General features: G+C 59.1%; 178 protein-coding genes, 6 tRNA genes and 2 rRNA genes. 124 read left to right on the forward strand and 62 right to left on the reverse strand.

The window, feature by feature from the left end:
• Nucleotides 1-44: 44 nt before the first annotated feature.
• On the reverse strand, nucleotides 45-182 hold the full coding sequence (rpmH, locus tag HMPREF2999_RS00110; RefSeq protein WP_005504094.1) for a 50S ribosomal protein L34: 138 nt from the start codon (nucleotides 180-182) through the stop codon (nucleotides 45-47).
• Nucleotides 183-751: 569 nt separating this feature from the next.
• Between rpmH and dnaA the strand changes: the two genes are divergently transcribed.
• From dnaA to rrf (HMPREF2999_RS00190), 16 genes are all read left to right on the forward strand, one after another.
• On the forward strand, nucleotides 752-2,449 hold the full coding sequence (gene dnaA, locus HMPREF2999_RS00115) for a chromosomal replication initiator protein DnaA (RefSeq protein WP_070674160.1): 1,698 nt from the start codon (nucleotides 752-754) through the stop codon (nucleotides 2,447-2,449).
• A 799-nt stretch (nucleotides 2,450-3,248) separates the two neighbouring features.
• Nucleotides 3,249-4,373: a DNA polymerase III subunit beta gene (dnaN, locus tag HMPREF2999_RS00120; protein WP_049349951.1), complete on the forward strand. Its 1,125-nt coding sequence runs from the start codon at nucleotides 3,249-3,251 to the stop codon at nucleotides 4,371-4,373.
• Nucleotides 4,374-4,565: 192 nt separating this feature from the next.
• Nucleotides 4,566-5,807 (forward strand): DNA replication/repair protein RecF, encoded by a 1,242-nt coding sequence (gene recF, locus HMPREF2999_RS00125; protein ID WP_070674163.1) that lies wholly within the window; start codon nucleotides 4,566-4,568, stop codon nucleotides 5,805-5,807.
• Nucleotides 5,800-6,495: a DciA family protein gene (locus HMPREF2999_RS00130; protein ID WP_070674165.1), complete on the forward strand. Its 696-nt coding sequence runs from the start codon at nucleotides 5,800-5,802 to the stop codon at nucleotides 6,493-6,495. Before recF ends, HMPREF2999_RS00130 begins: the two co-directional genes overlap by 8 nt.
• Nucleotides 6,496-6,941: 446 nt before the next feature.
• Nucleotides 6,942-8,978 carry a DNA topoisomerase (ATP-hydrolyzing) subunit B gene (gene gyrB, locus HMPREF2999_RS00135; RefSeq protein WP_070674168.1) on the forward strand — a complete coding sequence of 679 codons (2,037 nt, stop codon included), beginning with the start codon at nucleotides 6,942-6,944 and terminating at the stop codon, nucleotides 8,976-8,978.
• Between the two features lie 79 nt (nucleotides 8,979-9,057).
• Nucleotides 9,058-11,688 carry a DNA gyrase subunit A gene (gene gyrA / locus HMPREF2999_RS00140; RefSeq protein WP_070674171.1) on the forward strand — a complete coding sequence of 877 codons (2,631 nt, stop codon included), beginning with the start codon at nucleotides 9,058-9,060 and terminating at the stop codon, nucleotides 11,686-11,688.
• Nucleotides 11,688-12,284: a DUF3566 domain-containing protein gene (locus HMPREF2999_RS00145; protein ID WP_005504108.1), complete on the forward strand. Its 597-nt coding sequence runs from the start codon at nucleotides 11,688-11,690 to the stop codon at nucleotides 12,282-12,284. Before gyrA ends, HMPREF2999_RS00145 begins: the two co-directional genes overlap by 1 nt.
• Nucleotides 12,285-12,485: 201 nt before the next feature.
• Nucleotides 12,486-12,559: transfer RNA gene (locus HMPREF2999_RS00150), tRNA-Ile, on the forward strand.
• Between the two features lie 144 nt (nucleotides 12,560-12,703).
• A tRNA-Ala gene (locus HMPREF2999_RS00155) sits at nucleotides 12,704-12,776 on the forward strand.
• A gap of 3 nt (nucleotides 12,777-12,779) precedes the next feature.
• Nucleotides 12,780-12,896: ribosomal RNA gene (gene rrf, locus HMPREF2999_RS00160) — 5S ribosomal RNA — on the forward strand.
• 590 nt (nucleotides 12,897-13,486) lie between these two features.
• A complete protein-coding gene (locus HMPREF2999_RS00165; protein ID WP_005504110.1) occupies nucleotides 13,487-14,716 on the forward strand; it encodes an inorganic phosphate transporter in 1,230 nt (409 codons plus the stop codon).
• 2 nt (nucleotides 14,717-14,718) lie between these two features.
• Nucleotides 14,719-15,024 (forward strand): hypothetical protein, encoded by a 306-nt coding sequence (locus tag HMPREF2999_RS00170; protein ID WP_005504112.1) that lies wholly within the window; start codon nucleotides 14,719-14,721, stop codon nucleotides 15,022-15,024.
• Between the two features lie 50 nt (nucleotides 15,025-15,074).
• A complete protein-coding gene (locus HMPREF2999_RS00175; RefSeq protein WP_049337595.1) occupies nucleotides 15,075-15,527 on the forward strand; it encodes a DUF3349 domain-containing protein in 453 nt (150 codons plus the stop codon).
• A 206-nt stretch (nucleotides 15,528-15,733) separates the two neighbouring features.
• Nucleotides 15,734-16,933, forward strand: a complete 1,200-nt coding sequence (locus HMPREF2999_RS00180; protein ID WP_246823045.1) for an acetamidase — start codon at nucleotides 15,734-15,736, stop codon at nucleotides 16,931-16,933.
• A gap of 91 nt (nucleotides 16,934-17,024) precedes the next feature.
• Nucleotides 17,025-17,097 (forward strand) — tRNA-Ala (locus HMPREF2999_RS00185).
• A gap of 3 nt (nucleotides 17,098-17,100) precedes the next feature.
• A 5S ribosomal RNA gene (gene rrf, locus HMPREF2999_RS00190) occupies nucleotides 17,101-17,217 on the forward strand.
• A gap of 297 nt (nucleotides 17,218-17,514) precedes the next feature.
• Here the strand turns inward: rrf (HMPREF2999_RS00190) and HMPREF2999_RS00195 are convergent.
• Nucleotides 17,515-17,850: a hypothetical protein gene (locus tag HMPREF2999_RS00195; RefSeq protein ID WP_005504118.1), complete on the reverse strand. Its 336-nt coding sequence runs from the start codon at nucleotides 17,848-17,850 to the stop codon at nucleotides 17,515-17,517.
• A gap of 173 nt (nucleotides 17,851-18,023) precedes the next feature.
• Between HMPREF2999_RS00195 and HMPREF2999_RS00200 the strand changes: the two genes are divergently transcribed.
• The 3 genes from HMPREF2999_RS00200 to HMPREF2999_RS00210 all read left to right on the forward strand — a co-directional run bounded on the left by HMPREF2999_RS00200 (nucleotide 18,024) and on the right by HMPREF2999_RS00210 (nucleotide 20,422).
• Entirely contained in the window at nucleotides 18,024-18,551 is a 528-nt protein-coding gene (locus tag HMPREF2999_RS00200; RefSeq protein ID WP_005508008.1) for a peptidylprolyl isomerase, read from the forward strand.
• Between the two features lie 170 nt (nucleotides 18,552-18,721).
• The gene (locus tag HMPREF2999_RS00205; RefSeq protein WP_070674174.1) at nucleotides 18,722-19,552 is read left to right on the forward strand and encodes a rhomboid family intramembrane serine protease; all 831 of its coding nucleotides are present in this window, start codon (nucleotides 18,722-18,724) and stop codon (nucleotides 19,550-19,552) included.
• Between the two features lie 57 nt (nucleotides 19,553-19,609).
• Nucleotides 19,610-20,422, forward strand: a complete 813-nt coding sequence (locus tag HMPREF2999_RS00210; RefSeq protein WP_070697683.1) for a rhomboid family intramembrane serine protease — start codon at nucleotides 19,610-19,612, stop codon at nucleotides 20,420-20,422.
• A gap of 343 nt (nucleotides 20,423-20,765) precedes the next feature.
• On the opposite strand, the gene HMPREF2999_RS00215 is transcribed toward HMPREF2999_RS00210, so the two are convergent.
• From HMPREF2999_RS00215 to HMPREF2999_RS00235, 5 genes are all read right to left on the reverse strand, one after another.
• Complete coding sequence (locus tag HMPREF2999_RS00215; protein WP_005504124.1) at nucleotides 20,766-21,584, reverse strand: shikimate 5-dehydrogenase; 819 nt, start codon at nucleotides 21,582-21,584, stop codon at nucleotides 20,766-20,768.
• Between the two features lies 1 nt (nucleotide 21,585).
• Nucleotides 21,586-21,906, reverse strand: a complete 321-nt coding sequence (locus tag HMPREF2999_RS00220; protein ID WP_070674177.1) for a glutaredoxin family protein — start codon at nucleotides 21,904-21,906, stop codon at nucleotides 21,586-21,588.
• A gap of 510 nt (nucleotides 21,907-22,416) precedes the next feature.
• On the reverse strand, nucleotides 22,417-22,581 hold the full coding sequence (locus HMPREF2999_RS00225; protein WP_070634683.1) for a ribosome recycling factor: 165 nt from the start codon (nucleotides 22,579-22,581) through the stop codon (nucleotides 22,417-22,419).
• 435 nt (nucleotides 22,582-23,016) lie between these two features.
• Nucleotides 23,017-24,414, reverse strand: coding sequence for a galactokinase (locus tag HMPREF2999_RS00230; protein WP_070674180.1), 1,398 nt, complete (start codon nucleotides 24,412-24,414; stop codon nucleotides 23,017-23,019).
• Between the two features lie 280 nt (nucleotides 24,415-24,694).
• Nucleotides 24,695-25,297: a TetR/AcrR family transcriptional regulator gene (locus HMPREF2999_RS00235; protein WP_005508002.1), complete on the reverse strand. Its 603-nt coding sequence runs from the start codon at nucleotides 25,295-25,297 to the stop codon at nucleotides 24,695-24,697.
• 291 nt (nucleotides 25,298-25,588) lie between these two features.
• Here HMPREF2999_RS00235 and HMPREF2999_RS00240 point away from each other — a divergent pair, with 291 nt between their 5' ends.
• The 4 genes from HMPREF2999_RS00240 to HMPREF2999_RS00255 all read left to right on the forward strand — a co-directional run bounded on the left by HMPREF2999_RS00240 (nucleotide 25,589) and on the right by HMPREF2999_RS00255 (nucleotide 29,594).
• The gene (locus tag HMPREF2999_RS00240) at nucleotides 25,589-26,539 is read left to right on the forward strand and encodes a biotin synthase (protein WP_070674182.1); all 951 of its coding nucleotides are present in this window, start codon (nucleotides 25,589-25,591) and stop codon (nucleotides 26,537-26,539) included.
• 249 nt (nucleotides 26,540-26,788) lie between these two features.
• Complete coding sequence (locus tag HMPREF2999_RS00245; RefSeq protein ID WP_070674185.1) at nucleotides 26,789-28,531, forward strand: cation:proton antiporter; 1,743 nt, start codon at nucleotides 26,789-26,791, stop codon at nucleotides 28,529-28,531.
• A gap of 200 nt (nucleotides 28,532-28,731) precedes the next feature.
• The gene (locus HMPREF2999_RS00250; protein WP_070674188.1) at nucleotides 28,732-29,235 is read left to right on the forward strand and encodes a hypothetical protein; all 504 of its coding nucleotides are present in this window, start codon (nucleotides 28,732-28,734) and stop codon (nucleotides 29,233-29,235) included.
• A gap of 11 nt (nucleotides 29,236-29,246) precedes the next feature.
• The gene (locus HMPREF2999_RS00255) at nucleotides 29,247-29,594 is read left to right on the forward strand and encodes an ATPase (protein WP_070674191.1); all 348 of its coding nucleotides are present in this window, start codon (nucleotides 29,247-29,249) and stop codon (nucleotides 29,592-29,594) included.
• A gap of 175 nt (nucleotides 29,595-29,769) precedes the next feature.
• On the opposite strand, the gene HMPREF2999_RS00260 is transcribed toward HMPREF2999_RS00255, so the two are convergent.
• From HMPREF2999_RS00260 to HMPREF2999_RS00285, 6 genes are all read right to left on the reverse strand, one after another.
• Nucleotides 29,770-30,273, reverse strand: a complete 504-nt coding sequence (locus HMPREF2999_RS00260) for a hypothetical protein (RefSeq protein ID WP_210399524.1) — start codon at nucleotides 30,271-30,273, stop codon at nucleotides 29,770-29,772.
• A 158-nt stretch (nucleotides 30,274-30,431) separates the two neighbouring features.
• Nucleotides 30,432-31,205, reverse strand: coding sequence for an HAD hydrolase family protein (locus tag HMPREF2999_RS00265; RefSeq protein ID WP_070674194.1), 774 nt, complete (start codon nucleotides 31,203-31,205; stop codon nucleotides 30,432-30,434).
• A gap of 182 nt (nucleotides 31,206-31,387) precedes the next feature.
• A complete protein-coding gene (locus tag HMPREF2999_RS00270; protein WP_005504142.1) occupies nucleotides 31,388-32,242 on the reverse strand; it encodes a PTS system mannose/fructose/sorbose family transporter subunit IID in 855 nt (284 codons plus the stop codon).
• An 11-nt stretch (nucleotides 32,243-32,253) separates the two neighbouring features.
• The gene (locus HMPREF2999_RS00275; protein ID WP_049326833.1) at nucleotides 32,254-33,123 is read right to left on the reverse strand and encodes a PTS mannose/fructose/sorbose transporter subunit IIC; all 870 of its coding nucleotides are present in this window, start codon (nucleotides 33,121-33,123) and stop codon (nucleotides 32,254-32,256) included.
• On the reverse strand, nucleotides 33,120-34,100 hold the full coding sequence (locus tag HMPREF2999_RS00280) for a mannose/fructose/sorbose PTS transporter subunit IIA (protein ID WP_070674197.1): 981 nt from the start codon (nucleotides 34,098-34,100) through the stop codon (nucleotides 33,120-33,122). The genes HMPREF2999_RS00275 and HMPREF2999_RS00280 overlap by 4 nt, the downstream gene beginning before the upstream one ends.
• Before the next feature lie 749 nt (nucleotides 34,101-34,849).
• Nucleotides 34,850-35,719, reverse strand: coding sequence for a PRD domain-containing protein (locus HMPREF2999_RS00285; RefSeq protein ID WP_070674200.1), 870 nt, complete (start codon nucleotides 35,717-35,719; stop codon nucleotides 34,850-34,852).
• A gap of 259 nt (nucleotides 35,720-35,978) precedes the next feature.
• Here HMPREF2999_RS00285 and HMPREF2999_RS00290 point away from each other — a divergent pair, with 259 nt between their 5' ends.
• From HMPREF2999_RS00290 to HMPREF2999_RS00320, 7 genes are all read left to right on the forward strand, one after another.
• Nucleotides 35,979-36,722 (forward strand): response regulator transcription factor, encoded by a 744-nt coding sequence (locus HMPREF2999_RS00290; RefSeq protein WP_070674203.1) that lies wholly within the window; start codon nucleotides 35,979-35,981, stop codon nucleotides 36,720-36,722.
• A 93-nt stretch (nucleotides 36,723-36,815) separates the two neighbouring features.
• Nucleotides 36,816-38,480 (forward strand): sensor histidine kinase, encoded by a 1,665-nt coding sequence (locus HMPREF2999_RS00295; RefSeq protein WP_246823046.1) that lies wholly within the window; start codon nucleotides 36,816-36,818, stop codon nucleotides 38,478-38,480.
• A gap of 263 nt (nucleotides 38,481-38,743) precedes the next feature.
• Nucleotides 38,744-39,445, forward strand: coding sequence for a TetR/AcrR family transcriptional regulator (locus HMPREF2999_RS00300; RefSeq protein ID WP_005504153.1), 702 nt, complete (start codon nucleotides 38,744-38,746; stop codon nucleotides 39,443-39,445).
• A gap of 183 nt (nucleotides 39,446-39,628) precedes the next feature.
• Nucleotides 39,629-42,442: an MMPL family transporter gene (locus tag HMPREF2999_RS00305; protein ID WP_070674206.1), complete on the forward strand. Its 2,814-nt coding sequence runs from the start codon at nucleotides 39,629-39,631 to the stop codon at nucleotides 42,440-42,442.
• A 124-nt stretch (nucleotides 42,443-42,566) separates the two neighbouring features.
• Nucleotides 42,567-42,971, forward strand: coding sequence for a fluoride efflux transporter FluC (locus HMPREF2999_RS00310; protein ID WP_246823047.1), 405 nt, complete (start codon nucleotides 42,567-42,569; stop codon nucleotides 42,969-42,971).
• Entirely contained in the window at nucleotides 42,971-43,423 is a 453-nt protein-coding gene (locus HMPREF2999_RS00315) for a fluoride efflux transporter FluC (RefSeq protein WP_070674212.1), read from the forward strand. The genes HMPREF2999_RS00310 and HMPREF2999_RS00315 overlap by 1 nt, the downstream gene beginning before the upstream one ends.
• A 225-nt stretch (nucleotides 43,424-43,648) precedes the next feature.
• Nucleotides 43,649-44,290 (forward strand): VanZ family protein, encoded by a 642-nt coding sequence (locus tag HMPREF2999_RS00320; RefSeq protein ID WP_070674215.1) that lies wholly within the window; start codon nucleotides 43,649-43,651, stop codon nucleotides 44,288-44,290.
• A gap of 194 nt (nucleotides 44,291-44,484) precedes the next feature.
• Here the strand turns inward: HMPREF2999_RS00320 and HMPREF2999_RS00325 are convergent, their stop codons facing one another.
• The 3 genes from HMPREF2999_RS00325 to HMPREF2999_RS00335 all read right to left on the reverse strand — a co-directional run bounded on the left by HMPREF2999_RS00325 (nucleotide 44,485) and on the right by HMPREF2999_RS00335 (nucleotide 47,885).
• Entirely contained in the window at nucleotides 44,485-45,492 is a 1,008-nt protein-coding gene (locus HMPREF2999_RS00325; protein WP_070674218.1) for an MIP/aquaporin family protein, read from the reverse strand.
• 489 nt (nucleotides 45,493-45,981) lie between these two features.
• Nucleotides 45,982-47,211, reverse strand: coding sequence for an acetylornithine deacetylase (argE, locus tag HMPREF2999_RS00330; RefSeq protein WP_070674221.1), 1,230 nt, complete (start codon nucleotides 47,209-47,211; stop codon nucleotides 45,982-45,984).
• Between the two features lie 131 nt (nucleotides 47,212-47,342).
• A complete protein-coding gene (locus HMPREF2999_RS00335; RefSeq protein ID WP_049338626.1) occupies nucleotides 47,343-47,885 on the reverse strand; it encodes a flavin reductase family protein in 543 nt (180 codons plus the stop codon).
• 394 nt (nucleotides 47,886-48,279) lie between these two features.
• Between HMPREF2999_RS00335 and HMPREF2999_RS00340 the strand changes: the two genes are divergently transcribed.
• The 5 genes from HMPREF2999_RS00340 to HMPREF2999_RS00360 all read left to right on the forward strand — a co-directional run bounded on the left by HMPREF2999_RS00340 (nucleotide 48,280) and on the right by HMPREF2999_RS00360 (nucleotide 53,857).
• Nucleotides 48,280-50,283 (forward strand): DUF6541 family protein, encoded by a 2,004-nt coding sequence (locus tag HMPREF2999_RS00340; protein WP_070674224.1) that lies wholly within the window; start codon nucleotides 48,280-48,282, stop codon nucleotides 50,281-50,283.
• A 176-nt stretch (nucleotides 50,284-50,459) separates the two neighbouring features.
• Nucleotides 50,460-51,197, forward strand: coding sequence for a glycosyltransferase family 2 protein (locus HMPREF2999_RS00345; RefSeq protein WP_070674227.1), 738 nt, complete (start codon nucleotides 50,460-50,462; stop codon nucleotides 51,195-51,197).
• Nucleotides 51,198-51,575 carry a DUF2304 domain-containing protein gene (locus HMPREF2999_RS00350; protein WP_070674230.1) on the forward strand — a complete coding sequence of 126 codons (378 nt, stop codon included), beginning with the start codon at nucleotides 51,198-51,200 and terminating at the stop codon, nucleotides 51,573-51,575.
• Between the two features lie 51 nt (nucleotides 51,576-51,626).
• Complete coding sequence (locus tag HMPREF2999_RS00355) at nucleotides 51,627-52,502, forward strand: glycosyltransferase family 2 protein (RefSeq protein WP_070674233.1); 876 nt, start codon at nucleotides 51,627-51,629, stop codon at nucleotides 52,500-52,502.
• 155 nt (nucleotides 52,503-52,657) lie between these two features.
• Nucleotides 52,658-53,857, forward strand: coding sequence for a hypothetical protein (locus tag HMPREF2999_RS00360; protein WP_246823048.1), 1,200 nt, complete (start codon nucleotides 52,658-52,660; stop codon nucleotides 53,855-53,857).
• A 317-nt stretch (nucleotides 53,858-54,174) separates the two neighbouring features.
• On the opposite strand, the gene HMPREF2999_RS00365 is transcribed toward HMPREF2999_RS00360, so the two are convergent.
• From HMPREF2999_RS00365 to HMPREF2999_RS00370, 3 genes are all read right to left on the reverse strand, one after another.
• On the reverse strand, nucleotides 54,175-54,399 hold the full coding sequence (locus HMPREF2999_RS00365; RefSeq protein WP_005504194.1) for a hypothetical protein: 225 nt from the start codon (nucleotides 54,397-54,399) through the stop codon (nucleotides 54,175-54,177).
• A 194-nt stretch (nucleotides 54,400-54,593) separates the two neighbouring features.
• Entirely contained in the window at nucleotides 54,594-55,193 is a 600-nt protein-coding gene (locus HMPREF2999_RS09335; RefSeq protein WP_141754931.1) for a DUF7340 domain-containing protein, read from the reverse strand.
• A gap of 1,025 nt (nucleotides 55,194-56,218) precedes the next feature.
• The gene (locus HMPREF2999_RS00370) at nucleotides 56,219-56,869 is read right to left on the reverse strand and encodes a peptidoglycan amidohydrolase family protein (RefSeq protein ID WP_005504199.1); all 651 of its coding nucleotides are present in this window, start codon (nucleotides 56,867-56,869) and stop codon (nucleotides 56,219-56,221) included.
• Between the two features lie 396 nt (nucleotides 56,870-57,265).
• Between HMPREF2999_RS00370 and HMPREF2999_RS00375 the strand changes: the two genes are divergently transcribed.
• On the forward strand, nucleotides 57,266-58,558 hold the full coding sequence (locus tag HMPREF2999_RS00375) for an MFS transporter (protein ID WP_049350236.1): 1,293 nt from the start codon (nucleotides 57,266-57,268) through the stop codon (nucleotides 58,556-58,558).
• Between the two features lie 82 nt (nucleotides 58,559-58,640).
• Here the strand turns inward: HMPREF2999_RS00375 and HMPREF2999_RS00380 are convergent, their stop codons facing one another.
• Entirely contained in the window at nucleotides 58,641-59,555 is a 915-nt protein-coding gene (locus HMPREF2999_RS00380) for a shikimate dehydrogenase (protein WP_070674239.1), read from the reverse strand.
• A 240-nt stretch (nucleotides 59,556-59,795) separates the two neighbouring features.
• On the opposite strand from HMPREF2999_RS00380, the gene HMPREF2999_RS00385 reads away from it, so the two are divergent.
• The 4 genes from HMPREF2999_RS00385 (at nucleotide 59,796) to HMPREF2999_RS00400 (ending at nucleotide 69,453) form a co-directional block, all read left to right on the forward strand.
• Nucleotides 59,796-64,685: an NAD-glutamate dehydrogenase gene (locus tag HMPREF2999_RS00385; protein ID WP_070674241.1), complete on the forward strand. Its 4,890-nt coding sequence runs from the start codon at nucleotides 59,796-59,798 to the stop codon at nucleotides 64,683-64,685.
• 477 nt (nucleotides 64,686-65,162) lie between these two features.
• Entirely contained in the window at nucleotides 65,163-66,518 is a 1,356-nt protein-coding gene (locus HMPREF2999_RS00390) for a hypothetical protein (RefSeq protein WP_070507430.1), read from the forward strand.
• 33 nt (nucleotides 66,519-66,551) lie between these two features.
• Nucleotides 66,552-68,267, forward strand: coding sequence for a GT4 family glycosyltransferase PelF (gene pelF / locus HMPREF2999_RS00395; protein WP_070674243.1), 1,716 nt, complete (start codon nucleotides 66,552-66,554; stop codon nucleotides 68,265-68,267).
• Nucleotides 68,257-69,453 carry a putative glycoside hydrolase family 15 protein gene (locus HMPREF2999_RS00400; protein WP_070674245.1) on the forward strand — a complete coding sequence of 399 codons (1,197 nt, stop codon included), beginning with the start codon at nucleotides 68,257-68,259 and terminating at the stop codon, nucleotides 69,451-69,453. The genes pelF and HMPREF2999_RS00400 overlap by 11 nt, the downstream gene beginning before the upstream one ends.
• 147 nt (nucleotides 69,454-69,600) lie before the next feature.
• Here the strand turns inward: HMPREF2999_RS00400 and HMPREF2999_RS00405 are convergent, their stop codons facing one another.
• A complete protein-coding gene (locus HMPREF2999_RS00405) occupies nucleotides 69,601-71,037 on the reverse strand; it encodes a glyceraldehyde-3-phosphate dehydrogenase (RefSeq protein WP_070674248.1) in 1,437 nt (478 codons plus the stop codon).
• A gap of 287 nt (nucleotides 71,038-71,324) precedes the next feature.
• Between HMPREF2999_RS00405 and HMPREF2999_RS00410 the strand changes: the two genes are divergently transcribed.
• The 4 genes from HMPREF2999_RS00410 (at nucleotide 71,325) to HMPREF2999_RS00425 (ending at nucleotide 75,477) form a co-directional block, all read left to right on the forward strand.
• Nucleotides 71,325-72,260 carry a carbohydrate kinase family protein gene (locus tag HMPREF2999_RS00410; RefSeq protein ID WP_070674251.1) on the forward strand — a complete coding sequence of 312 codons (936 nt, stop codon included), beginning with the start codon at nucleotides 71,325-71,327 and terminating at the stop codon, nucleotides 72,258-72,260.
• 83 nt (nucleotides 72,261-72,343) lie between these two features.
• On the forward strand, nucleotides 72,344-72,889 hold the full coding sequence (locus tag HMPREF2999_RS00415; protein WP_070674254.1) for a YbhB/YbcL family Raf kinase inhibitor-like protein: 546 nt from the start codon (nucleotides 72,344-72,346) through the stop codon (nucleotides 72,887-72,889).
• A 51-nt stretch (nucleotides 72,890-72,940) separates the two neighbouring features.
• Entirely contained in the window at nucleotides 72,941-73,753 is an 813-nt protein-coding gene (locus HMPREF2999_RS00420; RefSeq protein ID WP_005507952.1) for an HAD family hydrolase, read from the forward strand.
• 206 nt (nucleotides 73,754-73,959) lie between these two features.
• Nucleotides 73,960-75,477, forward strand: coding sequence for an ATP-binding protein (locus HMPREF2999_RS00425; protein WP_070674257.1), 1,518 nt, complete (start codon nucleotides 73,960-73,962; stop codon nucleotides 75,475-75,477).
• Nucleotides 75,478-75,609: 132 nt separating this feature from the next.
• Here the strand turns inward: HMPREF2999_RS00425 and HMPREF2999_RS00430 are convergent, their stop codons facing one another.
• From HMPREF2999_RS00430 to HMPREF2999_RS00450, 5 genes are all read right to left on the reverse strand, one after another.
• A complete protein-coding gene (locus HMPREF2999_RS00430; RefSeq protein ID WP_070674260.1) occupies nucleotides 75,610-76,944 on the reverse strand; it encodes a uracil-xanthine permease family protein in 1,335 nt (444 codons plus the stop codon).
• A 257-nt stretch (nucleotides 76,945-77,201) separates the two neighbouring features.
• The gene (locus HMPREF2999_RS00435; protein ID WP_070674263.1) at nucleotides 77,202-78,287 is read right to left on the reverse strand and encodes an acyl-CoA dehydrogenase family protein; all 1,086 of its coding nucleotides are present in this window, start codon (nucleotides 78,285-78,287) and stop codon (nucleotides 77,202-77,204) included.
• Between the two features lie 30 nt (nucleotides 78,288-78,317).
• Nucleotides 78,318-78,842, reverse strand: a complete 525-nt coding sequence (locus tag HMPREF2999_RS00440; RefSeq protein ID WP_049326806.1) for a DUF4242 domain-containing protein — start codon at nucleotides 78,840-78,842, stop codon at nucleotides 78,318-78,320.
• Between the two features lie 247 nt (nucleotides 78,843-79,089).
• A complete protein-coding gene (locus tag HMPREF2999_RS00445) occupies nucleotides 79,090-80,280 on the reverse strand; it encodes a Fic family protein (RefSeq protein ID WP_070674266.1) in 1,191 nt (396 codons plus the stop codon).
• 345 nt (nucleotides 80,281-80,625) lie between these two features.
• Nucleotides 80,626-82,086, reverse strand: a complete 1,461-nt coding sequence (locus HMPREF2999_RS00450; protein WP_070674269.1) for a peptide MFS transporter — start codon at nucleotides 82,084-82,086, stop codon at nucleotides 80,626-80,628.
• Nucleotides 82,087-82,413: 327 nt separating this feature from the next.
• Here HMPREF2999_RS00450 and HMPREF2999_RS00455 point away from each other — a divergent pair, with 327 nt between their 5' ends.
• The 5 genes from HMPREF2999_RS00455 (at nucleotide 82,414) to HMPREF2999_RS00475 (ending at nucleotide 87,536) form a co-directional block, all read left to right on the forward strand.
• Nucleotides 82,414-82,746: a rhodanese-like domain-containing protein gene (locus HMPREF2999_RS00455; protein WP_005504230.1), complete on the forward strand. Its 333-nt coding sequence runs from the start codon at nucleotides 82,414-82,416 to the stop codon at nucleotides 82,744-82,746.
• Nucleotides 82,747-82,781: 35 nt separating this feature from the next.
• On the forward strand, nucleotides 82,782-84,326 hold the full coding sequence (gene pabB, locus HMPREF2999_RS00460) for an aminodeoxychorismate synthase component I (RefSeq protein WP_070674272.1): 1,545 nt from the start codon (nucleotides 82,782-82,784) through the stop codon (nucleotides 84,324-84,326).
• A gap of 65 nt (nucleotides 84,327-84,391) precedes the next feature.
• Nucleotides 84,392-84,973 carry an orotate phosphoribosyltransferase gene (gene pyrE, locus HMPREF2999_RS00465; protein ID WP_005504234.1) on the forward strand — a complete coding sequence of 194 codons (582 nt, stop codon included), beginning with the start codon at nucleotides 84,392-84,394 and terminating at the stop codon, nucleotides 84,971-84,973.
• A 126-nt stretch (nucleotides 84,974-85,099) separates the two neighbouring features.
• On the forward strand, nucleotides 85,100-85,861 hold the full coding sequence (locus HMPREF2999_RS00470) for a TrmH family RNA methyltransferase (protein ID WP_210399525.1): 762 nt from the start codon (nucleotides 85,100-85,102) through the stop codon (nucleotides 85,859-85,861).
• Nucleotides 85,862-86,720: 859 nt separating this feature from the next.
• Nucleotides 86,721-87,536, forward strand: a complete 816-nt coding sequence (locus tag HMPREF2999_RS00475) for a hypothetical protein (protein ID WP_070674275.1) — start codon at nucleotides 86,721-86,723, stop codon at nucleotides 87,534-87,536.
• Between the two features lie 215 nt (nucleotides 87,537-87,751).
• Here the strand turns inward: HMPREF2999_RS00475 and HMPREF2999_RS00480 are convergent, their stop codons facing one another.
• The 3 genes from HMPREF2999_RS00480 to HMPREF2999_RS00490 all read right to left on the reverse strand — a co-directional run bounded on the left by HMPREF2999_RS00480 (nucleotide 87,752) and on the right by HMPREF2999_RS00490 (nucleotide 91,364).
• On the reverse strand, nucleotides 87,752-88,804 hold the full coding sequence (locus tag HMPREF2999_RS00480) for an ornithine cyclodeaminase (protein WP_005504242.1): 1,053 nt from the start codon (nucleotides 88,802-88,804) through the stop codon (nucleotides 87,752-87,754).
• Nucleotides 88,805-89,076: 272 nt separating this feature from the next.
• Entirely contained in the window at nucleotides 89,077-90,672 is a 1,596-nt protein-coding gene (locus tag HMPREF2999_RS00485) for an amino acid permease (protein WP_070674278.1), read from the reverse strand.
• Between the two features lie 305 nt (nucleotides 90,673-90,977).
• The gene (locus tag HMPREF2999_RS00490; protein WP_049342000.1) at nucleotides 90,978-91,364 is read right to left on the reverse strand and encodes a hypothetical protein; all 387 of its coding nucleotides are present in this window, start codon (nucleotides 91,362-91,364) and stop codon (nucleotides 90,978-90,980) included.
• 263 nt (nucleotides 91,365-91,627) lie between these two features.
• On the opposite strand from HMPREF2999_RS00490, the gene fbaA reads away from it, so the two are divergent.
• Complete coding sequence (fbaA, locus tag HMPREF2999_RS00495; protein WP_012902702.1) at nucleotides 91,628-92,653, forward strand: class II fructose-bisphosphate aldolase; 1,026 nt, start codon at nucleotides 91,628-91,630, stop codon at nucleotides 92,651-92,653.
• Nucleotides 92,654-92,836: 183 nt separating this feature from the next.
• Here fbaA and HMPREF2999_RS00500 read toward each other — a convergent pair whose 3' ends face one another.
• Entirely contained in the window at nucleotides 92,837-93,424 is a 588-nt protein-coding gene (locus HMPREF2999_RS00500) for an arsenic metallochaperone ArsD family protein (RefSeq protein ID WP_049338602.1), read from the reverse strand.
• Nucleotides 93,425-93,763: 339 nt separating this feature from the next.
• Between HMPREF2999_RS00500 and HMPREF2999_RS00505 the strand changes: the two genes are divergently transcribed.
• The 3 genes from HMPREF2999_RS00505 to HMPREF2999_RS00515 all read left to right on the forward strand — a co-directional run bounded on the left by HMPREF2999_RS00505 (nucleotide 93,764) and on the right by HMPREF2999_RS00515 (nucleotide 98,330).
• Nucleotides 93,764-94,276, forward strand: a complete 513-nt coding sequence (locus HMPREF2999_RS00505) for a PTS sugar transporter subunit IIA (RefSeq protein WP_049326797.1) — start codon at nucleotides 93,764-93,766, stop codon at nucleotides 94,274-94,276.
• A gap of 392 nt (nucleotides 94,277-94,668) precedes the next feature.
• Nucleotides 94,669-96,270 carry a glycerophosphodiester phosphodiesterase gene (locus HMPREF2999_RS00510; protein ID WP_070674281.1) on the forward strand — a complete coding sequence of 534 codons (1,602 nt, stop codon included), beginning with the start codon at nucleotides 94,669-94,671 and terminating at the stop codon, nucleotides 96,268-96,270.
• A gap of 422 nt (nucleotides 96,271-96,692) precedes the next feature.
• Nucleotides 96,693-98,330, forward strand: a complete 1,638-nt coding sequence (locus HMPREF2999_RS00515; RefSeq protein WP_070674284.1) for an NAD-dependent succinate-semialdehyde dehydrogenase — start codon at nucleotides 96,693-96,695, stop codon at nucleotides 98,328-98,330.
• A gap of 139 nt (nucleotides 98,331-98,469) precedes the next feature.
• Here the strand turns inward: HMPREF2999_RS00515 and HMPREF2999_RS00520 are convergent, their stop codons facing one another.
• Together HMPREF2999_RS00520 and HMPREF2999_RS00525 are read right to left on the reverse strand one after the other, a co-directional pair.
• Nucleotides 98,470-99,630 (reverse strand): sucrase ferredoxin, encoded by a 1,161-nt coding sequence (locus tag HMPREF2999_RS00520; protein WP_070674287.1) that lies wholly within the window; start codon nucleotides 99,628-99,630, stop codon nucleotides 98,470-98,472.
• A 113-nt stretch (nucleotides 99,631-99,743) separates the two neighbouring features.
• Nucleotides 99,744-100,367 carry a TetR/AcrR family transcriptional regulator gene (locus HMPREF2999_RS00525; RefSeq protein WP_070674289.1) on the reverse strand — a complete coding sequence of 208 codons (624 nt, stop codon included), beginning with the start codon at nucleotides 100,365-100,367 and terminating at the stop codon, nucleotides 99,744-99,746.
• 153 nt (nucleotides 100,368-100,520) lie between these two features.
• On the opposite strand from HMPREF2999_RS00525, the gene HMPREF2999_RS00530 reads away from it, so the two are divergent.
• On the forward strand, nucleotides 100,521-101,672 hold the full coding sequence (locus HMPREF2999_RS00530; protein ID WP_049352909.1) for an ABC transporter permease: 1,152 nt from the start codon (nucleotides 100,521-100,523) through the stop codon (nucleotides 101,670-101,672).
• Nucleotides 101,673-101,794: 122 nt separating this feature from the next.
• Here the strand turns inward: HMPREF2999_RS00530 and HMPREF2999_RS00535 are convergent, their stop codons facing one another.
• The gene (locus HMPREF2999_RS00535; protein WP_070674292.1) at nucleotides 101,795-102,622 is read right to left on the reverse strand and encodes a UDP pyrophosphate synthase; all 828 of its coding nucleotides are present in this window, start codon (nucleotides 102,620-102,622) and stop codon (nucleotides 101,795-101,797) included.
• A 290-nt stretch (nucleotides 102,623-102,912) separates the two neighbouring features.
• Here HMPREF2999_RS00535 and HMPREF2999_RS09240 point away from each other — a divergent pair, with 290 nt between their 5' ends.
• The 3 genes from HMPREF2999_RS09240 (at nucleotide 102,913) to HMPREF2999_RS00550 (ending at nucleotide 105,645) form a co-directional block, all read left to right on the forward strand.
• Complete coding sequence (locus HMPREF2999_RS09240) at nucleotides 102,913-103,305, forward strand: RNA-binding S4 domain-containing protein (protein ID WP_070633606.1); 393 nt, start codon at nucleotides 102,913-102,915, stop codon at nucleotides 103,303-103,305.
• A gap of 85 nt (nucleotides 103,306-103,390) precedes the next feature.
• Nucleotides 103,391-104,794 (forward strand): MATE family efflux transporter, encoded by a 1,404-nt coding sequence (locus HMPREF2999_RS00545; RefSeq protein ID WP_083315056.1) that lies wholly within the window; start codon nucleotides 103,391-103,393, stop codon nucleotides 104,792-104,794.
• Between the two features lie 194 nt (nucleotides 104,795-104,988).
• Nucleotides 104,989-105,645 carry an NAD(P)H-dependent oxidoreductase gene (locus HMPREF2999_RS00550; protein ID WP_070674298.1) on the forward strand — a complete coding sequence of 219 codons (657 nt, stop codon included), beginning with the start codon at nucleotides 104,989-104,991 and terminating at the stop codon, nucleotides 105,643-105,645.
• Nucleotides 105,646-105,836: 191 nt separating this feature from the next.
• Here the strand turns inward: HMPREF2999_RS00550 and HMPREF2999_RS00555 are convergent, their stop codons facing one another.
• The 8 genes from HMPREF2999_RS00555 to HMPREF2999_RS00585 form a co-directional block, all read right to left on the reverse strand.
• Entirely contained in the window at nucleotides 105,837-108,344 is a 2,508-nt protein-coding gene (locus tag HMPREF2999_RS00555; protein WP_070674301.1) for a heavy metal translocating P-type ATPase, read from the reverse strand.
• A 191-nt stretch (nucleotides 108,345-108,535) separates the two neighbouring features.
• On the reverse strand, nucleotides 108,536-108,922 hold the full coding sequence (locus HMPREF2999_RS00560) for a chorismate mutase (protein WP_070674305.1): 387 nt from the start codon (nucleotides 108,920-108,922) through the stop codon (nucleotides 108,536-108,538).
• A 29-nt stretch (nucleotides 108,923-108,951) separates the two neighbouring features.
• Nucleotides 108,952-109,167 carry a heavy-metal-associated domain-containing protein gene (locus HMPREF2999_RS00565; RefSeq protein WP_049354075.1) on the reverse strand — a complete coding sequence of 72 codons (216 nt, stop codon included), beginning with the start codon at nucleotides 109,165-109,167 and terminating at the stop codon, nucleotides 108,952-108,954.
• Between the two features lie 60 nt (nucleotides 109,168-109,227).
• Entirely contained in the window at nucleotides 109,228-109,653 is a 426-nt protein-coding gene (locus HMPREF2999_RS09625) for a metal-sensitive transcriptional regulator (protein WP_070674309.1), read from the reverse strand.
• A gap of 284 nt (nucleotides 109,654-109,937) precedes the next feature.
• The gene (locus tag HMPREF2999_RS09630; protein WP_256370700.1) at nucleotides 109,938-110,069 is read right to left on the reverse strand and encodes a hypothetical protein; all 132 of its coding nucleotides are present in this window, start codon (nucleotides 110,067-110,069) and stop codon (nucleotides 109,938-109,940) included.
• A 149-nt stretch (nucleotides 110,070-110,218) separates the two neighbouring features.
• A complete protein-coding gene (locus HMPREF2999_RS09510) occupies nucleotides 110,219-110,599 on the reverse strand; it encodes a hypothetical protein (RefSeq protein WP_210399526.1) in 381 nt (126 codons plus the stop codon).
• Nucleotides 110,600-111,095: 496 nt separating this feature from the next.
• Nucleotides 111,096-111,806 (reverse strand): DUF6318 family protein, encoded by a 711-nt coding sequence (locus tag HMPREF2999_RS00580; RefSeq protein ID WP_070697685.1) that lies wholly within the window; start codon nucleotides 111,804-111,806, stop codon nucleotides 111,096-111,098.
• Between the two features lie 421 nt (nucleotides 111,807-112,227).
• Nucleotides 112,228-113,727: a Sau3AI family type II restriction endonuclease gene (locus tag HMPREF2999_RS00585; protein WP_070674315.1), complete on the reverse strand. Its 1,500-nt coding sequence runs from the start codon at nucleotides 113,725-113,727 to the stop codon at nucleotides 112,228-112,230.
• A gap of 193 nt (nucleotides 113,728-113,920) precedes the next feature.
• Between HMPREF2999_RS00585 and dcm the strand changes: the two genes are divergently transcribed.
• Entirely contained in the window at nucleotides 113,921-115,240 is a 1,320-nt protein-coding gene (gene dcm / locus HMPREF2999_RS00590) for a DNA (cytosine-5-)-methyltransferase (protein ID WP_049346227.1), read from the forward strand.
• A 91-nt stretch (nucleotides 115,241-115,331) separates the two neighbouring features.
• Here the strand turns inward: dcm and HMPREF2999_RS00595 are convergent, their stop codons facing one another.
• Nucleotides 115,332-116,414, reverse strand: coding sequence for an HNH endonuclease (locus HMPREF2999_RS00595; RefSeq protein WP_070674318.1), 1,083 nt, complete (start codon nucleotides 116,412-116,414; stop codon nucleotides 115,332-115,334).
• Between the two features lie 332 nt (nucleotides 116,415-116,746).
• Here HMPREF2999_RS00595 and HMPREF2999_RS00600 point away from each other — a divergent pair, with 332 nt between their 5' ends.
• Nucleotides 116,747-117,184 (forward strand): hypothetical protein, encoded by a 438-nt coding sequence (locus HMPREF2999_RS00600; protein ID WP_070674321.1) that lies wholly within the window; start codon nucleotides 116,747-116,749, stop codon nucleotides 117,182-117,184.
• 188 nt (nucleotides 117,185-117,372) lie between these two features.
• Here the strand turns inward: HMPREF2999_RS00600 and pta are convergent, their stop codons facing one another.
• Both pta and HMPREF2999_RS00610 read right to left on the reverse strand, forming a co-directional pair.
• On the reverse strand, nucleotides 117,373-119,463 hold the full coding sequence (gene pta / locus HMPREF2999_RS00605) for a phosphate acetyltransferase (protein ID WP_070674325.1): 2,091 nt from the start codon (nucleotides 119,461-119,463) through the stop codon (nucleotides 117,373-117,375).
• Nucleotides 119,464-119,655: 192 nt separating this feature from the next.
• Nucleotides 119,656-120,279 carry a GNAT family N-acetyltransferase gene (locus HMPREF2999_RS00610; protein ID WP_070674328.1) on the reverse strand — a complete coding sequence of 208 codons (624 nt, stop codon included), beginning with the start codon at nucleotides 120,277-120,279 and terminating at the stop codon, nucleotides 119,656-119,658.
• Nucleotides 120,280-120,371: 92 nt separating this feature from the next.
• On the opposite strand from HMPREF2999_RS00610, the gene HMPREF2999_RS00615 reads away from it, so the two are divergent.
• From HMPREF2999_RS00615 to HMPREF2999_RS00630, 4 genes are all read left to right on the forward strand, one after another.
• Nucleotides 120,372-121,259 (forward strand): spermidine synthase, encoded by an 888-nt coding sequence (locus tag HMPREF2999_RS00615; RefSeq protein ID WP_053088844.1) that lies wholly within the window; start codon nucleotides 120,372-120,374, stop codon nucleotides 121,257-121,259.
• A gap of 132 nt (nucleotides 121,260-121,391) precedes the next feature.
• Nucleotides 121,392-122,339: a prephenate dehydratase gene (gene pheA / locus HMPREF2999_RS00620; RefSeq protein WP_070674331.1), complete on the forward strand. Its 948-nt coding sequence runs from the start codon at nucleotides 121,392-121,394 to the stop codon at nucleotides 122,337-122,339.
• Nucleotides 122,340-122,464: 125 nt separating this feature from the next.
• Nucleotides 122,465-123,775: a serine--tRNA ligase gene (gene serS, locus HMPREF2999_RS00625; RefSeq protein ID WP_070674334.1), complete on the forward strand. Its 1,311-nt coding sequence runs from the start codon at nucleotides 122,465-122,467 to the stop codon at nucleotides 123,773-123,775.
• A 77-nt stretch (nucleotides 123,776-123,852) separates the two neighbouring features.
• The gene (locus HMPREF2999_RS00630; RefSeq protein WP_070674337.1) at nucleotides 123,853-124,941 is read left to right on the forward strand and encodes a diacylglycerol/lipid kinase family protein; all 1,089 of its coding nucleotides are present in this window, start codon (nucleotides 123,853-123,855) and stop codon (nucleotides 124,939-124,941) included.
• A 100-nt stretch (nucleotides 124,942-125,041) separates the two neighbouring features.
• Here the strand turns inward: HMPREF2999_RS00630 and HMPREF2999_RS00635 are convergent, their stop codons facing one another.
• A complete protein-coding gene (locus HMPREF2999_RS00635; protein WP_070674340.1) occupies nucleotides 125,042-125,722 on the reverse strand; it encodes a DUF8175 domain-containg protein in 681 nt (226 codons plus the stop codon).
• Between the two features lie 423 nt (nucleotides 125,723-126,145).
• Between HMPREF2999_RS00635 and HMPREF2999_RS00640 the strand changes: the two genes are divergently transcribed.
• From HMPREF2999_RS00640 to HMPREF2999_RS00705, 14 genes are all read left to right on the forward strand, one after another.
• Nucleotides 126,146-126,895, forward strand: coding sequence for a carbonic anhydrase (locus HMPREF2999_RS00640; RefSeq protein ID WP_070674342.1), 750 nt, complete (start codon nucleotides 126,146-126,148; stop codon nucleotides 126,893-126,895).
• Nucleotides 126,896-127,082: 187 nt separating this feature from the next.
• The gene (locus HMPREF2999_RS00645) at nucleotides 127,083-128,363 is read left to right on the forward strand and encodes a Fic family protein (RefSeq protein ID WP_070674346.1); all 1,281 of its coding nucleotides are present in this window, start codon (nucleotides 127,083-127,085) and stop codon (nucleotides 128,361-128,363) included.
• A 330-nt stretch (nucleotides 128,364-128,693) separates the two neighbouring features.
• Entirely contained in the window at nucleotides 128,694-131,612 is a 2,919-nt protein-coding gene (locus tag HMPREF2999_RS00650) for a hypothetical protein (protein WP_070674349.1), read from the forward strand.
• A gap of 571 nt (nucleotides 131,613-132,183) precedes the next feature.
• Nucleotides 132,184-133,320, forward strand: a complete 1,137-nt coding sequence (locus tag HMPREF2999_RS00655) for an acetate/propionate family kinase (RefSeq protein ID WP_070674352.1) — start codon at nucleotides 132,184-132,186, stop codon at nucleotides 133,318-133,320.
• Nucleotides 133,321-133,559: 239 nt separating this feature from the next.
• The gene (locus HMPREF2999_RS00660) at nucleotides 133,560-135,212 is read left to right on the forward strand and encodes a M48 family metallopeptidase (RefSeq protein ID WP_070674355.1); all 1,653 of its coding nucleotides are present in this window, start codon (nucleotides 133,560-133,562) and stop codon (nucleotides 135,210-135,212) included.
• A gap of 146 nt (nucleotides 135,213-135,358) precedes the next feature.
• Nucleotides 135,359-136,357 carry a bile acid:sodium symporter family protein gene (locus HMPREF2999_RS00665; RefSeq protein WP_371325953.1) on the forward strand — a complete coding sequence of 333 codons (999 nt, stop codon included), beginning with the start codon at nucleotides 135,359-135,361 and terminating at the stop codon, nucleotides 136,355-136,357.
• Nucleotides 136,358-136,945: 588 nt separating this feature from the next.
• The gene (locus HMPREF2999_RS00670; protein ID WP_070616277.1) at nucleotides 136,946-138,292 is read left to right on the forward strand and encodes a glycosyl hydrolase family 28-related protein; all 1,347 of its coding nucleotides are present in this window, start codon (nucleotides 136,946-136,948) and stop codon (nucleotides 138,290-138,292) included.
• Nucleotides 138,293-138,604: 312 nt separating this feature from the next.
• A complete protein-coding gene (locus tag HMPREF2999_RS00675) occupies nucleotides 138,605-139,348 on the forward strand; it encodes an S-layer homology domain-containing protein (protein WP_070674358.1) in 744 nt (247 codons plus the stop codon).
• Between the two features lie 357 nt (nucleotides 139,349-139,705).
• Nucleotides 139,706-141,034 (forward strand): glycosyl hydrolase family 28-related protein, encoded by a 1,329-nt coding sequence (locus HMPREF2999_RS00680; protein ID WP_070674361.1) that lies wholly within the window; start codon nucleotides 139,706-139,708, stop codon nucleotides 141,032-141,034.
• Nucleotides 141,035-141,531: 497 nt separating this feature from the next.
• A complete protein-coding gene (locus HMPREF2999_RS00685; protein ID WP_070674364.1) occupies nucleotides 141,532-142,344 on the forward strand; it encodes an S-layer homology domain-containing protein in 813 nt (270 codons plus the stop codon).
• A gap of 213 nt (nucleotides 142,345-142,557) precedes the next feature.
• The gene (locus tag HMPREF2999_RS00690; protein ID WP_049326759.1) at nucleotides 142,558-143,358 is read left to right on the forward strand and encodes an exodeoxyribonuclease III; all 801 of its coding nucleotides are present in this window, start codon (nucleotides 142,558-142,560) and stop codon (nucleotides 143,356-143,358) included.
• Nucleotides 143,359-143,708: 350 nt separating this feature from the next.
• Nucleotides 143,709-144,677, forward strand: coding sequence for a metal ABC transporter substrate-binding protein (locus HMPREF2999_RS00695; protein ID WP_070674367.1), 969 nt, complete (start codon nucleotides 143,709-143,711; stop codon nucleotides 144,675-144,677).
• Between the two features lie 71 nt (nucleotides 144,678-144,748).
• A complete protein-coding gene (locus tag HMPREF2999_RS00700) occupies nucleotides 144,749-145,555 on the forward strand; it encodes a metal ABC transporter ATP-binding protein (RefSeq protein ID WP_070674370.1) in 807 nt (268 codons plus the stop codon).
• 2 nt (nucleotides 145,556-145,557) lie between these two features.
• Complete coding sequence (locus HMPREF2999_RS00705; protein WP_070482768.1) at nucleotides 145,558-146,457, forward strand: metal ABC transporter permease; 900 nt, start codon at nucleotides 145,558-145,560, stop codon at nucleotides 146,455-146,457.
• Nucleotides 146,458-146,603: 146 nt separating this feature from the next.
• Here HMPREF2999_RS00705 and HMPREF2999_RS00710 read toward each other — a convergent pair whose 3' ends face one another.
• The 5 genes from HMPREF2999_RS00710 to dacB all read right to left on the reverse strand — a co-directional run bounded on the left by HMPREF2999_RS00710 (nucleotide 146,604) and on the right by dacB (nucleotide 155,039).
• Complete coding sequence (locus tag HMPREF2999_RS00710; protein WP_070674373.1) at nucleotides 146,604-147,335, reverse strand: metal-dependent transcriptional regulator; 732 nt, start codon at nucleotides 147,333-147,335, stop codon at nucleotides 146,604-146,606.
• A gap of 212 nt (nucleotides 147,336-147,547) precedes the next feature.
• On the reverse strand, nucleotides 147,548-148,168 hold the full coding sequence (locus HMPREF2999_RS00715; RefSeq protein ID WP_005507641.1) for a hypothetical protein: 621 nt from the start codon (nucleotides 148,166-148,168) through the stop codon (nucleotides 147,548-147,550).
• A 241-nt stretch (nucleotides 148,169-148,409) separates the two neighbouring features.
• Entirely contained in the window at nucleotides 148,410-149,651 is a 1,242-nt protein-coding gene (locus tag HMPREF2999_RS00720; RefSeq protein WP_070674376.1) for an MFS transporter, read from the reverse strand.
• A 529-nt stretch (nucleotides 149,652-150,180) separates the two neighbouring features.
• Nucleotides 150,181-153,309: a DEAD/DEAH box helicase gene (locus HMPREF2999_RS00725; protein WP_070674378.1), complete on the reverse strand. Its 3,129-nt coding sequence runs from the start codon at nucleotides 153,307-153,309 to the stop codon at nucleotides 150,181-150,183.
• Between the two features lie 191 nt (nucleotides 153,310-153,500).
• Entirely contained in the window at nucleotides 153,501-155,039 is a 1,539-nt protein-coding gene (dacB, locus tag HMPREF2999_RS00730) for a D-alanyl-D-alanine carboxypeptidase/D-alanyl-D-alanine endopeptidase (protein ID WP_070674381.1), read from the reverse strand.
• Nucleotides 155,040-155,369: 330 nt separating this feature from the next.
• Here dacB and ppa point away from each other — a divergent pair, with 330 nt between their 5' ends.
• From ppa to HMPREF2999_RS00775, 9 genes are all read left to right on the forward strand, one after another.
• Nucleotides 155,370-155,855 (forward strand): inorganic diphosphatase, encoded by a 486-nt coding sequence (ppa, locus tag HMPREF2999_RS00735; RefSeq protein WP_005504328.1) that lies wholly within the window; start codon nucleotides 155,370-155,372, stop codon nucleotides 155,853-155,855.
• A gap of 253 nt (nucleotides 155,856-156,108) precedes the next feature.
• A complete protein-coding gene (locus tag HMPREF2999_RS00740; protein WP_070674384.1) occupies nucleotides 156,109-156,936 on the forward strand; it encodes an S-layer homology domain-containing protein in 828 nt (275 codons plus the stop codon).
• Nucleotides 156,937-157,207: 271 nt separating this feature from the next.
• On the forward strand, nucleotides 157,208-157,432 hold the full coding sequence (locus HMPREF2999_RS00745; RefSeq protein WP_005504337.1) for a helix-turn-helix domain-containing protein: 225 nt from the start codon (nucleotides 157,208-157,210) through the stop codon (nucleotides 157,430-157,432).
• 45 nt (nucleotides 157,433-157,477) lie between these two features.
• On the forward strand, nucleotides 157,478-158,719 hold the full coding sequence (locus HMPREF2999_RS00750; protein WP_070674387.1) for a type II toxin-antitoxin system HipA family toxin: 1,242 nt from the start codon (nucleotides 157,478-157,480) through the stop codon (nucleotides 158,717-158,719).
• A 94-nt stretch (nucleotides 158,720-158,813) separates the two neighbouring features.
• Nucleotides 158,814-159,947 carry a tRNA lysidine(34) synthetase TilS gene (gene tilS, locus HMPREF2999_RS00755; RefSeq protein WP_070674390.1) on the forward strand — a complete coding sequence of 378 codons (1,134 nt, stop codon included), beginning with the start codon at nucleotides 158,814-158,816 and terminating at the stop codon, nucleotides 159,945-159,947.
• A gap of 196 nt (nucleotides 159,948-160,143) precedes the next feature.
• Nucleotides 160,144-160,695, forward strand: a complete 552-nt coding sequence (hpt, locus tag HMPREF2999_RS00760; RefSeq protein ID WP_005504342.1) for a hypoxanthine phosphoribosyltransferase — start codon at nucleotides 160,144-160,146, stop codon at nucleotides 160,693-160,695.
• Nucleotides 160,696-160,989: 294 nt separating this feature from the next.
• Nucleotides 160,990-163,197 carry an ATP-dependent zinc metalloprotease FtsH gene (gene ftsH / locus HMPREF2999_RS00765; protein ID WP_070697687.1) on the forward strand — a complete coding sequence of 736 codons (2,208 nt, stop codon included), beginning with the start codon at nucleotides 160,990-160,992 and terminating at the stop codon, nucleotides 163,195-163,197.
• Nucleotides 163,184-163,768 (forward strand): GTP cyclohydrolase I FolE, encoded by a 585-nt coding sequence (gene folE, locus HMPREF2999_RS00770; protein WP_005507626.1) that lies wholly within the window; start codon nucleotides 163,184-163,186, stop codon nucleotides 163,766-163,768. The genes ftsH and folE overlap by 14 nt, the downstream gene beginning before the upstream one ends.
• Before the next feature lie 452 nt (nucleotides 163,769-164,220).
• The gene (locus tag HMPREF2999_RS00775; protein ID WP_070697689.1) at nucleotides 164,221-165,186 is read left to right on the forward strand and encodes an Abi family protein; all 966 of its coding nucleotides are present in this window, start codon (nucleotides 164,221-164,223) and stop codon (nucleotides 165,184-165,186) included.
• Between the two features lie 161 nt (nucleotides 165,187-165,347).
• Here HMPREF2999_RS00775 and HMPREF2999_RS00780 read toward each other — a convergent pair whose 3' ends face one another.
• A complete protein-coding gene (locus tag HMPREF2999_RS00780) occupies nucleotides 165,348-165,554 on the reverse strand; it encodes a hypothetical protein (RefSeq protein WP_070674399.1) in 207 nt (68 codons plus the stop codon).
• Between the two features lie 218 nt (nucleotides 165,555-165,772).
• Here HMPREF2999_RS00780 and folP point away from each other — a divergent pair, with 218 nt between their 5' ends.
• From folP to HMPREF2999_RS00835, 11 genes are all read left to right on the forward strand, one after another.
• Nucleotides 165,773-166,735: a dihydropteroate synthase gene (folP, locus tag HMPREF2999_RS00785; RefSeq protein ID WP_070507309.1), complete on the forward strand. Its 963-nt coding sequence runs from the start codon at nucleotides 165,773-165,775 to the stop codon at nucleotides 166,733-166,735.
• 68 nt (nucleotides 166,736-166,803) lie between these two features.
• Nucleotides 166,804-167,205 (forward strand): dihydroneopterin aldolase, encoded by a 402-nt coding sequence (gene folB / locus HMPREF2999_RS00790; protein WP_070674402.1) that lies wholly within the window; start codon nucleotides 166,804-166,806, stop codon nucleotides 167,203-167,205.
• Entirely contained in the window at nucleotides 167,205-167,825 is a 621-nt protein-coding gene (gene folK / locus HMPREF2999_RS00795; protein WP_070674405.1) for a 2-amino-4-hydroxy-6-hydroxymethyldihydropteridine diphosphokinase, read from the forward strand. Before folB ends, folK begins: the two co-directional genes overlap by 1 nt.
• A gap of 45 nt (nucleotides 167,826-167,870) precedes the next feature.
• Nucleotides 167,871-168,389 carry a DUF3180 domain-containing protein gene (locus HMPREF2999_RS00800; RefSeq protein WP_005504359.1) on the forward strand — a complete coding sequence of 173 codons (519 nt, stop codon included), beginning with the start codon at nucleotides 167,871-167,873 and terminating at the stop codon, nucleotides 168,387-168,389.
• A complete protein-coding gene (locus HMPREF2999_RS00805) occupies nucleotides 168,376-169,164 on the forward strand; it encodes a PH domain-containing protein (RefSeq protein ID WP_070674408.1) in 789 nt (262 codons plus the stop codon). The genes HMPREF2999_RS00800 and HMPREF2999_RS00805 overlap by 14 nt, the downstream gene beginning before the upstream one ends.
• The gene (locus HMPREF2999_RS00810; protein WP_070674410.1) at nucleotides 169,164-171,065 is read left to right on the forward strand and encodes a PH domain-containing protein; all 1,902 of its coding nucleotides are present in this window, start codon (nucleotides 169,164-169,166) and stop codon (nucleotides 171,063-171,065) included. Before HMPREF2999_RS00805 ends, HMPREF2999_RS00810 begins: the two co-directional genes overlap by 1 nt.
• A gap of 94 nt (nucleotides 171,066-171,159) precedes the next feature.
• Complete coding sequence (locus tag HMPREF2999_RS00815; protein ID WP_070630058.1) at nucleotides 171,160-172,122, forward strand: Rossmann-like and DUF2520 domain-containing protein; 963 nt, start codon at nucleotides 171,160-171,162, stop codon at nucleotides 172,120-172,122.
• Nucleotides 172,119-173,066: a pantoate--beta-alanine ligase gene (gene panC / locus HMPREF2999_RS00820; RefSeq protein WP_070674413.1), complete on the forward strand. Its 948-nt coding sequence runs from the start codon at nucleotides 172,119-172,121 to the stop codon at nucleotides 173,064-173,066. Before HMPREF2999_RS00815 ends, panC begins: the two co-directional genes overlap by 4 nt.
• 52 nt (nucleotides 173,067-173,118) lie before the next feature.
• Nucleotides 173,119-174,702, forward strand: a complete 1,584-nt coding sequence (lysS, locus tag HMPREF2999_RS00825; RefSeq protein ID WP_080974502.1) for a lysine--tRNA ligase — start codon at nucleotides 173,119-173,121, stop codon at nucleotides 174,700-174,702.
• 684 nt (nucleotides 174,703-175,386) lie between these two features.
• Nucleotides 175,387-175,740 carry a histone-like nucleoid-structuring protein Lsr2 gene (locus HMPREF2999_RS00830; RefSeq protein ID WP_005504366.1) on the forward strand — a complete coding sequence of 118 codons (354 nt, stop codon included), beginning with the start codon at nucleotides 175,387-175,389 and terminating at the stop codon, nucleotides 175,738-175,740.
• A gap of 947 nt (nucleotides 175,741-176,687) precedes the next feature.
• Entirely contained in the window at nucleotides 176,688-179,258 is a 2,571-nt protein-coding gene (locus HMPREF2999_RS00835; protein ID WP_070674416.1) for an ATP-dependent Clp protease ATP-binding subunit, read from the forward strand.
• A gap of 138 nt (nucleotides 179,259-179,396) precedes the next feature.
• On the opposite strand, the gene HMPREF2999_RS00840 is transcribed toward HMPREF2999_RS00835, so the two are convergent.
• Nucleotides 179,397-180,431, reverse strand: coding sequence for an HhH-GPD family protein (locus tag HMPREF2999_RS00840; RefSeq protein ID WP_070674419.1), 1,035 nt, complete (start codon nucleotides 180,429-180,431; stop codon nucleotides 179,397-179,399).
• 93 nt (nucleotides 180,432-180,524) lie between these two features.
• On the opposite strand from HMPREF2999_RS00840, the gene HMPREF2999_RS00845 reads away from it, so the two are divergent.
• Nucleotides 180,525-181,307, forward strand: coding sequence for a hypothetical protein (locus HMPREF2999_RS00845; RefSeq protein WP_070615419.1), 783 nt, complete (start codon nucleotides 180,525-180,527; stop codon nucleotides 181,305-181,307).
• Nucleotides 181,308-181,406: 99 nt separating this feature from the next.
• On the opposite strand, the gene HMPREF2999_RS00850 is transcribed toward HMPREF2999_RS00845, so the two are convergent.
• Both HMPREF2999_RS00850 and disA read right to left on the reverse strand, forming a co-directional pair.
• Nucleotides 181,407-181,646 carry a phosphoglycerol transferase gene (locus HMPREF2999_RS00850; protein ID WP_070674422.1) on the reverse strand — a complete coding sequence of 80 codons (240 nt, stop codon included), beginning with the start codon at nucleotides 181,644-181,646 and terminating at the stop codon, nucleotides 181,407-181,409.
• Nucleotides 181,647-181,754: 108 nt separating this feature from the next.
• Complete coding sequence (gene disA, locus HMPREF2999_RS00855; protein ID WP_070674425.1) at nucleotides 181,755-182,831, reverse strand: DNA integrity scanning diadenylate cyclase DisA; 1,077 nt, start codon at nucleotides 182,829-182,831, stop codon at nucleotides 181,755-181,757.
• Nucleotides 182,832-183,039: 208 nt separating this feature from the next.
• Between disA and radA the strand changes: the two genes are divergently transcribed.
• A complete protein-coding gene (gene radA / locus HMPREF2999_RS00860; RefSeq protein ID WP_070630054.1) occupies nucleotides 183,040-184,473 on the forward strand; it encodes a DNA repair protein RadA in 1,434 nt (477 codons plus the stop codon).
• Between the two features lie 120 nt (nucleotides 184,474-184,593).
• Here radA and HMPREF2999_RS00865 read toward each other — a convergent pair whose 3' ends face one another.
• From HMPREF2999_RS00865 to HMPREF2999_RS00890, 6 genes are all read right to left on the reverse strand, one after another.
• Nucleotides 184,594-185,922 (reverse strand): FUSC family protein, encoded by a 1,329-nt coding sequence (locus HMPREF2999_RS00865; RefSeq protein WP_070674428.1) that lies wholly within the window; start codon nucleotides 185,920-185,922, stop codon nucleotides 184,594-184,596.
• Between the two features lie 141 nt (nucleotides 185,923-186,063).
• Entirely contained in the window at nucleotides 186,064-187,800 is a 1,737-nt protein-coding gene (locus tag HMPREF2999_RS00870) for a polysaccharide pyruvyl transferase family protein (RefSeq protein ID WP_070697691.1), read from the reverse strand.
• 3 nt (nucleotides 187,801-187,803) lie between these two features.
• Nucleotides 187,804-188,862 (reverse strand): glycosyltransferase family 2 protein, encoded by a 1,059-nt coding sequence (locus HMPREF2999_RS00875; RefSeq protein WP_070674887.1) that lies wholly within the window; start codon nucleotides 188,860-188,862, stop codon nucleotides 187,804-187,806.
• A gap of 141 nt (nucleotides 188,863-189,003) precedes the next feature.
• Complete coding sequence (locus HMPREF2999_RS00880; protein WP_070674434.1) at nucleotides 189,004-190,038, reverse strand: inorganic phosphate transporter; 1,035 nt, start codon at nucleotides 190,036-190,038, stop codon at nucleotides 189,004-189,006.
• A complete protein-coding gene (locus HMPREF2999_RS00885) occupies nucleotides 190,038-190,655 on the reverse strand; it encodes a hypothetical protein (protein ID WP_005504391.1) in 618 nt (205 codons plus the stop codon). Before HMPREF2999_RS00885 ends, HMPREF2999_RS00880 begins: the two co-directional genes overlap by 1 nt.
• A 416-nt stretch (nucleotides 190,656-191,071) precedes the next feature.
• Complete coding sequence (locus HMPREF2999_RS00890) at nucleotides 191,072-191,845, reverse strand: histone acetyltransferase (RefSeq protein WP_083315058.1); 774 nt, start codon at nucleotides 191,843-191,845, stop codon at nucleotides 191,072-191,074.
• Nucleotides 191,846-191,932: 87 nt separating this feature from the next.
• On the opposite strand from HMPREF2999_RS00890, the gene HMPREF2999_RS00895 reads away from it, so the two are divergent.
• The 10 genes from HMPREF2999_RS00895 to HMPREF2999_RS00940 all read left to right on the forward strand — a co-directional run bounded on the left by HMPREF2999_RS00895 (nucleotide 191,933) and on the right by HMPREF2999_RS00940 (nucleotide 200,582).
• Nucleotides 191,933-192,005: transfer RNA gene (locus tag HMPREF2999_RS00895), tRNA-Lys, on the forward strand.
• A 169-nt stretch (nucleotides 192,006-192,174) separates the two neighbouring features.
• The gene (locus HMPREF2999_RS00900) at nucleotides 192,175-192,684 is read left to right on the forward strand and encodes an asparaginase domain-containing protein (RefSeq protein WP_083315059.1); all 510 of its coding nucleotides are present in this window, start codon (nucleotides 192,175-192,177) and stop codon (nucleotides 192,682-192,684) included.
• Nucleotide 192,685: 1 nt separating this feature from the next.
• Nucleotides 192,686-193,354: an amino acid transporter gene (locus HMPREF2999_RS00905; protein ID WP_070674443.1), complete on the forward strand. Its 669-nt coding sequence runs from the start codon at nucleotides 192,686-192,688 to the stop codon at nucleotides 193,352-193,354.
• Nucleotides 193,355-193,611: 257 nt separating this feature from the next.
• Nucleotides 193,612-194,349, forward strand: a complete 738-nt coding sequence (locus HMPREF2999_RS00910) for an organic solvent tolerance protein OstA (RefSeq protein WP_246823051.1) — start codon at nucleotides 193,612-193,614, stop codon at nucleotides 194,347-194,349.
• A 104-nt stretch (nucleotides 194,350-194,453) separates the two neighbouring features.
• Nucleotides 194,454-195,047: a multidrug DMT transporter permease gene (locus tag HMPREF2999_RS00915; RefSeq protein WP_070674449.1), complete on the forward strand. Its 594-nt coding sequence runs from the start codon at nucleotides 194,454-194,456 to the stop codon at nucleotides 195,045-195,047.
• 280 nt (nucleotides 195,048-195,327) lie between these two features.
• Nucleotides 195,328-196,836, forward strand: coding sequence for an ABC transporter permease (locus HMPREF2999_RS00920; RefSeq protein WP_246823052.1), 1,509 nt, complete (start codon nucleotides 195,328-195,330; stop codon nucleotides 196,834-196,836).
• A 92-nt stretch (nucleotides 196,837-196,928) separates the two neighbouring features.
• Nucleotides 196,929-197,798, forward strand: coding sequence for a multidrug ABC transporter permease (locus HMPREF2999_RS00925; protein WP_070674454.1), 870 nt, complete (start codon nucleotides 196,929-196,931; stop codon nucleotides 197,796-197,798).
• A gap of 201 nt (nucleotides 197,799-197,999) precedes the next feature.
• Entirely contained in the window at nucleotides 198,000-198,857 is an 858-nt protein-coding gene (locus HMPREF2999_RS09450; RefSeq protein WP_070674457.1) for a hypothetical protein, read from the forward strand.
• 324 nt (nucleotides 198,858-199,181) lie between these two features.
• A complete protein-coding gene (locus HMPREF2999_RS00935) occupies nucleotides 199,182-199,832 on the forward strand; it encodes a hypothetical protein (protein WP_070674460.1) in 651 nt (216 codons plus the stop codon).
• 147 nt (nucleotides 199,833-199,979) lie between these two features.
• On the forward strand, nucleotides 199,980-200,582 hold the full coding sequence (locus tag HMPREF2999_RS00940) for a hypothetical protein (RefSeq protein ID WP_070674463.1): 603 nt from the start codon (nucleotides 199,980-199,982) through the stop codon (nucleotides 200,580-200,582).
• Nucleotides 200,583-200,714: 132 nt separating this feature from the next.
• Here HMPREF2999_RS00940 and HMPREF2999_RS00945 read toward each other — a convergent pair whose 3' ends face one another.
• Nucleotides 200,715-201,371, reverse strand: coding sequence for a DedA family protein (locus HMPREF2999_RS00945; protein ID WP_070674466.1), 657 nt, complete (start codon nucleotides 201,369-201,371; stop codon nucleotides 200,715-200,717).
• Nucleotides 201,372-201,708: 337 nt separating this feature from the next.
• Here HMPREF2999_RS00945 and HMPREF2999_RS00950 point away from each other — a divergent pair, with 337 nt between their 5' ends.
• The 9 genes from HMPREF2999_RS00950 to HMPREF2999_RS00990 all read left to right on the forward strand — a co-directional run bounded on the left by HMPREF2999_RS00950 (nucleotide 201,709) and on the right by HMPREF2999_RS00990 (nucleotide 212,072).
• Nucleotides 201,709-203,898 (forward strand): RecQ family ATP-dependent DNA helicase, encoded by a 2,190-nt coding sequence (locus HMPREF2999_RS00950; RefSeq protein ID WP_070674469.1) that lies wholly within the window; start codon nucleotides 201,709-201,711, stop codon nucleotides 203,896-203,898.
• Between the two features lie 41 nt (nucleotides 203,899-203,939).
• Nucleotides 203,940-204,467, forward strand: coding sequence for a nucleoside deaminase (locus HMPREF2999_RS00955; protein ID WP_070674472.1), 528 nt, complete (start codon nucleotides 203,940-203,942; stop codon nucleotides 204,465-204,467).
• 301 nt (nucleotides 204,468-204,768) lie between these two features.
• The gene (locus tag HMPREF2999_RS00960) at nucleotides 204,769-205,662 is read left to right on the forward strand and encodes an ABC transporter ATP-binding protein (RefSeq protein ID WP_070674476.1); all 894 of its coding nucleotides are present in this window, start codon (nucleotides 204,769-204,771) and stop codon (nucleotides 205,660-205,662) included.
• A gap of 2 nt (nucleotides 205,663-205,664) precedes the next feature.
• The gene (locus tag HMPREF2999_RS00965) at nucleotides 205,665-208,271 is read left to right on the forward strand and encodes a YhgE/Pip domain-containing protein (RefSeq protein ID WP_070674479.1); all 2,607 of its coding nucleotides are present in this window, start codon (nucleotides 205,665-205,667) and stop codon (nucleotides 208,269-208,271) included.
• Nucleotides 208,272-208,351: 80 nt separating this feature from the next.
• Entirely contained in the window at nucleotides 208,352-208,972 is a 621-nt protein-coding gene (locus tag HMPREF2999_RS00970; protein ID WP_005504416.1) for a TetR/AcrR family transcriptional regulator, read from the forward strand.
• A 166-nt stretch (nucleotides 208,973-209,138) separates the two neighbouring features.
• Nucleotides 209,139-209,225 (forward strand) — tRNA-Ser (locus tag HMPREF2999_RS00975).
• 185 nt (nucleotides 209,226-209,410) lie between these two features.
• Nucleotides 209,411-210,049, forward strand: a complete 639-nt coding sequence (gene upp, locus HMPREF2999_RS00980; protein ID WP_070674482.1) for a uracil phosphoribosyltransferase — start codon at nucleotides 209,411-209,413, stop codon at nucleotides 210,047-210,049.
• A 568-nt stretch (nucleotides 210,050-210,617) separates the two neighbouring features.
• Nucleotides 210,618-211,370, forward strand: coding sequence for a winged helix-turn-helix domain-containing protein (locus HMPREF2999_RS00985; protein WP_005504418.1), 753 nt, complete (start codon nucleotides 210,618-210,620; stop codon nucleotides 211,368-211,370).
• Between the two features lie 156 nt (nucleotides 211,371-211,526).
• Nucleotides 211,527-212,072, forward strand: coding sequence for a SixA phosphatase family protein (locus HMPREF2999_RS00990; protein ID WP_070674485.1), 546 nt, complete (start codon nucleotides 211,527-211,529; stop codon nucleotides 212,070-212,072).
• Nucleotides 212,073-212,165: 93 nt separating this feature from the next.
• Here the strand turns inward: HMPREF2999_RS00990 and HMPREF2999_RS00995 are convergent.
• Nucleotides 212,166-212,257: transfer RNA gene (locus tag HMPREF2999_RS00995), tRNA-Ser, on the reverse strand.
• 254 nt (nucleotides 212,258-212,511) lie between these two features.
• On the opposite strand from HMPREF2999_RS00995, the gene HMPREF2999_RS01000 reads away from it, so the two are divergent.
• The 6 genes from HMPREF2999_RS01000 (at nucleotide 212,512) to HMPREF2999_RS01030 (ending at nucleotide 216,782) form a co-directional block, all read left to right on the forward strand.
• Complete coding sequence (locus HMPREF2999_RS01000; RefSeq protein ID WP_049354000.1) at nucleotides 212,512-212,859, forward strand: DUF4190 domain-containing protein; 348 nt, start codon at nucleotides 212,512-212,514, stop codon at nucleotides 212,857-212,859.
• 209 nt (nucleotides 212,860-213,068) lie between these two features.
• Complete coding sequence (locus HMPREF2999_RS01005; protein WP_070674488.1) at nucleotides 213,069-213,563, forward strand: polyprenyltransferase; 495 nt, start codon at nucleotides 213,069-213,071, stop codon at nucleotides 213,561-213,563.
• Nucleotides 213,564-213,765: 202 nt separating this feature from the next.
• Entirely contained in the window at nucleotides 213,766-214,401 is a 636-nt protein-coding gene (locus HMPREF2999_RS01010) for a DUF4190 domain-containing protein (protein WP_070674491.1), read from the forward strand.
• A 178-nt stretch (nucleotides 214,402-214,579) separates the two neighbouring features.
• Nucleotides 214,580-215,017 (forward strand): hypothetical protein, encoded by a 438-nt coding sequence (locus tag HMPREF2999_RS01015; protein WP_070674494.1) that lies wholly within the window; start codon nucleotides 214,580-214,582, stop codon nucleotides 215,015-215,017.
• Between the two features lie 663 nt (nucleotides 215,018-215,680).
• A complete protein-coding gene (locus HMPREF2999_RS01025; RefSeq protein ID WP_070674499.1) occupies nucleotides 215,681-216,103 on the forward strand; it encodes a hypothetical protein in 423 nt (140 codons plus the stop codon).
• 235 nt (nucleotides 216,104-216,338) lie between these two features.
• A complete protein-coding gene (locus HMPREF2999_RS01030; RefSeq protein WP_070674502.1) occupies nucleotides 216,339-216,782 on the forward strand; it encodes a hypothetical protein in 444 nt (147 codons plus the stop codon).
• Nucleotides 216,783-217,027: the final 245 nt, after the last annotated feature.

Here is a 217,027-nt window from a genome sequence, read left to right on the forward strand (position 1 = left end):
CCCCGCCGATGCGTGTGCATCGGCGGGCGAACTATATGCCGTGATTAGGCCGAGAGCTTTGCGCGACCCTTACCGCGGCGGCTCGACAGAATCGCGCGGCCTGCACGGGTACGCATACGCAGACGGAAGCCGTGCTTCTTAGCGCGACGGCGGTTGTTCGGCTGGAAAGTACGCTTGCTCATACTTTGTCTCCTTGATTTTTGCGGTTCGTGCCCTCACGGGTATCGGAACCGTACGCTTCTTGGTGCACGGAGGTACCGCAACTATTCGCAGTAGGCGGTGCACACACAACAGCACAACTTTAGAAGAGTGGAGGGCGTAAATCAAGTTCTTGACGCTTTTTTCCGCGTGATTCCGGGCTCGTTTGCAGTGAGGAGGCGGTGATTGCGGCGGGTGTACAGGCTGTGGAGACGCTACGTGCTCTTGGGACGCAAACCTGGGGATATATACGGCAGTACGGTATTCACCATGGTGCATATCCCATCTAAGCCCCCTACTATCGGCGAGTTATCCACACCCTTGAGCTTTTGGAGTTTTCCGCTAAATATCAGGGAAGAAGACCTGTTATGCACTTAAATCCACCGCTTATCCACTTCTGTAATTACAAGTTTTCCACCGTGTGGAAAACTCTTGTGGATAACTTTCTCTCCCTGTGTATTAAGCGGGTAGAATCTTAATGACCTCGCGGTGGTTTCCGGCATGATTTCTTTACTGCACCACCGCTTCACATCGAGTGAAAGTAAAGAATTCCATGACCGACTCCCTTCAGGCGCGCTGGGCGCATCTGCTCTCCATTCTTGCCGCCGATCCGGCGGTGACGGCACGTCAGCGCGGTTTCGTGAATCTTGCGCAGCCTCAGGGGTTGATGGGTTCTTCTCGCCTCATCATTGAGGTGCCGAATAAGCTCACCCGTGCGGTCTTTGAGGAGCAGATTAGCGCCTCGTTCCGTGCGGCTCTGCACGAGGCATTTGGCCCCTCGACTACCGCGCTTTTCGATGTGAATGAGTCGATGATTCCGGTTGAACCTGCAAGTCAGGACGTTTTCCATGGTGAGCGCGAGGTGCCTGTCGAGCACCAGCCCACCCCTTCGGTAGCGACGGCTTCTGCACATCCTGAGGCGCCCGCCGGTTCGCGCGCTTTTGAGTACTACACCGAGCCGCATCCGGGCCCTGACCACTACGAGGTGCCCGCCGATGAGCAGGTCACCCGCCCCTCCCTGCAGACTTTGGAGGCGGAACGTGCCGGATTCCCCTCCGCGCAGCAGCCGGCGGCTCCTGTTGCGGGTGCGCCGGCGCCTCGCGAGTACCCGGCACCCACTTTCGTTCCGGAGGCCCCGGCGGTACCGGAGGCCCAGCAGGTGCATCCGCATGAAGATCCGGAAAACGCGCCGACTTGGGATAGCTCTGCCCGACTGAACCCGAACTATACCTTCGACACCTTCGTGATTGGTCAGTCCAACCGCTTTGCGCACGCGAGCGCTTTCGCGGTGGCGGAGCAGCCCGGCATTGTCTACAACCCGCTGTTTATCTACGGCGGTTCGGGTCTGGGTAAGACCCACCTGCTGCACGCGATTGGCCATTACACCAAGTATCTGTACCCGAATTTGCGGGTGCGCTACGTGAATTCTGAGGAGTTCACGAATGACTTCATTAACTCAATCCGTGATGATGAGGGTTCGTCGTTCAAGCAGATTTACCGCAATGTTGACGTTCTTCTGATTGACGATATCCAGTTTTTGGCGGGTAAAGAGGCGACGATGGAGGAGTTCTTCCATACGTTTAACGCCCTGTACAACCACCAGAAGCAGATCGTGATTACCTCTGATTTGCCGCCGAAGCAGTTGACCGGTTTTGCTGAGCGTATGCGTTCGCGTTTCGGTTCGGGCCTGAATGTGGATGTGCAGCCTCCGGAGCTGGAGACTCGTATCGCGATTCTGCGGAAGAAGGCTCAGAACGAGATTTTGCCGGTGCGCGATGACGTCATGGAGTACATTGCTTCCCATGTCACGGCCAATATTCGCGAGTTGGAGGGCGCTCTGATTCGTGCGAGCGCTGCCGCCTCGATGAAGAAGCCGCCGGAGCCTATTACCCTGGCTGAAGCTGAGACCTATCTGAAGGATTTGCTCTCTGATACCGGTGGTGCGGAGATTACGTCGGCGCTGGTTTTGGCGACGGTGGCGAAGTATTTTGATGTGTCCATTGAGGATATGCAGTCGAAGTCTCGCACCCGTACGCTCACGAATGCGCGCCAGGTGGCGATGTATCTTTTGCGTGAGCTAACCGAGATGTCCCTGCCGCGTATTGGTAACGATTTGGGCGGCCGCGACCATACGACGGTGATGCACGCGGTGCGTAAGGTGAGCGCGCAAATGGCGGAGCGTCAGACGATTTTCAATCAGGTGACTGAACTGACGAATTTGATCCGCCAAGAGCAGCGCGCCGCCGGCTAGATGTGTTTTTGTTCCTGTCCCGTAGCTTATTTTGCGCCTCGACTAGGTGTTTTATAGGCTTCGGGGCGGGGATTTCAGGCTAAATTCGAGGATTTTAGCGACTCTCAACACTGGATTTTCGGGGTGTGGATAAGCTGTGCTTTAACTCATGCGTTCGTGTGGACGTTAAGTGCATGAATATTCAAAAGGTGTGGAATCGAGGAAATGTATAAATATCCATACACAATGCATCCTCAGCATTGACTGAATTCTTCCACTTAATGTCCACAGGCTACTTCCGCGTCATTGCAGGCAAGGAAGGGGTTTTCCACCGTTTCCACAAGCGTTAATAATACTACTGTACTTAAAGAAAAAATCCTCCCCATAACAAGTAGTTCTGCTCGATCAGCCGAGCTGGTTCAGGTTTTTTGTGTGCCCCTATTGAAAATGTAGATTTTCGCGGATTTGGATCGATAGCTGCATGCTATCTCTTAGGTTGGATTTGAAGGTTGGGTTTGAAGAAGAAACCAACACCGAACCATCACCTAATTCGAACCTGTTTTCGACCGGATTTACTGCGCCTTCCGCCTATCTGTGTAATTACAAAAATACAGCGGCCGCACATGCCTCATCTCACCCGATTTTTCGCTGCAGGATCGACCTTCGAGTCTCTGTGTAATTACAAAATCCGGTAGGATGGATAGACGCGCGCGCGGAAGATTCACTGCGCATCAGAGCACGCGGTATTTCCGGCTCTATCGTCCAAAGCTTTACGTGCGCCCAAAGACTATTCTCTATTTCCGTGAAAGGCGCCTTCTCGATGAAATTCACCGTTGAACGCGATGTCCTTGCCGAAGCAGTCGGCTGGACGGCACGCTCACTTCCGCTGCGTCCCACCTCCCCCGTACTCAACGGTCTGCTGATTACCGCCTCCGCAGGTGAGGTCAGCATCGCAAGCTTCGATCACGAGACCAGCGCCCGCCAGGTCATTGCAGCCGATGTTGAAGCAGAAGGCGTTTGCCTGGTTCCCGGCAAGATCCTGGCAGAAATTTGCCGCTCCCTGCCGAACGCACCCGTCGAGTTCACCGCAGATGAGTCCGTGATTCGTATTCACTGCCGTTCCGCTAACTTCCAGCTGGCTGGTATGCCGGTCGTGGACTACCCCGAGCTTCCTGAGCTTCCCGAAATTTCCGGTACCGTGGACGGTGCCGAATTCGCTGAAGCCGTCAAGCAGGTTCAGATTGCGGTGTCCAAGGATGAGACCCTGCCGCTGCTGACCGGTATCCGCGTTGAAATCAATGGCGACACCATGACCCTGCTCGCCACCGACCGCTACCGCCTGGCAATGCGCGAGATTAAATGGAACCCGCGTAACCCCGATGTTCAGGCGGCTGTGCTGCTGAAGGCTAAGACCGTCTCTGAGGTCGGTAGCACCCTCTCCGGTTCCGGTGAACTGTCTATCGCCCTGCCCGCCGCCGGTGAGCTGATCGGCTTCGCAGCGGGTACCCGCCGCACCACCAGCGTCCTGATGGACGGCGACTACCCCAACATCCGTGCCCTGTTCCCCGAGCAGACCCCGATTCACGCGGTGGTTCGCACCTCCGACCTGGCTGAGGCTGCTCGCCGTATCTCCCTCGTGGCGGAGCGCAACACTCCCCTGCGTCTGAAGTTCACTCAGGGTTCGGTCGCTATTGACGCCGGCCGCGGGGATGAGGCTCAGGCTTCCGAGACTCTGCAGGCGCACCTGTCCGGTGATGACATCACCGTTGCATACAACCCCGCCTACCTTTCGGACGGTTTGAAGGTTTTCGGTACTGAGTTCGTTCGTTTCTCCTTCACCGATGCGCCGAAGCCCGCCGTGATTTCCGGTCAGGACGAGCCGCTGGCTGAAGACGACCGCAACTACCGTTACCTGCTGATGCCGGTTCGCCTGCCGTCGAACTAGTTTCAGTGTTTGCCGCCCCGCACGTCTTTCGGTGCCCTATGCATCGTGGGTATGTGCGGGGTTGCGCTGTTTTTTTCTGCGCTCATCCGTGCGGAAAAACCACAGTATTTTGGCCCGCGCACTGTGCCCGCCAGCTGGCGCTGTGAACCCCTGCGACCCCGTATGTGAAACCCCGTGAAAGGAGCTGCTCCGGTGTATATCGACCATATTTCGTTGTTGGATTACCGCACGTACGCTCTGCTGAGCCTGCCTCTTTCGGCGGGAGTTACGGTGTTTCTGGGGTCGAATGGTGTGGGTAAAACCAATATTGTTGAGGCGATTGACTATGCGGCGTCGCTCTCTTCGCACCGAGTGAGCCATGACGGGCCGCTGGTTCGGGCGGGTGCTTCACGCGCCTATATTCGCACCCGTACGGTGCGCGGTTCGCAGCAGACGGTGACCGAGTTTGAGATTGCTCCGGGGCAGAGTAACCGGGTGCGCATTAATCGTGCCGCGCCGGTGCGCGCCAAGGAAGCGCTGGGTATTGCCCGCACGGTGCTGTTTTCCCCGGAGGATCTGCAATTGGTGAAGGGGGATCCCGCCGGTCGTCGTCGTTTTGTGGACGATTTGGCGAGCTCTTTGCGTCCGGTGGTTTCCGGGTACCGTAGCGAGTATGAGCGGATTTTGCGGCAGCGTAATTCGTTGCTGAAATCCATGCAGCGTAAGGCTCGGGACGAGAACGCCTTGAGCACGCTCTCGGTATGGGATGAGCAGCTGTCGACTCTGGGTGCTCAGCTGCTTTCTGCGCGTTTTCGTTTGTTGCAGCGTTTTTTGCCGCAGCTTCGCCGCGCCTACGCGGGGCTGACGGATGGCTCTAAAGAGGTCGGTTTCAATTATGAGTCGACTGTTTTTTCGAGCATGGGTGAACGCTCTATCGAGCATGCGGCGCTGATGCGCATTGAGGACCTCAAGGAGGCTTTGATGCGCGGTTTTGCGGAGCGTCGGCGCGATGAGATTGAGCGCGGCGTGACTTTGGTGGGTCCGCATCGTGAGGATATTACCCTGTTGCTCGGTGGCATGCCGGTGAAGCATTTTGCCTCGCACGGCGAGAGCTGGTCTTTTGCGCTGGCGCTGAAGTTGGCGTCCTGGTTCGTGCATGTTGAGGATGATTCCTCGGCGGGTTCTTCGCCGATTCTGATTCTTGATGATGTGTTCGCGGAGCTTGATTCTGCGCGCCGCCACCGCCTGGGTGCGATGATTGCCGACGCGGAGCAGGTGTTGATTACCTGCGCGGTGCTCAGCGATATTCCGGAGGAGCTGGGCGACTACCGCCTAGTGTCGGTGACGGCGGGGCGCGCCGAGTATGTGCCGTCCGCCGCCGACTCTGTCACTGGCTCTGCGGGGCAGTCGAGCTCGACCGCTTCTGCGCTCGCGGAAGGTGGCGGCGATGAGTAATCCCGTCTACCCTCAAAACCATGTTTCACGTGAAACATTCGGTGAATTCGCGGAACCGCAGTTTGCGGAGCCTCAAAACCCGCGCGAGGTTGACGGCGTGGGTGAGTTCTACCGTGACGAGGTGGATGCCCCCTCCGCCCTGCTGACCCGCATGCGAGTGGCGGCTCAAGAGCGCGGCGAGGCGCCCCTCAATGCCTTCTCTGCGAACAAAATCATGCGTGACTTCGGTGCGGTCATGTCTGGAACCGCCTCGAAGAAGAAATCACGGCGAGCGCAGGGCTGGGACCCCCGCGTGATGGGCGGCTATAGCGGCCCCGGAGAGAGTTCTCGTGATCCCAAACCCCTTGGCGGCATCGTCAGCGCTCTGATCCGTTCTCGCGGCTGGAAAGAGCCCGTGGCGGTCTCTAGCGTGCTGGCTCGCTGGGCTGAGCTCGTGGGCCCTGAAATTGCGGCGCACACCCGCCCCATCAGCTTCGAAAATTCCATTGTTGAAGTCCAGTGCGACTCTACCGCCTGGACGACTCAGTTGCGCCTGATGCACGGGCACCTCATCGAACTTTTCCGCCGTGAACTGGGTGATGGTGTCGTGGCTCAGGTTCGCGTGCTGGGTCCGAACAACGGACGCTGGAATCAGCGAGGCTATCGGCGTGCCACCGGTATGCGCGGGGTACGCGACACCTACGGGTAGGCGTATCATGTTACCGCTTTGCAGCACCTTTGACGGGAAAACTGAGATTTTGGGGCACGTTGCATAAAACGTGCCCCTTTTCTGCTCCTCATGATTTTCTGCACGCTATGAAAGCTTTAGAATCGCCGGCAATCCCCACGAAGTGGTGAACCGTATCCCCTACCTCAAAAGGGGGTTGAGGCACTCTAAGCCGCCTTAGCGGGCTTTTGAGCGGGTGGTAGTGCCCAAAAAAGCTCAATATGTGACGCTTGTAGATGGTTTTATGCTCTCTTGCTCGGTAAAATAAAAGAGACAATGCGTAAAGTGTGCCCACCTATGGGTACCACCGGCACCGCGGGTTGTGCAGGCACTTTCTTGTGCCCTCTGTGAGGTGTTCTAGGGTCCGCTCTTGGCTGCCCGTAGCTTTCCTTCGCCGGTTGCATCATCTACTCAAGGAGTTCTGCCTCGTGGCATCTGAACAGAATGCATCTGAACAGCAGCATGAATACGGTGCATCCGATATTACCGTGCTGGAAGGTCTGGAAGCGGTTCGTAAGCGCCCCGGCATGTACATTGGCTCGACCACTGAGCGCGGTCTGCACCACCTGGTCTACGAGGTTGTAGATAACTCGGTCGACGAAGCGCTCGCCGGCTACGCCTCCAAGATTGACGTGACCATCCAGGCTGATGGTGCTGTTCGCGTAGAGGATGACGGCCGCGGTATTCCCGTGGATGAGCACCCCACCGAGCACAAGTCCACCGTTGAGGTTGTCATGACCGTGCTGCACGCTGGCGGTAAGTTCGGTGGCGGCGGCTACTCCGTTTCCGGTGGTCTGCACGGTGTGGGTATCTCCGTGGTGAACGCGCTGTCCACCCGCGTGATTACTGAGGTGCACCGCCAGGGTTACGCATGGCATATTTCTTTCTCCAACGGTGGTGTGCCGGATGGTCCCCTGCGCAAGGGTGAACCGTCCGATAAGACCGGTACCATTCAGACTTTCTACCCGGACCCAGAGATTTTCGAGACCGTCGAGTTCGACTTTGAGACTCTGCGCGCGCGTTTCCAGCAGATGGCGTTCCTGAACAAGGGCCTGACCATCACCCTGACCGATGAGCGTGAGAAGTTCGTCGGTGACGAGGTTGCTGAAGAGAGCGAGAAGAAGGAAAACATCCTCAACCGCGTGCGCGCGAACGCTGATGGTTTCATGACCGTCACCTACCGTTACGACAACGGTCTGTTCGACTACGTACACTTCCTCAACGCAGGCGCGAAGACCATCGTGAACGAGGAGATTGTCTCCTTCGAAGCCGAAGACACTGAGCGCAATATGAGCCTGGAAGTGGCGATGCAGTGGACCGGTGCCTACAAGGAATCCGTCTACTCGTACGCGAACACGATTAACACCCACGAGGGCGGTACTCACGAAGAGGGTTTCCGTGCCGCTCTGACCTCACTGGTGAACCGTTACGCGCGTGAGAACAAGCTGCTGCGCGATAAGGACGATAACCTCACCGGTGAAGACGTGCGTGAGGGCCTGACCGCGGTGATTTCGATTAAGATTTCCGAGCCGCAGTTCGAGGGTCAGACCAAGACCAAGCTGGGTAACTCGGAGGCTAAGTCCTTCACCCAGCGTGAGGTGAACGACCACCTTGGCGACTGGTTCGGTCGTAACCCCGCGGTGGCGAAGGATATTGTGCGCCGCGCAATCACTGCCGCTCAGGCGCGTATTGCAGCCCGTAAGGCACGCGAGACGACCCGCCGTAAGGGCCTGCTGGAGACCAGCTCCATGCCCGGTAAGCTCAAGGACTGCTCCTCGAAGGACCCGTCGATCTCTGAGATTTACCTGGTGGAGGGTGACTCCGCGGGTGGTTCGGCTGTTCAGGGTCGCAACCCGAACACTCAGGCTATTCTGCCGCTGCGCGGTAAGATCCTGAACGTTGAGCGCGCCCGTCTGGATCGAGCCCTGTCCGATGCCGAGATTCAGGCGATGATTACCGCTTTTGGTACCGGCATCGGTGATGACTTCGATATTGAGAAGGCACGCTACCACAAGATCGTTCTGATGGCGGACGCGGACGTTGACGGCCAGCACATTACGACTCTGTTGCTGACTCTGCTCTTCCGCTTCATGCGTCCGCTGATTGAGGCTGGCTACGTGTATCTGGCTCAGCCGCCGCTGTACCGCATCAAGTGGTCGAACGCCCCGCACGACTACGTGTACTCGGACGCTGAGCGTGATGAGGCTCTGGCTCGTGGTGCTGCGAAGAACCTGCGCCTGCCCAAGGATAACGGTATTCAGCGTTACAAGGGTCTGGGCGAGATGGACTACACCGAGCTGTGGGACACCACCATGGATCCGGCTCGTCGTACCCTGCTTCAGGTGAAGATGGAGGATGCAGCTGCTGCTGACCAGATCTTCTCTGTTCTGATGGGCGAGGACGTTGAGGCTCGCCGTGAGTTTATCCAGCAGAACGCCAAGGACATTCGATTCCTCGATATCTAGCCCGAAACGGCATATGCCCCGTATGGAATATGTCAAATGAGCTATATAGCCGAGCGAGTCATTGAGGAATGAGAAAGTAATGAGCGAAGAACAGCAGAATAAATCCGCTGAGGTTGACGTAGTCAGCAACGGTGGCGCTGAAAATGTAGACCACCACGGTCACATTGAACAGGTGGACCTGCAGACCGAAATGCAGCGTTCCTACCTGGACTACGCAATGGCGGTTATTATTGGCCGCGCCCTGCCGGATGTGCGTGACGGCCTCAAGCCTGTGCACCGCCGCGTGATTTACGCGATGTACGACGGCGGCTACCGCCCGGACCGATCCTTCAATAAGTGCGCCCGCGTGGTTGGCGATGTGATGGGTCAGTTCCACCCCCACGGCGATAGCGCTATCTACCATACCCTGGTGCGTTTGATTCAGAGCTGGATTATGCGTTACCCGCTGGCTCTGGGTCAGGGTAACTTCGGCTCCCCCGGTAACGACGGTGCCGCAGCGCCTCGATACACCGAGACCAAGATGGCTCCCATTGCCCTTGAGATGGTGCGTGACATCAACGAAGACACCGTTGATTTCCAGCCCAACTACGACGGCAAGTCCCTGGAGCCGACCGTTCTGCCCGCGCGCATCCCGAACCTGTTGGTCAACGGTTCTTCGGGTATTGCTGTGGGTATGGCGACCAATATTCCGCCGCATAACCTGCGTGAGGTTGCCGAGGGCGTGGAGTGGTTCCTGAAGAATCCGCACGCCACCAATGAGGAGCTGCTGAACGCTCTGATGGCGCGCATTAAGGGCCCGGACTTCCCGACCGGCGCGCAGATTCTGGGTACCAAGGGCATTGAGGATGCGTACCGCACCGGCCGTGGCTCTATCACAATGCGCGCGGTGGTCAACGTGGAGGAAATCCACGGTCGTACCTGCCTGGTGGTGACCGAGCTGCCGTACCAGGCGAACCCGGATAACCTGGCGATTAAGATTGCTGAGCTCATCAAGGACGGTAAGGTTACCGGCATCGCCGATCTGCGCGATGAGACCTCGGGTCGTACCGGTCAGCGTCTGGTGATTGTGCTCAAGCGCGATGCTTCCCCGAAGGTCGTGCTGAACAACCTGTACAAGCACACCCAGCTGCAGGAGAACTTCTCCGCAAACATGCTCGCCATTGTAGATGGCGTGCCGCGCACCCTGTCCCTGGACGCGTTTGTGCGCCACTGGGTGGATCACCAGATGGACGTTATCGTTCGTCGTACCCGTTACCGTCTGCGTCAGGCGGAGGAAGAGGCACACATCCTGCGTGGCCTGCTGAAGGCTCTGGACGCTCTGGATGAGGTTATTGCCCTGATTCGCCGCTCCCCCACTGCTGATGAGGCGCGTAGCGGCCTGATGGAGTTCCTGCAGATTGATGAGGCTCAGGCTCAGGCAATTCTGAACATGCAGCTACGTCGTCTGGCTGCTTTGGAGCGTCAGAAGATTCAGGATCGCCACGATGAGCTGATGCGCATGATCGCTGAGTACAACGCGATTATTGCTTCGGAGACTCGCCAGCGCGAGATTATCTCTGAGGAGCTGGGTGAGATTGTGAACCGCTACGGCGATGAGCGTCGCACCCAGATTATGTACGGCTACAACGGCGACATGTCCATGGAAGACCTCATCCCCGAGGAAGAGGTCGTGGTCACGATTACTCGCGGCGGCTACATTAAGCGCACCCGAAGTGATCAGTACCGTAGCCAGCACCGCGGCGGTAAGGGCATTAAGGGTGCCTCGCTACGCGGTGATGACGTGGTGGAACACTTCTTTGTGACCACTACGCACAGCTGGATTCTGTTCTTCACGAACCTGGGTCGCGTGTACCGTGCGAAGGGTTACGAGCTGCAGGAGGCCGGTCGTGACGCGAAGGGTCAGCACATTGCGAACCTGCTGGAGTTCCAGGGCGGTGAGCATATTGCTCAGGTCATGGAGCTGAAGAGCTATGAGGATGCTGAGTACCTGGTGCTTGCTACTCGCGGCGGCATGGTGAAGAAGAGCCGCCTGAGCGATTACGATACGAACCGTACTGCCGGCCTGATTGCGATTAACCTGCGTGAGGGCGATGAGGTTGTTTCGGCGTTCACCGTTTCGGATAAGGACGATATTCTGCTGGTGTCGCGTAACGGTATGTCGCTGCGCTTCCACGCTGATGATGCGTCGTTGCGCCCGATGGGTCGTTCGACCTCCGGTGTGACCGGTATGAAGTTCCGTGAGGGCGATGAGCTGATTTCTGCGAATGTGGTTACTGAGGGCTCCTTCGTCTTCGTGGTCACTGAGGGTGGTTACGCGAAGCGTACGAGCGTGGATGAGTACCGCGTGCAGGGCCGTAACGGCTTCGGCATTAAGGTTGCTAAGCTAGTTGAGGATCGTGGCGCCCTGGTGGGTGGCCTCATCGTGGACGAAGAGGACGAGGTGCTGGTGGTTATGGCCAGTGGCAAGGTCGTTCGTTCGAACGTGAATGAGGTTCCTGCGAAGGGACGCGATACTATGGGTGTTATCTTTGCAAAGCCCGGTAAGGGCGATTCTATTATTGGTGTTGCACGCAACCAGGATCGTCAGCTGGATGATAGCGACGATGAAACCACTGAGAACACCGAGGCTTCGGAGTCTTCTGAGGCGCCCGGTACGGACAACGAGGGTGAAGCGGCGGCTGCCGATCTCACCGCTACTGGAGGTAACTAATGAGCAGCACTCCCGCGAGCTCCTCTCCTGCGTCGGCACAGCGTTCGGCGTCGGCTGGCGCATCTAAGTCTTCGGGCGCGGCTAAGGCTGGCGCGCGTCGCCCGGCTCAGTCGCGTTCGGGCCAGGCTCGTCCTGGCGGTACCGCTAAGCGTCCTGCCGGCAAGCGCCCTGTAAACGCTAAGCGTCCGACCGGTTCACGCCGTCAGTTGGTGCGTCCGGCGCCGCGTTCGAAGATTCGTCGCGCGCGTCTGGTGGTTCAGAAGGTTGATACGTGGTCGGTTGCTAAGCTAATCTTCCTGCTGTCTATTGCCTTGGGCATCGTGACCGTCGTGGCTTCGGTGATTCTCTGGCTGTTCCTGCAGGCTTCTGGCGCGTTTACCGGTGTGAACCAGCTGATTAGCTCTCTGGGTACCGGTTCGACCACTGTGGATATTTCGCAGATGATTTCGCTGGGTCAGGTTGCTTTGGTGACTACTATTTTTGCTGTGGTCAACACTGTGGTCTTTACTCTGCTGGGTATGATTGGCGCGATTCTGTACAACCTGGCTGCGAAGCTGGTTGGTGGCGTGACCTTGACTCTGAGTGATGAGTCCTAGTTTGTAGCTTTTTGAGCTTTGTGTGCGGGCGGTTCTGTCTCTGGTGGAGGCGGTGCCGCCCGTTCTGCATGCCGCCTGTTTTGCGTGCATGGGAACCCACGGTATCAAAATGTGATGCAGAACATGCTTTTTCGATTTGGTGTTACCTGCAAACACCTGTATAGTTATATCTCGTTCTACGGAAGAAATTCCGCAGAAGGAGGGCGTATAGCTCAGACGGTTAGAGCGCTTCGCTGATAACGAAGAGGTCCCAAGTTCGATTCTTGGTACGCCCACTCCACACTATGAAAGGCAATAATGAAGAAATTATTGATTCTTGCTGTTCTTTCGTGTGTCACTGTGATGGTCTTGAAAAAGTATCAGAGCAATGAAGTCGTGAAGGCTTGGAAAAATAACTAAACAGTGGTTTCCGCTGAGACGGGGGCGTGGCGCAATTGGTAGCGCATCTGCTTTGCAAGCAGAGGGTTAGGGGTTCGAGTCCCCTCGCCTCCACTTTCCGGTGATTATAGCAAGAGGGAAACGCCTGGTTCCATTCCGAACCCAGAAGCTAAGACTCTTCGCGCCGATGGTACTGCACTTTTGTGGGTGTGGGAGAGTAGGTCATCGCCGGTTTATTTTTGAAAAAGGCCCCGTATCGAAAGATATGGGGTCTTTTGTTGTATTCGCCAAAGTTGTTGTATCTGCTGATGTGATGCGGGGGAATAGGTGCGAATACCTCGCGAAGCTGATGTGCTGCGTGCGCCGCGGGTATAGATTCAATTCTTCGTGATATTCGAATGCGCACGGCTGTAGGAAACCCCTACTGTGGAGAATGTGCTCCGCAGAAAGCCCCGCGCCGTAAAACCCACAGGAGTATCCCGTGTAGGTAGCTTGGTGACCCAAATGAGGTCTGAATAATAAAGGTGTGTCACAAAAAGAAAGCTGGGAGGTTCCTGAAAGTGAACACTTGGTGAACACACTTTAGCCTCTTGATGGATATAATCACCCCTCTCCCCCACGCCTACGCTTAAGCCACATAAAACAACTTAAGTATTCTGTCGGGTGCACCTGTTTTTCCGCGGAATATCGGGAGAGTTTCCCCTGAAATATGGGCTCTATAGTAAAACCCTCACGGAAACCCGCTCAATACTGTGGGTTTATCTGTTATTTCGTGTTAATTCGGAATACTTTAGATTTCGCGAAAACCGACAGATAATTTTCTTGTGACTACAGAACTCATTATTCTCGTGATCGTGGTGCTGACCGCGCTCGCCTTCGACTTTACGAATGGCTTCCACGACACCGGTAACGCGATGGCAACCTCCATTGCAACCGGTGCGCTGAAGCCTAAGACCGCCGTGGCGCTGTCTGCGTCCCTGAACCTCGTCGGCGCGTTCCTCTCTGTTGAGGTGGCACGCTCGGTCGGTAGCGGCATCGTGAACCTGGATCGTATCGATGTAACAACGGACGGCCCGGCGCTGATGCTTATCGTCTTTACTGGCCTGGTTGGCGGCATCCTCTGGAACGTTTTGACCTGGCTTCTGGGTCTTCCCTCCTCCTCGTCGCACGCTCTGTTTGGTGGCCTGATTGGTTCGGCTATTGTCGCGATCGGCTTTGACGGCGTGCAGTGGATGGGCGTTCTGTCCAAGATTATTGTTCCCGCGGTCCTCTCCCCCGTCATTGCGGCTATTGTGGCGGCAACCGGCACTTGGCTGGTCTACCGTATTGCTGCCCCGGTGGCTGATGACCGTAAGCACGGCGGCTTCCGTAAGGGACAGGTTGCGACCGCATCCCTGATGTCTCTGGCGCACGGTACTAACGACGCGCAGAAGACCATGGGCGTGATCTTCCTGGCTCTGGTTGCTTCGGGTACCCTGAGCAACGATGACGCGATTCCCTTCTGGGTGAAGGCTTCCTGCGCGCTTGCTATTGCGCTGGGTACTTACCTGGGCGGTTGGCGTATTATCCGCACCCTCGGTAAGGGCATCGTTGAGGTGGACACCCCGCAGGGCGTTGCCGCTGACGGTGCATCTGCTGCGATTATTCTGACCTCTTCCCATTTCGGTATGGCTCTGTCGACCACTCACGTGGCGTCCGGTTCGATTCTGGGTAGTGGCCTGGGCCGTAAGGGTGCTGAGGTGCGCTGGTCTGTTGCTGGCCGCATGGTGGTTGCTTGGCTGATTACTCTGCCGGCTGCCGCGATTGTGGGTGCTCTGACCTGGCTGATTGGTCACGGCCTGAATGCTCTGACCGGTACCCAGTTCATTGGCGAAATGACCGTGTTCGCTTTGTTGGTAGTCTTCTGCTTCCTGATGTGGCGTCATTCCCAGAAGGACAACATTGACGCTTCGAACGTGACTGGCGACTGGGATGAAAAGGAAGGCGCTGCAGTCACCAGCGCTGAGGCATCCGCAGAAGCCCAGACCCTTGCTACTGAGAAGGCAGGTTCGTAGTCGTGGAATATCTGATTGACATTGTGAACAAGGTTATTCCGGTGCTGATTGCCGGTTTGTTCTTTGGTGCGGGCCTTCCGGCGCTCTATGCGCTGGGTCTGCGTATGCTGGCTGGTCGTACCGAGTACACCGCGGACGGCAAGCTGGTTGAAATTGAGCCTCCGGGAACGGCGGCGAAGATTGCTGCGTTCTGCATTTTTGCTATTATCGTAGCAATCGTAATCATCGGTATTCTCTGGGTCGCTAAGGACTTTATCGACCACACTTTCGGCTGGAATATCTTCGGCGTAACCGGTGGAGGCCACTAATCCCGTGAACACTAAATTGCATATAATGACTGCTTCGAAGGAGGGGCTCGATGCCTGATAAGAGCATGATCTCTCGAGTAATCGACTGGCTGAGCGTCGGGTATCCCAAGGATGTTCCGGTGCAGGACCGCGCGGCAGTGATGGCTATTTTGAAGATGCGTCTGACCGATGAGCAGCTGCAGGAAGTTGTTCGCCAGCTCATGCAGTCTCGTGCTGCTCGTGGCGAGGCGTACGTGAGCGACCAGCGCATTAACGAGTACATTCGTCGAGTGGTGGATCATACCCCGACCCCGCAGGATATTGACCGCGTCGCTAAGATTCTGGGTGCGCACGGCTTCCTGATTGCGGAGAACCACGTGAACGAGGACGCTGAGCCTACGGCTGGCGGTACCGAGTACGTGACCTACGATGATCCGACGACCGGCGAGATCCGTATTGCTGAGTTGGCTGCTGAATCGGCTAATATTCCGGCTCCGAACGCTACGGCTGCGCAGGATAACTAAATAGCCTGCGGTGAGAGTTGAGAGCTCTCATGAAGTTTGTGACCTATGGGGTGGACTGAGTCCACCCCATAGGTTTTCTTTATGCCCTTCGAATGATGTGTAGCGGGTTGTCGGCATGCGCATAGGTGCGGGCGGTATTCTAGAGGGACTTCACTCCCCTCAAACCGTTGGTGGGCTTTGCGCTCGCCCTGCATCATGGAGATTCTGTGTCTTCTTCCCCTTCTTTGGAACCCGAGAACTCTCACATTCCCGATACTTCTACCCGGGAAGCCTCTCAGGGCTTTTCTGAGGCGGTATCCGTTGCCGCTGAGGAATCTATTACTAAGACTCCATCTATCCGCGTCGATGCCGCTAAAGACGCTATTGTTGGGCAGGCGCGCCGCCTCGTGGTGCCTCGCCGTTCCCTGCTTCTGACCGGCGGCGTGGTTGCTGCCGTAGGGGTGCTTGCGGCGATGCCGCAGATTGCTGCCACCGGTGTGCTGGGCGAGGATGCGGCGGCGGTGGTTTCAAACGAGAAGCTGCTGGCACGCCGTGAGCGTCTGGTTCGCAAGAATATTGATACCCGCTACCTGAAGATTGAGTCGCTGGGGCGTATCTATGTGGGTAAGGGGCGTAGTGAACAGGATTTGCGTTTGGTGGGTTCTTTCTCCCTCACGGAGGCGGCACAGGCCGATTTGGCGGCGGCGGCTACGGCTCTGACTAATCTGTCCGTTTACGGTTCTTTGCACCGGCTGAGCGTCACCTACGGTGGCGTGGACTCGGCGGATGACCCGCAGAACGTTGCCAACACCGCTACGGATGCGCCGGTGGGCCCGCTGCGTGTGAACGAATCGGCGATCCTGAAGGAAGAACAGTGGCTGAAGGTGCTGACCGCTAACGCAGCGCTGGGAACTAATGCGAGCTACGCCCAGGTGGGGCTGCTTGCGGATGAGCTGCGCCTGAACGCCGTGGTGATTGATGAGAACTATGATTCCCTGTTGAAGCGCTTCCGTGCGTTGGCTGAGCTGGATTTGAAGAACGAGCAGGTGCAGCAGATTCACTTGAATATTCAGCTGGCTCCGGAGAAGGCACTGAGCCTGCCCTCGGGTGCGCAGTCGAAGATTTCGGTGAGTGTTGCCGAGTCTTCGCGTGTGGCGACGGTCGCTGATGTGTTGTCGAAGGCCGCCACGAAGAAGGAACTGAAGACTTTGGCGTCGTTCTCGCTGGTGTGGAATGCTCGTGAAAAGTACCCCTCAGCGAGCCAGTGGGATGCGTTCAAGCTGGGCTTCACGGCTCCTGAGTCGAAGGAGGAGTCCGCGAAGGAGGCGCAACGTACCGCGATTCGTAAATATCTGCAGGAAGTGAGTGGCCCCCTGCAGGCGATTTCGAAGCGGGAGGCGACAGTACCGGGTGAGGTGATTACCTAAACCCTTCAGAGGTGTGATGGGTCTAACTAAAAAAATGCGCCTGAGGATTTGGTGAAGCCGCAAAAGGTGTTATAGACTAGTAGAGCACCGCGGGGGCGTGGCGCAATTGGTAGCGCATCTGCTTTGCAAGCAGAGGGTTAGGGGTTCGAGTCCCCTCGCCTCCACTTTCCGGTGATTATAGCAAGAGGGAAACGCCTGGTTCCATTCCGAACCCAGAAGCTAAGACTCTTCGCGCCGATGGTACTGCACTTTTGTGGGTGTGGGAGAGTAGGTCATCGCCGGTTTATTTTTGAACCGAGAACCCCATGTCGAAAGACATGGGGTTCTTTGTATATCCGGGTATGTCAGGGAAATACCGCAGGGTGCATCCGGGGAGATCCAGTGCTCTATCTGTAGCATCTGTAGCGCCTCCTATCTCCCTTTCCCCTAAAAAAGAACAAATAATAGCCGCCCACCAGAGTAAAACTAGAGTAAAACTCTGGCGGGCGGCTATCTTACATAAAGCGCTCTCTTACGCCGCTAGCGGCGCCTCAGAAAGCTATCTCAGAACGCTTTAGAGAAGAAAAAGCGGGGAATAGCGCTTATGCGTTCTTCCAGGGGTCCTCCACGGGACGAGCTGCGTTGTAGGCTGCGGCACCTGCAACACCCAGAGCAACCAGCAGGCCCAGGAATGCCAGGCCCTTGCGGGGGCGCTTGCCGCCGTTACGCTCAATACGAGCCAGTTCCTTCTCAGCGGCACGAACAGTCTTTGCGGTAGCCTTACGAGCCTTCTTTAGAGCCTTCTTGTTGCCGGTCAGCTTCTCAGCGAACATCTCAGCGGTCTTGCCTTCCAGCGCGGACTCAACAGCAGCCAGAGAAGAGACAATAGCCTGAGCCTTAGCAGCCTTGCGTGCCTTACGCTTCTTGCAGCAGAACATGGGGTGACCTCCATCGGTTGAAATGCGCCAGCAGCCAGAAAACGCCGCCGCGCGCGTAGTGTTCACCTCTCAGGATATTCAATTCCCGCCCAAAAAGCCCGCCCAACGGTGCGCCCGGGGCGAAAAAACATGTTAGATGGCGAATGAGCGCCGCCCCGTGCCACAATAGAGCCATGACTAATGCAACTGCTAAGGCAACTATCCACACTAACTACGGTGACATCGTCGTCGAGCTCTTCGGCAACCACGCACCGCTGACTGTTGAGAACTTCATCGGCCTCGCTGACGGCTCCCGTCAGTGGAAGCACCCCCGCACCGGTGAAATCATGAACACCCCCCTGTACAAGGACGTCGTGTTCCACCGCATCATCAAGGACTTCATGATTCAGGGTGGTGACCCCCTGGGCATGGGCGTTGGTGGCCCCGGCTACCAGTTCAAGGACGAGATTCACCCCGAGCTCTCCTTCTCCAAGCCCTACCTGCTGGCAATGGCTAACGCAGGCCCCGGCACCAACGGTTCTCAGTTCTTCATCACCACCGTTGAGACCCCCTGGCTGAACGGTCGCCACACCATCTTCGGTGAGGTTACCGACGAGGCATCCAAGAAGGTTGTTGACGCTATTGAGGGCGTTGAGACCGGCTTCCAGGACCGCCCGGTCAAGGACGTTGTCATCTCCTCGATCGACATCGAAAAGCTCTAATAAACCCCATCAGAAGGCTCATACGAGCATTCTGCTGAAGGTGTTGAGAAAACACGTATAGTTCAGGGGCCCGCCAGGATTCTTCCGGTGGGCCCCTGCGCTTATACGCCCACGCGCGCCGTCCCCGCACACCACCCCGGTTGATCCGGTACACACCCCATGGAGGTTCAGTGGAGAACTTTCCCAACTACGCAGGCTACGGGCAGAGCCCTACCGTCTGCGTTAACCACCCCGACCGCGTTAGCTACGCCCAGTGCAAGCGCTGCAACCGCACCGTCTGCGGCGAATGTCAGGTGGCGCTGGATGTGGGCATGGTCTGCCCCGATTGCTACCGCGAACTCACGGGCGGTAGCTCGAAAGCACAGGGTTCGAAGGCAAAAGGCTCGTTCCTGGCGCGCCACTGGCATATTAGCTACACGCTCATTCTGATTACCGTCGCGATGTACGGGTTGCAGCAGCTTATTCCCAACGAATGGGTGGTGAGGCATGGAGTGATCTGGTGGCCCTACGTCCAGCATGGCGAGTACTACCGCATCATCAGCTACGGTTTTCTGCACGCGCAAAATGACCCGATGCACCTGGTATGGAACATGATTAACCTCTTCATCTACGGTGTGTCCCTTGAGCGCATGATGGGGCGCTGGAAGTTCCTCTTCGTGTACCTGGGCTCTATCGTCTTTGGTGCCCTCGGCGTGTACGTGCTGACTCCCGGGACCGGCGTGGTGGGCGCCTCCGGAGGTATTTTCGGCCTCATGGGCTCGTTCATGACCCTGCTGATCATCATGAAGCAGAAGGACACTGCACGAGTGTTCGCCATGATTACCGCAGTGAACGTCATCTATAGCCTGATGAACCCGTCGAATATTTCCCACGCATGCCACGCGGGTGGTTTTGTGGGTGGTGTGCTGCTGACTCTGCTGTTCGTCCCGTTCGTGGAGAAGCCGGAGTCCTCGAATCCGCCGCAACAGAGTCCGCAGCAGTGGCAAAACGGCAGGTACTAAGCCTGAAAATACGTGAAAAATCTTCAGAAAATCCGGCACAAAATCTTTGGAGGGTCAGTGGAGAACTTTCCCAACTACGCAGGCTACGGGCAGAGCCCCACCGTCTGCGTCAACCACCCCGACCGTGTCAGCTACGCCCAGTGCGGGCGCTGCAACCGCACCATCTGCGGCGAATGCCAGACGGCACAGGATGCGGGTGTAGTCTGCCCCGAATGCTACCGTGACCTCAATGGAGGCGCCTCGAGCCCGAAGCGTTCCTTCATCGCCCGTCACTGGCATATTACGTACACGCTCATTCTGATTAACGTCGTGGTGTACGGTCTGCAACTAATCATCCCATTCCGTTGGATGTACAACCTCGGCATGATGTCGGGTCCCCGTGTTCACCATGGTGAGTACTATCGCTTGATCACGCACGGGTTTGTGCACTCGCAGAATGACCCGATGCACATGGTGTGGAACATGATTTACCTCTTCATCTTCGGTGTATCTCTCGAACGCATGATGGGGCGCTGGAAGTTCCTCTTCGTATATATGGCCGCTACCTTGGGTGCTGGCCTCAGTGTGTACCTCTTCGACTACTCTCGTGGTGCCGTGGGCGCCTCAGGTGGTGTGTACGGCCTCTACGGTGCCTTCTTCGTAATCCTGCTTCTCAGGAGGCAGAAGGACACAGCGCGCCTCTTTATTCTGCTCATTGGCATTGGTGTGGTGCAGAGCCTCTTCCACCCGAATATTTCCCACGCGGGACACTTTGGCGGTCTTGTCAGTGGCGCACTAGCAACCCTGCTGATTATCCCGTTCGTGAAGAAGCCTGAGTCCTCTCAGCCGCCGCAGCAAAGCCCGCAGCAGTGGCTCAGTGGAAGGTATTGAACCCGAAAACCCGCGGAAATCCGCCGCAGAAAAGGGTTATCCACAGAGGTTTTCCACACTGTGCATAACTACATTCGTGTAATTCCACGATTGTGAGTACATGTTAAAAACCTGTGGATACAGGCTAAAACAACCGAATTACATAGGGTGAATTACATGGGTGTAAGAGTTTTCCCCAGATTTCTCCACAGATGTGGAAAACCTTAAATACCAGGGTGTGTGTAATTACAAAAAATTCCGGTGCTATGTACCGGAGAAAATAAAAAGTGCCCGGAAGGATCAACCTTCCGGGCACTTTCACGTATCGAGCCCCTCACGGGGCGAAGAAGCAGCGGGCGCGAAACTAGTTCGCCTGAGCCTCCGCCTCCTCAACCTCCTCGGGGGTGAGCTCCACGCCGGTGTACAGGCGGAACTGCTCAGCAGCTTGCAGAGCAATCACCTCACCGCCGTGAATAACTTCCTTACCCGCCGCGCGAGCCGCACGAACCAGCGGAGTCTCAACGGGCATCGCCACCACGTCAAAGACTACCTGCGCCTCAGCAATAGCCTCCTGCGGGTAGGACAGCTCCTCGCTCTCCTCACCGCCAGCCATGCCAATCGGGGTCACGTTCACCAGAATCGGCGCTCGCAGGTTGCCCACCTCCGGCGCCCAGGCATACTCGTAACGCTCAGCCAGCGCACGGCCAGTCTCCTCGTTACGGGCAATAATCATGCCCTGCGAGAAGCCCGCATCAAAGAACGCACCAGCCACAGCCGCAGCCATACCGCCCGAACCGCGCAGCAGGAACGGCAGAGACGGATCCACATTATGCGAACGCAGCAGGGAAGCCACCGCAATCACATCCGTGTTGTACGCCTTCAAGAAGCCGTCAGTGTTCACAATCGTGTTCACTGCGCCAATAACCGCAGCCGAGTGGTCCATATCGTCCATCAGCGGGATAACAGCCTGCTTAAACGGCATAGACACCGAGCAGCCACGAATACCCAGAGCACGCACGCCGGCGATAGCACCCTCAATATCGGTGGTGGTCATCGCCTTGTACAGGTAATCCAGACCGTGCTTCTCGTACAGGTAATTGTGGAACTTAATACCGTGATTCGACGGGCGACCAGACAAAGAAATGCAGACCGTCGTATCGCGGTTCAGCGCCGGGCGAGCCATCTTAAGCCTCGCCGCCAGCGTTGAGGGTGTTCTCAATCAGCTTCTTCACCTTGTTGCGGCTCACCAGGTCAGCGACCACAAGGTGGGTGTCGCCGGTATCCACGGTGGGGACGGTCGCGTTGCCGTCGTTGAGGGACTTCACGTGCGCCTCAGCCTGCGGATCCTCCCAAATGTTGACCCAGGTAGCGTGGTCGCCCAGCTCGCCCAGCTTAGAATCCAGAGCCTCGCAATAAGGGCAGCCGGGGCGCCAATAAATGACGACGCCGCCATCCTTCATGACCTCGCGTGCCTTCTGCTGATCGGACTGCTGACGTTCAAACATAGTTCCTCCATAGACGGGGTGCTCCGCGGTCTTCAGGAGGCACTGAAACCTACCTGAGGGCGCAGCTCAATAAGTTGACATATCAAGCATAGCCTGAGGTTACAGGGGCAGGGGAGAGGTCCTCATAGGGCGAACGCCCGCGCCGCACCCCGGCAGCCCGTGCAGCACTCCCGCAGAAGCCTTCACCCTGCGCATTAACGGCATACGCCCCACACCAAGGTTGCCGGACCAATGATGCGGGGCGTATACAGTTCGCGAGAAAGCGCGAGCACTTGTGCTGAGTAAGAGTAAAAGAAGAGTGAAAACAGGCTACCAGGCGGTAACCGAAGCTGAGCAATATGCCGAGTGAGTCGGTGAATGAAAGAACCCAGGCGGGGCAGAACGCCCCATTATTCGAGAGAGATGTTGAGTGAAAGCCGTTGAGTGAAAGCCTGTAATGCAGACCCAGGGAAAGGCGCCCTACCCCACGAGGAGGCGAGGTAGGGCGCCGATCCAAAGGAGGCTGTCGCCTTACTTGCCGAACTTCTCGGTCAGCTTGGAGACGTTGTCGGTCACGACCTCTTCAACCTTGGCAACGTGCTCGTCGGTGACGACCTCCTTGCCAGCCTTCTCGTTGATGACTTCCTGAGCCTTGTCGAGGCCCTGCTCAACGGTACCCTTGATATCGAAGCCCACGGGGGCCTCCTTTCTGCGCTTTCGCGCTCTAAAGCCTCACTCTTGGTGAGGTACCTGCCCGGGGCGGGCAGAAAACTGGAGTGTGATGCTTTGGTGGACGAAACCTGCAAGCTGGGCTTGTATGTGACGGTCGAACCCAGTGTAGATGCTATCCATATGCCGGACTATGCGCATCGAAACTTTACAGCTCACGGATTGCGTCCGTCGATAAGTGTACATACCCGCGAAGGCAAGAAAAACCACCCTCGGGAAACGTGGCGCCACTTTTGACCAACGACCAAAAAATTATGGCTTATCAGCGCGTTATTACGGGGGATAACCGGAGGAAAATTGCAGAAACTCGCAGGAAACTTCCAGCTAAGAATATTGTTCAAACCCCTGAAAAAACACCCCTATGACACCCCGCCGATTTATGACAGACCTCAGCGCCCAACCCTACAACACCGGAATATCCGTAGGAGCAGCGCCCGCAGCCCAATCATGAGATGCCGCAAAACCAGCAACCATCGGCAAAAAACGAGGCGCCGCATAGCCGCGCACAGCATACGCAGTCGCCACCGCATCCGCGGCAGCTTCCAGCTGAGAGGTCGGAATCAGCGCCATCACCGCGCCACCAAAACCTCCACCCACAATACGGGCACCCAGTGCACCCCGATCCAGGCACACCTGCACCGCATCATCAATCTCAGGGCGAGAAACACGCAACTCATCACGCATCGACACAAACGACTCCGTGAAAATACGGCCCGCCTCCTCAAACGCCGCGAAACCAAGCTCATCAGCATGCTGCAGCAAATAGCTCGCACGACCCACCAGAGTCATATCGTGGAACGCATGACGCACCCAACCACGCGGGAACGAACACGGGCGACCCGCGTCCTCCAGCGCATCCAAGGCACGATTCACCGAAGAATCCACCAAATCAGCACGCCACGCCTTTGCCGCACGCGCATCCATACCCGCACACGACAAATCCTCCGGTAGGGCATCACGCAAAAAACGCAGACCCAAAGCATCAGCGCACGCCTCAGACGCCGCACGACGAGCCGCAAAACCACCATCCGTCAGCTCATGCGGAGTGTTCGTATCAATCACCAAAAAACTCAGGCCATGCTGAGCGATATCCACCGCAACCGGCTCAATCGAAAAATCACGGAAATCAACCACCAGAGCCTGCTCCGGATACGAACGCAACGACGCCGTCTGATCCAGGCCACCCGTATGCGCGCCAGCCATCTTATTCTCAGCCGTAATACACACCTGAGCCAGACGCGCACGCAACGCATCGTTATCCGCCGGGGTAGCATCCGCCTCCGGGCACTCCTCACGCACCGGACACGAGAGCTCCAACAACGCCAACGCCGTCGAACACTCCAAAGCCGCCGAAGACGACAAACCGCCACCCACCGGAACACGAGAATTAATCAGCAGATCAGCACCAAACTCATCGGGCAGCATAATATCCCTGCCACCCTCCTGATTCATCGCCCACGCAACACCCGCCACATAAGTGAACCAGCCCTTCAAATGACCCGGCTGGATATCGCGAATCACGACCGTGCGCTCATCGCCGGGCATCTGCAAAGAAGCCGCGCGCAACACTCCATCACGACGCAACGCACCCGCCACATAGGTGCGGTACGGCAACGGCATCGGCAGACACGAGCCACCCAAAAAATCAATGTACTCGCCCAAAAGATTCAGACGCCCAGGCGCAGACCACACACCATCCGGCTCGTAACCATACGCAGTAATAAACTCCTCACGCACACGCGCAATCTCCGCGCTATGGTCCGGAAGAGCCGCCCACTGGGCGGTAGCGGTCATCGACATGGAACACCTCTGATAAAGCCCAACAGGGCACTAAGACATAAACAACACCCCACCCGCACCCGATACCCAACGGGCAACAGCGCAAGCACGTGTCACCTCTAGACTAAAGCAGACAACCGGCGAACATCGACTCAGCCGCCAAACCGCACCAGTACCAGGGCGCGGCAGGTACCAGGGCGCGGCAGAGCAACCAGCACCAACGCACGCATAAGCCCCGCACCCCTACAAGGGGGCACGGGGCACCATACACAACTAATAAACCAAAAGAGGAACAGGCGACTTACGCATCCTGCGTATAAGGCTCCTGCACCACCATCATCGAATCAATCGCAGAAAGCAGATCCTGGCGGTAACGGTTAAACGCATTCTCAATCAGAGGAACATCGCCACTCGCCACAGCCTCCTGCGGAGAAATCAGTGGCAGAGTCTGATACTCCTCCACCAGGCTCAACGCAATATGGGTCAACAAACGAGCACGACGCAGCGCCTCCGCATGACCCAAACCAAGAGCCTGGAACTCATGAGCCATAGCCACCACAGGCTTCAACTCACGCGGGTGCAGAGTCAAACTCAAACGCACCACCTCAGGGCACTCACGAATCGGGTACAGCAGGGAGAACAGCGTATCGCCGCGGCGAATCATCGAAGCGCGAATAGCCTCCGGATTCGCCTCAGCCTCCTCAGACATCGACTTCGGGGCACGAGCCAGAATGTAATCCGCCAACAGAATCAGAAGCTGCTGCTTATTCTTCACGTGGTAGTACAGGGCGCCGGGAGCCACGTGAAGCTCCTGAGCGAGTCGGCGCATGGAAAGGTCCGCCAAACCGTAGGTCGCCAAGACCTCGTAGGCGGTATCTAGAATCTTTTCACGGGAAAGTACCACCCTTTCATTTTAGGGTGTTCAAATCTGTAACGTGAGCAAGATGCACCCCGCGGCAAACAAAAACCCCACAAATACGCGGTACAAGCCCAAAAAGCAATGTTGATTCTCACTCACCCGGAGCGAACGTTTCGCGTTTCACGAGCACTTTTGCCACCAAAACCACTCCAGCACACACAGAACAGGTAGCCGCCCACGCTCTCGGCATAAAATCACGTCTTAAACCGCCCAAAACCGCCAAGACAGGTAAACCTCGCGGGCGCACAGAGTAAAAGGGGGTGTTTAATATTCGGTATGAGCAATGCATTTTCTGAACTAATCGAGCGCGCCACCGCAGGCGAAGGCCTCAACCGCGAAGAAATCCACACCCTCCTCGTGGATGGTGAGGGCCAGGACTTCGCCCTCATCGAGGCAGCCTCCGTCGTGCGCCGCAACGAATTCCGCAACATGATTGCGATCCACACCGAAGATGAAGCACTCGCCGACGCCCTGGGCACCCGCTCCATCGCCGTGGACTCCTACGAAGTACTGGATATCTCCCGCGATATCGACTCCGAAGAACTCGCGGCAACTATCGAACGTATTGCTGAATCCTCTGCCATCGGCGTGACCTTACTACTGCCCGAAAATGCAGTACCCATGATGCTGATGCGCGTGCTATCCATCCTGCGCCTGGCGGCACCCTCCAAGGTCATTCACCTGCCCGAAGGCTACGAACAGTCCCTGCGCTCGCTGACCTCCCTCGCAATGCACGTGGTCAGCGCTATCACCATCACCGACGACATTGAGCAGTGGCCCATGGTCAACGAGGTGCTCAAGGCACTGCGTCACGGCGGCATCGTCATCTCCGGCACCGGTGGACGCGACGCCCTCGCAGGCTACCTGCGCTACCTCTCCGACCTGGGCGTGGACCTCATGGGTCACCGTGATGCACGCGGCTCCGCCTGCGGTTCGGTCGACGGTGGCGGCTGTGGATGCGGTTCGGGTGGCTGCGGTAGCCACGAGGAGCCGGCACCTTCCGCCGGTGGTTGCGGTTGCGGTTCGGGCGGATGCGGTTCTTCCGCTGAAGCTCCCGCTGAGCCTCACGGTCACTCCCACGGTGGGGGCGGTTGCTGCGGCGGCCACGACGAACCGAAGGAAGAAAAGGGTGGTTGCTGCGGTGGTCACGACGAGCCTGAACCGGTTGTCGAGGAAGCCCCCGCTGGTGGTTGCGGCTGTGGTGCTGGTGGATGCGGTTCTAAGTAGCCCGCTAACAGCAACTACCCTAATCGATATATTCCAAATATAGAATTTTCCCCTGAATAACCTGCTGAAAAGCAAGGATATTCAGGGGAAAACTCTATATTCCATAAAGAGTATTAGGCTTAGAGGTAAACACCACCACAATAAACGCTGCAGAACCCCCATATCCGAAAAGCGGAATGAGCCCCTCCGGTAGAGTAGAAAGACGTAGCCGACTAACCCTAGCCGCGCGAAAGGAACAACACCGGACCAATGCTTTACCTCTCCGTTATTGTCATCATCCTGATTGCGACCGTGTTCATGGTCAGCGTCGGTGACCGACTCAACCTCCCCTGGCCGGTCATGATGACCCTGCTCGGCGCTGCCGCGCTCTTCATCCCCAACCGACCGGACATCACCATCGACAGCGACATCATCCTGCCGATCTTCCTTCCGCCACTGCTGTGGGCCATCGGCGTTAAATTCTCCTGGGGAACCCTGCGCCGCCGCTGGAAATCCGTACTGCTCTATTCGGTCCTGCTCACCACCGTCTCCGCCCTGGCAATTGCCGGCGCAGCCATGTGGTGGGTCCCCGGCATGACCATCGCCGTCGCCCTTGCCGTCGGTGCCGCCGTCTCCCCGCCCGACCCCGTCGCCGTGGAAGCAGTCGCTGAGCCCGTCGGCATCCCCCGCCGCCTCATCGGCACCCTGCAGACCGAAGGTAGCTTCAACGACGCTATCGCAATCGTTCTCTTCCACGCCGCAATCCACTCCATGACCAGCGGCCACCACATCGAGCCGCTCTCGGTCGCCAAAGACTTCGTGCTCGGCTCGATCCTCGCGGTCATTATTGGTTATATCTTCGGCTGGCTCGGCGGCTACGTTCGCCAGCGCGCCCACGACGTGGTCACCAGCAACGCCGTGACCCTCGTGATCCCCTTTGGCGCCTACCTCGCTGCTGAAAGCGTGCACGCCTCCGGCGTTATTGCCGTGGTCATCGGCGCTATCCAGTTCACCAGCACCAAATACATGGCGGCACTCGAAGCGGAAGAACGCCTCTCCTCCACCTCCTTCTGGCAGATCATTGAGCTGCTCATGACCGGTGTCGCCTTCGGCCTCATCGGCCTGCAGGCAAGTAGCATCATCGCCACCGCCGACCCCTCCCGTACCGCAGGCCTCTTCGCTGACGGTGCCCTGGTCGCACTGGTCGCAATCCTGGTGCGCCTCATCTGGTTCACCATCGTCTGGCTGGCAGGACGCAAGAACCCCATCCACGAGGGTGCTCCCGAAAGCTTCGCCGAAGTTATCATCATGACCTGGTCCGGCATGCGAGGCCTCGTGACCCTGATTCTTGCCCTGTCCATCCCCGTGGTCAACGGCACTGAACAGGTCCGTCAGGACGCCATCGTCATGATGCTCTCCGTGCTCTTCTTCACCCTCGTGCTACCCGGCCTGACCCTGCCTATGCTCGTGAAGGTCCTTGGCGTGCGGGCTAACCATGAAGAAGAAACCGCCGTACCCGAACTGCTCAAGATTGCGCAGGTCGCAGCCCTCGAGGCGCTGCAGGCTGAAGCGAAGGCAACCACCGACCCTGAGACCTATGCCCGCGTGAAGGAAATGTGCTCCGCCATTACCCGCCGCGACGAAATCAGCGAGGCACTGCCCGAAGAATACAAGCAGCACATGGAGAAGCTTAAGGACAAGAGGAACGACTTCGTGCGCCTGCGCGATGCCGCCCTCGCCGCCGCGCAGAACGAGGTTATTTCTGCTCAGGACCGCTACGACTCCCACGACGTGACCCGCGTGGTGCGTAAGCTGGACATCCTGGCGCAGGCAGAAAGCATCCGCTCCTCCGGCATGTTCATTCTTCCCGCCATGACAGCCGGCGCGGTCGCCATGGAACGCTACAACCTCTGGAAGAAACACCAGGGCACCCTGAGCACCCGCGCAATCCCCGTGGTGGAAAACGCGCCCGCCTCGCCTCTGGTCACCAACGAGGTAACCCCCACGTCCTAGCCGGTACCTCTGCACCGCGTGCATGAACGTTACGTTTCTGCCCCTGCCTACGCCACCGAGATAAGCCCGTTGGTCTTTAGCTCACAGGCGATAGACAAGGGCAGAAGCAGATTAAGCCTCAACTATCACCTAAAATGAGACAGGAAACGTAGTGACCGTACGTTAGCTCTCTCAAACTCACGAACACATTGAAAGTAGACATGGATTTCAAGACTCTCTCGCCTGCGTACCTGACCTCCCTCGGCGTGATTTTTTGCGGCGCGCTCTTGATTGGAACCTCCAACCCCTGGCTCCTGTGGCTCGGCTGGATCCTTCTGATTCTTGCGTTGGGTCTGAACGTCCTTGCCTTTGTGCTGTCCGTGGGTAAGGCGAAGGGCGACCCGACCCCCGCACTGGTTGCCAACCTGGACGGCATCGAGTCCTCCGTGGAGAACCGTATCCGCGAGCGCTCGGAGCACCGCCGTGAAGAGCGTGAAGCTGCTGAGCATGAGGCAGTTGAGCACGATGCTGCGGCGCAGGCTGATCAGGAAGTAGCTCCCGCTGAAGCCGTTGAGGCGACCGAGCCTGCTGAAACTGCAGAGGTCCGCGAGGAAGAACCCACCGAATCTCAGCCGATTGTTGATCGTGCCCCCGGCCGTATGAGCGTTCTGCCCTCGCGTCCCCGTTCGGGTCGTACCCCCAAGCCCCGCTCCAACGCACGCTAGGTAGGTCGGTAGTGAATACGAAGTTTTTGCTTTCCCCGGCGTACCTGGTTTCTGTTGCCCTGATGCTTTCCGGCGCGGTGCTTTCCGGTGGTCGGTTCATGCTGATCGGCTGGATTCTGTGCATTGTGGGTGTCTGCTTGAACGCCATGACCCTGGTGGTACTGACGAACCGTGAGCAGCTGTACACCATGGAGGCGAAGGCTGCCCGAGGCACCCGCCGCGGCTTTGATGACCGCCCCGCTGTGGTGCAGCGATTGGACGCGGCTCCGGCTACTGACAGTGCAGACGAAGGATCTGCGGAGTCCGTCGAGGAAGTCGCAGAAGAGCCTGCTGAAGCACCCGCACAGAAGACTAACTAGGGGTGTAACCCCTAAGACGTAAAAGACCCCCGCAGAGGGTATCTGACGTGAACAAAAGACCGTAACTGCCCCCGTACAGGGGAGTGGTTACGGTCTTTTGGGTGTCTGAACACTCACCTCGACTAACGCTCGTCGAATACTTTTGTTGGGGAGGAGGGGCGAGCGAGCGGGGTCTTTAGCGCTGAGTACCCAGCTTCTGCGCCGCGAAATCCGCGTACTCCTGCACATGCGCGCGAGCCTGCTTGGTCAGAGCCTTATTCTCATCCAGGATGCGTTCCGACTGCGCCGCCATCAGCTCCAGGTACTGGCGGTCGCGGGTCTTCTTCCATGCGGTGCGTGCCGCCTCCAGCTCCGCGAAATCGTTGAGCGCCTGACGCTGCATCGTGTAACGGACCCACATGAGCACCAGAATCAGCACCAGCGGAATGAGGCACGCCCAGCTCTGCCACAGCCCGTACAGCGCCGCCGCAATGGCACCCAAAACAATCAGCACCGGGGAAATGGAGACGATGGGGGAGTCCGGGTGGTTCTTCTGGTTCTTCACGAGCGATTCACGCGCCATAGCGCGGAAGGTGTCAGAGAAGCTGGACGGGTCGTAGGACTGGGCAGAATCGGCCTGCGGGCTTTTCTGTGACTGATTCTTGCCGGGCTGGTTCTTTGGGGGTTGAGCGGGGCACATAGAAACCTCACGGGGATACACGGGGAGTAACGGGAAAGCGGGTGTTTCACGTGAAACGGGGGAGTAGGCGGCGAGCACGCGCGAGAGAAGCGGCGAGTCCGCGGAGGCGGACTGGCAAGCTCCGCGCTCGCCGCGCCTGAACGCCGCCTCGGTAGCTTCTACAGGGAAGCCTCAATAAACTCGTACGCCTTATCCACACAATCGGTGGTGACAGCCTTAACCTCATCGGGGGAGTAGCTGAACGACGCCGAACGGTCAGCGTAGCGGTGCATGTCGATATCGTTCCACGAATCACCAATCGTATGCACCTCATAGGAGCTACCCGGATGCTCCGACTGCAGGTACTCCACCAGATGCTGCAGACCGGTGCCCTTCGTGCAGGCGGGCGGCACAATATCCAGGAAGTCCTGGTTCTTGTGGCAGTCCACCGAATCACCAAAACGGTCCAGAATCCAGGCGTACGCCGCCTCGCGGACCTGCGCATCTGGAATCCACAGGGGCACGCCCACGTACTCGTGGTTCTGCAGGTCGCCGGCCGCCAGGGGAGTGAACTCCGGCAGAATATTCGTCGAGGAGCCCACCCGGTCGCAGAGGCTGTAATCGTTATCCAGGGTCGTGGCGAACAGCGCCACGCCGTCCACGGTGCTGAAATGCTCGTAGCACGCCTGCACAACGCTCAGCGGAAGAGGCTGACGGTAAATCACCCGGTACTCCCGGTCGGTAATCACTGCGCCCGTGTACAGCACGTGGTAATCAAAGCGGATGGTAGTTGGGTTCAGCGCCAGCTGCGTGGCAAAAATGCTCTTGCCCGTACACGAGACCGCCAGGTTGCCCTCCGCCTGCCAGCGGGCAATCGCCTGCTCATTGGCAGGCTCCACGGCACGGTTAAACAGGATTGTGCCGTCAAGGTCGAAAGCCATCAACTTGGTCATAAAAACTCCTTCACGGAAAGGGCTACGCTGCCGCGAAATGCGCTCCGCAACCCATGAAAACGCCCATGAAAACGGGGGTGCCGCCGGTACCTTAAGTGTACCGACCGCACCCCCGCCACTTGAGACAAGCCCCTGAATCTCACGCCCTCATAGAAGGGCGAAAGGGCTCATCTCTCAGATTTTTAGAGAGCCAGGAAGCCCAGGTACGAACCGAGGATACCCACGGCAAATAGAGCGAAAATCAACCAGATAGCGTTGACCTTCTTCTTCAGCAGCCACATGCACAGGAAGCACAGGCCCAGCGACGCAAGGCCCGGTAGCAGATCGTTCAGCACCGACTGAACGGTCACATCCACCATCGCGCCCGCCTGATTCTTGTAGCTGGTTAGCGGCAACGGAATGTTTACGCTCGTCCAGCGGTACACCAGCGCACCCATCACGAACAGACCCATCACGGAAGCGCCCTGAGTGATCTTCTGCAGGGTGTTACCGCCCGCCTCAGTCACAATCTGGGTACCCTTCTCGTAACCGTACTTGAAGCCGTACCAGCGGGTCGCCCAGCGAATTGCGGTCAGGCCGAAGAAGAACAGCAGCGGGCCCAGAATATTACCGGTCACCGCCAGGGATGCACCCAGAGCAGCCAGCACAATACGTGCGGTACCCCAGTAAATCGGGTCGCCCACACCAGCCAGCGGGCCCATCAGACCCACCTTCACGTTGGTGATAGCGGCCTCGTCAATGTCCTTACCGGCTGCCTTCTCACGCTCCATTGCAGCGGTCACACCCATAATCGAGGATGCGACCCACGGCTGGGTGTTGAAGAACTCCAGGTGGCGGGTCAGTGCCTCCGCCTGGTCTTCCTTCTTGGTGTAGAAGCGCTTAATAGCCGGAATCATGGAAACCGCGAAACCGATGGACTGCATACGCTCAAAGTTAAACGAACCAAGCAGGAAGGTGGAGCGGAAGTAGGTTTCGACCTTATCGCGCTGGGTGAGCTCGGGAACTTCAACGAGCTCGACGTTCTTGTTCTCAGTCATGATGATGCTCCTTACTCGAGCTCGTTATCGAGGTCGTTTGCTGCGGCTGCCGGTGCTACGGCGGGTGCCTCGCTCTTATGGAAGAGCGGGTTCAGCTGGGTGTACAGCAGACCCAGGCAAGCGCCCACAATACCGATAGCAACCAGGTTGAACTGTGCCTGACCGGACAGGGTTGCGACGAGATCCTTCGCGCCCTCGGTACCAGCAATCGAAATCGACTGGGTTGCCGGGATAGCGGCGGCGGCAATGAAGCCGAGGAAGAAGAAGGGCATGAGAGCCTTCGAACGCATCATGTTGATGACCATTGCAAAACCGACCACGGTGATCATGCCACCGGCGATACGCAGACCAACGGTCACCTCGGTGGGGATCATGTTCAGCAGGCGGGTCAGCTCTTCGGAGCTAATCAGCGCCACAATAGCGGTCGGGATAGCCACACGCAGACCCTGCAGAGCCATACCGCTAATGTGCATCAACTCAATACCGCGGAAGTTCGCGGTCTTCGCGAAATTATCAGCCTGATGCTGGAAGAACACCGTAATGGTACGAACGAAAATGGTCAGAACCTGACCTGCTGCAGCCAGCGGCACAGCAATAGCAATACCGGTGGTGATGTCCTGGTGCCCCTGAATCACAACAACAGCGGAGATGGTGGATGCCAGAGCCGAGTCGGGAGCCATTGCCGCACCGACGTTCATCCAGCCCAGGGCGATGAGCTCCAGTGCGCCACCGAGCATAATGCCGGTAGTCGGGTCACCCAGCGCAAAACCCATCAGGGTACAAGCGACCAGGGGGCGGTGGAACTGACGCTCGTCCACCACGGATGCGACGCCCGCAATGAACGCCACGAGAACAACGAGAATAAACGTCAGGGCGCTCATGCGTCCAGGCCTTTCTGCTTGAGGATCTTTTCCAAATCAACCGGGGAGTGGTTGGGCAGCTGCTGAACCGTCAGCTTCACACCGCGCTTAATGAGTTCGCGGTAGGCTTCCAGGTGCTCCTCGGAGGCGTACACTGCGTCCGAGAGCTGAACCATGCCGGTCTTGAAGGTGACGCCACCAACGTTCACTTCGTTGATCTTAACGCCTTCGTCGAGCAGCCGCACCACGTCAACGGGGGATTCTACGACGAACATGGTCTTCATGCCGGTGTACTTGGGGTTGTTGTACACGCGGCCAGCCTTAGCGATGTCCAGGACGTTGGTCTTCACACTGGTCGGCGCGACCTGCAGCAGCAGGGACTTGCGCAGCTGATCGTGTGCCGCATTATCGGATGCCGCGATGAAGGTCTGCGGTGCGATATACGGAACCCAGGTGCCTGCCACCTGACCGTGAATCAGGCGGGAGTCGATGCGGGTGAAGATAGCGTCCATGGTGCCGCCGGGAACCTGCTGAGCAGCCGGAACCTCGACCGCCTTGGTCTCTGCGGGCTTCGCCTCGGCGGGCTTGGCGGCTGCGGGCTGGTTCGCCTCCTGGAAGGAGCGAATACCCTTAATGCCAGCCTTGTGCGCCTTAGCGACCAGGGACTTGAGGGTTGCGTTCTTACGGCCTGCGCCGGAGATGACCTCAATAAGCATCGGTACGTTGACACCGGAGACGACGTCGACGCCCTCGCGGGTGGCTGCGAACTGCGCACCGGCGTTGTAGGGGCTACCGCCGAAGAGGTCGACCAGCAGCAGGGTTTCTTCTGCTTCAGATGCCTCAACGATGCGGGTGTACTCTTCGACGAGATCTTCGGGGCCCTGACCCGGCAGGAACGTGACCGGGTGGACGTTTTCGAAGTTACCGAGGATCATGCCGGCGGTCTTCAGCAGAGCCGGAGCCGACTCGCCGTGTGCCGCCACAATGATAGTGACCATAGTGGTCCTCTCGTGTTCGTGACATGGTGTGTAGTGGCCCCGTGAAGGGCCTCATAATTCTCAGATAGTAACACGTTGTTTTTGTGTTTTGTGGGTTTTATCTGGCTTTGCACACTTTAGGTTCTTGTGACATTTTTTCAAGTGTTGGAATATGGGTTTTTGATGTCAAAACACGTATTTATTGCCAGGGTGTAAAAAATTTAAACAGAACACCGAAAAAAGGTTGTCGACACGGGGAGAAATGCGTTATTTTTGTGAAATTTCAGGAATGACGGCATCTTGCAAGCGGACTGACGAGGTGCTTGTTATGGGATATTTTGGACTGTGATAGTGCAAGAAAATGATTTACAAAGAAAATACCGAACAAAAAATGGGTGCACGGATCAAAAGATGTGGGATTTATAAAAAACCAACATTTTCCTGCGGTCTGTCCACAGAATGGTATTTCTGGAATACGCCGCTATAAACCGTCATTTCAAAATTTAAATCGACGCGCTAACGCGCGAAGGAAAACCCGGGAAAACGACAATTTAGTGACAGGTTGTATATATAAATAGCAACCCACCTTTAACGGCCACGTTCCGCCCGGCATCACCCCTCTAGAATCCTCACTCCCAGATTCCACCACCCGAACCCCTCACCGGAATCCCGGGGTATAGATTTCGTGGCGTAGAAAAAGCCGAGGTGTAGAAAAAATCTGGGGTATAGAAAAAGCGACCGAGAACCCCCAGTCGCTTTCTGCATATGCGCTACGCGTTAATACCCCACATATCCCGCGCCAGACGCGCAATATGAATCGTCAAATACGTCAACTCATCACGAGTCAGGCTCTGCTTCAACTGCATCTGCAGCACCAACAAAACCTTCTGCGCACACGCGTAGGCGCGCGGTACATCCGCACGAAGGGCCGCCAACAAACTCGGCTGCGACACCTCATCAACATCCTCCGCACGATTTGCGGAGGCGCGGCTCGCCCGCACAAACAGGTACCTCAGATGCGTCACAAAACGTGCCGCACTCATTGAGTCCGGGTCGATCTTCCGCTCGTAGCTCGCCTCAATAATTTCAAAAACCTGCGCGAAAACCTCAGTCATGCGGAATGCCTGAGACATATCCGCCGTCGCAAATTGCGCGTTGACTAGGTGCAACGCCAAAGGAATAGCCTCATTCGGGTCCAGTTCAACCTGCAGGCGCTCGCGAACCATTTCCAAAACCGTGCGGCCGTACTCCACCTCGCGCGGGTAGAGAACAGTCACCTCTGGGGCGAGCGGATACTGCACCCGCACCCCGTCACGCGCACGAACCACCGCATAGTGCAGGTGATCAGCCAGCGGAAGAATAAACGAGTTCGACAGCTCCAGCGCACCCTCGGCGCGCACCTTCGACTCCAAAAGTGTGGCAATCGACAGAATCTCCGCCGGGATCTCAGAAAGAGTCATGCTCAGGCGCTCACCCGACATACCCTTCTCAGGCACAAACGTCTGCTCCACTGCAGACGGGTCAATCAGCTGGCCCTTACGCTTACCAAAGGCAATGCCGCGACCAATCATCACGGACTCCTTGCCGTAATGATCCACAGTGAGGACAACATTGTTGTTATAAATACGGCTAATACGCATGTGTCCTCCTCTGCGGGTGTCGGGGCGCCTGTGTCGGGGTGGCACACTGAAACGATAAAAGGCGATTGAGTATCACCTAAGCTACTACAAATTTTACCGAAAGATTGAACCCGTATTGAAGGGTTAACGCGCGTGGTTGGGATAATGGGCGGCGCGAAACTGTGCCCCAGCTGTGATGCAGGCAAGCATTCCATAAGTTTGCGGCTGAAAACCGGCTCCCGCCCCGCCGTGAACCCTAAATCGCGATACTCTTAATCACATGAGCAGCAAAGCAACCGAAATCGCAAAGAACCTTCCCGCCCTCGAACACCCGGACGGTAGCCCCATCCGCGCCCTCGTCGTTGACGATGAGGAGATGCTCAAGGAACTCGTCAGCATGGGTCTGAAAATGATCGGCTGGGAGGTGCAGTCCGCAGGTGACGGTCCCTCCGCGCTCGCGATTGCCCGCGATTGGCGCCCCGACGTGCTCGTGCTGGACATTATGATGCCCGGCTTCGACGGACTGGAGCTGCTCACCCGCATCCGTAAGTTCTACCCCGAGGTTCCCTGCCTCTTCCTGACCGCGAAGGACTCGGTCGACAACCGTATTGAGGGCCTTGCCGCCGGTGCGGATGACTACGTGACTAAGCCCTTCTCTATGGAAGAGGTCATGATCCGTTTGCACCGCCTGGTGCAGCGCTCCGGCGTTGCCGCCATTGACGACGCTGAGCTGGTCGTCGGTGACCTGGTGTTGAACCAGGATACCCGTGAGGTCACCCGCGGTGGCGAGCAGATTAACCTCACCGCAACCCAGTTCGACCTGCTACGCTACCTCATGGAGAACGCGAAGCGTGTGGTCTCCAAGAGTCAGATTCTTGATAATGTCTGGAACTACGATTTTGGTGGTCAGGCAAATATTGTGGAGCTGTACATCTCCTATCTGCGTAAGAAGATTGACGTGGGTCGCGAACCGATGATTCACACCGTGCGCGGTGCCGGTTACGTGCTGCGTCCCGCTGTCTAAGTTTATTCTCTGCTCTTCATATGGCGCGGTATAACACCCGGTTATACCGCGCCATATCAGTTATATTCCGTATTTCGAATATGGAAAGAAAGGATGCTCGTGGGCTCCTACTCACCCGGTGACCCCGCCTCCCCGGATAACGAAGCAACCCGCCCCCTGCGCGCGGGTACCCCCGCACGAGACGGTGCCGCACCCTCCCAGGGGAACTTCTTCGTGCGCCTACGTGCCGCCTGGAAGAGCATGAGGAACTCCGAGGCGTCCCCCGAAGAACTCGGGTACGTACCTCACCTGCGTTCGCGCCTTATCGCCATCCTCGTGGCAGCCCTCGGCATTGCCTGCCTCATTATTGGCCTGTCTACCTATGTGACCCTGCAGAACTCCCTCTATCAGCAGGCGCAAAGCGACCTCAAAGAAACCAGTCACCGCGTAGTGCAGCCGACCTCCCGAAACGGCAAGCGAGAAGAAGTGGACTGCAGCGACCTGCAGAAGAGCAGCTCTCTCTTTGCGCCCGGTCAGGCGTCCGGAACCATCATTACCTGTGTTGAGTCCGAAGGTGCTGTGGAAATCGCCAGCAAGCTCGCCAAGGACGGCACCGTACAAACCCTCTCCGCCAATGACCAGGTAACCCTCGGGACCATGGCGCTCAACGCCACTAAAGAGGAAGTCCGAGAGGTCAAACTGGAATCCGGTCTGTACCTCGTCAAAATCACCCCGAAGGCTAATAGCAGCGCCGACGCCCAGGTGGTTGGTATTCCGCTCGCCAACGTACAGCAGACCCTCACCATCTTTGTGATTGTGGTAGCCCTCGGTTCCATCGCCGTGATGGTCGGCGCCGGCGTGGCGGGCTCCTACATTATTCGCGGCACCATGAAGCCCCTGGAGCGAGTCTCCGCGGTGGCAACCGATGTGGCGCACCTGGACCTGGAAGAGCACACTATCTCCTCGGCGGTGCGCGTGGATCCGCGAGATTCCGACCCGCGCACCGAAGTCGGTGCCGTAGGCTATGCCCTCAACCAGCTGCTCGATAACGTGAACTCCGCTCTGGAGGTGCGCGAACGCACCGAACATCAGATTCGCGCCTTTATTGCGGACGCCTCCCACGAGCTGCGCACGCCCCTTGCTGCCATTAAGGGGTACTCCGACATGCTCCGCTGGACCGAACCGCTCAGTGAATCCGGCCAGTCCTCCCTAGCGCGCATTGATTCGCAGACCGAGCGTATGTCGCGCCTCGTGGAGGACCTTTTGACTCTTGCCCGCCTGGACGAGGGTCGCGAACCCAAGCTGGAGCAGGTTGACCTGACCGAGCTGGTGCTCGAGTGCACCTCCGATATGCAGGCGGCAGCACGTACCCACGAATGGCACCTGAACTTGCCCGATGAGCCGGTCGAAGTGGTGGCGGATCGCTCCCAGATTCAGCGCGTCATCCTGAATCTGCTCTCGAACGCTCGCAAGCACACCGATGAGGGTACGCGCGTGACCGCGGGTCTGTCGGTAGATGCTGCGCGCCGCGAGGCTGTGGTGACTGTGACCGATAACGGCCCGGGTATTGCACCCGACTTCCTACCGAAGATTTTTGACCGCTTCACCCGTGCCGATAAGGCACGTTCTGGTTCGGATGGAACCACCGGTCTGGGTCTGGCGATTGTGCAGGCGATTGTACAGGCGCACGGCGGTTCGATTCAGGTGCAGAGCCAGCCGGGACATACGGTCTTTACGGTGCGCTTGCCGCTGGATGCGCGTCTTCAGCCTGTCGCCTAGTTCAGTACTTGGTCTACCGCCTGAGTTGCGCGTGTCCATTCTGTGAATGGCTGCTTGAGGGGGTGTGTTGTGTTGTGTGCGCATTCTGCTCCCCTGCGGTGCTTTTGAGGGTTTATAGCGCCTTGACATGCTAAAACGCTAAATTACTTGTTGAGTAAACGTTAAATCTGCACTTCAAGTTTATTACCTAGAGTGCAAATATGTGGTGAATCTAACCCCCAAATAGTTACCCCCAGTGAAACAATGCGCGTATTGTAAAAAACATGGCTAATCTTGTTGAATCTCCCGCAAACATCACGGACAAGCGCTCCGCTCGCAAGGCAGAGAACCGCATCGCAATCGTTGAGGCAGCAGAATCCCTCATCCTCGAGGGCGGCTACGGCGCCCTCAACGCAGAAGCACTCGCAGAACGCGCAGGCGTCTCCCGCCGCACCATCTTCAACCACTTCGCCTCCGTAGATGACGTACTGGTCACCCGCATGAACCAGTACTTCAACCGCATCTTCGAAGAATGCGACTTCACCGTCTCCGGTGAAAACGCAAGCATGGAAGCCGAAATGCTCTCTATTGCCCGCAAGGTCTTCAAGAGCAACACCCTCGAAGAGTACATCGCACCCTTCGCGCACCTGCTCTACGCCCTCGAAATGGACAGCCCCGCGAAGTTCGAAGAATACTCGCACGTCATCCTCGAGCGCACCTACGACATCTTCCTCGAGCGGTACCTCGCGGCATACCCCGACCTGCCCTACCTGCGCGTGGCGGTCTTCGCCTCCAACCTCGCCGAAACCATCGGTGAAGGCGTCTACTACTACCTCACCCGCGCCGAAGAAATGACGGTCAAGGTTGCAGCAGAAGCCCCCGAGGGCACCCACCCCGAAGCACTCGCCATCGAAGCGATGCGCCAGTGCGTACTCGAAGCACTCGACTACCTGGGTCGTCTGGTCCAGGGCGAATTCGCAAGCTAAGCCCCATAGCGTCAACGCTCAAACACTCTCGCTTCGGGCACCTCATCTGCAGGTGCCCGGGGCGGGGTGTTTTTTGTCTAAAAACAGGACACAGCGTTCGCCGTACAGGGCAAACCACACGCCGCATTCACGCGCACCCAACACCCCAAACTCTTCACTCGCTCAACTTCAAAGGACTGAATCATGGCTACATGGCTCTACCGCATCGGTGAAGCTGCCGCCCGCCGCGCATGGGCTGTCATCCTCACCTGGGTACTCATCGTCGCCGGTGTAGCGGGTGCCTACACCGCGTTCCACGGCAAGCTCAGCAACACCTTCACCATGCCCGGAACGCAGACCCAGCAGCTCTCCGACGAGCTCGCCCAACGCTTCCCCAGTGCCAACCGCGGCTCCGGCCAGATCATTCTCACCACCGGTGACGGCACCGCCCTCACCGAAGAGCAGAAGCAGGCATTCTCCGCCGCACTGAGCGCACTGCCCAGCGAGGTGCCCTCCGTGGATGCGGTCACCGACCCGTTCACCACCACCTCCAAGCTTGCAGAAGCGAAAACCCAGCTCGACGAGGCGCACGCCAAGATTGACGCCGCCCCCTCCCAGATCGAGGACGGCAAAAAGCAGCTGAATGCCGCCACCTCGCAGCTTGAGGACGGCATGAAGCAGATTGCCGACAACGAGAAGAAGCTCGACGACTCACAGGCACAGATTAGTGCAGGTCAGGAGCAGCTCGCCTCCGCGCTGAAGCAGCTGGACGATACGCAGGCACAGCTGAAGGACGGCTACGCCCAGGCGGAGGCGGCAGGCTCACCCGCTGCCATGATGGAGCAGCTCAACGCCCAGCAGGCGCAGCTGACCGAGCAGCAGAACGCGCTCAATCAGCAGCGCGATACCCTGACCGAGAGCCAGAAGCAGGTTGACGCGGGTCGCGCAGAAATCGCCTCCAAGAAGGATGAGCTGGCTGAGGGCAAGAAGAAGTTGGACGAGCAGCGCAACCAGCTTCAGAAGACCGAGAGTGCGCTACCGGCACAGCGCGAGCAGCTGGAGCGCCAGCAGAAGCTCTACGACTTCACCTCCGGCTACCGTATGGTCTCTGAGGATCAGTCCACGGCGATTGCGACTGTCTCGTTTAAGAAGAAGATTTACGAGGTGCCGTCCGCCGAATTGCAGAAGGTCATGTCCGACATTGAGTCGGCGAACCTGCACGGGGCGACCGTCCAGTTCGACGCGAACCTGAGTGAATCCGCGCTTGGCGGCGGCTCGCACACCGGTGAGGTGGCGGGTATGGTCATCGCCTTCATCGTGCTCATGGTTATGCTCGGCACCCTCGTGGCTGCAGGCCTGCCGATCCTGATGTCTCTGGTAGGCGTGGTGGTGGGTGTGCTCGGCACGCTCTCGCTGTCTTCTGTTATCCAGATGAGCTCCACCGCCTACACCCTGGGTCTGATGCTCGGCCTGGCGGTCGGTATCGACTATTCGCTGTTCATTCTGAACCGCTACCGCACGAACCTGCTGAACGGCATGCCGAAGGTCCAGTCGATTGCCCTGGCGAACGGCACGAGCGGTAACGCCGTGATTTTTGCAGCGAGCACCGTGATTATTGCGCTTGTGGCGCTGAATGTGACCGGTATTCCCTTCCTGGGTGTGATGGGTAATGCCGCCGCGTTCTGCGTGGTTGTTGCCGCCCTAATCGCGGTGACGCTCACCCCGGCGGTGCTGTCCTTGGCGGGTACCAAGATCATGTCGAAGAAGCTGTGGGCTTCCATCGATATCCTGCAGAAGATTGCGGAACGCCGCGCGCAGGATGCTGAACGCACCGAGAAGCCGAACGGCTGGTTGCGCCTCGTGCTGGCGCGTCCGCTACTGACTCTGGTGGTGGGTACGCTGGCGCTGCTGGCGGTTGCCGCCCCCATGTCTCAGATGCGCCTGGGTCTGCCGGACGCCTCGAACTACCCCTCCGATAGCGCCGCGTACAAGTCGTACGCGCTGGTCAAGGACAAGTTCGGTGAGGGCATGAGCGCCCCGCTGGTCGCGGTCGCGCACACGCCCGCGAACATGAGTGAGGAGCAGGTTCAGCAGGTGCAGATTGATATCGCCTCTGCGGTCAAGGAGCGCGGCGGCGCGAATGTGCAGGCTGTAGTTCCCGGCGGTATGACCGATGACCGTACCCTCATGATTTTCCAGGTGATTCCCGCCCACAGTGCAAGCTCCGTGGAGACTGAAGAGCTCGTCCACGAGCTGCGAGCCGTGACCGTTCCGGTTCAGGGCTCCGAGGTGTCTCTCGGTATTGCAGGTCAGACCAGTGGCAATATTGACGTCTCCGAGGTGCTCGCGCAGAAGCTGCCCCTGTACCTGGGCGTGGTGATGGGCCTGTCCTTCCTGGTGCTGATTCTGGTGTTCCGTTCGATTATGGTTCCGCTGGTTGCCTCGGTGGGCTTCCTCTTCTCGGTGCTGGCGAGCTTCGGTGCCGTGGTGTCGATTTATCAGCTGGGCTTCATGAGCTCCCTCTTCGGCGTGGACCACCCGGGTCCGGTGCTGTCCTTCTTGCCGACCCTGCTCATCGGTATTCTTTTCGGTCTTGCGATGGATTACCAGATGTTCCTGGTGACCGGCATGCGTGAAGCGTACGTGCACGGCAAGGATGCGGCGACCGCCATTGTGAGCGGCTACAACCATGCGGTGCGTGTGGTGGTGGCTGCCGCGATCATCATGATTTCGGTGTTTGGTGGCTTCATCTTTGCTGATTCGACCATGATCCGCCCGATGGGCTTTGGTTTGGCGTTCGGTGTGCTCGTGGATGCGTTCATTGTGCGCATGACGCTGACCCCGGCGATTATGGCTCTGCTGGGCGATAAGGCGTGGTGGATGCCGAAGTGGCTGGATCGCCTCACCCCGAATATGGATGTTGAGGGCGCCGCTCTGAGCGAGAAGATGAGCAAGAAGATTCAGCACGAGCGTGAGTCTGATGCCGCCGACTCGGGTAGCAAGCTCGGGTCAGAGTAAAGTATTAGTGTGTGTTTGTGCGTTACGGCGCACTCTGAAGACTAATACGAGATGAAAGGGCAGGTGCACGGCGATGAGGAACCGCGCGAGTATCCGACAGTGGATAGGAGGCGTTCTAATCCGTGTGCCTGCCCCTTTTCTTGTCTTTTTGGGCGGCGGCACGGGTGCGCTGTGCCGCGTGTACACCCCCGGTGGCGTGCTGGTGGCGAACCTGCTGGGTTCGTTCACGCTGGGCCTGCTGACGATGGTGTGGAACGCCTACGCGCGCCGTGACGGCGAGGACCGGATTCACTCGTTCCGCTTGCTGTTCGGTGCGGGTATGATGGGCGGCTACACGACCTATTCGTCGATTGCTGCGGTACTGGCGCAGACGATTTTCCTGCCGTACACGGTGCACGGCGGGTATATGGTGCTGGCGGTGCTGGTGCTACTCGTGGGTGGTTTGGTTGCCGCCGCAGCCGGCATGCTGACCGGCCGTTTTGTGGCGTCCCGTCTGGTGCCCGCCCGTGATGCTGAGGAGGGTCGCTAATGTTTTTCGCTCTGATGGTGTTCCTCTGCGGTGGTCTGGGTGCGATGACCCGCTTCTTCCTCGATAAGGCGATGTCGCCTCGTCTGCGCACGGAGTCGTCGATTATTAGCCCGGTGTTCGTCATTAACCTGGTGGGTTCGTTCCTGTACGGTCTGCTGATTTTGCCGGTGTCGAATCCTCGCGCGCTAGGCGTGCACTATAACGCCACGGATCAGGTGGCGTTCTGGTGCACCGTGATTACGACCGGCCTGCTGGGTGGGTTTACGACGTTTTCGACCGCCATGGTGGAGGCGCTGACCGCCCGCTCTGAGGGCAAGATGGTGAAGTTCCTGATGCTGTGGCTGGTGCAGGTTGTGGGTGCGATGGTGGCAGCTCTGGCGGGTGCGTTGCTGTTTGTGTTGCTGTTTGGTCGGTATATTGCGCCGGTGTTCCCGCCGGATGTTCTGTACTGACCGCGCCAGCTGTGGTGGTTCTCATGGTGTGTGTGGGTGTGTGTACAGCTTTTTCACAGTTTCGCCTAGGGCAAGCCATAGAGCGGTCTTTTACACTGGTGGTGAACGATATGCGGCGGGTATGAACGGTAACCCGCTATATACCACCAAGAATATATGTTAGAACAGGCATATATGCAGGTGGAGTTCATATAACTCACTCTCACGACCTAAGGAACACACGGCATGCAGGAACTGCTCAGTAAACACATGATTGGCACCTTCGCCATCGAGATTGCGGCGCTTACTGTCGCACTCTCTATCATCGGGTTCATTGGTATGCGCCTGCGCGCCAAGAAGACCGGTCGAGCGCACAGCATCCGCCAGTACTTGCTGACCGCGTCCTTTGCGCTGTTCCTTGCTTCTATTCTTTCCCTGACGCTGACCCCGATTGGCTCTTCCAATAGTGTTACGAACCCCGAGCTGTACTACCCGCGTTTCTATGTGGGCTGGAGCTGGCAGCAGGCGTGGGATCTGACTGCCGGCATAGGTCTGCGCCGCTTCGCAACGACCGTGTATGCGCAGCTCTTCTTCAATGTCGCCATGTTCATCCCCCTGGGCTTCTTTACTGCGGGCTGCCTGCGCTGGGGTCTGCGCGCTACGGCACTGAGCGGCTTCGCACTGTCGAGCTTCATTGAGTTGAGCCAGTTGACCGGTAACTGGGGTCTGGCGGGCTTCACCTACCGCACTTTCGATGTGGATGACATTGTGAATAACACTGCCGGCGCGGTTCTCGGTGCGGTCTGCATCTGGGTGGTGCGCGCGATTCAGAAGCGCCGCGCGGCTAAGCATGACCGGGCACTGGCAATGGCGTCCGCCGCGGCGTAGGAGCCTCTGAAAGTCCCCATGTCCCTTCCGTGAGGTAGACGCAACAAACCCCTCATTTTCATAACCTGACCGATATTGTGCAGGTTATGAAAATGAGGGGTTCGCTGTTTTTAGATGAAACCTCGCCGGATAAATCTATTCAGATAAACCCGGCTCGATGAAACCCTAGACAGGGAAGCTCTCGGGTGGGAAGACTACTCGTCCTCGGTCAGCCGGTTCACGACGCGGGTGCTACGGTTGCCCTTCACCTCTTCGGGGAGCAGAATCGGCATGGAACCGGTCGGAGTATAGGTTGCCGCGCGTGCCGCCGCGGTAGCGTGGGTGTCCTCAAACTCGGGGATAACCTCGGCGCTGGGTGCGCGGTACAGGTGGCTATTAGCCCACCATGCGAAGAGCAGAACCGCAATCGCTAGAGCGCTGGAGACGAACAGCAACGGGCTGACCTGACCCTCGTAGTAGAGCTTGAAGAACGCGCCACCCATGAAACCGCCGGCAATCGGGCCGCAGATCGGAACCCACGCGTAGAACCAGCGCGAGGAGCCCTTATCGTGGATGGGCAGCAGGGCGTGCATGAGGCGCGGACCGAAGTCACGGGCGGGGTTCAGGGCGTAGCCGGTCTGACCGCCCAGACCGATGACGAGTACGGTGACCATGAAGCCGAAGGCGAGGGGCTTGAGCACGTCGTTGAGGTTGAGAGAGAGTTCCACACCGCCGCTGATGGACGGCTTGAAGTTCACGCCGGTGTACAGTGCCGAGAAGACCAGCATGAACGTGCCAATCATTTCGGAGAGGGCGTTGGTGAAGTAGTTGTGAATGGCGGGGACGGTGCCGAAAACGCCGAGCTTAATCTTCTTGTCGGCGGTTGCCTTCCAGTGCGGCAGGTAGTTGAGGTAGACGAGGCCGGCGCCGACCATTGCGCCGAGTACCTGGGCGATGATGTAGCCGGGGACCTTCTCCCAGGAGAACTCGCCGAACGCTGCCAGGCCGATAGACACAGCGGGGTTGAGGTGGCCGCCGGAGTAGGCGTGGGAGGCGTAGACGCCGAAGGTGACGGCGAAACCCCAGCCGAAGGCGATGGTGAAGAAGTTGTCGCCGTGGCCTTTGGATCGGCGAAGTTCGACGTTGGCGATGACGCCGCAACCGATGGTGCACATGATGAGCGTGCCGAGGAATTCGGCGAGGTAGGGGCTGATGGTGTACACGGGGTGTCCTTCAGGTAGTGAACTGCGGGTGGTAAACCGGGATTCGGTTGGGGGCGCAGTGCCGAGCGTGAGGGAGGTGTGGTTTTGTGTGGGGTTATGCCGCCCGAGTGGCGTGTTTAACCTTTGGCATCTATGGAACCCTGAATGCCCTAGAAGGGCAATACTTTGGTGTTATTTCACCCTTAGACATAAGCGGTTTTTCGGGTTTTTCGTTTAAAAATAAATGTGGCGAATGAGGGGAAAATCGGTCATAGTCCACACCTTGGACTCATTCCATAAACTCGCGGTTGAACCCATGGAGAAACTCACGAATAAACCCGCGATCAAACCAACACTCACCCCCGCCATCAGCACCCGCCCTCAGCATAGAATGCCCGGGCACCTCACGGGGTACCCGGGCATTTTCTGTAATTTTTATGCGGCTCTAACTGCGGCTCTTGCGAACCGCGGTGGACTGGCTGTTACGCCGCTACATGGTTGTTACATGTGCTACTTGGCGCTCGCCCAGTCGAGAATCGCCTCGAAGAAGCGCTCGCATTCGCTCAGCTGCTCCAGCTCAATCCACTCGTTCGGAGTGTGCGCCTGGGCGATGTCGCCGGGGCCGCAAATGATGCTCTGCACGCCGGCACGCTGGAACTGGCCCGCCTCGGTGCCGTAGGTGACCTTCTGCGGTGCGTCATTGGTGCCCAGCCACTCGTGTGCCAGGTGAATGAGCGGCGCGTCATCGGCGGTGCCCAGACCCGGCACGGCGGCGAGTAGCTCGTGCTTCGCACCCACGCGGGAGGTGAGGCTACCGGGCTCCGCACCGGTCAGCTTTTCGGCGCGTGCGGCGCGTGCCTGCAGATCCGGCAGGATCACCTCCGAAAGCTCGCGGTCAATACGCTCCACGAAGGATTCGGTGGTCACCTGCGGCAGGGTGCGCACATCGTACTCTACGACCGCCTGCTCAGCGACGATGTTGTACTGCAGGCCGCCGGTTGCCAGGTTCACGCTGCCGGTGGAGTGGGGAATGATGAACGACTCGTCGAACGGGCCTTCTTCTTCCCACTGGTCCGCCATGTCGGTGAAGAAGGTGATGAACTCGCCTGCTGCGGCAACCGCGTTCACGCCATGGGTGGCGAGGGAGCCGTGCTTGGGCACGCCGGTGAAGGTGACGCGGCCGCGGTGTGCGCCCTTGTGCGCGTCGATAATGCGCATGCTGGAGGGCTCACCAACAATCGCGTAGTCGGGGGCGAGGTCGCGCGCCACGAACTCCTCGATAAGGGAGGGTGCACCAATGCAACCGATTTCCTCATCGTAGGAGAACGCGAAGTGCAGGGGAGTGCGCAGCTTCGCTTCAGCCACGCGCGGCAGCAGCCAGAGCGCGACGGCGAGGAACCCCTTCATATCGCAGACACCGCGGCCGTAGGCGCGGGTACCCTCCACACGCAGGGTGAAGGGGTCGGCGTCCCACGCCTGACCGGCGACGGGTACGACGTCCGTGTGGCCGGAGAGAATGAGGCCGCCTCGGGTGGTGCCGTCAGCGGCAGGGACGGTGACCAGCAGGTTGGCGCGGGTGCCGTCCTCGTTGTAGGTGCGCACGCCGCTGTAGCCGTAGCGGGCAAATTCGGCTTCGATGAGCTCAATAAGTTCCAGGTTGGAGGTTCCGGAGATGGTGGGGAACGCGATGAGCTTTTCGAGCCAGGGGAGGGATGCGGGCTGGGTGGTTTGAGCCGTCATAACTATTCCTTCTGCAATGTAATGCTGTGCGCTGTCATGTGCTGCGTGCGCTTTTATGTTCAGGGTACGCCGCGGGGCGGTATTCGTCGCCTCATGGTCGTCGAATACCGCCCCGTGACCCCTGTGCGGGGTTAGATGCTGTAGTTGTTCACGTTCGAGTGGTCGCCCAGCGCGTGGAAGTTACGCGAGTGGTAGACCAGCGGGGTGCCTTCGCAGTCGTTGCGGATGAACTCTTCAACCTGTGCGGTGAAGACGAGTGCGGGGCCTGCCTCAACGCGGCTGAGCGGGGTTGCACGCAGTACGCGGCGTACGCCGTGGACGAGGGGCTCGCCGGTGTGGACGAATTCCCAGGTGCTGGGGTCGTCGAAGCGGGGGTAGTCGTGGGTTGCGAAGTTCTTCGCGAGGGTCACATTCTCAGCGTCGAGCATGTGCACGAGGAAGGAGGACGCAGCCGCGATCTTTGCTGCGGAGCCGCTGTTTGCCTTGAGGGAGAAGGCGATGATGGGCGGTTCTGCGGCGACGGAGGTCAGCGAGGAGGCGGTGAAGCCTGCAGGTTCGCCGTTTTCGTCGGTGGCAGTGATGATGGCGACGCCGGCGGGCTGGTGGCCGAAGGCGAGCTTGAACTGCTCGGAGGTGTCGGCGATGGGTGCCTGTGCTGCAATGGTTTCGGTCATGATCGACCCTTTCTTCTGCGGCTGCGTTTAGGGTTCGTCCAGATGTGTATGCGTTGGGCGACCCTTTGTTAAGGGGAGATATGTTTCAGGGTAAAGCTAAAGGGTGGTGAACACCTTATTTATTGCCCTATGTTTCTTAGGTGCACCTTTCATGACGTAGGGTGTGAAATATTACGTCATATTCTTCGCCGTTTGGGGGTGTGCCGGTGGTGTCCCATAGGGTTCCCGGTGAAAGGTTCCGAACGGCGGGTTGTGGGTGCTGTCCCTCTCTCTTCTGCGGGGTTTCGCCGGGTTAAAGAAGCCTCTGGGGTATCCTTGCTAGGTACTCGAAAGCGCGCCGCGCCCCGTATTTGAGGGGTTTTTCGGTGCGTGAACTGTGGGGAGAAGAGGGTTAATGAGCTGGTTGGCAACTATTCCGCTGCTACTTTTTGCGGTCGTGTTGGCTTTCGGCCCCGGCTATGCGATGGGCTGGGCGTTGCGTGTTCCTGCACGTCTGCGCGTTTTTTATGCGCCGCTGCTGACTTTTGCCCTGGTGGCTGTCTCTGCGATTGTGCTGGGTAAGACCGGCATTCCGTGGAGCCTGATTTCTTTTGTGCCGGTCGCTGCCGTGATGGTGGCTGCGGCTGCTGGTCTCATGTGGCTGGTGGGTCGCCGTTGGCCTGCTCTGGCGTCTGCCTCGTGGCCGGGTAATGATGTTCCTGTGGCATGGCCGGTGGTGGGTGCTGTGTTAGGCGGATTCCTGGTGCTGCACATGACCGAGGACATGGTCTACGGGCCTGAGGCGTTCTCGCAGAGCCTGGATAACTCATTCCATATGAATGCAATCCGCTGGATTCAGGAGCACGGCGACGCTTCCAGCCTGACGATGGGTGCTGTGAGTGCAGCGGACCAGGAGCCTACCTTCTACCCGGCGGGCTGGCACGACTTTGTATCGCTGATTTACAGTACGACTGGCACTAGCATTGCGACGGCAACGATTGTGACGGTGCTTCTGACAGCGAGTTTCGTGTGGCCTTGCTCGCTGGTAGCGTTCAGCTTGAGCATTCCGAAGCTTCGCCGCCTCCAGGCGCTTGCCATCCCTGCAATAATTGGTGGTTTTGCAGCGTTTCCCGGTCTCCTCCTGCGTTGGGGTGTTCTCTTCCCGAACCTTCTAGGGTACGCTCTGCTACCTACGTTTGTGGCATTAATGGCGCATTTGGTTCAAGCTCTGTTACGTCGCGAGTTCTCGGTTCTACTCTCTCTGGGGCTATCAGCCCTGGTGAGCATCGCGGGTCTAGCGCTCGTACATCCGAATGCTGTGGTGTCCGCCGTGGTCTTTGCTCTACCGATGTTGCTAGCTGGTGTGGTACAAGTAGTGCGCTCGCACGAGTTGACCTCGCGGCAGAAGCAAATGGGTAGCCTTCTGCTGGTAGGTATATCAATCGGATGCGTGGGTGCTTGGGTAGTGCTACGCCCCGATAACGCGGCTAGTAGTTCGTGGTTCCCCATCTTGAGCGAAGGTGATGCTCTTTATCAGTTCCTTTTCCTGGGCCTGGAGAATGGTAATCAGCTGGGTGATACTTTCAATCCTTCTCATGTAGTGGGTTTCCTGGCGTTATGGGGTGTCGGGTATCTGCTATACAAGCGCCGTAACCTGTGGCTGATTGCTAGCTGGGCACTGATTGGTTACCTGTGGATTATTGCGGCTACTGTGCCGCGCGGTGACTTCCGTTTGCTGATGGTGGGCCCCTGGTACACTGACCACTTCCGCTTGGCGGCGCTAATCGTATTCCCCTCAGCAGCTCTGGCTGGTATTGGATTGGGTGGTTTCGTGGAGGGGCTGCTCACCTGGATAGTCCGTCGCGTTCCACGTACGGCGCGTCTGAATGTGGCGACGGCCGGAATGGGTGTTGCCGCGGTGTTGGTTTTGGTTCTTGCCGGTCTGACTTCGCGTGTTCCTTCGGTGCAGGAGACAACGTTGGCTGTGTCGAAGGAATATCGGGTAACGCCGTCTTCTGTGGTTGTGACCCAGGATGAGTTGAACGTCATTAATGAGATTCCGAAGATTGTTCCCAAGAGTGACACTATTGTGAATAATCCCTGGGACGGAAGCCCCTTTATATACGCACTGGCTGATCGTCACTTGACCAGCTACCACTTTGAGTTCCAGACCTCTCCGAAGTACGCGGCAATCATCAATGATTTGAAGGATGCCGCCACGAACCCCGAGGTGTGTCGTGAGGTAAAGCAATACCGTGCTTATTGGTACGTACATATGGAGAACCAGCTGAACTTCGGCCCTGGTGCCCAGAAGAATTACGATGCTCTGGTGGAGGCTAGCGCCACTGATTTGATGACACCGGTATATTCTTCGGGCCCTATTGTTCTGTACCGTATCACCGCGTGTGATAACTCTTAGCATAGGATTTCTATCCTCGCGGGTGTATGTTTAAATAATTGGGGGGCGGCGTGTATGGCGTCGCCCCTTCGTTATCCTTTAAACCTGTACCGTCTGTACTGATAAGATGGAATTTGGTATGCCCGCAGTGTATGCCGACATACACATACACGAAAGCAGGAAGGTATAAGCACTGCATGAACTCTGAGGTACTTTCGCAGACTCCTCGAACACTCATTATCATGCCAGCATGGAACGAGGAGGAGGTGATTGGCGGGACGATTGAGGAACTTTTCCGCATGATGCCTGAGGTCGACCTGGTGGTCGTCAATGATGGGTCCACCGACCGCACCTCTGAGATTGCGCGCGCTGCTGGCGCTTTCGTGATTGATCTTCCCTACAACATGGGTATCGGTGGCGCTTTGCGGACCGGTTACAAGTATGCTCGCCAGGCCGGTTATGATCGCGTAATTCAGGTTGATGCCGATGGTCAGCATGATCCGAAGGGTATCCGCACTGTGCTTGCTGGCCTGGAGGATGTCAACATCTCGATCGGTTCCCGCTTTGCTGAGGCGACGAACTATAAGGTGTCTGGTCCGCGTAAGTGGGCGATGGTGGTTCTGGCCCGTATGTTTACGATGATTTCAGGCGAGAAGTTCACCGACGCCACCTCCGGCTTCCGTGCGGCAGACCGCAAGGCGATTGAGCAGTATTGCGAGCATCTACCTGCTGAGTATCTGGGTGACTGTATTGATGCCTGCGTGATGGCGATTCGTTCTGGCTTGACTGTTAAGCAGGTGCCGGTTGAGATGCGTGAGCGTCAGGGGGGTACTCCTTCTTCGAGCCCGTGGAAGTCTGCGGTGTACCTGGTTCGTTCTTTCTTCTCGTTTGGCATGTCGATGACTCGCCAGAAAACGAATGTGGGGTCTAAGTAAATGAGCGCAAATATTTTTTTCCTTCTCATCGTGGTGGTGATGGAGGTTCTCGTTCTGGCACAGGTACGCAACCAGAAGATGAAGGAAAAGTACGCTGCACTGTGGCTTATTGTTGGCGTCATCATGATTGTGCTAGCGCTTTTCCCGAAGCTTTTGGATGCCCTCTCGCGTCTGGTGGGTATTGAGACCCCGGTCAACCTGCTGTTCCTACTGGCGATTATTATGCTGATGGGTATTAGCTTGCACTTGACCCTGGCTATCTCGAAGATTACGGATGATATGCGTACCCTCGCTGAAGAAGTTGCGATTTTGAAGGCTCTTCAGCGTCAGCCGCAGGGCGCTTCCCGCGCTACGGAGCGAGAGCAGAAGAAGCCCTAAAGCCCCTGATTTTTATACGTTTCTACACGTTTGAGCTTGGAGTAATACCTCATGACCGTTGATATTCTGTTCCCCTACTACGGCGACGTCGCCATGATGAAGCAGGCTGTGCTGTCCGTGGTCGGTCAGACCAACCCGGACTGGCGCATGATTGTTGTTGATGACGGCTACCCGGACGACTCGATTCCCGGCTGGTTCGAGTCGCTGAAGGATGAGCGCATCACCTACATGCGTAATGAGAAGAACTTGGGCGCGAACGGTAATTACCGTAAGTGCTTGACCTTCGTAGAGAATGACCTGGTCACCGTCATGGGTGCTGATGACGTCATGCTCCCCAACTATGTGCAGTGGCTCGTGGATGCGGCGGCTAAGCACCCTGAGACGTCCATTTTCCAGCCTGGCGTGGTCGTGATTGATGAGAACAACGGCCTGTCGAACACTCTGGTGGAGCAGACTAAGGCGTTCTACCGTCCCAAGGGTGAGGCTGTTCTGCAGGGTGAGGAGCTGGCTACCTCCCTGCTGCGCGGCGCGTGGTTCTACTTCCCGTCCTTGGGTTGGCGTAAGGACGCTATCGTGGGCACCGGCTTCCGTGAGGGCCTGAACGTTGTGCAGGATATGGCGCTGATCCTCGACATTACGATGCGTGGCGGCTCCCTGTACTACGACCCGCAGGTTGCGTTCATGTACCGCCGTCACGGTGGTTCTGACTCGTCTTGGCGTGCCCTGGAGGGTACCCGCTTTGATGAGGAGCGCCGTTACATGAACACCATTGCTGATGAGATGACTGCCCTGGGTTGGACGAAGGCTGCCCGCGTGGCTCGTATTCGCTTCTCTTCGCGTGCTCACGCGCTCACTCTGCTGCCGAAGGCGGCTCTGGCGAAGAAGTGGCAGGGTGTTAAGAACCTTGCCGAGCACATCGTAAAGTAAAGACTTCAATCTTATAGGTGCGACCAGTAGAGAACGGAGATAGCGTGGAATCATCGGCAGAGTCCCAGCCGAAGAAAATGACTCGTGGTCATTCGATGGCAATTTTGGGATCGTCCGGTTTAGCTGCACTATCTTCTCTAGGAATTACCGTTGTAGTGAAACGGTTTCTGGAGGGCGAAAGCCTGACGGAGTTCCTTCTCTTCTGGTCGCTTCTTTTTGCCCTCTACGGTGTGGTGGTAGGTATCCAGCAGGAAGCTACCCGCGCTGTGGGCACTGCACGCCGCGACGGTAAAACTGGTGCACGTATTGCCCCCGTGGGTGCTCTGGTGGGTCTTATTGTGGGCGGGCTGACCTTAGTGACGAGCCCTCTGTGGGCTCCTGCCCAGATTCCTTTGAGCGGGTTTAGCGGTGTGCTGCTCCTGAGTGCCGGTGTGGCCCTCTACGCTATGCACATGACTCTCTACGGTGCGTCTGCTGGCCAGGAAAGCTGGTACCTCTTCGCGAGTGTGTCGGGGTTCGACGCTATTTGGCGTATCGTAGCTATCTGTGCGGTCGGTCTGGTCTCTGCACATCTAATCGGTCTTGAAGCCGCAACAGTTTCTCCGGTACTTCTGTGGCTGCTGATGGTGCTTCTGCTTCCAGAAGCTCGGCGAGTTTTTAGCTCTCGTGCGGATGTTTCCTCGGGCCGTCTGCTGTATAACTACACGCTGTCGATGGGGTCGTCGACTGCTAACGCGGTTCTTATGATGGGCTTGCCGCTTCTGCTGAACGTTAGCATCGATTCAAACGACCCGCTACAGCAGGTTATTTTGGCGGTTCTGATTCTGGCGATTTCGATTACGCGCTCGCCGATTATGATTCCTTTGCAGGCTTTTCAGGGCGTGGCGGTGTCTGCTTTCTTGAAGCAACAGAACCATCCGTTGCGTGCTTTTGCGAAGCCTGCTGGTGCGCTGTTGGGCGTGGGTCTTGTGGGCGCTGCGGCGGCTTATGTGCTTGGCCCGTGGCTGTTTGGTCTGCTTTACCCGCCGAAGCCTTTAGAGGTTGGAGCGTACGCCCATGTGGTGACTTCTCCGGTGCTTGCGCTTTTGGTGTTTGCTTCTGCTTTCCTGGCGCTTCTGGTGTTGTCGGGGTCGCTGGTGATTGCGTTGAATATGCACCGGTCGTATGTGGCTGGTTGGGTGCTGGCGGCTGTAGTTGCTTGTGTGGTGGCGGTGTCGCCGTTGCCTCTTCTGACTCGCACTCTTCTTGCCCTGTATGTGGGGCCGATTCTTGGCCTGCTAGTACATTTGGGTGCGATGGTGTGGCAGGCGCGTTCTGTGTCGAATAGCGGCAATGCTGAGCTGGAGAATATTTAATAAATAAATGATGAGGGGTTGAGCAAACGAGTAGTTATGCTCAACCCCTCATTTCTAGTAGAGTGAAGAACCTCTAGGTCTCCGGGTTATACAAAGTAACCTTATGCTGTGGTGAATCGGCTGGATGCTTCATCCGTCGCGTAGGAGGGCATCTACTGTGGTCAGTATTCACCCATGCCATCCACAACCCCCAAAGGGCTATCGCGAGACCAGCCCACACACTAGCCTGCTCCTGCGATAGAATGCCGTAGGTTTGTAGAACAGCAGTGGCTGCTGGAATCACTGCATAGAGTTGCTTACGCCACCCCGGACGATGCCTAAGCACGACGCTTCGACTTCACAAGGTTCTCCAAATCTGCAATTTGCTTGTGAAGACGTAGCATATTCTCATCGAACCATTCCACGATAGCTCGAGTGCTGACTTTTGCCTGGCCGAAGCGCTGTACGGCAGGGTCGCCTTCACGCACAAAAGGCGCATCATACACATCAGTCAGAGCTCGATGAGCTGCCTGGTATGCAGTATTTTCAGAAATAGGTGCCATGATAATCTCCTTGGCGGTTGGGCAGCTATGATAGCTGCGGTTTAACAGAAAACCCCGCCAGGATAAACCTGACGGGGTGAACTACAGCAGATAAAGAACAGCTTCCTGCGGTAGCTTTATCTGCCTGGGAAAATGATGTAATCCTACTGGAACGGTTACCTATTTTCACAGGCAGAAGTTTAATACGGACGGTATCAGTCCTGGCTATGAAGTAATAGGGCTAAGGCCTTCATACCTTCTAACCCTTCCCACATAGCAGAGCAAGAACGACAAGATGCCCTTTCAGCGGTGTAATACAGTGCAGATCGGCGTATTGATGTTGAGCCGTCGCAGCTTGTTTTCATGACTTCCTGCTCCCCGCAGTTAGGACAAAATCCCTGCAAATCATGACTGGGATGGCGCAACGCGACGATGGCCCGAATCCAACTGGTCGTCGTTGCTAACGCCTCATCATGAAGCTCCTGATGTAGGTGATTGCGAATCCACGCAGAAACCTGATTTTTCAGCGGTGCACCTGGGAATGAGGACATTACAACGGAACGAATAGACTCTTGAATTTCTAATGCATTAGCAGAAATAGGTATACGACATCCAAAACGGCTGGTGCTGGATGCTCCTCCGGTACGTGAACCACCGGCTACATAATCTGCCAGCTCATCCAGTAATGCCTGATGGCGTGGAATACGGAACTTTGTGCGATGTAGACACTGACGGTCTGCGTCCTTCACTGGCGTGCCCACAGTTAGAGCGATTAGATGCTGCTGCAGTTGCTCGCCAGACGAAATGGTAGCCATATGATGTAGCCTCTCTGCTAAATGAGTGAATTATTGATATCCGCTACAGTGCGGAAGGTGTGTGAACCATAGTGTTGGCTCTACAAAGGGTTGCTCTGCTTCTGCTTCTTGGCAGGGAAGTTGAAGCATGTGACAGGCGTTTTCTCCGTGCGCGTAGGAATGATGCTAAACCAGCATCATGAACGGCCCATTCATCCTGTCCGCTCTTCTTGCCGATTGGAGCTTCAGTATCCTGGTGCGCATTCTGTTGCTTCATTTGCCGGTAGTGCTTGCGGCATAAGGGATGCCCGGCATGTCGAGAATCCGCATCTATTGGTTTCTCGCAACGCGTGCAATGAGAAAGCGCAAGAAAAAGAACCGGATTTGCTCGCGAAGGGTAAATTCGCTGCTTTGAAGTTCGTCGAGCTCGAGGGTTGACAGGAAGATAGACCCGCGGTGAATCAAGAGGTACGGTACCCTCTGGTGCGTGGATACATGCACGGCAGATGGAATATATGGGATTCCACTGATTCTCTATTGCGATGCGTTGTCCGTAATTTTCAGGTTGGATACTACAGGCTGGAAGAGAGATGCCAGCGGTTCTCCAACATCTAGGACAAATAGGTTGCCCTGATGATATGCGGGGATTCTTGTGGAGGCGTATCGCCCTATGCCGCGCTTGGCATGTGCGGCAACCAGTGCGATATGTGTCTGTCGGCTCGTGGCATCCTTTGCATAGCCGAGATGGGTACTTCATGAGTCCTCCTTGGAATCAAAACCTAGCAGAAGATTAATCCGATGTTTATAAAAGACGTAAATTAGTCTTTAATATTCATCAGGGGGGGGGGGTAACATTTAATAAATATTTTTTGTATTTAATTGAAATTCAACTCTTAGAAGTTTATTTTTACTAAAATGATTCACAAAGTGAAAGTATGCTGGTGGTTGAGTGTGTTATATATGAGAATTTAACTTGTTTTGGGTAGGGTCCATGGACCCTACCCAAAACAAGTTTTGATAGTTATATATCTATGAGGCTCTATGCATTAGAGAGCTCGGATTGCATTCTCCAGCTCCTTTAGGCTGGTCTCCAGACGGATCATAGAAGTATCAAACCAATGGATGACACCGCGCAAGCCGACAGTGGCATTGCCATAGCGAGCCTTAGCGAGGTCGCCCTGGCGAACAAAAGGCTCATCAAAAATTGCATTCATCGCATTCTTCGTTGCGCGATAGATAACCTCTTCTTCGTTTACTTCTGCCGGGGGACGATAAATCGTGATTGCGGGACCACCGTTGTACGACCAAATCGTGTCGTGCGGATTGATAGAAATACCATTATGGCCAGCGTTGCAATGGATAATCGTGTCGTGGTCATCATAGAAAATGCCGGTGTGGCCAGCTGCACCGTTGGTGTATCCACGGCGACCCCAAATAAACACGTCGCCACGTCGTGCCGGGTAATTACCCGATGCATCCGGTCGAACCTGAGTCCAGCCGTACTTCTCCAAATCATTAAACAGAGACTCTGTACTACCAAGTCCCGTACTCTTCGGAAGAAGTCCCGCCTCATGCAGGGCCGAATAGACAGCCGAAGAACAATCGTAAGAATGCGGGCCAGTTCGATAATCCATCGAATAGGTCACCTTGCCCTTACGCTGCTCCATCCATGCAATCGCCTGATCAATCTTGGACATAATAAAATCCTTTCGGAAAGGCGGTAGCCCCGCACTATGAACCTCCCGGGAAGTTCATAGTTCGGGGCTACCGCAAATGAATTGGACACTAAAAACGCCGACCAGCTTTATCTTGGTCGGCGTGACTGCTCGGTAGGCACACTCCTGCCGAGGTGATATTCACTTTACGTGAGTTGGGATGCGAAAGTCCTGTCGCGTATTTTTGAAATTACAAATTTCTTTATTGTTCACTCGGTCTCCGTGTTTCTACCTACTTCAAACCTTGGGAACTTAGGTAACCCTATGGAAAATGGGTGGGGCGCTCCCTACACTGGAAGGGCACATTGACAAACCGCACGGGCCGCCCACACCGCGGCCCCACCCCTCCCAACGGGTATAGCACCGAAGGAGCCACCCATGAGCCGACGCACCGACGCGCCCGCCCGATCACCACGACGAGCCGCCCTCGCCAGCTGGATAGGTTCCGCCCTCGAATACTACGACTTCGCCGTCTACGGCACCGCCGCCGCAATCGTGCTCAACCGCATCTTCTTCCCCGAAGACACCGCCGCCATCGGCATCCTCAAGTCCATGGTGGTTGTGGGCGTCGCCTACGTTGTGCGCCCCTTCGGCGCCATGATCGTTGGACCCCTCGGTGACCGCTACGGCCGCCGATTCGTCCTGATGCTCACGCTCTTCCTGATGGGCTTTGCCACCTTCGCAATCGGTTGCCTGCCGACCTACAGTGAGGCGGGTATCCTCGCCCCCACCCTGCTGGTCATCTGCCGCATGATTCAGGGCCTCTCCGCCGCCGGTGAGCAGGCAAGCTCCATCTCCATCTCCCTGGAGCACGCCAACGAGCATCAGCGTGCCTTCACGACCAGCTGGACCCTGCAAGGCACCCAGTTCGGCTCGCTACTGGCAACCGCCGTGTTCATTCCCTTCGCCGCCCTGCCGGACGAGCACCTGCTCAGCTGGGGCTGGCGCGTACCCTTCTGGCTCTCCGCCTTCGTGGTGGTGACCGCCTGGCTGATTCGCCGCACCCTCTCCGAGCCGCCCGCCTACCTGCAGCGCGAAAAGCTCACCGAATCCCCGCTCATGCTGGTCTTTAAGCACCACAAGCGCGCCGTGCTCACCATTGCCGTGTGCGCCATGGTCAACACCGTGAACATGGTCTTCACGACCTTCGCGCTTTCCTTCGCCACCAAGGGTTACGGCCTTGACCGCAGCACCATGCTGTTGGTGCCGGTCGCCTCCAACACCCTCGGTCTGATTGCGATTCCGCTCGCCGCCATGCTTGCCGACCGGATCGGTCGTAAGCCCGTGTTCATTACCGGTGCGGTTGCTTCGTCCCTGGTGATGTTCCCGTACCTCGGCGCGATTACCGAGGGTAACTGGGTGGGTATCTTCGCCTACGGCGTGCTCATGCACGGTGCGCTGTACTCCATGGCGAACGGCGTGTGGCCCGCCTTCTATGCGGAGATGTTCCCGACCCGCGTGCGCGTGACCGGCCTGGCGCTGGGTACCCAGATTGGCTTCGCAATTTCTGGAGGCGTGGCGCCCGCTGTGGCGACGAGCCTCGCCGGTGCCGACCTGCATAACGCGGTGCTGCCCGCCGTGTTCACGGTCGCCATGTGTGTGCTAGTGGCGTTGGGTGCGCTGACGGCTCGTGAGGGGTATAAGAAGTCCCTTGCGGAACTGGACGCATAACCCAAACAATATATTCCGTATATAGAATAAATACAGGTGGGGCTGGGTAGATAACTATCCAGCCCCACCTGCGTTTGGTTTTCTAAACCCCCTGCTGTGCCGCAATCAGCGCCTCAAAATGCGCCGCCATACGCTCGGCGTTCGGTTCCAGCCCGGTGAAGAGGCGGAACGCATCCACCGCCTGACCCACCGCCATGTAGCCGCCCGTCAGCACCTCGCACCCGGCGGCACGCGCCGCGCGCACCAGCTGCGTCTGTTGCGGCAGGTAGATGACGTCCGCAACCCACAGGCCCTCACGCAACACCCCGGCGCTCAGTGCCGACTCGCTCAACGGCATACCCGGATGCACGTGCATACCCACCGGGGTTGCATTCACCAAACCCTGAGCTTCCAGTAGAGCTTCAATGAGGTGCTCGTCGTCGCTCAGCACCTCGATTCGGGTCTGCGGGAAGAGCCCACCCAGCTGCTCCGCAAGCCCCTGCGCCTTCGCTGCGTCACGCTCAAAGAGACTCAGGCGGCGCACCCCCAGGCGGCACAGTGCGTACGCCGTGGCGCTACCGGCACCGCCAGCACCCAGCTGCACCACGTGCTCCAGTCGCGCCGGATCCTCCGCCACCTGTGGCAGGCCGCGCTTCAATCCCGCAATGAACCCGGAGTAGTCCGTGTTATCGCCGTAGAAGCTGCCATCCTCGCCAATCACCACGCAATTGACCGCGCCCAGGGCGCGTGCCGCATCCGACAGTTCGTGCAGGTGCTCCATGACCGACTGCTTGCAGGGGTGCGTGATGTTGAAAGCGTTGAAGCCGAGCAGTGCCGCCGCATCCAGAAGTGCCGGGGCAGAGGTGCCATCCAGGTTCAGGGCGTCCAGGTCGACGGGGCGGTACAGGTAGCGCACCCCGTGCGCGTCTGCCTCCGCCTCATGCATGGGAGGGGTCAGGGAAGAGGTGATGCCGTCACCAATGAGACCCACCAGGAAAGATTCAGTACGCAAACTCATAGTTTCACTGTACGTGTCCACCCCTCAAGATGCACCTACTTTCTTGAACCCGTACCAAATACGCGCTGGATTTGGGAAGAAGATAAAAATAATTTCTACGCCCACAAGAGCGATATGTCTGACAGAAACACCTCGAAGGTATAAGCTTGGTATAAGTGCTCGCGCGCCACGGTGCGCACATGAGACCACACAGACACCGTCACAGTGAAGTGATACCGATATTCGGAGGATAGATTGTCAATGACTGACAAGGCTATGGCACACTTCGCTGGCGCCGATGCATGGGTCGAGCAGTATTTCCTGAACAGCCCCGAAGATGAGCGTGAAGAGTTCACCCCGGCAGAGTTAGAGGATTTGGCTCGCACCCACCGTGCGCTAGCTCAAATCCGCCTGCCCAAGACCCCTGTCGTTGCCGCACGCAACGACGAGTACAACACCACCCTGTACGTCGCGACCGACGACATGCCGCACATCGTCAGCTCCCTGACCGCATGCCTTGCCACGCACTTTGGTGGTTTCGTCACCATTCTTCACCCCACCTTCCTCGCTGAACGCGGCCCGGACGGTACCCTTTTGAGCCTGCGCGGCACCGGCATGCGTGGCAACCTTGCCAGTGGCGATACCGCCACTCTTGGCGTGCCCTCTCTGAAGCTCAGCGAGAACGCCCCGGCGGGTACCACTGTCGCTATTGAATCCTGGATTGCGGTTCGCCTGACCCGCTACCTCACTGAGGAAGAGCAGCGCCGCTGCGAGAAGGAAGTTGAACGCGTCCTCGCTGACGTTCGCGCCTGCCACGCCGACCTGGATGCCATGGTCACCCGCGTTTTCGACCTGGCGCAGTCCATGTACGACCTGCGCGGCGCAACCCTGGGTCACGGCGAGGAATCCTACGCCGCCAACCCGCGCGGTGTGGAGCCTGCCTCCCGTGTGGAGGTGGCACAGGACTTCCTGCGCTGGCTGACCCGCGGTAACTTCGTGTTCATGGGCGTTAAGGAGCGCGTGCTGGATGGCACCTCCGGCGCTATTTCTCTGGTGGACCGCCCCGGTTCGGCGCTCGGTATTCTGCGCACTACGGAGGGTAAGAGCCGCATCCCCCTTTCGGGCGAGACCTTGGAGCGTGCCCTGTTCCCGCGCCCCCTGTACATCACGAAGGCGAATTCCCGCTCCACCGTCGCACGGAACGACTACCTGGACTACATTGGTGTGCGCCGCTTCGACCTGAACGGTCGCGTGATTGGTGAGTACGTCATTCTGGGTCTGTTCACCCGTCAGTCGTACGCACTGCCCGCCATTGAGACTCCGCTGGTGCGTGAGCGTATCGCGATGGTACGCCGCCGCCTCGGCTACCACCCCGGTTCTTACTCTGACAAGGCGCTTCTGGGTGCCTTGGAGGATTACCCGCGCCTGGAGCTGCTGCACGCTTCCGCTAATGATCTGACCGATACGTTCGGCGGCATCATGGGCCTGGAGGAGCGCCGCAAGACCCGCCTGTTCCTGCGCGCTGACCGGTTCAACCGGTTTATTTCCGCCGTGGTGTACCTGCCTCGGGATCGCTACAACACGAACGTGTGTTCCCGTATCCAGCGGGTGTTCCAACAGGAATTTGATCTTAGTGCCATCGACCATGAGGTGTACCTGTCCTCCTCATCGTTGGCGCGTCTATTTTTCCGCATTCGGCTCACCAACCCCAACGATGTGCCGAAGACGGATCATCAAGCTCTCGAAAAGCAACTGCAAGAAGCCGCCCGCTCCTGGGTGGAAGCAACCGCAGCTGCTATTGAGGCATGGAAACCCGGAGCGGCAGGCCGCCGACTCGCATCAGCCTGGGCAGATGCGACTAGCGCAGCCTACCGAGCCGATTACACAGTAGAACAAGCAATCGAGGATATCGTGATTCTTGAATCTCTCTCGGGCCAGAAGCCCGCCGCAATCAAGGTTGAAGCCGGCGAAGCCAACACCACCCGACTGAAGACCTACCTGTCCGCACCTCACACCCTCACCGAGCTTCTGCCGGTTATGCAGAATATGGGTCTGGTCGTTGTTGATCAGAAGCCCTACGAGTTCAAGCCTGAGGATGGCGAAGACTACGGCTACCTCTACGACTTCGGAGTTGAATTCCCCGAGGGCGTGGACGCAAACGCTGTGGCTTCCCTGTACGAGGATGCCCTGAACGCCTACCTGCTCGGTGAGCGCGAGTCCGATACCCTGGACCGCCTGATCCTGGCTGAGGGCCTGACCTGGCAGGAAGTACGTCTGTTCCGTGCCCTGAACCACTACCTGATTCAGCTGGGCCTGGGCTACACCCCGTCCTTCATGTCGAACACCCTGCTCGCTAACCCGGCCATCACCAAGCACCTGGTCGAGTTCTTCGAGGTCAGCTTCGACCCGAACAACGGTCTCAACGATGAGCAGCGCAATGCACGCCGTGACGAAATCGAAGCAGCCCTGGTTGAGGAACTGAACCAGATCCCCACCCTGGACGCTGACCGCTACCTGCGCTCCCTCGGCAAGGTTATCCGCGCTATCCTGCGCACCAACGCATACCTTGCTGACCGCCCCGCACTCGCATTCAAGGTGGCACCGCAGGAGATCGACTTCGCACCCCTGCCCCGCCCCAAGTTCGAGATTTTCGTCTACTCCCCGCGCGTTGAGGGTGTTCACCTGCGCTTCGGTAGCGTCGCACGTGGTGGCCTGCGCTGGTCGGATCGCCGTGACGACTTCCGCACCGAGGTGCTCGGCCTGGTCAAGGCCCAGATGGTGAAGAACGCCGTCATTATCCCCACCGGCGCGAAGGGTGGCTTCTACCCCAAGCAGCTGCCCGACCCCGCAGTGGATCGTGACGCATGGATCACCGAGGGCCGCGAGTCCTACAAGGTCTTCATCGGCTCCCTGCTGGATGTCACCGACAACCTCGCAGTGGGCACCGACGGCTCCGAGACCGTTGTCCGCCCCGAAGGTGTTGTAGCACGCGACGCTGACGACTACTACCTGGTGGTTGCAGCGGATAAGGGCACCGCAGCATTCTCCGACACCGCAAACGCAATCAGCCTGGAGCGCGGCTTCTGGCTGGGCGACGCCTTCGCATCCGGCGGCTCCGTCGGTTACGACCACAAGGCTATGGGCATCACCGCACGCGGTGCATGGGAGTCCGTCAAGCGTCACTTCGCTGAGCTCGGCCACGACGCTCAGACCGAAGAGTTCACCGCAGTCGGCATTGGCGACATGTCCGGTGACGTGTTCGGTAACGGTCTGCTCCGCTCCAAGGCAACCCGCCTGGTCGCAGCATTCGACCACCGCGACATCTTCCTGGACCCGAACCCGAACGCGGCAGTGTCCTTCGACGAGCGTCAGCGCCTGTACAACCTGCCCCGTTCCTCCTGGCAGGACTACAACCGCGACCTGATTTCCGCCGGTGGTGGCGTGTACTCTCGCGGTCTGAAGTCCATCGAGATTACCCCCGAGGTGCGCGAGGTTCTGGGCCTGGATGAGTTCGTCACCGAGCTGGCACCGACCGAGCTGATTTCCGCAATCCTCAAGGCACCGGTCGACCTGATTTACAACGGCGGTATCGGTACCTACGTGAAGGCATCCACCGAGACCAACGCACAGGTTGGCGACAAGGCTAACGATGCACTGCGCGTCAACGGCAAGGACCTGCGCGCCAAGATTGTTGGCGAGGGCGGTAACCTCGGCTTCACCCAGCTGGGTCGTATTGAGGCTGCGCTCAACGGCGTTATCCTCAACACCGACGCAATCGACAACTCCGCAGGTGTGGAAACCAGTGACCGTGAGGTCAACATCAAGATTCTGGTGGACCGCCTCGTGGCACACGGCGAGCTGTCCAGCGAAGAGCGTGCTTCCTTCATCGAGTCCCTGCAGGACGAGGTCGGCGGCAAGGTCCTCGAGACCAACGTTGAGCAGAACGTCCTGCTGCAGGGTGAGTTCCACGGCTCCTTCCTGGGTACCAACCTGTACAAGCGCCTCATGCACGACCTGGAAGAGCACGCCGGCCTGAACCGCGCCGTCGAGTTCCTGCCCACCGACGAGGAGCTGGATGCACGTCTGGAGACCACCGGTGACCGCCTGACCCGCCCCGAACTGTCCGTTCTGGCTGCGTACGTGAAGATTTACCTCACCCACGCACTGGAGCAGACCGACTTCGCGGACGACCCCTACCTGGAAGGCGTTCTGCGTAGCTACTTCCCGGCAGCACTGGTTGAGCGCTTCGGTCAGCACCTGGACTCGCACCCGCTGCGCAAGGAAATCATCTGCACCCGCGTCGCTAACGAGCTGGTCAACATCGGCGGTATCACCTTCGCATACCGCGTGATGGAGGAGTTCAACGTCGGTATCGATTCCGTCGCACGTGCCTTCATCGTCGCTCGTGAGCTCTTCGAGCTGGGCACCGCAGCTAAGCTGCACCGCGAACTGCCCCCGAAGACCCCGCTGGATGCATGGTTCACCGTTCTGCGCGACAACCAGCGCGTTCTGGATCGTGCAGTCCGCTGGTTCATCACCGAGCGTGGCGTGGTTGCTGGTACCACCATCTCTGAGCTGCTGGAAACCTTCGGTTCCGTCGTCGAGATGCGCCACAACCTGCCCGAGTACCTCTCCGGCACCTCCCGTGAGCGTGTTCGTGCAAAGCGCGATGCAGGCGAGGCATGGGGCCTGCCCGAGGAGCTCATCGTCATCTGGATTCGCGGCTTCGAGGGCTACGCCCTGATGGACGTTATCCGTTCGGCACGCGACCACGATTTCGAAGCAACCTCGCTGGCACCGGTCTACTTCGCAACCTACGACCGCTTCAAGGTGGACGAACTGCTCGGCCTCATCTCCGACCTGCCCCGCAGCGACCGCTGGGAGATCCTGGCACGTCAGGCACTGCGCGGCAGCCTCTACGAGACCGCTGCAGGTCTGGCACTGTCCGTGGCAGAGGGCGCGAAGGGTGACTTCTCCACCGTGGACGGTGCACAGAAGGCACTGGCTACCTGGATTGAAGAGCACCCGACCCGCGTGGGTAACATTGACCGCATCCTGAAGGAGATTGGTGAGGCCGCTCTGGACGTCACCGGTCACCCGCGTCTGGCTGTAGTGTCCGTGGCACTGCGTACTCTCTCGAGTGCATCCTAAATAGCTAAGGCCCGTTAGGGTCGCTTAGAGCATCCCGGTTCCCTCCCGTTGGGAGGGGGCCGGGATGCTTTTGTGCAGGGACACATGGTGCGTGCACAGGTGGTGCGGGGGATCCTTGGTCGGGTGAACCTTGTGCCGGTGTGCCAGCGCGTCAGCACCTCGCGTGGAGCACTCAAATCAAGGTTGTTGCACCCCGCGCATATTGCACAGAATATTGCTCTCACTAGGTGTTTTACGTTCTTATGTGACACACATTATGTGGGTGTGTCCTAAATCCCTCCAAATATCAAGTAGAGGGTTAAGGAAACCAAAGGTTTTAGTTGATATATGCCGTATATTGATTCACGGCGGCATCAGCGCAAGCCATGGGGACCCGGCACTTCTCGGCATGACGAGTCTTCCCTATGGAACGTCACACGGTGCTGTTCAAACACACTGCCCCTAATCTTTACGATTATCGACTGAAAGTCTGCAAGATTGTCTACCAACCACGGTACTGAGGAAAAAAGCAACAGCGCATGGCGCCTCCTCATTAACTTTCTGCTTTACGTCTCTCCGGTCGCCCTGCTGACCACCGTCTTCCCCATGGTCACCCCGACCATTAACCGGTACAACCTCGATGGTGTACCCCTGATCCAGGTGATTCTGGCAGCGTCCATTACCGTTCCTTGGCTCAGCCAGGCAGCCTGCCTGCCCCTTTACCGTGCTATCCAGATGGAGCACAAGAAGATTGCGGACGCCCGCGAAGGTCTACGTATTCACGCTGAAACCCTTGAGCACCAGCTCAAGCGCGCCGAAGCACGAGCCGTACGCGCACGCATGTCCGAGCCGCAGTTCCAGGACATTACCGACCTGACCGCGTTCACCCGCAACTGGCTCTACCTCTTCTTCATGACCATGCCGCTGGTGCTGCTCTTCGCAATTCCGGTCGCCCTCGTTCTTCACTGGAGCCCGACTGCATTCGGTGCGTTCTTCGTCCTGGGCGTTCTCAATATTGCGTTCGCGCAGCTGCTGGTCATCCCGAACCTCGCGAAGAACCGCATCATCTGGTTCATCGCGTGGCTTGGCTACACTCTTGCCCTGTACTGCTACCCCGTCATCTGGTTCCTGCCGCCGCTGGTCGGTTCGCTCATCCTGCTGGTGAGCCTCGGTAAGGACCTGGTGCACCTGCTGCACTTCGCGCGCATCCCGCTCAAGGATATTGCGCTCGACGCCCTGCGCGGCTTCTTCACCGGCTCCATCATCTGGGCTGATAAGTACATGCTCTTCCTGGTCACCGGCGGTGAAATCAACGTCGTGGCAATCTACCTGAGCCTGATCCCCTGCGTTATCGCCTACAACTACTTCTTCGTGGTGGAGGCAGACCGCGTCAACGCAAGCATCCAGCACCTGTGGACCATCTTCGACCGCCTGCCCTACAAGGGTGTTCAGGCGGAGTCTTCGAAGGCTCTGCGCACCTCCAACCACGCTATCCGCAACTCCCTGCTGATTTACATCGCCAGCGCTATCGTCACCGGCATCCTGATGTTCATCTTCCTGCCGCAGTCCTACCCGCTGGCGCTCTCCGGCCTGGTCGTGGCGTTCCTCTTCGTTGCAGTGGCACTGCTGATCTACCAGATCGAGTACATGACCATGTACGTCACCGTGCAGCTGCTCTCCGCAGCGCACCTGGTGCTGCTCTTCATCTCCTTCATGATTCTGCCCAACGAGACCGGCTACCTGCCCATCATCGTGGGCGAGACAGTGCTCGCCTTCGCATGCTACCGCGTCTACCGTCAGGCGTGGGCTGCACCCGAGTACTCCCTCTTCTGGCGTCGAGCCCTCGCCTGGTAAGAACCGCACGGTCCGCGAAAGATACATACGACAATGACTGAACAGATGTACCGAAACCACTACGCGCCGCTGCAGCTTCCGGCTCCCGGCCCCCACTACAGCGACCCCGAATACCCGGACGTTGACGTCGCCATCATCATGGAATCCACCTACCCCTACCTCAAGGGTGGTGTGTCCGCGGTGGTGCACGATATCGTCTGCGAAAACCCGGATCTGACCTACGGCATTATTCACATCGCCTGGGATAAGAACTCCCCCCACGAAGACCTCTACGGCATGCCCGAGAACGTCAAGTGGGTCAAGGTGCTGTACCTGAGCCTGGAAGTCAACCGCGACGCCTTCGCGGAAGCCTGCGACCCCTCCGCACTGCGCATGAACTTTGCGGAGCGTCAGGCGCTCACCCAGCGCCTCATGGACGGATTCAGCGCCCTCATTGCAGGCGACGTGAACCCCCTCTGGAAGCTCTACGACGAGGGCATCAACCCCGCAACTCGCAGCTACAACCTCTTCGGCCTCTTCGGAACCCGCGAGTTCATGCAGGCGATTGCGGGTCTGGGGTTCTTCTCCGAGGTGCCCTTCGGTGAGCTCTTCTGGAAGGTGCGCGACTTCGTCTCCATCCTCTTTGCGATCCTGCACGAGCGGATGCCGCACGCCCGCGTCTACCACGCCCACACCACCGGCTACGCGGCACTCATCGCCGCCGCAGCCGCACGTGACCACGGCACCAGCTTCCTGCTGACCGAGCACAACCTGTACATTCGCGACACCGTGAACACCAAGCTCGAACGCAACATGGCGAAGCCCGTCACCACCGACTACGCCTTCCTCAACGAGGAGCGTGAGCACCCCGGCCTGGGCCCGGTCACCCTTGACGAGCGTGCCTGGTCCGTCTGGTTCGTCGAAATGGGACGCTTCTGCTACCCCAGCGCCGACATGGCAACCTACCTGTACCCCAAGGCCCTGGAAGAGGCACGCGGTATTGGCGCGCCCATCGACCAGATGAACGAGGGTGACAAGGACCGCGCAATCATTCTGCCCAACGGCATGCTCATCGAGTCCGTGGCGGAAGCTTACTATGCCCGCCAGTCGGCGCGTGCCCGCATCCTCGCTGAGGGCCGCGGCCACGTGTGGCGCTTCGTGTTCATTGCCCGTGTGGTGCCCATTAAGGGCCTGACCGACCTGATTCGCTCCCTCGCGGTGCTGCGTGATCAGGGTCTGGTGAACTTCCACCTGGACGTGCTCGGCCCCAAGGACCACCTGCCCGAGTACTACGAACTGTGCCTGCGCACCATCGAAGAGCTCAACATGGGCGAGTACATCACCTTCCACGGCACCGTGAACGTGCGTGCGATGCTCGACCGCTTCGACCTGCTGCTCATGCCCAGCTACAATGAGGGTCAGCCGATTGTGGCGCTCGAGGCGATGGCTGCGTCCATCCCGCTGGTCAGCACCGACGTGGGCGGTATGTCCCAGCTCATTGATGATGTGCTGGTCGCCCCCGACGGCCACGAAATCGGTAACTGCGGTATCTTGACCATCCCCGGCGATATTCACGGCTTCGCGGCGGCGCTGCGCACCCTCATGGAGGAGCCCAGCATCTACGAACGCTACTGTGTGAACGCCTACGACCGTATCGTCAGCTTCTTCCAGCTGCGACTGGTCATGGACCGCTACAACACGATCTACCGCGAGCTGGGCAAGCTGCCCCCTCGCGCCCCCGAATTCGACCCGGAGTACGATGGCGAATAAACTCACCCGCTTGGGCGGACCCGGCAAATTTGGTGCCTGGGTCCGCTACGGCGGTAAGCCCATTACCCAGCAGCAGCTCGATTTTGCGGTCAAGAACTACTCTGTCGCAATCCTGCAGCCCTGGGAACTGGACGCGGCACGCTACCTGAAGAAGCGTGCACCTCAAATGGTGGTGCTGGCGTATAAGTGCCTGTCCTCCACCCGCTCTTATGAGCCCGGCCCGATCTATTCTTCGGGTGTCTCTTACCCGCTGGCGCAATCGATGGCGAACTCCGGTAAGGATTTCTTCGCCCACCGCCTCAACGGTGACCGTATTGAGTGGAAGGGCTACCCCAAGCACTTCCAGATGCAGGTGTGGAACGCCGACTATCGTTGGCACTGGGTGGACGCTGTGGTGCGCGAAATGCGCGACTCACCCTTTGACGGGGTCATGGCTGATAACGACGTGGAGAACGATTACTACGGTCTGGACCTGCCCATCCAGGGCGTGGAGTCCATGACGAAGATCCGTGAGCACCTGGATTTTCTGGTCGCGTACGCCGGTATTGAGCTGAATAAAATCGGCAAGATTCTGGTGCCCAATATTGCTGAGTCTCGTCTGCGTTACGGCAAGTGGGAGCGTCACAGCGCCTACGGTGGCGGCTTTGAGGAGGTGTGGCTTGGCTGGGGTCCGAACGACTACCTGTCTTCGCCGTACGCCGTGATGCAGGGTCGTGAGATTGCGAACGGCTCGGCGGGCGACGTGAACCTGGGTACTACTTTTGCGGGTCTGGGTGGCCGTAGCGCCGCCTCGCAGAAGAAGGTGACGATTCTGCGTACCCCGCTCAGCGACCGCAAGGCTGCTATTACCGGTACGGATGAGAACTTTCTCTACGGCTTGGCGGGCTTCTGGGTGTTCGGTGGAGGCGCCTTCACCGGCATCAGCGCAACCCACCACGACGCCTACGACGAGATCCCGCACGCCCCGGAGCTTTCCTACGACCTGGGCGATCCGGTCGGCGGCATTATTGCTCAGAAGACCGCTCAGATTCGTGCCTTCACGCACGGTTGGGCTGCCCTGAACACCGGCTCGAAGGATGTGACCGTGAAGGTTCCTTCCGGCCTGGTGGATGCGGCAAACCGCCCGGTGCCCTTGAGCTTCACGCTGCGGGCGCATCAGGGTGTGGTGTACCGCCGTAAGGCGTAATTTGTCGCTCACGCGGCTCTTCTGAGCTTCTGCGCGGCACCGCTTATTTGCGCATATAACCTCATAAATAAACCCACCGGCAATATAGCCAATTGGCTATATGTACCGGTGGGTTTGTTATATGTGTGCTAGATGAGCTGGGTTAGCTTACTTAGCGGGGTAGGAGGGCACGTCGTAGCCGCCCATGCGCTCCAGAACGCGAATCACCTGGCAGGAGTAACCGAACTCGTTGTCGTACCAGACGTAGACAATTGCGGAGTCATCGGTCACCACGGTAGCCAGCGAGTCCACAACACCTGCGGTGCGGGAACCCACGAAGTCGGTGGAAACAGCCTCGGGGGAATCCGAGTAACCCACCTGGCGGCGCAGCTCGCCGTCGATGGACTCGCGGCGGAACAGCTCGTTCAGTTCCTCAGCGGAATCTGCGGGCTTGGTCAGCTTCACGTTCAGGATTGCCATGGAGACGTCCGGGGTGGGAACGCGGATCGCGTTACCGGTCAGCTTGCCTTCCAGCTGCGGCAGAGCCTTAGAAACAGCCTTAGCTGCACCGGTCTCGGTGATGACCATGTTCAGCACAGCGGAGCGACCGCGGCGGTCACCCTTGTGGAAGTTGTCAATCAGGTTCTGATCGTTGGTGAATGCGTGAACGGTCTCAACGTGGCCGCGCTCAACACCGTATGCGTCATCCAGAACCTTCAGTGCCGGAGTAATCGCGTTGGTGGTGCAGGATGCTGCGGAGAGGATCTTGTCCTCATCGGTGATGACGTTGTCGTTCACGCCGAACACGATGTTCTTCATATCGCCCTTACCGGGAGCGGTCAGCAGAACACGAGAAATGCCGGGGCGGTTCAGGTGCTGCTCAAGGCCCGGAACGTCGCGCCAGCGGCCGGTGTTGTCCACCAGCAGAGCGTCCTTGATGCCGTACTCGGTGTAGTCGACAGTGGTCGGGTCAGAGGAGTAAATGAAGCGAACCGGAACACCGTTAGCGATGATGGTGCTGTTCTCCTCGTCCACCTCAATAACGCCCTTGAACGGGCCGTGAACAGAGTCGCGCTCCAGCAGGGATGCGCGCTTGACCAGGTCCTTATCGCCGTTCTTACGCACCACAACAGCGCGCAGGTTCAGGCCAGAACCCAGCGGCGAGGAGGAACGCTCCAGCAGAATACGAGCCAGCAGGCGACCAATACGACCGAAGCCGTACAGCACAACGTCCTGCTCCTTCGGCTGGTCACCCTGGTGGTTCACGGAGGAACCCAGCTGCTCGGGCAGCCACATGGACAGCTCGGGGGAGCCCGCCTCGTGGTGTGCCTTGTGCAGAGCAGCAATGTTAATCGAGCACGCGCCCAGGTTCAGCTCAACCAGGGCGCGAACCAGCTCGAGGGAGTGCGCGGGGTTCAGGGGCGCACCGTCGATGTGGGATACGAAATCGTGCAGCTTCAGCAGCTCAATGACAGACTTGTTGACCAGGCTGCGGCCGTGAATGCTCAGCACCACGCCGTTCTCGCGGTGCAGCTTACCGATGAGGGGGATCAGCTCCTCTGCGGTAGCCTCACGGTTAACCCAGGTAGCGGTTGCAGTCGTCACGTATGACCTTCTTCCTAACTTCGTCGTTGGAGGGTAGGCGCGACGATGCTGTCGCGTCAATACCGTGCCGGGCGTTAAGACCCGGCGTCGGTTTAAGTCTAACCCGTGCGGACCCCTTCAGAGCCTCAAAATTAGCGATATTGAGGCTAAAAGTCAGAAGAGACAGAAGGCAGTTTGTGAACCCACACGACAAGCCAACATAAGCCCTCAAAAGGGAAAGCAAAACCACTTTAAATACCCACAAAAACACACGTCACGACCCGGAAAACATGAGTAGAATTGAAACCATGTTGACTGTAATCGGTGAAGCACTCGTAGACGTCGTCCACCAGCACGACGGAGAAACCCGCGCCTACCCTGGCGGATCGCCCATGAACGTAGCCGTCGGCGCACGCCGCCTCGGCCACCCCACCAACTTCGTCGGCCACTACGGCCCCGACGCCTACGGTAAGAGCATTGACGCGCACCTGGAAGCATCCCAGGTGACCCTGCCCTTCGAGCACAGTGCTGAACGCACCTCCGTCGCCCAGGCAACCATCGGTGCCGACGGCGCAGCAGAGTACGAATTCGACATCACCTGGTCCCTCGACTCCGTCGCCGAGAAGCTCACCGAACTGGCACGCACCTCCGACGCAGTGCACACCGGCTCCATCGCTGCCATGCTCGAACCCGGCGCGCACGTGGTCGCAGCAGCCTTCGAAGCGGCCCGCGACAGTGCCCTGCTCAGCTACGACCCGAACTGCCGCCCCACCCTCATCCACAACGTCGACGAGGGCCGCGCATGGGCGGAAAAGTTCGTGTCCCTCTCCACCGTCGTGAAGGCATCTGACGAGGATCTGCAGTGGCTCTACCCCGACCGCTCCCTCGACGACACCGCACGCGCATGGCTTGACCTCGGCGCCGAGCTGATGGTCATCACTCGCGGCGAGGACGGCCCCATCGCCTTCACCAAGAAGTACCCCGAGGGCGTCAGCCAGCCCGCACACCGCGTTGAGGTTGCGGACACTGTCGGTGCCGGCGACTCCCTCATGGCGGCACTCATCGCGGGCCTGCTCGACCGCGGTATCGCCGGCGCTGAGGCGCGCGCCAAGGTCGCCGCACTGACCGCCGAAGACATCGCCGACCTACTGCGTTTCTCCGCAACCGCAGCCGGCATCACCGTCTCCCGCGCGGGCGCTAACCCGCCCACCCGCGAAGAACTTGACGCCGTACTCAACGGCTAAATAATCTGCGCCTCGCCGGCGGATAGCTCACTCTGTCCGCCGGCGTCGCCATATCCACCCGCACCCCAACGCTGAGGAGCACCATGACCAACATCGGCACCGCACCCCTGCCCCGCGAACCCTACGCGGGCCTGCCCGAACTGCCCGAATTCACCCTGACCTCCACCGACATTCAGGACGGCGGCACCGCCCCCGAATGGATGCGCTCCGCCCTCTTCGGCGTGGCGGGCGGTCAGGACCGCTCCCCGCAGCTGTCCTGGAGCGGATTCCCCGAGGGCACCAAGTCATTCGTGCTGACCTGCTTCGACCCGGATGCGCCGGTCCCCAGCGGCTTCTGGCACTGGACTGTCTCCAACATTCCCGCCAACGTGACCAGCATTGACACTGGCGCGGATGCACCCGCCGGGGCCCTGACGCACCGCAACGACGCCGGTGTGGCGGGCTTCCTGGGTGCTGCCCCTCCGGCTGGTCACGGCCCGCACCGCTACATCTTCTGCGTCACCGCCGTGGATGTGGAGAAGCTCGACATTGACGAGAACGCCAGCCCCGCCGTCGTGAATTTTAACCTGCTTGGCCACGGTTTGGGTCGTGCGTTCCTGACCGTCACCTACGCGGAACCGGCAGTCTAGCACGTAGCCCCAACCAGCACCGATACACCCCACCACTGAAGGCATATCTGCATGATTAAACTCATCGCCAGCGACCTGGACGGCACCCTCATCGGGCACGATTTCCGGTTCCGTCCGCGTACCTTGCGCGCCCTTGAGGCCGCCCGCGCCGCCGGGATCGATATTGTCTTTGTCACCGGCCGCCCGAGCCGCTGGCTTACGCCCCTGCGCGAGCAGACCGATTTCGACTCCTACGCCATCTGCTCCAACGGTGCCGTGGTGTACCACCTGGGTGCGAACGAGGTGGAAGAAGTCAACGGCGCTGATCCCGCGGTGATTGCCCGTACTCACGAGCTACTGGAGCCCATGTTCCCCGACGCCACCTACACCCTCGAAACCGTGGACACTGTCTACATTCAGGGCCCGCACGAGGGCGGTGAGGTGCTTGAGGGCGCCCGCGTGGTGGAGGCGAAAATCGCCGAGGCGCTCGAACGTATTGGATCAACCCCGGTCATTAAGTACCTGATTCGTGTGCCCGGCATGGACCCGGATATTCTGCAGGCGCGCGTGCATCAGGCGGTCGGTTCGCTGGTGTCGGTGACCCGCGGCGTGGTCGGTGAGCCGCTCGTCGAGATGGGCTCTAAGACCGTGAATAAGGGGCGGATCCTGGAGAAGTTCGCGGCACGCCACGGCATTGAGGCGCACGAGGTCATGGCGTTCGGTGACATGCCGAATGATGCGGAGATGCTTTGCTGGGCGGGGGAGGGCTTCGCCATGGCCTCGGGGCAGCCGGCGCTCATTGCGAAGGTGGGGCGCACTTGCCCGCCCTTCCATGAGGACGGTGTGGCGCAGACGATTGAGGCGATGCTCGCCGAACGGTCCTAGCCGCCTAGCATTAGCTATCCAGCACGAGACATCCGGTGCTAGCTATCCAGCACTAGCGGCTAGGTGAGCCTCCGCAGACATAACTCAGACATAAACTTTTATGTCTACACATAAAAAATTTGAGTCTAGACATAAAATTTTATGTCTAGACTCAAATTTTTGTGTCTGATTTACATCTAATTTGTGTCTAGACTAAAATTTTTTGTATGAACAACGTGGAATGGACCCCCGAATGGCTTGCTGAAACCATCAGACTACTGTGCACTCACGGCAGCGATACGCAGTTTATTGAGGTTAAAAAAGCCCACGGAGGCTACCCCGGAAGCCTAGACGCAACCCTGAGTAGCTTCTCCAATAGTTCCACGGGCGGAATCATTATCTGCGGCCTCGACGAGAATAATGACTTTGCGCCTGTAGGGGTATACGACCCTGCAGACCTAGAAAAAACCCTCGGCAACAAGCTCCGCAGGGGCCTCAAGCCGCCGAACACCATGGAATCCGGCACCATCCTCTACGAAGACGCCAAAATCTTTGTTGCCGCAATCCCTCCGCTGCCTCCCTATGAACGCCCCTCCTACATTGGCGGTAAAGCGTACGTGCGTTCCGGCGACGGTGACCACGAAATGAGCCGCCACGAAACCGACCTGATGGTGGCTCAGCGGACACGCACCGGATTCGATGAGGAGCCGGTAGAATACACCTCCCTGGCTGACCTAGACGAAGGCCTCAAAACTGCTTATCTGCGAGACGTCCGCGCTAAATCACGCCGCCTCGCCGGAAGCTCCGATGAAGAGGTGCTCCGACGTAAGGGAATTATTGCCCTCGGAACCGACAACCTTTCCCTTGCGGGCTTGTATGCTTTGGGTTATTACCCCCAAGAGTTCAGGGCCTCGCTCAAAGTTACCGGAGTCGTCCCCGACCCAAGCGATAAAGCCCGCAACCTCGACAAATTCGAGGCGGACGGCCCCATCCCCGCCATGCTCGAAGAGACTCTGGCATGGGTCAAGCGGAACCTGGCTCACCCGGTTGTCGAGCTACCCAATGGACACCTCGTCAACGGGCAGGAAGTACCCGATATTGCCCTTCGTGAGATCCTGTCGAATGCACTCGTACACCGCAGCCTCAACCCCAAAGCAGATACCGAAGAGGTGCGTGTCAGGATTTACCCCGACCGAATCTTAGTAGAAAACCCCGGCGGTCTATACGGAATCACCATTCAACGCTTGCAAGAGTATGGGGAACGTTCCCGCGTGAATGACCGCCTGTATGACGTCTGCACGCACGTAACAACCCCAGACGCCGGATACCGAGTCATCGAGGGCGAGGGTAGCGGCATCTACATGGCACAGGAGGCGGTGCGTCGGGCAGGGCTGAAACCCATCCAATTCATTGATAAGGTTATTCAGTTTATCGTAATCATCAGCAGGGAGCCTCTGGCTGGTGCTCGTACCGCCGACATCGGTTCACCGCAGCAGAAGTCGGACGTAGACCCGCGTCAATCGTCACCTACGATTCCCAGTAGCCGTCAGGAGGCGGTGCTCCTCGCTCTGCGCTCGCTACGCCGCCCCGCAGGTATCGATGACATCATGGACGCTCTTCCCGGGCCTTTTGCTGAGCTGCAGAAATCGCAGGTTCGGTACGTTCTGACAAAGCTTCTTCAAGAAGGAGTTATTACCCGTGATGGCGGTCGAGGCATCCGCAACACCTCGTACCAGCTGGTATAAGGAACATAGCTACGGCATCTGGAACTTGAGCCGCAATAGAACAAAAACGGCCCGGATGGATTGGTTTCCATCCGGGCCGCTTTTCATACAGTCTACGCCTCAGGAGTATTACTCCAACGGGCGGTCAGGCGCCTAGTGCACCTCAGTGCTCTTCTCAGGGTCGAAGGGTTCCAAGGGGTCGCCAGCAGCCTTCGTGTACTTCGCGATGAAGGTCATCAGGTGGAAGATAATCAGGGTCGCAGCGGTACCCAGAGCAATACCGGCGAAAGACAGCTCACCGAAGGTCCAGGTGTAGTCCGCAATACCCACGATCAGCGCCACGGCGGCGGTGGTCAGGTTGATCTGGTTCGAGAAGTTCACACGGTTCTCGCTCCAAATACGTGCGCCGAGCATACCGATCATGCCGTACAGAACGGTTGCGGCACCGCCCAGAACACCCGCCGGGACGGTCGCAATTGCCGCACCGAATGCGGGGAACATGGACAGCGCAATCGCGAAGATAGCAGCCACCCAGTACGCCGCGGTGGAGTACACCTTGGTTGCAGCCATAACGCCAATGTTTTCAGCGTAGGTGGTGGTACCCGAACCGCCGCCGAAACCGGCGATGGTGGTTGCCAGGCCGTCCGCCATGAGGGCACGACCCGAATAGTCGTCCAGGTTCTTGCCGCTCATCAGCGCAACAGACTTCACATGGCCGATGTTCTCAGCCACCAGCACCAGAATCACGGGGATGAACAGGCCGGCGAGCTCCCAGTGGAACTCGGGGGTCTGGAACTGTGGCAGACCAACGATGCCCTGAGTCTCAACTGCCTTGTCAATCTTGGAGAAATCCACCTCGCCGCGAATCACGGCGGTGATGTAACCAATGCCCACACCCAGCAGAATGGACAGGCGACCAATGATGCCCTTGAACAGCACCGAAATCAGGATGATGGAGCACAGGGTCACCAGTGCGGTCACCGGTGCCACCATGAAGTTATCCTTAGCACTCTTCGCCAAGTTGAAGCCAATCAGCGCCACAATCGAGCCGGTGACGACCGGCGGCATGAGCTTGGTGAGCCAGCCGGTACCGGCGAACTGAACAATCAGGCCAACCAGGAACAGTGCCACACCCGCCATGACGATACCGCCGAGGGCACCAGCGGGGCCGTGCGAGTTCATGGCAGCCGCCAGGGGCGCAATGAACGCGAAAGAGGAGCCCAGGTAGGAAGGGACGCGTCCGCGGGTAATCAGCAGGAACAGGACCGTGCCGAGACCCGAGAAGAACAGGGTGGTTGCCGGCGGGAAGCCGGTAATAATCGGCACGAGGAAGGTCGCGCCGAACATTGCGACCACGTGCTGCGCGCCGATGCCGATAGTAATCGGCCATGCGAGGCGTTCGTTCGGGGCAACGAAGGAACCGGGCTTGATGCTGCGGCCGTCGCCGTGGATCGACCAGTCAAAGCCGAGAAGCTTAGAGATGCTCAAAGGGAGCTCCTGAGGTGAATGTGGTGGTGTATAAAATTCCACATAATTCTACGCGTATGCGGGTGTGGGTCACAGCTAAACGGCTATAAATATGAGCAGGGATACGTTGAGTGGGGCATATATTCTCTTATGATGAGCCCCAAACCCCTAATATATAGCCCAGAATGCATCAATACCCCGTATATGCAGTTCAAGGCATATACGGGGTATTGATGCAAAGAGCGAATAAAAACACTCGCTACACACAGCTCAATGGCTTAGAGAGCGTCACGCAGGTTATCCAGGTGATCGTAACGCGCCAGCTCATAACGCAGGTGACCCTCGGTCGGGGACTGAACCGGCAGGAACGTCGCCTCACGCAGGCGGCGAGCCGTCGGGGACTCAGCCACGTAACCGGCGCCTCCAACGACCTGCAGCTCAAAGTGAGTAGCAATGGTCGCAAAGTGCGAAACACCCAGGCGCAGGCTCAGCAGGTCACGACGCTCAGCACGCGCCGGCTCAGATGCCAGGCGAACCAGTTCCTCACGCAGGCTCTGGTACTCCGCCAGGATCAGCGGGAACTCAGGGCGGAACACGCCCTGCGAGACGTCCAGGTGCTTAGCAGCCTCCTGCAGAGCACCAGCGGCAAGGCCCAGGCAGAACGACGACTGAACCAGCAGGAACGGTGCGGTCACATCGTGCAGGAATGCCTCAATGTTGTCGCTGAGAACGTCCTCGCTCGGAACGAAAACGTCCTCGAACTTCAGGGTGCCGGACTCGGTGCCGTTCAGCGCCAGCAGGTTGCGGTGATACTGAATGCTCAGACCTTCAACATCCTGGCGGACCGTCACGATGTAGCGGTTCGGGTGGCTTTCCGGGGCGTTCTGCACAGCCACCGGAAGAACAATCACGCCGCCCGGGTACAGGTTCGACGCCCACGACACGGAACCGTTCAGCTTCAGACCGCCCTCAACGAGAGTGCCCTCAACCTTAATCGGTGCCAGGCCCGAAGCCTCCTTGTACGCTGCCGCCATCGCGGTGGTGCCGCTGACGGTTGCATCCGCCAGACCCTCGGGCAGCTCGCGGCCCACAGCGTCAAAGAACGCGATGGTGGAGCGGTGAGCCCACAGGGAGAACGCCGTGGAGGCATCCTCGGTGGCAAGGTCGAACGCTACCGAAACCTGGGGGACCAGGGAGCCGCCGTCACGGCCCAGGGTAATCAGGCCGTCCTTAGCGATTTCGCGCAGGTTCTCGAAGGGGGAACGCTCGCCACGGTCAACCGCGCTAGCGTGGGTTCGGGCGAGTGCGAGCACCTGCTCGCGCTGGGGGTAGTCGTAGAGGGGTTCGAGAGTGAACTCGGACATGGGGTTTCTCCTAAGCGGGGAGTGTCACATCTATGCGTGCAGCTTGAACAGTCGGTCAATGGGGGTGCTGACGGCCTTACGGGCGCGAACAACAGCTTCTTCGTCGGGTGCGTCGTAGAAGCAGAGGCACTTTGCGGTGTCTTCGCGAACGTAGGTGCGCAGGAAGGAAACCTCGGGTACTTCAGCGTACTTGGGGGCGTTTGCCTTCTTGCGGGTCAGGTACTGTTCCATGGTGATTTCTGCGGGGATGTCCCACTCAACCAGGTAGTCTGCGTCCTTCTTGAGCTTCTTGATGTCTTCGAGCTCTGCGCCGACCAGGCGGACTGCGTCGGGGCCTGCGACGGCTGCGCGCTCACCGATGGCTGCGGTGAGGTCGGGGCCGAATGCGGTGCTCTCAGCTTCGACGATGACGAAGACAATCTTGTGGTCTGCGGAGACCTGGGTTTCGATGAGCTCTGCGCCGTGGCTCAGGGACGAGTTGACGGTCTCGATGAGTGCGGTTGCTTCGTCCTTGGACGGCTGCGCGGGGGTCAGTTCTACCAGGTAAAGTGCCATGATGTTCTCCTCGGCTTAGGGTTGAAGGGTTGTTCCGGAAGGGGCCTTCCGGTTTGTTATGGATTCACCTTAGACCCGTGGTTGAGGGCTGTCTAGTAGATTTCTGTTCGTGGCTTAATACGTCCTTTTTGACTCTAATGTTCGTCATGTGTGTTCATGCGGAGACATAAATCGTCACAGTTCCGTGCATGGGAACCCGCCTACAGCCGCAGAATTTTCGCGTGGGTTATCGAACCCGGAGGCGCATCTATCCGCGCCGTCCCGCTCGTGCTGCAAAGTCGTCGAGGGCGCGGTTGAGAGCGGGGACAGTCCACACTTTTTGCCCCTGAATTTTGACCCGCTCTTCACGTAGAATCTGCAGCTCCACCATGCGGTTGAGGAGGCGGTACACGCTGGCTTTCGACCCGGGAGTGTGCTCCTCCACCATGCGCGCGGTGAAGGCGGGTTCGGTGCAGCACAGGTCGGCGAGGGAACGCAGGAGAGGGGTTTTGCGCTGGGCAATGGACAGCACCTCATCGCGCAGGGTTTCAATGTCTTGCGCCAGGATTTCTGCGTTGGTGATTGCCTTCTGAGTGGCGTCAATGAAGAGCTCGATGATGGGTTCGGCGTCGCCTGCACGGTAGTCGGTGAGTGCCTGAACGTACCCTTCGGTGTCGTGCAGCAGGCCGGAGGAGACCGGCAGAATCACGTGGCGGGTGACACCGCGGGCGAGCAGGAGTGCGGAGATGAGGGCTCGTCCGGTTCGACCGTTGCCGTCGGTGAAGGGGTGGATGGTTTCAAATTGGGCGTGCGCAATCGCCGCCTGCGCGAGGGGGTCAATATCGCGGCGGTTCATGAAGGCTACGAGGTCTTCGAGGGCGGCAGGAACCCTCTCGTGATGCGGTGCCACATAGTCGGCGGTTACCGGCGAATCACCCTTAATCCACACCCACTGGGTGCGGAGTACACCGGAGTCCTGCTGCAGGCCGCGGGTCAGTTCGCGGTGCATCGCGAGGATATTATCGACGCTAATGTTTTCTGCGGTGTTCAGGGCTGCACGCATGGCGTGAACATTGCGCGCCACCAGCTCGGCGTTAACGCCGACCTTCGACCCGCTTGCACCCAGGACAGCCAGTGAGAGCCTGCGTGCGCTAACGGTGAGGTTTTCAATCTGCGAGCTGGAGGCGGATTCGCCGCGCAGAAGAACTGCCGAAAAGGGGATGCCGCCGATGTGGTGGAGCCGCTCATCGAAGCGGGTCATTGCGGTGGCGTTCTCTTGGAGGCGTGCTCGCAGTGCGGGGCTGAGTTCGACGTTGAGTGCGGCAATGGAGGCGGGTACGGCGCTGGAGAAGGTGCCGGAGTTGCGGCGCGTTGCGCGGCGGGAGGCGAGGGCGTCGCGGTGAACCCAAGGGGTTTGCGGCTCCCATGTGAGGGCGGGCCAGGTGATGGCTGAGGGCATGGTTCCTCCTCCCTCCTCCTCTTCATCGGTGTCGTCTTGCTGGTCGTATGGGGGGGGTCTTAATAAGACAATACACTTCGATTTTCTTATTAAGGCGCTTAATAAGAAAATCCGCGCGGATTGTCTCATTAAGGAAAATGCCCCGAACGCCCCTAAACCCGCCCCTCCTGAACCTCCCTTCAACATTCCGGCGCTCCGACTGCTGGCACATACACCAGGGCATGCACCAAGTGCATACAGCAAGGGCCCCGAACCCTTGATATTTCAAGGATTCGGGGCCCTTAGCCTTATATGCTCACGCCGCCTGAAACAGCGAGTCGGCAGTGCAGGCAAGTAACTTTGTGGTTACTTCACACCGCGCATGAGCTTCTGAACCGGCTTGTGTACCAGGAACAGCAGAATACCGGTCGCGATGGTGATAATACCCATCCAGGTGAAGTAGGGAACCTCAGTCTCCATGGTGTAGAACGGAGCCAGCCAACCGGAGAGCACGGTACCCATTGCCACGGAGGTGAAGTACAGCGCCATCATGTTCACGCGGTGCGCTTTCGGTGCGAGCTTGGTCGCCAGCGAAATACCCACCGGCGAAATAATCAGCTCAGCGATGGTGCAGACGAACAGAATCAGCACGATCCAGCCGACGTTCACGCTCTGAACGCCCGCCTGAGCGAGGAAGATCCAGAACGCCAGACCAATAATGATCAGCGCTGCGGAGAACTTCAGGGTGGTGACCGGCTGGCGGTCGCCCCACTTGGTCCACAGGGCGGAGAACATCATGCCGAAGACGATGATGAAGATCGGGTTGATGGAGTTGACCAGGTTCGGGCTCAGCTCCATGCCCAGGATGTTCCAGTTGAGGCGCTCATCCGAGTACACCGCCATGACGGTGAACTGCTGCTGGTACAGTGCCCAGAACACGGCGTTTGCAATCCACAGGGGGATGAACGCGGTGACGCGGGAACGCTCATCGGAGGTGACGTCCTTAGCGCTCAGCAGCTGAGCGAACAGGGCGATAGCGCCGATGAAGATGAAGCCCATGACCCAGTTTTTGAGGTTGTCTGCGGTCATCAGACCGGTTGCCAACAGGATGCCGAGAACGACGACGATACCGACCAGTGCCAGGAAGAAGTTACGCTTCTGGCCGCCGGTGAAGGGGGTGCCCACGTGGTGCACGGAGGCGGGCAGGTTCTTGCGGGTCAGCGAGTACTGGATCAGACCGGCAGCCATACCGATTGCGGCAAGACCGAAGCCGAGGTGGAAGCCGCCAGCCTGCCAGCCCCAACCGGTCAGGATCGGGCCGATCAGTGCACCGGTGTTCACGCCGATGTAGAAGATGGTGAAGCCTGCGTCGCGGCGTGAGTCGTTGTCGCTGTAGAGCGAACCGACCAGCACGGATGCGTTACTCTTCAGGCCGCCGGAGCCGATAGCGACCAGCAGCAGACCAATCACCACGCCGGGGATGCCGGGGATGAGGGAGAGGGAGATGTGACCCGCCATAATGCCGATGGCGGAGTAGAAGAGGGTACGCTCGGGGCCGAGGATGCGGTCACCGAGGATACCGCCGAGGATTGCCATGAGGTACACGACTGCACCGTACGCGCCGATAACGCCGGTGGCGAGGTCCTTGTCGAGGCCCAGGCCGCCCTTGTCGGCGGTGTAGTACAGGTAGTAGATCATGATGCCCTGCATGCCGTAGAAGGAGAAGCGCTCCCACATTTCTACGGTGAACAGGTTCGCGAGCATGCTCGGGTGGCCGAAGAAGGTCTTGGTGTCCTTGGGTTCGGCACCTGTAATGGTGTGAGACATGGTGGTAATTCTTTTCTGTGCAAGCCCGGGGTTCTGTGTGACCCGGGCAATATGTGTTTAAGTCTATACCCTTGTGGGTGCATATGTATACATATTGTGTTCATATATTTCAAAGATTGAAGTATCAATCAGTGCATGAAAAACCATTTCGATTTTTTCGTATGCATCATTTCCGAATCTCACAAACCCCCAAATACCGGGCTAGATGCGCCACGCACCCCCAAAGCGCTAGAGTGGAACCACAACTATGCCCACCCGGCACCCCACCGTGCCGACCGGCCCGTCCTAGTTCATTTCAAAGGCTAGTTCAATTCAAAGGAGAACCCCATGACCGCTGTACCCCAGGTTGACCCCCGCGACGTTCCCGCAGGCGCAACCATCATCGACGTGCGTGAAGACTACGAGTGGGAGGGCGGCCACGCGACCGGCGCCAAGCACATCACTCTCGGCACCATCGCTGAGCGTCTGGAAGAACTGCCCGCACCCGGCGAAGACTTCTACGTCATCTGCCACGGCGGCGGCCGTTCGAACCGCGCGGCAACCTTCCTGCGCGAGCACGGCTACGCCGCACACAACATTGCGGGCGGCACCAGCGCGTGGTTTGCAGCCGGCCTGCCGATGACCAGCGAAAACGGCGAAGCACCCGCAGTCGTTCACTAAACCGCCAGTTCGCCTGCACGCCATACAGCCATACAATGGAGTCCGTGACTGAAACTTCCGCGGACCGTATTTTTTCCACCCCGAACGCTCCCGCTTCTGCGTCCCCCCATGCCCTGCCGAGTATTCTGCAGAGCATCCCGTGGGATGCGCAGACGCGGGAGCTTGTCGTGCGCCCGCTTCCTTTCGCGGTGAACTGCGAGGAGGCGTACCCACTGCTGACCGGTGGTGCCGAGTATTCCTTCTGGCTGGATTCGGCGCGTGAGGAGTCGCCTATGTCGGTTGCCTCGTATGTGGGTGTGGTTCCGGCGCAGCTGTCGCCCTTGCGCGTAGATTCGGCGCGTGCGGCGGCTGAGTCTGGCAGGGAAGACCCCTTCGCCCAGCTGGAGGCGGCGCTCGCCTGCGCACCGCGCGTGCACCCGGATACCGCGGCGGCAACCGGTCTGCCTGCGGGTTTGCGTGGCGGTTACGTGGGCTATTTCGGCTATGAGGCGCGTGCCGCCATGGGCATGGAGCACGGCCACCCGGTGCCGGGCTATCTGCCGGCGCATGAGGCGCCGACCCCGGATTCTCTGTGGTTGCCGGCGGTCCGCTACCTGGTGCATGAGCATGCCCGCCCGGGTCGTGCGGCGCGCAGCTGGCTGGTGGGCGATGAGCCGTGGTGTGAGGCGGCGGAACGGCTACTGACCGCGGCAGGGGAATGCGCCCTCGAAAATACCCCTGAGCTTACCGAGCCTCTGCTCTTCCCGGCGCCCGCCGCGGAAGCCTACATGGACTCCGTTCGCGCTAGTCAGCACGAAATCTACGAGGGTAACAGCTACGAGGTGTGCCTGACCGCGCAGACGGTCGCGCGCATCCAGAACCCGAGTCCGGAGCTTTTCTTTGAGCTGTACCGCCGCCAGCGCGCCCATAATTCGGCGCCGTATGCGGCGTATCTGCGGTGCGGTGATTTTTCGGTGCTTTCCTCCTCGCCGGAGCGTTTTTTGAGCGTGGATGAGCAGCGTAACGCCCAGACGAAGCCGATTAAGGGCACGATTGCTCGCGGCGCCACCCCGGAAGAAGACGCCGCCGCCGCTCAGTGGTTGCGTACCGATGAGAAGACTCGCGCCGAGAACCTCATGATTGTGGATTTGCTGCGTAACGACCTGTCCACGGTGTCTGACCCGGCGTCTGTGCGCGTGCCCGTGCTCATGGGCGTGGAGAGCTATTCGACGGTGCATCAGCTGGTGTCTACGGTCAGCTCTCGCCTGCGCGAGGGAATTTCCGCGGTGGCCGCCGTGCGGGCGTGCTTCCCGGGTGGTTCGATGACGGGTGCGCCGAAGCCCTCGACCATGCAGATTATTGAGCGCCTGGAGAATCGCGCTCGCGGCGTGTATTCGGGTGCCCTGGGCTTTGTGTCGGCGGACGGTTCAGCGAACCTGTCAATTGTGATTCGCACGCTCGTGGCGCACGATGAGGGCACGGTGACTCTTGCTGCCGGTGGTGCGGTGGTTGCCGATTCGGATCCTGCCGCCGAGTATGAGGAGATGCTGACGAAGCTGCGCGCCGCGTTGCCGCCGTCGGTGGGCCGCGTGGTGGAATAACCTAGCGCTGGAATAGCACAGGGAATAGCCTGCGCCGCCTGCACGTGAGCCGCTACACTGGAACTATGACTAAGCTTTCTGAAAACCTCCCCATTGAAGAAGCCCGTGAACGCCTGCGCCAGCTGATTATGGAGCTGGCTGTGGTGCGCGGGCACGTGGTCCTCGCCTCCGGCAAGGAAGCCGACTACTACGTTGACCTGCGCCGCATTACCCTGCACCATGAGGCTTCTCGCCTGGTCGGTCAGGTCATGCTGGACCTGCTGGATAAGAACGGCATCGAGTTTGAAGCTGCTGGCGGTCTGACCATGGGTGCTGACCCGGTGGGTACCGCGATTATGCGTGCCGCTGGTGATCAGGACCGTGCGATTGACGCGTTTGTGGTGCGTAAGGCTCAGAAGTCTTACGGCATGGGCCGTCAGGTGGAGGGTCCGAGCGTTGAGGGTCGCCGCGTGGTTGCTGTTGAGGACACCTCCACGACCGGTGGTTCTGCGCTGACTGCTGTTGAGGCGTTGCGTAAGGCTGGCGCTGAGGTTGTGGCGGTTGCTGTGATTGTTGACCGTGCGACCGGCGCTAAGGAGCACGTGGAAGAGGTTGCGGGCGTTCCGTGCCTGTACGCGTACTCGAAGGATGAGCTGGGCCTGGACTAGTCTCTGCTGGGCTGAGTTCTGAGGACCTCGTGATTTTTTAAGGCATTCCCGTTGTGGCGGGTGAACCCGTGCCGCTGGCTACTGTGTATGGCTGGTGGTGCGGGTTTTTGTCTGTAAGATGGCTCTGTGAGCGCCGGAGTGGCGCTGGTTGTTGGCGTGAAGGTGGTTGTGATGGTTGAGAATCGTGAAGCGGCTGAGGCTGTATCTGCTGAGGCTGCGCCTGCGGAGGCGGCTGTAGCCGAGGCTGTTGAGGGTACCGAGCAGGGTACCGCCCGTTTTGAGGTGGGTGTGGGCCCGTGGGAGGGCCCGTGGCCTGAGGGCGACCACTGGGATGAGGAGCTGCTGCGTGAGGGCGACCGCCGTAACGTGGTGGATAAGTACCGTTACTGGTCGATGGACGCGATTATTGCTGACCTGGATACGCGCCGCCATGATTTTCATGTGGCGATTGAGAATTGGCAGCATGATTTGAATATTGGCACGGTGGTGCGTACTGCGAATGCGATGTTGGCGAAGGAGGTCCATATTATTGGGCGTCGCCGTTGGAATCGTCGTGGTGCGATGGTGACGGATCGTTATCAGCATGTGCGTCATCATCCGACGATTGAGGATTTTGTGGCGTGGGCGCAGGGCGAGGGTCTGGAGATTATTGGTATTGATATTTTCCCGGATTCGGTGCCCCTGGAGACCTATGACTTGCCGAAGAAGTGCGTGCTGGTTTTTGGTCAGGAGGGCCCGGGCCTATCGGAGGAGCTGCATGCGGCGGCTAGGGATACTCTGTCGATTGAGCAGTTTGGGTCGACGCGTTCGATGAATGCGGCGACGGCTGCGGGTATTGCGATGCATGCGTGGGTTCGCCGTCATGTGTTTGGTCAGATTCCGTCGTAGTTCGGCGGCTGTTTATGAGGTGTTTAAAGGTTCCGATGCGTTGTGTGCGCGTCGGAACCTTTTTGTTGGGGATTGGGTGATTTTTTGTTTGGGTGGGGTGTTGAGTTTTTCACATGAATGTGGGTACCTATGGGGTTTGGTTCGTTGTTTGTGGTGGGGTTGTGTGATGTTATCTGGATTTTTTGTCTTGTAAATGTAGTAAATAATATTTGAATATATCTAAAGTGGGTAAATCACGTATTATCATATAAGTGATTTAGGTCACTAAATAAATAGTCTAGGTGTGCTAGTGTTAATTCAAGTCACAGGGAATATGAGAATCGCACTCTCAATTTCAGTTTGGGGCATGCGATGGATTTCCTGACTTCGCTCGCTAATGATTGCGGGTTGTGGATATGAATGACCGCGACGTCATTCTTTTGAAAGGAGATTCTGATGAGGATCTTTAATAAGTCTCTTGCTGTTGCGGCCTGTGTGGCTGCGGTGACTTTCGGTGCGGTAGCACCTCCGGCATATGCTGGGGTGACTCTCTATTCGGATGCAAATTTCCTTGGGGCCAGTATGGAAACTGAAGGGACGAAACATTTGGATTGGATGAGTGACCGTGCATCTTCATTGCATTCTGGTGGGTGTCGGTGGCGCTATTACGAAGACGTCGACCTTGCGGGTCGCAGGTTTGAGTCTTCTTCCGACCTCAACTATCTTCGCGGTCTAAGCCATGCGGGTCTCCATTGGGGCGAGACTTGGGATGATCGTATTAGTTCTATTGAAAAGGTACACTGCCCCTGGTAATTGTGATGGAGGAGCCCAATGTTTGTGGGCTCCTCCTGACTTTCCCGTTTGAAAGGAGTCGGTAACAATGAAGAAATCTGCTGCTCTGTTCGCCTGCTTTGCTTTAGCTTTAAGTTCCTGTGCCGCTACACCTAAAGATACTAGCCTCAAAGCCCAGCTGGATTTTGAAAATAACTATATTACTCTTCCGCTCGACGAATATGACATGAGTGACCAGGCCGAAGATATAACATATAGGGCGTATTTGTTGATTCTTAAAGAGTGCTACGCGAAAAAGGGATACGATTTTGAAATTCTAGAAAACGGCTTGGTTTCTGGCAACGCTTCCGAGTATGGCCTCTGGAATGTGAAGCATGTGGCGAATCATTTTACGTCCAGCAAAGTCGGAGAAGAGCAGGAAAGGATTTATAAGAGCATCCCTGAAGACGTCAGGGTCAGCTGCCGCGAAGAGCATCGGGAAGAACTGGATATGCTCTATTTTGATGAGGATGATGAGAAAAAGTACCGCCCTGTCGGTCGTATCCGTAGTGAAGCGTACCAGCGTGCGCAGGGTGACCCTGAATGGAAGAAAGCCCGCTCAGATTGGTGGGACTGTCAGCGTCAGGAAGGGTTGACGCCTCGCACCGGGGACGGTGAATGGACGAGTAAAGAATTGGCCAGTCTGAATGCTGATGATCCCAAAGTGTTGGAGGAGGTTATCCGCCTGGCAACCATTGAAGCTCAATGTAGTGAGAAGGTGAGGTTGGCTCAGCGTTTGGGTGATCTTGAGGCGTCCTATCAGGGGCCTTTGATTGAGAAGAATCAGGCGTTGCTGAATGATTTGAAGGCCTATCGTGATGCGAAGGTAGCGAAGGCGCGTGAAATTATCGCCACCCACCAGTAGCCACACCCGCTGAAGGGCAGAACGGGCGAACCACCCGCAGAATGCCCACAAGTTGCCCATAGAAAATCCGTGCATACGAAAATTTCACAAGAAGGAGCCGGGGAGTGTCACCACTCCCCGGCCCTCACTTTATTCACTCTCAACCTCGCAGCCCATGCCAGCGCACCTACAGGCTCGCCAGCTCAAGGCCACTCAGCGTCAGGCTGCTTAGCCCTTTAGCCCACCGGAACGTTAACGTTCACCAGCGAGTACAGATCCTTCGGATCATCCGGGCTAGCAACCAGGTCAATGAACTGCTGCAGGTCGGTGTCCTGCGTAGCCGCACGGGCATAACGCAGACCCGAGAAGTCAGCAATCGCGAAGCCCACCGAATCAAACAGGGTAATCTGCTCATCCGACACGCGGCCCGGCTCCTCACCGGTCAGAACCTTCCAGAACTCCACCACGGGGAAGTCCGGGTCCTTCTGCTGAATCTCGCCCTCAATGCGGGTCTGCGGCGGGAACTCAACGAACACGGTGGAGCGGTCCAGAATTTCGCTTTCCAGCTCAGTCTTGCCGGGGCAGTCGCCACCAATAGCGTTCAGGTGCACGCCGGGCTTCACCTGGCGGTCCAGCAGAACCTTCGCCTGCTGCTTATCGGCGGTGCAGGTGGTAATAATGTCGGCACCCTCAACAGCCTCGTCCACGTCCTTAGCCAGGTGGATGCGGAAGCCCAGCGGCTCCAGGTTGCGGCGGAACTTCTCCATCGCGTGCGGGTCAACGTCGTAGACGGACAGGTCCTCAATGCCGAGCACAGCGCGCATACCCAGCGCCTGGAACTCAGACTGCGAGCCGGTACCGATCATCGCCATCTTCTTCGAATCCTTGCGTGCCAGGTGCTTAGCAACCATGGCGGATACGCCGGCGGTACGCAGCGCGGTCAGCAGGGTCATCTCAGCCAGGAACACCGGGTAGCCGTTGTCCACGTCAGCGAGCAGACCGAACGCGGTCACGGTCTGGAAGCCGCGTGCCGGGTTCGACGGGTGGCCGTTCACGTACTTGAAGGAGTAGGTGATGTTGTCGGAGGTGGGCATCAGCTCAATCACACCGAAGGGGGTGTGGGAAGCGACGCGCGGGATCTTGTCGAAGCTCTGCCACTTCTTGAAGTCTTCTTCGAGGAAGTCGACCATGCCGGCAATGATGTTGCCTACGCCGTCCTTCTGAATCCACTTTGCCATCGAGGCGACGTCAACAAATTCCACCGCGTGTGCGCTAGGACGTTCAGTCATGATTTTCTCCTTTGAATATCTGCACAAAACTTCTTTGTGCATCTGGTGGTCACTGCGGATATCTATTATCTCAAAATATATTGCAGGACACACCGTATTAGAAATGCTGTAGATATGTACTTTGCTTTATGTATTACACGGATGTAATACGGAAGCGAACACGGAAAGACGTGCAGGGAGGGGGCTCTAGAGTCTAGAGCTCCTAGAGTCTAGTGGCTAGGGTCTAGAACCCCCTCATTCGCCTTTGCTGGGATTACAGGCAACCGGTCGGGTTAGCTACCCTTCGGGTTGTCCTCGTCCTCAAGGTCACCCAGGTCAATGTGGGTACGAGGCTCCGGAACGAGCTTCTTCACCACGGGGCGGGCAGCAATCACAGGCACGGAACCGGTGTAGCCTTCACGGACGCGAGCAATCTCGTTGACGCGGTCACGAACCGTGTACCAGCCGATAATCAGCAGCGGGATAACCAGCAACAGCGATGCCAGGGTGTAGGTACCCACCGGGTAATCCAGAGCCATCAGCACCATCACAACAGCGAGGAACACCATCACAGCCCAGTCGCTGAAGCGACCGCCGGGTGCACGGTAGTTGGGGCGCTTGTACTTGCCCTCGCCGACCAGCTTCAGGTACTTCTGGTGCGACATTGCGATAGCCGCCCAGCTAGCCATGGTGCCCACCGAGGCGATGTTCAGCACGACCTCGAACGCCTGCTCGGGAACGAAGAAGTTCAGCACAACACCGAAGAGGCCAACCACACCGGTCAGCAGAATACCTGCCACGGGAACACCGGAGCGGGACACCTTAGTGGCGAACTTCGGCGCCGAACCTGCAACACCCATCGAGTGGAGGATACGGCCGGTGGAGTACAGGCCAGCGTTCAGCGAGGAAGCAGCCGCGGTAATCACGACCAGCTGCATAATCGGTGCGGTGCCTTGAATACCGATAGCGTCGAAGAAGGTCACGAACGGCGATTCTGCGTCCTTGTAGGCGGTGTAGGGCATGAGCAGGCAGAGCAGAACCACGGAACCAACGTAGAAGATTGCAATACGCCAGATCACGGTGTTGATAGCGCGGGGGATAACCTTCTCAACGTTCTTGGTTTCACCACTGGTGGTGCCGACCAGCTCAATACCGGCGTAGGCGAACACAACGCCCTGAACCACGATAAGAGCGGGAAGAATGCCGTTGGGGAAGAAGCCGTCATTGGCTGCAATAAGGCTCAGGCCGGGGGTGACGCCGTTGATGGGTTCACCGAAGACCAGGTACCAGATACCTACCGCCATGAAGGACAGCAGGGCAAGAATCTTAATGAGTGCGAACCAGAATTCCAGCTCACCGAAGAGCTTCACGGAGATGAGGTTCAGAGCCACAGTGACGATAACGACGATGAATGCGCTGAGCCACTGGGGAATATCTGCGAAGAACTGGTTGTATCGGCCGAACCAGCTGATGTAGATGGCGATAGCGGTGGCGTCTGCAACGGCGGTCATTGCCCAGTTCAGCCAGTACAGCCATCCGGAGACGAATGCGGCCTTTTCGCCGTAGAATTCGCGGGTGTAGGAGACGAAGGAGCCCGAGGAGGGGCGGTGAAGGATCAGCTCGCCGAGGGCTCGAAGAATCAGGTAGCCGAAGAAGCCGATGACGGCGTAGATGACGGCGAGCATGGGGCCTGCGTCCTGCAGGCGGCTACCGGTGCCCAGGAACAGGCCGGTACCGATAGCGGAACCGATGGCGATCATCTGGAGCTGACGTGCGCCAAGCCCCTTGTGGAAGCCTTCCTGTTCGTGTGCGAACGGGTCGTCTGTGGGGGGCTTAGTGTACTGATCCGCTGCAGAAGTCTGCGGGTTCTTGTTCGGTGAGGTGCTCACGCTATACCTCCTTGGATAGTTACGTCTGAAGCACGTGCTACACGAAATGTGGTTGGGAACACGTCTGCGGGTTGTAATGACTATAGCACGGTAATTTAGGTAATATAACTCGCGTCACGTAACAATTTATATACATATAATGCATATCTTATAAATATATTTGGTTCATGTTGTATTGTGTGGTTTTCATTGTTTTGTGAAATAGATTAATTGAACCCTGAGTTCAAAAAATCAATTACCCCACCACCGCACAGCACAAGAGCACCCACAACGGGGTGCTCTCACAACCTATCCAAAACGGGGACTTAGCCCTCCATCAGGCGATCAATCTTCGCCCGCAACGCGCGCTCACGACGATTCAACCACCACCAGCTCGGCCAACGCATCAACGACTTACGACCAACCTGCACGACCGAGGGGAGCTTCGCCTCCGCAAGCGCCACATCAATCTCGTGGTCACTCGCGCCCTCATCACGCATTTTCTCCATCAACTCAAGGGATTTCGCCATATCTCCATGCCCCAAAACATGCCGACTCTTACGCTCCAGAACCTCATCCAACTGCGCGCGCACCGGGGCAATAGCCGCCGCATTCGGATGCTCACGCTCAGCACGACGCTGCGCCTGGCGGGCGCGCTTCTCACGTTTTGCGTCGAGCTGTTTCGGATTATTTTTAGCGCTCGCCTTGCTCATGGGAGGTTCCTTTCGCCGCGTCCGGGTGATGTGTGCGCTGGCCTGCACGCGCAGAAGACATCAAGTCATTAACACCTCTACTTTACCGCGGTATTTCGCGGAAATTTCGCTGTAGTAAACCCAAAAAAACCCACAAAAAATTAACGATAAATAAGTCGTATCTTGGTAAAATAGTGCGAGTAGGAGGCGTCTCGCGCGCCAACAAAATATGGTGAACCGGCCCAACATTGGTAACCGGTCGCATCTATCCAAGGAGTCAGCATATGGCTATTGCAACCCCCGAAGTTTACGCAGAAATGCTGCAGACCGCGAAGGAAAAGGGCTTCGCGTACCCCGCAGTGAACGTGACCTCCTCCCAGACCCTGAACGCTGCAATCCGCGGCTTCGCAGAGGCTGGCTCGGACGGCATCATCCAGGCATCCACCGGTGGTGCAGCATACTGGTCCGGCGCTTCCAAGAAGGACATGGTCGTTGGCTCCCTGGCCTTCGCAGCATACGCACGCGAAGTTGCTAAGCAGTACGACGTGAACATTGCACTGCACACCGACCACTGCCCCAAGGACAAGCTGGAAGGCTTCGTCCTGCCCCTGCTGGCAGAGTCCGAGAAGGCTGTTGCTCGCGGTGAAGACCCCATCTTCAACTCCCACATGTGGGACGGCTCCGCAATCGACCTGGACGAGAACCTGAAGATCGCTGCTGAGCTGATCGAGCGTACCTCCAAGGCAAAGCTCGTTCTCGAGGTTGAGATTGGTGCCGTTGGTGGCGAGGAAGACGGCGTTGAAGGCGCTATCGACGACTCCCTGTACACCACCGTTGCAGACGCAATCAAGACCGTTGAGGCAATCGGCCTGGGCGAGAAGGGCACCTACATGGCTGCTCTGACCTTCGGTAACGTTCACGGCGTGTACAAGCCCGGTAACGTTCACCTGCGCCCCGAGCTGCTCAAGGAAATCCAGACCGAGGTCGGCGCTAAGTACGGCAAGGGCGACAAGCCCTTCTACCTGGTCTTCCACGGTGGCTCCGGCTCCACCGAGCAGGAGATTGCAGACGCAGTGTCCTACGGTGTTATCAAGATGAACATCGACACCGACACCCAGTACGCATTCACCCGCCCCGTTGCTGGCCACATGTTCAGCAACTACGACGGTGTGCTGAAGGTTGACGGCGAGGTCGGCAACAAGAAGACCTACGACCCCCGCGTTTGGGGTGCAGCTGCAGAGGCAGGCATGGCCGCACGCGTGGTCGAGGCTTGCCAGCAGCTCGGTTCCGTCGGTACCTCCATCAAGTAAGGTGCTGTTCGCCCGCCGCAGCTCCCGTAGGTGCTGCCGGGTGTGAACCTAAGCTTCGTTAAGCGAAAGCGGTGCCCGCTTCCTCATCACGAGGAGGCGGGCACCGCTCTTTGTTTATGCAGTTCTTTGGGTGCGCAGTTTAGAACCGGGCGAGCCGGGCGCTCATTGCTGGCAGGGGCGGGTTTACTTGCCGCCGCAGCCGCAACCACCGCATCCGCAGCCGCCGGACTTCACAGCCACCGAACCGGAGGTGGGGATACCATCGCCGGTGTCGCCACCCATGAGGTTCACGCGGTTACCAATCTCGGGGCCGCCGACCGGCTGGGGTGCCTTACCCGCCAGGGTCGCCGCGAAACCGGCGGGCTCCGCCAGGGGGCTCAGGTTCGGGATCATCGACGCCGCCGGGGAGCCGGAGGGGCCGCACGCAGCCGCTGCCGCGTTCGCCTTCGGCTGGGCGACCAGGTGGGCGCGGGAGAAACGCTTAATCTGCTCGGCGGTCGGGTACGCGAAGGACACCTTCACCTCGCCGTTGACCAGCATGAGCGGCAGAACCTCGATGCCGTTCATCTCAATCTGCTCCGCCACCGGTGCGCACTCTTCAAATGCGGACGGGTAGGAGTCGGTGGAGTACACCTCAATGTCCACGCCCGAATCCAGAGCCTCCTGTGCGGCGCCCAGGAACTCGGAGCGCTCCATATCCTGCGGATCCTCCGGGTTCTCGCCGGGGCCCGGAATAAATACTTCAAGAACGGTTTCAGCCGCTTCAGTCATCAGTTTTTAGCCTTTTCTCTCTTATAGGCACCGGCTCGGAGGAGGGGTGCCAGTCCTTCACTAAGTGTACTCGCGACCTCAAGAGTGCAGAAGTGTGAGTTGAAGTTCCAGATTTGCGGAATATTTGCAGAATTCGAGTCGAATGACCCTCAGCTCGTGAGCTACGGGTTTAGGTGTTGTATTCTGAGTGCATATGCACCGGAGTGTGCGAACCCTGCAATTTAGGCAGGCGCCGCCCGGTGTGAAACCAAGAAGGCAACGACGCCCGCATCCGACGCGGACGCATCAGCGCTACAAATACACGCTATTCATAGCGCCACACGACCAAAAGGAGCATATATGTTCGGTTTCGGCAAGAAGAAGAAGGAAGCTGCCGCACAGGAAGCATCGTCCGCAGACGTCTACGTCGCACCTGCTACCGGCGAGTACCTGCCGCTGAGCGAAGTCTCCGACCCCGTTTTCTCTCAGGGCGTTATGGGCGACGGCTACGCAGTGAACCCCACCGCAGGCACCATCGTCGCACCCGTTGCAGGCACCATCGCACTGATTCAGGACACCCTGCACGCATTCATGCTCCGCACCGAAAACGGCGGCGAGGTACTGGTCCATATCGGTATCGACACCGTTGAGCTCGGTGGCGACGGCTTCACCAAGATTGCTAACGTAGGTGACAAGGTTGAGGCAGGCGCACCCATCATCGAGGTCGACTGGGCAGCTATCGAGGGCCGCATCCCCTCCAAGGAAACCATGGTGATGATTACCAACACCGCAAAGTTCAACATCTCCAAGGACTCTGAGGCACGCCGCCCCGTCGCAGCCGGTGACCGCGTCGCTCAGGCATCCAAGAAGTAAGCTGAACCAGCGAAAATAGCTCAGCTTCAACAGCGGTGAAAAACCTGCGAAAAATGTTTTAACGCAAAAGGTCGCGTCCTGTAGGCTCAATCGGGCTGTAGGCGCGGCCTTTTTCGTTACACGAGAAATTTTTTAACGCCGCATGAAATGCCGCTATTAAAAGCGGCGGAAAAGGAGGAACACATTCACCCGCATTACACCGCGGGTAAGAATGAGGCGCACATAATACCCTATTTTCCTGTAAACGCAGTGAATCACCGATAAAAAATCGTTATCCTACTTAGAGTTGTAGTTTGAGTTGAGAGAATCCGGACCCTCAGCTATAAACCAAAAACTTCAATGAACAACCACACACATTACGCTCAACTCATAAAAGAAAAAGGACTACTACGGTGACTGCATTCCCGAAGACCTCTAAGAATCTGAGCCGCCGCGGCTTCATCGGCGCCTCCGCACTGGCACCCGCCGCCCTCATGCTCCAGGCAGGCGAAGCCCACGCCGCAGCCAGCACCCGCGCACAGCTCGCGGCAGTACACAGCGGCTCCCCCGCACATCAGCTGCTCTACAAGACCGATGAATTTTTCATCGCCCACCGCGGTGCCGGCAACATCAGCCCCGAGCACACCGCCTACGCCTACGCAGAGTCCGTACGCCGCGGCGCCCTCGCCGTCGAAATTTCCGTACGCACCACCAGCGACGGCCAGTTCGTCTGCATGCACGACACCAACATCAAGCGCACCACCGGTGCGTCCATGGACGTGCGCGGCCACACCCTCGCCGAACTGCGCCAGCACAAGGTCGACATGCGCCAAAACTTGGGCGAGAAGACCGGCCTGTACGACATCCCCACCCTCGAAGAAGCCATCGCCGCGGTTGACGCCGTACCCGCAGGCGGCGAATACGCCTCCGTCGGCGGCAAGAAGGTCGTACTGTTCCTCGAAGCGAAGGACGGCCCTGCACAGGCAGGCCTCGTCAAGTTCATCACCGAACGCGGCCTGCAGCGCCGCACCGTCATCAAGATGTACCGCGACGGCAGCGGCGGCTTCAACCCCACTTCTCGCTACCTCAAGCTCGTGAACGCCGCGGGCTGCGGCACCTGGTGCTACTTCGACGGCGGCGACCCCATCGACAAGATTTCCGCCATGGCCCGCCACAAGAACGTGGACGCCCTCGGCGTGCCCTTCTACGAGAAGCCCACCGGCGCGGGCTACGGCTCCATGAGCGAGGACGCCGTGCGCACCCTCACGGGCCTTGGCAAGGCTGTCATCGTGTGGGAGGTCCACCGCCGCTCCGTCTACGAAAACTACAAGGCGCTCGGTGTGAAGGGCTTCATGTGCCCCGACCCCTACTGGGTGATCGGCGACCCCTTCGACTCCAGCGTGAAGATTAACACCGGCCGTCGCCAGCACGGAATCCTGCCGGCCGACCCCTCCACCGCGGCCGACATGCCCGAACTGAACGGCAAGGCCATCGTGCACCGCCAGCGTTACGACGAGTCCGTGCTGCTCGGCCCCCTATCTAACTTCACCACCCGCGATAAGTACACCCTGGACTTCTCCATGAAGTGGACCGGTGAACTGCCCAAGCAGCAGAGCCACTACGGCTACGTTGCCTTCGGCCGCCAGCACGATGGCGCCTTCGGCATCGGCAAGAAGTTCGCCGCCAAGCAGGATGACGGTACCTACCTGCTCGCGGTGCGCCCCTCGTACCAGGGCGGCTCGGTCGCGCAGATTCTCTGCTTTGCCCCCGGCCAGTCCTCCCCGCGCGTGCTACACACCATGAAGTTGCGTAAGATCACCGGCGGCCAGGCGTTGAACTGCAAGATCGTGGTGAACAAGAACAGCTTCTACTACACGATCAACGGCCAGTACTCCAGCCCCATCAACCACAGCGCCTACCGCGGCCCGTACGTGCACTTCGGCCGCTTCCACGGCACCAACGATGGCGGTCCTCTGGAGCTGACCCGTATTGAGGCACGCCAGTCCTGGATTTGAGAGCGCAGGTGGGCTTAAACCACCGCCGAGCGCCCCGCCCCTCACGGCTCACCACCGCAGAGGGTGAGGCGCAGGGCTTTGCGGATGCGTACCGAGCATCCTTTCCGGGCTAGGCCTCCCATAATCTCCAATTAGGGTGCTCGCGTACCGCACGAGAATCCATCCCCGAAGGGGGCTGCATCCATCGTGGATGTGGCCCCCTTCGGTGTGCTTGGGGCGCATGGGGTGCTTGGCTGAGCTAGTTGGTCGGGCGGGGGAGAGGGACACCGGAGGCGCGCGAAGGGTACCCTGCGCGACCCCGCACGCGTTGTGGGGCATGTGTCGGGGGCGCGTAGCGGGCCGCGGGGCAGGGGAGAGTGCGGGACTAGAATTAAAAGCGTCAGAGTCGACCGCACCGGCCGCCCCAACCCGAAAGGCACGCCATGACCTCATCACCCGAAAAGCCCGGCGCGAAGTCCGCCCAGCTGCGAGGCCGCACCGAACCGCACATGCAAAGCATCAACATGCCGCAGCGCGAACCCATCGACCCCTACGAGCGGCCCTCCTACCCCTTCTTCTACGTGCCCACCGACCTGCTCATCGGCGGCAGCTGGGTCACCGGCGACAACGGATCCTTCCCCGTGCACAACCCCTCCTGCGGCCAAATCCTCGCGCACGTCGCCGACGCCAGCATCGAACAGGGGATCGAAGCCCTCGACGCCGCCTGCGACGCCCGCACCAGCTGGGCGGCAACCAGCCCCCGCGAACGCGCCGACATCCTCAACCGCGCCTACACGCTCATGACGCAGCGCACCGAAGTCATCGCCCGGCTCATGACCCTCGAAATGGGCAAGCCCCTCGGCCAGTCCCGCGGCGAAGTCGCCTACGCCGCGAACTACCTGCGCTGGTACGCCGAAGAAGCCGCCCGCAACTTCGGCCGCACCGCCGTCGCTCCCGAATCGGGGCTACAGATCACTACCGTACGCCGCCCCGTCGGCCCCTGCCTGCTGATTACCCCCTGGAACTTCCCGCTCGCCATGGCGGCACGCAAGGTCGCCCCGGCGCTCGCGGCGGGCTGCACCGCGGTGCTCAAGCCCGCGTCCCTGACTCCGCTCAGCTCCCTGTACTTCGCGTCCCTGATGCGCGAGGCGGGCCTACCGGACGGCGTGCTGAACGTGGTGACCACCTCTCGTACCAGCGAGGTTGTCTCCGCGCTGATGGCCGATGAGCGCCTGCGGAAGGTCTCGTTCACCGGCTCCACCGCCGTGGGCCGCACCCTGCTCGCGCAGGCCTCGCAGAACGTTCTGCGCACCTCCATGGAGCTGGGTGGCAACGCACCGTTCATCGTCTTTGAGGACGCGGACATCCCCGCCGCCGTGGAGGGCGCCTACGCGGCGAAGATGAGGAATATGGGCGAGGCCTGCACCGCCGCCAACCGAATCATCGTGCACGAGGACATTGCCGAAGAGTTCACGCGCGCCTTCGTGGAACGCATGGAGGCAACCGTCGTGGGTGACGGAACCGTCGACGGAACCGAATGTGGGCCGCTAATTCAACCTTCAGCGGTTGAATCCATGCTTTTTATGGTCGAAGACGCCCTGGGCAAGGGCGCGCTCCTCGCCTGCGGCGGTTACATTCCCGAGCTTGAGGAGAACGTTCCGAGCGATACCGGAGGCATGCCCAAAAACCTGAACAAGGGCAACTTCATTCGCCCTACCGTACTGACCGGCGTGACCGATTCGATGCGCGTGTGGCGTGAAGAAATCTTCGGCCCCGTCGCCCCGATTGCCACGTTCAGCGGCTACGGTGAGGAGGGGGAACGCGCCGCCCTGAAGCTCGCCAACGACACTGAGTACGGCCTGGCGGCGTACGTGTACACGAGCAACCATCCGCGCTTTACGCGCATGGCTACGGGTCTGGAGTTCGGCCTGATCGGTTACAACTCCGGCGTTATCTCGAACGCCGCGGCACCCTTTGGCGGCGTGAAGCAGTCCGGTATGGGTCGCGAGGGCGGCCCGGAAGGCCTGGAAGAGTACACCGAGCTACAGTACATCGGCGCGCCGAACCCGTTCGCCGGATAAGCCTGTTCGCCGGGTACGGCAAGATGCCGGCTACGACGAACCCTGAATACGCCGAAGAACCCTGGATACGCCGAAGCCCCGGCGGGTACCCGAGAAGGTACCCGCCGGGGCTTCACGCTGTTGACATCATGCGCGGGTTTTAGAGCTGATGCAATGCGAGCAGCTCGCGGCTGAAAGCATCAGCGGGACCCTTGCCGCAGGAGTTGGGGCGCGGTTCAAGGGTGACTCGCTCGAAGAAGGTGACCCAAGTGCGTCCGTCGGTGTGGGAGGTGAGTGCCGCCTCCATGGTGGGGTGCTCGGAGAAATCTTTAGGCGAGAACGCCGCAAAAAATTCAGGGGAGAACTCAGTGCTTGTCTCAACGTTCACATCGATGCCCGCCTCGCGGAGCGCAATGAGCGCCTCCCGTCCCGACGTTTCACGTGAAACCAAACCTCCAGAGGTTACTTCTTCACCTTTTTTCTCCAGTTCGAGGCGTACGGCAACCTCCGCCGCCTGCTCCACCGGGGTATCCGTGCTACGGCCTCGCAGACCGTGTAGCGACGGAATATCGCGGCCCGCCAGCGACAGGTACGCCGCCAGCGCCGAAGGCTCCGAGAGGCGACCGTAGGTGTAGCCGGTGGGCAGCATAATACCGACCGGGGCAAAGCGGTGACCGCCCGTATGCGAGCACTCCCAGACCGCATTACCCGGCAGGATATCCGCCAGGTGCGCCGCAATGGGGCGACCGCGCAGAGCACAGCAGCGGTCGCGCTTGGAGTGGGTGCACACGAGAATGGCGGGGGAATCCATGAGCTCTGCGCCCGTCGCCTGAATCAACTCCTGGGGGTTGTTCAGGGGTAGGTCGAGGAGCTGTTCGGGGGTGCTCACGCTGAACGAGTAGAGCTTTTCCTCACCCGGGGTGCAGAGCGCGTAGAGCACCCGGTGGGTCGGGTTGCCGGATGCATCCGGTGCGCCGTGCAGTACGCGCCCCTCCCTGCCCGCCTGGCGAATCAGCAGGAACTTCAAACCCGCCTGCGAGACTGCCTCGCCCAACGCCTCCGAAAGCTCCTCGCCGAGGGCGGAGCCATCCAGCACGTCGCGGCCCCAGTGACCCACGTGTTCGAGTGCCAGCCAGGCGGTGGCACGTCCGGCGGTGCCGCCGAGAGCCTCGTCGTCGTAGAGGGAGCAGGAGTCCGCCGGGATGCTCGTGGCGCGGGTACGGGAGGAGAGTTCGTCTGCGTGTGCGGCGCGCAGATTGTTCAGCTCAGCGGGGTCGCTGGCGCGCGGTTCCGGGGTGGCGGGGGTGCAGGATTCAGTCATAGTTCCTCGATTCTACGCCTGCAGAATGTGAATGACCTATGTTGCCCCTGCACGGTCTAAATGCTGAAAAACAACCGCTCAAGGATGATTTTTAGGGGCTATTGGGTGGTCAACTACTCAGGAAGGAGTGCCAAAGCCACGCGGTAGAGGTGGTCCTTTTCTTCGGGGGTGCCAAAGAAGGAACGGAGCATGTAACCCTGGAAGATCATCATGAGGGCGTCCGTCGTATCGCGGGCGTAGTCGGCAATGAGCGCCTCCTGCTCGGGAGTACGTTGCTTCGGGTCGGGGTTGATTTCGTGCAGAACGCTCAACTGTTCAATCGCCCAGGGGGTGAGGGTCTTAGTAATAAGATCCTGCAATAGAGAAATGACCTCCGTGGTCGCCTTGGCGATTTCGGGTGCGTGGAGCGCTTCAAGGCGGAGGCACAGCATGGCGGAGAAGTTCTCGTTAACCAGCTGGTTGGTATAGATGGTTTCGAGGATGTCTTGGGGGCCTGAGCCTTCAGGGAATGTGCCGCAGAACTCCTTGAGATGGTTGAGTCGCTCTTTAATGGAGCCGATGAGGATATCTTCTTTGCCGGAGAAGTGCGAGTAGATGGATCCGGAGGACAGGCCGGAGGCCTTGATAATGTCGCTCATGGAGGTGTTGATGTAGCCGCGTTCGAGGAAGCAGTTAATGGCGGCTTCGAGAATCTGGGCTCGGCGTGCGGCTTTGGTGGCGTCTGTTAGTCGGGGCATGGTTCCAGTCTACGGGGTGAGGGACCCGGAAGGCACAACGCTAATTCTTTTTGTGACATTGCAAACAAAATAGCTATTTTGTTTGCTTGCAACAAAAACCGAGGGTAGAGTTCTATCTCGTAAGCGAAATAAGCATTTTGTTTGGAGATTGTCGTGAACAACGAAACCAGTGCTGCAGTCACCGCGGAACCGGTGACCCCGGCAGCCCCCGAGCGCTCCTCCTGGATTAAGGTCATCAGCACCTCCCTGCTGGCATCCCTGATTGTTGCGCTTGTTATCCTCGCCTTTACCTGGCCCACCAAGACCATGGAGGCAAAGAATCTGCCCGTCTCTATTGCGGGCCCCGAGGCGACCGTCAGCCAGTTTGAACAGTCCCTCAAAGATAAGGGTATTGAAACCTTCGAACTGAAGCAGGCATCCTCCCGCGAAGAGGCTGAACAGCAAATCAAGCAGCGCGAAACCTACGGCGCAATTATCTTCACCGAAGGCGCTGCTCCCGAGGTGCTGACCGCCCCCGCCGCGAACGCCGCAGCAACCCAGATGCTCAACGGCGTTGCCGCCCAGCTGAACGCGCAGATTCAGCAGAAGGCACTCGCCGCCAAGACTGAGGCCCTCACCCAGGCGGTGCAGGCCGGCGGTGAGCAGGGTGCGCAGGCTGCCGCCCAGCTGGAGCAGATGAAGGTGCAGGCCAAGCAGGCATCCGCAATGGCGGTGAAGACCACCGCCGTGGTGCCCCTGAGCGAGAGTGACTCCTCCGGTACCGGCCTGACTATTGCCGCTTTCCCCCTGGTTATAGGTGGAATCCTCGGCGGCGTGCTCTCCCTGAACCTCATCAAGGGCACCTGGCGCCGCTTTGCTACCGCAACCCTGTATGCCGTCATCGCCGGCGCTCTGACCGCCCTGATTCTGAGCACCTGGTTCGGTTTCATCCCCGGTGATTTTGCAACCCTGTGGGCAGCATTCGCCGCAACCTATTTGGCGACCGCATCCTTCATGATTGGTATGGGCGCCCTACTGGTTCCCGCCGCTGGCTTGGGCCTGGGTGTGGTGGTGACCATGTTCATCGGTAACCCGATTTCGGGTGCGTCCATGCCGAGCGCGTTCCTACCCGGTGCGTGGGGTCAGATTGGTCAGATGATGGTTCCGGGTGCCTCCTCGACACTGCTGCGTTCCATCGCGTACTTCCCGGAGGCTGCAACGAGCGACCAGTGGCTGGTGCTCGGTTCCTGGATTGCGTTCGGTCTGCTCGCCGGTGTGATTGGCTGGGCCGTCAAGGAGCGCCGCGCCGCAAAGGTAGAGGCATAAGCGCCGCGGGTCGGGTCGCCGGTGTAACGTAGCCGGTACAACGTAGCCTGCAAAACTTAAGAAGGGTGTGTGCCGTGTTCACTGAACACGGCACACACCCTTTTCTGTCGGCATACCGGCTGTTACTGGTTGTCGAGGACGTACTGCTTGAACTGCTCGTCCCGGCGCTTAAATTCTTTGAGCTCATTCTCCAGGGCAGCCTGGTTCTTGGCGACGAGCGGCTTCTGGTACTGCGCCTCCAGGTCGTAGAGCTTCTGCGAACGGCCTACATCCTGATTGCACTGCGCCTCGATGGTGGCAATTCGAATTTCTTCTTCGGAGGCGACGGTGCCCCGAGGAATATTCTTTTCTTCCTTGACGGTCATCTCACTATTGGGGGTGAGACCCTTATCCTTGACGCACCGCTTCCATTCGTCGTCGAGAGATTTTTTGAGCTGTTGATCCCCAGCGGCGTTTCGAACGTCAGTCTCCACACGCCTATACGTGGCGGAGCCGAATGGGATCTCTCCAATTTGCTTCATCTCATCGCTGGCGCGCTGATAGCATTCGGTGCTGACATCCTTCCCGGGGTCGGATGAGGGCGCAGGGGAGGACAGATCCAGCGTATTCGAGTCGTCGCTCTTGTGGAGGCCGTACTTTTGGGCGTACTCAACGTTCCAGATTCCGTAGGTCCTGCCGAAGTTCCTGCCGGATCCCTCGGTGCGGACAAACATCTTGTAGTGTTGCCCGTGTTCGGCAAAGCACTTTTTGCGGGCGAGCTCAAGGGCTTTGGTGTAGTATTCGTCCTTGCCGGTGGTGTCGTATGCGTCCAGGGGTAGGATTACCCGATCATTTTCTGCGTCGAAAATCGCTCGGGCGCTTTCATCCTTCTCTAGAGAAGGGCCGAAGGAGCAAGAAGACAGCATAGTGCTGATGAGGGCAGCCGCCAGGAGCTTTTTCAAAGCTGACATGGTGTATATCCAATCTGTTACGGGGAGCCCGTGGCGTCGCGGCCACACCCCCCCGTAGACCACGCGAACTAGGTGGCCTTGAGAACACTTCTTGAGAAGGTGACTTAACAATACCCCTAGTGGATGCAGGTTTGCGCTCAACAGCCTGGTGCGTGCAATAGAAAATTTTCTGCCGCATGGCAGGTTCGGTGCCGGTTGCGGATTTGCCCGGTGAGATTACGGTGAGATTGCGCAGGATAGGTGGGCGCACCTGATTTGGTGCCCCGCCCGCCTCGCGCCACAATGAACACATGACCGCAGAAGACACCACCACACTAACCAGCGCCAGGCTCGACCTCTGGCTCTGGTCAGTGCGCATCTTTAAAACCCGCTCCCTCGCCGCCGACGAATGCAAAGGCGGCCACGTGCGCGTCAACGACGCCCCCGCCAAACCCTCCCAAAAACTCAAAAAAGGCGACGTGGTGCGCGTGCGCTACCCCGGCTGGGAACGCGTCTTCAAAGTTGAAAAACTCCTCGTCAAACGCGTAGGCGCACCCATCGCCGTCACCTGCTACGAAGACCTTTCCGGCCCGCGCCCCGCCTACCTCTCCATGCCCCCGGTCGCCAAACGCGAACGAGGCAGCGGCCGCCCCACCAAGAAGGAACGCCGCGCCCTCGACGAACTGCGCGGCCGAGGCGCCTAAAGCGCATCTCGCGCGCCTATCTCGCAGAGTGCACCCCGCCCCGCGCGCAGGCACCCGCCGCGGCGGTGGGGAGTAGCCTAGAGGGATGAGCACACAGAAGCACCAGAATACTGAACCCGGTCAGAACGCAGTGAACACCGCCGAGCCTTCGCTGAACCGGCGCATCCTCGCGCTCGCCGTACCCGCCTTCGGCGCGCTCATTGCCGAACCCATCTTCGTGCTCACCGACTCCGCCCTCATCGGCCAACTCGGCAAAGCAGAACTCGCCGGCATGAGCATCGCCGCCACGCTCGTCACCACGGTCGTGGGCCTCATGAACTTCCTCGCCTACTCCGTCACGCCCGCCGTGGCGCGCGCCTTCGGCGAGAAGAACCTGCGCCGCGCCTGGCAGATCGGCGTGGACGGCGTGTGGGTCGCCTTCGGCCTCGGCATGCTCCTCATGATCGCCGGATACGCCTTCGCAGACCCGCTGCTGCGCGGCCTCGGCGCGACCGACGAAACCATCAGCTACGCCCTCGACTACCTGCACCACTCGCTGTGGGGTATTCCCCCGATGATGATTATCCTCGCGCAGGTCGGCACGCTCCGCGGACTGCAAGACACCGTCACCCCGCTCAAAGTCGCCACCGTCGGCACGCTCGTGAACATTGTGCTGAACTGGCTGCTCATCTACCCGGTCGGCTGGGGCGTTGCCGGTTCGGCAACCGGCACCTCCCTCACCCAGTGGGGCATGGCTGCCGCCCTCGGTGTGGTCATGATGCGCGGCACCCGCGAGCACGCCGTCCCCTGGGCACCCGACGTCGCCGGCATGCGTTCGGTGCTCTCGCTCGGCTCCTGGCTCATGCTGCGCACCCTGTCCATGCGCATCGCCTCCCTGCTGACCGTGTTCGTCGTGGCACGATTCGGCACCGAACACACCGCCGCATACCAGCTCGGCATGGGCGTATTTAACCTCTTCCTCTACGCCCTGGACTCCCTCGCCATCGCCGCCCAGGCGCTACTCGGCAAGGAACTCGGCGAACGCGACCTCAACGTAGAATCCGAACGTGCGAAGGTGCGCCAGCTGAAAAACCGGCTGCTGCGCATGAGCCTCATCTACGGCGTGATCACCGGCCTAATCTGCCCGCTCATTGGCTTCTTCGGCTCCTGGATTTTCACGCAGGACGCGCAGGTGGCGTTCCTCTTCACCATCGCCACCGTCATCATTGCGCTCGGCCAGCCCATCGCCGCGTACGTGTTCACCCTGGACGGCATCCTCATGGGCGCGCAGGACGTGAAATACCTGGCAATCGGCTGCTTCATCATGCTCGTGATGTACGTGCCCGTCATGCTCGGCCTGCACTGGGCGGTCGGCGCCGGCACCATGGATGCGCTCGCCGGGTATTGCGGCTTGTGGGCGGCGTATATTCTGTACTTCCAAGGAATCCGCGCGGTCATTTTCGGTCGCCGCGCCCGCTCGGATGTGTGGATGAAAGCCGGTGCCGAGTAGGGGGTTTCGTAGGGGGACTTGTAGGGGGGCTCCAGGTAGGTTCCGGGCGGCTTAATTGGGCTTTCGCGGTGCCGCCTCGAATGCCTTGCCGGGCGTATATCCTGCAAGCGTAACTCGCCACATTTCCCGCCGCCCGCACCCTCCGCAGGTGTAGCATGATGGGGTATTGAAACCCACATGCAAAGGATGAAATCGTGACCGTAACCCGCGAAGAAGCCCTCGAAATTTTCGCCCGCCGCCGTGCAACCCGCGCCTACGACCCCGACCGCCGCGTCAGCGACGAAGACTTCGCCGCAATCCTCGAATTTGCGCGCCTGTCGCCCAGCTCCGTCGGCACCGAACCGTGGAAGTTCCTGGTCATCCAGGACCCCGAACTGCGCGAAAAGCTCAAGCCGATCGCCTGGGGCATGGTCGGTCAGCTTGATGACGCAAGCCACCTGGTCGTGCTGCTCGCGAAGAAGGGCCTGCGCTACGACACCCCGTGGATGCACCGCACCCTCGAAGGCCGCAACCTCACCGAGGAGCAGATGGAAGCCGCACTTGAGCGTTACAGTGACTTCCAGAGGAACTGCATTAAGGTTCTGGAAAACGACCGCGCGCTCTTCGACTGGGCATCCAAGCAGACCTACATCGCCCTGGGCAACATGATGACCGGCGCCGCTATGCTCGGCATCGACTCCTGCCCCATCGAGGGTATGGACTACGATGCAGTGAACGAGCTGCTCGCCTCCGCTGGCCTGTTCGATCCGGAAGAGTACGGCGTGTCCGTGGCCGTGACCTTCGGTTACCGTGCCCGTGAGATTGCGCCGAAGAGCCGCCGCTCCATTGAGGACCTGGTCACCTGGGCGTAAGGTTCTGCCGGGCTCTCGGCGAGGTGTTCAAGCCGCCGCCCGTGAAAACTGAATATAAAGAAATGCACCGCCTTTACACGGGCGGTGCATTTCTTTATATCTTTTACCGTACAAAAAGCACGGTGAGATGCGCTTTTGAAATTTTCGTTTGAAATCGCGCGGGGCAATTCATTCTGTATAACGGTAGGGTGCTACTTCCTAAACGCCGTCAGACGCATAGAATTCAGCACCACAAACACCGAACTAAACGCCATTGCCGCAGCCGCAATCATCGGGTTCAGCAGGCCCGCCACGGCAACCGGAATAGCCGCCGAATTGTAGGCGAACGCCCAGAACAGGTTCGACTTAATGGTGCGCAGCGTAGCGCGGGAGAGACGCAGTGCCGTCACCACCGAAGCAACATCCGAACGGGTCAGCACAATATCGGCTGCCTCCGCGGCAACGTCCGTGCCCGAACCCATCGCAATGCCCAGCTCCGCAAGAGCCAGCGCCGGGGCGTCATTCACACCATCGCCGACCATCGCCACGCGGTGACCGGCAGCCTGCAACTTCTCAATCACCTGCGACTTACCCTCCGGGGTCACGCCGGCGTACACGTTCTCAGCCGAAATACCGACCTTCGAGGCGACCGCCTGCGCAACCTGCGGGGCGTCACCGGTGAGCAGGATCGGCTCCAGGCCGAGCTCACGCAGCTGCGCCATGGTCTCTGCCGCCTCCGGCTTGGGGGTGTCGGCAACCGAAATCATGCCGACCGGCTGCAGAGCGGAGATACTGCTCGGGGCCTCATCAGGGGCCTCGCCGCGGGCGACAACCACCGTCGTCAGACCCGCCCGGCGAGCCTGATCCAGCAGGGCCAACTGAGCCTCGCTCAGCTGCGCACCCGCTGCCTGCAGGTACTCGGGGGTACCCACCACAACCAGCCGGGAGGTGCCATTCTCGGCATCTTCACCCGCACCGCTCAGCACGCCGCGCACGCCTCCGGGAACACCCTCAAAGCCGCTCACACTCGGCGCCGAAGCGCCCTCCGCCAGCACGCCCTGCTCACGGGCAAAACCGGCAATCGCGCGGGCAATCGGGTGCTCACTCAGCGCCTCCACGGCGGCGGCATCACGCAGAACAGACAGGGAACGCTCGTTCTTGGAACCGGCAGAATCCGGCGAAATACCGGACAAGTCACCCGCCGACTCATAGTCACCAAAGGTGCCGTAGAATGCCACAGACATCTCACCAGTCGTCACCGTACCGGTCTTATCCAGCACCACGCGATCAACCGTGCTCGTCGCCTCCAACACCTGCGCATTACGAATCAAAATGCCCAACTGCCAGCCGCGACCCGTACCCGCCAGCAGCGCCGTCGGAGTAGCCAAACCCAAAGCGCACGGGCACGCCACCACCAGTACCGTCACCGCCGCATTAAACGCCGCAGCACCGTCACCGGAAATCAGCCACCAACCGACCAGGGTCAGCGCCGAAATCACCAAAACCACCGGCACAAACACTGCAGAAACACGATCCGCCAAGCGAGCAATCGGAGCCTTCGTCTCCTGCGCGCTCGCCACCAGCTCGCCCATCTTCGCCAGAGTCGTCTCAGTGCCCACACGGGTCGCACGCACCGTCAACGAACCAGACGTATTCACCGTCGCACCCGTGACTGCATCACCCGGATGCACCTCAACCGGCACAGACTCACCCGTCAACAGGGACGCATCCACCGCCGATGAGCCCTCGACCACCAAGCCGTCCGTGGCAATCTTCTCACCCGGGCGCACCAAGAACAGGTCATCCGGCATGAGGTCCTCCACCGGAACCTGCACCTGCTTGGTCACACCCTGCTTATCGGTGCGCAGCAGGGTCGCCTCCTTCGCACCCATACTCAGCAGGGTGCGCAGCGCTTCCGAAGAACGATTGCGAGTACGGTGCTCAATCGCGCGACCAATCAGCAGAAACAGCGTCACCATGGACGCCGAATCAAAATACAGCGGCGCATGGTTGCCGGTAAACATCGACCAGAAACTACCGCCCGCATGATGCACATGCGCCGTCAACGCCGGGTTCATGAGTAGCTGCGCCAGCGAATAGAAATACGCCAACACCACGCCGAGAGACACCAGCGTATCCATCGTGGACGAGCCATGACGCGCATTAATAAGCGCCGCCCGGTGGAACGGCGCGGCACACCAAAACGCAACCGGCGCCGTCAGAACCGCCACAACCCAACCCCAATTCGGGAACTGGAACGACGGGAACATCGAAATCAAGAAAATCGGCACACCCAAAATCGCCGCATAAATAATGCGGTCAGTGAAGCCGCCATTCATGCTCGGGGTGCTGTGATGGTTGCCGCCGCCGGATGCGCTCGCGTTCGTTCCAGCACCCGCGCGCGGGCCGTTCTTGAGGTGCGCCTTGTAGCCGGCACTGTTGATGGTCTCAACGATCTGCTCGTCGCTCACGCCCTCGGGTACGATGACGCGCGCCGACTCCAGCGGCAGGTTCACCGCCGGGTCAACGCCGGGGATTTTGCGGAGCTTACGCTCCACGCGACCCACGCAGGATGCGCAGGTCATACCCTGAATATCCACGTGAATGATTCGGGTGGACTCCGTTGATTTTACGGTCGTTCCGGCGGAATTAAAAAGAGAGCGCTCGCTCTGTGATGAGGGATCACTAGTGGTTGGCGAAGGCTGTGTAGAAGACACAATACTTCCTTAAAACTCAAAAACGGGGGGGTAGAAAAAGGTACACCAAGCCGGGGGAGGGGCCCCGAAGGACCCCGCCCCGGACGGTGTATGGTGCAGTTTTTAGGGTGCAGCGTCGAGAGTGCGCGAGGGCGAAAGCTGCGGGTAAAACCGCGAGGCTGTAAACGCGGCGGCGGGAGTAAAGCTGCGGCGGCTTAGTGGTCGCCGGGCAGCCCATCCGGCCTGCTCGTATGCGGGCGAACACCGGTCACCTTTGCGCCACGATCAGACACACCGTAGGCACGCTTCACGGCAGCCCGCGGGAACGGCGAAGCGTTCGCCTTCTCACGCGCCTTCACGCCCTGCTCGTGCTCGGCGGAACGCTTATTCGCGCTCGTGCCGCTACGTCGCGCGGCGCCGGGCGCATCCTCACGTGCCGTATATTCGGGGCTCTGCTTCACCCACGAATCGACCAGCGCCGCATCCAGATTCATCTGCCTGGCCACGCGAGTGATCGCGTCGCGCAGGTGCATGTTTTCGGTGCCGACAAGGGTGCGAACCGCGCCAACAACCATCGCAATGTACTGCGGAGGGTAAGCCATGATGACTCCTAATCGAGCCGGCTGCCGCGCTAGATGGCGGGGGTGAAGCCAGCCTCCACGATAGCGTCCGCGACAGCCTGGGTGTTGAGGGTGCCCTCGTGCTCGATGGTCAAGGTGGAGACGCCGTCCTTGACGACGTCCACGTTCACGCCGGTCACGCCGGGAACTTCGCTGACCTCTTCGCTGACGCTCATAGCGCAGTGGTTGCAGGTCAGGCCGGTTGCCTTAACGGTGGTGGTGCTCATGATGATTTCCTTTCGGTAATGGGTTGAAAACTTGGGGCCGCCGAGTGGTTTGCGGCGCGTTTAGCTACGCATGAGGCGCGAGATCGCGGCGGTTGCCTCTTTGACCTTGGCCTCTGCGATGGTCGGGTCGCCGGTGCGTTCGGACTCGACGGCGGCGCCGGTCACGCAGTGGCCGATGTGCTCTTCGAGCAGGTTCAGGGAGACGGCGTGGAGCGCCTTGGAGACCGCGGCAACCTGGGTGAGGATGTCGATACAGTACTTGTCTTCATCGACCATGCGGGCGATGCCGCGGACCTGCCCTTCGATGCGGCGCAGGCGCTTGAGGTGCGCCTCTTTATTGGAGGCGTAACCGTGCTGGGTTTCGGGTGTCTCGCCGCTGCAGCATGCGCCGGTGTGCGCCTCGGTGGGTTCCTTGGCGGGGGCGCCGGATGCGGTGCTGACCTGGTCGGATGTGCTGTGGCAGCACTGGTTGCTAGTGGTTTCCATGGCTCCAGTATATACCCTAGGGGGGTATACCGCAAGGGGGTGTTACGGACTGTTACGCGGTGAGGGTGCGGGGGGGGGGCTCGTCGATAGGGGGATTCTTCGATAGGTTAGTGACTTTAATGCGGGTTAAAGACCCGCGGCGAAGACACTAACCTATCGAAAGTTCCCCCGACCCTCCCCTATGAACGGCGAAAAGCCACATGTGTTTCGAGAAGCCACCAAAGAAGTGGCTTTTCGAAACACATGTGGCTTCTCAGCATAAGACCCATAGTGGGGGAACGGCCTTACATGTCGGGCCAGTCACGGTGCAACGAATACTCCGTGTCCCCGTCACCGCTGTCGTTTAGATGCCAGCGCTGACCGGTACGAATATCGGCCTTACGTAGGCGCGGGTTCGGGTTATCCTTCTTACCCATCGTCGGGGCTGCCCCGCACCAAGCGGCTGACGCCGCGGTGCTCTGCGCTCGGGACCGCGCGGGCCGATTTCAAGGGCTGCCGCCTTACGGGTCCTATTCTGTGAAGCATTCATTTTTCTGTTAAATAAAAAGGCCTGCCGTCTGGCAGGTTATCGCGTGGGTGTAGAAATTGGGGCGTACGCGTGGAAGTTACCCGAACGCTGGTAGGCGTAGCTGGTATCCGTCTGCCTCGGACGCTCACGAGGGTAGGTGGTGACCGGTTTGCCTGCGGTGTAGTTGGTATCTGTATCACCATTGCCGTACTCGATGACGTACGAGGAGGGCATGAGCTCAATTTCGACGTGTCCGGCGAGCATGTCTGCTTCGAGGCGGTAGGGGCCTCCGTCATCGACGTAGAAGTTGATCTGGTCGCCCTTGTAGACGTTGGGGTCACCTTCTGCTCGTCCGGTGCCTGCGGGGTTGTTATAGGACTGGTGGAGGGTGGGTTTGCCCGGCTCTAGCGATTCTGCTGCGTGGCGAATTTCCGTCATAACTTCTTCGTAGGTCGGACCTGCAGGGCCTGGGCTGTCGGCACTGGTGAAGGTGCGGGTATCGTCGGGGACACAGGTTTCTGAGGTGGGGCTATATTTGCCGAGGCCACCATCGATGTAAGTCCCATCGTCACGAACAATGAGATTGTTGAGTTTTACGTGTCCAACCTTTCCGTCCTTTACGCAGCCAAGGATATTAGAGTCACTTTTGGAACGAATTAGGGTAAGGCCGTTGGCGCCTTTGGTGGTGTAGGTACTAGGTTCTGAATTGGGTTGCTGAGACGTATATTCGCTATCAGACTTATTCGTTCCAGTTGTTGGTTCACCTATAGGTGCGTTTTTATCTCTTTTTACTCTCTGCGTTTGACAGACTTTAGCGCTTTTGTCTGAGGAGCATTCTTTTGTCGTAACCTCTGCAATAACAGGACCAGGATTCAAGCATAAGACCTGTAAAGCAATAAAAATGGGGAGAATAACTTTACGTGTATTCATCGCTTTAATCCTCTACTGATTCGTAGCGCATAATCTCCCACTGTTGACCATTATGCTTCAGCTCAAATTTAAAAGTGTTCTTAGTCTTGTCCTTATTTTCCCATCGGCGCCAGCTGCCGTCAGATTCAACATAGGTCTCATAGTCCCACTCGCGGTACGCCTTCCAAAAATAGGTTTCACCATCTTCTGACCAGGGGTTACCGTCCGCAATAAAGTGATCTACTCCTCCAATGACCCAACCGCCACTAGCGTAGAGATCCTCAATATCTTCATACGCTTTCAATTCGTTTTCATATGAAGGTGAAATAAACTGGCGTGCTTTTGTGAAATCACCGGTTTCGGTACCGTAATTTGCCCACTGAATCCAGGCATCCAAAGTTTTGCGGAGGCCTTCTAGAGATTTTTCGCGGTATCCGTCTTCAGGTGCGGTGGGCTTGGGTACGTTCTGGGCAGGACCATATTTGTCAGCCTTACGGTATTCACCATCCGGCGCCTTCGAGCCGCCCGAGTAGCCTCGAACAGTAGACGGGGTTGCGCTTGCCGAAGGCGACTCAGATGCCGCCGCAGACGCCGAGACGGTTTCGCTCGGCGCTGCGGAGGCGGTAGCTGCCGCCTCGTTATTTGCCTGCTGGCCACATGCCGCAAGCAGGGCACCCAGGCCCACAAGTGCGCCGCCGCCCAGCAGGGTGCGGCGGTTGAAAATGGTCGAATCCATAGAAGATACGCTCCTATCGTCGGTGATGGTGTGATGCATATGTGCATGTCGGGCCGTTATTCACAGGTCAAGCTGACTGCCGGAAGGAAAACAGCCCCGTAGCTCGCCCATTAAGCGCATCGGTGCGTTATTGAGTACTACAGTTACCACCCTACCGCATGTTTGCCGTCGTTTGCATTCTTTTGAGGATGGTGGCGGTGGTTGGTCATTATTCGGGCTTCTCAATGTTTTATGCATCAAATATCTCTGCGCCCGCGGAGGCGCCGCCTCAGCAGAATTTGTGCCATGGTTTAGCGTCTTCTGCCATGGTTTTTAACTACGACCAAAGACGCTAACCTTTCGGCACGGCACGGTAAAACAAAAGCGGCCCCGAACACTTCCGTATCCGGGGCCGTCTGTTGCGGTTATTTACATTTGGTTATTAGTCCCATTCACCGCGCAAAATCTGCTGAATGAATTTCTTGGGTAGCCAGAAGGAGTGCTTCGTGATGCGGCGACCATCCGGCAGTTCGTCGGTATCCTTGAGCTTGCCTTTTCCGACAAACTCGCCAGGTTTAACTTCGTAGTAGGTTTGGGAGGCGTGAACCTTCGTAAAGAGGTATTTGTTTACCTTGCTCTGCGGGAAGTTAGTGGAGACCTTAAAGCCATCCTCACCATTCGGCTTGACTGTTAGCTCAACACCTCGATTAATGATTTCCTTCGTCTCTTGCCATACCCTCATCAGTTCAGGCTCTAGGGGCTCAGGGAAACCCCAGAACTTGATCTGATCCAGGCAGAAATCACCGGATTCATTCTCTCGGAAAACAACGAACATGAATTTCCTTGAGAAAATCTCGGCGTAAATATGGGACTCTTCCCACTCCTCTTCCTTCGCCAGTTCAATAAAACGGTAGTTCTTAAAAGGAGAATCCTCTTTAGGGAGCCCGTTTTTATCAACACGAATAGCGCGAATATTCATGTTTGCCTTTTTAAATTCGGCAGTACTGTCAATATCCGAGGAAAGGCCTAGAATTTTCCTCACAAGAGTGCTGTTGCGGCCTTTGGCGTTAAAGTTAACGTCAAACTTCTTACAGAGTTCTTTCTCGCTCTGGCCCCGGTACTGCAGAAGCTTTTCTTCAATAATCTGGGTAAAAGGCTTAGAAATGTCTTGTGCTGCGCGAGCGATACTCTCCTGCTCCTCCTGACTGAAAACCTTGGTGCGGAGGAGAGTGGTCATGTAGCTACTCTTTAGCGACCAGGCGCGCCTATTGGCCAGCTCGGGGCCATAGGGCTGAGTGGTGCGGTCCTTGTCTTTGCCGGCACCCTTGCGGCAGGTTGAAAGATACATGCCGTCGGATTCGGAGAGCTCATGTGCGCGTCCCTCCAGGACCTTCTGAGTAATACGTTTATAGTCCTCGAGAATGGTCGGCATATCCTCTTCGGGCCAGTCAAAAAGGAAAAATTTATCGGTGATATTATTCGAAATATCGCGAGTCTTTTGATATTTATAAAACAGAAGCAAAATATATTGGCACTTATGCCAAAGGTGCGTCTGATAAAAATCGTCTAGGTTTTCCTCATGAAAATTAAACATACTGAGGACTAAGCGTTCTTTGGCGGAAATAGTGCCGTTCGCGGTCACCCGGTAAGGGGTCGTTTTGATTTCGACCTTTGCGGCGGGAATGTCTGCTTCCGGGGAGCTATTGGGTTCAATACCGTAGCCAGCTTTTTCCATGAGGCTGCCGTAGATTCCCTTGGAGAGCTGGCTAATTTCCTTGCGGGCAACCATTGAGGGAGTGCCCTTTTTCTTATCTTCATAGGTTTTGTATTCGGAGTTCTGGAATTCTTCCAAGATGTCATAGAGTGTGCGGCCGATGAGATGCTTCTCTGTGTACTTGAGGATGCTATCAACGCTCGTATTGTCGTAATCGAAAAGGCCCATGGTCGGTGTTCCTTCCGGAAGTAGAGGGGTGGCGGCGGTGCTGTTTCTTGCTCTCATGCTACGTCAGATAGCACAGCTACGCTCTTTAGCTCGTCACTGGCTTTTCTCGAATCCACTTGATCTGAATAGCTGTTCTATGTTATAGTATTAGTATTCGAACATATCTACAGAGGACTATAAGGACTACTGACTCATGGATCAGAAAACCACCAGCAGTAGCCAGCCTATCCGAGTTATCGAGCTTTTCGCCGGTGTAGGTGGCTTCCGCTTAGGATTTGAAGGCTATAACGCCAACGGCATGACCCTGCCCTCCGCGGGCCCCTTCACGACTGTCTGGGCGAACCAGTGGGAGCCCCCGGGAACGGTTGGCCGCCAGTTCGCGGCACGCTGCTACCAGGAACGTTTCGGCGAAGAAGCAAACCTCGAAAACCGCGACATCCACGCCGTACTTGATGACGTGGAGGCGGGCCTCTACGAAATTCCCGACGCTGACCTGCTCTGCGGTGGCTTCCCCTGCCAGGATTACTCGGTCACCAAGCCCCTCTCGCAGTCACACGGCATTGAAGGTAAGAAGGGCGTGCTCTGGTGGGATATTCACCGCGCGCTCGAACTTAAGACCCCCAAATATGTTGTTCTGGAGAACGTTGACCGCCTGCTGAAGTCGCCCGCTAAGCAGCGAGGCCGCGACTTCGCCATTATGCTCTCCTGCTTCTACGCGCTCGGCTACAGCGTCGAATGGCGCGTTATCAACGCGGCAGAGTACGGCCACCCGCAGAAGCGTAAGCGCGTCTACATTTACGCCGAACACAACGCCCCCGAATGGGATTTGTCGCGCCGCATCACCCACACCGGTGTTTTGGCAGAAGCGTTCCCGGTCAAAACTGCAGAATCTGAGGGTCTTCTCTCCGTCTTCGAAGAGCTCAATGAGGCCGATGAGTTCACCATCTCCGATGACCCCTACAACGAGACGGAACACTTCGGAATTGGCGCTAAAACCTCACCCTTCCAGATTGCCGGTGTTATGCAGAACGGCACCGTGCTCACCAGCAAGGTAGAGCCCGACTACCGCGGCGAATTTAAGACGCTCGGTGACGTGGTTCTTCCCGACTCTGAGGTGCCGGAACAGTTCTTTATCGCCCCTGACAAGGTGCCTTCTTGGGAATACCTCAAGGGCGCGAAGAAGGAAAAGCGCATCAATAAGGCAAGCGGCTTTGAATACTTCTACACCGAAGGCTCAATGTCTTTCCCGGACCCGCTCGACCGTCCAGCGCGTACCATCCTGACCGGCGAAGGAGGCTCGGGAGCCTCCCGATTCAAGCATGTTGTGATTGGTGATTCCGGTGCGTACCGCCGCCTCGTTCCCGATGAACTGGATCAGCTGCAGGGCTTCCCCCGCGGCTGGACTGACACCGGCATGAGTGACGGTAACCGTGCCTTCTGCATGGGTAACGCCCTCGTGGTGGGCATCCCGCACGAAATCGGTAAGGCTATCGCCCGCCGACACAACCAGTAAGACATAACCAGTAAAAGGCACAGGAGGTGCAGTAGCCCGAAAGCTACTGCACCTCCTTTTTGCATGCCCGGCTGCCTAAGCCAGAGCAGGTCTAGACTAGCGCCTCTTCAAGCCAGTTCAAGCCCGAGCGGTGCTCATCCAACAGCTCAAGAGCTCGGTTAGGCAACTCAACCTTCAGGCGGGCACCCGCCAACGACTGATACTGCGTATTCCCCAAACCGGGGTGCAGAAGAAGAGTCCGCGAAGAACTCACACCCACCAGCTCACTATCAAAAAGCTTATGCAGATCCTTGCGTAGAAGCAGGCCCTCATCCACGCGATGCTCGCCCTCGCGCGCATAGCTGTACAGGTGCGCCGCATCCAGCGCCGCCGTATGGCAAGCACCCGTAAACGCACACATGTTTCCGAAGCGGTTCAACAGCTGCTGGCGGAACTGCGGCTGACCTTTGCGAGCCCTGACCATGCGCATCGTAAAACCGCCACGAGGATCCACGGGTACCCCGTGAGCATCCCCCAGAGGAAGCAGGTGAATACCCGAAGTGTTCAGGCTTTCAAGCCAGTCAAGGACTTTAGCTGTATCGAGGGCGACAATGCTGTTCTGAGTGTTGTACTTGCCCGGAACACTCAGGTCCTTGAAGGAGTCCTTATCTGCTGCGCCGATGAGCTCAGTCCAGGTATCGCCGTAGTAGGCAATGAACCGCTGAACTTTCTCGGTTTTCTGCGGCGGATTCTTATGCAGACGCTGCTCAGGCTTGAGATTGTCTCTTCTCAGGCACTTTCCATCGCAACGCCACAGCCCATCGGATTTGAAGGTGATGCGGGTGCTCCCACAGTTGGGGCAATACGTCATGACCTTATCGGCCTCGTATGACTCAATTTTTCGGATAACTGCTGATCCGAGAAGAATCGAATTGTCTCGAATCAGCACGAAGTCGCCCTCTCGAACGTTCTTGTGGTTGGGAACTTTCGAGTCGTAAACGTAGCGGAATTCTAGGGCGTCGTCGTAGACTTTTCCGCTGGCGGCGCTGCGGTTCTCTTCGTCGGGAACGGAGCGTAGCAGCCACGCCTGCGGGAGCCGCATGTCAGTTGCGGCGTGTTTGCTCGGGAGGCTGAGGGTCGTCACCACGGACGGGAGAACGAGGTCCGGCAGTGAGGGCGTTGAGTTGTTGTCCATAGCAGCAGCCTAGCAGCCCGGGCGGTTTGCCGCTGCTTGGGTGGTCATCGGCTCACGGGGTAGGGGTGGTGGAATCCTGTAATTACAAAAATCCAGGTGGCACCAAAACCCCTCCTCGAAAAGCCACATGTGTTTCGAGAAGCCACGTAATATGTTGCTTTTCGAAACACATGTGGCTTCTCGGCGATTAAACTCGGCGCACCAAACACCCCGCCCCGCACGCAGAACACACCAGCCCAAATGCTATTGATTCGCATCACACTCCGGCATTCTTGGGTATCCTTGGGGTAACACTCAGACAGAAGCCCGCCCTCCACCTCGAAAGGGGCCGCATGAAAACCTTCTGGACTAACCTACCCCTCACCATCCGCGCGGCAGTCATCTTCTGCTACGCCTACGCCGCGGTGCGCATCCTCAACCTCGTCTCTGAGGCAGGCACCGCACTGCTGACCCCGCGTACGCTTCTCGACGGTGCCCTCACCGCCGCGGTCGTCGTCGGTGCCCTCGCCCTGTACCTGGGTAACGCCCTGGGTGCCGCTCTGCGCGCCCGACGAGAAGGCTACGAGCCCCGCCCGGTCGGCATCATCGTCGCCTACGCGCTCTTCGTGGCGGTGTGTACCTACCTTGTCTGCCGCCTCATCGCCTACACCGTGGAGGCGGGGCTCACCTGGCTCTTCCCGCCCGCCCTCGGCCCGGTTCTGACCGCCGTGGGCATGGCTGGTCTTGGCGTGATTAACTATGTGCGCCTTGACCGCACCCGCAAGGACTAACCGGGGGGGGGAGCTGCACCAAAACCCCTCCTTGAGAAGCCACGTAATATGTTGCTTTTCGAAACACATGTGGCTTCTCGGCGCATAGAATCGGCGCAATAAAAACAGCACAAGAAACCGCCCCGTCCACCGCACCCACACGGGGGTGCAGTGGCCGGGGCGGCCTCATTCAGCGGTCAAAAACCGGCTTACAGGCTCTGTGCCTGAATTGCGGTAATCGCAACGGTGTTGATGATGTCCTCAACGGTGGTACCGCGCGACAGGTCGTTCACGGGCTTACGCAGACCCTGCAGAACCGGGCCCACAGCGGCAGCACCCGAAGACTGCTGAACAGCCTTGTAGGTGTTGTTACCGGTGTTCAGGTCGGGGAAGACGAACACGGTAGCCTGACCAGCGACCTCGCTGCCGGGCAGCTTGGTCGACGCAATGGACATGTTCGAAGCAGCGTCGTACTGGATCGGGCCCTCGACCGCGAAGTCGGGGTTCGAGGCGCGCACGAGCTCGGTTGCCTCACGCACAACGTCCACGTCTGCGCCAGCGCCGGAGGTGCCGGTCGAGTAGGACAGCATAGCAACCTTGGGGGTGACGCCGAACTGGCGTGCAGTCTCTGCGGATGCCTTCGCGATGTCGGCGAGCTGCTCTGCGTTGGGGTTCGGGTTCACTGCGCAGTCGCCGTAGACCAGAACGCGGTCTTCCATCAGCATGAGGAAGACGGAGGAGACGATCTTGGTGCCGGGGCGGGTCTTGATGAACTCGAGCGAGGGGCGGATGGTGTTCGCGGTGGTGTTCACTGCACCGGAAACCATGCCGTCGGCGATGCCCTTGTAGACGAGCATGGTGCCGAAGTACGAGGGGTCGGTCATGCGCTCGCGAGCAGCCTCAATGGTGACGCCCTTGTGTGCACGCAGCTCAGCGTAGGTTGCTGCGAAGTCTTCGGTGTACTCGTTGTTTTCGATGTCGATGATACGAACGGTGCTGGGCAGCTCGATACCTTCGGCCTGGCAGATCTCTGCGATCTTGGCGGGGTTGCCGAGCAGGATCAGGTCGCAGAAGTCGCGGCGTGCAATGATTTCGGATGCACGCAGGATTCGTACGTCGTAACCCTCAGGCAGGACCACGGAGCGGCGGTTTGCGCGTGCGGTCTCGATGAGGTTGTGCAGGAAACGCAGCGGGGTCATGGATGCGGGGCGCTCAATTTCGAGGCGTGCGAGCAGTTCGTCCTTGTTGACGTGCTCGTCCCAGCCGCCCATTGCTGCTGCGAGCTTGCGCTGGTGGCCGCTTTCGAGGGTGCCGCGGACGCGGGAGACTGCGCGTGCAGACTTGAAGGTGTCCTTGGTGGTGGACAGCACGGGGAACGGTGCGTTGTCGATGAGGGAGCCGACTGCGGTGTTCTTGCCGGGCAGTGCGTCCAGACCGCCGGTGAGCAGCACGCCGGAGGGTGCCGGGAAGGTCGGTGCCAGTGCGGATGCGAGGGTTGCTGCAACGATGTCTGCACGGTCGCCGGGGACGATAACGAAGTCGCCGTCGACGAACTGGTTGAGGAAGTTGGAGACGTTCATTGCTGCGACCTTGATGCCGTGGATGTCGCGGCTGAGGTCTTCTGCCTTGATGCCTTCGGTGTCGAGCTTGAGGGCTTCGGCAACTTCACCGACGGTGGGTGCGTTCAGCTCGGGGATTTCGGGCAGCACGTAGACGGGCAGGTTTGCGTCGCCGCGCTTGACGGAGTTCTCGATTTCGTCGCGCAGTTCGGGTTCTGCGCGGCCGACGATGATTGCGAGCAGGTCTGCCTTGGAGGCGAGCAGCTCGGTGCGTGCCACGTCAACGGCGGTGACTGCTTCCTCGACGGTTGCTTCCTGTGCGCCGACGATAGCGACGACGGGCAGGCCCAGGTCGCGTGCAATCTGGACGTTCAGGTCGAATTCGACTGAGAGCGCGTTGGCGGGCAGGTAGACGCCGTCGACGATTACGACGTCGCTGTTTGCTGCGACCTTTTCGTAGGCGGAGACTGCGCGTGCGGAGATTTCTTCGGTGTCGCCTTCTGCGATGAGTGCGAGTGCGTCGGTCATGGAGACTGCGCCGCCGACCTGCTCTTCGGTCAGGCCGAAGTGCTCACGGATGAGGCGTGCCATGGGGTCGTCGGAGATGGTTGCGCCGTCGAATACGGGGCGGAAGAAGCCGACGCGGTCTGCGCGCTTGATGAGGGAGTCTGCTAGACCCAGGGCTACGAGGGACTTGCCCGAGTTCTGGGACATAGCGGAGAGGTAAAGACCGGTGGTCATTGTTTTACTGTCCTTCTATGCGATGTTCGGCGCTGGGTCCCGCGGTTGCGCAGGGGTGTATGTGCTCCTGTGCGCGGGTGCGTCGAGCTTATAGGTCTCTTCTATCTTAAGGCGTTGTGGGGGTGGCGCCTAACAGGGTGTGCGGTGCGCTGCGTCATGTGGGCGGGCTGTTTCCCTGTTGTGGTGTGCCGTTTAGGGGTTGAGGATGCGCGCGTACCGTACGCTGTGGCCGGGCGCCCAGATGCCGCGTGCCTCAAATTCGATGCTGTTGCGCTGGTAGCCGAGCCGCTCGTAAAAAGAGAGCGCCCGTTCGTTTTCTGCCATGACCCACAGGTAGGAGTTTTCGTCCGGGTAGATGACGGACTCGTAGAGTGCCTGACCGAGCCCGGTGCCGTGCATGTGGTTGAGGGTGTACAGGTGCACGAGTTTACGGGTGCCTGCAGGCAGTTCGGGGAGGGACTCGGCGCGTTCGAGTTCCCAGGAGGAGGGCTCACACAGGGAGAGCGCCAGGCCGACCGGCTTATCCCAGTCGATGCGTGCGCCGATGGAGCAGGAGAGCCCGCCGTCGGGGGTCCAGCCGGGCACCTCATAGGCGAAGAAGCCGCGCACGGTGGGGGAGGAGAGGTGGCGGTGGAAGTCTTCGAGGTATTCGTTGCGTTCGGCGCGGTGGCGGGCGGTGAAGCTTTCCCCGAGCGTGTCGAAGTAGATCGGGTCGTAGGTTTGCTCCATGCAGTCCAGCTGCAGGTTGACGTATTTTTCGGCGTCGGTCGGTTCAATTGGTGCGAGCGCATAGCGGCCCTGACATACAAATCCCATGGGTTCTAGTCTACTCAGCCGGCCGCCGTGGAGGCGGTTCCTCGCGGGTGCGTACGCTAGGGGCGTGCGGGCTGTCGGCTAGTCTAGTGGGTATGGCGAAAAAGAGCAGGGCACCCAAGAAGTCCCAAAAGGCGCAGAAGCAGCAGAAGAACCGCATCGACGATACCGAGAACACCCCCGTGCAGGATGCCGCCGCTGGCGTGTACCCGATTTCTACGGGTGAGGCGGAGCTGGTCCCTGACGGCTACCACGCCGACGGCTGGCTGCTACTCATTAATGGTGTGCAGTCTTCCCACGTGATTGTGGGTGAGCCCCGCCAGCTGGATTTTGAGTACATGCGCTGGATCGCGGCGGTCGTCTCCTCGCACGTGGAGGAGCATCTGGATGCCGCGAAGCTGCGCATCACCCACCTGGGTGGCGGCGCGTGCTCGATGGCGCGCTATTTCGCTGACCTGTACCCGACCAGCCGCAACACCGTCGTTGAGCTGGATGCCAAGCTCGCCGAGTATGTGCGCGCCTGGTTCGACATCCCCAAGGCGCCGCGCGTGAAGATTCGCGTGGGTGAGGCGGGCGCCGTCACCGCAACCTTCGCGCCCGCATCCCGTGATGTGCTGATTCGTGACGTATTCGCCGGGGATACCACCCCCGAGGCGCTCACCACCGTCGAGTTCACCCGCACCGTCGCCGAGTCGCTGGCACCCGGTGGCCTGTACATCCTGAACTGCGGTGACGGGCCGGCGCTGACCGGTGCCCGCGCGGAGGCGTCCGCCCTGCTTGAGGTGTTCGAGTACGTGTGCATTGTGGCGGATTCGGCAATGTTGAAGGGCCGCCGCCGCGGCAACGTCATTATTGCTGGCTCGCACGCGCCCTTGCCGGAGGCTGGCTCCGTGCAGGCTGCCGCTATCGCCCGTGAGCTCATGGGTGGAGGCGTGCCCGCCCAGTACTGGGACACCGCGCGGGTGCGCCAGTTCGTGAGGTAGCGGTTTTCGGTAATGACTTATGTTTTTCGACCATAGGCTAGTGACTTTGGTGGGGGCTTTTAACTACCGCCAAAGTCACTAACCTATCGCCAAATTCGGCGGCCCCTCCACAGCAGACGCTACTATAGTGGCATGCGATACACCTACCTTGGCCCCTCCGGCACCTTCACCGAATCCGCCCTGTTGAGCGTCCCCGGCGCATCCGACGCCGAACGGATCCCCGCCACCAGCGTGCCCGACGCGCTCGCACGCCTGAACGCGGGCGAGGCGGACGCCGCCATGGTGCCCATCGAAAACTCCGTGGAGGGCGGCGTGAGCGCCACCCTGGACGCTATCGCAGCCAGCGAGGGTGTACGCATTATCCGCGAGGTGCTCGTGCCGATCCGCTTCGTGCTGGTCGCCGCGAAGCCCATCAGCATCGAAGACGTCAAGACCATCTCCACCCACTCGCACGCCTGGGCGCAGGTGCGCGGCTGGGCGCAGGAGAACGTGCCCACCGCCGCCTACCTGCCCGGCTCCTCCACCGCCGCGGCGGCTGTCGGCCTGCTCGAAGAGGGCTGCACCTACGATGCGGCAATCTGCTCCCCGGCGCTGCTGAACTACCACCCAGAACTGCACGTGTTGCAGGACAACATCGGCGACAACAAGAACGCCGTGACCCGCTTCGTGCTGCTCTCCCGCACCGCCGACATCCCCGAACCGACCGGCTCTGACAAGACCACCCTGACCGTGCCGCTGCCCTCCAACCGTGCCGGCGCCCTGCTCGAACTGCTCGAACAGTTCTCCGTGCGCGGCGTGAATCTCTCCCGCATTGAATCGCGCCCCACCGGCGAAGGCATGGGCTCCTACTCGTTCAGCATCGACGCCGACGGCCACATCTACGAGGCACGCATGCGCGACGCCCTGCGCGGCCTGCACCGCGTCTCCCCGACGCTGAAATTCCTCGGCTCCTACCCGCGCGCCGACCACGAAAACACCGAAGTCGACAGCATCCACTCCGACGGCTCCTTCGACGCCGCACACGAATGGGTCGAGTCGCTCTTCCCGAACGGCCGCCCCGCACAGCTGCAGCGCCACTAGCGGCACCACTTACAACACCACCGGCGGCACCAAGCCGGCCGCCGCTAGACACCCCCGCACCTACCCGCGCCCCACCAGCGCAAACCCCGCCCACAACCCACCGCAAGATTAGGTAGGATAAAACAGTGATTGATATTAACCTCCTCCGCGAAAACCCCGACGTCTTCCGCGCCTCCCAGCGAGCACGCGGCAAGGACGAAACCCACGTCGACCGCATCCTCGAAGCCGACACCGCACGCCGCGCACTCATCGGCGAATACGAGACCCTGCGCGCCGAACAGAACGCCTTCGGCAAGACCGTCGCAAAGGCACCCAAGGAAGAAAAGCCCGCCCTCGTCGCACAGGCGAAGGAACTGGCAGCCCGCGTCAACGAAGCAAAGGCAGCCTCCGAAGCGAAAACCGCCGAATACGAGGAACTGATCAGCAGCATCGAAAACCTCATCATCGACGGCGTACCCGTCGGCGGCGAAGACGACTACGTAGTCGTCAAGGAAGTCGGCACCCCCCGCGACTTCACCACCGAAGGCTTCGAACCGCGCGACCACCTCGAAATCGGCGAACTCGTCGACGGCATCGACATGGCACGCGGCGCGAAGGTCTCCGGCGCACGCTTCTACTTCCTCAAGGGCCAGGTGGCCCGCCTGGAGCAGGCACTCATGTGGATGGCGCTCGACCTCGCAACCGAGCACGGCTTCACCATGATGACCACCCCCACCCTGGTACGCCCCGAAATCATGAACGGCACCGGCTTCAACGTCAAGCACGACGACGAAATCTACCGCCTCGAACGCGACGACCTGTACCTGGTCGGCACCTCCGAGGTGGCGCTCGCCGGCTACCACACCGACGAAATTCTCGACTTTGAGAAGGGCGCGAAGAAGTACCTGGGCTGGTCCTCCTGCTACCGCCGCGAGGCTGGCTCCGCAGGTAAGGACACCCGCGGTATCATTCGCGTGCACCAGTTCAACAAGGCTGAAATGTTCGTCTACTGCCCCGTCGAGCAGGCAGAAGAGATGCACGCAAAGCTGCTGTCCCTCGAAGAGGAAATGTTGCAACGCTGCGGCCTCGCATACCGCGTGATTGACACCGCCGCAGGCGACCTGGGTACCTCCGCAGCCCGCAAGTTCGACTGCGAGGCGTGGGTCCCCACCCAGGGCACCTACCGCGAGCTGACCTCCACCTCGAACTGCACCACCTACCAGGCGCGCCGCCTGAACATTCGCGAGCGCACCCCGGACACCGTGGACGAGGCAGGCAACGTGCGTAAGGGCCGCACCCGCTCCGTAGCGACCCTGAACGGCACCCTGGCGACGACTCGCTGGGTGGTTGCCATCCTGGAGACTCACCAGCAGGCTGACGGCTCCGTACGTATCCCTGAGGCGCTGCGCCCGTACATGGGTGGCGCCGAGGTCATCCCCGCAGTAGCCGCTGAGTAATCTCACAACCAGCTGAAAAACCCGCTCACCGCGTAAACGGTGGGCGGGTTTTTGCGTATCCCGGTAGTCTAAGAACTATGCCTCTTTACCGTAAACTCCTTGGTGTTTCTGCGGCGGCGGCTCTGACCGCCTCCGTCACTCGTGCCCGCCGTGAAGCGCGCCGACGCGCTATCGAACTGGGCGCGCCCTTCGGCGTTCTGCCGACCCTGCCCACCGGTGAGGCGCAGCGCGTGGGCGTGGTGTACAACCCGAGTAAGCCTGGCGCTGCGGCGGCTATTGAGATTCTGGAACGTACCCTCGCGGCGAACGGCCACCCGCAGGCGCTGGTGCGCACCACCCGCGTGGACGAGCCCGGTTCCGGGGCTGCCCGCGAGCTGATTGCTGAGGGTGTTGATCTGCTCATTGCTGCCGGTGGTGACGGTACGGTGCGTGCTGTGGCGGCGGCGCTGGCGCATTATGAGGGTCCCAAGCCGCGCCTGGGTATTCTGCCGATGGGTACCGGTAACCTGCTGGCGCGTAACCTGTACATTCCGGTGAGTGACGTGGCGGCGTGCGTGAATATTGCGCTCAACGGTGCAGGTCAGAGCGTTGATGCGATTGAGATGACGACGACGAGCACCCCCGGCGAAGAAACCGAACACACGTTCTTTGTGATGAGTGGTGCCGGGTTTGATGCGCTCGTCATGAATGATACGAACGAGGAGATTAAGGCGAAGTTCGGCTGGGTTGCGTACGTGCAGTCCGGCATGAAGCATATGCTGGGCAGGTCGCATCCGGTGCGTATTAGCGTGGACGGTGGGGAGCCTCGTACTCTGCCGATGCGGTCGGTGCTGATTGCGAATTGTGGCCGCCTGCAGGGTGGTATTCGCCTGGCGGATATGACGGATGTGAATGACGGTAATCTTGAGGTGATTGTGGCGTCGCCGCGTGACTTGGTGGAGTGGGGGCTGCTGATGGCGAAGGTTACGCGACGCACGATTTTGGGTTCGCCGCGCATTGAGCTTCCGGTGATTCGCCACCTGGTGGGGTCTGAGGTGGTGTTGGAGTTCCCGGATGGTGCGCAGCCGGTTGAGGTGGATGGTGATCCGGCGCCGTCAGCGTATCGCATTAGTGCGCGCGTGCTGCCTGCCGCCGTGGAGGTGGCGGTCCATCCCGAGGTGCTCTAGTGGGTTCCTAGAGATGCCTTAAGCGTATAAACGCGGTGGGGCGCGACTTGCTGAAAGGTCGTGCCCCACCGCGTTTATTGCCCATACAGGCTGTTAGGTTTTAAGAACCCCAGGTAATGAACTCGTCCGGGTCAGCGGAGCTAAAGCTCGGCAGAGTTGAGGGAATCCAGAAGCGCCAGTCACCATCGTGCCATTCCATGACGACATCAGTAGAGCGGTAGGTGCCGGAAGGGAGCTTGATAAGAATCCGAATAGCCGCGCGCTCGGGAGTGTAGGAGATATATCGGTACCCTACAACTGGAACGGTGGTAGTGGACTTCTTGGTACGGCTCTCGCGTGCAGAGTCGGCACCCGGACCGATTACAGTCGGCATGTAAGAATCCGGGGTCGAGTTTACTTGGATGTACGCCCAAGTTGCAGCGTAGAGCGCGCCTTCGGCAGAGTGCTCAAAGCAGGAACGGATTGGGGAATTTGCTACCGGGCCGGCAGTCTTCGAGACAGGACCAATCCAACCCTCATCGGTTGTTACCCACGTGGTGTCCTTGGGTGCTGCGTCCAGTACCGCCTGGTCATCCGAGGCGCCGGCACCACAGGTTCCTGCCGCTACCGTTGAGGTGGCCTTCGACTGAGCCGCACCGTTCGAGCCGCCCGAAGCGGAGGTGTTGGAATTATCGCCGCCGCGCGGAATCAGCACGATGACCAGTACAACGAGCAGGGCGACGACAGCTGCTGCCAGTCCGAAAGCCCAGCGGGGGATAGTTACTCCACCCTTGTTCTCCATAACAATCTCCAAAATACGTAGACCCCGCAATTTCGGGGCGCGACAAACCCACCCCCAGCAGGAGGGCAGAGATTGAATGAGTGATGAGAAACTATGCGGTGCCGCAGGAAAAGTGTCTGAGCCAGAACACAACATCGAGGACTGCAAGACGCAAAAACACGGCGGCACATATTTATCGGTGTCAAAAGATACCCTATCATGCCTACAGATATCCTGCAGGCGCTCGCCCTGAGCTACCATGATATGAGCTAGACTGCACGAAAAACACCGAATTTCTACCGATAATCCGGTGCCGAACCATGCACCCGCTATGCGTCAACGCCCGACGCAGACACCAACCGCAGGCGGTCGCAACGCTACACTGCCCCGCCTAGACACATCACACCGATACATAGAACCGTTCATCAGAGAAAGCCCCTCTCCATGACCCGCAAAATCACCGCCGCCGCCGCTGTACTTGCCCTGCTCGCCACCGGTTGCTCTGCTAGCACCGATAGCTCCGCACCGGGCGGAACCCTCATCACCGGCGGAACCTCTACCGCCACCAGCACCCCCACCCCCACCCCCAGCTCTACTACTCCTGCACCCGCAACCACCACCGCAGGTCGCACCCCCACCGTCACCGAGGTGACCGCCTCCCCGAGCGCGACGGAAAGCACCACCGCGGCATCCACCACCGCGGCACCGACCCCGACCGTGAGCCTTGACCCCTCACCCCTGGCGGGAACCGGTGGCGGACCCCAGCAACCCTCCAGCGTTCCCACCCTCAATAGCATCACTGACGAAGACCGCGGTCGCGCGCTTGAAGCCGCGAAAGCAATTGTCGCCGCATACACCAGCGGCAAGCCGTACAAGGAATGGTCAGAAGAGCTCTACCCGATGGTCGATCCCGAAGTGCAGAATGAGTACGGCCCTAAATCGCGTATTGATCTTTTGAAAGGAACCGTAATCAGCGCTGAACTGGTTGATGACCCGACCCTGAAAGTTCCTGGTGGGGACAACCCCTACTGGCTCACGGTTAGCGTGCGAGTCGAGGGAAGCCTCAGCCCCGCCTACTACGTGCGTTTGCACCGTACTGCGGAGCGACCCAATAAGTGGAAGGCGTCTCATATCCTTGAACCGCAGGGCTACAAGCTCTTTGTTGAAAAACGACTGAAGGAACAGAACAAATAAGCGGTGGGTGCGGCTTCCTGCTAGGATGCGCCCCTGCAGGGGTTTGAGTCGGGAGCCTTCCCTGCACCCTAAACGCCCATATGTGACCTGGATTATGAAAGAAATCGCGGATTTTTTCACTATTTCCTGAAAATTGGGAGGATAATGAAAAAAACCGCGATTTTTTACACCATCAAGGAGGGCACACGTGAACACCACCAACACAAGGTACCGCACCCTCAAAAGCATCTTCCACGAACGCGGCAAAGCCGCCGCACAAACCGAACTGCAGGCACGCCGCAACGGCCACTCCACCTACCTCCTCAACGAATTCACGGTAGGGGAGCACCCCCTGTTCTACCTGGCAGACCGCACCGCGCTCGCATCCTTCGAGCGCATCATGCGCCGTGAACGGCACATCGAACAGCTGAGTTCCCAACTGCCCAGCATCGCCATGCAAAGCTACCTACTCGACCTGGCAGTACGTAGCATCGTGGCGTCCGACCGTATCGAAGGCGTGCACACCACGCGCCAGCTCATCTCTGAGGCGCTCACCTCCGGCGACAGCGAGGACCCCCGCGCCAAGCGCGCCGTCGAATTCGTGAACCTCCTCAAGGATCTGGGGGCAGGCCGCCCACCCGCCACAGTCGAGCAGGTGCGCAGCCTCTACGACACGCTACTCGAAGGGCACCTCGCGGAAGAAGACCGCCCAGACGGGGCTCTATTCCGTACTAAACCTGTGGTTATCCACGACAACACCCGCGAAATTCACCGCGCCCCCGACAGTGAAGCAACCATCACCGCCAACGTGCAGGCGGCGCTCAACCACGCCCTCAACCCGAACGTGCCGGCGCTATTCTCCGCAATCACCGCGCATTTCATGGTGGAGTACACGCACCCTTTCTACGACGGTAACGGCCGCCTGGGCAGGTACCTGCTGGTGTCCCACCTGGGGCAGACGCTCACTCGGCTGACGACCCTCACCCTGCCGAGCACGCTCAACATTCAGAAGAGCCGCTACTACAAGGCGTTTAGCGCGGCGGAAGAACCCCTCAACTACGGTGAGGTAACCGGTTTTCTGCACGTTTTTCTGGGGCTGATTGAGCAGGCTCAGGAGCACCTGGTAGACGAACTGGACTCACGCGACCGTGCGTGGCGTGCCCTTGGCAGGCGTATCGCTGAGCTGGAGGGCAGCCGCACCTGGACGGGTGGCACCCCCGGGCTGACTTCGAAGAAGCTTGATGATGTTCTGCGGCTGCTGTACCTGCTGGGGCAGGTGCAGATTTTCCGTGCGCCGGTTGCGCCTACCTCGACCGAGTTGCAGGAGGCGCTGGGTGTTACGGCGCCGACTCTGCGCAATAGGCTCAAACTGCTACAAGGGCTTGGCTTTGTTGAGGGTGTGAAGGCTGGCCGCACGATGCGCTGGTCCCTCACCGAGGAGGGAACCGCCCTGCTGGGCTTGCCCGCCGTTGATGACGACGAAGAATAGCCCACGAGCATAAGAAACAGGGGAGGGGTCGCACCGGAATGTATCCCGCCTATAACTGGCAGAATCGTGGAATCCATCTTTGCAGTAGCGGAACGGGCCGGTTGCAGACATAAGTATCGGTATGTGGTAATCCATCTGCTCACGCCACCATTGTGTAAGGCTCCTGTAGTCGCCGTGTGATTCATCCCATGTCTGCTACATTAGGGTCAGGCGACATAATGCTTCCGGGTGCTTCCACCACTCAGAACACCAGAAAGTATTCTGGATATCTATTTTGCGGTTTAACGAGGCCGTACACCTGAACTCGAATACCGAATGACTGGAAACATAATGGTGATCAATCACAAGCGACAGGGCGAAACACAGAGCGCTGCTCCTAGCCTGCATCTGAGAGACATGCCCATCGAGCACTTGTATGCGCGCTATCAAAGGATAGCGCGGAACCTGCCGAGACGGATTCGCTGGCTTGCTTTGATATTCGCGCCAACGAGCACGAGTTTCACCGTCTTCACCGCTGGCCTACTGAATGTTGCAGGGGCTCTGATGATTACGGCAGGTATCGGCCAGGTAACGTCAGGTGAAAGGACCCCAGGCAGTGCTATTTGGTTACTCATCTTCGCTTTCCTGGCTGAAAGCCTAGGGTACTGGGTGAAGGAACGCCAGGAGCTTATTCTCACGATCGCGGTTCGACAGCTCACATACCGCCGTTTCCGGGACATCTTTGGTAGGTCATCCCATCCGCCGGAAGCTCACGGGCATGTTCTCACATACCCAGGACAGATCAGCCAGTTTGCCTTCGTTGTTGATTTCGCTGTTTCAACCGTTCAGATTATTGCCTTTCTCGCGGCTTCGCTCGCGCTATATGGTGTAAGCGGCGCCATCGCTGCGTTGCTCATCACTGGATTGGTATTCGTCAGCGTCCGTCTCATCAACTTGGTGGGCCGACTATGGGAACAGTACGTTGCTCTAGAGGGAGAGCGTAGGCAGTGGATCCAGCGTGTAGCAAACGCGCTGCCTCGAGGGCAAAGCATCCCCAGCTGGGGTACCGCCCTGGACAAGGTCGCTAGCATCCGAAACACCGAAGAGCAGCTTCTGCGCAGACGAGTCCCGTTGCAGGTCCTGAATGGATTCCTTGAACGAGGAGCACTAACTGCGGTGCTCGCTGTGGTTGCGGTCCTCGGCGCGTGGCTCTGGCCATCCGCTCATTTCGGTATTGGAATTATTTTGGCAGCCCGCTACCTGTACGCAGCGGTGCAGAACAACATCGTAAACTATCGGGTTATTCGACTCGCTGTGCCAATGATGCGTGAGCTCGACAAGCTCGAGTCGTCTCCAAATTGCACGGTTAAACAGCAGGACTGGGTGGGGCAGCCTTCAAATTCTAGAGAGGTGCTTGCAGCTACGTCTGAGCGCGCTGAAGCATTGCGCGCATCCGTGACCACCCCCGATTCTGCTTTCGTACCACGCAACCCGGAAATGTCCCATTCGGTGTTGTCAGCGTGGCGAGCCTCTGCTTCGCCACATCAGGTATCCCGGTTCACTAGCCTCGCTTTAGGTATGGGGCTCACTGAGGATGTGATCGGGCGGTTCTGGCAAGACGCAACAACCTTGTCGTCAGGAGAGAGACACCGTGCTGCTGTCGCTATCGTTTTGGCAGACAAACCGGACTGGCTAATTTTGGACGATACGTTCGCAGCGCTTGATCCTGTAACACGAGAAGTGGTTGCCGAGAGGATCTTAGAGTGCGTGCCAACGTGCACACTTCTGGCAAGCTCGGAGGAGTACGTACCGAGTGCCTTCACCCCCGGCAATGATGCGAGGGTAGACCCTCTTGAGTTGCAGGCTCATAGCCCCGGGGCAGCTAAGGAGGCAGATGCTGGTTCGATGGATGTGAGCGAGGGACAGGACCTTCCTGACCCTGAGCCGAAGCGTGCCACATTCCGACGATCGGCCCTGTTGTTGTTTGGACCGCATTTGGTGTGGATTACGTGTGGCGCCCTACTCTTGAGCGGATCCGAAGTTGCTTTTGCATTGACGATTGCTCACAGTGATGGGCTGTCTGCTCAGGTTGCTGGAGTGTCAGCTGCTTGCGCACTGGCAGCAATTGTTGGGTCCGTCATGTTCTTTGGCCCGCTCTACTGGGCTCCCATCGCTAGGCTGAGCGATTTGCACGACCGGGTTATACGCAGGCTCGATCGATTCGCTAGTCCTAGAACAAGCGGTGCGGTCATGGGGCGGATGGGTGAAGACTTCTCCGACCTTCAGATGTCGGTGCCTAGCGCCCTGGGTTCGGTATTTATGGTCATTCTACAGACCTTTATGCTCATCGGAGGCGCAGTGGCTGGCGCCCCGCTGTTCATAATCGTTGTGTTGGCGGTAGCACCCCTAGCGATGCTTGCTATGCGTCAGGGTTCAAAGTGGATTCTCCCTGCCTCGACGACGGCTGCCAATCGCCGAGGTGACTTCATCGGGGTGGTTGGTGCCCAGGCTGGCTTACACGCTGCGCCCGTCAGTGCAGGGCTACGTCGGGCTGGAGAAGAAGCCTACGCTCATTCGGAGGCTGCATACGTCAGCAGCTCGATTCAGTTGGCGAACGCCTACGCACTGCGTACGGGACTGATTCAGTCGCTTGTGTTGTCACTGAATGTTTCTGCAGTGGTATTGGCACTGATGGTCGAAGGATCGAACTCAGTGGTTGCTCCCGCGGTCGTAATATATTTTGCAGTAACTCTGTCATCTGGCATCCAATCTACGGTGGAGACGCTGCAACAGGTTGGTGTAGTCAGCTTGACTGCGGAGCGTGTTCGGATGCTTGAAGAGTACCGGGCCGACCGTTCTTATCCGCCCGTGCGGTCTGCTGACCTGGCTCTGCTTGAGAGTGTTCTTGACTCTGGGTGTTCTATGGTTGCCTTGATTGGACCAACTGGCGCGGGGAAGTCCGTCATGCTTGATGCTCTATACCGCCGGTATCCCCAAGGCGAAGTGGTAATCGTACCAGATATCGATCCGTTCGCATCTGAAGCATCGAATTCGAGCGGGCTCATGCTTGCGCGTTCCGTGTTACGTGAAGGCGCTGCCCGGCTTGTGTTGCTTGATGAGACCTTGAAGGGTCTCACTCCGTCAGAGGAGCGCGCTGAGCTCGAATCGATGGCGTGTGCTATCGAGGGCAGTGACAAGCAGGTTGTGATTGTCCTTCACTCGCGCTCTAACCTTGATCGTTTCAAAGAAGTGGTGAATTTAGATGCGTGAGCTGACCCAAGTACTACGTTTTTCTCCAAGAACTATCGAGGACGAAATGCGAATCTATAGGGCCAACCTATAGCCTGGGCCGATTCGTCGGTGGCACTTCTGAACGAGTACGGCGCCACACTGTGCACACCTGACCATGAGGCGACACCGCTGGACTTACCCGCCGTTGATGACGACGAAGAATAGCCCACGAGCATAAGAAACAGGGGAGGGGCCGCACCAGAGTGCGCCCCCTCCCCTGAGCTGTAGTTAAAACAGAAAAGGCACCCTCAACGGGTGCCTTATGTGTCAGGAGCGCTAAGTTCGGCCGGAGTCCTCCAGCTTGCCCCTTAGAGCCTTCATCCCTGGGCCCGTAAGCGGTAATCCGTCGTTTTATCCTGACAGTCCTACTATACCTAAGCAACGGACAAGCTACTAGCCGATAGGTCACGCCCTAAAACCTCACCGCGGACCACCCGCAGGGGTACCCGGCTGCGGTCTGTGGCTAAAACACAGTTGGGGCCGTCTCGCACGCAGGCTCGAAAAGTGCGAGAATGGAGCAGAAAAGAAAACTACGAAAGAAGATACTTTCATGCTTATTCTCGTTGTGAACGCCGGTTCTTCCTCCCTGAAGTACCAGGTGCGTGACACCTCCCTGCCCGAGGCAGAGCAGATGCTGACCTCCGGCCTCGTCGAAAACATCGGCACCGACGTGCCCAACCACGAGGTCGCATTCGACATCATGTCCGAGAAGCTTGAGCCTGTCCTGCACGGCCGCGAGCTGCAGGCAGTCGGCCACCGCGTGGTGCAGGGTGCAGAGAAGTTCACCCACCCCACCCTGCTGACTGAAGAAGTTGTCCAGCAGATCGACGACCTCTCCCCGCTGGCACCGCTGCACAACCCCGCACACGTTCAGGGTATGCGCGCCGCAATGCACAAGTGGCCCTCCCTGCCGCAGGTCGCTATCTTCGACACCGCGTTCCACTCCACCATGCCCGAAGAAGCATGGCGCTACGCAATCCCCTACGACCTGGCTGACAAGTACAGCATCCGCCGCTACGGCTTCCACGGCACCAGCCACGAGTACGTCTCCCACGTTGCAGCTGACATGCTCGGCATTGCACGCGACGAGTTCAACGGCGTTGTCGCACACCTCGGTAACGGTGCGTCCGTGACCGCTGTGAAGGGCGGCAAGTCCGTCGACACCTCCATGGGCTACACCCCGCTGGCCGGCCTGATCATGGGTACCCGCTCCGGCGACATCGACCCCTCGGCGCTGACCACCATCCTGTCCCGTGAAGGCATTGACGGTGAACGCCTGGACACCATCCTGAACAAGGAGTCCGGCCTGCTCGCACTGGCTGGCTCCAACGACATGCGTAAGGTCGTCGAGTCTGCACAGTCCGGCGACGAGCGTGCACAGCTCGCACTGGACATGACCTCCTACCGCCTGATGAAGTACATTGGCGGCTACAACCTGGTTGTCGGCGGCGCGCAGGCACTGATCTTCACCGCAGGTATCGGTGAGAACTCCGGCGACTTCCGCAAGCTGGTCCTGGACCGCCTCGGCGCTCTCGGCATCAAGTACAACGAGGAAGAGAACGCTAAGCGTTCCCCCGAGCCGCGCGTGATTTCCACCGAGGATTCCGCTATCAAGGTGCTGGTCATCCCCACCAACGAGGAGAAGGCTATCGCTGAGGCTACCGAGGAACTCGTCAAGAGCCTCTAAGCCCCGCGCACCCCGCCGTATAGGCGGCTCAGCGTAAAGTTATCCGCCGTAGCGTCCCGTCCTGTACGGGTGCTACGGCGGATTTCTTATGCTCGCGAGGCGGCGCGCTCCTTACGCTGTGGCGTGCTGTAGCGTCGCGAATGGGCATTCTATGAGAAAAAGCGCATTCACATTCACTAGTAAGTGCCCAAAAACGATAGAGTGGAATCAGATAACACTCGATACGAAGCGGACGAGACATGACTCAACCCCCTGAAAACCACCAGCAGCCCGGCGGGCAGTTCAACGCCCAGCCCGGCCAGCAGGCATTCCACGCCCCCGGTGAGCCCCTCCCGCAGGACCTCTCCGCCGGCTGGCTCCCCGAAGACGAACGCCAGAAGCCGGTCAGCCCCCTGCCCCAGCCGAAGCTCTTCGCCTACCAGTCGATGCTGCCGCCGAAGGTGCTGCACGCGCTGCGTCACCCCTCCGAAATTCCGTGGCTGGTCGCCGCCTACGCCGTCACCGCGGTCGGCTACATTGTGCTGTTCATGGCGCTGGCTGACCTGTTCAGCTCGATGATGCGTTACGTCTTCAGCTCAACCGGTGAAGGCTCGGTTCGAGTACCTTCCGGCAGCACCTCCGCAAGCCTGGAAGACCTGATTTTCCAGACGGTTGGCCTGCTCATCCTGGGCCCGATTGCTGTGTTCATTGTTCGTGCGATCTACTACGCACAGCAGCGTGTTCGCGGTGTGCGCATCACCCCGACCCAGTTCCCCGAGGCGTACCAGATGCTCGCCGAAGCAGCTGAGGCGGCAGGCCTGCGCCGCGTGCCGGATGCCTACGTTGTTCTCGGTAACGGCACCATGAACGCTTTCGCGGCAGGTCACGGCTTCCGCCGCTACATCTGCCTGTACTCTGACCTGTTCGAGATCGGCGGTAAGTCTCGTGATCCGCAGGCGCTGCGCTTCATCATTGGCCACGAGGTGGGCCACATCGCCGCAGGTCACGTCGGTTATTTCCGTCTGATTTTCACCACGCTGTTCAACCAGATTCCGGTGCTGTCGAGTGCGCTGTCCCGCTCGCAGGAGTACACCGCCGACAACTTCGGCTACCGCTTCTGCCCCGAGGGCGCTGAGGGTGCTGTCAAGGTGCTTGCGGCAGGTAAGTACCTGAACAAGCAGGTCAACTTTGATGAGCTTGCCGACCGTGCCGTGACCGACCGCGGCCTTGCCGTCTGGTACGTGAACCTCCTGGCAAGCCACCCGGTTCTCACCTGGCGTGCGCACGCGCTGCGTGACCGCACCCAGCCCGGCCGCCTGTTCTGGCGCCCGACTGAGAACCCGGTCAAGGACGCCGCACCGCGCGTTCCTGTCCTGATCCCGGCGGCGGAGCCGGTGCACATGTGGCCCGACCCGATTCAGTCCACCGAGTTCATGCGCGAACACCAGGACGTTTGGGCAGACCACACCCTGGAAACCGTGGACGTGTACTCCAAGCCCAAGAACGCCCCCGAGTTCGACGCGAACTCTACGCTGTTCGCTGGCTGGCTCACCGAGCAGGCTCGCGCCTTCCACGGCCAGCGTTGGGATGCGTACGCTGCCGCCGGTGGCGTGCCGGCACCGGGTGCTCCCGGTGGCCCGCAGATGCCCGCACCGGGTCAGCCTGCACCCAATCAGCCTGCCTACGGTCAGCAGCCCGGCTTCGGTCAGCCTCCCGCAGGCCAGAACAGTGCAACCCAGAACGGTGCAGGCCAGCCCGCACCTGAGCAGCCCTCTAATGGCCAGCCTTCCAGCGGTCAGTCTTCTAATGGTCAGTCTGCTCCCGAGCAGTACGGTTACGGCCAGTACGGTAGCGGCTCCTCTGAGGGTGGCTCGTACGGTCAGGGTTACGGCTTTGATAGCGATAAGAAGTAGTTCCTGAGCTACAGTCCCAAGAACCTTTGAGAACCCGTCGGGGTGCCTAGGCACTCCGGCGGGTTCGGTTGTTAACCGCCTCCTGCACGACCCTCAGGTGAGAAGGCGCGCCCGTCACTGCATCCGCCGCGTGCCGCGGTCATAGAATGGAAACCATGCTTTCATCCCTTCGCTCCATCAAGCTCGACCCGCTGCTGACCATGCTCATTAGCGCGGTTATCCTCGCAATTATTGTGCCGGCGCGCGGCGACTTCGCCGAATGGTTCAGCACCGGAACGAAGTTCGCGGTCGCCCTGCTGTTCTACCTGTACGGCGCTCGCCTCTCCACCGCGGAGGCTATTCGCGGCCTGACTCACTGGCGTCTGCACCTGATGATTCTCAGCTGCACGTTCGTGCTGTTCCCGCTGGTCGGTTTGGCGCTTTCACCGCTGCGTTTTGTGCTCGGTGATGGGCTGTACATGGGCATCCTGTTCTTGACCTTTGTGCCCTCGACCGTGCAGGCGTCGATTGCGTTCACCTCGATTGCGGGCGGTAACGTGGCGGCGGCGATTGTGAGCGCTTCGCTCTCTTCGATTGTGGGTGTGGTGGCGACTCCGCTGCTCGCCATGCTACTGATGAACACGGGCCATATTGAGTTCTCTGGAACGGTCTTCCTGGACATCGCCATTCAGCTGTTTCTGCCGTTCGTGCTCGGTCAGCTGACGCGCCGCTGGGTGGGGGAGTTTGCCAAGAAGCCGACGACTAAGTGGCTGGATAAGTTCTCGGTCATGATGATTGTGTATTCGGCGTTTTCCGCTTCGGTGGTGCAGGGTGTGTGGACGCGCGTGGCGTGGTGGCAGATCGTGCTGCTGGTCGTGCTCATGGCGATTATTGTGGTGTTTATGCTGTGGCTGACTGACCAGCTGGCTAAGCGTCTGGGCTTCAACCGTGCCGACCGTATTACGATTCAGTTCTGCGGTTCGAAGAAGTCTCTGGCGGCTGGTCTGCCGATGGCGATCATTATTTTTGGTGCGGGCTCGCTGGGTCTGATGATGCTGCCAATCATGATTTTCCATCAGGTTCAGTTGATGATTTGTACCTGGCTTGCGGGCCGCTATGCGCGCCTGGATGTGGTGGGTGCCGCCTCCGCGAAGGAAGTTCAGTAGGGGCTTGAACCCTACCTGTCAGGGGTGCTCGGCGGGTACTATTGGGGGCCTCTGAGTCTGTGAGATAAGCCTCTGATGAGGGGTTTTAATGGGGGACTTTGGGCCGTATCAATCGGTTTATGAAGTGATATGGCGCGCACTGCCAAAAATTCCCTGACTAGTGCATTTATGTGCAAAATGTGGTATTTGTACTGGTCAGTTGGGTTTTTGTGGGGTATGTGCACTCCACTGCATAAAAGTGACCGAGGAGACAATCAACACTATCGGGCGTTGAGCGGCGAAAAAGCCCCAATTTTGCCCTAGAATGTTTTGTCGTGGGTTAGACAGATTTGCATCCTGTATGCAAGAATTTATGACTCACATGGGAACGGTTGAGATTCACTCCCTCACACCGCCCACGAGCGTTGATGCAGCGGATTCACTCCCCGCCCGCATCCCACATCGGAAGAGATTCACTCACTCAACCGGAAGGAAGCTCAAAACCATTTATTCACTCAAACACAACTGGATACACTCAGCTTAATGACGCGCTTAGATTCTATCTATGCGCTAATCGCTGTTTGTATCCGCCAAGAAAGAGGACACTCCATGGCTACCATCATGAGCGTGAACGTATGCGATTCCAAGTACAACGCTGACCCCACCGGCGTACGAGATTCCACTAGTGCTATCCAGAAGGCTATCGATGATGTTGCTGCGCAGGGCGGCGGCTCTGTGGAGATTCCCGGCGGTATGTACCGCGTCTCCTACCCCTTCATCGAAATGAAGCACCGCGTCGAGATCTTCGGCCACGGTCAGGCAACCCGAATCGTCGCTTTCACCGACAAGAGCATCCCGTCGTCTAAGAACGGTAGCTACGAATGCACCGGCGTTTTCCACACCGGTAGCTACACCACCCCCATGAGCGGTGGCACCAACCAGAACAAGCCCATGCGTATGGGCGTGCGTGACCTGTTCATCCGCACCAACAAGTACAACCTGCCGCTGGATTCTAAGAGCAACCAGATTTTCCTGGAGAAGCACACCCAGCCCGTCGACAACGTTGCGGGCGTCATCTTCCACACCCGCATTGCGGACGCTAACCCCGGTGAGCCGGACGCAGTGCCCACCCTGTCCAACATCGAAATCTGGGACACCGCCATTGGCGTTGCGATCCTGGGCCTGGACGATCAGGGCATGAAGATTGACAAGATCCGCATCCGCCAGACCCTGCGCCAGGGCCTGCTGGTCGGTAAGCCTGTCGGCCACCCGCTGCGCCGCCGTGAGGGTGACACCCCCGGCGCGGCAGATAACAAGTTCTCCATGATTGACGTCTCTGACGCAAACATGAGCTTCGGCACCTACGCGGGTATCGAGATTTACACTTCTCAGTCCAAGTTTGAGGCGTCCACCAGCTGGTTCAACAAGCGCAACCAGGGTAAGAACGCCCTGTACGAGGTGAAGACCCGCCATGTGGGTGCAGGCTGGTTCATTCAGGGCACCCGTAACATGTTCATTGGCTGCACCGCCCAGGAGAACGCCGGTCACGGCTGGCTCGTGGAGTGGGGCAACAACCAGTTCATTGGCTGCCTGGGTGAGTCCTCCAGCTTCCAGGACGCTGTTACTGGCGCTGCTCGAGGTGACGAGGCGGCGAACTGGTACATTGGCCGTAACGCACGCGGTAGCCGCTTCGTGGCTCCTCGTTCGCACAACCCTTACAGCTGGGCGAAGGCTTCCCTGTACGGTTTCTACATTGAGAACAACATTCGCGATATGCACATTACGACTGCGTCCGCGAAGGATGACCGTATTGGTGAGAACAACATGATTGGCCGCCGTGTTCACGTGACCGGTGCTATGGGCGATAACGTGCTCATTGAGGTGGACCACATCCGCCACGCGACTTTCGCGCCGAAGCAGCTGGAGAAGCGCGGCAACGGCGTGTTCATGGGCTAACCCTCGCGGGTTAGGCTCTGTGAGCTGAGGCTCGTGATCACAAAATCTTAAAACGCATACGCTTGAGGGGCGGGGAGTAGTCCCCGCCCCTCAGACGTTGAAGTTTTTAGTTCCAAAGATTGCTGGGTAACTTTTTTGGCTATTCCCACTACCGAACGCAGCTTTTCTGGGACGGACAGCCGTTTCAATAAGCAAAGATACAAGTGATACATTGCCTACATACAGCAGGGTTCAGATTCCTTGATGTGGTGCTAGTATTTAGCTGATTCACTCAACATGTCGTTCTCACATCACCGATTTCTGGAGAGTAACATGACCCCCCTCCCTCGCCCCCTCAAAGCACTGGGGGTAGCAGGCATTGCCGCATCCTTGATGCTGGCACCCCTCCCCGCACATGCGGAAGGGAACAACCTCTACCGCAACCCCAGTAAATTTTATACTGGCGCAGTTAGTGACTGTCTCCTGGATAAGCAATACGGACGCGGCCAGGAAGCAGATATCTGGGCATATTGTAATGGCTTGATTTCTACAAGCGTTTACGAAATTTCCAATAGTTCTGCCAGCAGAATGGACGTTATCGCTGCTTTATACCGTCTAGCAGGATACCCTGAAGTCAAAAACCTACCTGAAGTATCCCCATACGCAGACGTGGAGACCTATGACCCAACCTACCCTCTTGCTATCTGGGCATCACGTGAGGGAATTACAAGTGGCTGGTCTGATGGCAAGTTCCATCCCAATGATTATGCAACTACCAGCACCGTCATCGCTTTCCTCTACCGTGCTGCCGGTAGCCCACAAAAGCTGTGGTACCGCACATGGGAACATTACAACTACGCAGCTAAAGATATTACCCCCATCGGAAAACCTTTCTGGAAAGAAACTTCCTGGTACACCGTAGCTATCGCTCCGTACCCCAAGGTACCCGTTAACGAAAACGAACCGGATAATCTCAAGACCGCTAAACCCACCACCATCCTTGACAGGAGGACGGTATATTCAATGATTCGAGATTTTCATACTTCCGGGTACCAGGTCGTCGGAACCCACAAATAAAATATGATGCATACGCCTGATGGGCGGGGAGTAATCCCCGCCCCTCGGCGTTTAACCCGCCCACAAAATGGCAGAAAAACCGTAGAAAAACAGGGCAGGGGAGCAGGCATCACAGTGCCCGGTCGTCGCCTCCACACGCGCAATGCGGTACCCTTGAGCAGAAGGCAGGTCTGCCGGTGCACAGACCCACACACGCCAAAACACCCGCAGAAATGCGCCCAACACACCGCACCACACAAACTCAACACTGCACCCACGCAGCACCGTATTCACCGCATACTGCCGTATTCACTCAATTCACTCACCACGCCGCCTTCAGCACCGAACGCGGTATCCATCGAAAGAATTGAGCCCCTCATGCCCGATACGCCCATGAGCATCAACGCCATCAACTACGGCGCAGACCCCACCGGTGCCAAAGACTCCACCGTAGCCATCCAGCGTGCCGTCGACGCTGTCGCCGCACGCGGCGGCGGATCCGTAGAACTACCCCGCGGCATCTACCGCGTCTCCTACCCTTTCATCGACATCAAGCACCGCGTCGAAATCTTCGGCTACGGCTCCTCAACCGTCGTCATCGCGCACTCCGACCGCGCCATCCCCACCACCGCCAACGGCCACACCGAATACACCGGCGTGTTCCACGTCGGCAGCTACACCACCCCCGTCTACGGCAACTACAACGCCAACAAGCCCATGCGTATGGGCGTACGCAACCTGCACATCCGCACTAATGCCGCAAATACCCCCATCAGTAGCTACCCGCTCGATGCGCACACTGCCCCGCTGAATAACGTCGCCGGCGTCATCTTCCACACCCACCTGACCGGCGACATGCTCAACGAACCGGACATCGTGCCCGTTATCGCCGGCGTGGAAGTCTGGGACACCGCCATCGGCGTCGCCGTACTCGGTCTGGATGACCAGGGCATGAAAATTGACGACGTGACCATCCGCCGCACCCTCAACCAGGGCCTGCTGCTCGGCAAACCCGCCGGCCACCCCCGCCGCCCCAATGAAGGACAGAACTCCGGCGCGGCAGACAACAAGCTGCGCGGCGTAGACGTTGCCGAAGCGAACCTCAGCGGCGGCTCCTACGCCGGTATCGAGGTGTACGCGGCGCAGGCGAAATTCGAGAGCTGCTCCAGCAACAGCAACCACCGCACCAGCAATAAGAACGCCCTCTACGAGCCCGCCACCCGCCACGCCGGCGCAGGCTGGATCGTGCAGGGTGAACGCAACATGTTCATCGGTTGCACCGCCCGCTCCAACGCGGGTCACGGCTGGATCGTTGAGTGGGCGCACAACGTCTTCATCGGATGCGAAGCGGAAGGCTCCAGCTGGGCTGGCACCGTCAGCGGTGCCGCAGGTGCTGACGAGGCCGCCAACTGGTACATCAGCCGCAACGCGCGCGGTACCCGCATGGTCGCGCCCGTCTCCTACAACCCGCCGGAGAAGCCCGCCTCCCTGTACGGCTTCTACATTGAAAACAAGATTTACGACCTGCGCATCACCGAAGGCACCGCCAAGGATGACCGCATCGGCGAGGGTAATATGCTCGGCCGCCGCGTGTACGTGACCGGCGCAATCGGCGCGAACGTGGTCATTGAGGTTGAGGAGCTGCGCCACTCCACCTCGCCCGCCGGTCAGCTCACCAAGGAAGCCTATAACGTGATGCGCGGCTAGTAGAGACTGACGGCAACTGACGGCAACTAGTAGACACGCCCGAACCGGTCCAGGACTTTCCTGTGAATCGTGAGGGAGGCGCGTGTGCCCTAGTGGGCGCGTTATACCGCTCAATAGCACAGCAGCTGCGAATGGAATATGTACCATTCGCAGCTGCTTTGTCGTTTAGAACAATGTTTAATTTTTAATTGATAAAAGTCTCAATTGAATATTGAATAAAATATCAATATGTACTTTAAACTTTCTATGGTGGTGTAAAACAGTCCATTCACTGTGCACCACCATAGCCGTGCGACAGTATGTGGAACACACACATCATTGGTGCACACCAAAACCGCGTATAGCCGCACGTCAAACCCTATTCATTGCCGCTTCTCACTATTCCTCAACGCACTCCCTTCCCCTTTTCTTATTCGCTCCGTTCGGCGACCCCGCGGTCGACCCAAAAATCGGTTCCTTCCGGCCGGTTCCCAACCACAATTACATAAGGACAGCCCATGCTTCCGGTTATCTCCCGAGTCCTCACACCCACCACTCGCGCACGCCGCACCTTCGCTCTCACCCTCGCCCTCGCCCTCGGTGCCCTGCCCGTAGGCACCTCCGCCATCGCCTCCCACCAGGCTGTAGCTCACGCCGCCGAACCTGCCGCAGCCAACGGCCTCATCAAACTTCACCAGCCCAAGGACGACCCCAGCTACGTCGAATGCGTCGCCAACTTCCTTGGCACCATGAGCGCCACCCCCGGCGTGTGGGCGGTCTGCCACGGCTACCTCGACAATGAAGAATACACCGTCACCCGCCGCCACAGCAGCGCAACCGTCACCCGCGGCCAGCTCGTACGCATGCTCTACCGCATGGCGGGATCGCCGACCGTCAAGGACCTCCCGAAAACCTCGCCCTACAAGGATGTGGCAACCACTAACCCGGACTACCCCGCCTACATCTGGGCGGCGGACGCGGGCATCACCTCCGGCTGGGATGACGGGCTCTTCCACCCGGACGAGTACGCCACCCGCCACACCCTCGCCGCGTTCCTCTACCGTGCCGCAGGTAGCCCCGACGGTGCCGCACGCCTGCGCCAGATCCGCCGCCCGCTACGTGCCGAAGTCAAGAAGACTGAACAGTTCAAGACCGAAAACCGCTGGGCAGCCCGCACCCTGGGTGCATACCCTGAGGTTGACCGCAATGGCGATGGTGTAGCAGACGTGGTGGACCCCGCCAGCCCCCTGTACTTCTCTGACGCCCTGTACATGCTCAAGGCATACGGTGACAAGGGCCTGAAGGTTGTGGGCACTCCCGCCGTTGACTAGGAAGCCGTTGACTAGGGGTAATACCGACTAGATGCAGTGCTGACTAGCGCATATATTCACCGCCCGCCGGTGCGACCCAATGGGTTGCGCAGGCGGGCGGTGCTCTGTTCCGGGTGCTGTGCTGTTCTGGCAGGTTGCGAGCGTCCGTGCTCGCCGCGTAATCGCCTCCGTGCAATGAAAGGCGCCTGCTCTGCACCCGCTAAGCTAGAAGGCATGAAGATTGCCACCTGGAACATCAACTCAATCCGCGCCCGTGAGAACCGCGTCGAAGACTGGCTCGACGAACACGACGTTGACGTGCTCGCCCTGCAAGAAACCAAAACCAAGGACGAAACCTTCCCCTTCGACCTCTTCGAATTCATGGGCTACGAGGTTGCGCACTTTGGCCTGAATCAGTGGAATGGCGTGGCAATCGCCTCCCGAGTTGGCCTCGAAGACGTGCAGCGCGGCTTTGATAACCAGCCGCACTTCGGCAAGCCCGGCGAACCCGAGGTGCTGGAGGCGCGCGCTATTGGTGCGACCTGCGGCGGCGTGCGCGTCTGGAGCCTCTACGTGCCCAACGGTCGCGGCCTGACCGACCCGCATATGGACTACAAGCTCCGCTGGATGGAGGTGCTGCGCCAGAACGTGCACAACGAACTGGCGGCTAACCCGCAGTCGCAGCTCGCCCTGGTCGGTGACTGGAACGTCGCCCCCGAAGATGCCGACGTGTGGGATATTGACTATTTCCTGCGCAACGAAATGACTCACGTTTCCGAACCCGAACGCCGCGCCTTCGCTGCCCTACTCGAAGAGGGCATGGTGGACGTAGTGCGCCCGCACACTCCGGGCGAGTACACCTACTGGGATTACCAGGCGGGCCGCTTCGCCAAGGATGAGGGTATGCGCATTGACTTCCAGCTGTTCTCGCCCGCGCTCGCCGCGCGCGTGGAACGCGCCTGGATCGATAAGGTGGAACGCGCCGGTGAAGGCGCAAGCGACCACACGCCGGTCGTGGTTGAGATTGCTGACTAAACCGAGCGTATAGCTTGCCGTAGAACCGCGTGCAGTAAGGAGGCGGGGGAGGGGTCCCTCGCCTCCTTGCTGTATCTGCCGGTGCTTCTGCCTCTGTGCTTCTGTGTGCCTGATTCTGAGCGGCTGTTCCTATGCCTGCCCCTGGGTTTCTGCCAATATTTCAAGGTTTTCTGTGTAGCTTAGTTGAAAAGTTCGGCTAGCCGAACTATTGTTAAATTCCGCCCGGGACGACAGGCAAAAGCGCATTATGATGCCTGCGCAGACACAACCGTGTCCCTAGCGTCCCGGCGCGGCAAATTCCACACATCAACCACATACTCAAACCCGTGACTTCCAATGAAGGATGCCTCATGAACGCTTTCACCCCCGCAGGCAGCAACGCACGCCGCCTCGTCCAGGCGCTCTGCGCCGCCCTCGCACTCACCCTGCTACTCGTGCTTACCGGCTGCGGTAGCACCTCCAGCACCGCCGACGGCGCTAAGAGCAGCAACGGCAAGAAGACCGTGCTCACCACCTTCACCGTGCTCGCCGACATCGCCCGCAACGTCGCCGGTGACGACCTGAACGTTGAATCCCTCACCAAACCCGGCGCCGAAATCCACGAGTACGAGCCCACCCCCTCCGACCTGAAGAAAGCGCACGCCGCCGACCTGGTACTGGACAACGGCCTCAACCTCGAATCCTGGTTCACCAAGTTTGTCAAGGACTCCAACGCTAAGCACGTGACCGTCTCCGAGGGAGTCACGCCCATCTCCATTACCGAGGATGCCTACGCGGGCAAGCCCAACCCCCACGCCTGGATGAGCCCCAGCAACGTGCAAAAGTACGTGGACGTGATGATTCGCGAATTTAGCACCCTCGACCCCACCCACGCCGCCGACTACAAAAACCGCGGTGAAGCCTACAAGAAGCAGCTGCAGGGCGTGCGTGACGAGCTCGTCAAGGAAATCTCCACCCTGCCCGAAAACCAGCGCGCACTCGTCACCTGCGAAGGCGCCTTCTCCTACCTGGCAGCCGACGCAGGTCTGAAAGAAAAGTACATCTGGGCGGTCAACTCCGAACAGCAGGCAACCCCCTCGCAGATTTCCTCCGTCATCGACTACGTGCGCCAGAACCAGGTGCCCGCCGTGTTCTGCGAATCCACCGTCTCTGACAACCCGATGCGCCAGGTAGCAGACGCCACCGGCGCACGATTCGGCGGCGTGCTCTACGTGGACTCCCTCTCTGAAGCGAACGGCCCCGTGCCCACCTACCTAGACATGATTCGCTACGACGCCCGCACCATCGTGGCGGGCCTGAAAGGCGAGCAGAAAAAGTAACCGGCCGGGCCCATCAGCTTCACCGCACCCCCAAGAAAATTTGAAAGAAGAAACCTCGAAAGAACCACCGAATGTCACTTCTCACTTGCGATAACGTACACGTAAACTACGGGCCCGTCCGTGCCCTCACCGGCGCCTCCTTCACCCTGGGCACCGGACGTATCTGCGGCCTGATCGGTATGAACGGCTCCGGCAAATCAACCCTCTTCAAAGCCATCATGGGGGTCGTGCCCATGCACGCCGGCAGCATCACCCTCGACGGGCAGCCTGTCGGTGGCAACCGCACCGGCAGCCGCAGTAAGAACGCACACCGCCACCGCGCCGGACTCGTCAGCTACGTGCCGCAGAGCGAAGAAATCGACTGGACCTTCCCCATCTCCGTACGTGAGGTGGTCAACATGGGGCGCTACCGTAACCTCGGCATCACCCGCCACCTGCGTGCCGCAGACCGTGCCGCTGTGGATGAGGCACTCGCCCGCGTGGAACTGACCGACCTTGCCGACCGTCAGATTGGGGCGCTCTCGGGCGGTCAACGTAAGCGCGCCTTCGTGGCACGCGCTATCGCCCAGGGCGCCCAGTTGCTACTGCTGGATGAGCCTTTCGCCGGTGTGGATAAGCGCAGCGAGGCGATGCTCATTCAGGTCATCAAACAGCTGCGTGATGAGGGCGCGACCGTGCTGGTCTCGACGCACGACCTGGCGACCCTGCGCCAGTTCGCTGATGAAGCACTGTTGTTGCGTCGGCGTATCCTCATGCACGATATTCCCGAAAAAGTGCTTGCCCCCGAGAACCTGGTACGTGCCTTCGGTATGGAGGTAGATGCTGGCGCGCCGATTGTTGCTACGACTGAGGGCGCTGCCCTGGAGGAGAAAGAATAAGAATGAACATTCTAGATTTTCTGGTGGAGCCGCTGACCCTGCCCTTCATGCTCCGCGCATTCGTGGTCACCGTGCTTGCCGCCGCCGTCTGCGCTCTGCTCTCCTGCTGGCTCGTGCTGCTCGGCTGGTCACTTATGGGGGATGCCATTTCGCACGCGGTGCTACCCGGTGTGGTGCTCGCCTATATTTTTGGTGCGCCCTTCGCGGTGGGTGCGGTGGTTGCCGCCCTCGTGGCGGTAACTCTTATCGGCGGGGTGCGGCGTAGCGGTCGCGTGCGCGAAGACGCCGCGATTGGCATCGTGTTCACGACCCTCTTCGCGTTCGGTCTGGTGCTGATTTCGGTCACGCCGTCGAATACCGACCTGAACCATATTCTTTTCGGTAACGTGCTGGGTGTGTCCTGGTTGGATGTCTGGCAGGTTGCCATCCTCGCGGTGATTGTTGCCGCTGTGCTACTGGTCAAGCGCCGCGACTTCGTGCTGTACGCCTTCGACCCGGGCTTCGCACAGGCGGTGGGGTTGCGTCCGCGTCTGCTCGGCGCGCTGTTGCTTGTGATGCTGGCGCTGACCTCCGTGGTGGCGCTACAGATTGTGGGTGTGGTGTTGGTCGTGGCGATGCTCGTCATCCCCGGCTCTACCGCGCGCCTCATTACGGACCGGTTCGTGCCTATGCTGCTGGTGAGCGTAGGTGTGTCCCTGGCGGGTACGCTGACTGGCCTGTACGTCAGCTACCATGCGGATATATCCCCCGGTGGTGCCGTGGTCGTCACGCAGGGTCTGCTGTTCGCCCTGGCGTATGTGTTTGCCCCGCGTTACGGTGTGCTGGGTCGGATGCGCGCCCGTCGACTGAGCGTGACTGCGGCGGAAGCTGAAACCCCGGTAACTGAGCCGTCAGCTTCCTAAGAAAGCTCACTAAATACACTCACCACATACAGCAATAGGCGGAAAGTCCCACTGTGGGGCTTTCCGCCTATTGCTATCTTCTGAAGGTTAGGGGCGCGTACCCGCCCGGATTTCCGGGCTAGAAGTCCGCCTCTACCGCCCTGTATCTAGCGCACCGTGCGGGACACGAACAGGAAGGCGGTCGCCTCCGCACCCAACGGAATAATGGTACCGCCGGGCTTTACCGCACCGGCCGCATCCGTCTCGTGCAGGTTACCGGAACCGGCACCGACCACGCTCACGTTCACCGCCTCCGAGAAGGGCGCACCTTCCTCAATGTGCAGGCGCACGCCGGGCACAAAACCGTGGCCCTGCAGGTAACGCAGCAGGCGCGGGTCATCATCGTTAATGCGTTCAAGCACGACTGTTTCGCCGGGTTCGCACTGGCTCAGCGGCACGGTCTGCGGAAAACTGATGTGCCCCGAAGAGTCCGGGATCGGGTCGCCGTGCGGGTCGCGGGTCGGGTGCCCCAGCAGGGTGTCGATGCGGTCCACCATGAAGTCGGATACCGCGTGCTCCAGAACCTCCGCCTCGTCGTGCACACGGTCCCAGGTGTAGCCGAGAGTCTCCACGAGGAACGTCTCAATGAGGCGGTGGCGGCGAATCATCGCCAGCGCGTAGGAGCGGCCGGTTTCAGTGAGCTCAATAGCGCCGTAGGGCTGATGCTCGATCAGGTCGGCGGCGGCGAGGCGCTTGAGGCCGTCAGATACCGAAGAAATGCGCAGGCCCATGCGTTCTGCCAGGGCGGATGCGGTGGCAGGGGTTTTGGTCCATTCTTCGAGGCTCCAGATTTCCTTGAGGTAGTTCTGGGTGCTGACGGAAAGTTCTGAAAGAGGCATACAGATAAGTCTACCTTTTCTCTGGTTTTGCCCGTCGAGCTACAGGGTATTCAGCGCGGGCTTAAAAAGCGTCCCGCCCGGACGGTTCACCCCTGGCAGGGGGTGACCATCACGGGCGGGATCAGGTGTTCGGTTCCGCGCTGGCAGGTACGAGAGGCTGGTAGGCACTATAGGCGGGCAAGCGCGAAAGAATGAGGGATGCGCGGCGGCGGTTAGGTGGCACGGCGGCGCGAACGGTCAATACGGGTCAGCAGTTCGATGAGCGCACCGCGTGCCGCCTGCTCCTCGTGCCAGAGGGAGCGGACGAGGGTGCGGCTGACTGCCTGGGTGGTGATGCCGAGTGCGGTTGCGGCGGCCTTCTGCTGGCCGCGCACGCCGGGTACAAGCAGGTTTACTACGCGCCATTCGGCGTCGGTGCGGTCGGCACATACGCGGTAGAGCAGGCGTGCGGAGCCTGCGGCGAGGTCGGCGAGGTGGCGGTTGTCAGCGCTGACGCTGATGCAGCGTACGGGTGCGCCTCCTTGTGCTTCTTCGACGGCGAGGCGTGAGAATTCGAGGGCGTCGCCGGTGCAGTCGGTGGTGCTGACGGCGCCGAGTGCGCCTGCGAATCGGGGGATGTTGAGCTCGCCGATTCCGATGCCGACCCAGAAGCCGTTATCGCGCGCGGCAATGAGCGCCGCGTGGAGTGCGTCGCTGGCGCGGTCGAAGGCGCCCTGAATTTCGTCAGGGTATGTCTGGGCGAAGGCAACACGCGGGTTGAGCTTTGCGAGTTCGTCCGACAGTGCAGTGAGTGAGTGCTGTGCGGAACGTTGAATAAAGGTTAGAACGAACACCTTCCTATTATGCCGTAAAACCTTCAACAACCGGCGTAAGGTTCGCCGTAATACCGACAACATTTAAACCCCGTAAAATACGCATTGATAAGGGAAATTATCGTGAGCGTGCACTGTGTGCAGAAATCCTCAAAAGGACGTAGAACACCCCCGAAAGGAAAATAATTTTCATGCAAGTGCACGTTGAATTATTCGCTTTCGGGGGCGTTGAGATGAGTTGATAGACGGCGCTGCCGCGGAACTACTGCGCGTTCGGTACCTGCGAGAGATGGGGCAGCTGACGTAGCGGCTTCTGGAACACCATCACCACCAGCGATAGGAAAATGAACACCGCGTAGAACAGCGCCGTGTACGTAATACCCCAATCAACAATGAGGAACCCTGCCAGCAGAACAGCCAGCGGGGTGAGCGCCATGTTCGGGATGCCCTGCACCGAGTGCACGCGACCGATCATGTGCTCCGGGGTGGATGCGTTAATGTACGCAATGATGCTCGAGTTGAAGGAGGGGAGCACAATACCCGCCAGCACAATCAGCAGGCACACCGCCCACAGCATCGAATGAACCACCGGTAGCAACAGGTAGCACGCCGACATGATGGCCAGGGAGGTGATACCGAGCGGGCCGAGCGCAAACTTCTCGGTCAGCGGGCCGACCAGGAACGAACCGAGCAGCACGCCCACGCCGAAGGCGCTCGCAAAGATGCCAATGAAGAGCGGGTGTGCGCCCTCCAGGGTGTAGTAGTAGATGAAGGTGAGCGGAATACCGACCGTTCCAAAGTTCGCAAGCGTTGAAACGAACGCAATGGACACCAGCACCTTGTTCTTCAGGATGTACTCAAAACCGGCTTTTGAGTCCTGCCAGAAGCTGGTTTTCTCGCCTTCCTCCTCTTCTGCGGGCTGCCGACTAGCCCCGTAGGTCTTGGGTGCGACGATGAACGCCAGCAGGTTAACGACCGCGTGAACGGCAGTCATGAGCACGGTCGAGAAACCGATAATGATGCCGGCGACCGGGCCGCCCAGCAGGTTGGCGGTGGATTCTCGTGTCTCGCCCATACCGGAGGCGTACCCCAGGTGTTCCTTGGGGACTACGCGGGTGATGATGGACTGCTCGCTCGGGTAATCGAAGGTGGAAATGATGGCGGCGAGAGAAATCGTAATCACCAAAACGTAAATATTGGTGACATTGAAAACGAGGTAGAGAAGAATCGCCACCCAGGACAGCGCCTGGCCAATACAGGACAGTGCCAGGCACTTTGAGGGACCGATTCGGTCAACCCACGTTCCGGATATCGCTCCGGCGCAGGTAGCGAGAACACCCGCGACAAAGAGGGTGATGCTCGCGGCCTCGGGGGAGCCGGTCAGCGCCAAAATAATGATGGGCGTGGTGATATAGCTCATCGAGTCTGAGAGCTGGTTGGCTCCAATGGCGAAGAGAGTATTTCGAAAATCTCTATTCTTGAGTAGCTCGGTGTTGACACTCATGGGGGACCTCCACGATGGGGTTGGGTGTCGCGCGGTGTGCAATCCGTCGTGCGTAGTTCGTTGTGCGCAATTCGTAGCGCGCAATCGTATGAGTGAATACCCCGACAGTCGGCTGCGCCTGCCTGTATTCGTCTGTTTTCGCCTGTGCCCGCCGGTCATGACGGGCCCGCCGGTTATCACGGGGTGGTTGAGGATGCACGGGGCGGCTCATCGGGAGCCCCCGCACAAGAAGTGTGTCGCGCGATACTTTAGATTCTATAAGAGATGTGAATCATATACATGAACGCTAGTTGAAAAACTTTCCTCATTTTGAGTATTGACATTAGGGTTAGTTTGACTATAATTCATTCTTGGTGCTTCCACCCAACTAAACCTCGGCTGAACCTCAGTTAAACCCGATTCCGGGCGCACCAAAGACACCCGCAACCAGGCTCCGCCAATCCACACCGCCAGACTCTGTTACAGTCAGTCTCGCAACGCAGCGGGCAGGGGAGCGTAGAAGAGCGCAGAATAAGGGCTGCACTAGGTGCTACTCCACCAGGCCCGCGAAACCCGACAGAGCCAGCACCTCCTCAACATCCTGCGGCACCGAACGCGCCACCCATGGCGAATGCACCAACACCGCCTGCCACTGACCGCGCGACACCGCCACATTCAAACGATTCGGCGACAGCACAAACCCGGCACCGCGCCCAGAATCAACCCGCGACGACGCCAACGACACCAACACCACCGCAGCCTCCTGACCCTGGAACTTATCCACCGTGCCCACACGCACGCCAGCACCCGAAGAATCCGCCAAACCAGCAGCAATCAGCGCCTCACGCACACAATCAACCTGCGCGTTATACGCCGCCACCACAATGCAATCCTCCGCCACCAACGGGCGCGGCTCAGCACCAGCCGCCGGAACCCACTCACGACCCAACAACTCGCGCACGCAATCCACCACCGCCTGCGCCTCCTGCACAGAACGCACCGAACACCCCGCGTGCTCCACCGGATACGACACCACACCCGGCGCAACACCCTGCAGGGCGCGACCAGCCGTCGCCGCCGCGCTCGCCAACGCGCCATCATACGACAGCCACGAAACCCGCTCGCACAACGCCGAATCCATACGCCACGACTCGCCCAAGAAATAGCCAAAACGAGGATTCAACGCCGCCACACCGTCAGACAACCAACCCAGCGCCGAAACATCCACCGGGTACGGGTGCACACCCGTCGACACCTGCGGCAACTGCTGCGGATCACCCAACAGCAACACCGAACGCGCCGCACGAGCCGCCGCCACCGTATTCGTCAGAGAGAACTGGCCCGCCTCATCAACCACCAGAACATCCAGCGACCCGGCAGGCACGCGACGCTCACTCACGTAATCCCACACCGTACCGCCAAACAGCAGGCCGCCCGCACCAGAAATCAGCTCCGTCAGCTCGGAATCAGACACCTCAGACCACGGGGCGTCCGGAGTCATCGACTTACCGCGCAGACGCACCGCACGCGAAACATCAAAACCATCACGGGCACAGCACGCCAACATGAGATTCTCAATCACCGCATGCGACTGAGCTACCACGCCCACCTTTGCGCCCTCAGCCACCAGACGCGCAATCACGTGCGAGGCGAGGAAGGTCTTACCCGCACCCGGAGGGCCCTGAACCGCCACATAGGAATGATCGAGAGCGCGAACCGCCGCGTGCACGGCATCCACCGTGGGCAGGTCAGATCCGGAAAAATCAACCTCAAGAGGTAGATTTTCTACATTTTTGGTGTTCGAGGTGCTCCTCTTCATGCGCGGCGCGCGGCGGAACAGCAAATCCGTGGAGGCACTTTTCACCCCCGTCAGCGAAGCCGCCGCATCGAGCACGCTCGGCAGGGTGCGGGACGGGTCAGGGGTCTCGGCGGACTCGCTGGAAGCTTCGGAATCCTCGCGGGGCACGGGGTCATTAAGCACGGAGTCGTTGGGCATGAGCGCGCCGCCGAAGAGCAACCCGTGCACATCAGCCTGCAGAGCCGCCTCAATCGTCGCCGTAGACACCGGATCGCCAGGACCAATACCCGAAGGCAGGGCACCGTGCGGCTCATCCTTCACGCGGATGCGCTCCTGCAGAAGCACCTCCAAGAACTCGCCAGCCGATTCGCCGGTCGACTTGCCGGACTCTGCGGCAGCCTCTTCGGGATCTGCAGAATCTGCGGAATCCACGGAACCGGCACCGAAACCGCCCTGCGCCACCGTCAGCACACGCATGCCAAAGAAACCCGTCGCCGCCAACTCAGCGGGCACACGCTCACCCGGATTCGACGCACGGAAATAATTCACCTGCGACTCCATACGGTCCAGCGCAATCTGCGGGCTCAACCCCGCTTCATACGCACAAAAAACCGCACGGTCAGAGGGCGCAATCACCAGGCTCGGGTCAGCATCAATTCGCGCACGCAACAGACGCACCTGCGCGCCGCGCACACGATACCAGCCGGGGGCGTCCTCAACCTCGGCGGGCTCCTTCATGGCGGCGGCAAGCGCCTCCAGGTCTGCGGGGGTGTTCAGAAGAGCATGCGCATGCTCCACCGAAAGCACCTGCACTCGATCAAGGTACGCGTAATCGCGGCTCGCTACCCACGCCGTCGGGCCGTCCTCCAGGCGGCGAATGTGCTCACGCCAGAACGGGGCACGCTCGCGGCGGTGATAGTTCGTCATGGACAGTAGCATCGCCGCCTCAAGTTCACCGGCACCCCAGCCGCGCTCTGCCGCGTGCTCCTCTAGGGAGGCGAGCTGGGCATCCAGCAGGCACTGCAGGTGGTACTGTTCGCTGTCGTTCTCGACCGCGGCGGGCACCCGGTACATGACCGGGTGCTCCTCAGTTTCAGGGTCTTCGGCGGTATCTTCGGCAGTGTCTTCGGTGACGAGCTCCGGGGCCTCGGTTGCGAGGGCAAGAGATGCAGCCGCGTTCAGGCACGCTGGGCACTCGCCGCAGGTCAGAAAATAGGGGATGCGCTCGGCAAGTTCCGCCGGTTCTACACCCTCGTTCAGCGCCTCGGTGAGCAGCAGGAGGCGCTGCTCCTGCAGGCGAATTAGCGGCAGAATACGCACCGAATCAACCCGGTGAGGTTGAGGAACGGGGGAGTGGTGCTCGGCGGGCTCTGGATTGGACTCCGCGCCGCGCTCCTCCGCTCCGTGGTCCAGGTAGAGGTCGAGGCGCGCGGCATTCTTGGTGTTCTCGGCGCTCTCGGTTGCACTAGCGGTCAGCAGGTGCGCCGCCAGGGCACCGCGCAATAACGCCCGATGCGCCGCCTCACCCAGATGCGGGGTGCAGACGATTCGGGCGGTATTGCTCTCGGCGGTGCTGTTCGCAACCGGGCAGTCGAGGCGGTCGAGCTCCACCGTGTAGGTCAGCCCCGTCGCGGAGGTCGCCACCAGGGGCACCGGGCGCGCTGTGCCGCCCGCATGCTCACCGCTGACTACTCCACTGCCGACCATTCCGCCCTCGGTTAGCACCTGCAGGCACTCGCGGTACGCTTCGTGGGCGCGCTCGGACTTCTCGGGGGTCGGGTGGACAGACTGCATCTGCGCACGCTCCCGAAGCTCGGTGTAGAGCCGTAGCTCGCAGACGGAGGTGGCGGTCAGATCGGCGAGGGTGAAGGTAAGGTCCATGGTGACTTTTCTGCTGGAGGAGAGAGAAACAAGGCGGGCGTGAAACCCTGCCGTAGGGAGTGGGTGAGAGCCCCGGTCGAGGAGCCTATTGGCACCTGCCGCCGCCCCTTGCCCCGAAAGGTCTTGCCCCGAAAGGTTGATTTTCAGGTTTCACGTGAAACACTACTGAAAATCAACCTGCACGGGGTGATTTAGGGGGTCTTTGATGCTTCCGCAGTAGCTTCCGGCGCTACCGTAGAAGCACTCGGCGCGGTCGAACGGTTCGCAATCGCCGCCGCCGCCGCGTCCACGCGTTCCTTCGCGGCGGGCAGTGCATCCGCACCGCCCAGATTGTTCAGAATAATCGCGAAAATCAGGCGGGTGCCGTCGGGTCGGGTTGCCACACCGCACAGCGAAGACACCGTGTACAGGGTGCCGGTCTTCGCCTGTACAAAAGTGCGCGCGTGCACGGCGTTCGCCGCACCAAAACGACCGGACAGGGTGCCGCTCACGCCCGCGACCGGGAACGTGCTCATCAGCTGCTCCGCATGCTCATCAGCATTCAGCAGAGCCACAACCTGCACGAGGGTTCGGGCGGTCACGCGGTCCGTCAAGGACATGCCGCACACGTCTGCCTGCACCAGGTTTTCAATGTTCACGCCGGCATCCACGAGTGCCTGGCGCACGGTCTGCTGTGCCGCCTCTCCGCTGCCTTCCTTACCTGCGGCAATGGCGGCGCAACGGCCGAGCACCTCGGCGAGGGCGTTGTCGGATTCGAGCATCATGTGCTGTGCCTGCTCCAGCAGGGTTGCCGATTCGACCGCGGCGATTTCAACTGCTTCCGCGGGGGCGGTGCGGCGCTCCGCGAGGGTGAAGCTCATGCCGGACTCCTTGCCGGCGGTGTTGAGCGCATCCACGAACGCTTGCTGAGCGGCAACCGCCGCATCGTCCGGGCGTACCGGGTTGCTTGCGGTGGACTTGCCCGGCACCGTGTGCGATTCGAGCGCAATCGGGTGAATAGGCGTGATCTGGCCGGACGCCACGTCCGCGTCATCCCAGCCGGGGTTCACGCCGGGGCCGGTGAAGAAGGTGCCGTCAAGGTAGACGGGCAGCGCCGCGGTCGGCTTCTCGCCCTGAAGAAGCGCCTTCACGGTCAGCTCGGCGAGGGTGGTCAGGCCTGCGCGTCCGACGATCTGCTTCGGGTCGGAGGCGCCCGCACCGAGCAGGGTGTCGCCGCCCGCCATGAGGTACAGTCCGGTGGCGTCGCGGGTGACGCGGGTGCGCAGGCGCGCCTGCAGGTTCGCGTAGTGGTTGAGTGCGAACAGGGTCAGCACCTTAAAAGTGGAGGCGGGCACGCGCGCGGTGTCGGCGTTGGCGGCGTACAGGTCGGCGGGCGCGGTGGCCGCCTTGATGCTGGGCAGGTCGCCGTCCATGCCGGTGACGAGCAGGCTGTACTGCGGGTAGGTGCCGTCCGCGAAGAGCGAGGTGAGGGCGGCACGTAGCTGTTCCTGCTCTGCTTCGGGTAGTGCGGGTGTGAGGGTCGGGGTGGCGCTGGGGGCTGCGGAGGCGGTCGCCTCGGCGGTGCCGGTGGGGTTGCCGGTTGCGCTGTCGGTGGGGCTTGCGGAACCTTCGGGGCGTTTCTGTTCGGTTGCGGCGGATCCGCAGGCGGTGAGAAGGAACATGCCGCCGAGGGTGAGGGCGGCGCGGCGGGTGAGGGTGGTGGTCTGGGTGTTGTGCTTGTTGGAAGGCATCTTTTGAGCATAGCGGGCGGATGGGGTGCCTATCGAATTTACGCGCCGGTGCTGGGATCTCATGCCGCGCTCCTGCTGCCCCTCACGAACCCTATCTGGGCTGCCCGGTACGGCGGCGGAGTGTGCTGGCAGGGTGTGCTGGCGGGCGTGGGACTAGGCGGAATGTTAACTGTGGTGTGAGCGTGGTAAATTACGCTGGTTTTGGCGCCGAATACGCGGTTTCGGTGTGCGTGAACGGGTTACAATGGGTGAGTTCAACACCTAACTTTCGCACCTTGCGCGCCGAAGTCGCCGCGAAAGTGACTCTAACTCACGAGAAAGAAGGTTCCGATGGAACTCGACGTCACTATTGAAATTCCCCGCGGCTCCCGCGTGAAGTACGAAGTGGACCACGAGACCGGCCGCCTGCGCCTGGACCGTGTGCTGTTCACCTCCATGCAGTACCCCACCGCTTACGGTTACTTCGAGAACACCCTCGGTGAGGACGGCGACCCGCTGGACGCAATGCTGATCCTGGACGTTGACGTTGTTCCCGGCGTGCTGGTTGAGTCCCGCCCGGTCGCAGTGTTCAACATGACCGATGAGGCTGGCGGCGACGCTAAGGTTCTGTGCGTTCCCACCGACAAGCGTTACGACCACATCAAGTCCCTGGCTGATGTTCCGGAGCAGCTGAAGGCTGAGATTCAGCACTTCTTCGAGCGTTATAAGGACCTGGAGCCCGGCAAGTGGGTTAAGGGCGAGGGCTGGGAAGACCTGGCTGCTGCCGAGAAGATGGTCCAGGAGGCTATCGACCGTTTCGCAGCTGAGGGTCACTAAGCTGCCGCACCGTTAGGTGCACCCGGTTTTTATCAGGGGGGCGTGTTCCCCGTGTCTGGTTCGTGCGAGTTTTCGCGCGTGCTGGAGGCGGTGGGCACACCCCCTTTTTTTGTTGCTTCTTTCGCCTTTGTTGTGTCTTTCGCCGCATCTGTCTGCACGCCGGGCGTAGTTGATTGCGCGAGGTGCAGATTCCGGGTATCTTCAAAGGGATTCACTCTTCTTCTACTCTCACACCTTTCACCGAGGATAGAAAATGAAGAAAAACCTTTCGACCCGTGGCGCGGCGGCACTGTTGGCACTGGCTATGGGGTGCATGGGTCAGGGTGTAGCCCAGGCGGCATACATTCAGCCGAAATCTGTACAGCCTATTGAAGAGCTGGAATTTGATGTTAATTGTTTTGACATGCACTTCTATTACGGCAAGTACGTTATAACCAGTTTGCACTGGGCGGAGTGTACCGGCCTGATTACGAAGAAGCAGGTTGTTGGGCTGGCTACAACCGATGAAGATAAGTTGCCGAACGGGGTCATGACTATCTCGCGTGGCCGCTTGCTGGAGCACCTGTACCATCTGGCAGGTTCACCCGAGGTGAAGAACCTGCCGGAGAAGTCCCCGTACACCGACCTGACCCCGGACGATGCGCGCTATAAGGTTGCTATCTGGGCGACCCGCGTGGGTTTGACCACCGGTTGGTCTGATGGTTCCTTCCACTACGACACTCCGGCGAGCCGCGGCGCCTACTTTACCTTCCTTTATCGTGCTGCGGGTAGCCCCAAGGTGACCCTGGAGCCCCTGGATAAGGCGAATGCTGTGCGTGTGGAGAAGGGTGCTACTCCCATTAAGGAGGGGAGCGAGTTGCATCGAGCAATGAGCTGGGTGTACCAGCATGCGCTGGCGAAGGGGGAAGATAGCAGGGCGTATGACACTAGCTTCTCCACTAACGGATACAGGCCGTGGGATTTCAACGAAACACCGGATTTCTATTACGTTTCGTACTCCACTATTTTCACTCCTCTCATGGTTCTTGATTACCATGAAGAGCTGGCACCGATTGTGGCTCGTCTGCAGTCGCTGTCTTAGCCGCTGTCATAGCGGTAGGTGAGCGGGAGGGCTTGCTGGGGGCGTGTTCCTTGCATCTGGTTCGTGCGAGTTTTCGTACGTGCTGGAGGCGGTGGGCACGCCCCCTTTTTTTGCGTTCCTTGGCTGTGATTAGGGGTACCGGAAGGGCATGTGTAACCGAACTATTCTTCGGAAAACAGCCTCAGAGGGCTTCTTGGGGTGCTAATATGGGCATATTACGAAGAATACTTCGTATAACCTGAGGTTCTGCAGCGGTGAGGAGGAAACCCCCATGGCATTCGACGCAACGGGGTTCGCACAGGAATTTGGTGCGCAGGTTCGTGCCGTCCGCAAGTACGAAAAAATCACCCAAATGGAGTTGGCGTGGATGGTCGGGCTTAGCGATAAAACAATCCGCGATATTGAGCGAGGGCTACCCGGCCCGTCAATTGGTGCGGTCCTCAAGGTCGCCCAAGAGCTCGGTATCGAGCTGGCTATCACCAACCCCCTCACCTAACCCCTCCCGCACACTGCGATAGAAAACAGAACCTGGAGAAAAGCCATGACAGATGAACTTATGGCAGATGTCTATAAAGATGGTGTCCTCGCCGCATATTTGAGGCGAGACGCCAACGGGCTGATTCATTTCACCTACCGGGCAGATTATGAAGGCCCGGCAATTGCCACGAGCTTGCCTTTAAACGCGGAATATACCGCAGAATCAATTCCCCCTTTCTTCCAGAATCTTTTGCCCGAAGGCTATAGGCTCGACGTCGTTAGTTCCGAGAAAAAAATCAGCAAAAATAACACCCTGGGCTTATTGCTGGTGATTGGTTCTGATGTTCCAGGAGATGTGCAAATTATTGAGCACGGGCGGGAACTGTACACCGCTCCTGCCGCATTGGTGAACAACCCTGAGGTCGTTTCCTTTGCAGAACTTATGGGCACGGTTGACCGCCGAGGACTGCCTGGCGTTCAAGAAAAGCTGAGTGCCGTCATGAAAACCCTGCCCGTGCATTGGACGGGCGCTGGCTACGATGCGCTTCTGAAAATCAGCCCGCAACGCATGCCCGGGCTCGTGGAAAACGAAGCTGCCCACCTCACGGCGGCCGCACTCATGGGGATTCCTGTAGCTCAGCATGAGCTTGTCTATGATCGAGACGGCGTATCAGGTTTGATGGTCTCCCGTTTCGACCGAACACCCTCTGGGGGACGCATCGCTATGGAGGATGGCGCACAGATTTTGGGTGTTCCTTCGGGTGAGAAATACACGGAAGATAATCCTGCTGTGACAACAGAAAGTGTCATTCAAGCAATGGTGAAGCTTGCTGCTTCCCCTGCTATTGCCCGCAGGAATCTTTACATGCATTTTCTCTACGCTTGGCTGACCGGCAATGGGGACCTGCACGCAAAAAATATCTCGCTCCTCAAGGGACGCCGTGGATGGGAAGTAGCTCCTATCTACGACATCCCCTGTTCGCTCGTGCATATTAAATCTCTATCCATGGCGCTTAGCGTCAACGGAAAAGATAATTCGAATCCCGGTGACGGTTCGCCGCCCGAAGATTGGAAGATTACTGTTGACGATTGGCTTGCTCTCGCAGAGACTATCGGTCTTCCGCCTAAGGTACAGAAAGACGCTCTAACGCGTGCTCTCAAAGCGGCTCGAGCAGTTCGCTGGCCCACAGACCGAGCCGCCCCGGGATATGTTTTCAACTCGAATGCCTCACCGTTTAAGGCCATGCAGAAAGAGTTGGAACGCCGCCAGGACGAGTTTGAAGAGTACCTTCATATGCGCTCCTAAGGCTCCTGACTTCTTGAGACTCCGTTATTTCTAAATTCTCCTCGTGAAGTATCTATCTACATAGATACTTCGCAATTTCTATAAAGGAACCACCATGCAGAATGGACGCGCAGGACGCCTGCACCCCGCCGTCGGCACTGCTCGCCGCCACCTCGCCGCCGCCCTTGAAAAGCTCCTCGGCGCCGGAAGCATCAAAGCCACCGGACGCTCCCGCACCGCCTCCACCGCGGACGCCGCCGACCTGCCCCTGCTCTTGGTCGCCTGCAGCGGCGGCCCCGACTCCCTCGCCCTGGCAGCTATTGCCGCGCACTTCGCTCGCCGCGGCGACGTGCGCGTAGGCGCCATTATCGTCGACCACGGCCTGCAAGAAGACTCCGCCGCGGTTGCCGCGCAGACCGCGCAGACCCTCACCGACCTGGGGCTTCACCCCGTCATTACCGAAAAAGTGCAGGTTCCTGTCGGGAACATGGGCCCCGAAATGGCGGCGCGCACCGCCCGCTACGCCGCCTTCACCAAAGCCGTCGAGGCGACCGGCGCCCGCGCCGTACTGCTCGGCCACACCCTCGACGACCAGGCAGAAACCGTGCTGCTCGGCCTAAGCCGCGGCTCCGGCACGCGCTCCCTGGCGGGTATGCCGCCCGTACGCGTCGAAGAGGGGGTCACCTACCTGCGCCCCTTCCTCGGCCTGCGCCGCACCGACATGCTCGACATCTGCGACGCCGAAACCCTCACCCCCTGGATCGACCCGACCAACACCGACGAAACCCTCATGCGTGCCCGCATCCGCCACAGCGTGCTGCCCTACCTGGAGGAGCACCTCGGCGGGGACGTCGCCCGCTCCCTGGCGCGCACCGCCTCCGTAGCTGGCCCCGACGCCGAATACCTCGACGAGCAGGCGCAGGCAGCCTACGAGCAGGCGCTCCTACCCACCGGAACCGCCGTGCGCGGCATCGAACGTGAGGACGCCGTGCTACTGGACCGTGCGCAGGTGGCGGCGCTGCACCCGGCGCTTCGTCTGCGTGTGCTTGCGACCGCCTGCAAGACCGCCGGGGGAGAGAACCCCGGCTTTGAGCGACTGCAGGCGCTGGACTCTTTCACCGCCGAATACGCGGTAGCTGGGCCCGTTCAGATGCCCGGCCACGTGAGCGCGTACCGCCGCCGCGAAATTGTGCATCCGGCAACCGGTGAACGCCTGGACGTGCTCGTATTAGTGCCAACTCGACCCTAACTAGGTGCCCAGCTAGGTGCCCGCGGAGCCCCCTCAGCACACACTATCTGCGTGGTGAGGTGCGCCGCGGCGCCGTTTTAAGCCATACTTAAGGCGAACACCATCCACATTGTCCGCTGTGGGAAGGCATGAAACCCCTCACCCGGGGCCCCCGGCGGAGGCGCAGAGCGTCTAAAAGAATACGAAGGAATACATCGTGCAGGCTATCGACGTGCAGGACGATATTAAGAACGTTCTCTTCAGCAAGGAAGAGATTAATGCGAAGGTCGCCGAACTGGCGGCGCGCATCGACGAAGACTACGCCGGTAAGGACGTGCTGTTGGTGGGTGTTCTCAAGGGCGCCATCATGATCATGGCTGACCTTTCCCGCGCTCTCAAGGGCCACTACACCATGGACTGGATGGCTGTTTCCTCGTACGGTTCCGGCACCAAGTCCTCCGGCGTTGTGCGTATCCTCAAGGACCTGGACACCGACCTGGTGGGCCGCAACGTCCTAATCGTTGAAGACATCATTGACTCCGGCCTGACCCTGGCATGGCTGCAGCAGAACCTGATTTCTCGCGGCGCAGCTTCTGTTGAGATTTGCACCCTGCTGCGCAAGCCCAAGGTCGTCAAGGCTGACGTTGAGGTCAAGTACGTCGGCTGGGACATCGAGCCCGAGTTCGTTGTTGGTTACGGCCTGGACTTCGCTGAGAAGTACCGCAACCTGGACTGCGTCGCAACCCTGCACCCGCACGTTTACTCCTAAGCCTTCACCTCAGCAACCATGCTGTAGGTGGTGACGCCCCGCCTCCTCACGCTTGTGGGGGAGCGGGGCGTTGCTGTACCCGGCGGCGAATGTACTCGGGGGCGGATGTACCCGCCGAAGAAGATGCACTTTCACCCCCGCCGAGTGATACAACCCTTTAGCCCGCAGGTGAAATAGAGAAGCCCGGTACCTAGCCGCCCGCCGGGGTAGGGTACATTTAAGGTTGCACCGTTGGGTGTTCCGGCAGGCATGCCGCACCCCAACGGGTCACAGCCGCAACGTAAGGACAAAGCATTGGCGCAAACCCCCAATACTCCGCAGAAAGGCTCGGAGGGCTTCCTGAAGAAGCTGATTAACGGCCCCTGGTTCTGGCCGGGTGCAGCTCTCGTAATCATGCTGGCTTTCCTCATGGCCTCCTTCTTCACTCAGCCCTCGCGTCAGGTGGACACCAACGTGGGTCTTCAGCTGCTCAACGACCACCAGGTCAAGAGCGCAAAGATCTACGACGGCGACCAGCGCGTCGAGCTGCAGCTTAAGGACGACTACAAGAAGGGCAACGACAACTACGGTAAGTCGGTGCGCTTCTACTACGTGCAGCCCCGCGGCGACGAAGTTGCTAAGGCAATGGAATCCGCAGAACTGGAAAGCTACACGGACCAGCCCGTTGAGCACAGCTTCCTGGGCTCCCTGATGTCCCTGCTCCTGCCGATTCTGCTCTTTGGTGTGCTCTTCTGGTTCCTGATGGGACGCATCGGAGGCGGCTCCTCCGTGATGAGCTTCTCCAAGTCCCGCGCGAAGAAGTTCACCAAGGACAAGCCGGAAGTCCGCTTCAGCGACGTCGCCGGCGTGGACGAGGCGCTCGCCGAACTGGAAGAAGTCCGCGAGTTCCTGGCTGAACCCGAAAAGTTCACCCGCCTGGGTGCAAAGATCCCCAAGGGCGTGCTGCTGTACGGCCCTCCCGGCACCGGTAAGACCCTGCTCGCCAAGGCTGTGGCGGGCGAGGCTGGCGTGCCGTTCTACTCGATTTCTGGCTCTGACTTCGTTGAAATGTTCGTGGGTGTGGGTGCGTCCCGCGTGCGCGACCTGTTCAAGGAAGCGAAGAGCGACCCCGCCGCCATCGTCTTCGTTGACGAGATTGACGCTGTTGGCCGCCGCCGCGGCGTCGGCATGGGCGGCGGTAATGACGAGCGTGAGCAGACCCTGAACCAGCTGCTGGTTGAGATGGACGGCTTCGACGGCAACTCGAACGTCATCGTCATTGCGGCAACGAACCGACCTGACGTTCTGGACCCGGCGCTGCTGCGTCCTGGCCGTTTTGACCGTCAGATTGGTGTGGACGCCCCCGACATGCAGGGCCGCGAACACATCCTGCGCGTTCACGCCGCAGGCAAGCCGATCGCTAACACCGTTGACCTGGCACAGGTCGCTAAGCGCACCCCCGGCTTCACCGGTGCTGACCTGGCGAACGTCATGAACGAGGCGGCTCTGCTGACCGCCCGCGATAACGGCAACGTGATTGACGACCGCGCTATCGACGAGGCAATCGACCGCGTCATGGCTGGTCCGCAGCGTTCCTCGCGCATCATGAACGAGCACGAGCGTAAGGTCACCGCATACCACGAGGGCGGTCACGCCCTGGTCGCGGCGGCACTGCGTAACTCCGCGCCGGTCACCAAGATTACGATTCTTCCGCGCGGTCGCGCCCTGGGTTACACCATGGTCATGCCGCAGGACGACAAGTACCCCACGACCCGCCACGAACTGCTCGACCAGATGGCGTACGCGATGGGTGGCCGTGCCGCTGAGGAGATCGTCTTCCACGACCCGTCCACCGGTGCGTCTAACGACATTCAGAAGGCAACCGACACCGCCCGCAAGATGGTCACCGACTACGGCATGAGCGCCGTGATTGGTTCCGTGAAGCTCGGCGGCGAAGACACCGAACCGTTCCTCGGTGGCGGCGGCGCTTCGGCACGCAACTACTCCGACGAGACCGCGGCAAAGGTCGACGCTGAGATTCGCGCCCTGCTGGAGCAGGCACACGATGAGGCGTTCCAGATTCTGCTGGAAAACCGCGATATTCTGGACCGCCTGGCGTTCGCCCTGCTCGAGAAGGAAACCCTGCTCGAGAACGAGATTGCCGAAATCTTCAAGGATGTTCGCAAGCGCCCCGAGCGTGAGCACTGGTACTCCAAGCCGACCCGCGAGCGTACCGACATCCCGCCGGTGAAGGCACCGAGCGAGCTGGCGAAGGAAGCCGAAAAGGCTGAAGAAGCGCCTGCCGAGGCGCCGACTGTTCCGGTAGCACCGGCTGCACCCGCGCAGCAGGTTCCGGTAGCACCTACGCAGCCGTTGCCGCCTCAGGCGCCCCTCACCAACCCGGACGCCGACCCGACCGTCGCAATGCCCACCCAGCAGTACCCGAACTACCCCGCCCCTCCGGCGCAGCGCCCGGAGAACGGCACCCCGAACCAGAATGGAGCAGAGAATGAGCGAGGCTAAGAACGCCGTCGACCAGCCGCGTATTGAGGCTGCCGTCCGTGAGATTCTGCTCGCGATTGGTGAGGACCCGGACCGTGACGGCCTGCAGCAGACCCCGGCTCGTGTGGCACGTGCCTACGCGGAGTTCTTCTCGGGCCTGCACCAGGATGCCGGCGAGATTCTGGGTACGACCTTCGACATTGCCCACTCTGAGATGGTGCTGGTGAAGGACATCCCGTTCTACTCGACCTGTGAGCACCACCTGGTGCCGTTCCACGGTGTGGCGCATGTGGGTTACATTCCCGGCCCGGACGGTAAGGTGACCGGTCTGAGCAAGCTCGCCCGCGTGGTGGATCTGTACGCTCGCCGCCCGCAGGTGCAGGAGCGTCTGACCACGCAGGTGGTGGAGGCTCTGGAAGAGCACCTGAACCCGCGCGGCGCGATTGTGGTGATTGAGGCTGAGCACATGTGCATGTCGATGCGCGGTGTGCGTAAGCCGGGCGCGAAGACTGTGACTAGCGCGGTGCGCGGTGCGCTGATGAATGGCGCAACCCGTGCGGAGGCGATGAGCCTGATCTTCTCGCAGCGCTAAGCATCGGGATGAGCATATAGCTATACGACAGGGGGCAGGATTCTAAGGAATCCTGCCCCCTGCGATGTACCCCTACGCTGTGTAGCGGCATTTGTTGGGTCGTATGACGAGAGTCCTTGCGTAGAGGGTGTCATCAGCTGTAGAGTAGTACCACTAGTACCGGCACCACTCCTTCGGGAGTACAGGACCGGTCTTCTTTTTGTTAACGCTATGTACAGCGCTCTTCACGTACCGTTGTTGATGAATGCATAACTGTTCCGCTCCTCATCCGGAGCGAAAATAACCGCGGCCGGTTCCGCCCATCAGGGGTCTGGAGCCGGTCATCGTTTTTAAACGATGACCTTAGTAAGACAGAGATGGGTTACATCCCGTGTAGTTATACCCTTAATATCCTTATATTGATATTATTAAAGAGTTATGATGATGAAACGATATCAAGTGATGGATAGTGTATGTCTTCAATCATAAAACCATTTAAAACATATGAACAGCAGGTTGGAATCTTGCGCCAGCGAGGTATGCTCGTAGGTTCTCAGGAACATGCCGTTCACGTCCTTGAGCGTGTTAGTTACTACCGTCTGAGTGGTTACTACTATTCGTTCCGGCGACCGGCGGGAAGCGGGCAACGCTCGGATACTTTCATACCCGGAACTGTCTTTGAAGATATCGTGGCCCTGTATGAATATGACCGTAATCTTCGGTCCATTGCGTTTTCGTATTTCTCGCAGTTTGAGGTGTATATGCGGTCCCGCCTAGGGAATTTACTGGGGGAAGTGGATCCACTCATATACGAGGATGAAACCCGGTGCGACCTTCAAGGCAGTAAAAGGCGCACTGCGTGGAGTAGATTTACGAGAAAAAGCGAACAGCTTATTCGTACTTCTGAAGAAGAATTCGTGAAGCATCACCGTGAACAATACGGCGGGAAGTTGCCCGTGTGGGGTGTGGTGGAAGTTCTAGATTTGGGGGCTCTACAGAATCTGTATTTGGTCTCTCCGCCAAGTATTCGACGAGATATCGCGAAAGCCTTGGGGTGTACTGACCCTCAGTTGGAAACTTGGATTAATTCGCTGCGGGTAATGCGCAATATTTGTGCGCATCAAAGTAGGTTCTACAATAAGCTGCACCCAGAGCCTCGTTTGCCACGTGTGTTGAGAGGTGGAAGAGTTGAGAGTCCTGAAATCCGTGAGGTTGTTGACCTGTTTGGCGTGCCGCAGGGTGAAGAGAACCATAAGATGTGTAAGACCTTCGGCATGCTCACCCTCCTCAAATATCTGATGGACCAGGGCGGAATCGGGGATACGGAATCTCTAACCCGGATTCTGAAGGAACGTCCTGATATTTCCGTTCCTGGGGTTGATGTATCGCGGGCTATGGGTATACCGCAAGGGTGGGAAGAAACCCGTTTGTGGAGCTAAAATCTTCACAGCTTATAGACACGCTGAAAGGGGCGGAGGTGAAAGCCTCCGCCCCTTTTCGCATCGCCAAAGTGCTCTGAGAATGTGTTCTGAGCCGGTACCTTCCGCGGCCGTGGCGGCGCCGATCATGCCGCACCGCAGAAGCTAGAAGAGCCCCGCCGCTAACGCTTCAAGCTACCCTTCGCCTCGCTCGGATTATCCCAACCCAGGGCAAGAGTCACGATCAAGCCCACGGCAATGAAACCGCAACCGGTCGCGGTGCCGAAAGCAATCCAGCGCACGGCAGGAGCACCTTCAGCGAGCACAATAGTCACCAGCGCGGCAAGAGCTACCAGGGAGAGGATCCAAGCTCCAGTCTTCATATTCACAATGAGTCACTTCCTAGAGTATGTATGTGTGGGTGCGCGCCGCCGACCGGGAACGCGCTCGGCACGGTATGCGTGCCCTCCCAGCATACCTTTAAATAAGTATCTGTAATGCAAGTATTGCATGCCGTGTCCCCAGAATCGCCCCCACAGCTGCCCCAACCCCCACCCCAATCACTGCGCCAAACTCCACCGCACCGCAGATTCGGTACGATAAACCCATGACTGAATCCACACACACCACCCGTGTAGCCCCCCTGCCCTGCGACGTGCTCGCCGCTGAACGCACCCTCGTGATGGGTATCCTCAACGTCACCCCCGACTCCTTCAGCGATGGCGGCCAGCACTACGCCGCCACCGACGCCATCGCCCGCGCCGCCCGCATGATTGCCGAGGGCGCCTCCATTATCGACATTGGCGGTGAGTCCACCCGCCCCGCCGGTGCCGTGCGCATCAGCGTGGAGGAGGAGCAGCGCCGCATCCTGCCCGTCATCGAGGCAGTCGCGCAGATGGGCACCACCATCAGCGTTGACACCATGAACCCGCAGACCGCCCGCGCCGCCATCGCCGCCGGTGCGCACATCATCAACGATGTGTCCGGTCTGAACGTGAGCGATGAAATGATCGAAACCGCCGCTGAACTGCAGGTGCCGTACATCCTCATGCACGCCCGCGGCACCTCCCAGACCATGGACAGCCTGGCGGAGTACCCGCGCGGCGTGGTCACCGAGGTTGTGGAGGAGCTGACCGGCCTGCGCGAGCGTTTCCTCGCCGCCGGTGTGCTGCCGCAGAACCTGATTCTTGACCCGGGTCTGGGCTTCGCGAAGGGCGGCATGCAGGATTGGGAGCTGCTCGCCGCCATTGACGAGCTACAGGGTCTGGGGCACCGCCTGCTCATTGCCGGTTCCCGCAAGCGTTTTATCGCCAACGCCCTGACTGCGGCGGATATGGCGCTGGCCGAGCGCCTGAACGCGAGCGGTTTCACCGCAACCGATGCGGGTGAGGCTGAACGCGAACTGTGGCAGTCGCTGTCGGAGCCGCGCCCGGCTCAGCATCGTGCGGCAGCCTCTGCGGCGGTGACCGCCCTGGTGGCGGCGCGCGGCGTGTGGGCGGTGCGCGTGCACGACGTGCCCGCCAGCGTGGATGCGGTGACGGTCGCCTCCGCGTTGCGCTCCGTAAGCTAAGGCTCTGCCAGCTAGAACCACCACCCCGCGACCGCCGACTACCCGAATACCATCTAGGAGACCCCCCAATGACCCAGGCAGATTACGCCCGCCACGACCGCATCACCCTCACCGGCATTACCGCCAAGGGCTACCACGGCGTGCTCGACTTTGAGAAGCGCGACGGTCAGCCCTTCGTCGTGGACGCGACCCTGTACAGCGATTTTTCCGCCGCAGCCGCCACGGATGACCTGACGAAGACCACGAACTACGCGCTCGTGGTTGACCTGATTCACCGCCACGTGACGAACGGTTCGCTGGACCTGATTGAGACCCTCGCGGTGAACATTGCCGAGGGTATTCTCGCGATGTTTGAGCTTGTGGAGGCGGTGGAGATTACCGTGTCAAAGCCGCAGGCGCCGATTGAGCTGCCGTTCGGTAACGTTGCGGTGAGCGTGTTCCGTGAGCGTGCGGCTGAGGGCGGCCGCTAGTGGCGGGCACCCAGAAAACCGATACGCAGATGCCCAACACCCTGAAACACTGCGCGGTGTTGGCGTTGGGCTCGAACCTGGGCGAAAGCGAAGACACCCTGGAGCATGCCGTCGCCGACCTGGTGGCGGGCGGTGTGCGTCTGGTGCGCGCCTCCGGGTTGTACCGTACCGCCCCGGTGGGTGGCCCGGAGGGTCAGCCGGATTTCGTGAACGCGGTCATTGAGGTGACCACTGACCTGGGCGCCTACGAGCTGCTGAAGCTGTGTAATGCGGTGGAGGCGGCGCATCACCGTGAGCGCCTGGTGCGTTGGGGCCCGCGCACTCTCGATATTGACGTGATTGACTATGACGGCGTGATCTCTGAGGATCCGGTGCTGACTTTGCCGCATCCGCGGGCGCAGGAGCGTGCTTTCGTGCTGGTGCCGTGGGCGCAGATGGACCCGCAGGCACACTTGACGGTGACCCGGCGTGCGGAGCCTTCGGGGGAGCGGCCGGATGAGGTTCCTGCGCCGCTGAGCCGCGAGGTCGTGAACGTTGCGGAGCTGTCCCGCACGCTGCTTGGGGCGGATGAAGACGCTATCAGCTATATGCGTGAGATGCAGGTACCTGATCAGCCTTAAATGTGGCACTCTGGAAGGTAGAGGAACCTACCGAAAGGAAACACCATGAAGCCCCTGAGTTATCGGGCGATTATTGTGGCGGCTGTGTGCGGTGCCGCTGCCGCTCTTATGGTGAATTCCGCGATGATTGGCGCCGGTTTTGGTGAGCTGAATTTTTCGTGGATGCTCGGCGCGGTGTGCCTGCTGGTTGCGGCGGGCGCCGTGTGGCTGGGCGTGCAGGTGGCTCGTTATCGTCGTATTCAGACGCGTGAGAAGGTACCCCATATGGGCCCGATTCTTGCGGCGCGTGCGGTGGCGTATGCGCAGGGTTCTATCATGACCGGTGCCCTGTTGACGGGCTGGTGCGCTGCGATTCTTGGCTACCATGTGGCGATGGTGTCTGTGCGCGGTTTTTCGGTGGTCTTTTGGGAGGTTCTTGTTAATTGTGTGGGCAGTGTTGCCCTGCTGATTGCTGGGCTGTGGGCTCAGCATTGTTGTCGTATTCCGCCGGAGGATGATGAGGATGCGGCCTCCTCTTCCGGTGCTGTCAAGCCGCGAGAGGGAGGAACCTATGTCGGCTCCTAACCAGAATAGTTATTCGCCGAATGGTCGGTATGGGCAGGATGCCCAACAGGGGCAGTATGGTCAGAACCAGCCTGCTCAGCAGAACCAGTACGGGCAGCACCAGCAGGCGGCTTACGGTCAGCCTGGTGCCCCGTATGGACAGCAGACCCAGAATGACCAGCAAGCACAGTACGGTCAGCAGGTTCCGCCCGCTGCCGCGTACCCGAACGCGCCTCAGCCGGTTCCCGCGCAGCTGGCGCATTCTCAGCAGGTTCCCCCTCAGCCGGTTCCCGCGCAATCCGTGCCGGAGCCGCAGTGGGTGCCCGCCGCCTCCGGCTACCTGACGGTTCGTTTTGTTCACACTATTTCTGCTTTGGCGTTCCCGATTCTTGCGGGTGTTGCCATGTATTGTGCGGGCGCGTTCTTCGGCGGCCCGGAGGCGCTACGCATCGTCGGCCTGGTGGTGGTCGCGGTGTTTGGTCTGTGGGGTCTGTGGTGGATTCTGACCACGCCGCGCCGTACTCGCGCGCTCGGCTACGCGCTGGAGTCGAATCACCTGATGGCTCGCCGCGGTATCGTGTTCCGTTCGATGAGCTCTATGCCGTACGGTCGCATCCAGTATGTTGATGTGGATTCGGGTCCGCTGGAGCGCATGTGCGGTGTTGCCCGCCTGACGGTGCGCACCGCGGGTACGACCACCGGCACAATGGTGCTGTTCGGTATTCCGCTGAACGTGGCGGAGGAGCTGCGTGCGGATCTGGTGCGCCGCGCCGATGAGCGAATGGCGGCACTCTAATGAGTACCCCGAATCCGGTCAACCCCGCGCCGCAGGCACCGCAGCCTCCTGCCTCCCAGATGCCGCAGGAGCAGAAGTGGTGGCGTGCCGATATCCGCACGTTCATCATGAACCTCTGGTTCATTATTCTGTTGGCGTTTGGTTTCTTCCAGAGCATTATCCTGAATATTCTGACCACCCCGCCGAACGAGTGGGGCGCGCGATTGACGCAGGCATTTGACGAGAACAGCAGCTACTTCAGCGCAACGTACTCGCAGCTTATCGGCTTCGCCGTGCTCGTGCTGATTCTGGTTGCTGGCTCGATTGACTGGTGGTTTACCCGCTATAGCCTGGACGATTTGGCGATTCACCGCCGTAGCGGTTTTCTGTTCAAGAAGAACCGCACGATTCGCCTGGAGAGCGTGCAGAGCGTGGATATTTCGCGTCCTCTGGTGGCGCGTCTGCTGGGCCTGTCGGAGCTGCGTTTTGAGGTGGCTGACGGTTCTTCGGAGGCGCTGCACATCAAGTACGTTTCTGCCCGCAAGGCGGAGGTTCTGCGCCGCACCGCGATGGCGAGTATTAACCTGCTGCGTTCGGAGGCGGCTGGCCGCCCGGTCGACGTACTGCCCGATAGCATGCAGATTTCGGCGGAGCGCATGCCGGATGCGGATCAGCTGCATCAGCCGTTCGAGGCATCCTATGAGGCGTCCTATGGTGCGCCTCGGCAGGACGGCACCGCGCAGGACGGCACCCAGCAGGTAGCGCCTCAGCAGGGCGCCCAGCAACCCGCACTTGGCCAGCTCGCACCCGAGCAGTCTGCACCCCAGCGCCCCGGTACTCAGCAGCCTGGCGCATCCCGCCGCGGCGCTCGCATGCCGATGCCGGTCGCGGCTGACCCCTCGCAGCCGCCGATTTTCCGCATCTCGAATGTGCGTCTGATTGCCTCCATCATGCTGGAGCACCTGGTGTGGCTGGTGCCCGCCGTGGCCCTCATGGTTGGTGCCGCGGTCATTGCCGCGATCATAGATGGCGAGAGTCCGTTCCTGATTTTCATGGCGTTGCTACCCGGCACCTTCGTACCGCTACTTGGTTACTTGGGTACGTTGTGGGCACGTTTTGACGGTGCCGCGAACTTCAAAATCACCCCGAGCGGTCAGGGTGGCGTGACCCTGCGCTACGGTTTCACCGGCACGCACACTCAGAACGTGATGGTTGAGCGTATTCAGGCGCTGGCGGTGGAGCAGTCCATTCTGTGGCGTGCGTTCGGCTGGTACCGCATCAAGATGACCATTGCCGGTATTGGTATTGAGAAGAACGACAACCAGAAGGTTGTGACCCGCAATGTTGCCCTGCCGGTTGGCAATAAGCAGGAGGCGCTGATGGTGTTGCGTCTGCTGCTACCCGCCCTGGATGAGGCGCAGGCGCAGGTGCTGCTGGACACCGCCAACGGTTCGCTGAAGAGTCAGAAGCCGCAGGTTCCGGCAATGATTGTGACGCCCTCTTCGGCGCGCTGGATGGACCTGCTCACCTGGAAGCGTAACGGCGTGACCACGGTCGGTTACACTGCCGGTTCGGTGCAGGCGACCACTCGCATTGATTCTGATGCGGCACGTTCGAGCGTTGGTGAGCATACGCGCGGTGACCTGCTGCTGATTCGTGGCGGCTACTTTATCCGTACGCTGTCGATTGTTCCGGTCAGCCGTGTGCTGAGCGTGAGCCGAGGTCAGGGCCCGCTGCAGCGTGCCTTCGGATGCGCGAGTGTGCATTTCGGTACGGTGCCCGGCCCGGTGCGCACGCTCATGATGCACTTGCCGCCGCGTGTCTGCGAGGACCTGGTGTGGTTGATGACGGTTCGCTTGGAGGGTATTGAGCCCTACTACCGCGTACCTGAGCCGGTACTGAGTGGGCACGGCGTGCGCTAACCCGCCAGCAAAACTACAGATCGCGCCCTGCCGTCAGTGTTCTTCGTGACACCGGCGGCAGGGTCGGCGTGAAAGGGAGAATATACTTAAAGCCGTGATACAGCATTCAAAACCTGCGCGTTTGGGCATTGGAATTATTTCCGCCGGGAGGGTCGGATCCGTCCTCGGTGCGGCTTTGCGCGCCTGTGAGCACACTATTGTGGGTGTTCACGCGGTGTCTGAGGCTTCCCAGGAACGCGCCGCGATGCTGCTTCCCGATGTGCCGCTACTGCCGGTGGAGCAGATTGCTGAGCGTAGCGAATTGCTGATTCTCGCGGTTCCCGATGATGAGTTGCCGGGCCTTATCACCTACCTGGCGTCCTCGGGAAGTATTACCGCCGGTCAGATTCTGGTGCATACCTCCGGTCGTCACGGCACCGAGGTTCTCGCACCGGCGACCGCGCTGGGCGCTATCGGTTTGGCGATTCACCCCGCCATGACGTTTACCGGCATGTCCGTGGACCTGCAGCGCCTGAACGGCACCTGCTTCGCAGTGACCGGGCCTGCACCGTTCATCCCGATTGCTCAGGCACTCGTGGTGGAAATGGGCGGCGAACCCGTGCACGTTGCCGAGGCCGACCGAGCGCTCTACCACGCCGCCTTAGCGCACGCCGCGAACCACCTCGTGACCATCCTGGGTCAGTCCCAGCAGATGCTCGCCTCCATCGGTATTGAGGACCCGGCACGCTACATGGGGCCGCTCGTGCGAGCCGCCGTGGACAATGCGCTCGCCAGCGGTGAGGGTGCTCTCACCGGGCCCGTGGCACGTGGAGACGCCGGCACCGTGAAGGCTCACCTTCAGGCTCTGAATGAGTACTCAGAGCATGAGAAAACAGGTGATATTACAGACTCTTATGCCGCTCTGGCACACGCAACCGCAAAAAGAGCGCATAATAGAGGTTTGTTAAACGATGAACAACTGGGACGAATTGAGAATCTGCTGGGTGAGTCTTCGGACCGCAACCACCCCGGCGATATTGATGATTCAGCCCCCGAAAACAAGGAGTTCTCGTCATGACTGAGACTTCGATGCCCCGAGTCGTGACCACCATTGCGGATTTCCGCACGGCAATCACCGAATCCCTTGCCGCCGCGCAGGAGGAACTGGACCGGGCAGCCCGCCAGGAGGCGGAGCAGAACGGCACCGCAGTTCAGTACAAGAACGCATCCCTGGGCTACGTGCCCACCATGGGCGCACTGCACGACGGCCACGCAACCCTGTTGCGTCGCGCCGCTGAACAGAATGATGTAGTGGTCGCCTCCATTTTCGTGAACCCGCTGCAGTTTGGCCCCGGCGAGGATTACGAAGCATACCCGCGCACCCTGGAGGCAGACGCTGCCCTGGCTGGTGCCGCCGGTGTTGACATTATTTTTGCCCCCGAGGTTGAAGAGATGTACCCCGACGGTGACCCGCTCATCCGCATTTCGAGCGGCGAGCTGGGCACCAAGTTTGAGGGTGCGACCCGTCCCGGCCACTTTGATGGCGTGCTGGCCGTGGTCAATAAGTTCTTCAACATTATTCGCCCCGCAGCCGGTAACCACCCGGTGAATGCGTACTTCGGTCAGAAGGACGCTCAGCAGTACATCCTGATTCAGCGTATGGTGCACGATTTCAACCACGACGTGACCATGCGCCCTGTGGCGATTGTTCGCGACGATAACGGTCTGGCGCTGTCTTCGCGTAATAGTTACCTGTCGGATGAGGAGCGCGAGTCTGCCCTGGTGCTGTCCCGCACCCTGGCGATGCTTCGTGAGAATTCGCTGAACCGTGGCTTCCACGAGATTGATTTGGACGGTGCGCGTGAGCGTATCAACTCCACTCCGGGTGTACGCCTTGACTACCTGGAACTGGTCGACCCGATGACTTTCGGTGAGCCGACTGAGGAGTCGGAGCGAGTGCTGGCACTGGTTGCTGCGTTCGTTGGCCCGACCCGCCTGATTGACAACATGGACCTGCGCTAAGCGTTCGTTCGTTTAGAAGAGTCCCCAACACACTACACAGATAGGTATCACTGTGAGCACTGAGCACACTGCCGCACCGGCGATTGCTGATATGTCCGAGCAGATGCAGATTCGCCTGGAGAAGCGTGCGAAGCTGATCGAGTCGGGTCGCGAGGCATACCCGGTGGGTCTGCTGGATTCTGAGGGTAACCGTGTGGAACCCAACCACATTGAGGATCTGCGCGCCGAGTACGATCCGAAGCTGGCTGCTGAGGAGCTGAAGGCTGGCGACGAGACTGACCGTGTGGTGCATGTTGGTGGTCGCGTGGTGTTCGTCCGTAACACCGGTAAGCTGTGCTTTGCGACCCTGCAGGGTGGCACCGAGGGTAAGCGCATCCAGGCGATGCTGTCGCTGGCTGAGGTTGGGGAGGAGTCCCTATCTGAGTGGAAGTCCCTGGTTGACCTGGGCGACCACGTGTTCGTGACCGGCCGCGTGATTGTTTCTCGCCGCGGTGAGCTGTCCATCATGGTGACCGACTGGAAGATGGCGTCGAAGGCGCTACGCCCCATGCCGGTTCTGCACAAGGACCTGAATGAGGAAACCCGCGTTCGCCAGCGTTACCTGGATCTGATGGTTCGCGAGGAGGCTCGCGAGCTGGTGAAGAAGCGCGCCCTGATTACCCGCACCGTCCGCCGCGTGCTGGAGGATCACGGCTACATTGAGGTTGAGACTCCCGTTCTGCAGCTGGTGCACGGTGGTGCGACGGCTCGCCCGTTCCGCACCCACCTGAACGCTTTTGACCAGCCGATGACCATGCGTATTGCGACCGAGCTGCCGCTCAAGCGTGCAGTGGTCGGTGGTATTGACCGCGTGTACGAGATTGGCCGCGTGTTCCGTAACGAGGGTGTGGACTCGACCCACAGCCCCGAGTTCACCACCCTGGAGTGCTACGAAACCTACGCTGACCAGTTCGTGATGGCTGAGCGCATGAAGGAGATTATCCAGAGCTGCGCGAAGGCTGTCGGTACTGAGCGTATTGAGACTGAGAACGGCACCATTGACCTGTTCGGTGAGTGGAAGTGGGTTGGCGTGTACCCGGGCCTGTCTGAGGCTGTGGGCGTTGAGATCACCCCCGAGACTGACGCATCGGTTCTGCGTGAGATTGCTGAAAAGCACGAGGTGGACATCGACCCGAAGTGGGACGCTGAGAAGCTGGTGACCGAGCTCTTCGGTGAGATCGTTGAGCCGACCCTGGTGAACCCGACCTTCGTGTACGATTACCCGCCGAGCGCTCAGCCGCTGGCTCGTCCGCACCGTTCCGGTGAACCTCTGATTGAGGCGTGGGACCTGATTATTGGCGGTATGGAGCGCGGTACCGCGTTCTCCGAGCTGATTGACCCGGTCATTCAGCGTGAGCGCCTGACCGCTCAGTCGCTGCTGGCTGCTGCCGGTGACGATGAGGCGATGGAGCTGGATGAGGACTTCCTGCGCGCCCTGGAGCACGGTGCACCCCCGATGGGTGGCCTGGGTCTGGGCATTGACCGTCTGATTATGCTGCTGGCGGGCGATCAGGATCCGGAGCGTCCGGGTACTGTGGTGCGTCAGCCCGGTATTCGTGAGACTATTCTCTTCCCCTTGATGAAGCCGGAAGCCTAAGCTTTAGCTTCACCTTGAGAGGCGATAATGCGGCGGGTGCCGCGGATACGGTTGTATCTGCGGCACCCGCCGTTTTTGCGTGCACTCTTTTGCACGGTGTATAGCTCCCGAGGTGGGGTTTTCTGTTTATTTGCACAGGTCAGGGGCTTTTTTCGGTGCTTTTTTGCTCTATTCTGGTGCTGATTTATGCTGCTCTATTCGTTCTGGCGGGGGTTTCTGTTCTTATACACGAATGTGTTGCGTAGAAAAGAATGAGCTGTTGGGATAGGGCCAGAATTTCGCTTTTGAATAGCCTAGGAATGCCTGGAGTGAATGGCGTATTGTGGGTGCCCGTGCGGGTGATGTAATTCCTGGGGATTGTTGGTGGTGCCGTGTTGTGCATTGTTCGATATTGTCCCCATAGTGTGTGCCGGAGGAATCCAAAGTATTTGCACTCTAAACTGCGCATTAATGTGTGCGGGACGAGTGTGGATTTAACGGAGGTGAACGGAATGGATATATCGCTCAGGGCGATCAGCGCATTGTTTCAATATTCAGGAAGTTTTCGGAATCTTTAATATATTTCTGTTATTATGTGAAAGAAAATTAGTACATAAATATATCCGGCACACTATTTTCTCAATCTCCGATAGAGGCTTTTGGGTTTATCCACAGGATATATGCAACAGATGAGGAGGTGCCTCAATGGCACAGAAGGTTCGCATCATCCTTGAAGACGATCTCGACGGCGGCCCCGCAGACGAAACCATCCGTTTCGGCCTGGACGGCGCTCACTACGAGATCGACCTGTCCTCCGCTAACGCAGCTCGCCTGCGTGACGCTATCCGCCCCTTCGTGGCAAAGTCCCGCCGCGTGCAGGGTACCGCTACCCAGCGCACCCGTGCACCCCGCGGCACTGCTGCTCCGGTCAAGCGTAACCCCGAGACCGCAGCAATCCGCGAGTGGGCTAAGGCTAACGGCCACAAGGTCTCTGACCGCGGCCGCATCCACCAGGATATTCAGGACGCATACTACGAAGCAATGAAGGCTCAGGACTAAGGGTTCTACGCATTGCGTATAGCCGGAGGGGTTGGTTCTTTAAGGTTCTAAACCTCCGGGTGCTTAGGGCGGACGGTGTTATCACCGTCCGCCTTTTGTTTTGCCCTCTTATGCGTGTTGTATGTTCTGCATATCTGAATGGGGGATGTTTTATGGCTAATTCCAATTAACTATTTACATGTAAAATATATTGAGCTGGTTGATGGGGCAATCGGTGCAATACCGAGAAGGGTATTGGTTGAACGCAGGGGCATAGTGCACATTCGGATTCTGCGTTCATTTAGATTTCATGCATCGGCAGGAACACTAAAGGTGTTGGCGCATTAATCCCTTTGATGCTGTTGTTATTCGTCGGATATTCCCTCTGTGTGGGGCGTGGGGTCTACCCTGAATAGAGCCGAAAATAATAAGTGTGCCACCGTGTGCTGTCGTGGAGATTTCCCCTGATACTTCCCCCGATACCACGATGATTATCGGTGGAAATTCTGCTGCGGATTGCCTGTGAATTGCGTAAAAATATTTATCGCCAATGGCGCTGTATATATTTTTGCGAATTATTGAAATTTCTCACGCAAACATATAAATTTTTAAAAATTTCTGCATTATATTCACGCGCGTGCAGAAAACTAGGGGTTCCCGTGTGGGTCTGTGTGGCTTCTTGTGTGTTCCTCGTGTTCGGGAGCCTTCGTATCGGCGCTACCGCCCCTCCGAACCCACTTGTAGCCCCTCCACGCGGGCTCTCCTGCTATCTCCCTCACCCGCTGAGCTTGCCCCTCAGAACCTCCCCAGGTCCCCGTGAAACCCCCTCCTAGGCGCCCGAAAACACGCTCAAAACGTCCCGAACAGCTCATCTGTTCTCTTGATGGCGAACAGGCGCCCACACACGGGGCATAAACCCGCAGCTCAACGTACTCTTGTATCAATAGGAAAATGCAAGGAGTGCGTAAATGTTTGAACGCTTTACCGATCGAGCTCGGCGCGTTGTGGTGCTTGCCCAGGAAGAGGCACGCATGCTCAACCACAACTACATCGGTACCGAACACCTGCTGCTCGGTCTGATTCACGAGGGCGAAGGCATCGGTGCTCGCGCCCTGGAATCATTGGGCGTTACCCTGAACGCAGTACGTGAACAGGTTCAGGACATCGTCGGCCCCGGCCCCCAGGCGCCCAACGGACACATCCCCTTCACCCCCCGCGCGAAGAAGGTTCTCGAACTGTCCATGCGCGAGGCTATTCAGCTGAACCACGGCTACATCGGCACCGAACACATCCTGCTGGGCATGGTTCGTGCAAACGAGGGCGTGGCAAACCAGGTGCTGGTCAAGCTGGGCGCTGAGCCTGCCGCTGTGCGCCAGGCCGTCATGGACCTGATTTCCGGCTACCCCGGCAACAACTCCGGTGAGAAGGAAACCGCCGGCGTGGGTGCAGGTAACTCCCGCGAAGGCACTCCCGCGGGTTCGACCATCCTGGATCAGTTCGGCCGCAACCTCACCGCAGCAGCGCGTGAGGGCGAGCTGGACCCGGTCATCGGCCGCCACAAGGAGATGGAACGCGTTATGCAGGTCCTCTCCCGCCGTACCAAGAACAACCCCGTGCTGATTGGTGAGCCCGGCGTCGGTAAGACCGCCGTCGTGGAGGGCCTGGCACAGGCTATCGTGCACGGTGACGTCCCTGAGACCCTCAAGGACAAGCACCTGTACACCCTGGACCTGGGCTCCCTGGTCGCAGGTTCGCGCTACCGCGGTGACTTTGAAGAGCGCCTGAAGAAGGTTCTGAAGGAAATTCGCTCCCGCGGCGACATCATCCTGTTCATTGACGAGATCCACACCCTCGTTGGTGCAGGTGCCGCAGAGGGCGCAATTGACGCTGCCTCGATCCTCAAGCCCATGCTGGCTCGAGGCGAACTGCAGACCATCGGTGCAACCACCCTGGACGAGTACCGCAAGCACATTGAGAAGGACGCCGCCCTGGAGCGCCGCTTCCAGCCGATTCAGGTTGATGAGCCCTCTCAGGAGCTCGCCGTGCAGATTCTCAAGGGTGTGCGCGATAAGTACGAGGCACACCACCGCGTCACCATTACCGACGAGGCTATCGAGACCGCCGTGAACCTTGCGGCACGCTACATCTCTGACCGCTTCCTGCCGGATAAGGCTGTTGACCTGATTGACGAGGCGGGCGCACGCCTGCGTATCAAGCGCATGACCGCACCTCCGGAAATCAAGCTGCTCGACGAGAAGGCCGCCAAGCTGCGCCAGCAGAAGGAAGACGCCATCAACTCCCAGGATTACGAGAAGGCCGCAGGCCTGCGTGATCAGGAGCAGAAGGTTCTGGCTGAGAAGGAAGAAGCCGAGAAGGCATGGCGCGAAGGCGGCGACGCATTCGGCACCGTGACCCCCGAGGTTATTTCTGAGGTTCTTGCCGCTTCCACCGGTGTTCCGGTCTACAAGATCACCGAGGAAGAGTCCAGCCGCCTGCTGACCATGGAGCAGGAGCTCCACAAGCGCGTCATCGGCCAGGAGCACGCTATCGCGGCGCTGTCCCGCGCTATCCGCCGTACCCGCGCAGGTCTGAAGGACCCGCGCCGCCCCGGTGGTTCGTTCATCTTCGCTGGCCCGACCGGTGTGGGTAAGACCGAGCTTGCTAAGGCTCTGGCGGAGTTCCTGTTCGGCGATGAGGATTCGCTCATCACCCTGGACATGTCCGAGTACCAGGAGAAGCACACCGTCTCCCGTCTGTTCGGTGCGCCTCCCGGCTACGTTGGCTACGATGAGGGCGGCCAGCTGACCGAGAAGGTCCGCCGCAAGCCCTTCTCCGTGGTCCTGTTTGACGAGGTTGAGAAGGCTCACGCCGACCTGTTCAACTCGCTGCTGCAGATCCTGGAAGACGGTCGCCTGACCGACTCGCAGGGTCGCGTGGTGGACTTCAAGAACACCGTCATCATCATGACCACCAACCTGGGCTCGCGTGACGTGAACCGCCGCATCCCGGTCGGTTTCCAGGCGATGGACGACACCGCAGCCGACTACGAGCGCATGCAGGCACGCGTGATGGAGAACCTCAAGGAGCACTTCCGCCCCGAGTTCCTGAACCGTGTGGATGACATTATCGTCTTCCCGCAGCTCTCCGAGTCTGAGATTCTGCAGATTGTGGACCTGTTCGTGGGTCGCCTGGCTAAGCGCCTGGCGGAGCAGGATATGTCCATTGAGCTGACCAACGCTGCGAAGGTTCTCATGGCGGCTAAGGGTTACGACCCGTCCATGGGTGCTCGTCCGCTGCGCCGCGAGATGCAGCGCAACATTGAGGACGCCCTGTCTGAGAAGATCCTCTTCGGCGACATCAAGCCCGGTGAGAAGATCACCGTGGACGTTGAGGGTGAGGGCGACTCCGCGAAGTTCGTCTTCTCTTCTCAGCCGATGAAGGAGCTGGCTCTGGACTCGGTGCAGGAGCTGAACGAGGGCGAGTCTTCCGAGGGTCCCGCAGCTGAGGCACCTGCCGCTGAGGGTCAGGGCAACGACTAAGCTCTGGAATAAGTCCTAGGTAGCTAGGTTTTAGCGCACGAAACGCCTGTGGGGCGGTACCGGATAATTCCGGTACCGCCCCACAGACGTTTCTATTATAAGCCCCAGGAGCCTCTAGGAGCCTGTCTGCGGCGGGTACTAGAGCGAGACGAGCACAGTACCGCCCTGCGTGACTTCGTGGGCGAGAGAGTCCGCCAGCAGCCCTGCATAGCAGCGCTGCAACTGCTCGGCGGCGGGGGAGAGCGCATACAGCGCCTTGAGCGGGCGATGCACCACGGCGGGTGCATCAGCCGGGAATGCAAAGTCAGGGGAAGCCGTATCGCTAGACGAAGCTACACCCGCGCTCAAAATCAGCTCACGATTCACCGGCTCATGCGCCGCACGCAGCACCGCCATGACCGCCCCGCGCACCTGACGATCCGTGCCGTGCCAACTCTGGCCCTTGGGGGTGTAGTCCGCCTCCGGCTTGCCCGCCGCAACCCAGGCGCACAGATCCTCAACCGGGCACAGCTTACAGCTCGGGGACTTCGCCGTGCAGACCAGCGCGCCGAGCTCCATGGTCGCCGTATTCCACAGGCAGGAGGTGGGGGTGTCGGCGGGCATGAGCGTCTCCGCCAGGCGAGTCTCAGCAGCCGTCAACGAACGCGAGGGCAACGCCTTGCCGGATACAGCGCGCGCATGCACGCGGCGGATATTCGTATCAATCACCGTGGCGCGCAGACCAAACGCGAACACGCTAATCGCCGCCGCAGTGTAGGAACCCACGCCCGGCAGAGCCAGCAGCGCCTCGTAGTCGGCGGGAACCTTACCGCGGTGCTGCTCCACAATCGCCACAGCGGCACCGTGCAGACGCTGCGCGCGGCGCGGGTAACCCAGGCGGCCCCAGGCGCGCACCGCCTCCGAGGCGGGCTCGGCGGCAAGGTCGGCGGGGGTGGGCCAGCGGCGCATCCATTTCTCCCACACGGGTAGAACGCGCTTGACGGGGGTCTGTTGCAGCATGAACTCGCTGACCATCACGCCCCAGGGGGTGCACTCGTCACGACGCCACGGCAAATCGCGTGCCTGGTCGAGGAACCACTGGTTGATTCGGTGGTGGAGCGCCTCGGTATTCGTGCCTTCGGGCAGGGTCGGTTCGGGGCGTGTGCGTGTGGTGCGTTTGGGCTCTGAGGTCATCCGAAAAGCCTACGCCACAGGGCATATATTCCCAAAACTGCATGAACAGAGTTCACTGTGAATCTCAGGGTTAAACCCGGTATCCTTAAGGGTATGTCTGAAAATGGTCCCGTTCTGCCTCCCGAAGTCTACCGCCGCCGTCGCATCGTGGCGGTTATTGCTCTGCTTGCTATTATTCTGCTGCTGGTTGCCGGCGTGACCTCCATGGTCGGCATGATTAACGGCAAGAAGGACGCCACTGTAGCCTCCACCGCGACGGCTTCCGGCGCGCCCTTCCAGAGCTTCAGTGCTCGCCCCTCCGAAACTGCTTCGGCAACCCCGTCCGCTAGTGCGACTGCCTCGGCTACCGCAACTGCCTCGGCTAGCGCATCAGTAACCCCTTCGGTGACTGCATCTGTAGCACCCACTGCAAGCGCGACCACCGCTACCCCCGTAGCAACCCCGACCACGCCCGCGCCGACTCCGAGCGTGACCACTGCGGCTGTTGTTGCGGCGTGCACCGCGAACGACCTGAAGGTGACCGTCACCCCCGCGAAGCGTACCTTCGCAGCCGGTGAGCAGGTGTCCTTCCACGTGACCTACACGAATTCCTCGAAGACCCCCTGCGCTGTGGGCGGCGAGGGTGCAAACACCGGCGTGGACCTGAACATTACTTCCGGTGCAGCTCAGGTGTACACCCGTAGCCTGTGCGCGGCGACCGCCGTTCAGAAGTCTGAGGTAGCCGCAGGTGCTGAGGGTGCAACCGACCTGGCGTGGGATCGTAAGATCAACGTCCTGGGTTGCTCCTCCGCTTCGACCGCTCAGAAGGGATCTTACTGGGCGACTGCCACGGTGAATGGTGTGACTTCGGCTCAGGTGAACTTTGTGATTCAGTAGTTCACTTCTATAGTTTTCGCCCGTGAATGGGCACGCAAAAGCCCCCGTGCTGGATATTCTCCGGCACGGGGGCTTTTTGTATAGGTCTATTGCGTGGCGCTATTTGGAGGCGCGAGGCTTGGCGAAGCGGCGCTCGCCCAGGTACCCGAGCAGGCTACCGAATGCGGTCCACTGTAGTGCCGCCAAAAGCAGGGTGGACAGGTCGGTCACCTCAAAGGAATTGGGGATGACCTTGAACCACAGTAGCGGCAGGTAAATCAGGAACAGAATGGGGGACGCCCACACGAAGAACGGGACGGGGCGCTTAACCGACGGATACTTAGCTCGTGAGTATGACATTGTGACCTCCTTGGGGTGTCAAGGTGTGAAGGGTAACCTCCACTGTCACTACATCATAATGCAAAAGGTTCTTGTGGGGCAGGAAAAGGCCGCCGAGTAGATGTACTTCTAGATGTATTTTTCTAGGCTGCTCTCGGCCATGCGGGAGAGCTGCTCACGCACCGTGCGGGCGCGAGCCTCACCCACACCGTCCACGGCACGCAGGTCCTCAAGGGATGCCGCCATGAGAGCCTGCAGGCTGCCGAAGCGCTCCACCAGACGCTCAGAAATAGCGTTCGGAATGCTCGGAATACCGGCGAGCAGGCGGAAGCCGCGCGGTTGCAGGGGAAGCTCCAGGTCGGGGTTCTCACCAAACCCAACAGCGCGGGCAATCGCGCGCAGATCCACGATGTCCATATCGTCCAGGTTCTGAAGTGCCTCAACGCCAGCGGTAATCAGCTCGTCGTTCACCTCGGGCAGGTAATCGCGCAGAATCAGGTCGCTAGCGGTCATTTCGGGGGCGCGCAGCTCCTCCAGCTGCAGGGCGATCAGGCGGCCGTGCACGCCGAGCTCCAGCACGTAGTGGCTGACCTCGCGGATAATGCGGTTCACCATCTCCATGCGCTGCAGGGTCATCGCCACATCCGCCAGGGACACGTTGGACTCAATCTCCAGGGCCGAGAGTGAGGAAAGCACCGAACGCAGGCGCTTCTTATAGCTTTCAAGGGTCTGAATCGCCTGGTTCGCGCGGGCCATGAGGTACTGGCTGTCCTCGACCGTGTAGCGGGTGCCGTCAACGTACACCGAAATCATAGACATCGACGCGCTCACCGAAATCACCGGGAAACCGGTCTGAATCGCGGTGCGTTCGGCGGTGCGGTGGCGGGTACCGGACTCGTTCGTGTCAATGGAGGCGTCCGGCATGAGCTGCACGCCGGCGTGCAACAGGCGGGTGGCGTCACGGTCGCAGATGATAGCGCCGTCCATCTTCGCCAGCTCGCGCAGGCGCGTTGCCGAGAACTCGGTGTCGATGTTGAAACCGCCCGAAGACAGGGAGGATACGGTGCGGTCGGATCCGAGTACGATGAGCGCGCCCGTACGGCCACGCATGATGCGTTCCAGGCCCTCGCGGAGCTCGGTGCCGGGGGCGATTCGGGCGATAGTTTTAAGCAATAGGTCACTATAATTCATCTGCACAAAAAACATTGTACCTGTAAGGGTGGTTATTGAGCCAGGTCAGGGGCGGAACGGCGGGCTAAAGTGCCTCAAAAGCGAACGGATATTCTCGATATTTATACAGGAGTGCACGAGGTGAAACTATCTGCATTTAAGGGTAAAAATACGTTCTGCGGTACCCCATTTCGCCGTGACCAAACACCGCGCACCATATCGCCCCAGACCCTAAAATAGACCCATGACCGCGCGCACAAAAAACACCAAAACCGCACCCGCCTACCGCTGCACCGAATGCGGCTGGACCACCGCCAAATGGGTAGGCCGCTGCGGCGAGTGTCAGACCTGGGGCACCGTCGAAGAAGCCGCCGGGGGCACCCGTGCGCGCACCCGCGCCGCATCCAGCGTGCAGAAACCCGCCCAGCCTATCGCAGAAGTCGACTCGCGCGTAGCCGCCTACATGAGCACCGGAAACCCCGAATTTGATCGCGTGCTCGGCGGCGGACTCGTACCCGGCGCGGTCATCCTCATGGCGGGCGAACCCGGCGTAGGTAAATCCACTCTGCTGCTGGATGTTGCCGCCACCTTCGCGCGCGGCACCGCCGGGAGTGCGGGACAGCAGGGGGTGCAGAATATCGCACCCCAGCCGCCGCGCCCGGTCCTGTACATTACCGGCGAGGAATCCGCCGCGCAGGTCAAGCTCCGCGCCGACCGCATCCGCGCCATTGCTGACACCCTCTACCTGACCAGCGAAACCGACCTCGGCACCGCCCTAGCGCATATTGAGCAGATCAACCCCTCCCTGCTGGTCATTGACTCCGTGCAGACCCTCGCCTCCGCGGAAGTTGAGGGTAGCGCCGGTGGTGTAACCCAGGTGCGCGAGGTCGCCGCCTCCGTGATTGCCGCGGCTAAGGAACGCAACATGTGCACCCTGCTCGTGGGCCACGTGACCAAGGAAGGCACCATCGCGGGCCCGCGCCTGCTCGAGCACCTGGTGGACGTGGTCTGCCAGTTCGAGGGCGATAAGCACTCGAATATCCGCATGCTCCGCGCGATTAAGAACCGCTTTGGACCCACCGACGAGGTGGGCTGCTTCGACATGCACGAGGACGGCATCGCGCCGGTGCTGGACCCCTCCGGCATGTTCGTTTCAAGTACCCCGCACCCGGTGGCGGGCACCTGCGTGACCGTCACGATGGAGGGCCGCCGACCCCTGCTCGCGGAGGTACAGGCACTGCTGGACCAGGCGGTGGCGCCCGCCCCGCGCCGTACCGTCTCGGGCCTGGATTCGGCGCGTATTCAGATGCTGTTGGCGGTGCTGCAGCGCCGCGCCGGGCTGAACGTGGGCAAGCTCGACTGCTATGTATCCACGGTGGGTGGCGCGAAGATTGCCGAGCCCGCCGCCGACCTGGCGTGCGTCATGGCCCTTGCCTCGGCGGCACAAAATAAGCCGCTACCGCGCAAACTCGCAGTCTTTGGTGAGGTGGGCCTGGCCGGTGAGGTGCGCGCCGTGCCGGGCATCCGCCAGCGCATTGCTGAGGTGGGCCGCCTGGGCTTCACGCACGTGCTGGTGCCCGCCTCCCCGACCGGCGTGGGGGACGTGCCCGAGGGCGTGACCGTGCGTGAGGTAACCACCCTGGGCGAGGCGCTCGCGCTGCTCTTCCCGCAGAAGTAACCACCGGCGCATCAACAGCATAGAGATAGCGGAGGAGGGGGCTCCCGGCTGGCGTGAATACCGGCCGGGAGCCCCCTCCGCTGTGTCTTGACGGTTGCCACTGACCCCGCTAGAACCCCGCTAGGAGGAGCGGCTCTCTTCCTCGTTCTCGTGCAACATGATGTTGATCGAGCGGGTGTTGAGCTTGTTCGTGCGGTGGGTGTTCACTGCGCTATCGGTCACGTCGTCAACCACCATGGAGTCATCCATGTCAGCGTCAACAATCGGGATTGCCGAGGTACGCGGTGCATGTTTGGTGACCGCCTCACCCAGGGGTACCAGAACGGCCACGGCGTCCTTGTGGGACATGCCGGTTGCCTCCATAAAGTCCACCACAATCAGGCGGAGCATCAGCACGAGTGACTCGCCCTCAAAGGTTGCCACACCCATCGTGCGCGGCTCGAGGGTGCCGGCAAGCTTAATCATGCGCTCGCGTGCCTCCATCATGTAGTGCTCGCGTTCGCCCTCCGTTGGGGCAGACATGCCCAAGCCGAGGCTCTGTGCCGCCACCGATAGCTCGGTCAGCGCGTCACTGAGCGAGAGCTGCGCGGCAGTGCGTAGCTGCACGTGGTGAATCGTGGACGCCATACGGCGGTTGAGCACACGGTCGTTACGAATCGCCAAATCCACCGCGGCGAGGGTCTTTGCCATGCGCGCCAGCTCGCCCTTGCTCTTGCGGCTATTCCAGGACAGCTCGCTCATACCCTGCGCGGTGATTAGGTCGCCTCGGCACGCATCATACAGCGGTTGCAGGGCGCGTGCATCAAGCAGGCTCTGGTACGCCTTGTTGTAGTCGTAGTAGCGGATTGCCTCAGAGGAAAGCTGGAAAACCTTCGCGAACGCATCCATGAGAGCCTGCGCGCGTTCACGCGGGTTCTTACGCGGGTCGCGTGGCATCAGGTACATGGCGAGGAACGCGAAAGCGCCACCAACGATACCGTCGAAACTGCGGGTGAACGCATCGTCAGGTACGGGCAGCAGCAACGTGAAACAGGCCTGGAAGCTGAGCTGAATCGTAAAAATAATGCCCTTATCAATAAATCGGGCAATAATCACGGTCAAGAAAAGCACCACTGCCGCCTGCCAGGTACCGTGACCGAGCAGAATCAGCAGAAGGTCGCCAATGAGAATGCCAAGGGTCACGCCGAAGGACACCTCAAGGATTCGGCGGGAATGCTTAGCACCGCTTACATAGCCGAGAGATACGAGGGCAGCGACCGGCGCGAAAATGGGCTCGTGGTGGCCCAGGATGTGCTCAGCGAAAAGCCAAGCGCCCATAGACGCCGCAACAATCTGCACAGACTGAAAAAAGTCAGCCCGGACTCGGTGAATACCCTCATGAATGAACTGCCGGGTGTTCTGTTCAGTAGTGCGTAGAATCTCTGCGAATCGTGCCATGGGCACCATCATACCGGCGTGGGTGCCGTGTACAAGGGGGTAGGGGAGTGTTGGGCGCAAGTGTGAGAGAGTCCGCGCCCCCTACCCGCTCTGGAGTCGCGTTTTCCGAGGAAACCTAGCTCCAAAACCGTTGCTCTAGCCCCGTTCCGCAACCTAGCCGCGGAGGCGGCGCACCACCCTCGCCAGCAGGCCCGGCTGGGTGGGTGCCTCAGCAGATGACTCAGGCTCAACGGTGACAGGATGCGTTTCTTCGGCGCCGTGTGCCCCGTGAATACCACGCGTGCTGTACCCGCCGCCGATTGCGCGGGCACGTTCGAGCTGCCGACGGTGCTCAGCATCCCAGGAGTGCGCCCGGTCGGACATGGCCCACTCGAACCCGGCCGTCAGGCTCGTGGCCGTAAAGAGCTCGCGGGACGCGCGGATGGTCGCACCCAGCGGCTCGGGGAGAGCCGGGATCTGCTCCACGGCGGGGAAGGGTGCGGGGGCCGCACATTTCCCAGAGCCAAGAATCTGTGCGAGCAGGTAGGCACGCTCGGCGCGCAGCACCTCCAGCAGTTCGGTGCGGCGTGCATCCGATGCTACCGCCGCGTGCCGCAGGGCGGCGGCAACCATCAGCTCGGGAACGCCACCGGCGAGCATGCCCAGCGGCAGGGTGAACTCGCCCAGCCCGTACAGGTTCAGTGCGCCGCCCACGCGCATCTGCGTGAAGGCATCCGGCACGAGGGCGAGCACGGAAATACCCGCCGCGGCAGAGAATACCGCCGGGTGGTAGCGGCTGGTCAGCGTGAACGCCGCCGCCCGGTGCACGGTGATGCTCTGGTCGGCATGCAGAATCGGTAGCAGGGTCGCCGGGGTGGAGGGACTGAGCTGCTCGGCGATGCGCTGGTGCGCCTGAATATCGCCGCTGGTCGGGTCCTGCGGGTCACCGTAGTGGCTCAGGAATACGGGCGCGTAGCCGTGCTCGCGCCACATGCCATCGAGTAGACGCGCAATCTGCTGCGCCTGCTGTTCGGTGCACTCGTTGACGGTCACGCAGACGTAGTGTTCCGGCAGCTTGTTAAGCATCTGACCTGCGGAAATGCCCTCTGCATAGCGCAGGGTGCGTGCCGGGGAGTCCACCAGGTAGTCGGTGGCGTCGTCTACGCTCAGGCGCGCGTCAATACCTCGCTTACGGCACCAGGCGAGGGAAGAATGTTCGCGCACCGTCACCGAACGGGCGGTGCGCAGCATACGCTCCAGAACCTGCGCGTCCTCAGGATTGAGCACCGGGCCCAGGGACTGGCCGGTCACGTACACGGGCACGCCTGCATGCTCGGCGGCACGCACCGCGGCGGCGCGTTCGTAGAGCAGCCAGCCGTAGCGGGAATTGAGGTTGCCGCCGCCGGAGACCACGACCGCGTCCATGGTGGTGATAGCGTCCGCGAATTCCACCATGCGCTCAACGGTCTGCGCCAGCGGATGCAGCACCTCCGGCAGCGCCTGCACCTGCGGCAACGCCACCAGCTCGGTAACGGAGGGGCGCTCCCGGTCGGTGTGCAGCTGCGCCAGGACGCACTCAAGCGCCGCGAGGGTCAGCTCGCGTTCAGCCGGCGCCCAGGGAAAGAGGAAAAACGGCAGGTACTCGTAGAGCGCCCCCGCCTCATGGTCTGCCGCCTCATGATTCACCGCCGCGCCAATATAGCGCGCCGAATGGCCCACATCGCGGGTCATGAGGGTGACCGCCGCGCCGCCTTCGGAAAGCGCCGCCGCGCTCGCAATGGTCATGGCTTCGTCGCCCACGTGGTAGGTGTGCTGGCCGATATCGCCAATGACGAGCACGCGCGGTGCTTCAGCAAAGTGCGGTGCTTCAGTAACGGGCAGTGCTGTAGAAGAATGATTGTTCTCTGCCACGGCTTACGCGCCCTTCTGATCTGCCGACCCAGCCTCTGCCGAACCAGCCTCAGCACCGCGACGAATCAGGGAACGCTTCGCCAAGGAACGCAGCGCGCGGCCTGGGGTGCGCAGGTGCTTCAGAACCCGCAGACGCTCCTCAATAGCCTGCTGGCGGTTCTCAATGGCCTGCTGACGGGCCTCGATACGTTCCAGGCGGCTCTCAATAGAGCGCAGAATGTCCAGGGATTCGCGGGTCAGATCGTGCCCGTCAATCACGCGGCGCTCCAGGTCAGCCGCCAAATGCGCCTGATACAGGTACGCACCCGGTCGGGCACCCGCCTGCAAATCCTCGCGGATAGCGCGGGCACGCACCAGCGAATCGAAGCGGGCATGATCAGCCTGACGTTTCACGCTATTCGCCTCGGCACCCTCCGCGTCGGGGCGTAGCGACCAGTACGCCAGCGGCTCATCCACCAGCAGAATATCGGCGACTGCGGCGGCACGCATGTTGAACTCCCAGTCGCCGACCACCGGCAGGGACTCGTCATAGAAGCCGACGAGCTCGTGCAGGCTGCGGCGGTAGAGAATGCCAATCGGTACGGCACGGTTGGTGCGGAACAGGAACTGCAAACCTACGCTGGGTAGGCCGTCGTGGAAAATACGTTCCTCGTACACCTCGAACTCGCCGTCGGCGTTCTCACGTTCGTACCGCTCCACAATGCGGGTGGTGCACATGAGCGCGCCGCTCTCTTCCAGCGCCGCGACGGTGCGCTCCAGGAACTCGGGTGCCCACAGGTCGTCATCATCGTGAATTGCCACGTATTCGGAGGTGGTCGCCGCCAAACCGGCGTTGGATGCCGCCTCCATGTTGTCGCCGGAGGTGGTCAGCAGCTGCACGCGACCGGAACCCAGCGGAGAAGCTTCAATGACGGCGCGGGTTGCCTGCTCGTCGCCACCGTCGTTGATTACGCATACCGTGTAGTCGGTGAAGGTTTGCTGCGCAATGTTCTCCAGGGTGCGGCTCAAGAAGCGGGGGCGGTCCTTTGTACGGACCAGAATAGCTACGGTAGGAGAAGACATAACCACAATCAGTCGAGGGTGAGTGGGCGCGTGCCAGCCCAAGAACTCAACCATTATGAGGGTGTGCACCGTTCAGACTCAACCCGCCGCCCGGCTATCCCGCGGCAGTGAGCATGCAGGGGCATGCACCGCCCCTAAAATCTAGTGGATGGACTGTAGAGCCACCATCGCCAGCACTCCGAACACAAAGCACGCCGGGATGGTCACCAGCCACACCAGAAGAATCTGCAGAACGATCCTGGACTTCAACGCATTAAAACGCTGGTTTACGCCCGCGCCGAGCGCCGATGCCGTTGCCAGGTGCGAGGAGGAGAACGGCACCTGCAGCAGGAAGTAGCCGATTACCTGCACCACAGCGGTGGTACCCTGAGCGACCGCACCACGGAACGGGTCTAGGCGCACCATCTTGTAGGCGAAGGTGTAGCCGATGCGGCGGCCACCGGTCAGCGTACCGGCGCCCAGGCTGAGGGCAATGATGATGGTGCCCAGCAGCATCCCGCCTCGGGTGAGGGATTGAAGCAAATCCGGGTCTATGATGCGTTCGCTCAGCAGCGCCCACAGCAACAGGTACAGGTAGCCGGTCTGCAGGCCGTGCAATAGCGAAATCGCGGAGGCAGACACCGCCAGCACCTCGCGGGCGTGCTGATTCACCAGGCGCGGGTTATGCCCCACCACGAGGCGGTAGAACGGCACCACCATCAGCCAGGACAGCAGAAAAATGAGCGGCGGTAGGTAGAAGAGCGGCAGCAGGGTCGCCCCAAAAATATGCGGCAGGAAGGCGAGCGAACCGAAGCCTTCAGCGGCGCTGTCGATCCTTGTTTGGGTCCACCAGCTCACGCCGGCAAGGGCACCCACCAGCGCGTGGGTCGAGGAAGACGGAATCCTCGAAACCCAGGTGAGCACACCCCAAATAGCGCAGACCAGTAGCGCCGCAACAATGCCGTTCAGGCCGGTGGTACCCTCCGGGGCACTCACCCACGAGGCGGAATACTCACCGAGCAGCAGGAACGCACCGACCACACCAAGCACGTTGAAGAGCGCGGCAAGGTACAGGGCGGAGCGCTCGCCGAGGGCGCGGGTACGCACCGGAACAGCGACGGCGTTTGAGGCGTCGTGCACACCGGTCACGTAGACCGCGGCAATGAAGGCGCAACAGGCTAGAAGACCCAGGAGCATTAGGATTCCTGAACGATAATGCGGCCGATCTCGGCGGACACATCACGCATGGCGTTGGAGGCGGCGGTCAGCTGCGCCAGGAAGGTGGCGTAGCGGCGGTACCGTTCGGGGGTGTAGCGTTCGGCAATGTACGCGTCGTATTCTTCGGCGGTGCGTAGCGCCTGGCGGGAGATGCGCAGCATGTCCATCCAGTAGTTGTCGAGGCCGCGAATATCGGCGAGTTTGGGGATGACGGCGGCGGTCAGCACCGCCTGACGCTGAATGATGTCCAGGATCGAGGTGATGTGCGTGGCGAAGCCGTCAATGCTGTGCAGGGACAGCACGTGCGCGGCGCTGGTGAGCTTCTCAACGGCGTTGGTGAGCTTGCGTGCCAGCGTGTACAGGTCTTCACGCGGAATCGGCGGGGAGAAGGAGCTGCGCACCTCGGTGAGGGTGCGGAACAGCAGGTTCGTGGAGTCCGCCTCGTGGGTGAGCATGCGTTCGAAGAGTTCGGGGTACTCCGCGACGGGGGAGCCGACCATTTCAGAGAGCAATGCCGCCGCCTCACCGACCTGCGCTGAAATTTCAGCGAGGGAGGCGAGGGATTCGTTGGCGTGGGGGAAAAGTCGGTGCAGCATAGTTCCCAGTCTAACCAGTATTGGGGGCTGCGGGTGTGCATAGCCCGCGCGTATCTCACGAGCGCCCGACCTGCAAACGTCACTGCAACGACCAGTAAATGTTATAGCGCCGACCTGTTCGCGGTTGCGCATGAGGGTTTTAAACAAAACGGTGGGGGTCGATTTCTCGACCCCCACCGGAACGTTTAGGGATGTCGGGTTGGGAGCGCCTCTCGGCGGAAGGCCGCTCGAAGCGGCTAAAGATTTGGAGCCCGGGGCTACCTATTAGCAACCCGACATCTTGTAATTATTATCCACCCGCACCCGGCGCAGAGTCAATTAGAAACAGGCTTTTCACGCCTTCGCGACCCAATGTGGAACCTGTGCCAATTCGCGGCACGAACCCGCATTTTTAGGCGCCCAAACGTTGCAGAAGATTAGAATGCTTCGAGGCTGGTCTGCGATTTTTCCTGCGCAGAATCAGCCCCCGAACCCCCGTTAGCCTGCTGACCAGCCTCAACGGCGCGCAGCTGGGCGGCGACCGCCTCCAAATCGTGCGCAATCTGCTCCATCTGCTGAGCCTGACGCGGCAGACGAGCACGACGCTCCACCGCCTCACGCTTCACCTCGTGGCTGCCCGGAACCGCACCATCCTGCCCGGCAGAGCGCGCATAATCGGTGCGGATACCCAACGCCACCACGTGCGCAAACGCGGCGCAACGTTCCATCGCAATATCCATATCGCCGGTGTACAGGCCCGCCAGAATCTCATCAATCGTGCGGACCACCTCGTCGGCACTTGGCGGGTCGGGAACACCCGCCACAACGTGCGAACGGTAATCCTCCGCCATGCCCAGCTCAAAAGCACGGCTCACCCCGCGCGGCGAACGATGCACCACGTCCCGCAGCCAGTACATACGCCACAGCGCACCCGGCAGGGAGTGGGCGCTCGCGTGCGACCAGAGTTCGGCGAGCATCTCAATACCGTAGTCGTCGGTGAAGCTGACGAGCCGCTCGGTCATCTGCTCGTCGGTGCCGCGTCCGCGCATCAGCAGGATTCGTGCGGAGGCGTGTGCCGCCTCTTCGCGTGCGGCGGGGTCCATGCCGCCTTCGTGGCGTTCAAATTTCTCGGCGGAGTAGAGGACGGGGCGGTGGTGGGTGCGGTGTCGGGTACGCCCGGAGGCGCCGGTTGATGATGCGGGTGTAGACATAGGATTTCCCAGTGTACCGTTCATTGGCTGGGGGCCGGTAGTGTATAGTATTTCTATCTGCACACTTTCAGTTTTGTGTGGATAGGAGCGCCTTTAGCTCAGTCGGTAGAGCTACGGACTTTTAATCCGCAGGTCGTGGGTTCGAGCCCCACAGGGCGCACTAGCCGACCCGTCGCCTCCCGCTTTGCGGGGGTCGGCGGGTTTTTGCGTCTTCACCCTAGTGTGCGGGGTTTTACCCCGTGTTGATTCCGTGTGGTGGGGCGTGTCCTGCCGGGTTGGCCTGGCAGTTTTTGATTTGTGTACGTTGACCCGAAAAGATGAGGAAACCCGTGAGCGTCACCATTAAGAACCCCGAAGAGATCACGATTCTTGCCACTGGCGGCACGATCGATAAGTTCTATTCGGTGGCGGGCACCATGGATATTGGTGAGCCTGCCGCTAAGGACCTGCTGGACCGCGTCATCACTGACGTGCGCTTCGATATTCGTCCGCTGATTGGCAAGGACAGCCTGGACATGACCGATGAGGATCGTGCCGAGCTGACCGAGGCGCTGAACGCTGTCACTAACGACCAGGTACTCATCACCCACGGCACCGACACCATGCCGGAGACTGCCCGCTACCTGGTGGAGCACGCCGATCTGGGCGATAAGGTTGTGGTGCTGACCGGTGCGATGCAGCCCGCTGTGATGGCTCATTCGGATGCCGGTTTCAACCTGGGTGCCGCTATTGCCGCCCTGAACCTGCTGGAGCCGGGCGTGTACATCAGCATGAGCGGTCGTATTTTCCCTGCTGAGAGCGTGCGTAAGGACCGTTCTCGCGGCATTTTTGAGGGCTAAGATGGCTGATTCCGCTCGTATGAGGCGGGGTGAACCGGTTTCTTCCGCTGAGCTTGCGCCGGTGGAGGGCTCCTCGGATCTTGTGCCGCAGGAGCACATGTCGCAGGCGCAGCTCATGCAGCTGCAGGCGATGGATGAGCTGGAGCAGCAGGCTGATGAGTTCTGGAATGTCACCAGTGATTACCCGCTGCCGGCTAAGAACCTGTACCTGGTGCGTGTGCTGCTGCTGGTCGTACCCTCGCTGATTACTGTTTATTACTTTATCCGCGTCACGCTTTTCCCGATTGGTGCGGTGCCGCTGGTCTATCTGGTGATGCACATGTGGGTTGCCATGATTTACCGGGCGAACCGTTCGGTGAAGTTGGTATTGCTGGCGAATGCGGCATCCGGGGTCGCGGCGGCGATTATGACGGCGTTCTTTGCCTATGCGCTTGTGACGGTGCACGGCCCGCAGACGCTGCTGGACCGTGTGGGTATGTTCTATACGGTGAGCCTGCTGACGGTCATGGCGTCGTTTGCGTTGGAGGTTCTGTTCTCGCTGTTCTATAGTTTGGCAGTTCGTAGGAGCTTGCGTTTGACGCGGCAGAAGCAACAATCGGAGCAGCAGGGCGCTGAAGAGCGGAAGGCAGAGGAGCCCGCTGAGGCTTCGCGTGTAGCGGAGCAGAGCTAACGCACACCGACGGGCGGGCGAATCCCTGCGCATCCGCGCCTCTGCAGGGTGAAGCCTGAGGGGTGTTGATGGGGTGATAAGTGGCGGTGTGACACGCTCTCAACGATGCCCAGCCACTGCTCAGATTCCCTTAAAGTACGCGTGATACGGTAGAGACAGAAACACGACCCGCACCTGCCAGGAGGCCACTCATGGGCGCTACACACCTGAACACAGATGCCGCTTCATCCGCAGAACACCCGGATGAAGATATCAGTATGCAGACCCGCTTTCAGGCGCCTATCCGTCACGTGACTCCTGCTACGCCGGAGGTGTCCGTTCCGCTGAACGTGCCGCCGGTGGTGACTGGCTCGCATCCGGTTATTTCGGCGACTTCTACCGTCATCATTCAGGATGGTACGAACCCGCCGATTGTGGTGCGTACGCACCCGACGGGCCCTCTGCCGCCGTTCCCGGGGCAGGGTCAGGTTCCCGCTTTTCTGCGCACCTACACCGCTGACGAGGTGAAGGAGCGCAAGCAGAAGCTCAAGAAGAACCTGCTAGTCCGCGCCGTTATTTTGAGTATTTTGACCCTGGTCGAAGGGCTCATTATCTCCCAGTACACGCAGCCGTTGGCGATTTGCTTTGGTTTTGTGGCGGCGCTTTACCTGGTGGTTCAGATGTGGCCGCTGATGCGCCCTCCGAATGATTCGACGGACGCCTCCGTGTATAGCGTTTGGGCTATCTGCTCCCTGATCGGGTATGTTGCCGTGGGGCTGGTGCTTTCACCGATTACGTTCCTGCTGCTGATGCTCGACTGGGCTGGAGTTTCGATGGGGCTTGACCCCCTGCTGATACTTGTTGTCTTGGGCTTGGTCTGGTTGAGCGAGGTCGGTTTATCGTTGCTGACCATTTACCGCTTCAATAACTTGCGAATTGCGATGGCGAATCGGGCAGATTCTCCGTTGCTACCTGACAGTATTTCTGCGACGGTTGATCCGTCCGCTTCTGCCTAAAGTTCTGAGGCGGCGCGGTAGACGAACGTCGCGCCCACACTCACATCACACACTCGCTCATACGTTTTCCGCACACTATCAGCCGATATCCGAAAGATTCAGCTATGTCCGCCGTCGAGTCCTCTCCGCCATCCGCTCCGAACACCACGCATCTTACGAAGCCCGCCACCCCCACTCTCGTGTCTGTGGCGGGTTGGGTTCTGCTCGTTATTGCTGTGGGCTGGCTGGTGCTGATTGGGTACACCGGTGTCACCTATGCAACGACGCAGCTGTCGCACCTGTCGACGTGGCGCGCCCAGTCGCTGGTGGAGGCGCAGGCGTACTACCCGGTGATGTTCTTGCTGGTCAGCGCGTTCGGTAACGTGACCCTGCATGCTTTCTGCACGGTGGCGTACCTGCGTGGCTACCGTTGGGCGGCGCTGGTGCTGTCGGTGGCGTTGGCGTTGGGCGTTTTGGCTTCTTTGCTGATTATGCTGACTGTGGCGGCTCTTCTGGGCACGTTGAATGGTGCGCCGAGCCAGGATGTTGAGCTGCTGCTCAGTAGCGCTTCGCCGTTGTATACGCCGGTGTATATTGCTGGCCCGTACATGCTGGTGTGCGTGGTAGCGTTGGCGTTGGTGTGGTCGCGTCAGTCGCGTTCGTACATGCGGGCGCGCCGTGATTGGCGTTTGCGCCGCAGCGAGGATTACCTGATTTAGCCTCATAGGTTTTGGCCACGGATCCTGCAGGTCCTGCGGGGCCCGGGTCTGCGGCTCACCGATAATTTTATTCACCCAACCACAGTTAGGATGACTCGTGCACCCTACTTCCGAACCTGCGCACGAATCCTCATCGCAGACTAGCCCCGGCGCCGCCAAGCGCACATATGATGAGCGGGCGGCGTTTGAAGAGGCGAAAAGAAACCTTGGCATAGTTGGCGATAGGGAACAGGAATTTAACCGGGGACTGGCGATTCTTGGTAAAGCCTATTCCATCGGTATGACGCTCATCCTGGTGTATTTCCTCCTGGACGCGTACCAGATTCTCGTTACTGCGGGCCGGAGTTTGAACATTGGCTCGTTCCTTAGTTATGCCCTGCCGAAGGTTCTGCCTGACGCCATCTTGGTGGTGCCGTTCCTCTGGATTGTTCTGGGGTGGGTCAAAGACGGGTACATTAATCCGCGCCGCCTGACGATGCTGTACCTGCTGCTGTGCTCCTTGAGCGGTGTGCTTTCTTTCGCCGGTGTTTTTGGTATGGCTCAGGTGCTTTTCCCTGCGTTCACTGCTCTGGATCCGGCTTCGCATCCTGCCGCCGCTTCGTCTATCGTGACGCAGGCTCTGGTTGCGGTCATTACGGCGGGTAGCGCTGTTCTCATGTTTCTGCTGACTCGCCCGGCTGTGGGCGCGGTTCCGAGCTTTGCGGTGATTCGGAAACAGATGAGGGCTATCGAGGAAAGCACCTCGGGTGCTGAGGATGAAGAAGAGCTGACTCGCGAGGATGTTCTTCGTCAGCTTGAGAAGGAAGAAGGCCCGGTCAAGGACTCTACCGAGCAGCTGTTGCGTGAGCTTTCTGCCGATTATGCGCTCTCGAATGATCCGGCGGAGAAGAACCGCCTGCTGGATGAGATACAGCAGGTTCAGCGCGCCCAGAAGGCGGGTGTGAAGCCTAATCTTGGTGGCGCCTCCACTGGTGAGGCGGGTAAGCCCCACGAGCAAGCACACGGGGATGAGAAGGCTACTGCTGGATCTACCGCGCCTGCCGCTCCTAAGGTGGTGCTCCCGCCCCGGCCGAAGGCGCTGCGCGGCGTCATGCGATGCTTTGTCGCCATTATGGCGGTGGAAGCAACCCATAAAATCTTCCTACATATGATTGATGGGCGTTCAGCTGGTGGCGTCGAATTATGGGTGGGTTTCATCATCCCCGGTATAGTGCTCCTCCTCGTTGAGCACGCCATACCGATGTTTGTCCTTTGGCGACTGTGGAGGGGCCGACTCTGGGCGTATGTCGTCATCTTTATTAGCTTCGCTTTTATAGCTATCAGGGGCTTGATAGATTTTGTGAACACCTTCCTGACGACTGGTTATCTTTCCCGGTTGCTGAATGGTACGCAGACGTGGAGTTCTCAGTACTACGCGTCAGCTGTGCTGTCTGAGAATGTTGCTGACACCTTGATTACGCTCCTCTCCACCCTGATAGTTGTGCTGCTCATTAGCCGTTCCACCAGGATTTATATGGCTACCGCGAGGTTGGCGCGCTTGAAGGCGCGCGAACAGGCGAACGCCGGTGATGGTCGGGTCGTTGAACATCAGGACGCAGAAACGCGTGCTCGCCTAGAAGATGAACAGACCCGCAGGGAAGAGAAGGAAGCTAACCGACGCGCTGAAGAAGCGGTCGCTCAGCAGTACAGGAGGACCCGCCGTACGGATGCGCGGAAGAACTCCCGCAACGAACAGCGCGGCTACAAAGATACTTCCGTGTACACCGAGGAAGGCTACCGCCTCAACTAGGGCGGATGCCCCTCCCCATGGGGAGACTCTTTGCCACCTGCCCCCGTGCTACAGCGTGCGGGGCGGGGTGCGAAGAGAAGAAAGGAACAATGATGTCAGAACGTACCCCAAAGCAACCGTTGAACGATCCGGAGTACACGGTTCCCGAGTACAGTGTGCTACTGCCCTCTAACGAGGCTGAAAATAGCACGGCAGAGGGCGATGCCGCCTCCAGTAACGTAGCTTCCGGTAGCGTCGCAGATAACAGCGCGGCAGAGGGTAACGCGCCCGGCGGTAGCGCCTCCGAGCACGCCAGCACCCCCGAGCAAACCACCACTGGCTACCGGGAGGCGACCACCGGCTACACTGCCGCCTCCGAGCAGGTAATTCCGGAGCGCCCGAAGGCTATGCGTAGCGTCATGTGGTGCGCTGCCACCATTATCGTGCTGGGGCCCCTGAGTAATTTTCTGCCGATTCTAAGCCGGTCGTATATCGATTTTAAGATGGTGGTGAGTGTTTTCTTCTCTGCGCTGGTGGTTACCCTCATCCTCTCCGCCATCCCGATTTTTGTTCTCTGGAAGATCTGGGATGGCCGCGAGTGGGCGCGCATCCTTACCATCATCTACTGCGCTCTCGCGGCTGCTAGTGGTGTGCTTATTCTTGCGGATAATTTCTCGGAGTTAAGCTCTAGAGCGGCTGCGGCGTCCAGCCTGGTGCGTATCGTGAGCGGCGTTTTTACTCTCGTTCTTTACCTCCTGATGATTGTGCTGCTGACTCGTGCTCCTATTAGGACGTACACCCAAATCGTTAGCGGGGCACGCGCACTAGAACACCAGCAGATGATGTCTGAGACGAGACAGGCTGCCGGTCAGGTGCCGGCAGAACTTCGAGAGCTTTTCGCTGATGACGAGGACGGCGAACACACCTCAGTAGAGGGAAAGACCCCTCGCCCCCCACACCGTAGCGCTGGATGGGGCACGTAGAAAGGCGCAACAACGTCAGGAGTTCCGAGGCTAGCTCTCGGAATGGTGCACGTGGTGACTCGGGTACCTCTGAATACGCTGAGAAAGGGTACCGCCTTCCTGAGGTGTGGCGCGCCTCCTTATATCCTTGGGGTAAGACTCTTTAACGCCCGCCCCGTGCACTGTAGCGCGGGGTGGGTGCCAGGGGAGAAAGGAATGACGATGTCAGAACGTACCCCGAAGCAACCCTTGAATGACCCGGAATATACGGTTCCCGAATACAGCGTGCTGTTGCCCTCCGAGGAGGCTAAAAACAGCACGGCAGAGGGCGATGCCGCCCCCGAAACCAGCACCGCCCCCAGCACCGCCCCCAGCGGCGCCCCCAGCGGCGCCCCCAGCGGCGCGGTAGGCAATAACGCGGCAGAGGATAACGCGCCCGGCGACAGCACCCCCGCGCACGCCATCACCGGCTACCGGGAGGCGACTGTCGGCTACAGTGCCCCTACCGCCTCCGAGCATGCGGGTTGGGTACGTCCGAAGGCTCTGCGCAGCGCCAAGCGGTGCACCACCGCGATTATTATTCTGTCGCTTTTCACCACTATCCAGCTCTTCCTGCTCTTCGGTAAACCAATCGCCGGTGTGGAGACGCTACCTGACCTTGTCGTGCGTATGCTGGGATACCCTCTCCTCTTTGTTCTTATCCAGATTTGCCTCTTCTGGATGACCTGGAAAGGACACAGGTGGGCGCACATACTTACCCTCATGTACAGCGCCTACGAGGTCTTGAGTCGCATGTATTGGTTTGCGCAAGATTTCCTCGTGGACTCCCGCTATATCACCTTGTTGATGGATGAGTTGCAGTCCTCCGACTCTGTAGATTTTGCGGTCGCTTTTCTCATACGTACCGCGGTTGGTGTTTTCATTACTGTCCTCTACGTCCGGAATATTGTGTTGCTGACTCGTCCCTCTGCGTGGGCGTACACGGCTACCGGCAGCAGTGCACTGAATAACCAAGTGGTCAATCAGAATCCACAGGCATCTAACACGAACTCCAATGAAGGCGGGAACAGCCTCAACTAGGGTGTTTGCCCTAAACGGCACCGCTACCGCCAAAAGGCTCAGAGCATGAAAGGGTGGGGATACCAAACGGTATCCCCATCCTTTTGCGTTAAATATCGAAATCTTCTAGCTGGTAAAACCCTTTGAGTTATCTAAAAGGTTCCAGGCTTCGTATAAAAACTCTACAAGGCCCGAAGAGCTTACACTATACTGAAAAAGTATTATTCTCTCAGCTAACTACATCAAATAACTCTTTTGGGTAGATTTCATGTAAATCTACCCAAAAAAGTGGAACAACCACCGATTCACGCACCATAGTGCGAGCATACGAGAGAAAGAACGACGATGTTTAACAATACTTCCGGCGCCCCCGCGGGCACGCTGGCACCGCAGTCTAACGCCGCAGCATCGAACTTTCCGGCACCGAACTTCGCAGCACCCACCGCAGAGGCACCTCAGTCTCAGGTTCCTGCTGGTGCCCGCCCCGTGTATGGTGTTCCGGGCATCCAGCGCGCTATCAATCTTCCGTCGCGCCCCATTGCCATCTGGACGGTAAGTATTTGCGTGATGTTGCTCCTGCTTACGTACCCCCTGCAGCCTCTTGTGGGTCTAGAGTTTATGTTTGCGTATGTACTGGCAGGCGCAACCATGGGGCTTACGATGATTCTCCCTATTGTGCTTGGAGTAGTCTCTGCCTGGTACCTCAATGAGGGTTATGAGTGGGCGCGAGTGGTGATTATTATCGAGGGCGCACTGCGTATGCTTCTGGATATTTTGGTTGTAGCTGGCTCTTCCCGATTCTTCCTGAGCAATGACTATAATTCGCAAGCGTTCAGGTTTATGTTTTTTGGTCCGTTTATGACCCTTGAGGGTATGTATGTGAAGCTCGCCTTTGATTTCATCATCCGCATCTTCTTTATTGTTCTTCTCTGCCAGCCGCAAGTGGGGCAATACATCAAAACGTGTGAGAATCTGCGACGCATGGGCGTGCGGTAAATCGTACTGCAGAAGACATAACCAATCGGGGTATAACCCCACCCGTTCTATAAAGCAGGTTTCGCATGAGCCTGCCAGGTTTGAACAATTTCTTGAACAATCGCCGACTCACGCATCAGCGTGGGGCACATACAAGAAAGAACGACGATGTTTAACAACGCTCCCAACTCTTCGGCTACTGGTCCGGCATCTCAGCCTAATACCGCAACACCGAACTTTCCGGTTCCGGGCGCACCCGCTCCTTCATACAGCATGCTGGGCTCCTACGAAGTCGTTTACGTCCCTTCGCAGCCTGTCGCCCTGCGTGCGGCGATGGGCTGCGCAATCGCTGTGATGGTATTGGTCGCCCTATCATCCCTGTACGTGATGGCCTGGCGTGGTGTGGAATTCGCTGGTCTTTCATGGATTGGCTTTACCGCTATCGGCGGGCTCGTCATCTGGCAGCTCTGGCAAGGAGCCCGCTGGGCGCACATACTGGTCATCGTTGATTGTGCGCTATACCTTGTCCTTAACCTATTGGGCTTGCTGTTGCTTCCTCTTTTGAGTCAGATTGGTGTACCCGTCCTAGAAGTGATTGGGCTAGCAGGCGCATACCACTATGGAGATCCTAATGTCTTCTTTGTGCTGGCTCTAGGCAGGACCGCACTTGATGTTGTCTTGCGTATTGCCATCATTATTCTTCTGGCTCAACCGCAGGTATTGCAGTACTTCAAAGCTCACGCGGACCTTCGAAGCATAAGCGTAAAGTAACCTTGTGGAGGTGTAGCTGGCTTCCGGGACATCACCTCCACCGGGTTTGAGAGAACGCAAAAAGGTGGGGATACCAAACGGTATCCCCACCCTTTCTCATCCCCAGCTCAGCAGCCGAGAAGGACTCACGTATTACTCAGCAGATTCCTGCTTCGCCTTCGAACGGCCACGCAGGTACTCGATAATAACCGGCACCACAGAAACCGCCACAATAATCACAGCAATGTACTCAATGTTATTGTGCACGAACGGGATACCGCCCAGCAGCACACCCGCCAGACCAATCGAACCAATCCACGCAACCGCACCAACAACATTCCACAGGTGGAACTTCTTACGGTCGTACGAAGAAATACCAGCCGCAAGAGACACAAAAGTACGAACAATCGGCACGAAACGACCCAGAACCAGAGCCAAACTACCGCGCTTCTGGAAGAACTCCTCAGTAGTGTGCAGGTTCTTGGTGCTCAGAATCTTCGCGTCATCCTTGAAGATCCTACGGCCGTAACGGGCACCAATCTGGTAGCCAACCTCAGCGCCAGCAATAGCAACCAGCACCAGCACCGGGAACGCAACCCACAGAGACAGGCCCATCTGCTCATGCAGCATACCCAGAGCAAAAATCAGGGAGTCACCCGGAAGAATCGGGAAAAGAACACCGGACTCAATAAATACGATAATTGCCGAAACAACCAGAACCCAGGGGCCGGTATCGAGCAGGAACTGCTCAAGGTCGAGGCCCAAGAGCGCAACCGGAAGATGCGCCAAAGCGGTGGCAAGAAAAGTCATGAAAAATCCTGAACTGTGAGTGGACCGCACACACGGATCGGCGGCGGAGTAACACCAGCATAGAAAGCGTACCTATGGTGAACATTGTGCAAAACTATGCGGAGGCTGTGTATTACTGGCACAATTCTACCGGCATTTACGCCGGACGCACGGGTGAGCGAGGCGTAAATCTCCCCACCATCGCGGCTAAACAGCCGGAGGTGATGCGGCGCTCGCGTGCCTCCCCAAGAAATGACCATCCGCAGAGCCGGGCGATACCGGGTGTGACATGATAGAAAGAGAGCACGGCGCGTCGCGGCGTAGCGATTGACCCAACCACCCACCGTTGGAGAGAACCATGAACCCCCAGCACCCAGCGTCCAGCCCCGCCTACTCCAGCCCCGCCAATCTCCTGCACACAGATTCCCTGCATGCTGAAGCCCGTGAAGTGTTGCGCCGCCTCACCGGCGTCGCTGATGCCGAGTTCCACGACGGCCAGTACGAGGCGATTCGCGCCCTCGTAGCCGACCGCGCCCGCACCCTCGTCGTGCAGCGTACCGGCTGGGGTAAGTCCGCAGTCTATTTCATTTCTTCCCTGCTGTTGCGTGCCCGCGGTATGGGCCCGGCTCTTATTGTCTCCCCGTTGCTTTCCCTCATGCGTGATCAGGTCGAGGCGGCATCCCGCGCGGGAGTGCGCGCCGCCATGGTGAACTCCGCGAACGTCACCGAATGGGATGAAATCCACACCCGCCTCGAAGCTAACGAGCTCGACGTACTCCTAGTGGGCCCCGAACGCCTCAATAACCCGGCGTTCCGTGAGCAGTGGCTGCCGTACCTGCTGCCGCGCCTGGGGCTACTCGTTATTGATGAGGCGCACTGTATTTCTGACTGGGGCCATGATTTCCGCCCCGATTACCGCCGTATTGGTTCGCTCATTAAGTCTCTGCCGGTGGGTGTGCCGGTGCTGGCGACTACCGCAACCGCGAATGACCGTGTTAGCCGCGATATCGCCGAACAGCTCAGCACTGATACCACCGCACCCGTGCATGTGTTGCGCGGTCCGCTGTCCCGCGAGTCCCTGCGCCTGGGCGTTCTGACTCTGCCCCATGAGGCGCAACGCATCGGCTGGTTGCTCACGCACCTGAACAGCCTGCCCGGTTCGGGCATTATCTACACGTTGACTGTCTCTGCGGCAGAAGATACCGCAAATGCTCTGCGTGCCAGCGGTTACGAGGTGTTCGCCTATACCGGTAAAACTGACCCGGATGAGCGGCTGGTTGCAGAGCAGGCACTCAAGGAAAACAGGGTGAAGGCTCTTGTTGCGACGAGCGCCCTCGGTATGGGTTTTGATAAGCCTGATTTGGGTTTTGTTGTGCACCTGGGCGCGCCGTCGTCTGCGGTGAGCTACTACCAGCAGATTGGCCGCGCCGGACGAGGTGCCGTCAACGCTGATGTTCTGCTTCTTCCCGGTCGTGAAGACCGCGCCATTTGGGAGTATTTTGCGACCGCCTCCATGCCCAATGAGGAGCAGGCGCTGGCGGTGCTGGATGCCCTCGCCCAGTCCCCGGATGGGTTGAGCACTACCGCGTTGGAGGCGCGCGTTCAGTTGCGCCGCTCCACCCTGGAGCTTCTGCTGAAGGTGCTGGATGTTGAGGGTGCCGCCGTGAAGGAAGGCAACTATTGGCGTCGCACCTCTTCGCCGTGGCAGTACGATAGTGCCCGTTACGCGGCGGTGGCGCAGGCGCGTGTGGTGGAGCAGAACGCCATGCTCGAGTATGAACGCACTAGCCAGTGCCGTATGCTTTTCCTGGCTCAGCAGCTTGATGATGCTTCCGCGACTGCTTGCGGCCGTTGCGATATGTGCGCGGGCCCCTGGTACCCGGTTGAAGTTCCCACTGAGGCGCAGCAGGCGGCACAGAGCAGCTTCAATACGGTGGGTGTGCCCCTGCAGCCGCGCCGTATGTGGCCGAGCGGGCTGGATCAGCTGATGGGTGCGGATGCGCCGCGCGGTCGTTTGTCTAAGGGTGAGCAGGCTGAACCCGGTTACGCTTTGGCTCGTTTGAGCGACATGGGGTACGGTACTCGTCTGCGTGAGCTTCTGGCGACGAATGAGCTGGGTGAACCGGTTGATTCTGAGGTTCCTGCCGAGCTGGGTCGCGCTTGTGTGAAGGTGCTTGCTGCTTGGCAGTGGGCAGAGGCGGGTCGTCCGGTGGCGGTATTGACTCTGCCTTCGCCGGTGCGTCCCCGTTTGGCTCAGTCTCTGGGTAGGGGCCTTGCGTCGGTGGGTCACCTGGTGGATTTGGGTCAGGTGTCTCTGGCGGGGGAGCCGCGTTTCTTTGGCGGTAATAGTGCGTTCCGGTGTGCGGATGTGTTGCGCTCGTACCGGGTGCCTGCAGAAGTGCTGGACTATGTGCGTGAGCATCGGTGCCCTGTTCTGCTGGTTTCTGATGTGGTGGATTCGCGGTGGGCGTTTACGGCTGTGGCACGTGAGCTACGGCTGGCGGGTGCTTCTGCGGTGTATCCTTTCTCTTTGGCTGCCACCCACTAGTCGCGCCCATTAATGTTTATTTATTCCCCTGACGAGGTTGTATGTCATATTCGGAATATTCAAAATTGACGGTCACAGACGGCTCTTCTGCTGTGCTCAGTGATATTCCCGCCCGCCCCGAACACGGCGAGTGGATGGTGCGCGCCCTTGCTGAGGGTGCCGCCGCAGGTGAGCGTGGCGAGATCCCTATCGGTGCCGTGGTGGTGGATGAGCAGGGCATCATTATTGGTTCGGCGGGCAATACCCGCGAGCGGGAGCATGACCCCAGCGCCCATGCGGAGGTCAATGCGATCCGTCAGGCGGCGGCGCATCGGGGTCAGTGGCGCCTGGACGGGTGCACGCTCGTGGTGACGGTTGAGCCGTGCCTGATGTGTGCCGGCACGATCCTGGCGTCGCGCGTTTCGACGGTGGTTTTTGGTGCCTGGGAGGAGAAGACGGGGGCTGCTGGCAGTCGTTACGATGTACTGCGTGATGGCAGGGTTGCTCCGGCTCCCGAGGTGTATGCGGGGGTGCGTGCTGATGAGTGTGCGCGGCTGATGGTGGGCTTCTTTAAGGAACGCCGCCCCTGACCTCCCCTAGGTCTCACCCCTAAAAGATGGTTTGTATAACGCGAAAAGCCGCGCAGGGATTGCGTGGCTTTTCGCGTTATTTGTACGAAAAACCCCATTTATTTGAAAAATACTTCAAGAATTTCAAAAATGACCCCTGTTTTTTCATGAAAAGCCCACCACATCACACATAACCGGGTCTACCATATATAGGCATTGGAGCCTCCGCCTGCCTGCGCCTGACGTTCAACACCCCGCGCGGTGCCCGCGGATGACTCCCAGAAACTCACCCGAACCATCCATTCTCTGAGGGGATCTAACCGTGTTAAGCGTTGACAATATTTGGGCAAAAGGGCGCCACACTCCGCTTTTTGACCGCACCACCTTCTCAGTGGGCGAGGGTGAAGTCATTATTGTTCAGGCGGATAGCCAGCTGGAGCGTACCTCTCTCGCGTTGGCGCTGACTGGTCGCCTTCCCCTGTCCGGCGGAACGATTAGCTGGAGCGAAGGCGATGATGAGCCTCGCCGTATTTCGATGAAGCGTCTGCGTGCTCTCAGCAGCGTGGTGGACTCTCCTGATGTGACCGCTCCTGAGCAGCATATGCGCGTGCACGATTACGTGTCGGAGATGCTCTCCTATAACCTGCCGATTTTTGGCCGTTCCCGTGCGAGCCGCTGGCTGGCCGAGCGCGGTCTTGAGGAGCTGGACGGCTTGTGGATGGATGAGATTAGCGGCGAGATGAACATTGAGCTGATGGCTGCTTTGGCGCAGCATAGCCCCTCTGACTTGCTGGTTTTTGATACTCCTTCCCGCCATCTGAACCATACGTACATGTGGCTTCCGTACCTGGAGGAGCTTGCCGCCGATGAGGACCACCCTCGCACGGTTGTGGCTGTTGTTCCGCATATTTCTGAATCGTGGCATGGTGCGCGTGCTGTGGTGGGTAGTGTTCACATGGATCAGGACGGTGAGTTCGAGTTGGCGGAGGAGTCCGTGGAAGAGCAGCCCGAGACGGAAGAGCTAACTGAGATTGAAGCCTTGATTGATGTGATTGAGGTGCGTGAGGTGGAGGAAATCCCCTTGACCTCTTCGACTCCCCTTACCCTGGCGGCATCCGGCACTTCCGGAGCCGTTCAGACCGCTGAATCTAAGACTGATAACCAGAAGACCGGCAACCAGAAAACTGTTGCCCAGAAGACCGCTGAGAAGGAGTAAGAATGACTGTTCTGCGTGTGGCTCTTGTTGAGCTTAAGCGCCTGACTAGCGGTGTTTTGCCGGTTCTGGTGCTACTTGCGATGTCCTGCATTCCGCTGCTGTACGGCGCCCTGTACCTGTACGGTAACTGGGATGCTTACGGCCATGTGAATGGCATTGTGGGTGCCTTGGTGGTTGAGGATGAGGGCGCTGAGGATTCTGAAGGTAAGCAGGTGAATACCGGTGCGGACGTGAAGAAGAACCTGCTGGATGCTGGCACGTTTGATTGGCGTCAGGTGCAGACTCGCACTGAGGCTGTTGAAGGCGTGGAGAACGGCACCTATGACTTTGCGATGGTGATTCCGAAGGACTTCTCCCGTAATTTGCAGAGTGCCGGTTCGTTCAAGCCTGATGCTGACGGTAAGACGGGCACTATTGATGCGCGTTCGGCGGGTATTGAGGTCATTACGAATGACGCGAACAACTATGTGCTGACGAATATTGTCACGAAGGCGGGCACTGCGGTGCGTGATTCGGTGGCGGAGAAGGTCGGTAATTCTACGGCGAATTCGCTGTTGGCTAGCTTCACGACTATTCACTCGAAGATGGGTGAGGCTGCTGATGGTGCGTCGAAGGTGAATAATGGCACGGTGAAGCTGGCGGATGCTATCACCCAGCTGAAGGATGGCACTGCCACGGTGAATGATGGTGCTGTGAAGCTGAAGGATGGCACTTCTTCTCTGGCTGATGGTCAGTCCCAGTTGTTGGATGGTCAGAAGCAGTTGGCGGAGGGCGCTGCGAAGCTTGCTGATGGTGTTTCGACTTTGGATTCGGGCGCCGAGAAGCTGGATTCTGGTGCTGCGAAGCTTGCCGATGGTGCTTCGAGTTTGAAGGATGGTTCGTCGACTTTGGCTTCGGCTGCGGCGTCTGCTTCTGATGGCGCGGCGAAGCTGAAGGATGGCTCGGCTACCCTTGCTGAGGGTACTGCGAGCTTGAAGAGTGGTTCGGCTTCGGTGGCGAAGGGCGCTAATGATTTGGCGTCTGGTATTCATCAGTTGCGTGAAGGTATGGATCAGGCAGGTATTCGTGAGTTGCCAGCCGAGTTGAACGCGATGTGCACGCGCCTGCATGAGACGGATACGTCTGCCGGTAGCGGTGATTTTGGTCGTGATTTGTCGAATACTGTGGTGTCTGCGACTGCGCAGAAGGTGCGTGCTCAGGTGACTCCGCTGGTTGAGGCGGGTACGTTGACTCGGGAGCAGGCTGATCAGCTGGTGGCTGCTGTTGATTCTGAGGAGACGAAGAATGAGGTTGCTGAGCTGAATCAGAAGGCTCTGCAGTCGCACCTGGCTACTCGTGATGCTGCCGCTGCTGATGCCCTGTCGAAGCTGAGCGCATTGAAGTCGAGCCATTGTATTTCTGATGGTTCGTCGTCGACTGCGGTGAAGATTCAGACTTTGGTGACTGGCGTGGATTCGCTGGATTCTGGTGCTTCGTCGCTTGCGAAGGGCGCTTCGTCGGTGGCTGATGGCGCCGCTCGTGTGGATGCTGGCGCGTCCTCGTTGGCGTCAGGTTCGGCGACCCTGGCTGATGGTAATTCCAAGATTGCTTCGGGTGCTTCGAGCCTTGCGAGTGGTTCTGCGACTCTGTCGGGTGGTGCTTCTGAGCTGAAGGAGGGTACCGATTCTTTGAAGAGCGGTACTGCCGAGCTGAAGGACGGTAGCGGTACTTTGGCAGAGAAGGAGCAGTCTGCGGTTGAGGGTCAGCAGAAGCTGGCTGATGGTGCGAATGAGCTGAAGGATGGTGCGTCGCAGCTTTCTGACGGTACGGCGAAGCTGTCTGATGGTTCTACTCAGCTGAATGATGGTGCTTCCGAGTTGAAGGATGGTACTTCGTCGCTGGAGAGCGGCTTGGCTTCTGGTGCTAAGCAGGTTCCGAGCCTTGCGCCGACTGATCAGGCGAAGGTTGCGGATACGATGTCGAACCCGGTGACTTTGTCGCATGATTCCTTGGCGTCGGGCCGTAACTATGGTGAGGGCATGGGTCCGTTCTTCATGTGCTTGGCGTTGTGGATTGGCGGCTTGATGCTGGTTCAGACGTTGCGCGTGATGAATAACCGTGCGTTGGCTTCGCATGCTCCGTCGATCCGTGTGATGCTCGGTAGCTGGATGCCGTTCGGCCTGGTGGGTATTGCTCAGGCGACTTTGATGTTTGCCGCGATTAAGTTTGGTTTGGGCTTTGAGATGGCTCATCCGTGGCTGGTGTGGCTGTTCCTCTGCTATGTGGCTTTGGTCTTTACCGGTTTCATTCATGGGTTGACGGTGATTTTGGGTGCGCCGGGCAAGCTTGTTGCTTTGGTCATTCTGATTCTGCAGCTGATTACTGCTGGCGGCACGATGCCGTATGAGACTTTGCCTGAGTCGATTCGTTGGATGCATGATTTCTTCCCGATGGGTTATGCGGTGGCGGGTACGCGTCGTTTGGCGTATGGCATTAATGAGTCGAGCCTGTGGGGCATCATGCTGGTTTTGACTCTGTGGGGTCTGGCTGGTCTGATGTTGGGTTACATTGGCACGCGTCGTGATCGTACGTGGTCGCTGAAGAAGCTGGCTCCGGAGATTACGGTGTAACAAACCCTGTTTAGTCGCACCGGGGGAAAACTGTCTAATAAAATAGAGATATATCTGCAAAAAGGGAGGGAGGACTGCTGATGTTGCAGCGCCCAGTCGCTGAAGCTTCAAGTCGTCGTCCCGGCCGTACAGGTAGAACTCAGTTGAAGTTGTTCAACGCTGCTATGGAAATCATGACCGAAAAGGGGCTTGAGTACGCCACTGTTGAAGAGGTGGCTGCCCGGGCGGGTGTTTCTAAGGGAACCGTGTATTACAACTTCGGTTCTAAGAAGACCATGGTGGATCAGCTGGTTCAGTACGGCACGCAGTTGCTGCTGAGCGATGCGCGTCGCGCGGCGTCGGTTCATTCTGATCCGCGTGAGGCGTTGCGGAGTGCTGTTCGCGCCGCGTTCCAGTATCTTGAGGACCGTCCGGGTTTTACTCGGATGTGGCTTTCGGAGGCGTGGAAGGGTGCGGATGGTTGGACTGAGGCGATGAGCGATAACCGTCTGAATCTTCTGGATTTTTTGGAGGAGATGACGGAGGCTGTGGCTCGCCGCTATACGGTTGATACCGCTCAGAATCCTCGTGCGATTGCGATCTCTATGTTCGGCGCGATTTACATGTTTGCTATGGATCGTGAAGTGCATCAGGCGGAGCGCAATGCTGAGGATGCAACGCGTGCTGTCATGCTGGTTGTAGATGGGTATATCCGTCATTAGGCGGACCTGTTGGGTCTGTAGACGTAGCCGGGACTTCGGTGTCGGGTGTCGAAAAGGGCACGGTTAAAGGGGCCGTGAAAGGGGCGACACCCGGCTGCCGTACGCGCACGATATGTAGGCTCATTCTTGCCCTCCTGTTGGGGGTGTGCTATAGTTTTCCACTGTTGGTGGTGTGTCCGAGCGGCCGAAGGTGCATCACTCGAAATGATGTTTGGTGTAAAAGCCAACGGGGGTTCAAATCCCTCCACCACCGCACCAACGAAAACCCGTTGAGATTTGTCTCGGCGGGTTTTTGCATGCCCGGATTGTTCTGGGGTGGTGTTGGCGGGTGTGTTGATGGGTGTTTGTGCGGGGGTACTTCGCCTCGTTTTATAGGGCGTGTGCCACTTCCTGGGCTTTGCCGGTGCTTGCTGATTCGGGGGTGGGTAAAATCGTATTATGCGTATTAAGATTCTTGACCACCCGCTGGTCTCTCACAAGATTAGTGTTCTGCGTGATAAGAACACTCCGTCCCCGATTTTCCGTCAGCTGGTTGATGAGCTGGTGACCCTTCTTGCCTATGAGGCGACTCGCGAGATTCGTGTGGAAGAGGTTGAGGTTGTGACTCCGGTGGCAACCACTACCGGTGTTCGTATTGCTGATCCGAAGCCGTTGGTTGTTCCGATTCTGCGTGCTGGTTTGGGCATGCTGGAGGGTATGACTCGCATGGTTCCGACCGCTGAGGTGGGCTTCCTGGGTATGGCTCGTAATGAGGAGACCCTGGACATCGTGACTTATGCTGAGCGTCTGCCGGAGGACCTGACTGGCCGTCAGGTGTACCTGCTGGACCCGATGCTGGCTACCGGTGGCACTCTGATTGAGGCTATTAAGTTCCTGCGTGAGCGTGGTGCCGAGTCTGTGACTTGCGTGTGCCTGATTGCTGCTCCTGAGGGCATTGCTGCTCTGGAGAAGGGTGTTGAGGGCATGGAGAATGTTGACCTGTTCCTGGCTGCTCGTGATGAGCGTCTGAACGAGAAGGCATACATCATTCCGGGTCTGGGCGATGCTGGTGACCGCCTGTACGGTCTGGCTGAGTAGCCTTTCGGCGTTATTCACATGATGTGAGTGGGGCGCCTCTGCATATGTATGTGTGGAGGCGCTTCGCTATGTCTTGTGGGTATTCGGTGGGTTGTGCGTCGCAGTGTGGCGGTGCGTGTCTAATGTGTCCGGGGCTTGGGCGGCGATGGTGCTGCTGGGTGTTGGCATAGGCTTTTGCACCACCCTTCCTATGTGTGACTAGGAACACATTAAAGCATTTGAGGGTGTTTCAAAACTTCAAGCATATTCACAGCCTCACATGAAAATGCAGGGTATCACCCATACATAACAAAAGCCGTGAATATTTATGTGAGAAAAAAGCTGAAAGCCTCAGGTTCCGCATGAAACCTCCCAAAATAGGGGAGGGGCATTGTACTCCGCTCGCCCTTAAAGATGAATCCACTATGCTGAATCCGCTTGATTTATCCGTCAAATAGGAGAAATATTAAGTAAGAGGATTGAGACTCGAACAGGTATTGGGGACTGTTTGACTCGGCGTCACTTCCGGCGCACCCCACACTACGTACGACAGGGATCCCGTACACAGACTTTGAGAGAAGGTTGAACCATGTCAGGCGCTGTACCTGGATATGTGCACATCTCCCAGCGCGGCCGCGCCGCTAAGCGCCAGGTCGTGCAGCCTCAGCGTCCCGTTGCGCAGGCCGCAACGTTGCGTCCGATGACTTTCTCAGCCGGTGACCCTGCCCATAAGCAGGCTCAGGAAAATGAGGCACGCGGCTTTGTGCTCTATGTTGGTTTGAATGAGGAACTTGCTGCAGCGAACGGTACCTCCCTGGTGCGTATCGTTCAGGATCTGCGCACTTATGCACACCACCTGGCCCCCGAGTCGGAGTCGTACGCCGCTGTGGCGTTGGCTCCGGTGAACGCTGAGGGCAGCGACCTTGAGGTGGTACGTAATGCGCTCGGTGATCCGACCGCAATGTATATGCACCCGGAGGCGCATGTCGCCCGCGAAGCAGAGACCACGAATAGCCACTCTTCGGGTGTGCTGATTGACCTGGCGCGCCGTGAGGTATTCCTGGACGGTGAGCCGCTCATGCTGACCTTCAAGGAATTCGAGCTGCTGGCACACCTGGTGGAGAATTCTTCCCGTACCGTGGGTCGTGAGGAGCTGCTGAAGGCGCTGTGGAGCTCTGGTGACGAGCATCCGCATGAGCGTACGATTGACGTGCATATTCGTCGTCTGCGTTCGAAGCTGGGTCGCCTGTCGGGTACCGTGCGTACGGTGCGCGGTCAGGGTTACCGCTTCTTTGAGCACCCCGAGGTTGTTGTCTGGGCTGCTCCGGAATACTCGATTTAGCGTGTGCAGAATTTAGCTTCTGTAGAGTGCACCCCGGTGCGCTGGCGTCATGCCGGTGCGCCGGGGTTTACTTGTGCCTGCTTACTTGTGGCTGTGGGGGTGCGTTTACGTGGCGGTGTGCAGCACGTGCTGGCGCCCTCTAGCTAGAATGGGTGTATGGCTGAAAATTCTTCCAACACTGCATCTGGCTCGCACCGCAGCGGGGTCAAGCGTCTGATTATTATGCGCCATGCGGAGGCTGATTGGGGTCTGAATGATTTTGATCGTCCCCTGACGAAGCGCGGCCATGAGCAGGCTGCCGCTGCTGGCGCCTGGTTGGCTTCTCGCGGTTATATTCCGGAGCAGATTATGTCGTCGTCGGCTTTGCGTACCCGCCAGACGACGACTTGGGTTTCGGATGGTTTGGGTGCGAAGGCGCCTACTGCTCATCTGGATGAGGGGCTGTACGAGGTGTCTGCGTCCCGCATTATTGCGCGCATTAACAGTGTTTCGGAGAATGTTCATTCTCTGATGGTGGTGTCGCATCTGCCCGGCGTGCAGGATGCCGCGCAGCGTCTGATGAGCCCAGATTCTGACCCGAACGCGTCCATGGATGTGTACTATGGCTTCCCGCCCTCTTCCATTGCGGTGTTTGAGGTGCCGGGGGAGTGGGCTCTGCTGGATGGTGCGGATGCGCGCCTCGTGGATTTCAAGAGCTTCTAGTCCTGGAACTTCTAGCCCAGGATTTTCTAGGCTTTGTGCCTGAATGAAATGGGTAAAGCAAAAGCCCCGTACCAATCGGTACGGGGCTTTTTGTGGCGGAGACGGGGGGATTTGAACCCCCGGTCGAGTTTAACCCCGACCCTTCATTAGCAGTGAAGTCCATTCGGCCGCTCTGGCACGTCTCCACGGTGCGCTCGTGAGCGCATCCCTATAAGAATATAGGCTGTTTTGCGCTTGGTCAATTCGGCCCGTGCTTTGGAGGATATCTCTGAGCGTGTGTTGCTCTATAGGGCGGACTATGGATTGTAGGCTTTGAGGCTTATAAGCATTTTCGATAAACTGCTACCGTCCGACCGATAAATAGAGGGCGTCTCTGGCGTGTGAATTTTCCATACAGTGTTGCCAGAGTTGTCTTATTTACTCAACGAAATGAGAAATCATGTCTGAAAACCCTAACAACCCCCAGCCCCAGTTCAACCAGGACCCCCAGTTCAGCCAGCCGGCACCCCAGTATGGTCAGCAGGCTCCGTACGGTGTGCCCGTTCAGACCCCTGAGCAGCAGGCTCAGGCGAAGAAGGCAAAGACCCTGTCGATTGTCTCTCTGGTGAGCGGTATTGTGAGCTTCTTTGTCCTCGGTTTCATCCTTGGTGCTGTAGCTATTGTGACCGGCCGCCTGGCTATGAATAACCCCGAGCTGAAGAACCGCGGTATGGCTATTGCCGGTACTGTTCTGGGTGTCGTCAGTATTATTTTGCTGGTCGCTCTGAAGATTTTTGTAAAGCAGTAAGATTGAAGCTACCTGTAGTAGCCTCATGATTTGAGGAAGCCCGCGTGCACTCCGTGTGCCCGCGGGCTTTTGCGTGCCTAATTAGTTTTCTAATTAGTGCATATATGGTGCGTATAGCTCCAGAATGACGAATCCGTTTGTGCCCGCCTCAGCGATAGGTTAGGGTGAGTAAGGTTCAATACACACCATTCACACGAAAGAGGGACCACATGTCTCAGAACCCGCAGGACTCTAACTCCTACGGCTACAACCCGGAATACGGCAACCTGAACGAGCAGAACGCTCAGAACGCTCAGAACGGTCAGCAGCAGTACCAGCAGCCTGGTCAGTACGGTCAGCCCATGATGGTGCCCGTCGGCATTGTTCAGAAGACCCCCGAGCAGCTTGCTGGCGAGAAGGCTGCTCAGACCTCCCTGGTGCTGGGTATTATCGGCCTGGTCTGCAACTTCATCGTCAGCTGGTGGTCCTTCGGCCTGCCCTCCCTGATCCTGGGTGTTATCGGTATCTTCAAGGCGAACGAGGCGGAACGCTACGGCGCGGCTGCTTCCGCTGGTCGCATCATGAGCTGGATTAACGCAGTTATTGGTGGCCTGTACCTGCTTTTCCTTGGCGGCGGTCTGCTGATGCTGGTGATTGCGGGTGCCGCAAGCAGCTCGTCTTCCAGCCACTTTGCTGAGCTGGTCAGCACCCTGGCACTCTTCTAAGAGCTCTTGCCCCTCCCTGAGGGTGCATAAAAGCCCCGTTTCTCGTATTGAGGAGCGGGGCTTTCGCGTACCAGCTGGCACTCTACTGCCCTCTTAAAATGTATTGCGCGGGTTTGTGCGACAGATGTAGTTGTACCCGTTTCGGTGATAGGTTAGGGTGAATACTGTTTAACACACACCAGCCGTACGAAAGTGAGATGCCATGTCTCAGAATCCTCGGGGTTCAGACCCCTACGATTACAACCCGGACTACAACCGTCTGAACGAGCAGTACAACCAGTACGGGCAGAACACTCAGTACGGTCAGTATGGCCAGTACGGTCAGGGTTCTTACGGCCAGTACGGGCAGAGCTCCTACGATCAGTATTCCTACGACCAGTACGGTCAGGATTCGTACGGTCAAGACTCGTATGGTCAGAATCAGTATGACCCGTACGGTCAGCAGTACCAGCAGCCCGGCCAGTACGGTCAGCCCATGATGGTTCCTATTGGCATTGTTCAGAAGACCCCTGAGCAGCTTGCCGGTGAGAAGGCTGCTCAGACTTCCACGGTGCTGGGTATTATCAGCTTGGCGTGTATAGTGACTCTCAGCTGGTGGCTGTTTGGTCTGCCGTCCCTGGTTCTGGGTGTTATCGGTATTTTCAAGGCTAATGAGGCAGAGCGTTATGGTGTGGCTGCTTCAGCTGGTCGTATCTTGAACTGGATTAGCGTAGCCATTGGTGGCATGTTCCTGGTGCTTTTCGGCGGAGGTCTTCTGCTGGCGATTATGCTGGCTCTTTCTGATTCTGCCGCAAATTCTAGTCTCGTGGAGACTGTGCAGATACTGGCATTCTTCTAAACACTTTCACCCTCATTGGAGGGTACGCAAAAGCCCCGTTCCTCAATACGAGGAACGGGGCTTTGCTGTGTATATGCCGTATATCTCGTGGATTGGTCCTGACATGCTTGTTCCCGCGCGGGGGAAGGTCTAGGGTGGGTTTAGCATCTGTGTCGGTACGTGAAAGGTTGTGGATGCGATGTCGCAGCTACCCCAAAATAATGAAGTTTTTGATGACAATCCCGAATACGCCAAGCTCCACCCGGGAAATAACAATGGGCAATCCGCCCCGGGTAACCAACCACTACCTACACGTCAGTTTTACCCGAGCTACCCGAGGAATATTGTCGGACCTGTGGGCATCCTGGAAGAAGGGCGTAAGTTGGCTCAACGGTCATTGACCTTTGGCATCATCAGCGTGGTGCTTATCCTCTTGACGTTCTTGCTGCCCTACACCCTCCTCGGATCTTTTATTCTGGGCATCCTGGGAATCTTGTCTGCACGAGACGCGGAATGTCACGGCGTACCGGCAAAGGCGGGGCATATCCTCAGCTGGATTGGTGTGATTCTGCCCATCGCCCTATCAGTCCTGGCGGCTATTGCCCTGTTAATGCTTGTTTTCACCTTGAAAGGATAGTGTCGTAACCGGCTTAGGAAGTTTGGATAGCCGAGAGTCGAATTCATGGTCTTTCGTATGTGATATGTAATGAGCCCTGTTCCTCAATGCGAGGAGCGGGGCTTTGCTGTGTATATGCCGTATGTTTCGTGGAATCGGCTCGACATGCTTGTTCCCTCGGCGGGGAAAGCATAGGGTGGGCTTAACACCCGGTATTGAAAGGTTATGATGCAACGATGCAGGATCCAATCCTAGGCCCGTATTCCGACCCAGCAGCTGGTCTGCGCTCGAAACCTCATCGCCACAAACAGGGTGCTGATATTGAAGAGCCCCCTATGATGCAGGGCGGTGGGAAAACAGCGACTAATCTAGGGGAGCGAGCCTCCCAACTTTCACTCACTTTTGGTGTGCTCAGCCTCATCAACATCTTGGTGTTGGGTTCGTGGTTTTTCGGTATCCCCACTGTCATCTTGAGTGTCCTTGGTCTACAGAAAGCTAAGGAAGCGGATAGTTACGGCGTAGTTTCTCTTGCGGGTCGAATCCTGAGCTGGATAGCTATCGCTGTGTTTGTCCTTGGGTACGTACTGATTGTGTGGGCGTGGTTCAATGCCGAATAGGTTTTTGCGAAGCACCAGGCTGAGGTATTCAACTAACGCGTGTAGATTCTGAAAGGTTGTGGATGCGATGTCGCAGCTACCCCAAAACATTGAAGCCTTCGATTACAACCCCGAATACGCCAAGCTCAACCAGACAAATGGAAACTGGCAACCCTATGCTGGTGTTTTAGGTAATCAGCTACTACCTGGAAAAAAGGTTTCACCTGGCTTCTCAAAACGGCGAGATGGAGAGAATGCGGCAAGTCTTTCATTATTTTTCGGCGCCCTCAGCCTACTGTGTATCCCGCTATCGGCCTGGGTCTGGGCACCAGATTTCACTTTTATCTCACTGATACTGGGCATCTTGGGTATCTGGCAAGGGCGAGTGGCTAAACGGCATGGTGTGCCCGCCCTGGCGGGTCGTACTCTCAGTTGGGCGGGTATAGGTATTGTTCTTGCTCTCTATATTTTTGTCATCTTGTTTCTGATAAGCCTCAGTCGCTCTTTATAAAAGCTTCAGTATGGCGGCGGGCCTGAAGATACTCTCGTTTTGTTGGGTATGACCGGTCAGAAAGCATTCTGGTGAGCGTAAGAAAGCCCCGTTCCTCACGTTGAGGTGTGGGGCTTTTCTGTATGTATGCCGTATGTTTCCTGGATTGGGCCCGACATGCTTGTTCCCCAGGTGGGGAGGGTCTAGGGTGAAGTTAACACCCCCCTCGTGTGGAATGTGAAAGGTTGTGGATGCGATGTCGCAGCTACCCCAAAACATTGAAGCCTTCGATTACAACCCCGAATACGCCAAGCTCTACCAGGAAGATAACAACGAGCTGCCTAGCCCGGATACATCTGACGAGCAGCTACTGCCCGCAAATGAGTCTCTGGATGAGTTCTCAGATCAAGCGGCGGGTAAAAGAGCAGCGAACCTCTCCCTACTTTTTGGCTTCCTCAGCCCGCTGTCTTTCTTTCTAGGGTGCTGGTTGATTTTCCATGATCTTGGAGAAAGCGGTCTGCGGGTAGTGTTCGTTGCGCCGGTGCTGAATGTCCTTGGTATCTGGCAGGGGTTCGCGGCAAGGCGGCGTGGTACGCGTGCCATCGGTGGTCTGATTCTTAACGGGCTGGAGCTATGCATCTTCATCGGTATCGTAGTCCTCGTCACGTCGCTTCTAAACGCTTTGTCAGGCATCCACTAACGATGCTCCCGGTAACTCAAAATGGCGTATGCAAAGAGCCCCGCTCCTCACTCAGTACGAGGAACGGGGCTTTGCTGTATATATGCCGTATGTTTCGTGGAATCGGCTCGACATGCTTGTTTCCCCGGTGGGGAAAGCCTAGGGTGAAGTTAACACCCGGTATTGAAAGGTTGTGGATGCGATGTCGCAGTTACCCCAAAACAATGAAGCTTTCGATTACAACCCCGAATACGCCAAGCTCTACC

The sequence above is a fragment of the Rothia sp. HMSC066H02 genome (assembly GCF_001814995.1).
Taxonomy (GTDB): Bacteria; Actinomycetota; Actinomycetes; order Actinomycetales; family Micrococcaceae; genus Rothia; species Rothia mucilaginosa.

Coding starts and splice junctions, on each gene's coding strand:
- HMPREF2999_RS00425 (WP_070674257.1), top strand. CDS start 73,960: ATGAACAACGTGGAATGGACCCCCGAATGGCTTGCTGAAACCATCAGA.
- HMPREF2999_RS00300 (WP_005504153.1), top strand. CDS start 38,744: ATGGCTAATCTTGTTGAATCTCCCGCAAACATCACGGACAAGCGCTCC.
- HMPREF2999_RS00175 (WP_049337595.1), top strand. CDS start 15,075: ATGCCTGATAAGAGCATGATCTCTCGAGTAATCGACTGGCTGAGCGTC.
- HMPREF2999_RS00545 (WP_083315056.1), top strand. CDS start 103,391: ATGAGCACACAGAAGCACCAGAATACTGAACCCGGTCAGAACGCAGTG.
- pelF (WP_070674243.1), top strand. CDS start 66,552: ATGACTGAACAGATGTACCGAAACCACTACGCGCCGCTGCAGCTTCCG.
- HMPREF2999_RS00260 (WP_210399524.1), bottom strand. CDS start 30,273: ATGTGCCCCGCTCAACCCCCAAAGAACCAGCCCGGCAAGAATCAGTCA.
- HMPREF2999_RS09625 (WP_070674309.1), bottom strand. CDS start 109,653: ATGGAAACCACTAGCAACCAGTGCTGCCACAGCACATCCGACCAGGTC.
- HMPREF2999_RS00595 (WP_070674318.1), bottom strand. CDS start 116,414: ATGGACAACAACTCAACGCCCTCACTGCCGGACCTCGTTCTCCCGTCC.
- HMPREF2999_RS00145 (WP_005504108.1), top strand. CDS start 11,688: ATGAGCAGCACTCCCGCGAGCTCCTCTCCTGCGTCGGCACAGCGTTCG.
- HMPREF2999_RS00195 (WP_005504118.1), bottom strand. CDS start 17,850: ATGTTCTGCTGCAAGAAGCGTAAGGCACGCAAGGCTGCTAAGGCTCAG.
- HMPREF2999_RS00585 (WP_070674315.1), bottom strand. CDS start 113,727: ATGGGCCTTTTCGATTACGACAATACGAGCGTTGATAGCATCCTCAAG.
- HMPREF2999_RS01025 (WP_070674499.1), top strand. CDS start 215,681: ATGTCGCAGCTACCCCAAAACATTGAAGCCTTCGATTACAACCCCGAA.
- HMPREF2999_RS00775 (WP_070697689.1), top strand. CDS start 164,221: ATGTCTTCAATCATAAAACCATTTAAAACATATGAACAGCAGGTTGGA.
- argE (WP_070674221.1), bottom strand. CDS start 47,211: ATGACGGCTCAAACCACCCAGCCCGCATCCCTCCCCTGGCTCGAAAAG.
- dcm (WP_049346227.1), top strand. CDS start 113,921: ATGGATCAGAAAACCACCAGCAGTAGCCAGCCTATCCGAGTTATCGAG.
- HMPREF2999_RS00305 (WP_070674206.1), top strand. CDS start 39,629: ATGGCTACATGGCTCTACCGCATCGGTGAAGCTGCCGCCCGCCGCGCA.
- HMPREF2999_RS00215 (WP_005504124.1), bottom strand. CDS start 21,584: ATGGCTCGCCCGGCGCTGAACCGCGATACGACGGTCTGCATTTCTTTG.
- pabB (WP_070674272.1), top strand. CDS start 82,782: ATGGAGTCCGTGACTGAAACTTCCGCGGACCGTATTTTTTCCACCCCG.
- HMPREF2999_RS00220 (WP_070674177.1), bottom strand. CDS start 21,906: ATGTTTGAACGTCAGCAGTCCGATCAGCAGAAGGCACGCGAGGTCATG.
- HMPREF2999_RS00720 (WP_070674376.1), bottom strand. CDS start 149,651: ATGAGTGTCAACACCGAGCTACTCAAGAATAGAGATTTTCGAAATACT.
- HMPREF2999_RS09240 (WP_070633606.1), top strand. CDS start 102,913: ATGACCGCAGAAGACACCACCACACTAACCAGCGCCAGGCTCGACCTC.
- pheA (WP_070674331.1), top strand. CDS start 121,392: ATGCGATACACCTACCTTGGCCCCTCCGGCACCTTCACCGAATCCGCC.
- HMPREF2999_RS00265 (WP_070674194.1), bottom strand. CDS start 31,205: ATGACCAAGTTGATGGCTTTCGACCTTGACGGCACAATCCTGTTTAAC.
- HMPREF2999_RS00525 (WP_070674289.1), bottom strand. CDS start 100,367: ATGCCCCGACTAACAGACGCCACCAAAGCCGCACGCCGAGCCCAGATT.
- HMPREF2999_RS00490 (WP_049342000.1), bottom strand. CDS start 91,364: ATGAGCAAGGCGAGCGCTAAAAATAATCCGAAACAGCTCGACGCAAAA.
- HMPREF2999_RS00320 (WP_070674215.1), top strand. CDS start 43,649: ATGCAGGAACTGCTCAGTAAACACATGATTGGCACCTTCGCCATCGAG.
- HMPREF2999_RS00680 (WP_070674361.1), top strand. CDS start 139,706: ATGCCCGATACGCCCATGAGCATCAACGCCATCAACTACGGCGCAGAC.
- HMPREF2999_RS00445 (WP_070674266.1), bottom strand. CDS start 80,280: ATGCCCTCAGCCATCACCTGGCCCGCCCTCACATGGGAGCCGCAAACC.
- HMPREF2999_RS00285 (WP_070674200.1), bottom strand. CDS start 35,719: ATGCGTATTAGCCGTATTTATAACAACAATGTTGTCCTCACTGTGGAT.
- HMPREF2999_RS00580 (WP_070697685.1), bottom strand. CDS start 111,806: ATGGATTCGACCATTTTCAACCGCCGCACCCTGCTGGGCGGCGGCGCA.
- pyrE (WP_005504234.1), top strand. CDS start 84,392: ATGACTAAGCTTTCTGAAAACCTCCCCATTGAAGAAGCCCGTGAACGC.
- HMPREF2999_RS00875 (WP_070674887.1), bottom strand. CDS start 188,862: ATGTCTTCTCCTACCGTAGCTATTCTGGTCCGTACAAAGGACCGCCCC.
- HMPREF2999_RS00745 (WP_005504337.1), top strand. CDS start 157,208: ATGGCATTCGACGCAACGGGGTTCGCACAGGAATTTGGTGCGCAGGTT.
- HMPREF2999_RS00710 (WP_070674373.1), bottom strand. CDS start 147,335: ATGCCTCTTTCAGAACTTTCCGTCAGCACCCAGAACTACCTCAAGGAA.
- HMPREF2999_RS00515 (WP_070674284.1), top strand. CDS start 96,693: ATGACCTCATCACCCGAAAAGCCCGGCGCGAAGTCCGCCCAGCTGCGA.
- dacB (WP_070674381.1), bottom strand. CDS start 155,039: ATGCCTTCCAACAAGCACAACACCCAGACCACCACCCTCACCCGCCGC.
- HMPREF2999_RS00500 (WP_049338602.1), bottom strand. CDS start 93,424: ATGACTGAAGCGGCTGAAACCGTTCTTGAAGTATTTATTCCGGGCCCC.
- HMPREF2999_RS00950 (WP_070674469.1), top strand. CDS start 201,709: ATGAACCCCCAGCACCCAGCGTCCAGCCCCGCCTACTCCAGCCCCGCC.
- HMPREF2999_RS00925 (WP_070674454.1), top strand. CDS start 196,929: ATGTCAGAACGTACCCCAAAGCAACCGTTGAACGATCCGGAGTACACG.
- upp (WP_070674482.1), top strand. CDS start 209,411: ATGCGTATTAAGATTCTTGACCACCCGCTGGTCTCTCACAAGATTAGT.
- HMPREF2999_RS00935 (WP_070674460.1), top strand. CDS start 199,182: ATGTTTAACAATACTTCCGGCGCCCCCGCGGGCACGCTGGCACCGCAG.
- HMPREF2999_RS00635 (WP_070674340.1), bottom strand. CDS start 125,722: ATGGAGAACAAGGGTGGAGTAACTATCCCCCGCTGGGCTTTCGGACTG.
- HMPREF2999_RS00475 (WP_070674275.1), top strand. CDS start 86,721: ATGAAGAAATCTGCTGCTCTGTTCGCCTGCTTTGCTTTAGCTTTAAGT.
- HMPREF2999_RS00200 (WP_005508008.1), top strand. CDS start 18,024: ATGACTAATGCAACTGCTAAGGCAACTATCCACACTAACTACGGTGAC.
- HMPREF2999_RS00985 (WP_005504418.1), top strand. CDS start 210,618: ATGTCAGGCGCTGTACCTGGATATGTGCACATCTCCCAGCGCGGCCGC.
- HMPREF2999_RS00700 (WP_070674370.1), top strand. CDS start 144,749: ATGTCACTTCTCACTTGCGATAACGTACACGTAAACTACGGGCCCGTC.
- HMPREF2999_RS00955 (WP_070674472.1), top strand. CDS start 203,940: ATGTCATATTCGGAATATTCAAAATTGACGGTCACAGACGGCTCTTCT.
- HMPREF2999_RS00455 (WP_005504230.1), top strand. CDS start 82,414: ATGACCGCTGTACCCCAGGTTGACCCCCGCGACGTTCCCGCAGGCGCA.
- HMPREF2999_RS00890 (WP_083315058.1), bottom strand. CDS start 191,845: ATGTCTACACCCGCATCATCAACCGGCGCCTCCGGGCGTACCCGACAC.
- HMPREF2999_RS00505 (WP_049326797.1), top strand. CDS start 93,764: ATGTTCGGTTTCGGCAAGAAGAAGAAGGAAGCTGCCGCACAGGAAGCA.
- HMPREF2999_RS00850 (WP_070674422.1), bottom strand. CDS start 181,646: ATGTCATACTCACGAGCTAAGTATCCGTCGGTTAAGCGCCCCGTCCCG.
- gyrA (WP_070674171.1), top strand. CDS start 9,058: ATGAGCGAAGAACAGCAGAATAAATCCGCTGAGGTTGACGTAGTCAGC.
- HMPREF2999_RS00560 (WP_070674305.1), bottom strand. CDS start 108,922: ATGGCTTACCCTCCGCAGTACATTGCGATGGTTGTTGGCGCGGTTCGC.
- HMPREF2999_RS00230 (WP_070674180.1), bottom strand. CDS start 24,414: ATGTCGATGACCGCTACCGCCCAGTGGGCGGCTCTTCCGGACCATAGC.
- HMPREF2999_RS00365 (WP_005504194.1), bottom strand. CDS start 54,399: ATGGCACCTATTTCTGAAAATACTGCATACCAGGCAGCTCATCGAGCT.
- HMPREF2999_RS00380 (WP_070674239.1), bottom strand. CDS start 59,555: ATGAGTTTGCGTACTGAATCTTTCCTGGTGGGTCTCATTGGTGACGGC.
- HMPREF2999_RS00800 (WP_005504359.1), top strand. CDS start 167,871: ATGAAGCCCCTGAGTTATCGGGCGATTATTGTGGCGGCTGTGTGCGGT.
- HMPREF2999_RS09335 (WP_141754931.1), bottom strand. CDS start 55,193: ATGGCTACCATTTCGTCTGGCGAGCAACTGCAGCAGCATCTAATCGCT.
- HMPREF2999_RS00600 (WP_070674321.1), top strand. CDS start 116,747: ATGAAAACCTTCTGGACTAACCTACCCCTCACCATCCGCGCGGCAGTC.
- HMPREF2999_RS00535 (WP_070674292.1), bottom strand. CDS start 102,622: ATGTCAGCTTTGAAAAAGCTCCTGGCGGCTGCCCTCATCAGCACTATG.
- HMPREF2999_RS00805 (WP_070674408.1), top strand. CDS start 168,376: ATGTCGGCTCCTAACCAGAATAGTTATTCGCCGAATGGTCGGTATGGG.
- panC (WP_070674413.1), top strand. CDS start 172,119: ATGACTGAGACTTCGATGCCCCGAGTCGTGACCACCATTGCGGATTTC.
- HMPREF2999_RS00665 (WP_371325953.1), top strand. CDS start 135,359: ATGGAAACCATGCTTTCATCCCTTCGCTCCATCAAGCTCGACCCGCTG.
- HMPREF2999_RS00660 (WP_070674355.1), top strand. CDS start 133,560: ATGACTCAACCCCCTGAAAACCACCAGCAGCCCGGCGGGCAGTTCAAC.
- HMPREF2999_RS00245 (WP_070674185.1), top strand. CDS start 26,789: ATGCTTTACCTCTCCGTTATTGTCATCATCCTGATTGCGACCGTGTTC.
- HMPREF2999_RS00410 (WP_070674251.1), top strand. CDS start 71,325: ATGTTGACTGTAATCGGTGAAGCACTCGTAGACGTCGTCCACCAGCAC.
- HMPREF2999_RS01030 (WP_070674502.1), top strand. CDS start 216,339: ATGTCGCAGCTACCCCAAAACATTGAAGCCTTCGATTACAACCCCGAA.
- HMPREF2999_RS00945 (WP_070674466.1), bottom strand. CDS start 201,371: ATGACTTTTCTTGCCACCGCTTTGGCGCATCTTCCGGTTGCGCTCTTG.
- folE (WP_005507626.1), top strand. CDS start 163,184: ATGAGCGAGGCTAAGAACGCCGTCGACCAGCCGCGTATTGAGGCTGCC.
- fbaA (WP_012902702.1), top strand. CDS start 91,628: ATGGCTATTGCAACCCCCGAAGTTTACGCAGAAATGCTGCAGACCGCG.
- HMPREF2999_RS00130 (WP_070674165.1), top strand. CDS start 5,800: ATGAGTAATCCCGTCTACCCTCAAAACCATGTTTCACGTGAAACATTC.
- disA (WP_070674425.1), bottom strand. CDS start 182,831: ATGTTTTTTGTGCAGATGAATTATAGTGACCTATTGCTTAAAACTATC.
- ppa (WP_005504328.1), top strand. CDS start 155,370: ATGGAACTCGACGTCACTATTGAAATTCCCCGCGGCTCCCGCGTGAAG.
- HMPREF2999_RS01010 (WP_070674491.1), top strand. CDS start 213,766: ATGTCTCAGAATCCTCGGGGTTCAGACCCCTACGATTACAACCCGGAC.
- HMPREF2999_RS00355 (WP_070674233.1), top strand. CDS start 51,627: ATGACCGTTGATATTCTGTTCCCCTACTACGGCGACGTCGCCATGATG.
- HMPREF2999_RS00670 (WP_070616277.1), top strand. CDS start 136,946: ATGGCTACCATCATGAGCGTGAACGTATGCGATTCCAAGTACAACGCT.
- HMPREF2999_RS00375 (WP_049350236.1), top strand. CDS start 57,266: ATGAGCCGACGCACCGACGCGCCCGCCCGATCACCACGACGAGCCGCC.
- HMPREF2999_RS00965 (WP_070674479.1), top strand. CDS start 205,665: ATGACTGTTCTGCGTGTGGCTCTTGTTGAGCTTAAGCGCCTGACTAGC.
- HMPREF2999_RS00940 (WP_070674463.1), top strand. CDS start 199,980: ATGTTTAACAACGCTCCCAACTCTTCGGCTACTGGTCCGGCATCTCAG.
- HMPREF2999_RS00480 (WP_005504242.1), bottom strand. CDS start 88,804: ATGACTGAACGTCCTAGCGCACACGCGGTGGAATTTGTTGACGTCGCC.
- HMPREF2999_RS09630 (WP_256370700.1), bottom strand. CDS start 110,069: ATGGGTAAGAAGGATAACCCGAACCCGCGCCTACGTAAGGCCGATATT.
- folP (WP_070507309.1), top strand. CDS start 165,773: ATGACTGAATCCACACACACCACCCGTGTAGCCCCCCTGCCCTGCGAC.
- HMPREF2999_RS00280 (WP_070674197.1), bottom strand. CDS start 34,100: ATGGTCACTATCATTGTGGCGGCACACGGCGAGTCGGCTCCGGCTCTG.
- HMPREF2999_RS00880 (WP_070674434.1), bottom strand. CDS start 190,038: ATGCTCCTGGGTCTTCTAGCCTGTTGCGCCTTCATTGCCGCGGTCTAC.
- dnaN (WP_049349951.1), top strand. CDS start 3,249: ATGAAATTCACCGTTGAACGCGATGTCCTTGCCGAAGCAGTCGGCTGG.
- HMPREF2999_RS00420 (WP_005507952.1), top strand. CDS start 72,941: ATGATTAAACTCATCGCCAGCGACCTGGACGGCACCCTCATCGGGCAC.
- HMPREF2999_RS01015 (WP_070674494.1), top strand. CDS start 214,580: ATGTCGCAGCTACCCCAAAATAATGAAGTTTTTGATGACAATCCCGAA.
- radA (WP_070630054.1), top strand. CDS start 183,040: ATGACCGCGCGCACAAAAAACACCAAAACCGCACCCGCCTACCGCTGC.
- HMPREF2999_RS00655 (WP_070674352.1), top strand. CDS start 132,184: ATGCTTATTCTCGTTGTGAACGCCGGTTCTTCCTCCCTGAAGTACCAG.
- HMPREF2999_RS00615 (WP_053088844.1), top strand. CDS start 120,372: ATGGCGAAAAAGAGCAGGGCACCCAAGAAGTCCCAAAAGGCGCAGAAG.
- tilS (WP_070674390.1), top strand. CDS start 158,814: ATGCAGAATGGACGCGCAGGACGCCTGCACCCCGCCGTCGGCACTGCT.
- HMPREF2999_RS00740 (WP_070674384.1), top strand. CDS start 156,109: ATGAAGAAAAACCTTTCGACCCGTGGCGCGGCGGCACTGTTGGCACTG.
- HMPREF2999_RS00690 (WP_049326759.1), top strand. CDS start 142,558: ATGAAGATTGCCACCTGGAACATCAACTCAATCCGCGCCCGTGAGAAC.
- HMPREF2999_RS00650 (WP_070674349.1), top strand. CDS start 128,694: ATGGTGATCAATCACAAGCGACAGGGCGAAACACAGAGCGCTGCTCCT.
- HMPREF2999_RS00345 (WP_070674227.1), top strand. CDS start 50,460: ATGAACTCTGAGGTACTTTCGCAGACTCCTCGAACACTCATTATCATG.
- HMPREF2999_RS00705 (WP_070482768.1), top strand. CDS start 145,558: ATGAACATTCTAGATTTTCTGGTGGAGCCGCTGACCCTGCCCTTCATG.
- HMPREF2999_RS00865 (WP_070674428.1), bottom strand. CDS start 185,922: ATGATGGTGCCCATGGCACGATTCGCAGAGATTCTACGCACTACTGAA.
- folB (WP_070674402.1), top strand. CDS start 166,804: ATGACCCAGGCAGATTACGCCCGCCACGACCGCATCACCCTCACCGGC.
- HMPREF2999_RS00885 (WP_005504391.1), bottom strand. CDS start 190,655: ATGCTGCACCGACTTTTCCCCCACGCCAACGAATCCCTCGCCTCCCTC.
- HMPREF2999_RS00610 (WP_070674328.1), bottom strand. CDS start 120,279: ATGGGATTTGTATGTCAGGGCCGCTATGCGCTCGCACCAATTGAACCG.
- HMPREF2999_RS00440 (WP_049326806.1), bottom strand. CDS start 78,842: ATGGCACTTTACCTGGTAGAACTGACCCCCGCGCAGCCGTCCAAGGAC.
- HMPREF2999_RS00370 (WP_005504199.1), bottom strand. CDS start 56,869: ATGTCCAAGATTGATCAGGCGATTGCATGGATGGAGCAGCGTAAGGGC.
- HMPREF2999_RS00335 (WP_049338626.1), bottom strand. CDS start 47,885: ATGACCGAAACCATTGCAGCACAGGCACCCATCGCCGACACCTCCGAG.
- HMPREF2999_RS00845 (WP_070615419.1), top strand. CDS start 180,525: ATGTCTGAAAATGGTCCCGTTCTGCCTCCCGAAGTCTACCGCCGCCGT.
- HMPREF2999_RS00275 (WP_049326833.1), bottom strand. CDS start 33,123: ATGAGCGCCCTGACGTTTATTCTCGTTGTTCTCGTGGCGTTCATTGCG.
- HMPREF2999_RS00830 (WP_005504366.1), top strand. CDS start 175,387: ATGGCACAGAAGGTTCGCATCATCCTTGAAGACGATCTCGACGGCGGC.
- HMPREF2999_RS01005 (WP_070674488.1), top strand. CDS start 213,069: ATGTCTCAGAACCCGCAGGACTCTAACTCCTACGGCTACAACCCGGAA.
- HMPREF2999_RS00315 (WP_070674212.1), top strand. CDS start 42,971: ATGTTTTTCGCTCTGATGGTGTTCCTCTGCGGTGGTCTGGGTGCGATG.
- HMPREF2999_RS09510 (WP_210399526.1), bottom strand. CDS start 110,599: ATGACGGAAATTCGCCACGCAGCAGAATCGCTAGAGCCGGGCAAACCC.
- HMPREF2999_RS00905 (WP_070674443.1), top strand. CDS start 192,686: ATGGCTGATTCCGCTCGTATGAGGCGGGGTGAACCGGTTTCTTCCGCT.
- HMPREF2999_RS00920 (WP_246823052.1), top strand. CDS start 195,328: ATGACGCTCATCCTGGTGTATTTCCTCCTGGACGCGTACCAGATTCTC.
- rpmH (WP_005504094.1), bottom strand. CDS start 182: ATGAGCAAGCGTACTTTCCAGCCGAACAACCGCCGTCGCGCTAAGAAG.
- HMPREF2999_RS00250 (WP_070674188.1), top strand. CDS start 28,732: ATGGATTTCAAGACTCTCTCGCCTGCGTACCTGACCTCCCTCGGCGTG.
- HMPREF2999_RS00970 (WP_005504416.1), top strand. CDS start 208,352: ATGTTGCAGCGCCCAGTCGCTGAAGCTTCAAGTCGTCGTCCCGGCCGT.
- HMPREF2999_RS00415 (WP_070674254.1), top strand. CDS start 72,344: ATGACCAACATCGGCACCGCACCCCTGCCCCGCGAACCCTACGCGGGC.
- HMPREF2999_RS00810 (WP_070674410.1), top strand. CDS start 169,164: ATGAGTACCCCGAATCCGGTCAACCCCGCGCCGCAGGCACCGCAGCCT.
- pta (WP_070674325.1), bottom strand. CDS start 119,463: ATGACCACCGGTCTTTACCTCTCCGCTATGTCCCAGAACTCGGGCAAG.
- HMPREF2999_RS00450 (WP_070674269.1), bottom strand. CDS start 82,086: ATGTCTCACACCATTACAGGTGCCGAACCCAAGGACACCAAGACCTTC.
- HMPREF2999_RS00290 (WP_070674203.1), top strand. CDS start 35,979: ATGAGCAGCAAAGCAACCGAAATCGCAAAGAACCTTCCCGCCCTCGAA.
- HMPREF2999_RS00725 (WP_070674378.1), bottom strand. CDS start 153,309: ATGGACCTTACCTTCACCCTCGCCGATCTGACCGCCACCTCCGTCTGC.
- HMPREF2999_RS00520 (WP_070674287.1), bottom strand. CDS start 99,630: ATGACTGAATCCTGCACCCCCGCCACCCCGGAACCGCGCGCCAGCGAC.
- HMPREF2999_RS00835 (WP_070674416.1), top strand. CDS start 176,688: ATGTTTGAACGCTTTACCGATCGAGCTCGGCGCGTTGTGGTGCTTGCC.
- HMPREF2999_RS00910 (WP_246823051.1), top strand. CDS start 193,612: ATGCAGACCCGCTTTCAGGCGCCTATCCGTCACGTGACTCCTGCTACG.
- HMPREF2999_RS00675 (WP_070674358.1), top strand. CDS start 138,605: ATGACCCCCCTCCCTCGCCCCCTCAAAGCACTGGGGGTAGCAGGCATT.
- HMPREF2999_RS00630 (WP_070674337.1), top strand. CDS start 123,853: ATGCCTCTTTACCGTAAACTCCTTGGTGTTTCTGCGGCGGCGGCTCTG.
- HMPREF2999_RS00270 (WP_005504142.1), bottom strand. CDS start 32,242: ATGACTGAGAACAAGAACGTCGAGCTCGTTGAAGTTCCCGAGCTCACC.
- HMPREF2999_RS00990 (WP_070674485.1), top strand. CDS start 211,527: ATGGCTGAAAATTCTTCCAACACTGCATCTGGCTCGCACCGCAGCGGG.
- HMPREF2999_RS00915 (WP_070674449.1), top strand. CDS start 194,454: ATGTCCGCCGTCGAGTCCTCTCCGCCATCCGCTCCGAACACCACGCAT.
- dnaA (WP_070674160.1), top strand. CDS start 752: ATGACCGACTCCCTTCAGGCGCGCTGGGCGCATCTGCTCTCCATTCTT.
- HMPREF2999_RS00400 (WP_070674245.1), top strand. CDS start 68,257: ATGGCGAATAAACTCACCCGCTTGGGCGGACCCGGCAAATTTGGTGCC.
- HMPREF2999_RS00695 (WP_070674367.1), top strand. CDS start 143,709: ATGAACGCTTTCACCCCCGCAGGCAGCAACGCACGCCGCCTCGTCCAG.
- HMPREF2999_RS00240 (WP_070674182.1), top strand. CDS start 25,589: ATGAGCAATGCATTTTCTGAACTAATCGAGCGCGCCACCGCAGGCGAA.
- HMPREF2999_RS00685 (WP_070674364.1), top strand. CDS start 141,532: ATGCTTCCGGTTATCTCCCGAGTCCTCACACCCACCACTCGCGCACGC.
- HMPREF2999_RS00435 (WP_070674263.1), bottom strand. CDS start 78,287: ATGTCCGAGTTCACTCTCGAACCCCTCTACGACTACCCCCAGCGCGAG.
- HMPREF2999_RS01000 (WP_049354000.1), top strand. CDS start 212,512: ATGTCTGAAAACCCTAACAACCCCCAGCCCCAGTTCAACCAGGACCCC.
- HMPREF2999_RS00350 (WP_070674230.1), top strand. CDS start 51,198: ATGAGCGCAAATATTTTTTTCCTTCTCATCGTGGTGGTGATGGAGGTT.
- HMPREF2999_RS00750 (WP_070674387.1), top strand. CDS start 157,478: ATGACAGATGAACTTATGGCAGATGTCTATAAAGATGGTGTCCTCGCC.
- HMPREF2999_RS00385 (WP_070674241.1), top strand. CDS start 59,796: ATGACTGACAAGGCTATGGCACACTTCGCTGGCGCCGATGCATGGGTC.
- HMPREF2999_RS09450 (WP_070674457.1), top strand. CDS start 198,000: ATGTCAGAACGTACCCCGAAGCAACCCTTGAATGACCCGGAATATACG.
- HMPREF2999_RS00295 (WP_246823046.1), top strand. CDS start 36,816: ATGCTCGTGGGCTCCTACTCACCCGGTGACCCCGCCTCCCCGGATAAC.
- HMPREF2999_RS00840 (WP_070674419.1), bottom strand. CDS start 180,431: ATGACCTCAGAGCCCAAACGCACCACACGCACACGCCCCGAACCGACC.
- HMPREF2999_RS00640 (WP_070674342.1), top strand. CDS start 126,146: ATGACCCGCAAAATCACCGCCGCCGCCGCTGTACTTGCCCTGCTCGCC.
- HMPREF2999_RS00565 (WP_049354075.1), bottom strand. CDS start 109,167: ATGAGCACCACCACCGTTAAGGCAACCGGCCTGACCTGCAACCACTGC.
- HMPREF2999_RS00340 (WP_070674224.1), top strand. CDS start 48,280: ATGAGCTGGTTGGCAACTATTCCGCTGCTACTTTTTGCGGTCGTGTTG.